The sequence below is a fragment of the Nocardioides euryhalodurans genome (genome assembly GCF_004564375.1).
GTDB lineage: Bacteria > Actinomycetota > Actinomycetes > Propionibacteriales > Nocardioidaceae > Nocardioides > Nocardioides euryhalodurans.
Genome location: NZ_CP038267.1, coordinates 1613310 through 1835265, shown reverse-complemented (window position 1 = coordinate 1835265; position 221956 = coordinate 1613310). Strand labels below are relative to the sequence as shown.

The 221956-nt window shown below is 72.5% G+C and carries 219 protein-coding genes, 3 tRNA genes and 1 pseudogene (2 of these 223 only partly in view); 134 read left to right on the top strand and 89 right to left on the bottom strand.

The window, feature by feature from the left end:
* A protein-coding gene (locus EXE57_RS08625; protein ID WP_135076423.1) for a penicillin acylase family protein crosses the window boundary here: on the top strand, nt 1–2644 show its 3' portion. The gene continues 2 nt to the left of window position 1, outside the view; the window shows 2644 of its 2646 coding nt (coding positions 3–2646); only part of the start codon is in view: it crosses the left edge, with 1 base visible at nt 1; its stop codon occupies nt 2642–2644.
* Between the two features lie 105 nt (nt 2645–2749).
* Here the strand turns inward: EXE57_RS08625 and EXE57_RS08620 are convergent, their stop codons facing one another.
* Nucleotides 2750–3352, bottom strand: a complete 603-nt coding sequence (locus EXE57_RS08620; RefSeq protein ID WP_135076420.1) for a 5-formyltetrahydrofolate cyclo-ligase — start codon at nt 3350–3352, stop codon at nt 2750–2752.
* 23 nt (nt 3353–3375) lie between these two features.
* Between EXE57_RS08620 and EXE57_RS08615 the strand changes: the two genes are divergently transcribed.
* The 16 genes from EXE57_RS08615 to EXE57_RS08540 all read left to right on the top strand — a co-directional run bounded on the left by EXE57_RS08615 (nt 3376) and on the right by EXE57_RS08540 (nt 19019).
* Nucleotides 3376–4755: a UTP--glucose-1-phosphate uridylyltransferase gene (locus tag EXE57_RS08615; protein WP_135076417.1), complete on the top strand. Its 1380-nt coding sequence runs from the start codon at nt 3376–3378 to the stop codon at nt 4753–4755.
* Nucleotides 4748–5980 carry a molybdotransferase-like divisome protein Glp gene (gene glp / locus EXE57_RS08610; protein WP_135076414.1) on the top strand — a complete coding sequence of 411 codons (1233 nt, stop codon included), beginning with the start codon at nt 4748–4750 and terminating at the stop codon, nt 5978–5980. Before EXE57_RS08615 ends, glp begins: the two co-directional genes overlap by 8 nt.
* Nucleotides 5980–6453 (top strand): cyclic pyranopterin monophosphate synthase MoaC, encoded by a 474-nt coding sequence (gene moaC / locus EXE57_RS08605; protein WP_135076411.1) that lies wholly within the window; start codon nt 5980–5982, stop codon nt 6451–6453. The genes glp and moaC overlap by 1 nt, the downstream gene beginning before the upstream one ends.
* A 2-nt stretch (nt 6454–6455) precedes the next feature.
* Nucleotides 6456–6926, top strand: coding sequence for a MogA/MoaB family molybdenum cofactor biosynthesis protein (locus tag EXE57_RS08600; protein WP_208543070.1), 471 nt, complete (start codon nt 6456–6458; stop codon nt 6924–6926).
* Nucleotides 6923–7510 carry a GNAT family N-acetyltransferase gene (locus tag EXE57_RS08595; protein ID WP_135076405.1) on the top strand — a complete coding sequence of 196 codons (588 nt, stop codon included), beginning with the start codon at nt 6923–6925 and terminating at the stop codon, nt 7508–7510. The genes EXE57_RS08600 and EXE57_RS08595 overlap by 4 nt, the downstream gene beginning before the upstream one ends.
* Before the next feature lie 120 nt (nt 7511–7630).
* Nucleotides 7631–8401 (top strand): divisome protein SepX/GlpR, encoded by a 771-nt coding sequence (gene sepX, locus EXE57_RS08590; protein ID WP_135076402.1) that lies wholly within the window; start codon nt 7631–7633, stop codon nt 8399–8401.
* Between the two features lie 37 nt (nt 8402–8438).
* The gene (locus tag EXE57_RS08585) at nt 8439–8909 is read left to right on the top strand and encodes an SRPBCC family protein (protein WP_135076399.1); all 471 of its coding nucleotides are present in this window, start codon (nt 8439–8441) and stop codon (nt 8907–8909) included.
* Between the two features lie 63 nt (nt 8910–8972).
* A tRNA-Ala gene (locus tag EXE57_RS08580) sits at nt 8973–9048 on the top strand.
* Nucleotides 9049–9568: 520 nt separating this feature from the next.
* The gene (locus tag EXE57_RS08575; RefSeq protein ID WP_135076396.1) at nt 9569–10090 is read left to right on the top strand and encodes a SigE family RNA polymerase sigma factor; all 522 of its coding nucleotides are present in this window, start codon (nt 9569–9571) and stop codon (nt 10088–10090) included.
* Nucleotides 10087–10947, top strand: a complete 861-nt coding sequence (locus EXE57_RS08570) for a hypothetical protein (protein ID WP_135076393.1) — start codon at nt 10087–10089, stop codon at nt 10945–10947. The genes EXE57_RS08575 and EXE57_RS08570 overlap by 4 nt, the downstream gene beginning before the upstream one ends.
* 26 nt (nt 10948–10973) lie before the next feature.
* On the top strand, nt 10974–12143 hold the full coding sequence (locus EXE57_RS08565; RefSeq protein ID WP_135076391.1) for a phosphatase PAP2 family protein: 1170 nt from the start codon (nt 10974–10976) through the stop codon (nt 12141–12143).
* 281 nt (nt 12144–12424) lie between these two features.
* Complete coding sequence (locus EXE57_RS08560) at nt 12425–13267, top strand: hypothetical protein (RefSeq protein WP_135076388.1); 843 nt, start codon at nt 12425–12427, stop codon at nt 13265–13267.
* A 74-nt stretch (nt 13268–13341) separates the two neighbouring features.
* Entirely contained in the window at nt 13342–14859 is a 1518-nt protein-coding gene (locus EXE57_RS08555; protein ID WP_167305860.1) for an amidase, read from the top strand.
* A 752-nt stretch (nt 14860–15611) separates the two neighbouring features.
* Complete coding sequence (locus tag EXE57_RS08550; RefSeq protein WP_135076382.1) at nt 15612–16391, top strand: SurA N-terminal domain-containing protein; 780 nt, start codon at nt 15612–15614, stop codon at nt 16389–16391.
* 164 nt (nt 16392–16555) lie between these two features.
* Nucleotides 16556–18481, top strand: a complete 1926-nt coding sequence (locus EXE57_RS08545) for a CocE/NonD family hydrolase (protein ID WP_167305859.1) — start codon at nt 16556–16558, stop codon at nt 18479–18481.
* A gap of 25 nt (nt 18482–18506) precedes the next feature.
* Complete coding sequence (locus EXE57_RS08540) at nt 18507–19019, top strand: hypothetical protein (protein WP_135076377.1); 513 nt, start codon at nt 18507–18509, stop codon at nt 19017–19019.
* A gap of 117 nt (nt 19020–19136) precedes the next feature.
* Here the strand turns inward: EXE57_RS08540 and EXE57_RS08535 are convergent, their stop codons facing one another.
* The gene (locus EXE57_RS08535; protein ID WP_135076374.1) at nt 19137–20387 is read right to left on the bottom strand and encodes a hypothetical protein; all 1251 of its coding nucleotides are present in this window, start codon (nt 20385–20387) and stop codon (nt 19137–19139) included.
* A 74-nt stretch (nt 20388–20461) separates the two neighbouring features.
* On the opposite strand from EXE57_RS08535, the gene EXE57_RS08530 reads away from it, so the two are divergent.
* Nucleotides 20462–20845, top strand: coding sequence for a hypothetical protein (locus EXE57_RS08530; RefSeq protein ID WP_135076371.1), 384 nt, complete (start codon nt 20462–20464; stop codon nt 20843–20845).
* Nucleotides 20846–20854: 9 nt separating this feature from the next.
* Here the strand turns inward: EXE57_RS08530 and EXE57_RS08525 are convergent, their stop codons facing one another.
* Entirely contained in the window at nt 20855–22519 is a 1665-nt protein-coding gene (locus tag EXE57_RS08525; RefSeq protein WP_167305858.1) for a dolichyl-phosphate-mannose--protein mannosyltransferase, read from the bottom strand.
* A gap of 26 nt (nt 22520–22545) precedes the next feature.
* Between EXE57_RS08525 and rsmI the strand changes: the two genes are divergently transcribed.
* From rsmI to EXE57_RS08495, 6 genes are all read left to right on the top strand, one after another.
* Nucleotides 22546–23403, top strand: a complete 858-nt coding sequence (rsmI, locus tag EXE57_RS08520; RefSeq protein ID WP_208543017.1) for a 16S rRNA (cytidine(1402)-2'-O)-methyltransferase — start codon at nt 22546–22548, stop codon at nt 23401–23403.
* Entirely contained in the window at nt 23400–24290 is an 891-nt protein-coding gene (locus EXE57_RS08515; protein WP_135076368.1) for a TatD family hydrolase, read from the top strand. The genes rsmI and EXE57_RS08515 overlap by 4 nt, the downstream gene beginning before the upstream one ends.
* Nucleotides 24291–24590: 300 nt before the next feature.
* Complete coding sequence (locus tag EXE57_RS20325) at nt 24591–25739, top strand: resuscitation-promoting factor (RefSeq protein ID WP_279633194.1); 1149 nt, start codon at nt 24591–24593, stop codon at nt 25737–25739.
* A gap of 30 nt (nt 25740–25769) precedes the next feature.
* Nucleotides 25770–26630, top strand: a complete 861-nt coding sequence (gene rsmA / locus EXE57_RS08505; RefSeq protein WP_135076365.1) for a 16S rRNA (adenine(1518)-N(6)/adenine(1519)-N(6))-dimethyltransferase RsmA — start codon at nt 25770–25772, stop codon at nt 26628–26630.
* Nucleotides 26627–27520, top strand: coding sequence for a 4-(cytidine 5'-diphospho)-2-C-methyl-D-erythritol kinase (locus tag EXE57_RS08500; RefSeq protein ID WP_208543016.1), 894 nt, complete (start codon nt 26627–26629; stop codon nt 27518–27520). The genes rsmA and EXE57_RS08500 overlap by 4 nt, the downstream gene beginning before the upstream one ends.
* Complete coding sequence (locus EXE57_RS08495) at nt 27520–29313, top strand: ABC-F family ATP-binding cassette domain-containing protein (RefSeq protein WP_135076362.1); 1794 nt, start codon at nt 27520–27522, stop codon at nt 29311–29313. The genes EXE57_RS08500 and EXE57_RS08495 overlap by 1 nt, the downstream gene beginning before the upstream one ends.
* Nucleotides 29314–29397: 84 nt before the next feature.
* Here EXE57_RS08495 and EXE57_RS08490 read toward each other — a convergent pair whose 3' ends face one another.
* Nucleotides 29398–29883 (bottom strand): MarR family winged helix-turn-helix transcriptional regulator, encoded by a 486-nt coding sequence (locus EXE57_RS08490; protein ID WP_135076359.1) that lies wholly within the window; start codon nt 29881–29883, stop codon nt 29398–29400.
* Nucleotides 29884–29936: 53 nt separating this feature from the next.
* On the opposite strand from EXE57_RS08490, the gene EXE57_RS08485 reads away from it, so the two are divergent.
* Nucleotides 29937–30701: a methyltransferase domain-containing protein gene (locus EXE57_RS08485; RefSeq protein ID WP_135076356.1), complete on the top strand. Its 765-nt coding sequence runs from the start codon at nt 29937–29939 to the stop codon at nt 30699–30701.
* The gene (locus tag EXE57_RS08480; protein WP_135076353.1) at nt 30698–31069 is read left to right on the top strand and encodes a VOC family protein; all 372 of its coding nucleotides are present in this window, start codon (nt 30698–30700) and stop codon (nt 31067–31069) included. The genes EXE57_RS08485 and EXE57_RS08480 overlap by 4 nt, the downstream gene beginning before the upstream one ends.
* Nucleotides 31070–31076: 7 nt before the next feature.
* Here the strand turns inward: EXE57_RS08480 and EXE57_RS19710 are convergent, their stop codons facing one another.
* A complete protein-coding gene (locus EXE57_RS19710; protein ID WP_167305857.1) occupies nt 31077–31238 on the bottom strand; it encodes a hypothetical protein in 162 nt (53 codons plus the stop codon).
* 93 nt (nt 31239–31331) lie between these two features.
* Here EXE57_RS19710 and EXE57_RS08475 point away from each other — a divergent pair, with 93 nt between their 5' ends.
* From EXE57_RS08475 to EXE57_RS08465, 3 genes are read left to right on the top strand one after another with little or no spacing between them, the layout of a single operon-like run.
* The gene (locus EXE57_RS08475) at nt 31332–31700 is read left to right on the top strand and encodes a thioredoxin family protein (RefSeq protein ID WP_135076350.1); all 369 of its coding nucleotides are present in this window, start codon (nt 31332–31334) and stop codon (nt 31698–31700) included.
* Between the two features lies 1 nt (nt 31701).
* A complete protein-coding gene (locus tag EXE57_RS08470) occupies nt 31702–31965 on the top strand; it encodes a metal-sensitive transcriptional regulator (protein WP_135080744.1) in 264 nt (87 codons plus the stop codon).
* A gap of 44 nt (nt 31966–32009) precedes the next feature.
* The gene (locus tag EXE57_RS08465) at nt 32010–32474 is read left to right on the top strand and encodes a hotdog fold domain-containing protein (protein ID WP_135076347.1); all 465 of its coding nucleotides are present in this window, start codon (nt 32010–32012) and stop codon (nt 32472–32474) included.
* Nucleotides 32475–32477: 3 nt separating this feature from the next.
* Here EXE57_RS08465 and EXE57_RS08460 read toward each other — a convergent pair whose 3' ends face one another.
* The 14 genes from EXE57_RS08460 to EXE57_RS08395 all read right to left on the bottom strand — a co-directional run bounded on the left by EXE57_RS08460 (nt 32478) and on the right by EXE57_RS08395 (nt 47176).
* On the bottom strand, nt 32478–33332 hold the full coding sequence (locus tag EXE57_RS08460; RefSeq protein WP_135076344.1) for an amino acid ABC transporter permease: 855 nt from the start codon (nt 33330–33332) through the stop codon (nt 32478–32480).
* Between the two features lies 1 nt (nt 33333).
* Nucleotides 33334–34020 carry an amino acid ABC transporter permease gene (locus EXE57_RS08455; RefSeq protein WP_135076341.1) on the bottom strand — a complete coding sequence of 229 codons (687 nt, stop codon included), beginning with the start codon at nt 34018–34020 and terminating at the stop codon, nt 33334–33336.
* 74 nt (nt 34021–34094) lie between these two features.
* Nucleotides 34095–34985, bottom strand: coding sequence for a glutamate ABC transporter substrate-binding protein (locus EXE57_RS08450; RefSeq protein ID WP_135076338.1), 891 nt, complete (start codon nt 34983–34985; stop codon nt 34095–34097).
* A 65-nt stretch (nt 34986–35050) separates the two neighbouring features.
* Nucleotides 35051–35827, bottom strand: coding sequence for an amino acid ABC transporter ATP-binding protein (locus tag EXE57_RS08445; RefSeq protein WP_135076336.1), 777 nt, complete (start codon nt 35825–35827; stop codon nt 35051–35053).
* Between the two features lie 129 nt (nt 35828–35956).
* The gene (locus EXE57_RS08440; protein WP_135076334.1) at nt 35957–38257 is read right to left on the bottom strand and encodes a PQQ-dependent sugar dehydrogenase; all 2301 of its coding nucleotides are present in this window, start codon (nt 38255–38257) and stop codon (nt 35957–35959) included.
* 119 nt (nt 38258–38376) lie between these two features.
* A complete protein-coding gene (locus tag EXE57_RS08435; protein WP_208543015.1) occupies nt 38377–39087 on the bottom strand; it encodes a hypothetical protein in 711 nt (236 codons plus the stop codon).
* A gap of 44 nt (nt 39088–39131) precedes the next feature.
* Nucleotides 39132–40034 (bottom strand): sugar phosphate isomerase/epimerase family protein, encoded by a 903-nt coding sequence (locus EXE57_RS08430; RefSeq protein ID WP_135076331.1) that lies wholly within the window; start codon nt 40032–40034, stop codon nt 39132–39134.
* Nucleotides 40031–41215, bottom strand: a complete 1185-nt coding sequence (locus EXE57_RS08425) for a dihydrodipicolinate synthase family protein (protein WP_135076328.1) — start codon at nt 41213–41215, stop codon at nt 40031–40033. The genes EXE57_RS08430 and EXE57_RS08425 overlap by 4 nt, the downstream gene beginning before the upstream one ends.
* Entirely contained in the window at nt 41212–42348 is a 1137-nt protein-coding gene (locus EXE57_RS08420) for a Gfo/Idh/MocA family protein (RefSeq protein WP_208543014.1), read from the bottom strand. Before EXE57_RS08420 ends, EXE57_RS08425 begins: the two co-directional genes overlap by 4 nt.
* Nucleotides 42349–42385: 37 nt before the next feature.
* On the bottom strand, nt 42386–43132 hold the full coding sequence (locus EXE57_RS08415) for an ABC transporter ATP-binding protein (protein WP_135076325.1): 747 nt from the start codon (nt 43130–43132) through the stop codon (nt 42386–42388).
* Nucleotides 43122–43898, bottom strand: a complete 777-nt coding sequence (locus EXE57_RS08410) for an ABC transporter ATP-binding protein (RefSeq protein WP_135076322.1) — start codon at nt 43896–43898, stop codon at nt 43122–43124. The genes EXE57_RS08415 and EXE57_RS08410 overlap by 11 nt, the downstream gene beginning before the upstream one ends.
* The gene (locus tag EXE57_RS08405; protein WP_244247046.1) at nt 43895–45013 is read right to left on the bottom strand and encodes a branched-chain amino acid ABC transporter permease; all 1119 of its coding nucleotides are present in this window, start codon (nt 45011–45013) and stop codon (nt 43895–43897) included. The genes EXE57_RS08410 and EXE57_RS08405 overlap by 4 nt, the downstream gene beginning before the upstream one ends.
* 4 nt (nt 45014–45017) lie before the next feature.
* Nucleotides 45018–45896, bottom strand: a complete 879-nt coding sequence (locus EXE57_RS08400) for a branched-chain amino acid ABC transporter permease (protein WP_135076319.1) — start codon at nt 45894–45896, stop codon at nt 45018–45020.
* A 47-nt stretch (nt 45897–45943) separates the two neighbouring features.
* Nucleotides 45944–47176, bottom strand: coding sequence for an amino acid ABC transporter substrate-binding protein (locus EXE57_RS08395; protein WP_135076316.1), 1233 nt, complete (start codon nt 47174–47176; stop codon nt 45944–45946).
* A gap of 125 nt (nt 47177–47301) precedes the next feature.
* Between EXE57_RS08395 and EXE57_RS08390 the strand changes: the two genes are divergently transcribed.
* From EXE57_RS08390 to miaB, 3 genes are read left to right on the top strand one after another with little or no spacing between them, the layout of a single operon-like run.
* The gene (locus tag EXE57_RS08390; protein WP_135076313.1) at nt 47302–48345 is read left to right on the top strand and encodes a LacI family DNA-binding transcriptional regulator; all 1044 of its coding nucleotides are present in this window, start codon (nt 47302–47304) and stop codon (nt 48343–48345) included.
* Nucleotides 48342–49472 (top strand): glycerate kinase, encoded by a 1131-nt coding sequence (locus tag EXE57_RS08385; RefSeq protein ID WP_135076310.1) that lies wholly within the window; start codon nt 48342–48344, stop codon nt 49470–49472. Before EXE57_RS08390 ends, EXE57_RS08385 begins: the two co-directional genes overlap by 4 nt.
* 50 nt (nt 49473–49522) lie before the next feature.
* A complete protein-coding gene (miaB, locus tag EXE57_RS08380; RefSeq protein WP_135076307.1) occupies nt 49523–51007 on the top strand; it encodes a tRNA (N6-isopentenyl adenosine(37)-C2)-methylthiotransferase MiaB in 1485 nt (494 codons plus the stop codon).
* A gap of 53 nt (nt 51008–51060) precedes the next feature.
* On the opposite strand, the gene EXE57_RS08375 is transcribed toward miaB, so the two are convergent.
* Genes EXE57_RS08375 through EXE57_RS08360 form a run of 5 tightly spaced genes read right to left on the bottom strand, consistent with a single transcriptional unit; the run spans nt 51061 to nt 52414 of the window.
* Nucleotides 51061–51309: a hypothetical protein gene (locus EXE57_RS08375; protein WP_135076304.1), complete on the bottom strand. Its 249-nt coding sequence runs from the start codon at nt 51307–51309 to the stop codon at nt 51061–51063.
* Nucleotides 51306–51563 carry a hypothetical protein gene (locus EXE57_RS08370; protein ID WP_135076301.1) on the bottom strand — a complete coding sequence of 86 codons (258 nt, stop codon included), beginning with the start codon at nt 51561–51563 and terminating at the stop codon, nt 51306–51308. The genes EXE57_RS08375 and EXE57_RS08370 overlap by 4 nt, the downstream gene beginning before the upstream one ends.
* The gene (locus EXE57_RS08365) at nt 51560–52042 is read right to left on the bottom strand and encodes an NUDIX hydrolase (RefSeq protein WP_135076298.1); all 483 of its coding nucleotides are present in this window, start codon (nt 52040–52042) and stop codon (nt 51560–51562) included. Before EXE57_RS08365 ends, EXE57_RS08370 begins: the two co-directional genes overlap by 4 nt.
* Complete coding sequence (locus tag EXE57_RS19705) at nt 52035–52211, bottom strand: hypothetical protein (protein WP_167305856.1); 177 nt, start codon at nt 52209–52211, stop codon at nt 52035–52037. The genes EXE57_RS08365 and EXE57_RS19705 overlap by 8 nt, the downstream gene beginning before the upstream one ends.
* The gene (locus tag EXE57_RS08360; RefSeq protein WP_135076295.1) at nt 52208–52414 is read right to left on the bottom strand and encodes an antitoxin; all 207 of its coding nucleotides are present in this window, start codon (nt 52412–52414) and stop codon (nt 52208–52210) included. The genes EXE57_RS19705 and EXE57_RS08360 overlap by 4 nt, the downstream gene beginning before the upstream one ends.
* Before the next feature lie 18 nt (nt 52415–52432).
* Between EXE57_RS08360 and miaA the strand changes: the two genes are divergently transcribed.
* The 6 genes from miaA (at nt 52433) to EXE57_RS08330 (ending at nt 57307) form a co-directional block, all read left to right on the top strand.
* Nucleotides 52433–53332, top strand: a complete 900-nt coding sequence (gene miaA, locus EXE57_RS08355) for a tRNA (adenosine(37)-N6)-dimethylallyltransferase MiaA (RefSeq protein ID WP_208543013.1) — start codon at nt 52433–52435, stop codon at nt 53330–53332.
* A 50-nt stretch (nt 53333–53382) separates the two neighbouring features.
* Entirely contained in the window at nt 53383–54297 is a 915-nt protein-coding gene (locus EXE57_RS08350) for a helix-turn-helix domain-containing protein (protein ID WP_135076292.1), read from the top strand.
* On the top strand, nt 54294–54857 hold the full coding sequence (locus EXE57_RS08345) for a dihydrofolate reductase family protein (RefSeq protein WP_135076289.1): 564 nt from the start codon (nt 54294–54296) through the stop codon (nt 54855–54857). Before EXE57_RS08350 ends, EXE57_RS08345 begins: the two co-directional genes overlap by 4 nt.
* Nucleotides 54858–54866: 9 nt before the next feature.
* A complete protein-coding gene (locus tag EXE57_RS08340) occupies nt 54867–55520 on the top strand; it encodes a pyridoxamine 5'-phosphate oxidase family protein (protein WP_135076286.1) in 654 nt (217 codons plus the stop codon).
* Nucleotides 55513–56289 carry a diaminopimelate epimerase gene (gene dapF / locus EXE57_RS08335; protein ID WP_135076281.1) on the top strand — a complete coding sequence of 259 codons (777 nt, stop codon included), beginning with the start codon at nt 55513–55515 and terminating at the stop codon, nt 56287–56289. Before EXE57_RS08340 ends, dapF begins: the two co-directional genes overlap by 8 nt.
* Before the next feature lie 241 nt (nt 56290–56530).
* Complete coding sequence (locus EXE57_RS08330; RefSeq protein WP_135076278.1) at nt 56531–57307, top strand: SDR family NAD(P)-dependent oxidoreductase; 777 nt, start codon at nt 56531–56533, stop codon at nt 57305–57307.
* A gap of 9 nt (nt 57308–57316) precedes the next feature.
* Here EXE57_RS08330 and EXE57_RS08325 read toward each other — a convergent pair whose 3' ends face one another.
* Complete coding sequence (locus tag EXE57_RS08325; RefSeq protein WP_208543012.1) at nt 57317–57721, bottom strand: pilus assembly protein CpaE; 405 nt, start codon at nt 57719–57721, stop codon at nt 57317–57319.
* Nucleotides 57722–57818: 97 nt separating this feature from the next.
* Between EXE57_RS08325 and hflX the strand changes: the two genes are divergently transcribed.
* On the top strand, nt 57819–59306 hold the full coding sequence (gene hflX, locus EXE57_RS08320; protein WP_135076274.1) for a GTPase HflX: 1488 nt from the start codon (nt 57819–57821) through the stop codon (nt 59304–59306).
* 69 nt (nt 59307–59375) lie between these two features.
* Here hflX and EXE57_RS08315 read toward each other — a convergent pair whose 3' ends face one another.
* Both EXE57_RS08315 and EXE57_RS08310 read right to left on the bottom strand, forming a co-directional pair.
* Nucleotides 59376–61496, bottom strand: coding sequence for a M14 family metallopeptidase (locus EXE57_RS08315; protein WP_135076271.1), 2121 nt, complete (start codon nt 61494–61496; stop codon nt 59376–59378).
* A gap of 112 nt (nt 61497–61608) precedes the next feature.
* Entirely contained in the window at nt 61609–63078 is a 1470-nt protein-coding gene (locus EXE57_RS08310; protein WP_135076268.1) for a PhoX family protein, read from the bottom strand.
* A 112-nt stretch (nt 63079–63190) separates the two neighbouring features.
* Between EXE57_RS08310 and secD the strand changes: the two genes are divergently transcribed.
* Entirely contained in the window at nt 63191–65461 is a 2271-nt protein-coding gene (secD, locus tag EXE57_RS08305) for a protein translocase subunit SecD (RefSeq protein ID WP_135076265.1), read from the top strand.
* 10 nt (nt 65462–65471) lie between these two features.
* Here secD and EXE57_RS08300 read toward each other — a convergent pair whose 3' ends face one another.
* Nucleotides 65472–66905 (bottom strand): glycoside hydrolase family 32 protein, encoded by a 1434-nt coding sequence (locus EXE57_RS08300; RefSeq protein ID WP_208543011.1) that lies wholly within the window; start codon nt 66903–66905, stop codon nt 65472–65474.
* 6 nt (nt 66906–66911) lie between these two features.
* Between EXE57_RS08300 and EXE57_RS08295 the strand changes: the two genes are divergently transcribed.
* The gene (locus EXE57_RS08295; RefSeq protein WP_135076262.1) at nt 66912–68924 is read left to right on the top strand and encodes an ATP-dependent DNA helicase; all 2013 of its coding nucleotides are present in this window, start codon (nt 66912–66914) and stop codon (nt 68922–68924) included.
* Nucleotides 68925–68943: 19 nt separating this feature from the next.
* On the opposite strand, the gene EXE57_RS08290 is transcribed toward EXE57_RS08295, so the two are convergent.
* The 5 genes and pseudogenes from EXE57_RS08290 to EXE57_RS08270 all read right to left on the bottom strand — a co-directional run bounded on the left by EXE57_RS08290 (nt 68944) and on the right by EXE57_RS08270 (nt 75018).
* Complete coding sequence (locus EXE57_RS08290; RefSeq protein ID WP_135076259.1) at nt 68944–70569, bottom strand: MXAN_6640 family putative metalloprotease; 1626 nt, start codon at nt 70567–70569, stop codon at nt 68944–68946.
* 89 nt (nt 70570–70658) lie between these two features.
* Complete coding sequence (locus EXE57_RS08285; protein WP_135076256.1) at nt 70659–71900, bottom strand: alkaline phosphatase family protein; 1242 nt, start codon at nt 71898–71900, stop codon at nt 70659–70661.
* On the bottom strand, nt 71897–73573 hold the full coding sequence (locus tag EXE57_RS08280) for an alkaline phosphatase D family protein (RefSeq protein ID WP_135076253.1): 1677 nt from the start codon (nt 73571–73573) through the stop codon (nt 71897–71899). Before EXE57_RS08280 ends, EXE57_RS08285 begins: the two co-directional genes overlap by 4 nt.
* On the bottom strand, nt 73570–74322 hold the full coding sequence (locus tag EXE57_RS08275; RefSeq protein WP_135076250.1) for a phosphatase PAP2 family protein: 753 nt from the start codon (nt 74320–74322) through the stop codon (nt 73570–73572). The genes EXE57_RS08280 and EXE57_RS08275 overlap by 4 nt, the downstream gene beginning before the upstream one ends.
* A 100-nt stretch (nt 74323–74422) precedes the next feature.
* Nucleotides 74423–75018 (bottom strand): annotated as a pseudogene (locus tag EXE57_RS08270) (LuxR C-terminal-related transcriptional regulator).
* Between EXE57_RS08270 and EXE57_RS20165 the strand changes: the two are divergent.
* A complete protein-coding gene (locus tag EXE57_RS20165) occupies nt 74932–75111 on the top strand; it encodes a hypothetical protein (protein WP_244247126.1) in 180 nt (59 codons plus the stop codon). The pseudogene EXE57_RS08270 and the gene EXE57_RS20165 overlap by 87 nt on opposite strands.
* Here EXE57_RS20165 and EXE57_RS08265 read toward each other — a convergent pair.
* Nucleotides 75090–76241 carry a sensor histidine kinase gene (locus EXE57_RS08265; protein ID WP_135076247.1) on the bottom strand — a complete coding sequence of 384 codons (1152 nt, stop codon included), beginning with the start codon at nt 76239–76241 and terminating at the stop codon, nt 75090–75092. The genes EXE57_RS20165 and EXE57_RS08265 overlap by 22 nt on opposite strands.
* A 163-nt stretch (nt 76242–76404) precedes the next feature.
* Here EXE57_RS08265 and EXE57_RS08260 point away from each other — a divergent pair, with 163 nt between their 5' ends.
* A complete protein-coding gene (locus tag EXE57_RS08260; RefSeq protein ID WP_135076244.1) occupies nt 76405–76881 on the top strand; it encodes a hypothetical protein in 477 nt (158 codons plus the stop codon).
* 21 nt (nt 76882–76902) lie between these two features.
* Here EXE57_RS08260 and lexA read toward each other — a convergent pair whose 3' ends face one another.
* The gene (gene lexA / locus EXE57_RS08255) at nt 76903–77616 is read right to left on the bottom strand and encodes a transcriptional repressor LexA (RefSeq protein ID WP_135076241.1); all 714 of its coding nucleotides are present in this window, start codon (nt 77614–77616) and stop codon (nt 76903–76905) included.
* Between the two features lie 75 nt (nt 77617–77691).
* Between lexA and EXE57_RS08250 the strand changes: the two genes are divergently transcribed.
* Both EXE57_RS08250 and EXE57_RS08245 read left to right on the top strand, forming a co-directional pair.
* Entirely contained in the window at nt 77692–78483 is a 792-nt protein-coding gene (locus tag EXE57_RS08250) for an SDR family oxidoreductase (RefSeq protein WP_135076238.1), read from the top strand.
* Nucleotides 78484–78678: 195 nt separating this feature from the next.
* On the top strand, nt 78679–79011 hold the full coding sequence (locus tag EXE57_RS08245; RefSeq protein WP_135076235.1) for a LysM peptidoglycan-binding domain-containing protein: 333 nt from the start codon (nt 78679–78681) through the stop codon (nt 79009–79011).
* Nucleotides 79012–79206: 195 nt separating this feature from the next.
* Here EXE57_RS08245 and EXE57_RS08240 read toward each other — a convergent pair whose 3' ends face one another.
* The 3 genes from EXE57_RS08240 to EXE57_RS08230 all read right to left on the bottom strand — a co-directional run bounded on the left by EXE57_RS08240 (nt 79207) and on the right by EXE57_RS08230 (nt 81885).
* Nucleotides 79207–79542, bottom strand: coding sequence for a hypothetical protein (locus EXE57_RS08240; protein ID WP_135076232.1), 336 nt, complete (start codon nt 79540–79542; stop codon nt 79207–79209).
* A gap of 61 nt (nt 79543–79603) precedes the next feature.
* On the bottom strand, nt 79604–80254 hold the full coding sequence (locus EXE57_RS08235) for a hypothetical protein (RefSeq protein ID WP_135076229.1): 651 nt from the start codon (nt 80252–80254) through the stop codon (nt 79604–79606).
* Nucleotides 80251–81885: a hypothetical protein gene (locus tag EXE57_RS08230; RefSeq protein ID WP_135076226.1), complete on the bottom strand. Its 1635-nt coding sequence runs from the start codon at nt 81883–81885 to the stop codon at nt 80251–80253. Before EXE57_RS08230 ends, EXE57_RS08235 begins: the two co-directional genes overlap by 4 nt.
* A gap of 415 nt (nt 81886–82300) precedes the next feature.
* Here EXE57_RS08230 and nrdR point away from each other — a divergent pair, with 415 nt between their 5' ends.
* From nrdR to EXE57_RS08215, 3 genes are all read left to right on the top strand, one after another.
* A complete protein-coding gene (nrdR, locus tag EXE57_RS08225) occupies nt 82301–82783 on the top strand; it encodes a transcriptional regulator NrdR (RefSeq protein WP_135076223.1) in 483 nt (160 codons plus the stop codon).
* 133 nt (nt 82784–82916) lie between these two features.
* Nucleotides 82917–85799 (top strand): vitamin B12-dependent ribonucleotide reductase, encoded by a 2883-nt coding sequence (locus EXE57_RS08220; protein ID WP_135076220.1) that lies wholly within the window; start codon nt 82917–82919, stop codon nt 85797–85799.
* Between the two features lie 219 nt (nt 85800–86018).
* Complete coding sequence (locus EXE57_RS08215; protein ID WP_135076217.1) at nt 86019–86453, top strand: ATP-binding domain-containing protein; 435 nt, start codon at nt 86019–86021, stop codon at nt 86451–86453.
* Nucleotides 86454–86645: 192 nt separating this feature from the next.
* Here EXE57_RS08215 and EXE57_RS08210 read toward each other — a convergent pair whose 3' ends face one another.
* From EXE57_RS08210 to EXE57_RS08195, 4 genes are all read right to left on the bottom strand, one after another.
* Nucleotides 86646–87065 (bottom strand): hypothetical protein, encoded by a 420-nt coding sequence (locus EXE57_RS08210; protein WP_135076214.1) that lies wholly within the window; start codon nt 87063–87065, stop codon nt 86646–86648.
* 59 nt (nt 87066–87124) lie between these two features.
* Entirely contained in the window at nt 87125–88747 is a 1623-nt protein-coding gene (locus EXE57_RS08205) for a helix-turn-helix transcriptional regulator (RefSeq protein ID WP_135076211.1), read from the bottom strand.
* A 33-nt stretch (nt 88748–88780) separates the two neighbouring features.
* The gene (locus tag EXE57_RS08200) at nt 88781–89881 is read right to left on the bottom strand and encodes a flavin-containing monooxygenase (RefSeq protein ID WP_135076208.1); all 1101 of its coding nucleotides are present in this window, start codon (nt 89879–89881) and stop codon (nt 88781–88783) included.
* A gap of 100 nt (nt 89882–89981) precedes the next feature.
* Nucleotides 89982–90533 (bottom strand): Uma2 family endonuclease, encoded by a 552-nt coding sequence (locus EXE57_RS08195; protein WP_135076205.1) that lies wholly within the window; start codon nt 90531–90533, stop codon nt 89982–89984.
* 101 nt (nt 90534–90634) lie between these two features.
* Here EXE57_RS08195 and EXE57_RS08190 point away from each other — a divergent pair, with 101 nt between their 5' ends.
* Nucleotides 90635–91498, top strand: a complete 864-nt coding sequence (locus EXE57_RS08190; RefSeq protein WP_135076202.1) for a hypothetical protein — start codon at nt 90635–90637, stop codon at nt 91496–91498.
* 80 nt (nt 91499–91578) lie between these two features.
* On the opposite strand, the gene EXE57_RS08185 is transcribed toward EXE57_RS08190, so the two are convergent.
* On the bottom strand, nt 91579–92301 hold the full coding sequence (locus EXE57_RS08185; RefSeq protein WP_135076199.1) for a hypothetical protein: 723 nt from the start codon (nt 92299–92301) through the stop codon (nt 91579–91581).
* Nucleotides 92302–92460: 159 nt separating this feature from the next.
* Between EXE57_RS08185 and EXE57_RS08180 the strand changes: the two genes are divergently transcribed.
* From EXE57_RS08180 to EXE57_RS08150, 7 genes are all read left to right on the top strand, one after another.
* Nucleotides 92461–93120 carry a response regulator transcription factor gene (locus EXE57_RS08180; RefSeq protein WP_135076196.1) on the top strand — a complete coding sequence of 220 codons (660 nt, stop codon included), beginning with the start codon at nt 92461–92463 and terminating at the stop codon, nt 93118–93120.
* Nucleotides 93113–95098, top strand: a complete 1986-nt coding sequence (locus EXE57_RS08175; protein ID WP_167305855.1) for a sensor histidine kinase — start codon at nt 93113–93115, stop codon at nt 95096–95098. The genes EXE57_RS08180 and EXE57_RS08175 overlap by 8 nt, the downstream gene beginning before the upstream one ends.
* A 65-nt stretch (nt 95099–95163) precedes the next feature.
* Nucleotides 95164–96285 carry a hypothetical protein gene (locus EXE57_RS19700; protein ID WP_167305854.1) on the top strand — a complete coding sequence of 374 codons (1122 nt, stop codon included), beginning with the start codon at nt 95164–95166 and terminating at the stop codon, nt 96283–96285.
* 38 nt (nt 96286–96323) lie between these two features.
* The gene (locus EXE57_RS08165) at nt 96324–96590 is read left to right on the top strand and encodes a type II toxin-antitoxin system VapB family antitoxin (RefSeq protein ID WP_135076190.1); all 267 of its coding nucleotides are present in this window, start codon (nt 96324–96326) and stop codon (nt 96588–96590) included.
* Nucleotides 96587–96982 (top strand): type II toxin-antitoxin system VapC family toxin, encoded by a 396-nt coding sequence (locus EXE57_RS08160; RefSeq protein WP_135076187.1) that lies wholly within the window; start codon nt 96587–96589, stop codon nt 96980–96982. Before EXE57_RS08165 ends, EXE57_RS08160 begins: the two co-directional genes overlap by 4 nt.
* A gap of 62 nt (nt 96983–97044) precedes the next feature.
* Complete coding sequence (locus EXE57_RS08155) at nt 97045–98397, top strand: TrkH family potassium uptake protein (RefSeq protein WP_244247045.1); 1353 nt, start codon at nt 97045–97047, stop codon at nt 98395–98397.
* Entirely contained in the window at nt 98390–99055 is a 666-nt protein-coding gene (locus EXE57_RS08150) for a potassium channel family protein (protein WP_208543010.1), read from the top strand. Before EXE57_RS08155 ends, EXE57_RS08150 begins: the two co-directional genes overlap by 8 nt.
* Before the next feature lie 36 nt (nt 99056–99091).
* Here the strand turns inward: EXE57_RS08150 and EXE57_RS08145 are convergent, their stop codons facing one another.
* Nucleotides 99092–99829 (bottom strand): glycerophosphodiester phosphodiesterase, encoded by a 738-nt coding sequence (locus EXE57_RS08145; RefSeq protein ID WP_167305853.1) that lies wholly within the window; start codon nt 99827–99829, stop codon nt 99092–99094.
* 98 nt (nt 99830–99927) lie between these two features.
* Complete coding sequence (locus EXE57_RS08140) at nt 99928–100458, bottom strand: GNAT family N-acetyltransferase (protein WP_244247078.1); 531 nt, start codon at nt 100456–100458, stop codon at nt 99928–99930.
* 141 nt (nt 100459–100599) lie between these two features.
* On the opposite strand from EXE57_RS08140, the gene EXE57_RS08135 reads away from it, so the two are divergent.
* The 3 genes from EXE57_RS08135 (at nt 100600) to EXE57_RS08125 (ending at nt 103129) form a co-directional block, all read left to right on the top strand.
* The gene (locus EXE57_RS08135; protein ID WP_135076179.1) at nt 100600–101874 is read left to right on the top strand and encodes an HNH endonuclease signature motif containing protein; all 1275 of its coding nucleotides are present in this window, start codon (nt 100600–100602) and stop codon (nt 101872–101874) included.
* A gap of 195 nt (nt 101875–102069) precedes the next feature.
* Nucleotides 102070–102861, top strand: coding sequence for a hypothetical protein (locus tag EXE57_RS08130; RefSeq protein ID WP_135076176.1), 792 nt, complete (start codon nt 102070–102072; stop codon nt 102859–102861).
* An 85-nt stretch (nt 102862–102946) separates the two neighbouring features.
* A complete protein-coding gene (locus EXE57_RS08125) occupies nt 102947–103129 on the top strand; it encodes a DUF1918 domain-containing protein (RefSeq protein WP_135076173.1) in 183 nt (60 codons plus the stop codon).
* A 9-nt stretch (nt 103130–103138) separates the two neighbouring features.
* Here EXE57_RS08125 and EXE57_RS08120 read toward each other — a convergent pair whose 3' ends face one another.
* From EXE57_RS08120 to EXE57_RS08110, 3 genes are all read right to left on the bottom strand, one after another.
* Entirely contained in the window at nt 103139–104128 is a 990-nt protein-coding gene (locus EXE57_RS08120) for a bile acid:sodium symporter family protein (RefSeq protein ID WP_135076170.1), read from the bottom strand.
* 81 nt (nt 104129–104209) lie between these two features.
* The gene (locus EXE57_RS08115) at nt 104210–104395 is read right to left on the bottom strand and encodes a hypothetical protein (RefSeq protein WP_208543009.1); all 186 of its coding nucleotides are present in this window, start codon (nt 104393–104395) and stop codon (nt 104210–104212) included.
* Nucleotides 104396–104462: 67 nt separating this feature from the next.
* Nucleotides 104463–105158, bottom strand: a complete 696-nt coding sequence (locus EXE57_RS08110) for a CPBP family intramembrane glutamic endopeptidase (protein ID WP_135076167.1) — start codon at nt 105156–105158, stop codon at nt 104463–104465.
* Nucleotides 105159–105280: 122 nt separating this feature from the next.
* On the opposite strand from EXE57_RS08110, the gene EXE57_RS08105 reads away from it, so the two are divergent.
* Nucleotides 105281–105850, top strand: coding sequence for a dihydrofolate reductase family protein (locus EXE57_RS08105; protein WP_135076164.1), 570 nt, complete (start codon nt 105281–105283; stop codon nt 105848–105850).
* Nucleotides 105851–105856: 6 nt separating this feature from the next.
* On the opposite strand, the gene EXE57_RS08100 is transcribed toward EXE57_RS08105, so the two are convergent.
* The 3 genes from EXE57_RS08100 to EXE57_RS08090 all read right to left on the bottom strand — a co-directional run bounded on the left by EXE57_RS08100 (nt 105857) and on the right by EXE57_RS08090 (nt 108568).
* Nucleotides 105857–106234 carry a DUF7144 family membrane protein gene (locus EXE57_RS08100; protein WP_244247044.1) on the bottom strand — a complete coding sequence of 126 codons (378 nt, stop codon included), beginning with the start codon at nt 106232–106234 and terminating at the stop codon, nt 105857–105859.
* 145 nt (nt 106235–106379) lie between these two features.
* A complete protein-coding gene (locus EXE57_RS08095; protein WP_279633193.1) occupies nt 106380–107381 on the bottom strand; it encodes a GTP pyrophosphokinase in 1002 nt (333 codons plus the stop codon).
* Nucleotides 107382–107455: 74 nt separating this feature from the next.
* Nucleotides 107456–108568: a glycoside hydrolase family 15 protein gene (locus tag EXE57_RS08090; RefSeq protein ID WP_135076158.1), complete on the bottom strand. Its 1113-nt coding sequence runs from the start codon at nt 108566–108568 to the stop codon at nt 107456–107458.
* Between the two features lie 59 nt (nt 108569–108627).
* Here EXE57_RS08090 and EXE57_RS08085 point away from each other — a divergent pair, with 59 nt between their 5' ends.
* The 6 genes from EXE57_RS08085 to EXE57_RS08060 are packed head-to-tail and all read left to right on the top strand — an operon-like array spanning nt 108628 to nt 116292.
* Nucleotides 108628–109620 carry a LacI family DNA-binding transcriptional regulator gene (locus tag EXE57_RS08085; protein WP_208543007.1) on the top strand — a complete coding sequence of 331 codons (993 nt, stop codon included), beginning with the start codon at nt 108628–108630 and terminating at the stop codon, nt 109618–109620.
* A gap of 3 nt (nt 109621–109623) precedes the next feature.
* The gene (locus EXE57_RS08080; protein WP_135076155.1) at nt 109624–110901 is read left to right on the top strand and encodes a sugar ABC transporter substrate-binding protein; all 1278 of its coding nucleotides are present in this window, start codon (nt 109624–109626) and stop codon (nt 110899–110901) included.
* A 1-nt stretch (nt 110902) separates the two neighbouring features.
* Nucleotides 110903–111865: a carbohydrate ABC transporter permease gene (locus tag EXE57_RS08075; protein ID WP_135076152.1), complete on the top strand. Its 963-nt coding sequence runs from the start codon at nt 110903–110905 to the stop codon at nt 111863–111865.
* A gap of 3 nt (nt 111866–111868) precedes the next feature.
* Nucleotides 111869–112774 (top strand): carbohydrate ABC transporter permease, encoded by a 906-nt coding sequence (locus EXE57_RS08070; RefSeq protein ID WP_135076149.1) that lies wholly within the window; start codon nt 111869–111871, stop codon nt 112772–112774.
* Between the two features lie 38 nt (nt 112775–112812).
* Nucleotides 112813–114402: a glucoamylase family protein gene (locus EXE57_RS08065; RefSeq protein ID WP_135076147.1), complete on the top strand. Its 1590-nt coding sequence runs from the start codon at nt 112813–112815 to the stop codon at nt 114400–114402.
* Between the two features lie 39 nt (nt 114403–114441).
* Complete coding sequence (locus EXE57_RS08060) at nt 114442–116292, top strand: GH39 family glycosyl hydrolase (RefSeq protein WP_135076144.1); 1851 nt, start codon at nt 114442–114444, stop codon at nt 116290–116292.
* A 53-nt stretch (nt 116293–116345) separates the two neighbouring features.
* Here the strand turns inward: EXE57_RS08060 and EXE57_RS08055 are convergent, their stop codons facing one another.
* Nucleotides 116346–117050, bottom strand: coding sequence for a YwaF family protein (locus tag EXE57_RS08055; RefSeq protein ID WP_135076141.1), 705 nt, complete (start codon nt 117048–117050; stop codon nt 116346–116348).
* 82 nt (nt 117051–117132) lie between these two features.
* Between EXE57_RS08055 and EXE57_RS08050 the strand changes: the two genes are divergently transcribed.
* Complete coding sequence (locus EXE57_RS08050) at nt 117133–118374, top strand: FAD-dependent oxidoreductase (protein WP_135076138.1); 1242 nt, start codon at nt 117133–117135, stop codon at nt 118372–118374.
* Here the strand turns inward: EXE57_RS08050 and EXE57_RS08045 are convergent.
* Nucleotides 118364–118744, bottom strand: a complete 381-nt coding sequence (locus tag EXE57_RS08045) for an SRPBCC family protein (RefSeq protein WP_135076135.1) — start codon at nt 118742–118744, stop codon at nt 118364–118366. The genes EXE57_RS08050 and EXE57_RS08045 overlap by 11 nt on opposite strands.
* Nucleotides 118745–118780: 36 nt before the next feature.
* Between EXE57_RS08045 and EXE57_RS08040 the strand changes: the two genes are divergently transcribed.
* A complete protein-coding gene (locus EXE57_RS08040) occupies nt 118781–119281 on the top strand; it encodes a mycothiol transferase (RefSeq protein WP_135076132.1) in 501 nt (166 codons plus the stop codon).
* A 9-nt stretch (nt 119282–119290) separates the two neighbouring features.
* Nucleotides 119291–121513 carry an alpha-glucosidase gene (locus EXE57_RS08035; protein WP_135076130.1) on the top strand — a complete coding sequence of 741 codons (2223 nt, stop codon included), beginning with the start codon at nt 119291–119293 and terminating at the stop codon, nt 121511–121513.
* On the opposite strand, the gene EXE57_RS08030 is transcribed toward EXE57_RS08035, so the two are convergent.
* Nucleotides 121514–122005 (bottom strand): TspO/MBR family protein, encoded by a 492-nt coding sequence (locus tag EXE57_RS08030; RefSeq protein WP_135076127.1) that lies wholly within the window; start codon nt 122003–122005, stop codon nt 121514–121516.
* Nucleotides 122006–122067: 62 nt separating this feature from the next.
* On the opposite strand from EXE57_RS08030, the gene EXE57_RS08025 reads away from it, so the two are divergent.
* The gene (locus EXE57_RS08025; RefSeq protein ID WP_135076124.1) at nt 122068–122496 is read left to right on the top strand and encodes an SRPBCC family protein; all 429 of its coding nucleotides are present in this window, start codon (nt 122068–122070) and stop codon (nt 122494–122496) included.
* Nucleotides 122497–122520: 24 nt separating this feature from the next.
* Entirely contained in the window at nt 122521–124017 is a 1497-nt protein-coding gene (locus EXE57_RS08020) for a cryptochrome/photolyase family protein (RefSeq protein ID WP_135076121.1), read from the top strand.
* A gap of 105 nt (nt 124018–124122) precedes the next feature.
* Here EXE57_RS08020 and EXE57_RS08015 read toward each other — a convergent pair whose 3' ends face one another.
* From EXE57_RS08015 to glgA, 4 genes are all read right to left on the bottom strand, one after another.
* Complete coding sequence (locus EXE57_RS08015; RefSeq protein ID WP_135076118.1) at nt 124123–125004, bottom strand: matrixin family metalloprotease; 882 nt, start codon at nt 125002–125004, stop codon at nt 124123–124125.
* A gap of 53 nt (nt 125005–125057) precedes the next feature.
* On the bottom strand, nt 125058–125408 hold the full coding sequence (locus tag EXE57_RS08010) for a hypothetical protein (RefSeq protein WP_135076115.1): 351 nt from the start codon (nt 125406–125408) through the stop codon (nt 125058–125060).
* A gap of 77 nt (nt 125409–125485) precedes the next feature.
* Nucleotides 125486–125899, bottom strand: coding sequence for a DUF2237 family protein (locus EXE57_RS08005; RefSeq protein WP_135076112.1), 414 nt, complete (start codon nt 125897–125899; stop codon nt 125486–125488).
* Nucleotides 125889–127088: a glycogen synthase gene (gene glgA, locus EXE57_RS08000; RefSeq protein WP_135076109.1), complete on the bottom strand. Its 1200-nt coding sequence runs from the start codon at nt 127086–127088 to the stop codon at nt 125889–125891. The genes EXE57_RS08005 and glgA overlap by 11 nt, the downstream gene beginning before the upstream one ends.
* A 39-nt stretch (nt 127089–127127) precedes the next feature.
* Between glgA and glgC the strand changes: the two genes are divergently transcribed.
* Complete coding sequence (gene glgC / locus EXE57_RS07995) at nt 127128–128378, top strand: glucose-1-phosphate adenylyltransferase (RefSeq protein WP_135076106.1); 1251 nt, start codon at nt 127128–127130, stop codon at nt 128376–128378.
* Nucleotides 128379–128386: 8 nt separating this feature from the next.
* Here glgC and EXE57_RS07990 read toward each other — a convergent pair whose 3' ends face one another.
* The 4 genes from EXE57_RS07990 to EXE57_RS07975 form a co-directional block, all read right to left on the bottom strand.
* Nucleotides 128387–129157: a helix-turn-helix domain-containing protein gene (locus EXE57_RS07990; RefSeq protein WP_135076103.1), complete on the bottom strand. Its 771-nt coding sequence runs from the start codon at nt 129155–129157 to the stop codon at nt 128387–128389.
* Between the two features lie 221 nt (nt 129158–129378).
* Complete coding sequence (locus tag EXE57_RS07985; RefSeq protein ID WP_135076100.1) at nt 129379–129969, bottom strand: mismatch-specific DNA-glycosylase; 591 nt, start codon at nt 129967–129969, stop codon at nt 129379–129381.
* A gap of 3 nt (nt 129970–129972) precedes the next feature.
* On the bottom strand, nt 129973–131205 hold the full coding sequence (locus tag EXE57_RS07980; RefSeq protein ID WP_135076097.1) for a phosphodiester glycosidase family protein: 1233 nt from the start codon (nt 131203–131205) through the stop codon (nt 129973–129975).
* A gap of 19 nt (nt 131206–131224) precedes the next feature.
* A complete protein-coding gene (locus tag EXE57_RS07975) occupies nt 131225–132787 on the bottom strand; it encodes an alpha/beta hydrolase family protein (protein ID WP_135076094.1) in 1563 nt (520 codons plus the stop codon).
* Between the two features lie 48 nt (nt 132788–132835).
* Here EXE57_RS07975 and EXE57_RS07970 point away from each other — a divergent pair, with 48 nt between their 5' ends.
* Nucleotides 132836–133993, top strand: coding sequence for a site-specific DNA-methyltransferase (locus EXE57_RS07970; RefSeq protein WP_135076091.1), 1158 nt, complete (start codon nt 132836–132838; stop codon nt 133991–133993).
* A gap of 4 nt (nt 133994–133997) precedes the next feature.
* Here EXE57_RS07970 and EXE57_RS07965 read toward each other — a convergent pair whose 3' ends face one another.
* Nucleotides 133998–135404: a WS/DGAT/MGAT family O-acyltransferase gene (locus EXE57_RS07965; protein WP_135076088.1), complete on the bottom strand. Its 1407-nt coding sequence runs from the start codon at nt 135402–135404 to the stop codon at nt 133998–134000.
* 146 nt (nt 135405–135550) lie between these two features.
* Between EXE57_RS07965 and EXE57_RS07960 the strand changes: the two genes are divergently transcribed.
* The 4 genes from EXE57_RS07960 to EXE57_RS07945 all read left to right on the top strand — a co-directional run bounded on the left by EXE57_RS07960 (nt 135551) and on the right by EXE57_RS07945 (nt 138889).
* Nucleotides 135551–136195 carry an HNH endonuclease family protein gene (locus EXE57_RS07960; protein WP_135076084.1) on the top strand — a complete coding sequence of 215 codons (645 nt, stop codon included), beginning with the start codon at nt 135551–135553 and terminating at the stop codon, nt 136193–136195.
* A 164-nt stretch (nt 136196–136359) separates the two neighbouring features.
* Nucleotides 136360–136668, top strand: a complete 309-nt coding sequence (locus EXE57_RS07955) for a hypothetical protein (RefSeq protein WP_135076081.1) — start codon at nt 136360–136362, stop codon at nt 136666–136668.
* A gap of 41 nt (nt 136669–136709) precedes the next feature.
* Nucleotides 136710–137822, top strand: a complete 1113-nt coding sequence (locus EXE57_RS07950; protein ID WP_135076078.1) for an FUSC family protein — start codon at nt 136710–136712, stop codon at nt 137820–137822.
* Entirely contained in the window at nt 137819–138889 is a 1071-nt protein-coding gene (locus EXE57_RS07945; protein WP_208543006.1) for a DNA polymerase IV, read from the top strand. The genes EXE57_RS07950 and EXE57_RS07945 overlap by 4 nt, the downstream gene beginning before the upstream one ends.
* Here EXE57_RS07945 and EXE57_RS07940 read toward each other — a convergent pair.
* Genes EXE57_RS07940 through EXE57_RS07930 form a run of 3 tightly spaced genes read right to left on the bottom strand, consistent with a single transcriptional unit; the run spans nt 138883 to nt 141776 of the window.
* A complete protein-coding gene (locus EXE57_RS07940) occupies nt 138883–139425 on the bottom strand; it encodes a ribonuclease FAU-1 family protein (protein ID WP_135076075.1) in 543 nt (180 codons plus the stop codon). The two genes, EXE57_RS07945 and EXE57_RS07940, sit on opposite strands and share 7 nt — an antisense overlap.
* A gap of 9 nt (nt 139426–139434) precedes the next feature.
* The gene (locus tag EXE57_RS07935; RefSeq protein WP_135076072.1) at nt 139435–140271 is read right to left on the bottom strand and encodes an SDR family NAD(P)-dependent oxidoreductase; all 837 of its coding nucleotides are present in this window, start codon (nt 140269–140271) and stop codon (nt 139435–139437) included.
* The gene (locus tag EXE57_RS07930) at nt 140268–141776 is read right to left on the bottom strand and encodes a flavin-containing monooxygenase (protein WP_135076069.1); all 1509 of its coding nucleotides are present in this window, start codon (nt 141774–141776) and stop codon (nt 140268–140270) included. Before EXE57_RS07930 ends, EXE57_RS07935 begins: the two co-directional genes overlap by 4 nt.
* 48 nt (nt 141777–141824) lie before the next feature.
* On the opposite strand from EXE57_RS07930, the gene EXE57_RS07925 reads away from it, so the two are divergent.
* Entirely contained in the window at nt 141825–142427 is a 603-nt protein-coding gene (locus EXE57_RS07925) for a TetR/AcrR family transcriptional regulator (RefSeq protein ID WP_135076066.1), read from the top strand.
* Nucleotides 142428–142451: 24 nt separating this feature from the next.
* On the opposite strand, the gene EXE57_RS07920 is transcribed toward EXE57_RS07925, so the two are convergent.
* The 3 genes from EXE57_RS07920 to EXE57_RS07910 are packed head-to-tail and all read right to left on the bottom strand — an operon-like array spanning nt 142452 to nt 145123.
* Entirely contained in the window at nt 142452–142982 is a 531-nt protein-coding gene (locus EXE57_RS07920) for a GNAT family N-acetyltransferase (protein WP_135076063.1), read from the bottom strand.
* A gap of 18 nt (nt 142983–143000) precedes the next feature.
* Nucleotides 143001–144413, bottom strand: coding sequence for a sensor histidine kinase (locus EXE57_RS07915; RefSeq protein ID WP_135076060.1), 1413 nt, complete (start codon nt 144411–144413; stop codon nt 143001–143003).
* Nucleotides 144413–145123 carry a response regulator transcription factor gene (locus EXE57_RS07910; protein ID WP_135076057.1) on the bottom strand — a complete coding sequence of 237 codons (711 nt, stop codon included), beginning with the start codon at nt 145121–145123 and terminating at the stop codon, nt 144413–144415. Before EXE57_RS07910 ends, EXE57_RS07915 begins: the two co-directional genes overlap by 1 nt.
* 128 nt (nt 145124–145251) lie before the next feature.
* Between EXE57_RS07910 and EXE57_RS07905 the strand changes: the two genes are divergently transcribed.
* The 5 genes from EXE57_RS07905 to EXE57_RS07885 all read left to right on the top strand — a co-directional run bounded on the left by EXE57_RS07905 (nt 145252) and on the right by EXE57_RS07885 (nt 151992).
* A complete protein-coding gene (locus tag EXE57_RS07905) occupies nt 145252–145632 on the top strand; it encodes a hypothetical protein (RefSeq protein WP_135076054.1) in 381 nt (126 codons plus the stop codon).
* Nucleotides 145633–145635: 3 nt separating this feature from the next.
* Nucleotides 145636–149451, top strand: a complete 3816-nt coding sequence (hrpA, locus tag EXE57_RS07900) for an ATP-dependent RNA helicase HrpA (RefSeq protein WP_425271712.1) — start codon at nt 145636–145638, stop codon at nt 149449–149451.
* A 9-nt stretch (nt 149452–149460) separates the two neighbouring features.
* Nucleotides 149461–150057, top strand: coding sequence for a hypothetical protein (locus tag EXE57_RS07895; RefSeq protein ID WP_135076051.1), 597 nt, complete (start codon nt 149461–149463; stop codon nt 150055–150057).
* Between the two features lie 138 nt (nt 150058–150195).
* Nucleotides 150196–150585 (top strand): type II toxin-antitoxin system PemK/MazF family toxin, encoded by a 390-nt coding sequence (locus EXE57_RS07890; RefSeq protein ID WP_135076048.1) that lies wholly within the window; start codon nt 150196–150198, stop codon nt 150583–150585.
* A 72-nt stretch (nt 150586–150657) separates the two neighbouring features.
* A complete protein-coding gene (locus EXE57_RS07885; RefSeq protein WP_135076045.1) occupies nt 150658–151992 on the top strand; it encodes an extracellular solute-binding protein in 1335 nt (444 codons plus the stop codon).
* Here the strand turns inward: EXE57_RS07885 and EXE57_RS07880 are convergent.
* Both EXE57_RS07880 and EXE57_RS07875 read right to left on the bottom strand, forming a co-directional pair.
* Nucleotides 151989–153248 carry an HRDC domain-containing protein gene (locus EXE57_RS07880; protein WP_135076042.1) on the bottom strand — a complete coding sequence of 420 codons (1260 nt, stop codon included), beginning with the start codon at nt 153246–153248 and terminating at the stop codon, nt 151989–151991. The genes EXE57_RS07885 and EXE57_RS07880 overlap by 4 nt on opposite strands.
* A 5-nt stretch (nt 153249–153253) precedes the next feature.
* Nucleotides 153254–153868 carry a DUF3000 domain-containing protein gene (locus EXE57_RS07875; protein WP_135076039.1) on the bottom strand — a complete coding sequence of 205 codons (615 nt, stop codon included), beginning with the start codon at nt 153866–153868 and terminating at the stop codon, nt 153254–153256.
* Between the two features lie 71 nt (nt 153869–153939).
* On the opposite strand from EXE57_RS07875, the gene hemE reads away from it, so the two are divergent.
* Nucleotides 153940–154974, top strand: coding sequence for a uroporphyrinogen decarboxylase (gene hemE, locus EXE57_RS07870; RefSeq protein ID WP_208543004.1), 1035 nt, complete (start codon nt 153940–153942; stop codon nt 154972–154974).
* Nucleotides 154975–154980: 6 nt separating this feature from the next.
* Here the strand turns inward: hemE and EXE57_RS07865 are convergent, their stop codons facing one another.
* Complete coding sequence (locus EXE57_RS07865) at nt 154981–155775, bottom strand: NYN domain-containing protein (RefSeq protein ID WP_135076033.1); 795 nt, start codon at nt 155773–155775, stop codon at nt 154981–154983.
* Nucleotides 155776–155804: 29 nt separating this feature from the next.
* Entirely contained in the window at nt 155805–156740 is a 936-nt protein-coding gene (locus EXE57_RS07860) for a DUF4349 domain-containing protein (RefSeq protein WP_135076030.1), read from the bottom strand.
* A 130-nt stretch (nt 156741–156870) separates the two neighbouring features.
* Between EXE57_RS07860 and EXE57_RS07855 the strand changes: the two genes are divergently transcribed.
* Genes EXE57_RS07855 through hemQ form a run of 4 tightly spaced genes read left to right on the top strand, consistent with a single transcriptional unit; the run spans nt 156871 to nt 160105 of the window.
* Nucleotides 156871–157410, top strand: a complete 540-nt coding sequence (locus EXE57_RS07855; protein ID WP_135076027.1) for an NADPH-dependent FMN reductase — start codon at nt 156871–156873, stop codon at nt 157408–157410.
* Nucleotides 157407–158015 (top strand): flavin reductase family protein, encoded by a 609-nt coding sequence (locus tag EXE57_RS07850; RefSeq protein ID WP_135076024.1) that lies wholly within the window; start codon nt 157407–157409, stop codon nt 158013–158015. The genes EXE57_RS07855 and EXE57_RS07850 overlap by 4 nt, the downstream gene beginning before the upstream one ends.
* 33 nt (nt 158016–158048) lie before the next feature.
* Nucleotides 158049–159401 carry a protoporphyrinogen oxidase gene (gene hemG / locus EXE57_RS07845; protein WP_135076021.1) on the top strand — a complete coding sequence of 451 codons (1353 nt, stop codon included), beginning with the start codon at nt 158049–158051 and terminating at the stop codon, nt 159399–159401.
* Entirely contained in the window at nt 159398–160105 is a 708-nt protein-coding gene (hemQ, locus tag EXE57_RS07840; protein ID WP_135076018.1) for a hydrogen peroxide-dependent heme synthase, read from the top strand. The genes hemG and hemQ overlap by 4 nt, the downstream gene beginning before the upstream one ends.
* A gap of 13 nt (nt 160106–160118) precedes the next feature.
* Here hemQ and EXE57_RS07835 read toward each other — a convergent pair whose 3' ends face one another.
* Nucleotides 160119–160619 (bottom strand): hypothetical protein, encoded by a 501-nt coding sequence (locus tag EXE57_RS07835; protein ID WP_135076015.1) that lies wholly within the window; start codon nt 160617–160619, stop codon nt 160119–160121.
* 105 nt (nt 160620–160724) lie between these two features.
* Here EXE57_RS07835 and EXE57_RS07830 point away from each other — a divergent pair, with 105 nt between their 5' ends.
* Nucleotides 160725–161405: a hypothetical protein gene (locus EXE57_RS07830; RefSeq protein ID WP_135076012.1), complete on the top strand. Its 681-nt coding sequence runs from the start codon at nt 160725–160727 to the stop codon at nt 161403–161405.
* Here EXE57_RS07830 and msrB read toward each other — a convergent pair whose 3' ends face one another.
* Entirely contained in the window at nt 161406–161807 is a 402-nt protein-coding gene (msrB, locus tag EXE57_RS07825; protein WP_135076009.1) for a peptide-methionine (R)-S-oxide reductase MsrB, read from the bottom strand.
* 61 nt (nt 161808–161868) lie between these two features.
* Here msrB and EXE57_RS07820 point away from each other — a divergent pair, with 61 nt between their 5' ends.
* From EXE57_RS07820 to EXE57_RS07805, 4 genes are read left to right on the top strand one after another with little or no spacing between them, the layout of a single operon-like run.
* Nucleotides 161869–162945, top strand: a complete 1077-nt coding sequence (locus tag EXE57_RS07820; protein ID WP_135076006.1) for a ferredoxin reductase — start codon at nt 161869–161871, stop codon at nt 162943–162945.
* 35 nt (nt 162946–162980) lie between these two features.
* Nucleotides 162981–164198, top strand: a complete 1218-nt coding sequence (locus EXE57_RS07815; protein WP_135076003.1) for a fatty acid desaturase family protein — start codon at nt 162981–162983, stop codon at nt 164196–164198.
* Nucleotides 164195–164512, top strand: a complete 318-nt coding sequence (locus tag EXE57_RS07810; RefSeq protein ID WP_135076000.1) for a hypothetical protein — start codon at nt 164195–164197, stop codon at nt 164510–164512. The genes EXE57_RS07815 and EXE57_RS07810 overlap by 4 nt, the downstream gene beginning before the upstream one ends.
* 43 nt (nt 164513–164555) lie before the next feature.
* Nucleotides 164556–165641 carry a DNA polymerase domain-containing protein gene (locus tag EXE57_RS07805; RefSeq protein WP_135075997.1) on the top strand — a complete coding sequence of 362 codons (1086 nt, stop codon included), beginning with the start codon at nt 164556–164558 and terminating at the stop codon, nt 165639–165641.
* Nucleotides 165642–166193: 552 nt separating this feature from the next.
* Here the strand turns inward: EXE57_RS07805 and EXE57_RS07800 are convergent.
* Together EXE57_RS07800 and EXE57_RS07795 are read right to left on the bottom strand one after the other, a co-directional pair.
* Complete coding sequence (locus tag EXE57_RS07800) at nt 166194–166730, bottom strand: hypothetical protein (protein ID WP_135075995.1); 537 nt, start codon at nt 166728–166730, stop codon at nt 166194–166196.
* On the bottom strand, nt 166727–167812 hold the full coding sequence (locus EXE57_RS07795; protein WP_135075992.1) for an ATP-dependent DNA ligase: 1086 nt from the start codon (nt 167810–167812) through the stop codon (nt 166727–166729). The genes EXE57_RS07800 and EXE57_RS07795 overlap by 4 nt, the downstream gene beginning before the upstream one ends.
* A gap of 241 nt (nt 167813–168053) precedes the next feature.
* On the opposite strand from EXE57_RS07795, the gene EXE57_RS07790 reads away from it, so the two are divergent.
* The 3 genes from EXE57_RS07790 to EXE57_RS07780 all read left to right on the top strand — a co-directional run bounded on the left by EXE57_RS07790 (nt 168054) and on the right by EXE57_RS07780 (nt 170671).
* Nucleotides 168054–168132, top strand: a tRNA-Gln gene (locus EXE57_RS07790).
* Nucleotides 168133–168192: 60 nt separating this feature from the next.
* Nucleotides 168193–169656, top strand: coding sequence for a bifunctional UDP-N-acetylglucosamine diphosphorylase/glucosamine-1-phosphate N-acetyltransferase GlmU (glmU, locus tag EXE57_RS07785; RefSeq protein ID WP_135075990.1), 1464 nt, complete (start codon nt 168193–168195; stop codon nt 169654–169656).
* A gap of 43 nt (nt 169657–169699) precedes the next feature.
* The gene (locus EXE57_RS07780; RefSeq protein WP_135075987.1) at nt 169700–170671 is read left to right on the top strand and encodes a ribose-phosphate diphosphokinase; all 972 of its coding nucleotides are present in this window, start codon (nt 169700–169702) and stop codon (nt 170669–170671) included.
* Between the two features lie 130 nt (nt 170672–170801).
* On the opposite strand, the gene pepN is transcribed toward EXE57_RS07780, so the two are convergent.
* A complete protein-coding gene (gene pepN / locus EXE57_RS07775) occupies nt 170802–173207 on the bottom strand; it encodes an aminopeptidase N (protein WP_135075984.1) in 2406 nt (801 codons plus the stop codon).
* Between the two features lie 235 nt (nt 173208–173442).
* Between pepN and EXE57_RS07770 the strand changes: the two genes are divergently transcribed.
* From EXE57_RS07770 to EXE57_RS07755, 4 genes are all read left to right on the top strand, one after another.
* Nucleotides 173443–174126 carry a 50S ribosomal protein L25/general stress protein Ctc gene (locus tag EXE57_RS07770; protein WP_135075981.1) on the top strand — a complete coding sequence of 228 codons (684 nt, stop codon included), beginning with the start codon at nt 173443–173445 and terminating at the stop codon, nt 174124–174126.
* Nucleotides 174123–174713: an aminoacyl-tRNA hydrolase gene (pth, locus tag EXE57_RS07765; protein WP_135075978.1), complete on the top strand. Its 591-nt coding sequence runs from the start codon at nt 174123–174125 to the stop codon at nt 174711–174713. Before EXE57_RS07770 ends, pth begins: the two co-directional genes overlap by 4 nt.
* Before the next feature lie 147 nt (nt 174714–174860).
* Nucleotides 174861–175634: a 3'(2'),5'-bisphosphate nucleotidase CysQ gene (locus EXE57_RS07760; protein ID WP_244247042.1), complete on the top strand. Its 774-nt coding sequence runs from the start codon at nt 174861–174863 to the stop codon at nt 175632–175634.
* Between the two features lie 6 nt (nt 175635–175640).
* Nucleotides 175641–176249, top strand: coding sequence for an HAD family hydrolase (locus EXE57_RS07755; RefSeq protein ID WP_135075975.1), 609 nt, complete (start codon nt 175641–175643; stop codon nt 176247–176249).
* A 4-nt stretch (nt 176250–176253) separates the two neighbouring features.
* Here the strand turns inward: EXE57_RS07755 and EXE57_RS07750 are convergent, their stop codons facing one another.
* Entirely contained in the window at nt 176254–177234 is a 981-nt protein-coding gene (locus EXE57_RS07750) for a lytic transglycosylase domain-containing protein (RefSeq protein ID WP_135075972.1), read from the bottom strand.
* 83 nt (nt 177235–177317) lie between these two features.
* On the opposite strand from EXE57_RS07750, the gene EXE57_RS07745 reads away from it, so the two are divergent.
* From EXE57_RS07745 to EXE57_RS07700, 10 genes are all read left to right on the top strand, one after another.
* Nucleotides 177318–178262 carry a calcium-binding protein gene (locus EXE57_RS07745; RefSeq protein ID WP_135075969.1) on the top strand — a complete coding sequence of 315 codons (945 nt, stop codon included), beginning with the start codon at nt 177318–177320 and terminating at the stop codon, nt 178260–178262.
* A gap of 103 nt (nt 178263–178365) precedes the next feature.
* The gene (gene mfd, locus EXE57_RS07740) at nt 178366–181944 is read left to right on the top strand and encodes a transcription-repair coupling factor (RefSeq protein WP_135075966.1); all 3579 of its coding nucleotides are present in this window, start codon (nt 178366–178368) and stop codon (nt 181942–181944) included.
* Complete coding sequence (locus EXE57_RS07735) at nt 181941–182618, top strand: hypothetical protein (RefSeq protein ID WP_135075964.1); 678 nt, start codon at nt 181941–181943, stop codon at nt 182616–182618. Before mfd ends, EXE57_RS07735 begins: the two co-directional genes overlap by 4 nt.
* A gap of 26 nt (nt 182619–182644) precedes the next feature.
* A complete protein-coding gene (locus tag EXE57_RS07730) occupies nt 182645–183241 on the top strand; it encodes a nucleoside triphosphate pyrophosphohydrolase (RefSeq protein ID WP_244247041.1) in 597 nt (198 codons plus the stop codon).
* Between the two features lie 164 nt (nt 183242–183405).
* Nucleotides 183406–184173, top strand: a complete 768-nt coding sequence (locus EXE57_RS07725; RefSeq protein ID WP_135075961.1) for a GntR family transcriptional regulator — start codon at nt 183406–183408, stop codon at nt 184171–184173.
* Between the two features lie 15 nt (nt 184174–184188).
* Nucleotides 184189–184497: a 4Fe-4S dicluster domain-containing protein gene (locus EXE57_RS07720; protein WP_135075958.1), complete on the top strand. Its 309-nt coding sequence runs from the start codon at nt 184189–184191 to the stop codon at nt 184495–184497.
* 10 nt (nt 184498–184507) lie between these two features.
* On the top strand, nt 184508–185941 hold the full coding sequence (locus tag EXE57_RS07715) for an ABC transporter substrate-binding protein (RefSeq protein ID WP_135075955.1): 1434 nt from the start codon (nt 184508–184510) through the stop codon (nt 185939–185941).
* The gene (locus tag EXE57_RS07710; protein WP_135075952.1) at nt 185938–186801 is read left to right on the top strand and encodes an ABC transporter permease; all 864 of its coding nucleotides are present in this window, start codon (nt 185938–185940) and stop codon (nt 186799–186801) included. Before EXE57_RS07715 ends, EXE57_RS07710 begins: the two co-directional genes overlap by 4 nt.
* Nucleotides 186801–187640, top strand: a complete 840-nt coding sequence (locus EXE57_RS07705; protein WP_135075949.1) for an ABC transporter ATP-binding protein — start codon at nt 186801–186803, stop codon at nt 187638–187640. Before EXE57_RS07710 ends, EXE57_RS07705 begins: the two co-directional genes overlap by 1 nt.
* Entirely contained in the window at nt 187637–190399 is a 2763-nt protein-coding gene (locus EXE57_RS07700) for a fumarate reductase/succinate dehydrogenase flavoprotein subunit (RefSeq protein ID WP_244247040.1), read from the top strand. Before EXE57_RS07705 ends, EXE57_RS07700 begins: the two co-directional genes overlap by 4 nt.
* A gap of 64 nt (nt 190400–190463) precedes the next feature.
* Here EXE57_RS07700 and EXE57_RS07695 read toward each other — a convergent pair whose 3' ends face one another.
* Together EXE57_RS07695 and EXE57_RS07690 are read right to left on the bottom strand one after the other, a co-directional pair.
* Nucleotides 190464–191921 (bottom strand): Nramp family divalent metal transporter, encoded by a 1458-nt coding sequence (locus tag EXE57_RS07695; RefSeq protein ID WP_135075946.1) that lies wholly within the window; start codon nt 191919–191921, stop codon nt 190464–190466.
* A gap of 155 nt (nt 191922–192076) precedes the next feature.
* Nucleotides 192077–193270, bottom strand: coding sequence for a hypothetical protein (locus tag EXE57_RS07690; RefSeq protein ID WP_135075943.1), 1194 nt, complete (start codon nt 193268–193270; stop codon nt 192077–192079).
* Nucleotides 193271–193522: 252 nt separating this feature from the next.
* Here EXE57_RS07690 and EXE57_RS07685 point away from each other — a divergent pair, with 252 nt between their 5' ends.
* On the top strand, nt 193523–194356 hold the full coding sequence (locus EXE57_RS07685; RefSeq protein WP_135075940.1) for a DUF4397 domain-containing protein: 834 nt from the start codon (nt 193523–193525) through the stop codon (nt 194354–194356).
* Nucleotides 194353–195069: a class F sortase gene (locus EXE57_RS07680; protein ID WP_135075937.1), complete on the top strand. Its 717-nt coding sequence runs from the start codon at nt 194353–194355 to the stop codon at nt 195067–195069. The genes EXE57_RS07685 and EXE57_RS07680 overlap by 4 nt, the downstream gene beginning before the upstream one ends.
* Here EXE57_RS07680 and EXE57_RS07675 read toward each other — a convergent pair.
* On the bottom strand, nt 195024–196163 hold the full coding sequence (locus EXE57_RS07675) for a sulfite oxidase (protein ID WP_135075934.1): 1140 nt from the start codon (nt 196161–196163) through the stop codon (nt 195024–195026). The two genes, EXE57_RS07680 and EXE57_RS07675, sit on opposite strands and share 46 nt — an antisense overlap.
* Before the next feature lie 147 nt (nt 196164–196310).
* On the opposite strand from EXE57_RS07675, the gene eno reads away from it, so the two are divergent.
* The 10 genes from eno (at nt 196311) to EXE57_RS07625 (ending at nt 203606) form a co-directional block, all read left to right on the top strand.
* Complete coding sequence (eno, locus tag EXE57_RS07670; protein WP_135075931.1) at nt 196311–197588, top strand: phosphopyruvate hydratase; 1278 nt, start codon at nt 196311–196313, stop codon at nt 197586–197588.
* A 19-nt stretch (nt 197589–197607) separates the two neighbouring features.
* On the top strand, nt 197608–198156 hold the full coding sequence (locus tag EXE57_RS07665) for an FtsB family cell division protein (RefSeq protein ID WP_135075928.1): 549 nt from the start codon (nt 197608–197610) through the stop codon (nt 198154–198156).
* A complete protein-coding gene (locus EXE57_RS07660) occupies nt 198153–198671 on the top strand; it encodes a DUF501 domain-containing protein (protein ID WP_135075925.1) in 519 nt (172 codons plus the stop codon). Before EXE57_RS07665 ends, EXE57_RS07660 begins: the two co-directional genes overlap by 4 nt.
* A gap of 3 nt (nt 198672–198674) precedes the next feature.
* On the top strand, nt 198675–199604 hold the full coding sequence (locus EXE57_RS07655) for a Ppx/GppA phosphatase family protein (RefSeq protein WP_135075922.1): 930 nt from the start codon (nt 198675–198677) through the stop codon (nt 199602–199604).
* Nucleotides 199601–200425, top strand: coding sequence for a uracil-DNA glycosylase (locus EXE57_RS07650; RefSeq protein ID WP_135075919.1), 825 nt, complete (start codon nt 199601–199603; stop codon nt 200423–200425). Before EXE57_RS07655 ends, EXE57_RS07650 begins: the two co-directional genes overlap by 4 nt.
* Before the next feature lie 4 nt (nt 200426–200429).
* Entirely contained in the window at nt 200430–200948 is a 519-nt protein-coding gene (locus tag EXE57_RS07645) for a glycine cleavage system transcriptional repressor (protein ID WP_135075917.1), read from the top strand.
* Nucleotides 200945–201502 carry a peptide deformylase gene (gene def / locus EXE57_RS07640; RefSeq protein WP_135075915.1) on the top strand — a complete coding sequence of 186 codons (558 nt, stop codon included), beginning with the start codon at nt 200945–200947 and terminating at the stop codon, nt 201500–201502. Before EXE57_RS07645 ends, def begins: the two co-directional genes overlap by 4 nt.
* A gap of 58 nt (nt 201503–201560) precedes the next feature.
* Nucleotides 201561–202460, top strand: a complete 900-nt coding sequence (locus EXE57_RS07635) for an alpha/beta hydrolase family protein (protein WP_135075913.1) — start codon at nt 201561–201563, stop codon at nt 202458–202460.
* A 50-nt stretch (nt 202461–202510) separates the two neighbouring features.
* Nucleotides 202511–202584: transfer RNA gene (locus EXE57_RS07630), tRNA-Leu, on the top strand.
* 143 nt (nt 202585–202727) lie between these two features.
* On the top strand, nt 202728–203606 hold the full coding sequence (locus tag EXE57_RS07625) for a Bax inhibitor-1/YccA family protein (protein WP_135075911.1): 879 nt from the start codon (nt 202728–202730) through the stop codon (nt 203604–203606).
* A gap of 54 nt (nt 203607–203660) precedes the next feature.
* Here the strand turns inward: EXE57_RS07625 and EXE57_RS07620 are convergent, their stop codons facing one another.
* On the bottom strand, nt 203661–204704 hold the full coding sequence (locus tag EXE57_RS07620) for an SGNH/GDSL hydrolase family protein (RefSeq protein ID WP_135075909.1): 1044 nt from the start codon (nt 204702–204704) through the stop codon (nt 203661–203663).
* Nucleotides 204705–204767: 63 nt separating this feature from the next.
* On the opposite strand from EXE57_RS07620, the gene EXE57_RS07615 reads away from it, so the two are divergent.
* The 7 genes from EXE57_RS07615 to EXE57_RS07590 all read left to right on the top strand — a co-directional run bounded on the left by EXE57_RS07615 (nt 204768) and on the right by EXE57_RS07590 (nt 212567).
* A complete protein-coding gene (locus tag EXE57_RS07615) occupies nt 204768–206153 on the top strand; it encodes a cystathionine beta-synthase (protein WP_167305852.1) in 1386 nt (461 codons plus the stop codon).
* A gap of 237 nt (nt 206154–206390) precedes the next feature.
* The gene (locus tag EXE57_RS07610; RefSeq protein WP_135075903.1) at nt 206391–206924 is read left to right on the top strand and encodes an alternate-type signal peptide domain-containing protein; all 534 of its coding nucleotides are present in this window, start codon (nt 206391–206393) and stop codon (nt 206922–206924) included.
* A gap of 16 nt (nt 206925–206940) precedes the next feature.
* On the top strand, nt 206941–207756 hold the full coding sequence (locus EXE57_RS19695; RefSeq protein WP_167305851.1) for a hypothetical protein: 816 nt from the start codon (nt 206941–206943) through the stop codon (nt 207754–207756).
* Nucleotides 207757–207761: 5 nt separating this feature from the next.
* A complete protein-coding gene (locus EXE57_RS19690; protein WP_167305850.1) occupies nt 207762–208286 on the top strand; it encodes a signal peptidase I in 525 nt (174 codons plus the stop codon).
* On the top strand, nt 208283–209059 hold the full coding sequence (locus tag EXE57_RS07600; RefSeq protein WP_135075897.1) for a hypothetical protein: 777 nt from the start codon (nt 208283–208285) through the stop codon (nt 209057–209059). The genes EXE57_RS19690 and EXE57_RS07600 overlap by 4 nt, the downstream gene beginning before the upstream one ends.
* A 22-nt stretch (nt 209060–209081) precedes the next feature.
* Complete coding sequence (locus tag EXE57_RS07595; RefSeq protein WP_135075894.1) at nt 209082–210470, top strand: sigma 54-interacting transcriptional regulator; 1389 nt, start codon at nt 209082–209084, stop codon at nt 210468–210470.
* 84 nt (nt 210471–210554) lie between these two features.
* Nucleotides 210555–212567 (top strand): vWA domain-containing protein, encoded by a 2013-nt coding sequence (locus EXE57_RS07590; RefSeq protein WP_135075891.1) that lies wholly within the window; start codon nt 210555–210557, stop codon nt 212565–212567.
* A gap of 4 nt (nt 212568–212571) precedes the next feature.
* Here the strand turns inward: EXE57_RS07590 and EXE57_RS07585 are convergent, their stop codons facing one another.
* Nucleotides 212572–213417 carry an ABC transporter substrate-binding protein gene (locus EXE57_RS07585; protein ID WP_135075888.1) on the bottom strand — a complete coding sequence of 282 codons (846 nt, stop codon included), beginning with the start codon at nt 213415–213417 and terminating at the stop codon, nt 212572–212574.
* Nucleotides 213418–213440: 23 nt separating this feature from the next.
* Between EXE57_RS07585 and EXE57_RS07580 the strand changes: the two genes are divergently transcribed.
* The 3 genes from EXE57_RS07580 (at nt 213441) to EXE57_RS07570 (ending at nt 216056) form a co-directional block, all read left to right on the top strand.
* Nucleotides 213441–214220, top strand: coding sequence for a TSUP family transporter (locus EXE57_RS07580; RefSeq protein ID WP_135075885.1), 780 nt, complete (start codon nt 213441–213443; stop codon nt 214218–214220).
* 130 nt (nt 214221–214350) lie between these two features.
* Nucleotides 214351–215445, top strand: coding sequence for an S-(hydroxymethyl)mycothiol dehydrogenase (locus EXE57_RS07575; RefSeq protein ID WP_135075882.1), 1095 nt, complete (start codon nt 214351–214353; stop codon nt 215443–215445).
* Nucleotides 215445–216056, top strand: coding sequence for an MBL fold metallo-hydrolase (locus EXE57_RS07570; RefSeq protein ID WP_135075879.1), 612 nt, complete (start codon nt 215445–215447; stop codon nt 216054–216056). Before EXE57_RS07575 ends, EXE57_RS07570 begins: the two co-directional genes overlap by 1 nt.
* Nucleotides 216057–216121: 65 nt before the next feature.
* Here the strand turns inward: EXE57_RS07570 and EXE57_RS07565 are convergent, their stop codons facing one another.
* The 3 genes from EXE57_RS07565 to EXE57_RS07555 form a co-directional block, all read right to left on the bottom strand.
* Nucleotides 216122–216445, bottom strand: coding sequence for a DUF202 domain-containing protein (locus EXE57_RS07565; protein ID WP_167305849.1), 324 nt, complete (start codon nt 216443–216445; stop codon nt 216122–216124).
* A complete protein-coding gene (locus tag EXE57_RS07560; protein WP_135075872.1) occupies nt 216442–216798 on the bottom strand; it encodes a YidH family protein in 357 nt (118 codons plus the stop codon). The genes EXE57_RS07565 and EXE57_RS07560 overlap by 4 nt, the downstream gene beginning before the upstream one ends.
* Nucleotides 216799–216925: 127 nt before the next feature.
* Nucleotides 216926–218083, bottom strand: a complete 1158-nt coding sequence (locus EXE57_RS07555; protein ID WP_135075869.1) for a class I SAM-dependent methyltransferase — start codon at nt 218081–218083, stop codon at nt 216926–216928.
* Between the two features lie 238 nt (nt 218084–218321).
* Here EXE57_RS07555 and groES point away from each other — a divergent pair, with 238 nt between their 5' ends.
* The gene (gene groES, locus EXE57_RS07550) at nt 218322–218615 is read left to right on the top strand and encodes a co-chaperone GroES (RefSeq protein ID WP_135075866.1); all 294 of its coding nucleotides are present in this window, start codon (nt 218322–218324) and stop codon (nt 218613–218615) included.
* A gap of 99 nt (nt 218616–218714) precedes the next feature.
* Nucleotides 218715–220337, top strand: coding sequence for a chaperonin GroEL (gene groL, locus EXE57_RS07545; RefSeq protein ID WP_135075863.1), 1623 nt, complete (start codon nt 218715–218717; stop codon nt 220335–220337).
* A gap of 59 nt (nt 220338–220396) precedes the next feature.
* Here groL and EXE57_RS07540 read toward each other — a convergent pair whose 3' ends face one another.
* On the bottom strand, nt 220397–221722 hold the full coding sequence (locus EXE57_RS07540; protein ID WP_135075860.1) for a hypothetical protein: 1326 nt from the start codon (nt 221720–221722) through the stop codon (nt 220397–220399).
* A protein-coding gene (locus EXE57_RS07535; RefSeq protein WP_135075857.1) for a SigE family RNA polymerase sigma factor crosses the window boundary here: on the bottom strand, nt 221716–221956 show its 3' portion. Its footprint extends 290 nt past the window's final position; 241 of the gene's 531 nt are visible here — the last part of the coding sequence; its start codon lies off the right edge, out of view; the stop codon is at nt 221716–221718. Before EXE57_RS07535 ends, EXE57_RS07540 begins: the two co-directional genes overlap by 7 nt.

The following is a 221956-nucleotide window of genomic DNA, read 5'->3' as shown; positions in this document are numbered from 1 at the left end:
GACCTCGACCGACCCCGCTGCCAGTCCAGGCCACCCCGCCACCCCGGTCGACCCCGGCTGGCCCGAGCGGTTCCGGTCCCTCCCTGCCGTGGTGAGGCTCTCCCTCTACGTATCGCTGTCGCTGGTCGCCGTCCTGGTGTTGGGCCTGGTGACCGCGACCGTCCTGGTGCGGCAGCCGTTCCCCGAGACCGGGGGCGAGCTCGAGCTCGTGGGGCTCGACGCGGACGTGACCGTGGTCCGCGACGACGCGGGCATCCCGCAGCTCTACGGCGACTCGGTCGACGACCTGATGCGGGCGCAGGGGTTCGTCCACGCCCAGGAGCGCTTCTTCGAGATGGACGTCCGGCGCCACACGACGTCCGGGCGGCTCTCGGAGCTGTTCGGCGAGACCACGGTCGAGGTCGACACGTTCGTGCGGACCCTCGGCTGGCGCGAGGTGGCCGAGCGCGAGATCGCGCTGCTGGAGCCCGAGACCCGGACCGCCTTCGAGGCGTACGCCGACGGCGTCAACGCCTACCTCGACCAGACGAGCACCGGGGAGCTCGCCCTGGAGTACTCCGTGCTCGGGCTCACCGGCCTCGACTACGAGCCCGAGCCGTGGACCACGGCCGACTCCCTGGCCTGGCTCAAGGCGATGGCGTGGGACCTGCGCGGCAACATGACCGACGAGATCGACCGGGTCCTCGCGCTGTCGGAGAACTCGCCCGAGCAGGTTGCCGACATCTTCCCCGAGTACGACGCCCGCCGGCACCGGCCGATCGTCACGCAGGGCGCGGTCGTCGACGGGGTCTTCGACCAGGCCGCGACCGGCGGCACCCGGCTGCCGACGCGGCCGGCTTACGTCGCCTCCGACCAGGCGCTGGACGTGCTGGCGGCCGTGAGGGACCGGGTCGACCGGCTCCCGGCCTTCCTCGGCAAGGGCGACGGGATCGGCTCCAACAGCTGGGTGGTGTCCGGGGACCACTCCTCGACCGGCCAGCCGCTGCTCGCCAACGACCCCCACCTCGGCGTCACCATGCCGGGCATCTGGATGCAGATGGGCCTCCACTGCCGCACCGTCTCGGCCGACTGCCCGCTCGACGTCTCCGGCTTCACCTTCTCCGGGATGCCGGGGGTGGTGATCGGCCACAACGCCGACATCGCCTGGGGCATGACCAACCTCGGTCCCGACGTGACCGACCTCTACCTCGAGAAGGTCGAGGGTGACCGGTGGCGCCACGACGGGCGGCTCCGTCGGCTCGAGACCCGCGAGGAGGTGATCGAGGTCCGGGGCGGCGACGACGTCGAGGTGACCGTCCGGTCCACCGCCCACGGCCCGCTGGTCTCCGACGTGTCCACGCCCCCGTACGCCGAGGTCGGTGCACTGGCCGACCCCGACCACGGCGACCCACGCCCGACCGACGGCTACGGCGTCTCGCTCGCCTGGACGGCCCTGCAGCCCGCGCCGACCGCGGACGCGATCATGGCGCTCAACACCGCCGGCGACTGGGACGAGTTCCGGGAGGCGGCCTCGTCGTTCGCCGTCCCGAGCCAGAACCTCGTCTACGCCGACCGCGACGGCCACATCGGCTACCAGGCGCCCGGCCGGATCCCGATCCGCAAGTCGGGCAACGACGGCCGGGTGCCCGCCGAGGGCTGGCGTGCCGACGACGACTGGACCGGCGACTTCGTCCCCTTCCAGGGCCTGCCCAACGTGCTCGACCCCGAGGAGGGCTTCGTCGTCACCGCCAACCAGCAGGTGATCGGCGGCGACTACCCCTACTTCCTCACCGACGACTGGGACCGGGGCTACCGCGCGCAGCGGATCCGCGACCTGATCGAGGCCGAGCAGGACCTCTCGATCTCGGAGATGTCCGAGCTGCAGCTCGACGACCGCAACCCGATGGCGGCCACGCTGGTGCCGTACCTCCTCGACGTCGAGCTGCCCGACGGCTACCTCTCCGACGGGCAGGAGCTGCTGGCCGACTGGGACTTCGGCCAGCCTGCCGACAGCGCTGCGGCCGCCTACTACAACGTGGTGTGGCGCAACCTGCTGGAGCTGACCTTCCACGACGACCTGCCCGAGGAGGCGTGGCCCGACGGCGGGCAGCGCTGGATGGCGGCGGTGGAGGGCCTGCTGCGTGAGCCCGACGACGCCTGGTGGGACGACCGGACCACCGAGGACGACGTGGAGACCCGCGACGAGATCCTCGCCGAGGCCCAGGAGCTGGCCCGCGAGGAGCTCACCCGGCTCCACGCCCGCAACCCCGAGAGCTGGCGCTGGGGCCACCTGCACCGGCTGGACCTGGAGCACCAGACCCTCGGCCAGTCCGACAACCCGGTCGTGGCATCGCTGTTCAACCGGGGCGGCTGGGAGGTCGGCGGTGGCGGCGCCATCGTCGACGCCACCTCCTGGGACGCCCGCGAGGGGTACGGCGTGACCGCCGCGCCCTCGATGCGGATGGTGGTCAGCCTCGGCGACCTCGACGACTCCCGGTGGGTCAACCTCACCGGCGTCTCGGGACACCCCTTCCACGAGCACTACACCGACCAGACCGACCTCTTCGTCGACGGCGAGACGCTGCCGTGGCCGTCCTCGCGGGAGGCCGTCGAGGCCGCTGCCGACGACACGCTCACGCTGGTGCCGGCGGAGGAGGAGGGCTAGGCGGGAAGGCATTTCCCATGAGATGTGGTCGCGTGCTCACCTGCCACGGTCGACCGACCATGGGAAGCGAGCAGATCCCTCCTTCTCATGGGAAATGCGCCGGCCCTACCCCAGCCGGACGACCCCCGCGGCCGACACGGCCGCGGTGACCCGCCGGTCGTGCGGCTCGACCGGCACGTCGACGCCGAGCTCGCCGTCGTGGAGCAGCACGCAGGTGAAGGTGCCGACGGGCACCCGGCCGAGCGCCCGGTCGTAGCAGCCGCCGCCCTGCCCGAGCCGGTCACCGGCCGAGGAGACCGCCAGTCCGGGAAGCAGCACGGCGTCGGCGGTCGCGACCGCCTCCGGGCCGAGCCGCGGGGTCAGCGGCTCGAGCAGCCCGCGGCGAGCCGGGGCCAGCGAGGCGGGCCCCTCGTAGGTCGCCCAGTCGAGGTCGAGGTCGGGCAGCACCAACGGGACCAGCACCCGCTTGCCGGCCTCGCGCAGCAGCTCGAGCAGCTCCGAGGTGCCGGGCTCGCGCCCGACGGAGACGTACGCCGCCACGGTGGCGGCCCGGCGTACCTCCTCGGTCGCGAGCAGGTGGCGGGCGGTCGCGCGGGCGTCGTCGCCGAGCTGGGGGAGCGGGATCCGGCGCCGGGCGGCGAGCAGCTGGTCACGCAGCGCCAGCTTCGCGGCGGCGGCGGCACCGCGGGGCGCTTGCGGTGGGGGCACAGGACCAGCCTACGATCGATGGCATGGGTAGTGCTGGGCTGAACAGGGCGCGCGCGAAGATGGCGGATGCCGGCGTGGACGAGGTCGCGATCGAGACCTTCGCCCACTACTACCGGCTGCTCGAGCACGGCGAGACCGGGATGGTGCCCGAGTCGACGATCGAGCCGCTCGACATGGAGTCCCTCGACGACGTCGAGGTGGCCGACGACGACGCCGCGGAGGCGATCCGCGCGACCGCGGTGATCAAGCTGAACGGCGGGCTCGGCACGTCCATGGGCATGGACCGCGCCAAGTCGCTGCTCTGCGTGCGCAAGGGGCTCTCGTTCCTCGACATCATCGCCCGGCAGGTGCTCCACCTCCGCAAGGCCTACGACGCGCCGCTGCCGCTGATCATGATGGACAGCTTCCGGACCAGCGACGACACGATGGCCGCGCTCGCGCGGTACGAGGACCTCCCCGTCGAGGGTCTGCCGCTGGAGTTCCTGCAGAACAAGGAGCCCAAGCTGCTCGTCGACGACCTGCAGCCGGTCTCGTGGCCGAAGAACCCCGACCTCGAGTGGTGCCCGCCCGGCCACGGCGACCTCTACACCGCGCTGCGCGGCACCGGGCTGCTCGACCGGCTCATCGGTGCCGGCTACCGCTACGTCTTCGTCTCCAACTCCGACAACCTCGGTGCGGTGCCCGACGCGCGGGTCGCCGGCTGGTTCGCGACCTCGGGGGCGCCCTTCGCGATCGAGGCGGTCCGGCGTACGGCCTCGGACCGCAAGGGCGGCCACTTCGCGCGGCGCAAGCTCGACGGCCGGATCGTGCTGCGCGAGACCGCGCAGACGCTGCCGGAGGACCAGGAGGCGCTCGCCGACCTCGACCGGCACCGCTACTGCTCCACCAACAACCTGTGGTTCGACCTGGCTGCCATGAAGCAGGCCCTCGACGTGCGCGGGGGGATCCTCGGGCTGCCGCTCATCCGCAACGTCAAGAACGTCGACCCGGGTGACAAGAAGAGCCCGGAGGTGGTCCAGGTCGAGACCGCCATGGGGGCCGCGATCGAGGTGTTCGACGGCGCCCGGACCATCTGCGTCGGCCGCGACCGCTTCGTCCCCGTCAAGACGACCAACGACCTGCTGGTGCTGCGCTCCGACGTCTACGACCTCGGCGGCGACTACGTCCTCGACCAGACCGCGCCCAACGTCCCCTTCGTCGACCTCGACGGCAGCCACTACAAGCTGGTCGGCGAGTTCGACAAGCGCTTCCCCGAGGGTGCGCCCTCGCTGCGCGAGGCGACCCGGCTCACCGTCGACGGCGACTGGACCTTCGGCCGGGGTGTCCGGGTGGTCGGCGAGGTCGACCTCGAGGCCACGGCTGCCCAGCGCGTCGAGGCCGGGACGGTGCTCTCGGATGGCTGACCGCGTCAGCACCGTCGAGGAGCACCTCGACCGGATCCTGGCGGCCATCGAGCCGTTGCCCGACTTCCCGCAGCCACTGATGGAGACCCTCGGGCTCGCCGCCGCCGAGGACGTCGTCTCGACGATCGCGCTGCCGTCCTTCGACAACTCCGCGATGGACGGCTACGCCGTGCGCCGCGAGGACGTGCTCACCGCGACGCCGGACAGCCCGGTCCACCTGCCGGTGGTCGGCGAGATCGGCGCCGGCCAGGCCCGGCTGCTCGCCCTCTCGCCCGGCACAGCCGCCAAGATCATGACCGGCGCCCCGATGCCGACCGGCGCCGACGCGGTGGTCCCGTACGAGTGGACCGACCGCGGCGTCGCGCAGGTCCGCATCGCCTACCCGCCGGAGCCCGGCCAGCACGTCCGGCGGGCCGGCGAGGACGTCAGCGAGGGCGACCTGCTGATCGAGCAGGGCACCGTCCTCGGGCCGCGTCACCTCGGGCTGCTGGCCAGCATCGGCCGCGCCACGGTCCGGTCCCGGCCGCGCCCGCGGGTGGTGATCCTGTCGACCGGCTCGGAGCTGCGCGAGCCCGGTACGTCGCTGGGCCCCGACTCGATCTACGACGGCAACTCCTGGCTGCTCGCCGCCTCGGCCCGTCGGGCCGGGGCGATCGCCTACCGCGTGGGGATCGTCCCCGACGAGCCACGCGCCTTCATGGACGCGCTGAGCGACCAGCTCGTGCGGGCCGACCTGGTCGTGACCAGCGGCGGCGTCTCGATGGGTGACTTCGACGTCGTCAAGGAGGCGCTCGCACCGCTGCGGACCGTCTGGTTCGGGCCGGTCGCGATGCAGCCCGGCAAGCCCCAGGGCTTCGGCGTCGTCGGCGAGGACGAGACCCCGATCTTCACGCTGCCGGGCAACCCGGTGTCGGCCTACATCTCCTTCGAGATGTTCGTGCTGCCGGCCCTGCGCCGGCTGATGGGCAAGGCGCCGTACTCCCGCCCGACCACGCGGGCCCGGCTCACCCACCCGGTCTCCTCGCCGGAGGGGCGGCGCCAGTTCCTGCGCGGCCAGTACGACCTCGGCCGGGGTGGTCCGACGGTCTCGCCGGTGGGTGGCCCCGGGTCGCACCTCGTCGGCGAGCTGGCCAGTGCCAATGCCCTGATCGTCGTGCCCGAGGACACGACCGGCCTGCCGGCCGGCGAGATGGTCCAGGTGCTCGTCCTCGACGAGGAGTTCTGATGGGGGACCGGCTGACCCACGTCGACGAGTCCGGTGCCGCCCGGATGGTCGACGTGTCGGGCAAGGCGGTCACCGACCGGCAGGCGGTCGCAACCGGGCGGGTGCTGGTCTCGCCCCGGGTGGTCGAGCTGCTGCGGGGCGAGGGTGTCCCGAAGGGCGACGCGCTCGCCGTCGCCCGGCTCGCGGGGATCATGGGCGCGAAGCAGACGCCCTCGTTGATCCCGCTGTGCCACCCGTTGGCGATCTCCGGCGTGACCGTCGAGCTCGCCGTCGACGACGACGCGGTGGGCATCACCGCCACCGTCCGCACCACCGACCGGACCGGCGTCGAGATGGAGGCGCTGACCGCGGTCTCGGTGGCGGCACTGACCGTGGTCGACATGGTCAAGGCGGTCGACAAGGGCGCGGTGATCACCGACGTCCGCATTGAGTCCAAGTCCGGCGGGAAGTCCGGCGACTGGGAGAGGTCGTGACGATGCGGGCCGAGGTCGTGGTCGCCTCCAACCGTGCGGCGGCCGGCGTGTACGCCGACGAGACCGGCCCACTCATCGTCGAGTTCCTGCACGGTCTCGGCTTCACGGTCGACGACCCGGTCGTCGTCCCCGACGGCGACCCCGTCGGCGCCGCGATCCGTGCCGCGGCCGACGACGGCGCCCGCCTCGTGCTCACCACCGGCGGTACCGGCCTCACGCCGACCGACCGCACCCCCGAGCAGACCCGGGCCGTGCTCGACCTCGAGGTGCCCGGGATCGCCGAGTCGATCCGGGCCGCCGGGGTCGCCAAGGGCATCCCCACCGCGGCGCTCTCCCGCGGGCTCGCAGGGGTGGTCGGCAGCTGCCTCGTCGTCAACCTGCCCGGCTCGCGCGGTGGCGTGAAGGACGGCCTGGCCGTGCTCGAGCCGATCCTGGTCCACGCCGTGGAGCAGGTCGTCGGGAGCGACCATTGACGGCGTGGCCGGCGCGGCTCACCTCGGGCGAGGTGACGCTGCGGCCGCTCGCGCGGTCCGACAAGGCCGCCTGGCGTGAGGTGCGCCGCCGCAACGCCGACTGGCTGCGCCCGTGGGACGCGACCGTCCCGCCCGGCACGGCGGCCCGCCCGGCGTCGTTCGGCTCGCTGGTGCGCCGGCTCGGCCGGATGGCGCGGCAGGGCACGACGTACCCCTTCGCGATCGAGGTGGACGGCCGCTTCGCCGGACAGCTGACGGTCAACAACATCGTCCGCGGCTCGGCGCAGTTCGCCTCGATGGGCTACTGGATCGACCAGCGGTACGCCGGCCGCGGGATCGTGCCGCGTGCCGTGGCGATGGCGATCGACCACTGCTTCACGCGCGGTGGGCTGCACCGCGTCGAGATCTGCATCCGGCCGGAGAACACCAACTCGCTCCGCGTCGTCGAGAAGCTCGGCCTGCACGAGGTCGGGCTCGCCCCCCGCTTCCTCCACATCGACGGCGCCTGGCGGGACCACCGGATCTACGCCGTCACCGTCGAGGAGTGCCCCGAGGGGATGCTGGCGCGGCTCGACGGCCGCTGAGCGCCGCGACCGGGGAACGCCCCTCACCCACCGCCGAACCACACCAGTCACAGAAGTGATTTTGCGACACACCCACGTCGGTGCGGTCCCCGCCTCGGTCGCGCTCCTACGCTCGGCTCCGTGGACCTCTCTGCGCTGATCTTCGTGGCCCTTGCCGTGGCGTGGGCCGTCTACCTGATCCCCAAGGCGCTCAAGCACCACGACGACGTGGTCCGCAGCCGCTCGGTCGACCGGTTCTCCCACACGATGCGGGTGCTCGCGCGCCGCGAGCCGGTCAACCGTCGCAACACCCGCCTCGTGGTCAGCCCGGGCCGGCCAGCCTCGACGCCGATCGTCACCACCAAGGCGTCCCTCTCCGCCGCGCCGGCCTCGACCCGCGAGTCCACCCGGCGCGCGACGCGTCGCCGGCGCCGGGTCCTGGGCCTGCTGACCTTCTCGCTGCTCGCGACGGTCGGGGTGGCCGCCTTCGGCCTGATCAGCTGGTTCTACGTCGCGATCCCCGGCGGCCTGATCGTCGCCTGGCTGGTCGCCTGCCGGGTGATGGTGCGCCGGGAGCGCAACGTCCGCTTCGACCGCTCGCTCTCCGAGCCGGACGTGCCGGCCGAGGAGCCGGCCGTCGACGAGGCGGCCGTCGACGCGCTCGAGGACACCTCGCAGACGCCGGCGATCACGGACCCGAGTCTCTGGGACCCGATGCCGGTGACGCTGCCGACGTACGTCTCCAAGCCGCCGGCCGCGCGGCGTACGGTGCGCACCATCGACCTGGACTCCACCGGCGTGTGGACCTCGGGCCGTACCGAGGCCGACTCGGCGCTCGCGCGTGAGGCCGACGAGGCCGCCCGCGCCGCCAAGACCGCTGCCGAGCAGCAGCACCGCGCCACCGGCTCCTGAGCCGCGACGGCTGCGGGGACGGGTCTACGCTGCCGGCATGTCGGCCACCCACCTGACCGAGTCCCGGGCGGTCCCGGTCGCGCGCGACGAGGCGTACGACCGGGTGCTGTCCACCCCGCTCCCGGAGATCTTCCACCGCCGCTACGTCCTCATGCCACCGATCCGCGAGGTCCGCGAGGCCCCGGACTCCTGGGACTCCGTCGGCCAGAGCCGCCGCATCGTCACGACCGACGGTGGCACGATGCTCGAGGAGCTGAGCTCGGTGGAGCGGCCCCTGTCCTGGGGCTACACCCTCTCCGAGGTCACCGGTCCGCTGAAGCCCCTGGTCGCCACCGTCGACGGGCTCTGGGCGGTCGAGGCCGCCGGCACGGGATGCCGGATCACGTGGACCTGGACGGTCCACCCCCGCGGCCGTGCCGGCGCGCTCGCGATGCCGCTCCTGGGCCGTCTCTGGCACGGCTACGCGCGCCAGGCGCTGGAGGAGATCGAGCGGCTGCTGCTGCGCTGATCCCGCTTTGGAGACCGGCTGTCGCCGGTGCTAACGTCTGCCATCGCGTCCCGTGGACGCACTGGGGCTGTGGCGCAGTTGGTAGCGCGTCTCGTTCGCAATGAGAAGGTCAGGGGTTCGAATCCCCTCAGCTCCACCAAAGGAGTGCCCCGGGTGACCTGCGGAAACGCACGGATCACTCGGGGGATTCGTCGTTGTTATTCGCCCGCGCGTCGGGCGGATGGCCCCCCGGTGGCCCCCGGCGCCTGTTGAGGCGCTCCAGGTCGGCCAGATAGACGCGCATGGCGACGGCCCCGGCAGCTGTCCGGATGAACGGCGTGCCGAATGAGGTACGGGTCCCGGAAAGCCCTTCGGACGGGTGGCGGCGTGGGGGTGGTCCTCGACGTCGGCGGCCGGCGGTCGAGCGCGGTCGCGTCGTCAATAGTCGTCGACCGGCAGCGCGAAGGGTTCTTGGTCCTGACGGGGATCGCATCCAGAGGCGAGAAGTTCGTGTCCAGAGGATCGGAGCTGGCGGGCCGTTTCGCCGTCGAGGAAGCTCGTGGCTCCGGTGATGGCCGGACGGATGGGCACAGCGTGGCAACAACGAATCTCCATTTGGGGACGAACCGGATCGACGACCATTCGCGTTATAGGAGCGTGACCACGAAGTGGGGTGAGCGATGACCACGGCGGCGCAGGACCTCGTCGACTTCGTCGACTTCGTCGCCGCGCGCTGGCAGTCGCTCTACCGCCTGGCCTACCTGCTGACGGCGTCGCCCACAGTGGCCGAGGACGTGCTCCAGACCACGCTCGAGAAGGCGTACGTCGGGTGGGCACGGATCGGCCGCATGGAGTATCCGGAGGCGTACGTGCGCCGGATGCTGGCCAACGCGGTGGTGTCGAGCAGCCGTAGGGCCTGGCTGCGCGAGGTGCTGTCGGAGCGGCCGCTGGAGGCCGCGGCCGAGCCGGTGGAGGTCGGCGTACTCGACCGGTCGTTGCTCTGGCCGTTGGTGTGTGCGCTGCCTGCGCGGCAGCGCGCAGTGATCGTCCTGCGCTACTACGAGGACCTGACGGAGGCGCAGATCTCGGAAGTTCTCGGATGTGCCCCCGGCACTGTGAAGTCACAGGCGTCGGCGGCAATGAAGGCTCTCCGGCGCGCTTTGGCCGCGTCGGGTGTCGGAGAGGTGTTGGGCGAGTCATGAATCTCGAAGAGGAACTTTGTGCGGTGCTGCGCCAGGAGGCGGAGGTGCGCACGACGCCGACCCCGGACATCGAAGCCATGGTCGAGGGCGGGGAGACCCGCCTGCGCCGGCGCAACACGATGCGCATGGGCCTCGCGGCCGCAGCGGTGCTGCTCGTCGGCGGCGGCACCTACGGCGCCACGCAGCTCGACAACGCCCTCCCTGACACCGGCGTGGTGAACCAGCCCAGCGAGACGCCCGAGGCCGCGCCCCCTCAGCCCTGGGCGGACAACGACCAGGCACCGGCCGAGGCGGGCACATACCGGACCGACGTGGGCAACACCGAGGCCGGCGTCGCAATCGAGGCCGACTTCACCATCGACGGTGAAGGCTGGCGCGCCTCGAACTACCCGGTGGCGAACACCGGCCAGCCCTTCGCCGGCCTCGGCGTCTACCAGCCAGAGTCGGTGGGCGGCGGCTGCCGAATGGCCGCGGGCTACAAGGACGCAGCCACCGCACCCCAGCAGCTGGTCCAGCAGCTGATCCACCTGCCGCGCAGTCAGGTCGTCCAACAGCCCGCACCCACCGAGGCCTTCGGACGCAGCGCCGTCCACCTCCAGCTGCGGATCGACGCCGGGTGCGCGGCCGATGACCCCGCCTACCTGGTGGCCGACGGTCCGGCCGGGGACCGTGGCATCAGCTACTTCGACGAGAGCCCCCAGGGGGACGAGGGCATGGTCATCATCGACTTCTGGGTGGTGGACGTTGACGGCACGTCCGTGGTGGTCGACAGGTTCCACCTCGAGGACGCCCCGGACGACCTGGTCGCCCAGTCCACCCGGGCTGTCGAGTCGATCACGTTCCGCATCGAGGAATAGATGATCAATCAGAGAATGGGAAGCACATGAACCTCAAGCATCGCTTCTTGGCGGGCCTCAGCGCCATCGCCGCCGCCGGGCTCACCGTCGCCGCACCCGGCGGCCCGCATGTCGCAGCCGCCGAGCCCGAGTCCGCCGAGATCGCGCTCGCATGGCAGAGCACCGCCCTGGCCACGGTGCCGTTCACCCCCGCCCAGGCGTTGTACCTGTCGTTCACCAGCACGGCCGCAGACCGGGCGGTCCGCAAGTCGCTCAAGACCGAGGACTCCTCCGAGGCAGCTGCCCTGGCTCAAGCCGCACACGACGTCCTCGTGCACTACTTCCCCCCGTCGGCCACCACCCTCGACACCAAGCTGGCCGAGACCCTGGCCACTGTCCCCGACGGTCCCCCGGAGGACACCGGAGTCACCATCGGTGCGAGTGCGGCAGACGCGGTCATCGCCTCCCGCGTCGACGACAGCCGTGGGGACCCCCTCATCGTCTACAGCGCACAGCCGGGCATCGGCGTATGGGTGCACACCGGCCCGATGGTGACCGCTTGGTACGGCTTCGTCGACCGGGTCGCCGGAGGCCGCCCCGTGGCCGTCGACGGACCGGACCCGGTGGGCAGCGCGGCCTACCGGACCGACCTGGCCGAGGTCCAAGCCGACGGCCGCACCGGGGCGGACCCCACCAACGCGGCGACCGCGACGTTCTTCAACGTCCCGGGCTTCGCGCTCTACCGCAACGCGCTGATCGCCCATCTGCGCACACGCCAGGTGCCCCTGAGCCTGTCCGAGACCACGGACCTGTTCGCGGACCTCGACCGCTCGACGGCTGAGGCCATGCGGCAGACCTGGCGACTGAAGTTCACCGAGGGTTTCTGGCGGCCGACGGCGGCGATCACCTCCGACGACGGCGACCCGCTCACCTCCTCGGTGGCCGGCTGGACCTCCGTGCTCCCGGTGCCGGCGTACCCGGAGTATCCGAGCGGCCACGGGACACTGACCGCCGCGTTCGCCGAGACCGTGCGCTGTCACCTCGGTGACATCCCGCTCACGCTCAACGGCAACGGCGCCCCCCGCAGCTATCCCAGCCTGGCAACGCTGGAGGACGACGCGTTCATGTCCCGCATCTGGGGCGGCATCCACTTCCGGGACGCCATGGACGACGCCTACCTGATCGGCCACACCGTCGCTCGGCAGGTCTGCAGCTGAGACCGGGCCCTCCAGGGACCCAGGCTAAGTGCCAACCACGACAAGGATCGTGACCACATGAAGGCGAAGTGTGCGCCCGCCGCACTGCTGCTGGCCTCGGCCGGCTGCGCTGACTCGGACGAGACATCCGAGCCGGCCGGCACAGCCGCCCTCACCGTCGCTGCCGGGTTCGAGGCGCACGGTCAACAACGTCGTCGGGGAGGTGGAGCGCTGCTCCACCCGCCGTTGCCACTTCCTGCTTTCTAGGAGTCGACATGTTCCCTTCGAAGGAGAGCCGATCCATGGAGCAGGAAGCCGAGCCTGTGGGCTTCGTCGCGGCACGCGCTGCCGCGCTCTCGCGCGCGCCGTACGTGCTGGCCGTATTGGCGTCGCTGCTGCTGGGCGGATGTGGAGGCGGCTCCACCCCTACAGCGCCACGGGAGCCCACGTCCCCGGCGGCCGGTGCATCGACCAGCCCTCCGACGAGCGCGGCCCCGACCGGCGTGCCCGAGCTCCAGGACGGTGCAGTGACCCCCGGGCGCTACCGATTCGCGGTATTGAACACCTGCGACGTGGACTGCCCGGCGGACAAGAGGCCGGCGCTACCGACCCTCGAGGTCACCGTTCCCGCGGGCTGGACCGCCGCAACGGAGGTCGTCTCCCTCTTCCCGGTCCAGGGCAGGGACACGGCGAGTCCCAACGACCCGGCCCTCGCGCTGGGGTGGACCAACTGGTGGGTGCGCCTGAACTCCCAGCCCTGCTCACAGGTCTCGCACCAGGAGACCGACAGCCCGGTCGGCCCGACCGTTGACGACTTCGTCGACGCCGTGGCCGCACATCCGCTCATCGACACCACCGAGCCCCGGCCCGTCAAGCTGGGGAAGTACGGCGGCACGTTCTTCTCGCTGCTCGGACCGAAGGACCTGAGCGACTGCTATGAGTGGCGTCCCTGGGAGCCCGCGCCCTACGTCCAGGGGCCGGCGAACCGGTGGGACCTCTGGGTCATGGACGTCGATGGGGTTCGCGTGGTCATCATGACCCAGTACTTCCCGGAGACACCGGCGGCCATCAAGGCCGAGTTGCGCGCCATGGCGGAATCCGTCCGTTTCGCACCTGGGCGGAGCCAGGCGGAGGCCACGTCATGATCCCCCGACGGCCGAAACTGCCCGGCTCCCGTCCTCGCCGAGCCGTCGTCGCCGGCACGTTGGTGCTTGCTCTGGTGGGGTGCACCGACTCGACCCCCGGAACCGCGCCCGCCGACACGTCGGAGACGAGTCGGTCGACCACCACGGCGGCGACCGAACCGCCGCCGGACACGCTGATCACCGGAGAGGTCCGGTTCCCGACGGACGCCACCATCGCGGAGCTGCAACGCGCCCTGCGAAACGGACGGATCACCTCGGTCGAGCTTGTCGACTACTTCCTCGCGCGGATCGAGGCGTACGACGACGCCGGACCCGAGCTGAACGCGCTGATCACGATCAACCCTCGGGCGCGCGCCGAGGCCGCGGCCCTCGATTCCGAGCGCGCAGCGTCCGGGCCACGCGGGCCGCTGCACGGGATCCCGCTGGTGGTGAAGGACAACATCAACACGGCCGAGATGCGGACGACGTCCGGCAGCCGCGTCCTCGAGCACTTCCAGACGGCCCGGGACGCCTTCCAGGTCCGCAAGCTGCGCGAGGCGGGGGCGATCATCCTCGGCAAAGCGAACCTCGCCGAACTGGCCCAGAGCTCCAACTCCTACTCGACCGTCGGAGGCCAGACGCTGAGCCCGTACGACACCAGCCGGGAGCCCGGCGGGTCGAGTGGCGGCACCGCCGTCGCCGTCGCGGCGAACTTCGCCGTCGCGGGACTCGGACAGGACACCTGCGGATCCATCCGCCACCCTGCGGGACTGAACAACGTCTACGGTCTGCGCCCGACCTACGGCCTGTCGTCGCGCGCAGGGTCCCTTCGCTTCTCCTCCTCCCTCGACGAGCTGGGTCCGATGACGCGCACCGTGGCAGATCTGGCGATCATCGTGGACATCACCTCCGGCGAGGACCCTGAGGACCCGGCCACGGTGCCGACGCAGACATCCCTCGTCGATGCGCTCGACCCTGGCGGACTCGAGGGGCGGCGCATCGGCGTCCTGGAGTTCGACTACCGAAACGAGCTGGACGGCGTCCTCCAGGACGCGCTCGACGTGATGGTCGCGAACGGGGCGGAGCTGGTCCCGATCAGCCTGCCCGAGCCACGGCAGAACATGGATCCGATCCTGGGCGAGTTCCCGTCGAGCCTCGCCGCGTACCTCGCGGAGGAACCCACCGCGCCGAGGCGGGCGTGGGCCCGGATCGTGAACGACCCGGGAGCCAGTCGCAGGAAACCCACCACCCGGGCGTACCGCGAGGCGGTCGCCGGCCGGATGGCGTACCGGCGGGATCTCGAGGCGGTCCTGGATCGGCTCGACGTCGACGCGGTCGCCTACCCCGTCAGCTCGACGACGGCGAGCGTCATCGTGCGTCCCGACCAGGACGACGACTCCGGCCACTTCAACTGCGGCCCAGCGAGTATCGCGGGCCTGCCGGCGCTGGCGATGCCGGCCGGCTTCGCGTCCGACGGCCTGCCGGTCGGCCTGGAGCTGCTCGGTCGCGCGTTCGACGAGGCGACGCTGATCTCGATCGCGTCCGGCTTCGAGGCGCACACCGACCACCGCGGGCTGCCGGCCTCGACGCCGCCGCTGCCTACCGAAGGTTAGTCGGCCGGGACCGGAGCGTCTCAGAATCCAACCCGAACGGCTCAGGTGCGCGAGGGGGGGAGTCAAACCGGAGAACCACCCCGCTGACAAGCGAGCCCCCGGCTCTTCAGCGTGAAACAGCGTCCCGTTGCTTCGGGCTGCCTCTCGTTACCCCGATCCGTGCACCTCAGAGGTGCACCAGCCAGTACTCAGTTGTTCGAGCCTTTCGACGCGGGAGCCCGCTAGCCGAACGTGAGCCCGTACTTGTCCACCAGCTCCATGGTGGCCGCGGGATCCGCCTCGCATCCGAATCTGGCGACGAGCGGGCCGAGGTCGAGGTCCCCCGGTCGCGGTTTCGATGATCTTGAATGCCGCTTCGGGACGCTCTGCCGCGGTGTAGAAGCACACCCTCAAGCCGGAATTCGCGTGCGGACGCGTCGGCCCGGCGGCCGTGAACAGAGCCAGTGGATCCGTCGTCCGGCTGTGGCCCCCCGGTGGCGCCGAGTCGGAAATTCGGGCTTGTCGGGGCAAGCAGTGCAACGCACGGAAACGGTCGCACATGTGGCAGGTGGAGCAAGGCGCACCTTCGCAATGAGAAGGTCAGGGGTTCGAATCCCCTCAGCTCCACCGACGCACGACCCGCTGTCCAGCGGCAGCAGGTGCAGCTTCTCCCAGTCCCCGCTCGCGGCTTCCGGCGACCAGGAGCTTGCCGGGCCAGGCAGGCCCCCGCCCGATCAGGCTCCGCTCAGGGTCGACACGTACGGTCGTGGGCGATGACTGACACGAAGCGACCCACGACTGTCCTCGGCCTGGGCCTGGCTGCCGCCCTGCTCGCGCTCACCGCCTGCGGTGGGGGCGACTCCGAGAGCGCCGGCGGCGGCTCCTCCGAGGAGACCTCCGAGTCACCCGCCGCGCAGGGCCAGCTGCCCGAGCCCGACCTCGAGGGCATCCCCGACGTGGTGGCCGAGGTGAACGGCGAGGAGGTGACCCGCGACGAGTTCGTCACGAGCTACACGGCGCAGTTCCAGCAGGCCGCCCTGCAGGCCCAGATGGGCGGCGGCGAGGAGCCCGACGAGGAGGCGCTCAAGGAGCAGACGGCCAACACGCTCGTCGACACCGAGCTGCTGATGCAGGAGGCCGAGGAGCGGGGGATCGACGCCTCCGAGCAGGACGTCGAGGACAAGCTCGCCGAGCTGGCCGAGCAGAACCAGCTCGGGTCCTCCGAGGAGTTCCTCGCCGCCCTCGAGGAGCAGGGCACCTCCGCCGACCAGGTCCGCACCCAGGTGGAGACCCAGGTCGTCGTCGAGCGGCTCGTCGCCGACGAGTCAGGCTCGGTCGAGCCGACCGAGAAGGAGCTCCGCACGCTCTACGACCAGGCCAAGCAGCAGCAGGAGCAGATGGCCCAGCAGGGCGGGCAGCAGCAGAAGATCCCGCCGTTCGAGAAGGTGCGCGCACAGCTCGAGGAGCAGGCCGTCGCCCAGGAGCAGGGCCAGGCCGCGCAGGCGCTGGTCGACGAGCTCCGCGACGGCGCGGACATCACGATCAACCTCTGAGGCGTGCCGTGGGCGGACGCCGTCGGGCTCGACGCTTGACGCGCGTCCACCCGTGACGTTGGCTTGAGCCCCATCCAGGTGGACTCGGCCACCTGTCGGCCCGACCGGCGACGCCGGACGCGGGCGCGGCGCGCGGCCCTGCCACCCTTCTCGGGAGGAACGCCGTGAGCACATCTCGCACCGCCCTGACCGGTCTCGCCGTCGGAGGGCTGGTGCTGGCCGGCCTCTCCGTCGCGAGCCTCACCGGACCCGCCGCCGGAGCCCCGCCGGGGGCTGCACCCGGCACGCCCTACGAGCTGCGCAACGGGCGTACGGCACCGATCCACGACTATGCCGGCGCGATCCGGGAGACCGTCTGGGTCACGGCTCCGGACTTCGACGACGACGGCGAGCCCGACCGGGTCGCAGCCGACATCATCCGGCCCCGCGAGACGGCTGCCGCCGGGGTCGACGTCCCCGTCGTGATGGACGCCAGCCCCTACCACCTCAGCGTCGGCCGGGGCAACGAGGGCGAGTTCAAGACGTACGCCGAGGACGGCTCGCCCGAGCAGTTCCCGCTGTTCTACGACAACTACTTCGTCCCCCGCGGCTACGCCTTCGTCGCCGTCGACGTCGCGGGCACCGCCCGGTCGACCGGCTGCGTCGACCAGGGCGGCGTCTCCGACGTCGGCTCGGTGGAGGCGGTCGTGAAGTGGCTCAACGGCAACGCCGAGGCGGTGGACGCCGAGGGTGAGCCGGTCACCGCCGACTGGACCAACGGTCGTACCGGCATGATCGGCAAGAGCTACGACGGCACCATCGCCAACGGCGTCGCCGCCACCGGTGTCGAGGGCCTCGAGACGATCGTGCCGATCTCGGCGATCAGCTCGTGGTACGACTACGACCGTTCCCAGGGGCTGCCCTTCAGCTGGGACTACCCGTCCTGGCTGTCCGGCTACGTCGCGCGCAACCGCACCGAGCCGGTCGACTGCAGCGCCACTCTGCAGCGCATGGCGGCGGAGGACGGCGACGAGACCGGGGCGTACGACGCCTTCTGGGCCGAGCGCGACCATCGTCAGGGCCCGGTCACCAACGTCGGCAACGTCGAGGCCAGCGTGTTCGTCTACCACGGGCTGCAGGACACCAACGTCAAGACGCGGAACTTCTCCCAGTGGTGGACCCAGCTGGGTCGCGAGGGCGTGACCCGCAAGATGTGGCTGACCCGCGTGGGACACGTCGACCCCTTCGACACCGACCGCTCGCGCTGGGTGAGGACCCTGCACCGCTGGTTCGACAGCGAGCTCATGGGCATCGACAACGGCATCCTGGACGAGCGCGAGGTCGACGTGGAGGTCCGCCCCGACGAGTGGGTCACCCAGACCCGCTGGCCGGCCCGCGGGCAGACCACCTTCACGCCACGCGCCGACGGACGGATGCTCGCCAAGCGGGCGACGGCCGGGACGGCCTCCTGGGTCAACGACCCGCAGCAGAGCGAGACCGCGGCGCTGACCTCCGGCAACGGTTCCCGTCGGCTGCTGTTCGCCAGTGGTCCGCTCCGGAAGGACACCCGGATGAGCGGGACCGCCACCGCCACGCTGGGCGTGACGACCGAGGTCCCGGTCGGGCAGGTCGGCGTGATGCTCGTCGACTACGGCCTGGGGGAGCGGGTGCTCGCCAGCGGCGATGGTGCGGTCACGACGCAGCAGGAGTCCTGCCACGGGTCGTCGACGTCGTACGACGACGCGTGCTACTTCACGATGCGCCGCAACGTCGGCACCACCCCGCTGCAGGTCCTCGGTCGCGGCTGGGCCCGGCTCGACGGGGCGGGTCGCCACGACGTCACGGTCCGGATGGATCCCGACGACACCGTCGTGTCGAAGGGGCACCGGCTCGGGCTGGTGGTCGTCGCTGCGGCACCGAGCCGGCTCCGCAACGTCGACACCAGTCCCACGTCTCGCTACACCCTGGACCTCGCGGCGACCTCGTTCTCCGTGCCGGGCAAGGTCAGCACGGCGGCCGGTCGCAGCGCGCGCCGGCTCGCGTGGCTGCCCGACGAGCTCGTGCGCGGCACGGTGGCGCCTCCGGCGAAGAAGTTCGTGCTGCCGCGCTGAGGCGTGACCCGCCTACGCTGTGGCGATGGCGGACCACGGGACGACGGCCGGCGACCCGGAGCTGGTCGAGCGTGCGGCGCGGCTGAAGGAGCGCGTCTACATCACGTTCACGGCGCTGGCCGTCGTCCTCGCCCTCGGCTCCCACGCGGAGTCGGCGGGACGGGCAGCGTTGACCCTGCTGATCGCCGTGACGGGCACCGCGCTGGCGGTGCTCGTGGCCGACGTCGTGGCCCACGTGGTCGTGCACGCCCGGCTGCCGACCGGGCGGGAGCTGGGGTCGATGGTCCGGGTCAGCTCCAGCGCGCTGGCGTCCCTGCTCCTGCCGTTCGTGTTCCTCGGCCTGGGAGTCGCGGGGATCTGGGAGAGCGACACCGCGCTCCGGGCCGCGACCATCGCGCTGGTGGTAGCCCTCGTCGCGATCGGCTACCTCGCCGTACGCCGGCTGCAGCTGCCCCTGCTCCAGCGGCTGGTCGTGCTGCTCGCCGAGGTGGTGCTCGGCCTGGCGGTCATCGCCCTGGAGCTGCTCGCCCACGGGTGAGTGGGTCGTCGTGATGGTCCTCCCGGGCCGGATAGTCCCCGAATCTTTGGTCGCAGAGCTCCCCGGTCGGCGACCGGAGGTTCGGGGACTACCCAGGTGCGGCCGCTGCCGGCGCCCTCAGGTGCGCGCGAAGCGGACCGCGCCGTGGCTGCCGTACGGCACCAGCCGGCCCCCGGCCGGCTCGCCGTCGAAGCCGACCATCAGCAGTCCGCCGTCGTGCTCGACGAGGGTGGGCCAGGGGATGTTGCTGGTGTACGGCGCGTCGATCTCGCCCACCTCGGTCAGGTCGAGGTCCATGACCGGGTAGCGCCTGCGGTGGCCGTCGCTGACGAGCACCCGCCAGTCGTCGCCGAACCGGTGGAGGGTCGAGCCCTCGGTCTCGCGGTGTCCCCTCACCGCTGCCGAGCGCAGCTCCAGCGTCTCGAGCGAGGGCCCCGCCGCGAGCACGGGGTGGAAGCGGAAGAAGCGGGTGGCGCTGACGTACGCCACCAGCCACTCGTCGTCGCTCCGGACCAGGTGGGGGTCCCAGACACCCACCGAGCGCAGCCCGGTCGTCGGCAGGTCCAGGGCGCGGGTGTCGAGCACGTGTCGACCCGTGAGCAGGTCGGCGTCGGTCTCGGCGAGGGTCACCGCGACGGTCGCCCCCGGGCGCTGCGGGTCGAAGTCGCCCCAGGTGCTGGTCGCGAGCAGCCAGCGGCCACCGTCCCGGACCAGGTGCGAGGCGTGGTCGCCGTAGACCCCGCCGTCGCCCGGTCGGCGGAAGAACAGGTCGCTGCGGTGGACCAGCGACAGCTTCGCCGGGTCGAGCGTCCACACGGAGGTGTGGGCGGTGTCGAAGAAGCCCGGCCCGGCGCTCGTGGCCGTGACGAGGACCCGGTCGCTCTCGCGCACGGGCGACCCGTCGGCGTACGTGACGAGCCGGAGGTCACGCAGGCCGACCTGGCCGTATCCGCGCAGCTGCCCGCCCTCGGCCCGCAGTGCTGCCAGCCACTCCTCGTCGTGGGTGTCGATGCGGCCGCGCAGCTCGACCCGACCGCGCACGAGCCACTCGCCCCCCTCGCGCGACCAGACCGTCAGGTGGGTACCGGTCAGCGTCAGCGCCACCCGCTCCACCGTGGCGTCGGGGCGACCCGCGCGCCGGCTGCGGTGGTCGGTGGTCAGGCCGCCGTTGGTCACTGCGAGGGAGAAGCCGTCGTCGTCGTAGGCCACGGCCAGCCGGTCCTCGCCGCTGACCAGGGCCAGCGTGACGTGACGGTGGCCCACGGCGTCGACCGCGACGTACGGCGCCAGCGCGTGCTCGAGCCGCCCGGGCCGGGCGATCTGGACCGGCCGGGTGCTGCCGGCGTCCTCGAAGCGGGGGAGTTCCACGAGGAGAAGCATGCCTCGGCCTCCGAGAGACGAGTGCTTGACCTCACCCGGGTCCTCGGGTGACCGTGTCGCCCATGCTGCGCGAACCGCACGAGAACGTGGCGACGGTGCTGGTGGACCCCTGCGTGCTCGTCGAGCTCGAGGTCCGCCTGATGGCGCTCGACCTGCGGCTCTGGCCGGTCGCCACCGCGCCGATCTGCGCCGACGGTCCCCGGCAGGCCTTCCAGATCAGGCACCGGATGCTCGAGGCCAGGCGGGGTGCGTGGGACGACGCCGCCGACTGGGTTCCGGCCTGGGTGTCCTTCGGCGAGAGCTGGCGCGAGGGGGTCGAGCCGTTGCCGTGGGTGGCGCGGTCGACGCTCTACCGCACGCTCGACGAGTACGCCGGCCACGTGCGCTACCGCCGGGGGCTCGGCGGTGTGCCGCTGCTCAACGTGCCGCGCGAGCGGACTGCGTGAGTCCGCAGCTCAGATCCAGCGCTCGAACCAGATCCGGTCCACCCACTCCGAGTGGGTCAGCAGCTGGTTGGCGTACACCGGGTAGAACCACGCGAAGTTGAGCAGCACCAGCACGAAGAACGAGCCCGCGACGACCACGCCCGCAGTCCGCCGCGGCGTCGGCGCACGGGAGCTGCCGACCAGCTTGCCGAGGCAGAGCGCGACGGCGATCACCATGAACGGCAGCATCATCGAGGCGTAGAACAGGAAGATCGGCCGGTCGTCGTAGGCCAGCCAGGGCAGCCACGTCGAGAGCGTGCCGACCACGGGCACCCCGAAGCGCCAGTCCCGCTGCCCCACCCACAGCACCGCTGAGGCGAGCAGCCCGAGGATCGAGCCCCACCAGAGCGCAGGCGTCCCGATCATCAGCGTCTGCCGGAGGCAGTCGGAGTCGGCCGGGGCGTCGCAGCCCTGGCTGCCCGGCGCGATGTCGGTGTCGGCGCTGACGTTGACCGGCTTCGCGAGCAGCAGCCACCCCGACGGCAGCGACTGGTAGGCGTGGTCGGAGTCGTCGAGGAAGTGGGCGTGGAAGGTGTAGACGTCGTCGTGGTAGTACGCCAGGGACCGCAGCGACTGCACCACCTCCCCGAGGCCGGAGGCGTCGGGCTCGTCCCGCGTCGGCCACGGCGAGCCCCCGTCGTACGTCGTGTACTGGCTGTTGGAGAGTGACTGCTCGTACTCCTCGGCGTGGACCAGCCAGCCGGTCCAGGTCGCGACGTACACCACGAAGGCGACCAGCACGAGGTGGACGAAGGCAGGCACGCCGTCGACCACCGCGGAGCGGAGCACCGGCCGGCGCACCCCGAAGGAGCGACGCGCGCCGGCGCTCCACGCCCAGACGAGCAGGCCGAAGGCCGCGAGGGGGTAGAGGGCCGTCCACTTGGTGCCGACGGCCAGGCCGAAGCAGACCCCCGCCGCGAGCAGCCACGGCCGCCACAGCAGCCCGCGCACCGGACCCCAGCCGCCCGTGACCGGCTCCGGGGCCAGCCGCGCCAGCCGGGCGCGCCAGTGGTCGCGGTCGATCACCACGCAGCTGACCGCGCAGAGGGTGAGGAGCGCCACGAAGATGTCGAGCAGCGCCAGCCGCGACAGCACGAAGTGGAGCCCGTCGAAGGCGAGCAACAGGCCGGCGACGCAGCCGAGCAGGGTGGATCCGGTGAGGCGGCGCACGAGTCGGACGAGCACCAGCACCATCAGCGAGCCCGCGATGAGCGACGGCACCCGCCAGCCGACCGGGTCGAGCCCGAAGGCCAGCTCGCCCAGGCCGATCAGCCACTTGCCCAGCTCGGGGTGCACGACCATCGTCGGGTCCTGCTGCCAGAGGCCGGACGACTCGCCCCGCATGATCTGCCGGTCCGCGTTCGCGACGTAGTCGCGGACGTAGCCGTGGTGGACCAGCGACCAGGCGTGCTTGGCGTAGTAGGTCTCGTCGAAGGCCAGCTCGCGCGGCTCGCCCAGCCCGACCAGTCGCATGCCGAAGGCCAGCACCATCACGCCGAGGGAGGCCAGCCAGCTGGTGACCGGGTGCTCCAGGCGGCCACGACCGCGCGCCCGCTCGGCCGCGAGGGGCACCGCACGCCCGTCCGCGGTCCGCGAGAGGCCGGTGCGCGGCGTCTCGGTGGCGGGGGCGGTCACGTGGGCAGCCTAGATCGGCGGCTGACATGATCGGTGGCGTGACCGGTCTCCTCGTCCTCGCGGCGACCCCCATCGGCCAGGTGGGCGACGCCCCGCCGCGGCTGGCGACCGAGCTCGCCACCGCCGACGTCGTGGCCGCCGAGGACACCCGGCGCCTCCGGCGGCTCTGCCGCGACCTCGGCGTCGAGATCAGCGGCCGGGTCGTGTCCTACTTCGAGGGGAACGAGCAGGCCCGCACCCCGCTGCTGCTCGAGGCGCTCGAGGCGGGGGAGCGGGTGCTGCTCGTGACCGACGCGGGGATGCCGAGCGTGTCCGACCCCGGCTACCGCCTCGTCGTCGCGGCTGTCGAGGCCGACGTGCGAGTCACGTCTGTGCCGGGCCCCTCCGCGGTGCTCACCGCGCTGGCCGTGTCGGGACTGCCGGTGGACCGCTTCTGCTTCGAGGGGTTCCTGCCCCGCAAGGCGGGGGAGCGCGGGCGCCGGCTGGCCGGCCTGGCGTCGGAGGAGCGGACGATGGTGTTCTTCGAGGCGCCCCACCGGACCGAGGCTGCGCTCGGCGCGATGGCCGAGGCGTTCGGGGGCGACCGGCCCGCCGCCGTGTGTCGCGAGCTCACCAAGACCCACGAGGAGGTACGCCGGGGGTCGCTCGCCGACCTGCTCGCCTGGTCGGCCGACGGCATCCGGGGTGAGGTCACCCTCGTGGTCGCCGGGGCCGTGCCGACCGCCGCCGTCGCCGCCGACCCCGCCGCCTGGCGCGACGCGGTCGCGGACCTCGAGGGCTCCGGTGCGACCCGCAAGGAGGCGATCGTGCAGGTCGCCCGGCTCGCCGGCGTCCCGAAGCGGGAGGTCTACGACGCCGTCCACCGCGACCAGGAGGAGTCGTGACCGAGGAGCCCACCCGCCGTCGCGCGGCGACGGAGGAGAAGTCCGGTGCCCGGCGCGACCGTGAGCGGCCGCCGGCCCCCGAGCCGCTGCCCCACCCGGTGGTGGACAACCACTGCCACCTCGACATCGCGGACGGCGACTGGCTGCGTACCGAGGAGGCGCTGGCCGCCGCGAAGGCCGTCAACGTCCCGCGGATCGTGCAGATCGGCTGCGACCTGCCGGGCGCGCGCTGGGCGGTCGAGGCCGCGGCGTCGTACGACGCGCTGGTGGCGGGGGTCGCGCTGCATCCCAACGAGGCGCCGCGGCTGGCCGAGGCCGGCACGCTCGACGACGCGCTCGCCGAGATCGAGCAGCTCGCCCTCGCCCACGACAAGGTCCGGGCGGTGGGGGAGACGGGCCTCGACCGGTTCCGCACCGGCGAGGAGGGCCGGGCCGCCCAGGTCGAGAGCTTCCGCCGCCACGTCGACCTGGCGAAGCGGCTCGACAAGACGCTGGTGATCCACGACCGCGACGCCCACGAGGGCGTGCTCGAGGTGATCGACGGCGAGGGTGCGCCCGAGCGGTGGGTGATGCACTGCTTCTCCGGCGACGCGGACTTCGCGCGGGCCTGCCTCGACCGGGGCGCCTACCTCAGCTTCGCGGGGACCGTGACGTTCAAGAACGCGGCACCGCTGCGCAACGCCCTGGTCGTCGCGCCCCGCGACCGGATCCTCGTGGAGACCGACGCGCCGTACCTCACCCCCACCCCGTGGCGCGGCCGGCCGAACGCCTCCTACCTCGTCCCGCACACCGTCCGGGCGATGGCGGAGGTGCGCGGGGAGGACCTCGAGGAGCTGTGCCGGGCCATCGACAGCAACACCGAGAGTGCCTTCGGCGGCGCCTGGTAGGGGTGTTCCTGCTCACGGCACCCCGCTGTCCGCAGGCGTGGCGGGGCGTGTTATCGGCACGACCGTCCGATAACCGGACGATTTCGTGGACGGGGACTTGGCGAGACCCGAGGTCCTCGTTATCGTTTCGTGATTGTTGGCCGGGATCGGGAACGACATCCGTCCAGCGCCGGGGGTGCCAGGCCCACACGCCGCACCCCGCGAGAACCCCCGCTCGCAAGACCCTCACCCACCCGTGAGACGTCGCGCGTCCGGGCGCGCTGGCACCCGAGGCCCGGGGAGTACGACGTTCGGAGAATCGTGCAGACGCGCAGCTTCATCGCACGGCTGGTCCACAGCAAGGCTGTCCTCGTCGGCCTGGTGGCCGCCGTCGTCCTGGCCCTCGCCGGGACCACCTACGGCTACAACGCCCTCAACACCAGCGTGACCCTCTCCCTCGACGGGCAGGAGCGCGAGGTGACCGCCATGGGCGACACCGTCGGCGCCGTCCTCGAGTCCGAGGGCATCGAGGTGGGCGAGCACGACCTCGTCGCCCCCGGCCTCGACGAGGAGGTCAGCGACGGCAGCGCCATCAGCATCCGCTTCGGCCGCCCGCTCGAGCTCACCGTCGACGGCGACACCGAGACCCACTGGGTGACCGCGACCGACGTCGCCTCCGCCCTCGGCGAGATCGGTAGCCGCTACGCCGGCGCCGAGCTCTCCGTCAGCCGTGGTGGCTCCATCGACCGCGAGGGCATGGCCCTCGAGATCGTCACCGAGAAGAAGATCGAGGTCGCCCTCGCCGGCAAGAAGCCCGTGACCCGCAAGGTCACCGCGCTCACGCCGCGCGACGCCCTCGAGGAGCTCGGCGTCAAGGTCGACAAGGACGACAAGGTGACCCCCGGGCCGAAGGCCGAGCTGGAGGACGGCGACCGCATCGTCTTCACCGACCTCCGCGTGGTCACCAAGCGCGTGAAGAGCGAGGCCATCGACTTCTCCACCGTCGAGCGCGCCGACGGCTCCATGCTCGAGGGCGAGACCGAGACCGTCCGCTCCGGCGAGTCCGGCGCCCGCGACGTGACCTACGAGATCACCTTCCGCAATGGCGAGCTCGTCGCCCGCAAGGTGCTCCGCCAGGAGGTGCTGCGCGAGCCGGTCGACGCGATCGTCAAGTACGGCACCAAGGAGGAGCCCGAGCCGGTCGCCACGACCAACTACGCCTCCGGCAGCACCGTCTGGGACCAGCTCGCGCAGTGCGAGTCCGGCGGCAACTGGGCCATCAACACCGGCAACGGCTACTACGGCGGGCTGCAGTTCAGCCTCGGCACGTGGCAGGCGTACGGCGGCCCCGGCATGCCGCACCAGCAGAGCCGCGAGACCCAGATCGCGATCGCCGAGAAGGTCCGTGCCGCCACCGGCGGCTACGGCTCCTGGCCGCACTGCTCGCAGTCGCTGGGCCTGCCCCAGTGACCCACGCCGTGCGTGGCTAGCCTTGCGCACATGACGTCGTCCGCCGGTCCGAGACTCCTCGGGCCGGCGGACGTGCGTTCGCTGGCGGCCGCCCTCGACCTGCGGCCGACCAAGCAGCGGGGCCAGAACTTCGTCATCGACGCCAACACCGTCCGGCGCATCGTCCGTGAGTCCGGGGTCGGGCCCGACGACGTGGTCGTCGAGGTCGGCCCCGGTCTCGGATCGCTGACCCTGGCGCTGCTCGACGTGGCCCGCCGCGTGGTCGCGATCGAGGTCGACCCCCTGCTCGCGGAGCGGCTGCCGGCGACGATCGCCGAGTACGCCCCGGACCACGTCGACCGGGTCGAGGTGGTGCTCGCCGACGCGATGCGCATCGACCAGGTCCCCGGACCGCCGCCGACCGCGCTGGTCGCCAACCTCCCGTACAACGTCTCGGTCCCGGTGCTGCTCCACCTGCTGCAGCTGCTGCCCGGCCTCGAGCGCGGCCTGGTGATGGTGCAGTCCGAGGTCGCCGACCGGCTGGCCGCCGGCCCCGGCTCCAAGGTCTACGGCGTCCCGTCGGTCAAGGCCGCCTGGTACGCCGACGTCCGTCGGGCCGGCGCCATCGGGCGCAACGTCTTCTGGCCCGCTCCCAACGTCGACTCCGGGCTGGTCGCGTGGACCCGGCGCGAGCCGCCCACCACCGAGGTGACCCGGGAGCAGGTCTTCACCGTCGTCGACGCGGCCTTCGCCCACCGCCGCAAGGGGCTGCGGGGAGCGCTCCGCGGGCTCGCCGGGTCCTCGGAGGCGGCCGAGGCCGCGCTGGCGGCTGCCGGGATCGACCCGCTGACCCGCGGGGAGTCCCTCGCCCTCGCCGACTTCGTCCGCATCACCGAGGAGCTGCACCGGTGACCACGACGATCACGGTCCGGGCCGCTGCGAAGGTCAACCTCCACCTCGGGGTCGGCGCGCCCCGCCCGGACGGGTTCCACCCGCTCGACACCGTCTACCAGGCCGTGAGCCTGTACGACGACGTGCGTGTGCGGCCGGCCGGGTCGTGGTCGCTCGACCTCACCGCCGCGGCCCACGTCGCCGCGACCGACGTACCCCTCGACGGGCGGAACATCGTCACCCGTGCGGCCGACCTGCTCGGCGTCGAGGCCGAGGTCTCGATCCACAAGGAGATCCCGGCCGCCGGTGGCATGGCCGGCGGCAGCGCCGACGCCGCGGCGGCCCTGGTGGCGCTGGACCGGCTGCACGACCTGCAGACCTCCGACGCCCGGCTGCTCGAGCTCGCGGCCGAGCTCGGGAGCGACGTCCCGTTCGCGCTGGTGGGCGGGACCGCCCGCGGCACCGGCCGGGGCGAGCAGGTGGCGCCGGTCGACGACGCGGGCTCGTGGTGGTGGGTCGTCGTCCCGTCCGGGACCGGCCTGTCGACGCCCGAGGTCTATGCCCGCTTCGACGCGCTGCGTCCCGACGCTGCTGCCGAGCCCGCCTCGCCCGACCGGCTGCTCGCCGCGCTGGCCTCGGGCGAGCCGGCCGCCCTGGCCGCCGCCCTGCGCAACGACCTCGAGCCGGCCGCACTCGACCTCCGGCCCGAGCTGCGCGACGTGCTCGAGGCCGGCGAGGCCGCCGGGGCGCTGCGCGGACTGGTGAGCGGCTCGGGACCGACCTGCGTGTTCCTGTGCAGCGACGGTCCGGGCGCCCGGGAGGTCGCGGTCGCGCTCCGGTCGGCGTACGACGTCGTGCTGACCGCCCACGGCCCCGTCGCCGGCGCCCACGTGATGACGGAGGCCGGCTGATGGCGAACCTGCTCAACCTCGAGCGCGTGTCCAAGGCGCACGGCGTGCGACCGCTCCTGACCGACGTCTCGCTGGGCGTCTCGGCCGGCGACCGGATCGGCATCGTCGGCCGCAACGGCGACGGCAAGACCACCCTGCTGGAGGTGATGACCGGCCTCGAGCCGGTCGACTCCGGGCGGGTGTCGCGGTCGCGGGGGCTGCTCGTCGGCTACCTGCGGCAGGGCGACGACCTCGTCGACACCCACACCGTCCGCGAGGCGGTCCTCGGCGGCCGGTCCGACCACGAGTGGGCGGCCGACCCGAGCACCCGCGAGGTGGTCGAGGTGCTGCTGGCCGGCGTCTCGCTCGACCGCGCGGTCGCCGGCCTCTCCGGTGGCGAGCGGCGACGGTGCTCGCTGGCCGAGCTGCTCCTGGGCCACCACGACCTGGTCGTGCTCGACGAGCCGACCAACCACCTCGACGTCGAGGCCGTGGCCTGGCTGGCCGAGCACCTCGCCAAGCGCCCGTCCGCGCTGGTCGTCGTGACCCACGACCGGTGGTTCCTCGATGCCGTCTGCCAGTGGACCTGGGAGGTCCACGACGGGGTGGTCGACGCCTACGAGGGCGGCTACGCCGCGTTCGTGCTCTCCAAGGCAGAGCGGCAGCGGCAGGCGGCCGCCTCGGAGGCGCGGCGCCAGAACCTCGTCCGCAAGGAGCTGGCCTGGCTCCGCCGCGGTGCGCCGGCACGGACCTCCAAGCCCAAGTTCCGCATCGACGCCGCCACCACCCTGATCGAGGACGAGCCGCCGCCGCGCGATCGCCTCGAGCTGCAGAAGTTCGCCACCCAACGGCTGGGCAAGGACGTCGTCGACGTCGAGGACGTCGACCTGTCGCGGGGCGACCGGCAGCTGCTGAAGCACGCGACCTGGCGGCTCGGGCCGGGCGACCGCGTCGGGATCGTCGGCGTCAACGGGGCCGGCAAGACCTCGGTGCTGTCGCTGCTCTCCGGGGCGCTCCCGCCCTCGGCGGGGCGGGTCCGCCACGGCCGGACGATCGCGCTCCAGCACCTCACCCAGCACATCGACGACCTCGACCCCGAGTCGCGCGTGCTCGAGACCGTCGAGTCGATCAAGCGGGTGACCCGGATGGCCGACGGGACCGACGTGACGGCGAGCGGCATGCTGGAGCGGTTCGGCTTCACCGGTGACAAGCTGACCGCCCGGACCGGCGACCTGTCCGGTGGCGAGCGTCGGCGCTTCCAGCTGCTGCGGCTGCTGCTCACCGAGCCCAACGTGCTGCTGCTCGACGAGCCCACCAACGACCTCGACATCGAGACCCTCAACGTCCTCGAGGACTTCCTCGACCGCTGGCCCGGAACCCTCGTCGTGGTCTCCCACGACCGCTACTTCCTCGAGCGGGTCACCGACTCTATCTGGGCACTGATGGGGGACGGCCAGATCGCGATGCTGCCCCGAGGCGTCGACGAGTACCTCGAACGCCGAGCCGGCGCTTCCTCTCAGCCCCAGCCCGCCGAGACGGCGCTGGCTCCCACCCCTGCAGCTGCCGAGTCGGCGCTTCCTGACAGGCCGCGCGCCGGCAGCGCGGAGGAGCGGGCGGCCCGCAAGACGATGGCGCGGATCGACAAGCAGCTCGAGCGGATCGCCGTACGCGAGGCGGAGCTCAACGCCGCGCTCGAGGCACACGCCCAGGACTACGAGAAGCTCGCGGATCTCGGCGCTTCGGTGCAGCAGCTGGTCGACGAGCGGGAGGCGCTGGAGCTGGAGTGGCTGGAGGCCGCCGAGCACGTGGAGTGACGGCGTGCGCAAGCGCCGACTCGCGGCTGGTACACCGTCACCTAGCGCCGACTCGCGGCTCGGACACCGTCAGTAGGCGCCGACTCAGCGGTAGGGGACGAGCAGGGTGCGGAGCAGGCCGGCGAGCTCGGCACGGTCGCGGTCGGACAGGTCGGCCAGCAGGTCCGCCTCGGCGGCGAGCAGCTCTTCGAAGGCGGCGTCGACCGCGGCCTTGCCCTCGGCGGTCAGCCGGACGATGACGCCGCGCCGGTCGGCCGGGTCGGGGTAGCGCTCGACGTAGCCGCGCGCGGCCAGCCGGTCGACCCGGTTGGTCATGGTGCCGCTGGTCACCAGCGTCTCGCGGATCAGCCGCCCCGGCGAGAGCTCGTACGGGGCGCCCGCGCGGCGCAGAGCGGCGAGCACGTCGAACTCCCACGACTCGATGCGGTGCCGGGTGAACGCCTTGCGGCGGGCCAGGTCGAGGTGGCGCGCGAGCCGCGTGATCCGGCTGAAGACCGCCACCGGCGCGAGGTCGAGGTCGGGGCGCACGCGCGCCCACGCCTCGGTCAGCTCGTCGACCTCGTCCCTCATGGCGCCCAGCATAGGGCTTGTCGAGAATCTTGATGTCAAGATAAAGTGGAAGCATGACCTGGGACCCCGAGCACTACCTGACCTACGCCGACGAGCGCGGCCGACCGTTCGTCGAGCTCGTGCGCCGCGTCGCTGCCGAACGCCCGGCCGACGTCGTCGACCTCGGCTGCGGACCCGGCAACCTGACCCGGCTGCTCGCGCAGCGCTGGCCCGGGGCGCGTGTGTGCGGGCTCGACGCCAGTCCGGAGATGGTCGACACGGCGCAGCGGGACGTGCCGGACCTCGCCTTCGAGGTCGCCGACCTGCGTGACTGGGCGGCCTCGGGTGACGAGGTCGACGTGCTGGTGTCGAACGCGACGCTGCAGTGGCTCCCCGAGCACCTCGACCTGCTTCCGGGCCTGGTCGAGCGGGTCCGTCCGGGCGGCTGGATCGCCTTCCAGGTCCCCGGCAACTTCGGGGAGCCGAGCCACACCCTCCGTGACGAGCTCGCCGCGCAGGAGCCGTACGCCGACCACGTCCGTGACGTGGCGGTGCCCTCCAGCCACGACCCGGAGGTGTACCTGGCGGCGCTGGCCGGCCTCGGGTGCCAGGTGGACGTGTGGGAGACGACGTACCTCCACGTGCTCACCGGCGAGGACCCTGTCTTCGCCTGGGTGTCGGCGACGGGTGCCCGCCCGACCCTCGAGGCGTTGCCGGAAGGGCTCCGGGCCGACTTCGAGGCCGAGTACCGCAAGCGACTGCGGGAGGCCTACCCCGATCGCGGCCACGGCGTCGTGATGCCCTTCCGCCGGATCTTCGCGGTCGGGAGGAAGGCATGAGGCTCCACCATGTGCAGGTGGCCATCCCCGCGGGAGGGGAGCCGGTGGCGCGCCGGTTCTGGGTCGAGGGCGTCGGCATGGCCGAGGTGCAGAAGCCGGAGCCGTTGCGTGGCCGCGGCGGACTGTGGGTGCGCCACCCGGGCGGGGCCGAGGTGCACGTGGGGGTGGAGGACCCCTTCGTGCCGGCCCGCAAGGCGCACCCCGCGCTGCTCCTCGACACGGTCGGGACGCTCGACGAGGTGGCCGAGAGGCTGGCCGCCCTCGGCTTCGAGGTCGACCACCGTGAGCGCGAGACCTTCCCGGGGCACCTCCGCTGCCACGTCCGAGACGGTCACGGCAACCGGGTGGAGCTGCTCGCCCCGGCGTAGGCTGGCCTCAGCGTCCGAGGATGCGGGAGAGGATCCCCGGCTTCTGCTCCTCGGTGTGGCCGGTGCAGCGCTGGTCGCGCGGGACGCCGGCCAGAACCTGGTCGACGTGCATGCCGCAGCCCTTCCAGGTGGTCTTGCCGCAGGTGCGGCAGGCAGCGGGACGGCACATGGTGGAGCTCCTCGGGAATACGGGGGCGGGTATGTCGGTTGTGACCGTAACACCCCCAGGGGTATCCTTCAACACCGAGAGAGAGGGGCCACGATGGCCACGATCGACCTGGTTGCCGACACCTTCGAGACGTCCGTCCAGGAGCACGACATCCTGCTCGTCGACTGGTGGGCCAGCTGGTGCGGCCCGTGCCGCCAGTTCGCGCCCGTCTACGAGGCCGCCTCCGAGCAGCACGACGACGTCGTCTTCGCCTCGGTCAACACCGAGACCGAGCAGGCCCTCGCCTCGGCGGCGCGGATCACCTCCATCCCCACGCTGATGGCCTTCCGCGAGGGTGTCCTCGTCTACTCCCAGCCGGGCGCGATGCCGGCGCCGGCGCTCGAGGAGCTGATCACGGCCGTCAAGGGCCTCGACATGGAGGAGGTCCACCGCCAGGTGGCCGCCCAGAAGGGACGTGACTGACGTGGAGCTGCCTGCCGACGAGATGGTGCCGGTGATCAACCGGATCAAGCGCGCCCAGGGCCAGCTCGGGGGAGTGCTCCGCATGCTCGAGGAGGGGCGCGAGTGCGAGGACGTGGTCACCCAGCTCGCGGCGGTGTCGCGGGCCCTCGACCGGGCCGGCTTCGCGATCGTGGCCTCGGGGCTGCGCCAGTGCATGGTCGACGGCGACGGTGCCGACGACCTCGACGTGAAGAAGATGGAGAAGCTCTTCCTGTCGCTGGCGTGACCGGCGACACGGCGGCTCGGGTTACCCACGGGTAATGTCGCTGCATGCCCTCCGTCCTGCAGCTCTGGACCACGCTCTCCCGACTGCCGCGGGGAGAGCGCGTCTTCTCGTACGCGTTCGCGCGCAAGGCGCCCTACTTCGCGACCGTGCGCCCGCGCTTCACCGTGGTCGAGCCGAACCGTGCCGAGCTGGTCGTCCCGAAGCGACGCCGGGTCCACAACCACCTCGGGACCGTGCACGCCATCGCGCTGTGCAACGGGCTGGAGGCGGCGATGGGTGCCCTGGCCGAGGCCTCGATCCCGGCCGACAAGCGGTGGATCCCGAAGGGGATGACGGTGGCCTACACCGCCAAGGCCACCTCCGACATCACCTGCGTCGCCGAGACCGACGCCGCGCAGTGGACCGGGGACGACCCCGACGTCCCCGTCCGGGTGCGCGGCGTGCGCGAGGACGGGGAGGTCGTCGTCGAGGGCGAGATCCGGCTGTGGGTGACGCCCCGGAAGCGGTGACGATCAGGCGTTGCGACCGCCGTCGAGGTTGCCGACGCCCGTGATCTCGAGCGGTGACTTCTCGCCGACCAGCCTGTGCTGCACCTTGGTGGCGATGACGGTGAGGATGATGTTGACGACGATGTAGATGCTGGCGATCACGATCGCGGTCGGCACCTGGTTCTTGAACTCGCCGTAGATCTGCTCGCCGACGTAGGTCAGTCCGGGAGCGGTGATGACGTAGCCGAGGCTGGTGTCCTTGAGCGCCACCACCATCTGGCTGATGATCGCCGGCAGCATGATCTTGACCGCCTGTGGCAGCTGCACGTTGACCATCACCTGCGTCTTGCGCATGCCGAGGGCGTACGCCGCCTCGACCTGGCCGGCCGGGACCGCGTGGATGCCGGCCCGGAAGACCTCGGCGAGGACCGACCCGTTGTAGAGGGTCAGCGCGATCACGACGCACCAGAACGGGGACAGCGGCCCGTCGCCCAGCGAGAGCAGCACCCAGACGAAGATCATCAGCAGCAGCACGGGCACGGCCCGGAAGAACTCCACGACCAGCCAGCACGGCCACCGCACCCAGCCGTGCTCCGAGATCTTGCCGATCCCGAAGACCAGCCCGAAGACGATCGCGAAGATGATCGCGAAGAACGCCATCTGCAGGGTCTTGAGCAGCCCGTCGACGAGGATGACCTCGATGTAGGCGGGGGTCAGGAAGACCTCCCACTTCTCGTAGGTCAGCTGGCCGGTGTCGTAGAGCCTCCAGAGGGCGAAGGCGAGGATCGCGACCGCGCCGGCGATGGTGAGGACGGTGTAGACGCGGTGGCGCGCCACGGTCCGGGGTCCGGGGGCGTCGAAGAGGACGGAGCCGCTCATCTCAGGCCACCTTCCAGCGTCGCTCGAGGACGTAGGACGAGAGGGTCACGACCTCGACCAGCACGATGTACCCGATCGCGAAGGCGAGGAAGATCCCGGTCCGCTGGTCGGTGTCGTTGTTGGTGAAGGCGCGCATCGTGGCGGTCGCCTCGGCCATGCCGAAGGCCGCGGCGACCGAGGTGTTCTTGAGCAGCGCCACCTGCACGCTGGTCAGCGGCGGCACCACGGCCCGCAGCGCCTGGGGCAGGACCACCTCCCGCATGCTCTGCATGAACGTGAGACCGACGGAGCGCGCGGCCTCGGCCTGGCCGAGGGGGACGGCGTTGACGCCGGAGCGGAACGCCTCGCAGACGAAGGCGGAGGTGTACAGGGTCAGCGCGATGCAGGAGCGCACGAAGAAGGCCGAGAGGTTGTAACCGGCGACCTCGAGGTCCTCGACCCACAGGAAGTTGTAGCCCAGCTTGGGCATCGCCACGGCCATGAAGATGAAGATCATCAGCAGGGGCGTGTTGCGGAAGATCGTGACGTAGACGGCCGCGACCTTCTGCATGACCGCGACCGGGCCGACCCGGAAGACCGCCAGGATCGTGCCGAGGACCAGCGAGGCCAGGCCGGAGACGACGAAGAGCCCCAGGGTGACCCCGAAGGCCTTGAGGTACTCGTCGAAGTTCGAGAACACCGCTTCCATGACGGCTGGTCCTCCTCTCGTCAGGAGCGCCGGGCGGGAGGCTGGCTCCCGCCCGGCGCGCTGTCAGTGCTGCGTCAGGCCGACGGGCAGGGGTCGAGCTCGGGCTGCTCGGGCGCCTCGACGCCGGCCTCGCCGAGCGTCACCGCGAAGGCCTCCTCCCAGCTGCCGTCCTCGAAGGACGCCGTCACGGTCTCGTTGATCCACTCGCACATCTCGGGGTAGTCGAGGCTGTAGCCGATGCCGTAGCGCTCCTCGGAGAAGGGCTCGACGACGACCTTGAGGTCGTCGGGCTGCTCCGCGGCGTAGCCGAGCAGGATCGCGCCGTCGGTCGTCATCGCGTCGACGGTGCCGTCGAGGACCTGGTCCACGCACTCGGAGTAGGTGTCGAAGCCGCGCGGCTGGGCGCCCTCGGCCTTGATGTTCTCCAGCGAGGTGGAGCCGGTGACCGAGCAGACCTCGGTGCCCTCGACGTCCGCGAGGCTCTCGATGTCGCTGTCGGAGCGGACCAGCAGCTGCTGACCCGTGACGTAGTAGGGACCGGCCTGGCCCACGATCGCCCGGCGCTCGTCGGTGATGGAGTACGACGCGATGACCAGGTCGACCTCGCCCTCCTGGAGGAAGGGCTCCCGGTTGTCGGAGATGGTCTCGACCCACTCGATGTCCTCGGCGGCGATGCCGAGGTTGGCGGCGAGGATCTTGCCCATCTCGGGGTCGAAGCCGACCGGCATGTCGTCGGCAGCGCCCTTGAAGCCGATGCCGGGCTGGTCGTACTTGACGCCGATCTTGATGGTGCCCGCCTCGGCGAGCTCCTTCATGCGGGTGCCGTCCTCGAACTCGGCGGCGGCGTCCTCCGCGACGTCGACGTCGACGGTCTCACCGCCGTCGCTGCCCGCGTCGCCGCAGGCGGCCAGGCTGAGCGCGAGGCCCAGGCCGGCCACGACGGCCTTGGTCCGGATGAATCGCATGTCTCTCTCCTTTGTCCCGAGCCGAGTGCTCCCGGCCCCCGATGGTTGGGTCCTGCTGGATCGAATCAGTGCTTGAGGATCTTGCCGAGGAAGTCCTTGGCGCGGTCGGACTGCGGGTTGGTGAAGAACTCCTCGGGGGTGTTCTCCTCGACGACGGCCCCGTCGGCCATGAAGAGCACGCGGTCGGCGGCCGTCCGGGCGAAGCCCATCTCGTGGGTGACGACGACCATGGTCATGCCCTGCTTGGCCAGGTCGACCATGACGTCGAGGACCTCCTTGATCATCTCGGGGTCCAGCGCGGAGGTGGGCTCGTCGAAGAGCATCACCTTGGGGTTCATCGCGAGCGCCCGGGCGATCGCGACGCGCTGCTGCTGGCCGCCCGAGAGCTGGGCGGGGTACTTCGCCGCCTGGTGGCCGACACCGACCCGGTCGAGCAGCTCCTTGGCCCGCTTGTCGGCCTCGTCCTTCTTCTGGCCCCGGACCTTGATCGGCCCCAGCGTGACGTTCTCGAGGATCGTCTTGTGGGCGAAGAGGTTGAAGCTCTGGAAGACCATGCCGACCTCGGCCCGGAGCGCGGCGAGCTCCTTGCCCTCCTGGGGGAGCGGCTTGCCGTCCAGGGTGATCGTGCCCTCCTGGATCGTCTCCAGGCGGTTGATCGCCCGGCACAGCGTCGACTTGCCGGACCCCGACGGGCCGATCACCACGACGACCTCGCCGCGGTGGATGGTCTGGTTGATGTCCTGCAGGACGTGGAGGTCGCCGAACCACTTGTTGACGCCGTCGAGGACGACGAGGGGCTCTCCCTGCCGGGCGGCGAGGGTCTCCTGCTGCTGCACCGTCATGCCCCGGAACCTAGCGGCACCTCACCCGTTCGGGCCACGTGTGGGGCCGTCATCGGCAAATGGTGACGTCTTTGTGACGTACGGCGGCCCCCACCCGGACCGGGTGGGGGCCGCCTGGTCGGGGGCTGGTCAGCCGGCCTGACGCAGGAAGCGGGCGTACTGCCGCCTCACCTCGTTCGCCTTCAGCGAGTCGTCGAGGAACATCAGGGTGTCCATCCGGCAGTTGCACGGGTTGCGCTCGGAGCCGTCCTGGGGGAACGAGCCGCCGATCTTGATCCCGCGCGGGTTGGTCGGCGAGGTGCCGGTGCCGTCGACCTGCCACGGGTCGCCTGCGTTGGTGTAGAAGCCGTCGACCGGCTCACCGTTGCGATAGAGCGCCATCGTTCCCGACGTGTAGTCGAAGGTCGCCGCGAGGTGGACCCACTCACCGTTCGGAAGCAGGTCCTGCCAGTCCTCGGACGCGGCGAACGTCTGCGACGCCTCCGTGTCGAGCCGGCGACCGAGCGCCACGAGGCGCAGCTCACCGTTGACCTGGATCAGCTCCAGCAGCGCGCGTACGCCGTGGCCGTCGGAGTTGCCGCTGAGCACGCCGGCCAGGCCGATCGCGTTGTAGCCCGGCGTCGGGTTCTGGCCGGTCATCTTGAACCAGCCCATCACCGTGATGCCCTCCGCACCGTTGAAGTCGTCCAGCGACGCGACACCGTCGGCGTCGGACTCGTAGACCCCGGCCTTCCAGGGCTGGCCCGTGGGCGACTCCGCGGCACTGTGGAGCTGGAGCGCGTTGTTGGACCCCGGGTAGGCGCCGTCGTCGACGCGCAGGTCCTCACCGCCGTTGACCAGGCGGATCAGCGTGCGCGAGAGGCCCTGGTCCTCCTCGTAGGCGTCGTTGGCAGCGAACGGGTGCTCGAAGTCGTACGAGGCCACCAGGTCCCTCGCCAGCCGCGGGTCGATCTCCTGCGGCACCGGGGCTCGCTCGGTGTCGACGACCTTCCAGATCATCCCGTTGGCCTTGGCCAGCAGGTAGAGGTTGTCCTCCGAGTCGGTCCCGAACCGCAGGTCCACCCGGCCGTCGTCGACGAAGTCGGTCATCCGCATCCGGGTGCCCCCGGTGTCGTAGAGCGCGAGCTCGCGGATCCGGGCCTCGGTGTCGGAGTCGTCCTTCAGCGCCCGCTCTCCGCTCATGAACACCCGGCCCTCGACCAGGTCCGCGAAGACGTACTGGCCCTGGAGGCCGCGCAGGTCGCCCCGGTGCACCAGGCCACCGGAGATGGCGTGGCCGGAGTCGCTGTTGCACGACCAGTTGGCCGGCGGGTCGTGGTCGTAGGAGGTGACCGGGTAGTCGTAGCCGGCCTGCTCCATCTCCTCGGTCGGCGGGTAGAGGTAGCACTGGTTCTCGTTGCGGTAGGCCAGCCGGCCCTCGATGACCGGCCAGCCGAAGTTGTCACCGGCGTCGACGTCGTAGACAGCCTCGATGGCGTGCTGCCCGATGTGGCCGAGGAACATCCGGTGCTTGCCTCCGGCGTCCCAGCTGAAGCGGTGCGGGTCACGCATGCCGAGGGCGTAGATCTCACCGAGGGCGCCCTCCTGGCCGACGAACGGGTTGGAGTCGGGGATGCCGTACTCGCCGTTGGGGGCGTCGTCGCCGAGCGGGTCGATCCGCAGGATCTTGCCCGAGGGCGTCGCCAGGTCCTGCGGGACGTCGGTGTTGACGCCGATCCCGCCGTCTCCAACCGCGAGGTAGAGCAGTCCGTAGTCCTCGTCGCCGGGCTCGGCGGTGGGGTTGAAGTCGATCTGCTGGATCGCGTGGATCTGGCCGCCGAAGCGGTAGCGGAACAGCTCCCGGCTGGTGCCGCTGAAGGTGTCGGCAGACGGGTCGTCGGCGGTCCACTCGGTGACCACGCTGGTGACCGAGCTCGAGGTCAGCGGCTGAGGGGCGTACGTCGACTCGCCCGGTGAGGTCGGCGTCTCGGTGTGGACGGTGTAGAGCTTGCCGTTCTCCTCGAACTCCGGGTGGAAGGTGGCGAAACCGAAGCCGGAGCCCAGGCCGCGCCACGAGAGGAAGTCCGGCGCCTGCTCGGTCATGTCGAGGTAGACGTGCTGCTGGCCGTCCTCGAGGAGGTAGAGCGAGCCGTTGAGGTCGGGGACGTACATCCGGCCCGACCCGTCCGGCATCTCACCGATGTAGTTGATGCGGTTGAAGCGGCTCCCGATCCGGGCGTCGGTGACCGGACCGTTGGGCGTGGACGCCGGCAGCTGGGCGTACTCCTCGAGCACCAGGCCGAGGGTCGAGGGGTCGGGGGAGGTGGGGATCGGATCGGTGATGGGGGCGTCGGGGTCGTCGTCGGCCGTGGCCGAGGGCGCCACCGGGGTGAAGGTCGCCGTGATCACGAGGCCCGTGACCGCCGGGACCCACCAGCGTGTCTTCCGCATGGGGATTCCCTACTGTTGAGGTGGTTGGAGACAACTGCTGCCGTCGGTCCTGCCCGACCTCCGGCAGCCCCTCGTCGGTGCCCGCTGCGTGCGGGCGCCGGCGGGGGATCAGGGGACCGTCAGCCGGTCTGGTCGCCGGCCCGCAGGCCGACGGCGCGGACGTGCCGCGCACGTCCGAAGTTGTCGAAGGAGCCGAAGCCGACCCGGCCGCCCGCGAAGGTCGTGTCGGTCGCGGTCATCAGCGGCTCGTCCGCGCCGTCGACCCGGACGGCGATCTCGCCGGTCGCGGCGTCGTAGTCGACCTCGACGTCGTGCCAGTCGGCATCCGTGATCGCAGGCGGGGCGCCGACCGAGGCCGCCTCGTCCCACTGGTCGTCGATCCGGCGCCGGTCGGCGTCGTCGACCACGAAGATCCCGTTGTGGGGATAGATCGTGTTGTCGGTCGAGAGGTGGGCGTAGTAGAAGCGCGTCGGCGACTGGTAGTTCCAGATCAGGATCACGTCGCGGTTGCTCACCTCGACCGCCTCGTCGATCCGGACCTCCGCCGTGAGCCGGACGGTGGAGAGCTCGGGACCCTTGGTGACGACGGCGTACTCGAAGGGGCGCCGGGGCCCGCCGGGGTTGACGCCCGGCTCGGTCAGGACGACCTGGCCCCTCTCGAAGGACCACAGCTCGTCGGTGAGCGGGTCCCAGTGGCGGGGCGAGGGGGCGGCGACGACGCGGACCGAGCAGTCGCGGGCGTCGGCAGCGGTGGCGGGGACCGGGGCGGTGAGCCCGGCCGTGAGGGCGAGACCGAGCGCGAGGCCGGCCTTCCGGGTCGTACGAGGCATCTGTCCACGAACCTTTCCGAGTTGGGAGTGGAAGAGCAGAGCCGCTACAGGTGCGGCTCCACGAGCTCGACGTAGCGACGGGCGAGCGTGTCGACGACGGCGTCGCCGTCGGCCGCCCACACGTCGGCGTTGAAGATCTCCACCTCGACGTCGCCGCGGTAGCCGGCGGCGGCCACGCAGGCGGTGAGGTGGGCGAAGTCGATGTGGCCGTCGCCCATCATCCCGCGGGAGAGCAGGGCGTCCGGGGGGAGCGGGGTGATCCACTCGCACACCTGGTAGCTGGCGATCCGGCCGGCGGCGCGGGCGATCTGCTCCTCGACCCCGGGCTCCCACCAGACGTGGAAGGTGTCGACGACGACCCCGACCGCCTCGGCGGGGAGCGGCTCGGCGACGTCGAGCGCCTGGCCGAGGGTGGAGACCACGCCCCGGTCGGCGGCGAAGATCGGGTGCATCGGCTCGATGGCCAGCTGCACCCCCACCTCGATCGCGTGGGGGACCAGCGCCTCGATCGCCTCGGCCGCACGGGCGCGGGCGCCGGGCAGGTCACGGTCGCCGTCGGGCAGTCCGCCGGGCACGAGGACCAGGCAGGGGGCGCCGAGCTCCGCCGCCTCGTCGAGGGCGCGTCGGTTGTCGTCGTGGCGCTCCCGCCGGCGGGACGGGTCGGCGGTCGTGAAGAACCCACCTCGGCAGACCGAGGAGACCCGCAGCCCGGCGTCGCGGACCATCCGTACGGCGGCCGCGAGCCCCACCTCGGCGACGGGCTCGCGCCACACGCCGATCGACGGCAGCCCGTGGGCCACGCACCCCGCGACCGCGTGGGCGAGCGACCACCCGTCGACGGTCTTCTGGTTGAGCGAGAGTCGGGCCAGCCGCGGGTCGCCCGGTGCTGGCGTCTCGACCCTCGCCGGCGAGCCGGAGGGCAGGTCCACAGCGGCGGTGACGGTCATGACGCCACCCCTGCCCCGGCGAGCCACAGCTCCAGGCGCCGCGCCGCGAGCTGCGGGTCGGGCAGCAGCCGTGCCTCGTTGGCCAGCGCGAACAGCCGGCCGAGGTGGACGACGCTGCGCGAGGACTGCATCCCGCCCACCATCGTGAACCCGGGCTGGTGGCCCGAGAGCCAGGAGAGGAAGGCGATGCCGGTCTTGTAGTGCCAGGTGGGTGCCTCGAAGACGTGACGGGAGAGCGGCAGCGTCGGCGCCATCTCCGCGTCGTACGTCGCCAGGTCGCCCTCGTCGAGCGCGGCCAGCGCGGCCGAGGCGGCCGGCGTCACCGCCGCGAAGGCGCCGAGCAGGGCGTCGGAGTGGTGCTCGCCGTCGCCCCGGATCAGCTCCGGGTAGTGGAAGTCGTCGCCGGTGTAGAGCCGGACGCCCTCGGGCAGCGCGGCACGGAGGCCGACCTCGTGCTCGGCCGAGAGCAGCGAGACCTTCACCCCGTCGACCTTGTCGGCGTGGGCGCGGACCAGGTCGAGGAAGGTCGCGGTGGCGGCTGCCGTGTCGGTGGAGCCCCAGTAGCCCCGCAGCTGCGGGTCGAACGCCTCGCCGAGCCAGTGGAGGACCACCGGCTCGCGGACCTGGCGCAGCAGGTCGGCGTAGACGCCGAGGTAGTCGTCGGGGGAGACGGCGACGGCGGCGAGCTGGCGGGAGGCCATCAGGATCACCTGGGCTCCGGTGTCCTCGACGAACGCCACCTGCTCGGCGTAGGCGCCGCGGACCTCGGCCACGGTGGCGAGCGGCCCGACGTGGTCGGTGCCCGCCCCGGCGGCGATCCGGGCGCCGTGGTCGCGGGCCTGCACGGCGCTGCGGCTGACCAGCTCCTGCACGGCCGGCCAGTCCAGGCCCATGTTGCGCTGGGCGGTGTCCATCGCCTCCGCCACGCCGAAGCCGTGACGGAACAGGTGGCGCCGGAACCCGAGCGTCGACTCCCAGTCGACGACGGCCGGGGCACCCGGGACGTTCTCGCCACGGGGGTCGGCGACGACGTGGGCGGCCGCGAAGGCGACCCGGGTCCGGAACGGCCGGGGGTGCTCGGCCCACGCCCGCGGCTCGCGCAGGGCGACCTCCTCGGTGCCGCCGTCCGCGAGCGGGATGCGGACGGTGCCGAGGCTGGTGGCCGTGTCGAGCGAGGTCACAGCGCGACCCGCCGCCCCTCGGCCGAGGACTGCAGCCCGGCGTCGACGAGCCGCAGCCCGCGGACGCCGGCCGCGAAGTCGTAGGGGTGGGGCCGGCCGGCGTGCACGTCGAGCAGGAAGCTCTCCCACTGGGCGCGGAAGCCGTTGCCGAACTCCTGGTTGTCGGGGACCTCCTGCCACTGCCCGCGGAAGTCCTCGGTGGTCGGCAGGTCCGGGTTCCAGACCGGCTTGGGAGTGACCTCGCGCGGCTGGATCCGGCAGCCGAAGAGCCCGGCCACGGCCGAGCCGTGGGTGCCGTCGACCTGGAACTCCACGAGCTCCTTGCGCTCGACGCGCACCGCCCACGAGGAGTTGACCTGCGCGATCACGTCGCCGGCCAGCTCGAAGATGGCGTAGGCGGCGTCGTCGGCCGTGGCGGCGTACGGGTCGCCCTGCTCGTCCCACCTCTCCGGGATGTGGGTGACCGCCTTCGCGGTGACCGCCTCGACCCGACCGAAGAGGTTCTCCAGGACGTAGTTCCAGTGGCAGAACATGTCGAGGACCATCCCGCCGCCGTCCTGGGCGCGGTAGTTCCAGCTGGGCCGCTGGGCCGGGAGGTAGTCGCCCTCGAAGACCCAGTAGCCGAACTCGCCGCGCACCGAGAGGATCCGGCCGAAGAAGCCGCCGTCGATGAGCCGCTTCAGCTTCACCAGGCCGGGCAGGTAGAGCTTGTCGTGGACGACGCCGTTGAGGATGCCGTGCTTCTCCGCCGCGTCGACGAGCTCCTGCCCCTCGGCGACCGACTCCGCGATCGGCTTCTCGGTGTAGACGTGCTTGCCGGCGGCGGCCGCCTTGAGGATCGCCTTCTTGCGCTCGCTGGTGACCTGGGCGTCGAAGTAGATCGGGGCCGGGTCCTCGGCGAGGGCGGTGTCGAGATCGGTCGTCCAGTCGGCGATGCCGTGCTGGGCGGCGAGCCGGCCGAGCTTGTCGGCGTTGCGGCCGACGAGCACCGGCTCGACCTGCAGGCGAGTGCCGTCGGGCAGCGGGACGCCGCCGTCGTCGCGGATCGCCAGGATCGACCGCAGCAGGTGCTGGCGGTAGCCCATGCGCCCGGTGACGCCGTTCATCAGGATCCGGTACGTGGTGTCAGGCATGGTGTCGTGTCCTCACTGGGCCGTCGGGGCCGGGTGGTCAGGTCGCAGGGGTGGTCTGGGGGCGGCCGCCGAGGTAGAGCTCGGCGAGCTGCGGGTCCTCGAGCAGCTGGTCGGCTGGTCCGGAGATGTGGACCCGGCCGAGGTCGAGCACGCAGCCGAGGTCGGCGGTCTCCAGCGCGCGGCGGGCGTTCTGCTCGACGAGCAGCACCGCAGTGCCGGCGTCGCGCATCCGGACGACCTGCTCGAAGACCGTGCCGGTGGCCTTGGGGTCCAGCCCCATCGAGGGCTCGTCGAGCAGCACGACCTGCGGGCTCACCATGAGCGAGCGCGCGAACTCGACCTGCTTCTGCTGCCCGCCGGACAGGGCGCCGGCGAGTGCGCTCCAGCGGTCGGCCACGACCGGGAAGAGGGACTTGACGAAGTCGATCCGGTCGTTGACCTCGGAGCGGTCCTTGAGGGAGAAGGCGCCGAGGCGGACGTTCTCCTCGACCGTCATCTCCTTGAAGACGCTGTGGCCCTGGAGCACGTGGGAGAGCCCGGCCGCCAGCATCTGCTGGGGGTTGTTGCGCGTGACGTCCTGGCCGGCGACGCGGATGGTGCCGGCGCGAGGCGTGAGCATGCCGCTGGCGACCTTGAGGACGGTGGACTTGCCGGCCCCGTTCGGGCCGACGAGGCACACGACGGTGGCGGGCGGCACCTTGACGGTGAGGCCGCGCAGGACCAGGGCCGCGCGGCCGTAGCCGGCCTCGATCCCGTCCAGCTCGAGGAGGAATTCAGACGCCAAGGTAGGCCTCCAGGACTCGGGGGTCGTTCTGCACGACCGACGGCGGTCCCTCGCAGATCTGCCGGCCGCGGTCGAAGACGACCACGTGGTCGGACAGGCTCATGACGAGGTCCATGTTGTGCTCGACGACGATGAAGGTCTTGCCCTCGGCGTTGAGCGAGCGGACGAGGGAGGCGATCCGGTCGATGAGGGCGGGGTTCACGCCGCCCGCCGGCTCGTCGAGCATGATCGTCTCGGGGTCGGCCATCAGCACGCCGGCCAGCTCGAGCAGCTTCTGCTGGCCGTAGGACAGGTCCCGGGCCTCGGCGCGCTCGAGGTGGTCGATGCCGACCCGGGAGAGCAGCGATCGGGCGCGCTCGATGTCGTCGCGGTCGCGCGAGGAGCGGAGCTGGCGCCCCAGGCTTCCCGGGCGTACGGCGACCAGCATGTTCTCCAGCACCGTCATCCGCGGGAAGATCCGGCACAGCTGGAAGCTGCGGCCGATCCCGGTCCGTGCGATCCGGTGGGGTGCCTTGCGGGTGATGTCGGTGCCGCGGTAGCTCACCGACCCGGCGTCCGGCTGGATCATCCCGGTGACGCAGTTGAAGAAGGTCGTCTTGCCCGACCCGTTGGGGCCGATCAGGGCGTTGACCTTGCCGTGGTGGAACCGGACCGTGGCGCCGTCGACGGCCCGCACGCCGCCGAAGGCCTTGGAGAGGCCCTCGGTGGCGAGGTTGACCTCGGTCGGTGCGCCGGTGGTCTCGGGGAGGGCACTGGTGGTCGTCACGGCCGGACTCCTTCGGTCTCGCGGTCGGTCCGCTCGGAGGTCGTGGTCGGGGCCCCGGCCTCGTCGGCGGCGTCCTGCGTACGTCGCTGCTCGGCCAGGTCCTCGGCCGTCATCTCCCGGATGGAGGCGGCCTGCGGACGGAAGCGCTGCACCAGCTGCCCGAGCGCGGGGATGATGCCGTCGGGCATGAACAGGACGACCAGCGCGAGCAGCAGTCCCATGGCGACGAGGTGGAACTGGGTGTCGCCGTACTGGTTCTTGAAGTACTCGACGGCGTAGCCCACGATCACCGCACCCAGCAGCGGGCCGAAGAGGCTCCGGATCCCGCCGAGCAGGCTCATCAGGACCATGTAGGAGCCGACCAGGATGGAGAACTGGAAGATCGGGTCGAGGTAGCCGAACCACAGGGCGTAGAGCCCGCCGGCCAGCGCGGTGAAGAACGCCGACACCACGAAGGCGACCAGCTTGTAGGTGAAGGTCGGGACGCCCAGGGCCTGGGCCTTGTCCTCGTCCTCGCGGACGGCCTTGAGGCCCATGCCGAAGCGGGAACGGTCGATCGCCCACCAGGCCAGCAGCAGCACCGCGAGCAGCGCCGCGTGGAGGTAGAAGAACCGTTCGTGCTGCTCGGGCCGGAGCACCGAGGTGTCGAAGGGGCGCGGCACCCGCAGCCCGTTGGAGCCGCCGGTGAAGGAGCCCCACGACTGGAAGACCAGCAGCAGGATCAGCACGAGGGCGATCGAGACGATCACGAACGAGGCGCCCCGCACCCGGAGGCTGGCGATGCCGATCGGGACCGCCAGCAGGGCCACGACCGCGCCACCGGCCAGCAGCGCCAGCCACGGGTTGATGCCCGTGTGGATGATCAGCAGGCCGGTGGCGTAGCCCCCGAGTCCGGAGTAGGCGGCGTGGCCCAGGGAGATGTAGCCGGTGAAGCCGCCCACGAAGTTCCAGGACGTGGCGAGCACGGCGTAGCTCATGATCACGACGCCGACCGAGAGGATGAACGGGTCGGGCGCCATCGACGGGAAGGCCAGCACCACGGCGACCAGGGCCAGCAGGCCGAGTGCCTTGAGGGCCGTCGGCAGGCCGCCGCCGCGGGTCGTCGCGCGGGTCACGGTGTCAGAAGCGTTGCGCAAGACGACCTCCGAAGAATCCCTGCGGCCGCACCATCAGCGTGGCGAACAGCGCGAGGTAGAAGAACGTCTGGGCCCAGGTGGTGCCCAGCGGGATCTGCAGCAGGCTCTGCCCCAGGCCGAGCACCAGCGCCGCGATCGCCGCGCCCGGGATGCTGCCCAGGCCGCCGACCACGATGATCGCCATCAGCGGGCCGATCCAGTGCCAGTGCAGCGAGGGGTAGATCGTGGAGTCGAGCGACAGCGCGGTGCCGCCGATCGCCGCCGTGGCCAGCCCGAGGCCGAAGCCGTAGCCGGCGACCCGCTCGGTGTTGATGCCGACCAGCCGGGCGGCCTCCGGGTGCTGGATGGTGGCCCGGAGGGCCTGCCCGAACTGGGTCTTCTTGAGCAGCAGGTAGAGCGCGAGCAGCGACGTGGCGGCCAGCCCGAAGGCGATCAGCTTCACCACGGCGACGTTGGCACCGAAGAACTCCAGGCTCTGACCGCCGTACGGGAGCCGGATCCGCCGCTGGGTGCCCGAGAAGACGAACCCGAGCATCCCCTCGATCACCAGGGCGATCGAGAACGTCAGCAGCACCGACATCATCGTCAGCGTCGCCGGCCGCAGCCGCGAGATCAGCAGCCTCTGCATCGCCACGCCCAGCACGAAGAACAACGGGACGGTGACCAGCAGCGAGAGCAGCGGGTCGAGGCCGGTGCTGGAGGTGAAGAACCACGCGAGGTACGCGGCGAGGATGAGGAACGCCGAGTGGGCGATCATCACCACCCGCATCACGCCGAAGTAGAGCGTCAGGCCGGCGGCCAGCAGGGCGTAGAGCCCTCCCAGCAGGACGCCGAGCACCAGGCTCTGGAGCAGCAGGGACATGTCGCGCCTTCCGTGTTCGTGGGTGCAGCCTCGTCAGCGGAGCCGGGTCACCAGGCAGGCTTGTCGGCGATGAAGTCGGCCTCGGCGCTCTCCTCGGGGAGCACGATCCTGATCTCGCCGTCGACGTACTGCTGGATGAGGTGGGCACCCTGCGGGCGGCCCTCGGCGTCCCAGGTGAGCGGACCCACGACGGTGTCGACCTCGTTGTCGCGCAGCCAGTCGACGAGCTGCTGCTGGCACTCGGGGTCGGGGTCGGCGCAGCCGACGGCCTCGACCGCGGCGGCCACGACCTGGCCGGTCGTCCACGCGTTGGCCTCGTCCTCGGCCGGCGGGGTGCCGTTCTTCTCGGTGTAGAAGTCGACGAACTCCTTGTTCGACTCGTACGGCGCCGCCGGCGTGTAGCCGGTGGGGGAGAGGATCCCCTCGGTCTTGTCGCCGATCGCCTCGGGGAACTCCGGGTTGGTCGGCGCGGTCGAGAAGGCCGCCATCTTCGGCTGGTAGTCGAGCTGCTGGAGCGCGACGATCAGGTTGACGGCGTCCTGGTACTGGGTGCCGCCGACCACCATGTCGGCGTTGCTGTCGGCGACCTTGGCCGCGATCGAGCCGAAGTCGGTGGTGTTCGGCGGGTAGACCTCGTCGACGACGACCTCGACACCCATCTCCTCGAGCCGGGTCTTCAGGCCGTAGGCGGTGCCCATGGCGAACGGGTCGTCCATCGCGGCGAAGGCTGCGGTCTTGGGACGCTCGGCCTCGGGCATCGCCTCGATGTGGTCGGCGAGGTAGTCGTAGTGGTCGTCGGCGACGGCGGGCGCTGCGTAGAAGAGGTTGTCGAAGCCCTGCGTGAAGACCTCCTCGGCGGCGCCGGCCGGCTCCACGAAGAGGAAGCCGTAGTCCTGGGCCACCTGGGCGGCGGGCACCACGAGGCGGGTCGAGAAGGGACCGAAGACGAGGTCGACGCCGTCCTGGTTGATGAGCTTCTCGTAGTCGGCGGCGACGCGGTCGGCGCTGGACTGGTCGTCGAGGATCTCGAGCTCGACCTGCTTGCCGAGGAGGCCGCCGTTCTCGTTGACGTGGTCGGCCCAGGCCTCGTAGCCGCGCTGCACGCCCTTGCCGGGCTCGGAGAAGTCACCCGTGAGCGGGAGCGAGATGCCGATCGTGATCGTGTCGTCGTCACTGCCCTCGGTCCCGTCGGCTCCCGAGCTCATGCAGCCGGTCAGCGTGAGGATGGCCGCGCTGGCGAGCGCGGTGAGGCGGACGGGGGTCGTGCTGCGTAGCTTCATGTCGCTCCCTCGGTCTGATGCGAAAGCGCTTACGTAAGCGCTTTCGGGTACTGTAGGCACGACGGACCGCCTGTGGCAAGGGTCACACTGGAACCAGTCCGACCGGGGACCCTCGAGGAGGTGCGATGACGGGACTGCGCGAAGAGCGTCGGGGCTCGCTACGGCTGCAGGACGTGGCCGAGGCCGCCGGGGTGTCGATCGCGACCGCCTCCCGCAGCCTCTCGGGTGCCAGCGGCGTCAGCGAGTCGGTGGCCGAGCGCGTGCGTGACGTCGCCCGTTCGCTGGGCTACGTCGCCAACGTCCACGCCCGCAGCCTCGCCGCCGGCACGTCACGGTCGGTCGGGCTGGTGGTCCACGAGATCGGTGACCCGTACTTCTCCGAGATCGCCAGCGGCGTGCTCCATGTCGCGGCGCCGGCCGGGCTGACGGTGCAGATCTGCCACTCCGGCCGGGACCCGGAGCGTGAGCTCGAGCAGATCCGCACCCTGGTCGCGAGCCGGGTCGGCGCCATCATCGTGGCGGGGTCCGGGTTCGTGGACCCGGCCGTGCAGGCCGGCGCCAAGGCCGACCTCCAGGCCTTCCGGGCCCACGGCGGCCGGGTCGCGGTGATCGGTCGCCACCACCTCGGCGTCGACGCGGTGCTGCCCGACAACCGCGCCGGTGGCCGGGCGGTGGCCGAGCACCTGCTCGGTCTGGGCCACCGCCGGATCGCGGTCGTGACCGGCTCCCGCATGCTGACGACGGTCGCCGACCGGCTGGCCGGGGTCGAGGAGGCCGTGACCGCGGCGGGGCTGCGCTTCGCCGACGTGCCGGTCGTCGAGGCCGAGTTCACCCGCCAGGGGGGCAAGCAGGCCGCTGAGCAGATCATCGCCGAGCACCCCGACGTGACGGCCGTGCTGGCGCTCAACGACGACATGGCGATCGGCGTGCTCTCCGTGCTGCGGTCGCGCGGGGTCCCGGTCCCGGAGAGCGTCTCGGTGGTCGGCTTCGACGATGTCGCCGTGGCGCAGGATCTGGCACCCTCACTGACCACCGTCCGCCTGCCCATGGTGGAGATGGGAGAGAAGGCCTTGCAGCTGGCACTCGCCGACCCGTCGGCCCGCCCCCGACGCCGCCGCGTCGGCCACGAGCTCGTGGTCCGCGACTCGACCGCGCCCCCGCCCGCGTGAGCGGCGCGCCGCGGGTGCTCCTGGCACCCGACAAGTTCAAGGGATCGCTCGCTGCCTCGGGGGTCGCCGACGCGGTCGGCCGGGGCATCCGGTCCGTCCTGCCGGGGGTCGAGGTCGTGGCGCTGCCGGTGGCCGACGGGGGCGACGGCACCCTCGACGCGGCGCTGGCGGCCGGCTTCGACCGGGTGCCCGTGACGGTCGCGGGGCCGACCGGTGAGCCGGTGGCGACGGCGTACGCCCGGCGCGGGAGCGTTGCGGTCGTCGAGATGGCCGATGCCTGCGGCCTGGTCCGGCTGCCCGGCGACATCCCCGCGCCCCTGACCGCGTCGTCGGCCGGTCTCGGCGAGGTGGTGCGCGCTGCCCTGGATGCCGGGTGCGACGAGCTGGTCCTGGGGATCGGTGGCAGTGCCAGCACCGACGGCGGGGCCGGGATGCTGGCCGCCCTCGGCGTACGGCTGCTCGACGACGAGGGCAACGCGCTCCCGGCGGGCGGGGGCGCGCTCGCCGACCTCGCTTCCGTCGACCTGTCCGGGCTGCACCCGGCGGCCGAGAAGGCGCGCTTCGTGGTGGCCTGCGACGTCGACAACCCGCTGCTCGGGCCGAAGGGCGCGGCCGCCGTCTACGGCCCGCAGAAGGGCGCCTCTCCCGACGAGGTCGCCTCCCTCGACGACGCCCTCGAGCGGCTGGCCGACGTGGTCGCCTCCGCCCTGGGCGCCGACCACCGGGCCGAGGCCGGCGCGGGCGCCGCCGGTGGGGTCGGCTTCGCGGCGCTGGCGCTGCTCGACGCGACCCTCCGACCGGGCATCGACCTGATGCTCGACCTGGTCGGCTTCGATGCCCACGTGCCCGGCAGCACCCTGGTGGTCACCGGGGAGGGCGCGCTCGACGCCCAGAGCCTGCACGGCAAGGCCCCCGTCGGGGTCGCGCGCCGGGCGGTCGCCGCCGGTGTGCCCGTCGTCGCGGTCTGCGGCCACCGGGCGCTCGGGGCCGAGGAGCTGCGCGCTGCCGGGATCGGGGCGGCGTACGCCCTGCTCGACCTCGAGCCGGACGTCGAGACCTGCATCCGCGAGCCGGCCCCGCTGCTGGCGCGTCTCGGCGAGCAGATCGCCCACGAGCACCTGTCCTGACACCGACGGATTCCGGGCCGGGACCCCACGCGCCGTACCCTTGACCGGTCATGGTCGAACAGCGCACGTACGAGGTCCGCACCTACGGGTGCCAGATGAACGTCCACGACTCCGAGCGGCTCACCGGGCTGCTGGAGGACGCCGGCTACGCCCCGTTCAGGCCTGCCCCCGACGGCGAGCCGGCTGAGCATCCTGACGTGGTCGTCTTCAACACCTGTGCCGTGCGCGAGAACGCCGACAACCGGCTCTACGGCAACCTCGGCCACCTCGCCCCCGTGAAGGCGAAGAAGCCGGGCATGCAGATCGCCGTCGGCGGCTGCCTGGCCCAGAAGGACCGCTCGACCATCGTGGAGAAGGCGCCCTGGGTCGACGTGGTCTTCGGCACCCACAACATCGGCTCGCTGCCCGCCCTGCTCGACCGCGCCCGCGCGCAGGAGGAGGCGCAGGTCGAGATCCTCGAGTCGCTCGAGGTCTTCCCGTCGACGCTGCCGACCAAGCGGGAGTCGGCGTACGCCGCCTGGGTCTCGATCTCCGTCGGGTGCAACAACACCTGCACGTTCTGCATCGTCCCGTCGCTGCGCGGCAAGGAGAAGGACCGCCGGCCCGGCGACGTGCTCGCCGAGATCCGCGCGCTGGTGGCCGAGGGCGTCAGCGAGGTCACCCTGCTGGGACAGAACGTCAACAGCTACGGCGTGGAGTTCGGCGACCGGCAGGCCTTCTCCAAGCTGCTGCGCGCCTGCGGGGAGGTCGACGGCCTCGAGCGGGTGCGCTTCACCTCGCCCCACCCGGCCGAGTTCACCGACGACGTGATCGAGGCGATGGCCGAGACGCCCACGGTGATGCCGCAGCTGCACATGCCGCTGCAGTCCGGCTCCGACCGGATGCTGAAGGCGATGCGACGGTCCTACCGCCAGTCGAAGTTCCTCGGCATCATCGAGCGGGTCCGCGCGGCGATGCCCGAGGCGGCGATCACGACCGACATCATCGTCGGCTTCCCCGGCGAGACCGAGGAGGACTTCGAGCAGACGCTGGAGGTCGTCCGGCAGGCCCGCTTCTCGGGCGCCTTCACCTTCATCTACTCCCCGCGCCCCGGCACGCCAGCGGCCACCATGGAGGAGCAGGTGCCACGCGACGTCGTCCAGGCCCGCTACGACCGGCTCACCGGGCTGGTCAACGAGATCGCCTGGGAGGAGAACCAGCGGCTCGTCGGTCGGACCGTCGACCTCCTGGTCGCCGAGGGGGAGGGGCGCAAGGACGCTGCCACCCACCGGCTGTCCGGCCGCGGGCCCGACAACCGCCTGGTCCACTTCACGCCGCCGGCGGACACCCCGCGGCCCGGTGACGTGGTCACGGTCGAGATCTCGTACGCCGCCCCGCACCACCTGGTCGCCGACACCGTCCTCGGCGTGCGGCGTACCCGCTCGGGCGATGCCTGGGAGGCCCGGACAGCGGACCCCGCCCCGGCCTCGGTCGGCCTCGGCATGCCGGCCGTCGGCGTGCCGGCCCCGCTGCCGGACGCTCCGGCCTGTCGATAGCTGACCGCGAAGATCACCGTTTCAGCGCCCAGCTCGATGATTTCCGCGGTCAGCTATCCGTCCGAGCGCGGGTCCTTCGAGGAGTAGCCCGCCTTCGGGTCGAGGCCCTCGGGGTTCTCCTCCTCGGCACCGGGCCGCTGCTCGGGCGGGGCGTCCTCGGTGTCGGGGCGGTCGGGGGTGACGTCGCGGACGCCGTCGGTCCCGGTCTGGCCGGGGCCGGTGGGTCCTTCGCGCTCGCTGCTCACGCCCATGTCGCCCGAGGCGTCGTGGTGGGAGTCGCGGATGTCTCGGGGGTCGCTCACACCGGGTCCTCGTGCTTCGGGTCCTCGCCCTCGTCGTCCTCGGGCTCCTGGGGCTTGTCGTCGAGCTCCCCGATCTCCTCGGGGACGTTGTCCTCGACCCCCGGGTTGTCGTCGGGGTGGAGGTCCCGCGCCAGGTTGTCGTCACCCGCGAACGGGGTGTCCTCGTTGACGGCGTCGGCGCCGCCGGGGTTCTCGATGGGCCGTTCGACCATCGGGTCGGGCATCGGGCCCAGGTTGTTGTCGTCCTCGCTCATGGTGCTCCCTCCACGCTGTCGTGCTTGTCGAAACCGTAGGACACGTACGCTGTCCCTTGCCCGAGCGACGCGATCGCAAACGCCTCGTGCGGCACCATCGGCGACGGCAGTACGTCGACCGGGCACCAGCGCAGCTCCGCACACTTCTCCGGCTCGACGATCCGCGGCTCACCGGTCCAGGCCCGGGCGGTGAAGAAGAAGTCGACCCGCTCGTCGATGGGCTGGTCGTGGGCGGTGCGGTGCATCGTCAGCTCGAACGCGAGGTCGAGGCCCGCGATGCCGAGCTCCTCGGCGGCCTCGCGCCGCGCGGCGTCGTACGCCGTCTCGCCACGCTCCACGTGGCCGGCTGCGGCCGCGGCCCAGTGGTCGTCCATGTAGCCGGTGTTCCGGCGAAGCTGCAGCAGCACCTCGGGCCCGGCCGCTCCCTCGCGCACGAGGTAGACGTAGGACGCCGGGACGACCGTGAAGCGGTCAGTCACTGCCGGCGCCGTCGGAGGGCTGGTCGACCGCTGCCTCGGCGTTCTCCTCCTGCGTCGCGGAGGTGTGCGGGTCGTCCTCCTCGTCGGGGAGGGCGCTGTCGTGCTCGTCCTCCGGGGGCTCGGTCAGGTGGAGCGCCTCGTTGCTCTCCTCGGGGACCGGCTGGGTCACCTGACGTCGCCGTCCTTCTTCCCGTCCAGCTTGTCGAGCGCCTCCTTGGCCTTGGCCTGGCCGGTCCCGATGTGCTGGGAGTACTTGCCCTTGGTCCTCTGGTCGGCCGTGGTGGCCGCCTTGTCGATGCCCTGGGCGATCTTGTCTCCGTGGTCGTCGACGGCCTTCTTCGCCTGCGCCTTGAACTTGTCGAGGAAACTCATGTCTCCGAGACTAGCCCCGTGCCGCAGCCCCTCCCGATCGTCGCCGTCGTCGGTGCGACCGCTGCCGGCAAGACCGGTCTCTCCCTCGACCTCGCCGAACGGCTCGGTGGCGAGGTGGTCAACACCGACGCGATGCAGGTCTACCGCGGCATGGACGTGGGCACCGCCAAGCTGCCGGTCGGCGAGCGCCGTGGCATCGTCCACCACCTGCTCGACACCCACGACGTCTCCGAGCCCGTGAGCGTGGCGGACTTCCAGGCGGAGGCCCGCGCCGTCATCGAGCAGCTGCGCGGGCGCGGGGTGGTCCCGGTGCTGGTCGGCGGCTCCGCGCTCTACACGCGCGCGGTCCTCGACCGTTTCGAGTTCCCGGGCACGGACCCGGCGCTGCGGAGGCGGCTGGAGGAGGACCTCGACGCCGTCGGCGTCGCGGCGATGCACGTGCGGTTGACCGAGGTCGACCCCGACGCCGCCGCGCGGATCCTGCCCGACAACGCCCGCCGGATCGTCCGCGCGCTGGAGGTCGTGGAGCTGACCGGGCGCTCGTTCACCGCGAGCCTGCCTCGGCTGGAGTACCTCGACCCGATGACCGTCCAGATCGGCGTGACCATCGACCGGCCGACGCTCGACGACCGGATCGCCGCCCGCGTCCGCCGGATGTACGGCGACGGGCTGGTCGAGGAGGTCGCCCGGCTCGGACCGCTCGGACCGACCGCCGCGACGGCGATCGGCTACCGGCAGGCGACGGCCCACCTCGCGGGGGAGCTGACGCTGGAGGAGGCGATCGAGCAGACGACGACCGCCACCCGCCGGTTCGCCCGGCGCCAGGAGTCGTGGTGGCGCAAGGACCCCCGGATCACCTGGGTCGACCACGACGACCCGGACCGGGTCGAGCGAGCGGTCGCCGCCGTCCGGGGCTGAGCGCAAGATCGGTCGGGCGCGGCCAGCCGCCCGGGAGCAGGATGGGTCCCATGACCGACACCGGCCGGGACCGACTCCGGGAGCTGCTCGACGCCGTCCTCGACGACGAGCACCACTCGCTCGGGGAGATGGCGGGCGGGGCGTACGCGTCGCCGTACCACTTCAGCCGGCTGCTCTCGCGCGACGCCGGCGAGCCGCCTGTGGCGATGCGGCGGCGCGTGATGCTCGAACGGGCGGCGTGGCAGCTGGGCCACGGCTCGTCGGTCACCGACGCCGCGTTCGAGGCCGGCTACGAGTCGGTCGAGGGGTTCAGCCGCGCGTTCGCCAGGGCGTACGGACACCTGCCGAGCGACGTGACACCCGGTGGCAGCTGGCTGCCGGCGCCCAACGGCATCCACTTCCACCCGCCCACCTCGCTGTGGGTCCACTCCGGGGAGCGCACCATGACCGGTCCACTCGACCACCTCGTCCACCACGACCTCGACGACACCCGTGACCTCCTCGAGGCCGCCAAGCAGCTGCCGGACGCCGACTACCGGGAGGTGGTCCGGCCGGGACAGGTGGTGCTGTCCTTCGACGGAGCCGACGAGTCGCTCGCGCAGCTGCTGCAGCACCAGGTGTTCACGAAGGAGGTCTGGCTGGCCGCGATCCTCGGGGAGGACTTCCCGCCGGCGGGCGCGGACGACCCGGGTGGACTGATCGAGCGGCAGGAGGCCGTCGCCGGCCGGTGGCTGGCGATGCTGCGCGACATGGAGCGGCGCGACGCCTGGGACGACCGGATCGTCGACGCTCTCTGCGACCCGCCGGAGAGCTTCGTGCTCGGCTCGATCGTGGCCCACGTCCTCACCTTCGGCGCCCACCGGCGCCAGCTCGCGCGGGCGATGCTGCGCGAGCGTGGCCTCGACGTCGGGGGCGGCGACCCGATCGACTGGCTGGCCCGTCGTCACCAGGAGCAGGAGGCATGAGCACGATCTACTACACCGCGACCACGCTCGACGGCTACCTCGCCGACGAGGAGGACTCGCTCCACTGGCTCTTCAAGCAGGACCAGGACAAGGACGGCGCGTTCTCCTACGAGGAGTTCATCGCCGGGGTCGGCGCGGTCTGCATGGGGTCCACGACGTACGAGTGGGTGCTCCCTCACCTCACCGACGGCTGGGTCTACGAGCAGCCCTCCTGGGTGTTCACCACCCGCGACCTGCCCCGGGTCGAGGGTGACGTCCGGTTCGTGCAGGGCGACGTCCGGCCGGTGCACGAGCAGATGGTGGCGGCGGCGGACGGCAAGGACGTCTGGGTGGTCGGCGGGGGAGACCTGGCGGCGCAGTTCGCCGAGGCGGGGTTGCTCGACCGGCTGCTGCTCAGCGTCGCGCCGGTGACGCTCGGAGCGGGCCGTCCCCTGTTCCCGCGCCCCTTCGACCTGCGGCTGGTCGAGATGGCGCGCAACGGCGCCTTCGCCTGCCTGACCTACGACGTGGTCGGCCCGCTCGAACGCGGACCGGACGACCCCGGATCGCTCACGCCCTAAACTGCGGTCGTGACCACCGCGCCCGACCACGTCGACACCTGGACCGAGATCGGCTCCGTCGACGAGCTCGTCGGCCTCCTCGGCGAGCCGGGGGAGCGGGCAGCGACCAAGGCCCGCCCGGCGCTGCTCGACGTCGACCGCGCCTGGCTGGCGGCCTCGCCGTTCTGCGTGATGGCGACCGCCGACGCCGACGGCCGCTGCGACGCCTCGCCCAAGGGCGACCCGGCGGGACAGCTGGTGCACGTGATCGACGACCGCACCATCGCGCTGGCCGAGCGGCCCGGCAACCGCCGCGCCGACGGCTACCGCAACATCCTCGCCAACCCGTACGTCGGCCTGAACTTCCTCATCCCCGGTCGCGGGGACACCCTCCGCGTCAACGGCCGGGCCCGGCTGGTCAGCGACGCACCCTTCTTCGACGAGATGGTGGTGAAGGGGCACCGGCCGCTGCTGGCCGTGGTCGTCGAGATCGAGGAGCTGTTCTTCCACTGCGCCAAGGCGTTCCTCCGGTCGGGGCTGTGGAAGCCGGAGACCTGGGACCCCGAGGCAGCGGTGCCCCGTCGTGCGGTGATCGCCGCCGAGGTCGAGCCGGCCGGGATGACCGTCGAGCAGCTCGACGACTACTACCGGCCCGAGAACTACGCGCGCGGTCTCTATGGCTGAGTACTCCTTCCACAAGGGGCACGGCACCGAGAACGACTTCGTGATCGTGCCCGCCGAGGTCGAGCTGTCGCCGGAGCGGGTGCGCGCGCTCTGCGACCGTCGCGCCGGCATCGGCGGCGACGGCGTGATCCGGGCGGTGCGCGAGGACGGCCGGTGGTTCATGGACTACCGCAACTCCGACGGCTCGACCAGCGAGATGTGCGGCAACGGCATCCGGCTCTTCGCCCGCTACCTCCACGAGGTCGAGGGGGAGCCGTTCCCCATGGACGTCGGCAGCCGCGACGGGGTCAAGACGCTGACCTGTGACGACGAGGGGCTGGTGACCGTCGACATGGGGGTGCCCCGCGTCCTCGACCAGACGGTGGTCGGCGTCGACGGCCGCTCGTGGCCGGCGACCCACGTCGACATGGGCAACCCGCACGCGGTCGCCTTCGTCGACGACCTCGCCGACGCGGGCACGCTGCTCGACCCTCCCGACCACGACGCGGGCACCTATCCCGAGGGCGTCAACGTCGAGTTCGTCGTACGCCGGGGCGAGCGCCACGTCGCGATGCGGGTGCACGAGCGCGGCTCCGGGGAGACCCGGTCGTGCGGCACCGGCGCCTGTGCGGTGATGGTGGCGGCAGCGGTGGCCGACGGGCTCGGCCCGGGCACGGCCTACCGGGTCGACGTCCCGGGCGGCACCCTGACCGTGACCTGGACCACGGACGAGCGGGTGCTGCTCACCGGCCCCGCGGTGATCGTGGCCCGGGGCACCACCTCGCTCTGAGGGGTCTCGAGGCTCGTCGCTGGCGCTCCTCGCACCTCGACCTCCGGTACCGGCGCGGCGCCTGGCCCGCCGAGGTGCGAAGGCCGTGGTGTCTCGGAGGTCGAGGTGCGAAGGCCGTGACGTCGGAGGTCGAGGTGCGAAGGCCGGCAGGGCCTGAGCCTCGAGACCCCCGCACCCGGACGCGGCGGCGACCCCCGCACCGATGCGCGGTCCCGCCGGGCCCCTCGATAACGTCTGCCGCATGGACATCAACGGAGCAGCAGCGATCGTCACCGGCGGCGCCTCGGGCATCGGCGCGGCCGTGGCCCGCCGCCTCGCCGACCGGGGTGCGCGGGTCCTCGTGGCGGACCTGCAGGCCGACAAGGGCGAGGAGCTCGCGGCCGAGATCGGCGGCATGTTCGTCTCCGTCGACGTCACCGACACGGAGCAGGTCCGGACCGCGGTCGACCAGGCCGTCGAGCTGGGCCCGCTGCGGGTGCTGGTCAACTCCGCCGGCATCGGCTGGGCGCAGCGCACCATCGGCCGCGACGGCGAGTACGACTCCGCCCACGACCTCGACGCCTTCCGCAAGGTCGTGGCCATCAACCTGATCGGGTCCTTCGACGCGATCCGGCAGGCCGCGACGCAGATGGCGCGGCTCGACCCCACCGCCTCGGGCGACCGCGGCGCGATCGTCAACATCGCCTCAGTCGCGGCGTTCGACGGCCAGATCGGCCAGGCGGCGTACGCAGCGTCCAAGGGCGGCCTGGTCGGCCTCACCCTGCCGGTCGCGCGCGACCTCTCCGCCGCCGCGATCCGCCTCAACACGGTCGCCCCCGGCCTGATCGAGACCCCGATCTACGACTTCGCGCCCGACCCGGAGGCGTTCAAGGAGCAGCTCGGCCAGAGCGTGCTGCACCCCAAGCGGCTCGGCACCCCCGAGGAGCTCGCCTCGATGGTGCTCGAGTGCCTCACGAACTCCTACATGAACGCCGAGACGATCCGCGTCGACGGCGGGATCCGGATGCCTCCGAAGTAGCCCGGCCCGTCAGCCGAGGAGCGGGTCACCCGCGAGCAGTGCCGCGGCGTAGGCCGACTCGACGTCCTCGTCCGCGAAGGACGTCCCGTCGGCGAGGGTGACGACGAACCGGTCGCCGTCACGGGTGAGGGACGCGAAGGCCGGTCCCAGCAGGGTGCGGAGCTGGTGCTCCCAGGGGAGCCACAGCACCTCCTCCGCGGGAATGCTGTCGAGGGCCCACTCGGTCGTGCCGTTGAAGTGCACCAGCCGGCCGGTGGGGAGGTGCTCGACCTCGATCGTCATGTCGGCGACCACGAAGACGTCGTCGATGTCGCGGCCGGGGATCACGAACCGGTCGCCGGCGGTCGGCTCCCAGTGGCGGCCCTGCGACCGCAGCAGGTGGTCGAGCCGTTCGGCGACGTGGGCGGTGATCACGTCACCATCATGCCCGCGCGGAATCCTGCGCCCCGCCGGGGCGTTGTGCTGATAACGAGTCGCGCCGGGCGGCTCTGCTGCTTACGCTGAGAGGCACATGACGAACGCACCTGACTTCAGTCTCGACGCCGAGCTCGAGGAGACCGCCGACTGGGAGGACGACTCCCCGTTCGAGAGCGGGTACGCCGACGAGCCCGACCCCGAGGAGACCGCGACCCTCACGACCGGCGCCCAGGACCTGGCCGAGCGGCACGCCCTGCGCCGCGTCGCCGGCCTGTCCACTGAGCTCGAGGACATCACCGAGGTCGAGTACCGCCAGCTCCGCCTGGAGCGCGTGGTGCTCGTCGGCGTGTGGACCGAGGGCACCGTCGAGGACGCCGACAACTCCCTCGCCGAGCTGGCGCTGCTGGCCGAGACCGCCGGCTCCCAGGTCCTCGAGGCCCTCTACCAGCGCCGCTCCAAGCCCGACCCCGCGACCTACATCGGCCGCGGCAAGGTCGACGCGATGCGGGAGATCGTGCAGGCCACCGGCGCCGACACTGTCATCTGCGACGGTGAGCTCGCGCCCAGCCAGCTGCGCAACCTCGAGGACCGGCTCAAGGTCAAGGTCGTGGACCGGACCGCGCTGATCCTCGACATCTTCGCCCAGCACGCGAAGTCGCGGGAGGGCCAGGCCCAGGTCGAGCTCGCCCAGCTGAGCTACATGAAGCAGCGGCTCCGCGGCTGGGGTGGCAACCTCTCCCGCCAGGCCGGTGGCCGGGTCGGGGCCGACGGTGGCGGCATCGGTGGCCGTGGTCCCGGTGAGACGAAGATCGAGACCGACCGGCGCCGGATCAACACCAAGATCGCCAAGCTGCGCCGCGAGCTCAAGGAGATGAAGGGCACCCGCGACACCAAGCGGGCCGAGCGGCGCCGCCACCAGATCCCCAGCGTCTCGATCGCCGGCTACACCAACGCGGGCAAGTCCAGCCTGCTCAACCGGCTGACCGACGCGGGTGTGCTCGTCGAGGACTCGCTGTTCGCGACGCTCGACCCGACGACCCGGCGTACGACCACCGCCGACGGCCGGGTCTACACGATGAGCGACACGGTCGGCTTCGTCCGGCACCTGCCCCACCAGCTCGTGGAGGCGTTCCGCTCGACGCTGGAGGAGGTGGCCGACTCCGACCTCGTCCTCCACGTCGTCGACGGCTCCCACCCCGACCCCGAGGGCCAGCTGGCCGCGGTCCGGGAGGTCTTCGCCGAGATCGGCGCCACGGGCGTGCCCGAGCTGGTCGTCATCAACAAGGCCGACCTCGCCGACCCGATGGTGCTGGCGCGGCTGCAGGCGCGCGAGCCCCACAGCGTGGTGGTCAGCGCGAAGACCGGTGAGGGCGTCGCGCAGGCGCTCGCCGCGGTCGAGGCCGAGCTGCCGCGTCCCGACGTCGAGTTCGAGGCGCTGCTGCCGTACGCGCGGGGCGACCTCATCGACCGGCTGCACCGCCACGGCGAGATCGACGCGCTCGAGCACACCGCCGACGGCACCCGGGTGTCCGGCCGGGCGAACGCCGACCTGGCCGGTGAGCTGTCGGCGTACGCGCTCTGACCGACTGAGATGCCCACGGGGGCGGTGCCGGACGGCACCGCCCCCGTGGGGTCCTTCAGCGAGCCTTGTTCAGCGACGACGCTTGCGCGTCACGCAGGCGTTGCCCACGTTGACCGTCTCGCCGCGGTCGACGATGACCTCACGGCTGCTGACGATCTTGTTGCGCCGGGTGCAGGTCAGCTGCCAGGCCTCCTTGATCCCGCTGTACTGCGGGGGCTCGGGGCTCTGGAAGGTGACCTCGCCGGTCCAGTCGTGCTCGGCGTCGCCGCCCGCGTAGTTGTTCGCCACGACGGTGTACGTGCCCGGCACCGGGTCAGGGATCGTGACGACCTCCGGGTTGGCCAGCGTCGCGCCCGAGCCCACGGTCTCACCGTCGGGACCCTCGATGAAGAAGTCCCAGTCGTACGCCTCGGCGTCGTCGCTGGGCCACTCGAAGGAGACCGTCGCGAAGCCGTTGTCGGCCTCGGGCAGCCCCGTCACCTCGAAGGTCGTCTCCTCCACGCCGCCGACGGCAGGCACGCCGTCGGGGTTGGTGAGGGCGATGTCGCCCTGCGGGGGAGCCTCGGGGTCACGGCCGTAGCGACCCACGACCAGCGGGCGCGTGGACGGGTTGACGTCCATGGTGAAGCGACCGCCGTCGGAGGCGTAGCGGTTGGTGAGGGTGTCCTCGTAGTAGATCTGCGCACCCGTGGAGCCGTCGGGCTGGATCACCGGTGAGGTCGGCGAGATGTGGGTCTTGCTGACCGTGATCTCGTGGCCCTTGGGTGCCTTGCCCTTGATCACCGAGTGGTGCTCGGGGTTCATCGCCGTCTGTGCCGCGCGGTAGTAGGCGACCCGGTTGCCGCCGGCACCGCCCGCAGCCTCGGTCTGGCCGATGTACTCGTTGACGACCGCGTCCTCGTAGGCCGGGTGGAACCCGTCGGGCCCGATCTCGAAGGTGTAGCCGTAGCCGCCGGTGATCCAGTAGCTCCAGTCCTCGGTCGAGCCCGAGGTGTCGTAGAGCTGGTAGGACGCCTGGCTGGTGTAGCCGTTGGCGGCGGCCATCGAGTCGCCGAGCTCCTTGAGGGCCGGCTCGTCGGGGGCCTTGCCGGTCGACGCGATGGCCGGCGGGCGGAGCACCAGGTTGGAGTAGGTGTGGTTGCTGATCATCATCGTCACGGCCCGGTCGGAGATGAGCTTCCGGATCGCGTCGCTCTCGGGCTCGCTGCCCGGACCGTCGCCGCGGTAGGTGTCGTTGGACCAGTTGGTGCTGGCGCCGCCGCCGCCCCAGAAGCCGGGGTAGTTGCGGTTGAGGTCGGTGCCGCGCAGCCGGCCAGCCGGGTTGTCGTCGCAGGTGCCGCCCCGGTACTGCTCCGGGGTGTTCTCGGAGATCGAGCAGTTCTTGCGCTTCATCTCGTAGTCGAACTGCGAGAAGTCGCCCATCGGGTCGGCGTTGCGCGAGACCTGGAAGCCGTCGACGTTGACGATCGGGACGATGATCAGCCGCAGGCCCTCCATCAGCCGGATCGCGCGCTGGTCCTTGGCGGCGTAGGACTCCAGCATCTCGAAGCCGAACTCGAGGGTGTGCTCGGAGCTGGGCCACTCCCGCGCGTGGTGGGCGCCGAGCAGCAGGAAGACCGGCTTGCCGTCCTTGACGTCGTCGGCGTTCTTGGTGATCTCGAGGCCGTGGATCTCCTCGCCGAGGACGGTCTCGTTCTCGAGCGTGATCGGCTTGGTCAGCCTCGGGTAGCGGTCGGCGAGCATCTCCATGTCGGCGAGGTACTCGTCGTAGGTGCGGTACGACGTCCGGCCGCTGGGCAGCGGGGACTCGTCGACCGAGGCGGCGTACGCCTCGTCCGCCTCGCGCTGGGCCTGCATCTGGGCGCGGAGGTCACGGACCTCGACGTCCCAGCTGAAGCCGGCCTCGCGCAGCGTCTCGGCGTCCTTGTCGCCGTAGAGGACGACCTCGATGCCCTTGCGGTTGGCGTGCTCGGTGGGGTCCAGCCCGAGGGCGAGGACCTGGTTGCGCTTGGCGACGGTGGGTGCGTCGACCATGACGACCTGGACGCGGTCGTCCGGGGCGGCCTGGGACCGGCCGGTCGCCGTGGTGGAGAGGGCGGGTGCCACGAGGGTGGCGGCCAGGGTGGTGGCCAGTGCTCCGCCGAGGACGATCCGTCCGGATCGGCGCGAGCGTGGGCGCGGTAGGTGCATGGTTCCTCCCGGGAAAGCGGCTCCGAACGGCCGCAGGTGTGACTCACACAACAACAACGCCGGGCTGTTGTCGAGAGTGCGGAGCCACGAAATTTCCCGGGAGGACGCCTCCTCAGACGCCGATCGAGCGCCAGGGGCCCCAGATCGCGAACGACATCCCGCGCGAGGCCTGGATGTTCACGAACAGGGTGTGCCCGTCCGGGCTGAACGTCGACCCGGCGAACTCGTCCCCGAAACGTGGCAGGCCGGTCAGGCTGCTGACGAGCCGGTTGAGGGCGATGTCCCACAGCTGGCCGCCCCGCGACAGACCGCGGATGTAGTTGTCGACCGAGCTGTCCTCGCAGACCACCAGGGTGCCGCGCTTGCTGGTGGTGATGTTGTCGGGGGAGTCGAAGGTCTCGTTGGCCTCCGCGTCGTCGACCGGGGCCTGGTAGATCAGCTGCAGCCGCTTCGAGCGGCAGTGGTAGGCCCACACCTGCCCGTTGCCGTTGCCGTAGCCGGCCACGGTGTCGGAGTCGCCCTCGGCGGCTCCGCCGCCCTGGGTGGAGGTGAAGTAGACGACGTTGTCGTCGTAGACCTGGCCCTCGAGCCGCGAGAAGCCGGCCGCACCGAGGGCGCGGCCCTGGTTGGCGACGTAGTTGATCGCCTGGTCGTTGGTCGTCGGGGCGGTCTGGCCGGGCGTGTAGGGGAAGTCGGGGTCGGGGTCCTCGATGTCGACCCAGGTGACCTTGTAGGTCGCCCGCTTGCGCTGGCTCGCCTCGAGGTGCGCGTTGGGCTCGCCCTTCACGGCCAGCATCTGCAGCCGGCCGCCGTCCTCGAGCCGTCCGGTCTTCATCGGGTTGCTCGGCGGGATGTAGCGGTAGAAGCCCGACGGGAAGCCGAAGTTGTCCTCGGTGAGGTAGAGGATGCCGTCGACCGGGTCGAACGACACTGCCTCGTGGGCGAACCTCCCCGCCTTGCGGATCGGCTGCCGGTTGCTCTGGCCGTCGACCGGGACCTCGAAGACGAACCCGTGCGGCTTGGTGAGGGACGTGTTCGGGGAGCCGGTGAAGTCGGGGCCGACGTCGGGGCCGTTGACCGTCTCCTCGCAGGTGATCCACGAGCCCCACGGCATCTCGCCACCGCTGCAGTTGAACATCGTGCCGTTGAGGCTGGTGTAGGCGCTGACCACCTCGCCGAAGGGGGTCACCTCGACCGTGGTGGTGCCGGCGCCGGCCATCGCGTCGTACGGCGTGCCAGGACCGAACGCCGGGGTGACGGGGCTGTTGGTGATCTCGTGGTTGCGGACGAGGATCACGTTGCCGTTGCGGCCCTTGAAGGCGCCCATGCCGTCGTGGCGACCGGGAAGCGCCGTGCCGTCGTCGAGCGTCACCGGCATCTCGGTGTCGTGGAAGGACCGGTAGTGGAAACGCTTCGGCAGGTGCAGCCGGACGGCACCGTCACGTTCGTCCGCCACCGGGAAGAGCCCGACGGCGCTGGCTGGCTTGCGTGCCGAGGCCGGAGCGGCCACGAGGCCGGCGAACGGCCCCCCGACGGCGACGGCAGCGGTGGATCGCAGGACGGTACGACGGTCGACGGACATGGGATTCCCCTCCTGGGCGACTGTGGGCCTTCTCGCCAACCTAGACCCGTGGGAGACGTGCGTCACCACCCCGATTCGGGTGAACCGAGGTCGTCGGGGGATGATGCGCCTCATGTCCCGAGGTGTCCTGCTCCGACTCCTGCTCGTCATCGGCATCCTGGCCGGTGCCGGCGCCATCGCCGTCAACAAGGAGCCCGAGCTGGGGCTGGACCTGCGCGGAGGCGCGCAGTTCATCTTCGAGGTGCAGAGCACCGAGGACACCGAGGCGACCCCGGAGAACGTCGACCGGACCCTCGAGGTGCTGCGCGGACGCGTCGACGCCCTCGGCGTGGCCGAGTCGACGCTCGCCCGCCAGGGTGACAACCGGATCCTGGTCGAGCTCCCCGGCATCACCGACGAGGATGAGGCGGCCGCGGCCGAGGAGCGGATCGGCCAGACCGCCCAGCTCGAGATCCGGCCGGTCGTCGGCACCGTGGCCGACGCGGAGGCCGAGCCCTCCGCCGAGGGCAACCTGGTCCTGCCGACCGACCAGGGCGACGTCATCGAGATGGGTCCGGTGGCCCTGCAGGGCGACCAGATCTCCGGCGCCGAGGCCGCCCAGCCGCAGGACTCCGTCCGCTGGGTCGTCAACGTCGACTTCAACGGCGAGGGCTCCGACGCGTTCGGCGAGCTGTCCGCGGAGGCCGCCTGCGCCCAGGGCGCCCAGAACCGGATCGCGATCGTCCTCGACGACCGGGTGATCTCCAGCCCGGGCGTGCAGGTGCCCTGCGGCTCCCGGATCACCGGCTCGACCGAGATCTCCGGAGACTTCACCCTCGCCGAGGCCCAGGAGCTCTCGGCGCTGATCGAGGGCGGCGCGCTGCCGCTCCCGCTGGAGCTCATCTCCGACCGCCTGGTCGGCCCCACGCTGGGCGAGGACGCCATCGACGCCTCCTTCGAGGCCGGCCTGATCGGCATCATCCTGACCGGCCTGTTCATCACCCTCGTCTACCGGTTCGTCGGGTTCCTCGCGACCGTCGCGCTGGCGTCGTACGCCCTCATCGCCTACGCCATGCTGCTCGCGCTCGGCGCGACCCTCACGCTGCCCGGCCTGGCCGGGTTCGTCCTGGCCATCGGCCTGGCGATCGACGCCAACGTGCTCGTCTTCGAACGGGCCCGCGAGGAGTACGACGACGCCCCCAAGGCCGGCGTCCGCCGCGCGCTCGGGATCGGCTTCAACAAGGCCTGGTCGGCCATCATCGACTCCAACGTCACGACCTTGCTCGCGGCCGGGCTGCTCTTCGTGCTCGCCACCGGCCCGGTCCAGGGCTTCGGTGTGACGCTGTCGATCGGTGTCGTCGCGTCGATGATCTCGGCGCTGGTGATCGCCCGGATGCTCACCGAGGTGGGTGTGTCGATCCCGTGGGTCGCGCGGCGCCCGAGGTTCACCGGCCTCGGCTACGTCAGCAAGGTCCGCGCCTGGCTCGACCGCACCAACCCCGACCTGATGGCGCGCCGCCGTACCTGGCTGGCCGCGTCGCTGGCCGCGATGGCGATCGCGGTGGCCGGTATCGTGACCCAGGGCCTCAACCTCGGCATCGAGTTCACCGGTGGCCGCACCCTCGACTACTCCCTGTCGGAGGAGGTCACCGTCGACGAGGCGCGCGACGCGATCGCGGCGGCCGGCTTCCCCGAGGCCGTGGTGCAGGGTGCCGACACCGCGGACGTCACCGTCCGCACCGGCGTCCTCTCCGACGAGGACGAGGACCGGATCGAGGCGGCCCTCGCAGAGATCGGTGGCGACGTCACCAAGGAGGACGACCAGCAGATCGGCCCGTCCCTCGGTGACGAGCTGCGCGACAAGGCGCTCCTCGCGTTCGGCATCGCGCTGCTGGCCCAGATGCTCTACCTCGCGATCCGCTTCAAGTGGACCTTCGGCGTGGCTGCGGTGGTCGCGATGTTCCACGACGTGCTGCTGGTGGTGGGTCTGTTCGCCTGGCTCGGCAAGCCGATCGACGCGGTCTTCCTGGCCGCGGCGCTCACCATCGTCGGTCTCTCGGTCAACGACACCGTGGTGGTCTTCGACCGGATCCGCGAGCGCTGGCGCGCCTCCCGCGACAAGGGCTTCAACGAGGTCGCCAACCGCGCCTGCATCGAGACGGTGCCGCGCACGGTCAACACCGGCCTGGGGGCGATGTTCATCCTCGCGACGCTCGCGCTCCTCGGCGGCGACTCGCTCCAGGACTTCGCCATCGCGCTGCTCGTCGGCCTGGTGGTCGGCACCTACTCGTCGGTGTTCATGGCGACCCCGCTGCTGACGTACCTCCAGGAGAAGGCGCCGATGTCGCGGGAGCAGAAGGTCAGGCAGGAGCGCAGCCCGGACGACTCCGGCGCGGTGGTCTGAACCCGGCTGCTCACGGGCGGCGCGAGCGAGGTCGCTCCCAGACCCCGTCGAGCCGCCACGCGCGGAGGGTGGCCCCGGCGCCGGCGGTGGTGACGGCGACCCCGAGCGCGTCGGCTCGTGTCGGATAGGTGCGGGCCGTGAGCGGGACCCCACCGGCGAAAACCTCGACGACGGAGTGGTCGACCAAGACCCGCAGCGGCACCCGGTCGTCGCCCGCAGGCACCTCGCCCGAGTGTGCGGTCCCCACGAGGGAGAGGGTCGCCGTGCCGTCCTCCCCGCGGGTCAGGCGGTACGCCGTCTGCTCCTCGCCGTCCGGTGACCGCCGGACGGCGACCTCGACGGCACTGCCGGGTGGGAGGAGCACGTCGAGCTCGAGGTCGAGCTGGTCGCCGGCAACGGTGTCGAGGACGCCGTCGCCCGCCGGCCCGTCGTGGAGGAGGTCGGTCCGCAGCCGGGCCACCTCCTCGACCGGCTCCTGGTGGACGCCGCCGTCCGCGCCGACGGTCAGCAACCGGGGGAGCGACATCGCGCCCGCCCAGCCCGCCTCGACGTACGCCGGCTCGGGCCGCCCCTCCTGGAGCCAGCCGATCACCACCCGACGACCCCGGTCGTCGCGGAACGACTGCGGCGCGTAGAAGGTCGGCCCGCCGAGGTCGAGCCGGTGCAGGGCGGCCGGCTCGAAGCGGTCGCCGGCGTAGGTGCCGGTCCAGCAGAGCGCGTGGTGGAGGACGTCGTCGTCCCAGACCGAGAACATCAGCACGTCCGGCCCGTCGTCGAGCCGGAGCAGGTCGACGCACTCCCAGAGCGAGCCGGTCCAGGCCGGGTCCCCCGGGGCCGGGTCGCCGGCGTCGCCGACCAGCAACGGACCGACGTACTGCCAGGAGCGGAGGTCGGGCGAGCGGTGGAGCAGGGCCGCCCCGCCGCGGCCGCCGACGCCGGAGCCGACGAGCATCCGCCAGCCGTCGTCCTCGCGCCAGACGCAGTGGTCGCGGAAGCCGGGGGCGTCCAGCTCGGGTGGCGGCCCGGTGAGGACCGGGTTGGCGGGGTCCTTGGTCCAGTGGCGCAGGTCGGGGGTGCCGACCGCGAGGCACGCCTGCTGGCGGCCGTCCACGTGCCCGGAGTAGACGAGCGTCGGCACGCCGCCGTCGTCGACCAGCACCCCCGACCAGCAGCCGTCCGCGTCGGCCGCGGTGTCGGGGGCGAGGGCCACCGGCTCGTCGGTCCAGTGCAGCAGGTCGGGGCTCGTGGCGTGGCCCCAGTGGATCGCGCCGTGGACAGGAGCGTCCGGGTTGTACTGGTAGAAGAGGTGGTAGGTCCCGCCGCGCCGGCCCAGGCCGTTGGGGTCGTTGAGCCACCCCGCCGGGGCGACGAAGTGGTACGCCGGGCGGTGCGGGTCGGCCTCCGCCCGCGCCACCATCGGGTCCGGCTGCTCGCGCTCCTCCACAGGTCGATGCTCCCACCGGGACGTGGTCGCCGCACCGTGGGTGGGGACGCCTACTCTTCTCGGGTGCCCGACCCCCAGCCGTCCGTCCCCGAGGTGCTGGCGCGCGCGGTCGGCGCCCTCGGCGGGCAGCAGCGCGACGGGCAGGTGGCGATGGCGGAGGCGGTCGCCGGGGCGATGGGCAACGGCGAGCACCTGCTCGTCCAGGCCGGCACCGGCACCGGCAAGTCGCTCGCCTACCTCGTCCCGAGCCTGCTCCACGGCGACCGGGTGGTCGTCGCCACGGCGACGCTCGCGCTCCAGCACCAGCTGGTCGAGCGCGACATCCCGCGGTTGATGGAGGCGGTGGGGGAGGAGCCCGGGGTCGACACCTCCTTCGCCGTGCTCAAGGGCCGCTCCAACTACGCCTGCCTCCACCGCATCCGCGAGGGCGTCCCCGACGACCAGGGCACCCTCGTCGACGTGCCCCAGGGGTCGATGGCGAGCAAGGTGCTCGAGCTGCGGTCATGGGCCGAGCAGGAGGCCGAGTCGGGCGGCAGCGGCGAGCGCGACGGCGCGCCCCGCCACACCGACCGGGAGTGGCGGCAGGTCAGCGTCGGCCACCGCGACTGCCTCGGCGCCAGCAAGTGCCCCTTCGGGCAGGAGTGCTTCGTCGAGGTGGCACGCGAGCAGGCCCACCGCAGCCACCTCGTCGTCACCAACCACTCGCTGCTGGCGATCGACGCCATCGAGGGGGTGCCGATGATCCCCGACTACGACGTGGTGGTGATCGACGAGGCCCACGAGCTGACGTCCCGGGTGACCCAGGCCGCCACCGACGAGCTGGCCGCCTCCGACGTCGACCGGGCGGCCCGCCGGTCGCAACGACACGTCGACTCCGAGGCCGACGACCTCGCCGACGCGGGAGACGCGCTGGCGGCCGCGATCGCCGAGGCCACCCCCGGTCGCTTCGACTCGGTCCCCGACCAGCTCTCCGATGCGCTGGTGCTGGTCCGCGACGCGGCACGGGCGTGCCTGTCGGCGTACCCCCGTGAGAGCGAGGCGGGCGAGGGAGACGCGGGTCGGCAGCAGGCGCGCGGCACCGTCCAGGAGATCTTCACGACCGCCGAGCGGATGGCGGCGCGCAACGCCGCCGACGTGCTCTGGCTCTCCGAGGGCGGCGACCGGATGCCGCCGCGGCTCCACGTCGCACCACTCCAGGTGTGGGGGCAGATGCGCGACAAGCTGCTCGCCGACAAGACCGTGGTCTTCACGAGCGCGACGCTCCGGCTCGGCGGCGACTTCGGGGCGGTGGCCACCTCGCTGGGGCTCAAGCCCTCGGAGGAGTCGGCCGAGGAGTCCGACGGCGTGGTGCCGTGGCGCGGGCTCGACGTGGGCTCGCCGTTCGACTACGGCACGCAGTCGATCCTCTACCTCGCCCGCCACCTGCCCCCGCCCGGCCGCGACGGTCTCGGCCCGGCCCAGCTCGACGAGATCGCCGAGCTGGTCGACGCGGCCGACGGGCGGACGCTGGGGCTCTTCTCCAGCCGGCGGGCCGCCGAGACGGCTGCCGAGGCCGTACGCCAGCGGCTGCCCCACCTCACGACGCTGGCCCAGGGCGACGCGCAGCTGCCCGAGCTGGCCAAGCAGTTCGTGGGCGACCCCCACACCTGCCTGTTCGGAACGCTCAGCCTCTGGCAGGGCCTCGACGTGCCCGGCGACACCTGCCAGCTGGTGCTGATCGACCGGATCCCCTTCCCACGCCCCGACGACCCGCTGATGTCGGCGCGGGCCAAGGCGGCCGACCGCGAGGGTCGCAACGGCTTCATGGAGGTCTCGGCCACCCACGCCGCGCTGCTGCTCGCGCAGGGTGCGGGCCGGCTGATCCGGACCACCACCGACCGCGGCGTCGTCGCCGTCCTCGACCCGCGGCTCGCGACCGCCCGCTACGCCGGCTTCCTGCGGGCGAGCCTGCCGCCGATGTGGACGACGAGCGACCCCGCCGTCGTCCGGCAGGCGCTGAAGCGGCTCGCTGCGGGCTGACCGGGTCGGGCGGCGGGCCTCAGCGCGAGATGCTGGCGCTGAAGAGCGTGCGGACGTTGTCGTCGCGCGGGGTGCCGTTGCACGCGACCGACGCGCTGTCGCCGTACGGGTACGTCCAGCAGCTCGTCCGCCGGCTGGCGTTGATCAGCACCAGCTCGACGTACCGGACCCGGCGCGAGCTGAAGGGGACCGTCCGGGCGCCCTTGCCGGTGCTCGACAGCCGGATCGTCTCCGTCGAGACACCGCCGCCCTTCAGGAAGCTCACCACCCGGGCCGCCGGCGCGGTGGCACCGGCCGGCATGTCGACCTGGAGCCGCAGCTTCCAGCCACGCCTGCTGGTCCCGGAGCCGGGACGGTAGCGCAGCGGGATGTTGCTGAGGTGGTCGATCCGGATCTCGTACAGGCCGGTGCGACGCCGGTCCGCGCGGAGCCGCCACGTCCGCAGCGGCGCGGCCGGGCGATAGCGGGCCCCCTCGGAGTAGGCCCGGGCGGGGGCCCGGTTGTCCGTGACGAACCGGGCGTAGACGGCGCCGAAGGAGGTCCCGCGCTCGGCCAGCTCGGCGGCGATCGCCTGCGTGGAGTACTGGTCCGGGTCACCGGTCCGGCCGCTGAGGCGCTCCATCAGCTCCACCATGATCGTCGGCAGCCCGCCGGTCTCGGCGGTCCAGCGCTCGGTGAGGTGGCGGAAGAAGAGCCAGTTCCCGTAGTGCATCGAATCCCCGGCAACCCACAGGTCCAGCGGCAGGTACGGCCGGCCCAGCTGCCCGGACGGCAGGTACTGCCGGTTGTCGTCGACGGCGTCGAACAGCTCGTCCTCGGCCCACGCGGCAGTCGCCTCGAGGAACCACGGGTCCTCGTACGCGTCGTAGGCGTACTGGACGGCGTGGAAGTACTCGTGGGCGAGCGTGACCTGCTGGTTCTCCAGTGGCGTGTTCTCCGGGAAGTCGTCGGTCGAGAAGTCCTCGTCGATGGCGCAGTAGGCCCAGCGGTTCCACGGGCCGGTGTCGCCGGGCTGGTCGGTCGTGCAGTAGCCGTAGTAGCCGGCGTTGCCGAGGTCGCCGAGGTAGACGTCGACCTGGTCGGACCCGCCGCCCAGGGTGCCGTCGGAGTCGGGGCGCAGGTAGCCGGCGCCGGTGTAGGTCCCGTGGACCGACTCGGCCGTGGCGAGGGCCTGCTGGACCGCGTCGGGGATCGCGTCTCCGTCGTTGCTGTCCTGCGGCGGCGCGTCGGCGGTCGTGGTGACGTAGTGGATGCAGATGACCGGGCCGCAGACCGGCGTCGCCTCGGGGACGGAGTAGTCGAGGAAGCCGTCACCGCCGTCGGCGGTCGGGCGTGCCAGCAGGGCGTCGGCCCGCCGCTTCTCGGCGGGCGTGAGGTCTGCCCTCACCCGTAGGAGCTGGTTGAGCGCCATCGTGACGTCCGGACGACCCGTCACCTGGCGGCGCGAAGCCCGGGATGGGTCGTTCGCGGCCAGGGCCTCGACGGCCGCGAGCGCGTCGACCGCCGCCTGGCGGTCCGACTGTGGAGCCGTGGCCGGGGCGTCCGGGACGGGCACCGCGGGTGGGGAGGCCGACGCGGGGGCCAGGCCGAGGAGCGAGACGGCGAGCAGGCCGGCGACGGCAGCCGGGAGGAGGCGAGTACTCATGGGGGTTGTCCTAGCCGGGCGGGGGGTGAGGTGCCGAGAATATCCCCGACGGGCCGCCCGGGTCCGGCGCCTCACGCACGAGGACAGCCTCAGGGCAGTCGGTTCCGCCCGTCGTACCCACCCGGCGGCCCGCCGACGCCGAAGAACCGCGACAGCGTCGGCGCCACGTCCATCGTGGTCGCCGCGCGCGAGGACGTCCGGCCCCGCGGCACGAGCGGGTGGCCGCCGGCGATGAAGAACGGGATCGGTCTGGTCGCCGGGTGGCCGTGGTTGCCGGGGATCGGGTTGGAGGTGGGGTCCTCGCTGAAGCGGCGGCCGGCAGCGCAGTAGAGCACCACGTCGCCGGCCTCCGGGCCCAGCCCGAGGAAGGGTTCGTCGCGCCGGTGGGCGCGGATCACGCCGTCGACCGAGCGTGCCGCCAGCTGCATCCGCCCGATCGCCTCGTCCCGGAGCCGTGGTCGGCCGAGCCAGTAGAGCAGCTCCGCGCCGCCGTTCTCGGCGATCGCGACCTTGCCGGCCAGCAGCGGGTCCGCCCCGAGGGCCGGACCGACGCTGATGCGGCCGCCGGGCAGCGACCAGTCCATCGAGTGGTCGGCCAGCACGATCACCACCGAGTCGCGCCACGCGCCCGTGTCCTGCAGGTGGTCGACGAGCCGCTGCACCTGCCGGTCGGTGTCGACGAGGGCGGCCTGTCGCAGCAGGCGCACGTCGCCGCCGGTCACGTCGGAGTGGCCGAAGCGGTCGATGTCGCCGAGGTTGACGAACACCAGGTTGGGGTCGTGCTCCTCGATGATCGAGAGCGTCTCGTCCATCGTGAAGACGTCGGGAACGTGGCCGGAGACCGGGACGTAGGCGTCGGGGACCCAGCGGTAGGTCGCGCGCCGCCCGAAGATCCCGACGAGGTACTCCTTGCTGAGCACGGTCGCGGTCGTGAAGCCGGCCCGACCCAGCCGCTCGAGCACCGTCGGCACCTTGAGGTCGCGCGGGCGGTCCAGGGTGCGGGTCTCGCCGAGCTCGCGGTCGAAGACGCTGTTGGCGGGCACGCCGCTGCGCGCGGGGCGTACGCCACTCATCATCATCACGTGGTTGGGGATGGTCTCCATGATCGGCAGCGACGTGGCCGCCGGGTGGTGGAGGCCGCCATCGCGCAGCCCGGCGAGCGTCGGGGTCAGCGTCGGCGAGACCTCCTCGGGCCGGCAGCCGTCGACGACGAGGACGTACGCCCGCTTGCGGCCGCGTGCGGCCGCGGCCCGGCCGCCGGGCAGCAGGGTGGTGGCGACGACCGTCCCGGCGCTGGTCGTGAGGAGCGTACGTCGGCTCAGGTCGGTCATGCCGGGCCCCCCACGGGGGTGTCGACCTGCTCGATCCGGCCGGTCCCGGAGCGGGTCCGCCACGACGTCTCGTGCCGGATCCCGGCCGAGCGGTCGTCGCGTGGCCCGGTCAGGACGTACCAGTCCATCTGCGCCCGCTCGGGCGTCAGGTCGAGGACCGAGAAGCCGTGGTCGTCGAAGTTGAGGTAGCGGACGTGCCGGTTGTTCGCCCGGATCCCCTCCTCGACCGCGGTGCTCGTCGCACCGGTCGGGTCGCCGGTGATGTCCTTGAGGTTGTTGGAGGTCACCGAGCTGCACACGAACTCGACGCCGGCGGTGCGGCGGGCGGGGTTCTCGTAGGCGTACGTCGCCGCGTCGTAGGGCAGCTCGCACGCCCAGCCGGAGTGGATGTCGCCGGTGACGAAGACGACGTCGCGCAGGCCGCGGTCGGCGATGTGCGCGAAGACCCGGTTGCGGTCGGCGGTGTAGCCGTCCCACTGGTCGGTGTTGTAGGGCACGCCGTCCTCCGGCAGCAGCCCGGTCACGTCGCGGACGGCGCCGGTGAGGGCGTCGGGCAGCGTGCCGAAGTCGACCGGCGCGATCATCACGGGGTTGCCGACCAGCTTCCACTGCGGCCGCCGGTCGAGCGCGCCGCGCAGCCAGGCCATCTGTCGGCGCCCGGTAATGGTGCGCTTGGGGTCGGAGACGGTCGTCGGGTCGGCGGCCTGCTGGCTTCGGTGGGTGCGCAGGTCGAGCATCGAGAGCTGGGCCAGCCGGCCGAAGCGCAGGCTGCGGAAGAGCCGCGTGCCGTCGCGCAGGTCGGCCGTCCCGGAGAGCCGGACCGGCATCCACTCGTCGTAGGCCCGGTGGGCGCGGGCGCGGCGGCGGAGGTAGTCGCCCTCGCCGGGCTGGTGGTTCTCCGCGCCGCGGCGCCACTGGTCGTTGGTGACCTCGTGGTCGTCCCAGGTGACGATCCACGGGGCGACGGCGTGGAGCTCCTGCAGGTCCGGGTCGGTCTTGTACTGCGCGTGCCGCCGCCGGTAGTGGCCGAGGTCGACCATCTCGCGGGGCGGGTCGTGGCGGCGTACGTCGACGTTGCCCTGTCCCATCCCGTACTCGCCGGGGGCGTACTCGTAGAGGTAGTCGCCCAGGCAGACAACGGCGTGCAGGTCGTCCCGCTTCGCGAGGTGCCGGTAGGCCGAGAACCAGCCGGCCTGCCAGTTGGCGCAGGAGACGACCCCGAGGCGCAGGTTGCGCGGGGTGGCGCGGGTCGCCGGGGCGGTCCGGGTGCGGCCGGTGCGGCTGCGGACACCGTCCCAGGTGAACCGGTAGTGGTACCAGGTGGCCGGCCGGAGCCCGGTCACGTCGACCTTGACGGTGTGGTCTCGGCTGGGACCGGTGGCGAAGGTGCCGCGGCGGACGACGTCGCGGAAGCCGGCGTCGCGGGCGACCTCCCACCGGACCGTGACGCGCGGTCCGCGGCCCGAGCCGGGGCTGGCGGCGCTGGTGGGCGTCACCCGGGTCCAGATCACGACCCCGCCGGGGAGCGGGTCGCCGGAGGCGACGCCGTGGGCGAAGACCCGGCGCCGGCGGCCGCCCGCGGCTGCGGTCGGGAGGGCCGGGGCCAGGGTGACGGCGCCGGCTGCGGTGGCGCCCGAGGCCAGGACGGTACGGCGGGGGAGTGCGGTGGTCACGCCCCCTCAACGAGCGGGGTGGCGCCGCGTGACGCCCCGGCCGTGGATGTCACGGCCTGTTCACCTGCCGGCTGCCCGGCGATCTCCCAGGCCGCGAGCACCACGATCCAGCCGACGACCGCGTCGAGGACCCAGTGGTTGCCGGTGCCGACGATGACCACGGCCGTCCCCGCGGCGTAGAACCACCCGAGCGCCCGGAGGCCGGGCCGCCGGACGTGCCGCTGCACGACCAGCGCCACCCACAGCGCCCAGCCGGCGTGGAGCGAGGGGAAGGCGGCCAGCTGGTTGGTCAGCCCGCCGAGCCCCTTCGGGGCCGAGGCCTCCGCACCCCACCAGCCCACGTCCGCATGCAGGGCGAGGACGTCGACGTACCCGTCGAGGAGCCGGGGCGGCGCCATCGGCACCAGCAGGTAGAGGACCAGCCCCAGGATGGTCGCGACCGCGAGCGCCTGCCGGGCGGGCACGTAGCTCGCGGCCCCCCGGCGGTAGAGCCAGACCAGCACCGCGGCCGTCACGACGTAGTGGAGGGTGGCGTACCAGAAGCTCGCCGCCAGCCCGACCAGCGGCACGGCCACGAACCAGCCGGTCAGGGCGTGCTCGAGGTCGAGGCCCACCACCCGCTCGAGGCCGAGCAGCGAGCGGGCGCGGTCAGCCGCCGGCGCGAAGGCGTCGTCGGCGAACAGCCGTGAGGCGGAGTAGCCGACGTAGAGCGCCGCCAGCAGGACGAGTTCGCGAATCCCCCGATTCATGAAGGGAATATATACCGGGTATACCCCTGATCCGCGTCGGGAAACACCCCGAGGCAGCGCCCGATTTCTCGTGGGCCCGCGGGCGGTGAGCCGCGACCGTTCACCGGGTCGGTTCGACCAGTCCCGCCTCGTAGGCGAGCACCACGGCCTGGACCCGGTCGCGCACCCCCAGCTTCATCAGCACCCGGGCGACGTGGGTCTTGACGGTGTGCTCGCTGACGACCAGTCCCGCGGCGATCTCGCCGTTGGACATGCCGCGTGCCATCAGCCGGAGCACCTCGAGCTCGCGGGCGGTCAGGGCGTCGAGGACGTCGTGGGTCACGGAGGTCCGCGGCGCCCGGCGCGAGAACTCCTCGATGAGTCGCCGGGTCACCGAGGGGGCGAACAGGGAGCCGCCTTCCGCCACCACGCGGATGGCGGTGGTCAGCCGCTCCTCGGGTGCGTCCTTGAGCAGGAACCCGCTCGCCCCGGCTCGCAGGGCGTCGTAGACGACCTCGTCGAGGTCGAAGGTGGTGAGCACCAGGACCCGCGGCGGTCGGGGCAGGGCGGTGACGGCCGGGTGGCCTCGATCCCGTCGAGCAGCGGCATCCGGACGTCCATCAGGACGACGTGTGGCTCGAGCGACCGGCACTGCTCGACGGCGGCCCGGCCGTCACCGGCCTCGCCGACGACCTCGAGGTCGGGCTCGGTGGACAGGATCATCCGCAGCCCTGCGCGGACGAGCGGCTGGTCGTCGGCCAGGACCACCCGGATCGTCGTCGCCTCGCTCACGAGTCCTCCAGCGAGTAGGGGAGCCGGGCCCGGACCCGGAAGCCGCCGCTCCCGTTCGGGCCGGCCTCGACGTCGCCACCCACGACGGCAACGCGCTCCCGGATCCCGATCAGGCCGTGCCCGGGGGGTTCGCCCGAGGCCATCGCCCTCGGGCTGCCCTCGTCGACCACCAGCACGGTGAGGGCGTCCTCGGCGTACTCGAGGCGGATCCGGGTCGGCGAGGCCTCGGCGTGCTTGAGCACGTTGGTGAGGGCCTCCTGGACGATGCGGTAGGCCGAGAGGTCGACGCCCGGCGGAACGTCGCGGTCGACACCGGACACCTCCAGCGCGACCGGGACCCCCGCGGCGCGCACGTGGTCGACGAGGTCGTCCAGGTGGGCCAGCGAGGGCTGAGGGGCGTGGGGGTCGACCCGCCCGTCGGGCTCGGTGTCACGCAGCACCGCCAGCAACCGTCGCATGTCGCCCAGCGCCGCGGTGTTGGTCTGCTCGATGGCGTCGAGCGCATGCCGGGCTGCCTCGGGGTCGCTGTCGAGGGTCCGTCGGGCGCCGCGGGCCTGCAGCACGGTCACCGAGATCGCGTGGGACACCACGTCGTGCAGCTCCCGCGCGATCCGGGACCGTTCCTCGGCCACGGCCCTGGCAGCCCGCTCCTCCTGCTGGACGACGAGCTCCCGGTTGGCGCGCGCGAGGTCCCCGCGCAGCCGGAGCGCCAGCCCGGTCGCCCACGGCCCACCCACGAAGAGGGTGCCGAAGACGATGTCGCCGGCGGCGAGGGGGTCGCCGTCGTTCAGGACGAACCACGCGGTCATCAGGCAGACCAGGGGCACGGCGACGACCACCTCGAGCCCGCGCGTGTGCGCCCCCAGGGAGAACAGGGTGATGAAGAAGATGAGCACGAACGTCGTCGAGCTGTTGTCGATCCCGGGGGCGTACCGCGTCAGGGCCACGAGAGCGAGCCAGGTCGCGAGGAACGCGGGAACGGGCTGTGTACGACGCCACATCAGGGCCCCCGCCGCGACGGCGGCCAGCGGCGCCGCGCGGGACAGGTCCGCGGCGTCGTACACCGCCAGCTCGCCGAGGAGGCCGACCGCAGCCAGCGCGGCGATCACGGGATCCCGGTGCCGAGACAGCCATGCGCGTCCCCTCATGACGACACGGTAGGCCCGCCCGGTCGCCCGTGACGTCACTCCCGGGAATGACTCCCGCGTGGTCCGGGAGAGCGATCCGGGTTCGCTGTCAGGGGTGACGACCCCGGTGCCCCGGACGGCAGAGACTCCGGGACATCAGCAGTCCCTACCTCGAGGAGTCGTCATGACCACCACCACCGCACCATCTCGCTCCGCCACCCCGACCTCGCGACTCGTGGCTCCGGCCGCCGCCGTCGCACTGGTCACCTCTGCGGCGTTCACCGCCCTCGGCGTCTTCGCCGACGGGACCGACGGGGCCGACCACAGCGCCGGCGGGTTCCTCGTGGTCCTCGCCGTTGCGGCGGTCGCCGTGGGGATCGTCTTCGGCCTGGTCGTCCCCCGCACGCTGGCGGGGACCCGGTCTGCTGCCGTCGGCCTCGGGCTGTCGATCACCGGGCTGCTGCTGGTGCTGGTGTTCTGGTCCGGGCTGACCCCGCCGCTGGCCATCGCCGGGATGCTGCTTGGCACCCACGCCCGGCGTACCGGGCAGCGTGCGGGTGCCGGTGGCACGGCGGTCGCGATCGGAGCGCTGGCGCTGCTCGGGTACGTCGCGGTCTACGTCAGCGACTGGATGGCGACCAACAACCTCGCCGGCATGTGAGGTCGGTGGCGGGGGTCCTGCTCAGAGGCTGCGCAGGACCGCCGTCACCTTGCCGAGGATCGTGGCGTGAGTGCCGTCGATCGGCTCGTAGGCGTCGTTGTGGGGGAGCAGCCAGACCTGGCCGGCCTTCCTCTGGAAGGTCTTGACCGTCGCCTCGCCGTCGATCATGGCGGCGACGATCTCGCCGTTCTCGGCGGTCGCCTGCTGGCGGATCACGACGTAGTCGCCGTTGCAGATCGCCGCGTCGACCATCGAGTCGCCGGAGACCTCGAGCAGGAACAGCTGGCCGTCGCCGACGAGCTGCTTGGGCAGCGGGAAGACGTCCTCGATCCGCTCCTCGGCCAGGATCGGACCGCCGGCCGCGATCCGACCGACCACCGGGACGTAGGAGGCTGCGGGCGTCGCGTCGCCGACGCCGGTCTCGTCGTAGGAGGTCTCCTCCGCGGAACCGAGGCTGCGGCGCGCAGCCATCACCTCGGGGAGGAACACCTCGAGCGCCCGGGGCCGCTTCGGGTCGCGCTTGAGGAAGCCCTTCTCCTCGAGCGTCTTGAGCTGGTGGGCGACGCTGCTGGAGCTGGTGAGACCGACGGCCTCACCGATCTCGCGCATGCTGGGCGGATAGCCCCGCTTCTCGATCGCGTCCTTGATGGTGGCGAGCACCTTCTGCTGCCGGGCGGTCAGCCCGGTGGCGTCGGGGGGACCGTCGGGCAGCTCTGCGACCTTCTTCTTCGCCATGGCAGGAGGGTCCCACTCCGCGCCGGGGATTTCAAACACCTGTTCGAAAGGCGTGTCGTGGCAGACTCCGCGGCCATGCAGCAGACGAGTGTCGTCGTGACCGGTGCCGCTCGGGGGATCGGGCGCGCGATCGGCGAGCTGATGGTGAGGCAGGGTCACGGGGTGGTGCTCACCGATCTCGACGGCGCGGGCGCGGCCGACACCGCGGCCGAGCTCGGTGCCGAGGAGGGGCTGACCCACGACGTACGGAACCCGGCCGAGCACGCGGCCGTCGCGGAGGCGGCGCTCGACCACGGTCCCCTGGTCGCGTGGTTCAACAACGCCGGCGTCGGCGACGACGGCCGGCTCGCGGAGCAGTCCGAGGAGCAGGTACGGCGGCTGGTCGAGGTCAACCTGCTCGGCACCCTGTGGGGGATGCGGGCGGCGCTGTCGGCCTTCGGTTCGCGCGGCGGTGACATCGTCAACACCGCCTCGCTCGCCGGACTCGGCCCGGTCCCCGGCTACGGCGTCTACGCCGCCACCAAGGCCGGCGTCGTCTCGATCACGGCCTCGGTCGACGCCGAGACCCCGCGACGGGTGCGCTGCCACGCGGTCTGCCCCGACGTGGTGCAGACCGCGATGCTGACCGAGGGTCACACCCACGACTCGCTCGGCTCGCGGCTGGCCCACTCCGGCGGCCGGATCCTCACCGTCGAGGAGGTGGCCCGCGAGGCGGTCTCGCTCGTCGGCTCGCGACGGGTGCTGCTCAGCGTCCCGCGCTGGCGCGGCGGCCTGGTCCGCGCCTCTGCCGTCGCACCGTCGGTGTCCAAGCAGGCGATGCGGGTCGTCGAGGCGCAGGGTCGGAAGGCGATCGCCCGCCAGGGCTGAGCCTCCGACGGGTCGGTCGAACATTTGTTCGGCCAGGTCCTTGATCTGTTCGAACACGTGCTCTACCGTCGTACACGTGTTCGATCGAACGTCTGGTCGATCCACCGGCTCCGGAGACGTTGTCAGTGGTCACCTCCAGACTCTCGATCGACACCACGACCGACAGGCTGACCGCCACTTCCCCAGGAGGTCCCGATGAGCACGATGACCCTGAGCCCCACCCCGACGATCACGTCCGCGGTGCGCCTGACGCGCCGCGGCCGGCTGGTGGTCTTCGCCGCCGGACTGCTGGTGGTGCTGGCCCTCGGCGTGCTCTGGGGCAGCGGCTCCGTCGCCACCGAGCGACCCGGCACCCCCGAGTCGACGCTGGTCGTCCAGGTCGAGCCCGGTGACACTCTCTACGACCTCGCGGCGAGCATCACCACCGAGGGCGACGTCAACGCGATGGTCGAGCGGATCGAGGACCTCAACCGCCTCGACTCGGCGGTCCTCTACGCCGGCCAGAAGCTGCGGGTGCCGACCAGCTAGACCGGCCCCCAGACCCACAACTGAATATCTTCCACCGGCAGCTGCTGACTCGACCCCAGCAGCCGCCGGTGGGCCGGGGAAGACGAGGGGTGGGCCACACGCTGGCCCGCCCCTCGCGGCGTCTGCCCCGGTGTTTCGCCGCGTGTGCCTGAGACCGGCGCATGCACCGTTCTCAGGCACACGCCGCGAGGTGTCTCAGCGCGAGGCCCGCCGCCCGCCGACCGGACGCGGCGGCTCGGCCGGGGTCGTGGGGGCAGCAGGACGCTCGGAGGTGATGCCGAGCATGCGCAGCAGCCGCGCCACCAGCATCAGGCCGATGAAGAGACAGGCGACCGCACCGAGCGAGGCGGCTCCGAGGTAGATCCACGCGTCCTGGTCGCCGTTGCGGGCCTGGACGCCGAAGTCGATCGCGGCCTTGACCAGGTAGCCCCACGCGATCACGCCGACCGTGATGCCGAGGGAGAGGAGCAGGGTCGCCGGGCGGAGGTTCGACCGCTTCTTCTTCGGTCCGACCCGCTTCCCCTGTGCCACGGGCACATTGTGTCCGATGCCGCCACGTCGTGCAGGGGGAGTCCCGAAGACGTGGCGGGAGTCACCGGTAGAGGTCGCCGATCAGCTTGTGCGGCGGAAGCAGCTTGTCCTTGCCGAGCATGAAGGTGCGGTACGCCGCGTTGCGCTCGTTCGGGTCCTTGGTCGCCGCCTCGACGGCCGTGATCTTCTGGCAGAACAAGTCGCGGAGCCGCTTCATCTGCGGCTCGTACTGCTTGACGTCCGGGTTGGCGTGCCCGGCGCACATGGTGGTCGAGGCGCCGTAGGCGGTGCACTCGAACCTCATCATCGCGGCGTAGTCCACCGGCGGCCTGTTGCCGTTCTTGCGGAAGTCCACGATGTGCTCGGCTTCGTGGTGCAGCACCACGAAGAGGGCGTTGGCGTCGGTCGAGGCGGACTTGCTGACGTAGATCTCGGTCCCCGAGTTGGTCCAGGCCGCGAAGCTGCTCCGCTGGATGGCCGCGGACGGCGCCTTGGACAGGTCCTCGATCGTGACGGCCGCCCCGCCCACCACCCCGGCGAGCTGGTTCTGCCACACGCTGCGCGCAGCCGTCACGTGCGCGGGCGGTGCCTTCGGCGGCGCGGGCGCCTTGGGCGCTCCCTTCTTCTGCGGCGCGTCCGCGACCCGCTTGCCCTGCGCGACGGCGCGGTCGCCGTAGGAGAGGACCTTCTCGGCCGTCGTGACGTCGTTCATGGCTGGGGGGCAGGAACGGCGGGCCCGGGGGAGACACCGCCGCTCCCACCCGCGGGCGCACTGTCGTCCGCACAGCAGCAGCAGTGACACCCGAAGGTGCACCCCAGCAGCTGCGCAGCGATGGCGCCCTTGGTCTCGTCCCCCGCATCGATCACCTGGTTGACGAGAGCCACCTGTGCGGCCTGCGCCTGCTCCTTGGCGACCTCGGCCTCCCGGCGCTCGACCTCGAGCTGCTGGAGCTGCTCGGCGTAACCGTCGAGGGCCGGACCGTTGCCGAGCAGCGCCTCGACGATGACGCCCTCGGTGCGCATCACCCGCCGGTCGACCTTCAGCAGCACGCCGGGGACCTCGTACGACCTGCCGCGCTCGTCGGTGAAGCCGGCCGTCAGCTCGGTGTCGAACCGGCGATAGACGTCGCCGGGGGTGACCTCGACCTCGTCGACGACGTCGATCGGCACGCCGTCACGGTTCCGTACGGCGGAGAGCTGCTCGAGGATCACGTCGCGGACCGGTCCGCGGTGGGCCGGGTCGACGACCTCGGCCAGCAGCTGCTCGAGCCCGGACAACGGGTACTCGCGACGCGAGGACCCGTGGCCGTCGAAGTAGCCGATCCGGACGTCGGTCAGGTGGAGGAACGTCACGAACTCCTGGTTCATCTGCCGGAAGACGAAGTTGAGCGTGCGGGAGAGGTTGATGTTCTCGACCTGCCGCTCGGTGGCCAGCTCCTCGCCCTCCTTGTCGGTGACCTCGTAGCTGGTGTTGATCTCGACCTCGCGCTTCGCCGAGGCGCGGGCGGAGTGTTTCTCGGTCGCGTTGGAGACGTTCTTGACCGACTCCTCGCGGGCGGCGTTGGTCGAGCCCTTGACGCCCGCCTTCACGCTCGCGCTGCCCCAGCCCCACCCGGCGCTGGCCTCGGCGTCGGCGTAGTACTCCTTGGTCTGCTGGAAGGAGCGCTGGTCCGACTGCTCGGTCGTCAGCGACTTCTCGAGGTCGGTCGCGCTCTCCTGGGTGAGCGAGTCGAGCACGCTCGAGGCGTCCTTGCGGGTGCTCTCGCGCTGGCGGTAGGTCTTCACGCTGATCTTGGTGACCTCGCCCGGGAGCAGGGTGAACGTCTTCACGATCCGCCCCGCCCCGTAGTCGCCGAGGAACGAGGTCATGCGCAGCGTCTCGACGAGGTAGAGGTGGGGGTCGGGCTGCGGCGGCACCGGGACGGTGGTGATGAGCGGGCTGCCGAAGAGGTCGACGCCCTTGACGACGTGGAAGCCCTGCGCGACCTGGTCGGCGATGCCGTCGAGGACGTCGTCGTCGATGTCGGGTGGGGGAGGGAGCGGGGTGTCGCCGGCCGGCCGCATCGCGACGGTCACCGGCAGCGACGGCAGCTCGGAGCGACGCGAGCTCCCCGTCCGGAGGTACGCCGCCACCTCGGTGCGGACCTGGTCGGTCGACTGGTTCTCCAGCGGGGTGGCACGCGAGACCGGCTGGGCCGCGCGGGCGGCCTGGGTGAAGACGTCGTCCTCGAAGTCGAGCCGGATGAAGTTCTTGCCCTCGTAGCCCGTCGGCTCGGGGATGTCGTAACGGACGACGGGTGCGGTGCCACCAGGTTCGAGCTGGATGAGTGGTGGGTCGGCCATGGTGTCCCCCCGGGGTGGCTCGATCTCCCGAACTCGTCCACGCTACGCCCGCGTGCTAGGCCCGGCAATGGTCCGGAACGGGTGGTCTGAACAGGCCACCGGGTGGTTTCCGCAGGCTCCGACACGCCGGTCGCGGAGGCCTCGCAGGGGCCCTGACCTGCGCGGATGGATCCCACCCCGAAAAGCGTTGGAATCATTGTCGGGTTCGCTTGCGCGGCCGTAGGACCGGGGCGTACGGTTACCACAACATCTAGTAGTTACACCGGTGTGGTTCTCCACATCTAGTCCACAGGGGCCAGGTGTGTGGTGCACAGCACGTGACAACTAGTCCACAGGAAACAACCCCGGATCCACAGGCCGACACCCCGCCAGAGGGTGTCCTTGTCGACCCGCCAGACGCCGAGAGGAGGCCGCGATGCACTGCCCCTACTGCCGCAGCACCGACACCCGGGTCGTCGACTCGCGCGTCTCCGAGGACGGCAGCGCGATCCGCCGCCGGCGTACGTGTGCGGCGGAGAGCTGCGGCAAGCGGTTCACCACCGTGGAGCTGATGCAGCTCACCGTGATGAAGCGGTCCGGGGCCACCGAGCCGTTCAACCGCGAGAAGGCCGTCGCCGGCGTCCGCAAGGCCTGCAAGGGCCGCCCGGTCTCCGAGGACGACCTGGCGTGCCTGGGCCAGCAGGTCGAGGACGCGCTGCGGCTCAGCGGGTCCGCCGAGTTCCCGGCCCACGAGGTCGGGCTGGCCATCCTCGGCCCGCTGCGCGAGCTCGACGAGGTCGCCTACCTCCGCTTCGCGAGCGTCTACCGCGCCTTCGAGTCGGCTGCCGACTTCGAGGCCGAGATCACGATGCTCCGCGCCGAGCGAGCGTCCGCGCCACAACCTCAGCCCACGGGCTGACCCCAGACGGGCCCGGCGTGCGTAGTGGGGAAGCTGCGTGCGCCGGGCCCCACCAAGCAACAGCAGAAGTGTCGGTGGCGAGAGCCATCATCGGAGAAGAACACCACCACCAGGGAACAGGGGAGCACCCAACATGACGGAGACTGTCAGCGGCGCACGGACCGGAGTGAAGATCGAGCGGGTCTTCAGCACCGAGGGTGTGCACCCCTACGACGAGATCACCTGGGAGCGTCGCGACGTCGTCCAGACCAACTGGAAGACCGGCGAGACCGTCTTCGAGCAGCGCGGTGTCGAGTACCCCGACTTCTGGAGCGTCAACGCCTCCACGATCGTCACCACCAAGTACTTCCGCGGCGCCGTCGGCACCGAGGCCCGCGAGCAGAGCCTCAAGGAGCTCATCGACCGGGTCGTGACGACGTACCGCAAGGGCGGCGAGGACCACGGCTACTTCGCGACCGAGGCCGACGCCGAGCTCTTCGAGCACGAGCTCACCTGGCTGCTGGTCCACCAGTACTTCTCGTTCAACTCGCCCGTCTGGTTCAACGTCGGTACGCAGTCGCCGCAGCAGGTCTCCGCCTGCTTCATCCTCTCGGTCGACGACTCCATGGACTCGATCCTCAACTGGTACAAGGAGGAGGGCTTCATCTTCAAGGGCGGCTCCGGTGCCGGCCTGAACCTCTCCCGCATCCGCTCCTCCAAGGAGCTGCTCTCCTCCGGCGGCACCGCCTCCGGCCCGGTCTCCTTCATGCGCGGTGCCGACGCCTCCGCGGGCACCATCAAGTCCGGTGGCGCGACCCGTCGTGCGGCCAAGATGGTCGTCCTCGACGTCGACCACCCCGACATCGTGGAGTTCGTCGAGACCAAGGCGCGCGAGGAGGACAAGATCCGCGCGCTGCGCGACGCCGGCTTCGACATGGACCTCGGCGGCGCCGACATCACCTCGGTGCAGTACCAGAACGCCAACAACTCGGTCCGTGTCAGCGACGAGTTCATGCGGGCGGTCGAGGAAGGCACCGACTTCGCGCTGCGCGGTCGCAAGCACGGCGAGGAGATCGAGCGCGTCGACGCCCGCGAGCTCTTCACCAAGATCAGCAAGGCCGCGTGGGAGTGTGCCGACCCGGGGTTGCAGTACGACGACACCATCAACGACTGGCACACCAACCCGGAGACGGGCCGGATCACTGCGTCCAACCCGTGCTCGGAATACATGTCGCTCGACAACTCCTCGTGCAACCTGGCGTCGCTGAACCTGCTGAAGTTCCTCAAGGACGACGACACCTTCGACGCCGAGCTGTTCGCGAAGGCCGTCACGGTGATCATCACCGCGATGGACATCTCGATCTGCTTCGCCGACTTCCCGACCGAGGCGATCGGCGACACCACGCGTGACTACCGCCAGCTCGGCATCGGCTACGCCAACCTCGGCGCGCTGCTGATGGCGATGGGCCTCGGCTACGACTCCGACGGCGGCCGCTCGATGGCTGCGACCATCACCTCGCTGATGACCGGTGTCTCCTACGCCCGCTCGGCCGAGATCGCCGGCGTCGTCGGCCCGTACGCCGGCTACGCCCGCAACGCCGAGGCCCACAAGCGCGTGATGCGCAAGCACCAGGCGGCCAACGACACGATCCGGACGATGCACGTCGCCGACGCACAGGTCCACAAGCTCGCGACCAAGGCGTGGGCCGACGTGATCAAGGGCGGCGAGAAGCACGGCTTCCGCAACGCCCAGGCCTCGGTGCTCGCGCCGACCGGGACCATCGGCTTCATGATGGACTGCGACACCACCGGCATCGAGCCCGACTTCAGCCTCGTGAAGTTCAAGAAGCTGGTCGGCGGCGGCTCGATGCAGATCGTCAACCAGACCATCCCGCGGGCGCTGACCAAGCTCGGCTACCAGCCCGAGCAGGTCGAGGCGATCGTCGCCTACATCGCCGAGAACGGCCACGTCATCGACGCGCCGGGCCTCAAGACCGAGCACTACGAGGTCTTCGACACCGCGATGGGCGCCCGCTCGCTCAAGCCGATGGGCCACGTGCGGATGATGGCGGCCTGCCAGCCGTTCCTGTCCGGCGCGATCTCCAAGACGGTGAACCTGCCGGAGTCGGCCACGATCGAGGAGATCGAGGACATCTACCTGCAGTCATGGAAGCTCGGCCTCAAGGCGACGGCCGTCTACCGCGACAACTGCAAGGTCGGCCAGCCGATGTCGAGCGGCAAGGGCGAGAACAAGGGCACCGACTCCAACGTCTCGAAGCAGGACGCCGAGGCTGTCGAGACCAAGGTGGTCGAGAAGATCGTCTACGCCCCCACCCGCAAGCGGCTCCCGAAGTCGCGGGTCTCGCGGACCACGAGCTTCACGGTCGGCGGTGCCGAGGGCTACATGACCTCCGGCGCCCACGACGACGGCGAGCTGGGCGAGGTGTTCCTCAAGCTGGGCAAGCAGGGCTCGACCCTGGCCGGCGTGATGGACGCCTTCTCGATCGCGGTCTCGATCGGGCTCCAGTACGGCGTGCCCCTGGAGACGTACGTCTCGAAGTTCTCCAACCTGCGCTTCGAGCCCGCCGGCCTGACCGACGACCCCGACGTGCGGATGAGCCAGTCGATCATGGACTACATCTTCCGCCGCCTGGCCCTGGACTACCTGCCCTTCGACAAGCGCGCGGCCCTGGGCATCTACTCCGCCGAGGAGCGCCAGCGCTACCTCGAGACCGGCTCCTACGACCCGGTCGAGGAGACCGGCTCCGCCGCCGAGCTCCTGGAGGCCCCGTCCTCGGAGGTCGAGGTGTCCCCGGTGGTCGAGGTGCGAGGCGCCCCGGCGCCGAGCCTCGAGACCCCCGCAGCGGAGGCAGGACAGGAGCCCAAGAAGCAGGCCCACACGAGCGCCGAGCTCCTCGAGCAGATCACCGGCCACGCCGTCGACTCCCCGCTCTGCATGACCTGCGGGACCAAGATGCGGCCGGCTGGCTCGTGCTACGTGTGTGAAGGCTGCGGCAGCACCTCCGGCTGCAGCTGATGTGAACGGCCACGCAATGTCCCGGGTGGCCTAGCCACGAATGTCCCAGTCTCGGACAGGAATGTCCCAGATGCGGCCACTTCGGACATTGCAAGTTCGGTGTTGACCATCTAGTCCGTAGAGCTTCTGGTCGGCCGATGGACGTGTAGCGACTGGTCCGGTTCCCTCCGGAACACACGGCAGATCCATCAGGCGTTCGGCCCGCTCGCGCCCACCCGGATGACGTCACGCGGTGGGGAGGGCGTCGACGTCCACTTCATCCCCGCCGGGGAGGATCCGGTAGACGTCGCCGACGACGCGATCGAGATCCTGCTCGACGCCGGCTGGTCGCCCGGCAACATCGCGCTGCTCACGACCGGCAAGCGGCACAACGTCCAGGTCGAGCTCGCCGATTCACGGGGCCAGGTCGGCTACTGGCGGACGTACTGGGACGACGACGTCTTCTACGGGCACGTCCTCGGCTGCAAGGGGCTCGAGCGGCCTGCCGTCGTCCTCTGCGTCAACGAGCAAGGGGCCGTCGACCGCTCGCGCGAGAAGCTCTACGTCGGCATGTCCCGCGCGACCGACCAGCTCATCGTCGTGGGTGATCCCGACGTGGTGCGGGAGATCGGCGGGCCGGCGGTGGCCGAACGACTCGGGCTCGGAGGTCGGTGACCGTGGCGAGGCCGACGATCTGCCCGGAGGGCGGCGAGCGGGCAGCGGTTCCGATCGAGTGGGGATGCCGCTGCCCGACGAGATGGAACGGCAGGACGTCGTCCTCGGTGGGTGCGTCCTCCCGGCTGACCCGCCCGAACACGCGTGCCGAGCATGCGGTCACGCGTTCAGGCTCTGAGGTGAGCCGACCGGTCAGGCGCCCTTCGCCAGCCCCTCGTCCATCGGGACCGGCACAAGGTCGACGTCGCACGCCCGGTGGACCACGGCGACGGGGATACCTGTGAGCCGACCGACCTCGTAGAGCGCCGAGGCCCAGGCGCGGTCCACGGCGGTGAGTCCGCCGCTGCCCGGCCGGCTGCGGAGGAACGCCACCTGGCCGCCGGGAGCGAACTCGGCCTGCACGGTCGTGAGCACGTCGGCCAGCCCGGCGAGCTCGGCATCGGTGGGCGCGTCCTCGGCCTCGTCGATCTTCGTCAGCTGCGGGATCGGTCGGTCGCCGGCGTCGATCAGCATCATCCAGACGCTGTGCGAGGCGAAGCCGAGAGGTTCCATCAACGTGCGCCAGGCGGCCTCGAGGTCGGCTTGGGATCGGATCGTCGGTTGGAAGGTCATGCGGCCACCCTGCTCCCGATCGCCGAGTAGCGCGAAAGGTCGTCCACAGGCAGCAGGGCTCAGACCAGCCCGTGCGCGAACGCGTACGCCGTGGCGGCGGTGCGCGAGCCGACGTCGAGCTTGCCGAAGATGTTGGAGAGATGGCGGGCGACAGTCTTCTCGCTGAGCACCAGCTCGGCGGCGATCTGGGCGTTGCTCCGACCAGACGCGACCAGGCGCAGCACCTCCACCTCGCGCGCGGTGAGACCGGCAGGCAGGGCAACCGGCGCCAGCAGCAACGACGCCTCCTCCGCAGCCGGCGCCGCTCCCAGTCGGCGGAAGGTCGACCGCGCTGCTTCGAGCTCACGCCTCGACGACTCGTCGTCCCCGACCGCACGAAGCGCGCGGCCCATCAGCACCTGAGCGCGAGCACGTTCGAAGGGTGACTCGGCCCGCGACCAGAGCTGGTGTGCCTTGCGCAGGTAGGGCAGCGCGCCGGAGGCGTCGCCGGCTGCCAGCTCGACTGCGCCTGACGCCTGGGCGGCCATCGCCTCCAGGGACACGCAGCCGAATGCCGAGGCCAGGGCGGTGAGCTCGACGGCGGCCTCCCGGGCACGTTCGAGGTCACCGGACGCGACCAGGACTTCCACCGCGGCGGGCAGCACCCGGCACCGCTGCACCGGACCGCCCTCGGCCAGCAGCCGGTCGATCGCGCCACGAGCCGCCTCCGTCCGGCCGCGCGAGAGCCACAGCAGCGCCAGGCCGGGCTGCGGGTCGAAGCCGTGGTCGGCGGCGCGCTGATAGGCAGCGTCGGCCTCGTCCGTGTCACCCCGCAGCCGGTGCACGTCGCCCGCCTCGTACGCCGCCAGCCCGGCGGCGTCCGGGGAGCCGACCTCCCGGTAGCGACGGGAGGCCAGCTCCAGCTCGTCGAGGGCGGCGGACCACTCGCCGCGCTGCCGCAGCAGCTGCCCCCGGTGGACCGCGCACTGGCCGGTGAAGGCGAGCAGCCCGGGCTGCGCCGCGCACCAGCGCTCGAGTGCGGAGGTCCACTCCGCCATCCGCGCGAAGTCGCTGATCTCCTGGCAGCCCTCGATCGCCGTGCAGTAGACGTGGCCGGCGATGATCGGCGACGTCTCGCCGGCGACGACGCGGACCATGGACTCGTCGAGCAGCGCGAGGCCGTCCGCGACCCGACCGGCGTAGAGCGCGAGCCGGCCCTGCGAGCACAGGCCCAGCGCGATCAGGTCCGCGTCCCGGTGGCGGCGCCCCACCTCGGTGGCCTCGTCGGCGGCAGCGGCGGCCTCGGCGTACGCGCCGGTCCCGAGGGCGCGGAACATCCGCAGGAACGCGACCCAGCCGCGCTCGGGCACGTCGCCGTCGACCTCCTCGAGGAGGCCCTCGGCACGCGAGGTCCAGCCGGCGGCCAGGGCGGGTTCGCCGTGGGTGGCGGTGGTCATCGACAGTCGGAACGTGCACCGGACCGCGCGGGCGAGGTCGCCGGCCTGCTGCCAGCGGACGAAGGCCTGCTGCAGGGCGCCGACCGCGTCGTCGTGGCGTCCGAGCAGCTCGGCGGCGGTGGCCAGGTCCTCGAGGTCGGCGCTCGTGAGCGCGTCGGCGCCGGCTGCGGACCAGCCCGCGAACGCGGCTTCCCAGTCACCACGGTCGAAGGCGGCGCGTGTCTGCTCGAGCTCGACGACGCCCATCACCGGAACCTCCAGCTGTGAGCGTACGGCGGATCAGGCGGCCGCGGTGACCCCGGCGGACGACCTACGCCGAGCCACGAGCCGGTCGACGACGTAGGCCGCGTCGCGGCCGGCGCCGTTGAGCAGCATCGAGCTGAAGGAGTACTGGAAGCTGAGGCCGCAGAAGAACAGCCCGGGCGCGTCCGCGACCACGCCGCGGGTCTCGCGCGGATAGCCGTCCTCTCCGACGATCGGCAGGTCGATCCAGTCGAAGACCTGCCGGAAGCCGGTCGCCCAGACGACGTTGGCGACCTCGCGGGGCGTCCCGTCCACGACGGGCAGGCCGTCCCGGACCTCCTCGACCCGCGAGGTGACGCGTTCGACGCCGCGGGCGGCGAGGTCCGCACGCTTGACCCGCAGCATCGGGCCGCCGTGGAAGCGGATCTCCGCCATCTCCTTGCGGCCGATCGGCGTCCGCCGGGTGACGACGTGCCGCCACGCGAAGAGCAGCACCGGGAAGATCAGGCGCATCCGCCGTGACTCCAGCGGTGGCGGGATCTGACCGCAGTCGCGGCCGGCCAGGATCGTCGGATGGGTCTCGGCGACCTCGTAGGCGATGTCGGTCCCGGAGTGGCTCGCGCCGACGACCAGCACGGGGCCGTCGTGCAGCTGGCCGGGGCGGCGGTACTCGCTGGAGTGCAGCTGCAGGATCGACGGGTCCAGCCGGCCGGCGACCTCGGGGACGTGGGGCGTGCGGCCGAACGTGCCGGTGGCGACCACGACGTTGTCGCAGCGGTAGCAGCCGCGGTCGGTCGTGACGACGTACTGCTGGCCGTCCCGCTCGAGGCGCCGCACCCGGGTCTCCGGCTGCACCGGCAGGTCGAAGTGACGGGCGTACTCCTCGAGGTAGTCGGCGACCTGGTCCTTGCCGGGGTAGGTCCATTTCTTCGCGGGGAACGGAAGCCCGGGCAGGCTGTCGTACTGGGCGGGAGAGTAGAGCCTGAGCGTGTCCCACTGCCGCCGCCAGGTGTCGCCGACGCGGGAGCTGGCGTCGAGGATCACGAACGGGCGGCCGCGACGCTGCAGGTGCTGACCGGTCGCCAGGCCCGCCTGGCCGGCGCCGATGATGACGGTCTCGATCTCGGTGGTGTCCATGTCCGGGACGCTAGGACCGGTCCGCGGGCCGCCGCGTCGACCGTACGACGCATCTCGTCGCGGCCGTGCGTGGGTGGAAATGCCCACGTCGGGATGCTGGTCAGCGCACGAGCTCGGTCGGCACGACCTCGACGGGGAACGGCTGGGTGGCAGCGAACGCGGCATCGCCCGACACGTGACCCACCTCCCGGTACGCATCCCCGCTCAGTTCCCACGCGGTGAGCTCGAGGGCGTCGGGGTCGACGACCCAGTACGCCGGGCAGCCGGCCACCTCGTAGCGGGCTCGCTTGAGCGACAGGTCGACGTGACGCGTGCTCGGGGAGAGGATCTCGACGGCGAGCAGCACGGCGGGCAGGGACTGCTTCTCGCGGTCGAAGGTCTCTCGGGCGACGACGAGGATGTCGGGCTGGAGGAGGGTGTCGTCGGCGAGGCGTACGTCGGTCGGCGCCGTGAGCACCAGCAGGCCGGTAGGGCAGTGACGATCCAGCAGGTTCGCCAGCCGGGATGACACCAGCTGATGGCGCAGCGAGGGCGCAGGCGTCACGACCAGCGTCCCGTCGATGAGCTCGTAGCGGTGTCCGTCATCGGGCATCGCGGCGAGGTCGGCGGCCGTCAGTGGCCGGCCGCGGGGCAGCGTCGTCACGGTTCCCATGGTGCCTCCCGGAGTTCACGGCGTCCACGGAAGCGCCACCGGCCTTCGGCAGCAAGCGGTTCTCCACAGGTGGAGTAGGCACCCGGTGCGAGGATGGGCGGGTGGAGGAGCCACACAAGCTGCTGCGGCGGCTCAAGCTCGGGCGCGAGGAGTACTGCCAGCGCCTGCTGACCATGCTCGTCCTCGACGCGGACTACCCGCGGTGGAACACGCGCAGCACGCCGTCGCCGGCGGGGCTGAGGTTCCTGCGGGCGCTGGACGCGCTGTCCTTCGGAACCGCCGACCTCCCGGACGACGCGGTCTTCGTCGACGAGCTGGACCTGCCACGGCGGGACGAGGACGAGCCGGGGTGCGCGCCCGACTACGGCGTCCTGACGGCCGGCCGGCTGTGGATCATCGAGCTGAAGACCGAGCGGGGGAGCGACCGGCACGGGCAGGTGGAGAGCTACTTCGAGCTCGGCCGCCACCACCACCCCGAGCGCCGGATCGACCTGACCTACCTGACGCCCGGGATGTCCGCGGTGTCCGCCGGGGCACCGGCGGGCAGTCGCCTCGCCCAGGTCACCTGGGAGCAGGTGATGCCGCTGGTCGACGACGTGTGGGCGGGAGTCACCGGTTCGATCGGCGAGCTGCACGACGCGCTCGCCGAGGCGGTCGCCAGCATCGGGACCTCGTGGACGATGTGGCGCGAGAAGTCCCTCAACGACCTCACCACCAACGCGGCCCGGCTGGCGCGGCTCACGGCCCGCGACGGGCAGCAGCGGGCGCTGGACCACATGGCGGGCTCGCTGGGGGAGCTGCAGCGGCTGCGGCTCGCGGTGAGGGACGAGTTCCGGCGTCCGGGCAGCCCGCTCGGGTCGGTGGAGCCGTGGCTGTGGGACGCGTCGACCTCCGGCGGGACGGCGCTGACGCAGGCGGGCCGGGTGCACGGGTACGAGCTGAGGTTCTCCCGGGTGGAGCGTTGAGCCCGTGTGGGACCGACCGGGTCCGAGCCTGGTGGCCCGGCCGGGTCGGCCCTCCCTCGCGTCGACGCGGCCGTCGCTCGTCACCGAGACCCGGCCGGAAGCGGCGGCAGGTCCCACTCGTCGTCGGGGGTGCGGAGCACGGCGACGGAGCAACACGCGAAGCCGATGCTCATCAGGCCCCAGGCCAGCGCGTCGGCCACGGGTGCGCCGATCACGAAGGCGATGACGTGACCGGGCTGGGAGAGCACGAGCGCGAGCCAGCCGAAGGTCGGGATGCTGCCACGCAGCGCCAAGCCGATGAGGATCGCCCCCACGACGTGCCCGACAACCATCAACAGGGCACTGACCCCGGCCAGCCCTTGGGACCACATGGCGTCGATGAGGGTGGCGGCACCCTCGCGCTGGTCAGCAGGCAGGCCGGCAGCTGCGACGTACATCGTGTCGAGGGCGGGCAGCGCCCAGCCGCCGGTGAACGCCAACACGTTCACGGCCAGCGCGACCGAGGTCAACACCGGGCGTCGACGCCTGGCCAGGCGTGCGGCCGCGAGGAACGCTGGGACGGCCGTGAGCACTCCGATGAAGCCCAGCAGCGCGAAGGTCCGCGCGTCGCCGGGGTCCGCGGCGATCGTGGCGAGTGCGGCCATCGTGTCGCTGTCGTCGGGCATCTGGAAGAGCCGTCCGAGTGCCACAGCGGTGGTCGGGACCACCAGCAGGACGGCGGCGGCAACGCGGTGGAAGGTCCGCAGGTCACGCCGGCGGTGAATCCGCACCGCTGCTGTCGAGGGGTCGAGCTGGGCAGTCATGGGTACCTCCGTTGGGTCGTGGGGCTGGCTGTTCCGCGATCGTGTCGACCCGCAGGCAGGAACGCCTGAGGTACGCGTCCCGAGGGCAGCGGGAGGATTCCCGATCCGTCTGGGTGCTGGCCCCCAGGTCGCAGGGCGGGAAAGACGGATAATCGGTGCATGGCGCCTCAGGAGCGGGCGCGACCGGACATCCGGGTGATCCTGGTCGACGACCACCCCGTCGTACGCCGCGGGCTCGCGGCGCTGCTCGACACGCTCGCCGGCATGGAGGTCGTGGCCGAGGCGGGCGACGGGGACGGAGCGCTGCGGGAGGTGGCTCTGAACCGTCCCGACGTCGTGGTGATGGACCTGAGGATGCCGGGGACCGACGGCGTCGAGGCGACTCGGCGGATCGCGCGCGAGCACCCGTCCGCGGCGGTGCTGGTGCTCACGATGTTCGACGACGACTCTTTGATCGGGGAGGCACTTCGGGCGGGGGCGCGGGGCTACCTGCTCAAGCGGGCCGACCAGGACGAGATCGAGCGGGCCATCCGTGCCGTTGCCGCCGGCCAGGCCATCTTCAGCCGCGAGGTGGCGGGCCGGCTGGTCGGCGCGGTGACCGCGGACCCCGACCCGTTCCCGGGGCTCACGCCCCGGGAGCGTGAGGTCCTCGACCTGATGGCGGGTGGTGCGTCCAACGCGGCGGTCGCCGAACGGCTCGGCGTCGTCGGCAAGACCGTCGGCAACCACGTCTCGTCGATCTTCCTCAAGCTGGGAGTCGCGACCCGGGTGGAGGCGGTCGTGATGGCGCGCGATGCGGGGCTGGGACGCCATGGTTGAGGACCGGGGTCGCCGGCGCACGGCGATCGTCCTGGCGACGCTCGGCGGGATCCTGGTGCTGGTGGTGGTGGCTGCAGTCCTGGCAAGCGGCGCGTCGTGGGGCGCTGTGGTCGACAGCTACACGGTGACGAACTGCGTCCTCGGTGTGGCGTTCCTCGCGTCGGGGGTCCCGCCGACGTGGGCCACCAGGAACCCGGTCGGACCGCTGCTCCTGTGCGCCGGGCTGGCGCACCTGCTCTCCGCAGCTGCCACGGCGATGGCCCTGCTCGGGCTCGCTGCCGACTGGCCGGACACCTGGCTGCAGGTGCTGTCCACCGTCGTGATCGGACCGTGGCAGCTCGGCGTCGGTCTGCTGTTCCCGCTGGCCCTGCTGCTCTTCCCCGACGGGGCCCTTCCCGGTCCCCGCTGGCGCTGGTTGGCGGTGGTGGTGATCGGATGCGGTCTCGCCCAGGCGGTAACCGGGGTGCTCTCGCAGGGGACGCCGTACAGCGTGGACGCCACCCACGACTCTGCCCTCTCGGTGGGCCTCGAGCTGCCCGGGTACGTCGTCACCGCGCTGGGGATCATGACCACGGGGTCCTTCATCGCCGTGGTCGGCAGCCTCGTCCTTCGTTATCGCCGCGGAGACGCCCGCACGCGGCGACAGCTGCTGTGGCCGGTGGCGGCGCTGTTGCTGATCCTGGCGCTCAACGTCCAGCGAGTCGTCACCGGCGACGGACCGGTGCTGTTGCTCCTGGCCGGGGCCCTGGTCCCGGTGGCGATCGCCGTGGCGATCGTGCGTGACGAGCTCTTCGACATAGAGCTGGTGATCTCTCGCGCGCTGCTCTGGGGTCTCAGTGTCGCTGGGGTGGTCGCGGCCTACGTCGTCCTGGTGAGCCTGTTGGCCCGGCTCTTCCCGACAGCGGAGAGCCGCTGGGGACCCGTGGTGGCCGCCCTGGCGGTTGCACTGCTCTTCGCGCCGCTGCACAGGCTCGTGCGGCGTGCGGTCGACCGGGCGTTCTACGGGATGCGGGCCGACCCGGCTGCGGCTGCATGGACCGTGGGCCGCGGGTTCGGCCGTGACCACGGCGTGCCGGTGGTGCTCGAACAGGCCTGCTCCACCCTGCGGCTGCCCGGACTGCTGCTGCTGGACCCGGCCGGTCGGACGCTGGCAGCCGCCGGAGCGGTGGGGGGCGGGCCGACTGCGGAGATCGTCCTGGACCACCGGGAGGGCGCCCTCGGGCGTCTCGTCGTCGCGCTGCGGCCGGGGGAGCGTCGGCTCCATGAAGCCGACCGACGGACCTTGGAGCTGATCGCGATGCCCCTCGCCGTCGCGCTCGTGGCGCTGGCGCTGGAGGAGCAGGTACGACAGGCCCGCGCCGCGACCGTCGAGGCTGCCGAGGCCGAGCGACGGCACCTGAGCCGGGAGCTCCACGACGGGGTCGGCCCCGTGCTGACCAGCGTGGCCTTCCGTGCGGACGCGGCCGCCAACGTCATGCGCACCGAGCCCGAGAGGGCTGCCGAGCTGCTGGCGGAGATCGGGGCCGAGGTGCGGGGCGCCCTCGACGACGTCCGCCGGATCGTCCACGACCTGACCCCGGTGGAGCTCGGGCAGGGCGGTCTGTCCGAGGCGTTGCGTCAGCGGGTCGCCGGCTGGCCACCCGGTGCCGGGACGACGGTGGAGCTGGAGCTCCCCGAGCAGCTCCCCGTGCTCACCCCTGCTGTCGAGCGGGCGGCGTACCGGATCCTCACCGAGGCCCTCACCAACGTCCTGCGCCACTCGGACGGGCGTCGTTGCCGGGTCGCCGTGACCGCGAACGGAGTCCTCGGTCTGAGCGTGGACGACGACGGCCGGCCGCCGTCCTCGTGGACTCCCGGCGTCGGCCTGCGCTCGCTCCGCGACCGTGCCGAGGAGCTGGGCGGCGGCGCCTCCGCGGGACCCTTCGAAGGAGGATGGCTGGTGTCGGCGTGGCTGCCCCTCGACCCCGGTCCGTCCTGAGGCGCCTTCCACAGGTCGACGACACCCTCTGGTGAACCGGGCCCGGCAGGCGTTGGGTGGTCGCCATGCCGAAGTCACGCAACCGCCGCACGGGGCGCTCGCGGAAGCAGTCGTCGCGCTGGAGCGACCCGGACCTCGCGCCGCACCTGACGTACGTCCGTCGCCAGCTGGCGGTGAACGCTCGGGAGCAGGCGGGCGACGCGGCCGGTGCGCTCGCGCTGATGGAGCAGCAGCCGTACGACCTCGACGGCGGCCCCTACTGGGCATGGTGGCGGGTGGAACGGTTGCTCCAGATCGCGTCGCTTCCCGACGTGCTTCCCGGCTGGGCGATGTCGCGCTGGATCCTCGCGCAGGCGTTGGCCCACCTCGACGAGCCGGGGCGCCGCATCACCACCAGGGCGATGCGGCTCGCCTGCCAGGTGAGCGGACAGCCTGATGTCACCGGGGGGCGCGGTCGGGAGGACCGAGAGGCCTTCTGTCGGATCCTGGACCACGACTGGGCCTACCGGCAGGCGTTCCTCTACGAGTACGGCGGCCTGCGGCACTTCCTGGCGGGCGGGTTCGCCCCGGTGCTGGCCCGCCATGCCGACTCGATCGAGGAGTGGGTGGGGACGCCGATGGGGGCGTACCGGCTGGTCGATGTCGAGCCACGAGCGATCACGTGGCGCGATCTGGGGGCCGATCGTGAGGTCGCGACCCTCAACCTGGGTGCCGCCGCGGAGCTCTCGCCGGGCGACTGCGTTCTCGGACGGCTGGTGCCGGTCGAGCAGGGACGGATGTTCGAGTGCGCGCCGCTCGCGGTGGACGAGCCCGTGGCCCTCGCGGTCGCGGACCAACCTGCGGCGTGGGCGACGGCGCTGCAGTGGGCGAGTGCGCCGACGATCCGCGACGGCTTCGCCCTGCTCACCGACGTACCGGATCCCCTGTGGCGGGAGCTGGCTCGGCAGCACGACGGCCCCGCCGGGTTGGTGCTCGCTGCCATGGCGGGCCGGGTCGACGACGCGACCGTGCGCGACCTGTGGCCGTGCGTCGCGGCCGCGGCAGTCGCGCCGGGCGCGTGGCCGCTGGTCGCGGGCTGCCTCGATCCCCGGCATGCCGCGGCGCTCGCCTCGCTCGGCCAGAAGCTGGCCGGGCCCGCGGGGGAGCTGTGCTGGCGCACGGCGCGGGTGCTGCGCGAGTCGGCGTGAGGAACCATGACACCAGTAGCCGTGGGTACCATGGTTCCATGGCGTTCACCGTGAAGAGCGAACGGGTGCAGCAGCTCGCCCGGGAGGCAGCCAGGGTGACGGGGAAGTCCCAGGTGGGAGCGATCGAGGAGGCGCTGGAGCGGCTGCTCCGCGAGTACGGAGCAGACCCCCAGGCGGCCCGGACGGCGAGCACGATCGCCGCGGTGCGCCGGCTCGTCGAGGCGTACGGCGCAGACGCGGGCGACCCTGACAGGGAGATCAGGGCCGTGGACGACCTCTACGACGAGCAGGGCCTGCCGCGGTGATCATCGACTCCTCGGCGCTGATGGCGATCGTCGACGACGAGCCGGACGGGGCCCGGCTGCTGGCCATGGCCGCGGGTGCTGACTGCAAGATGTCGGTGGCGACCAAGCTCGAGGTCTCCATCGTCGCGGACGCCCGATCTCGCGCCCACGGGGTGCGTCTCGACCAGGTCGTCGAGGCGCTCGCCATCGAGCTCGTTCCGGTCTCGGTTCGCCAGGGCGAGGTCGCCCGTGGCGCCTACCGCCGTTACGGGCGGGGGTCGGGCTCGGCAGCGCGGCTGAACTTCGGCGACTGCTTCGCCTACGCACTCTCGGTGACCAGCGGCGAGCCGCTGCTGTTCACGGGCGAGGACTTCACGCACACCGACGTCACGGTGGCAGTCCCGCCGGGGTGAGGGTGACTCGCGGGCGGGCGTAGCGTTGCCCCGCTCGGTGGCGTCGAGGACGAGGAGTGCGCGTGGCGAGTCGGGTCGGCGGTCGGCAGCGCCTCTTCAGGCACCCCGCCCAGACCATCGTGGCCGGCTTCGCGGGCGCGATCCTGCTCGGGACCGCCCTGCTGATGCTGCCCTTCGCCAGCGAGGGTCCGGGCAGCACCGACGTCGTCACGGCGTTGTTCACCTCGACCAGCGCGGTCTGCGTGACCGGGCTCGTGGTGGTCGACACGGCCAGCCACTGGACGACGTTCGGCGAGGTGGTCATCCTCGGCCTGATCCAGCTGGGCGGCATCGGGATCATGACGTTCGCCTCGGTGGTCGGGCTGCTGATCAGCCGACGGATGGGGTTGCGTACCCGGCTCAGCGCCGCCGCCGAGACCAAGGCCGTGGGGCTGGCGGACCTTCGCCGCGTCGTCACCGGGGTCGTCACGGTCAGCCTGCTCGTGGAGGCACTCGTCGCCGTGGTGCTGTTCCTGCGCTTCTGGCTCGGCTACGACGAGCCGGTGGGGCGGGCGGCGTACCTCGGGGTCTTCCACTCGGTCTCGGCGTTCAACAACGCCGGCTTCGCGCTGTACGCCGACAGCCTGGTCCGGTTCGTCACCGACCCCTGGGTCTGCGTGCCGATCGCGCTCGCGGTGATCTTCGGTGGTCTGGGCTTCCCCGTCTGGTTCGAGCTGCGGCGCGAGATCGGCCGACCCCGCGCGTGGAGCATGCACACCAAGATGACCGTCAGCGTCACGGCCGTGCTGCTGGTGGCCGGCACGGTCTTCGTGACCGCGAGCGAGTGGTCCAACCCCGACACCCTCGGGGCGATGTCGGCCCCGGGTCGGATCTTCGCCGGCTTCTTCCACGCCGTGATGCCGCGCACGGCCGGCTTCAACAGCCTCGACGTCGGCGCGATGAACGACTCGACCCTCCTCGGCACGATCGTGCTGATGTTCATCGGCGGCGGCTCGGCCGGCACCGCCGGTGGCATCAAGGTGACGACGTTCATCCTGCTCTTCTTCGTCATCTACGCCGAGGTGCGCGGCGAGGAGCGCGTCAACGCCTTCGACCGACAGGTCGACGACCGGGTGATCCGGCAGGCGCTGACCGTGGCACTGCTGTCCGTGGGCGCGGTCGTCGGGGCGACCCTGCTGCTGATGTCCCTCACCGGGCTGCCGATGGGACCGGTGCTGTTCGAGGCGACCTCCGCGTTCGCCACGGTGGGTCTCTCGACGGGCATCACCTTCGACCTGCCGACCTCGGCCGAGCTGGTGCTGGTCGGACTGATGTTCCTGGGACGCCTCGGTCCCATCACACTGGTGTCGGCGCTCGCGCTGCGCGAGCGCCACCGGCACTACGAGCTACCGGAAGGACGGCCGATCATTGGCTAGGTCACGCAGGGAGAGCGGTGTCGCCGTCATCGGGCTCGGGCGCTTCGGCAAGTCGCTCGCCCTCGAGCTCGAGGCCACCGGCACCGAGGTCCTCGGCATCGACGCGGACCGCCGCGTCGTGGAGTCGCTGTCGGGGCGGCTCACGCACGTCGTCGTCGCGGACTCCACCGACGAGGAGGCGATGCGGCAGCTGGCCGTCGGTGAGATCGACCGCGTCGTGATCGGCGTCGGCACCGACCTCGAGGCGAGCATCCTCAGTGCCTCGGTGGCGCTGGGCCTGGGCGTCCGGGACGTGTGGGCCAAGGCCATCAGCAAGGCCCATGCCCGGATCCTGACCCAGATCGGCGTCCACCACGTCGTCCGTCCCGAGCACGACATGGGCAAGCGGGTGGCCCACCTCGTACGAGGACGGATGCTCGACTACATCGAGATCGACGAGGACTACGCCTTCGTCAAGACCAGCCCGCCGTCCAGCCTCTGGGGGAAGCCGCTGGGCGACACCGGCATCCGCACCCAGCTCGGTGTCACCGTCGTCGGCGTCAAGCGCGCCGGCGCGGAGTTCACCTACGCCACGGCTGACACGGTGCTCGAGCAGGGCGACCTCGTCGTGGTCTCGGGCACCGCCCAGGCCGTGGAGCGGTTCAGCGAGCTGTCCTGAGCAGTGCTGAGTCACCGCGACTCAGCGGCGGCTCGGTCAGAGCGCCGGCACCAGCCGGTCGGCGAGCGCGCGGGTCACGGCGTCGGGTCGGTTGGAGATGACACCGTCGACGCGTAGGTCGAGGGCGCGACGGATGTCGGGGTCGCGGTCGACCGTCCAGACGAAGGACGACATCCCGGCGTCGTGGACCGCGTCGACGTACTCCGCCGTGGCGCGGCGGTGGCGGGGGTTGACGTACGCCGCCCACCTCGACAGCGCCCGCAGCCGGCGGACCGGCGGGTGGCCGAGCAGGCCGACCCGTCGGCCGGTGCCGAGCCGGGCGAAGTCGCGCATCACGTCGTGGTCGAACGACTGCACGACGACCCGGCCCTCGTGGTCGTGGAGGGCGCGGGCGACGTCGGCAGTGATGCCGGGGTAGCGGGCCGGGTGCTTCACCTCGAGCAGCAGGCCGGTGCCGGTGCCGCCGAGCACGTCGAGGGCCTGCTCGAGCGTGGGGATCCGCTCGCCGGCGTACACCGGGGAGAACCAGGAGCCGGCGTCGAGCCGCTGCAGGTCGCGGTAGGTGACGTCGGAGATCCTGCGGTTGCGACCGGTGGTGCGGCCGAGCTCGGCGTCGTGGGCGAGCACGAGGACCCCGTCCCGGGTGCGCTGGACGTCGACCTCGGCGAGGTCGCAGCCCAGCTCGACGGCGGTGCGGAGCGAGGAGAGGGTGTTCTCGGGAGCGTAGGCGCTGGCGCCACGGTGGGCGATGGTGAGGACCTGGGAGGTGGTCACGACCACGAGGCTGCGGGAGCCTCGTGGCCGTGACGTGACGGGCGGGTGGACGGCTCAGGAACGCTGGCGGAGGAACTGCTCCCACCCGGCCAGGTCGCTCAGAGCCTGTCGAACGGCGCTGCGTAGTGGAACCTGCCGGCCTCGCCGTCGTAGCTGGTCAGGGTCCGGACCTGGAAGTAGTCGCCCCAGGACGCGTCCGGCGCGACCACCCCGGCCGACTGTGCGGGCACGAAGCCGAACCGGCGGTAGTAGGCGGGGTCGCCGAGCAGCGCCACGAGCGGCTCGCCGAGCGCGTCCGCGGCGCCGAGGACGGCGTGCATCAGCGCCGTGCCGACGCCGGCTCCTTGTCGGCGTGGGTGGACGCTCAGCGGCCCGAGACCCAGGGCCGGACGGTCATCGACGCGAGCCCGGGTGGCGACGACGTGACCGACCACGCTGCCGTCCTCGACCGCGACCAGCGACAGCTCGGGGACCCAGCCTGGGTCCTCCCGCAGCCACGACACCAGCGTCGCCTCGCCGGGGTCGCCACCGGGTTCCACCGGCGGCGCGCTGTGCTCGGCGCCGCGGAACGCGGCGGCCGTGACGGCGCGGATCGGCTCGAGGTCATCGGGGAGCTCGCGTCGGATCATCACCCGGGAACCGTCGTGCGCCGGGCTGCGCGCGGTCAACGTCTTTCGCCACTTTCCGTCGACAGGAGGACTCCGGGCAGCGTTCTCCACAGGTTCGAACGCGTGCTCGAAACTGCGTCGCGATCGGCCTAGCGTGAGGGCATGAGTCAGGCAGCCGTTCCGCTCCCGCACCCGCTCCAGCGGTGTGCCTCGCGCATCACGGCTGCCATCGACGAGATCGGCGGGAGCTCGCCACTCCTCCTCACCACCGAGGCCAAGCAGGAGGTGCTCGTCGACCTGTCCCGCAGCATCGCCCGCCTCGAGGCGGTCCGGCTGTCGGTGCTGGCAGCGGCGGGCGACGTCGCCGACGAAGCGGCGGCCCGGTCGGCCGGGGCGTGGCTGGGAGTACGAGCCCGCCTCCACGGTCTGGAGGGCCGCCGGCTGCAGCAGCTGGCCGAGGCGCTCGCCGAGCGGTACGCCGTGGTCGGCTCGGCGTTGCTGGCCGGCGACGTGTCACGGCCGCAGGCGGAGGTGATCGTGGCCGCTCTCGACGACCTGCCCGGCGAGGTGGACCGGTCAGTGCGTACGGAGGCGGAGCGCCACCTGGCCGCGAGCGCCGCCGATTTCGGTCCGCGGGACCTCCGTGTGCTCGGGCGGCGGGTCCTCGACGTGGTGGCGCCCGAGGTGGCCGAGGAGCACGAGCGTCGCGCTCTCGGCCGTGAGGAGCAGCGAGCCCAGCGCCGGATGCGGCTGACCACCCGGCTGCTGGGCGGAGGCCTGACCCGGGTGGTCGCCGACCTGCCCACCCTCCACGCCGACCTGCTGCTCACGCAGCTCCATGCTTTCGCGTCGCCGCGCCGCGACCACCTCGACGGAGCGGGTTCCGGGGGAGCCCGCCGTGACCCCGACACCGGCGAGCGGATCCCTGCGAGTCAGCTGCTGGCACAAGCGTTCTGCAGCCTGCTGGAACGACTCCCGACCGGGGTCGTACCGGACCACGGTGGTGGCGCCGCGACCCTGGTGGTCACCATCGACCATGACAAGCTGGCCGAGGACCTCGGCGTTGCCCGGCTCTCCACCGGACACGCGATCAGCGTTGGCGAGGCGCGTCGTCTGGCCTGCACCGCGGGGATCCTGCCGATGGTGCTGGGTGGCGCGTCGCATCCGCTCGACGTGTGCCGCAAGCGACGCTTCCACACCCCGGCGATGCGCCGGGCCCTTGCCGTCCGCGACCGCGAGTGCCGGGCGCTCGGCTGCGACATCCCTGCAGCCTGGTGCGAGGCGCACCACGCGATCCCGTGGGCCGAGGCGCGGGGGCCGACCAGCGTCGAGGACGGGCTGTTGCTGTGCTCGTTCCACCACCACCGAGCCCACGACAAGCGGTACGACCTGAGGCGAATGACGAACGGGGACGTGCGGTTCGCCCGGCGACGGTAGGCCGCCCCGCAGGGGCGCGCCACTGCCAGGACCGTCGAACGCCAGCTTCGACTCCCGGGTCGCCGGTCGCGACACCAACGCATGGGGAGAAGTCAGTGACGGCGGGCAGCACGAACGTCCTCGCCCACAGGCGCTCGGGCAAGCGTCACCAGCCAATGGCGACACCATTGACCGGCCAAGGCATCCTTGGAGTCGATGACCGACGACACCGACAGCCGCCAGCCCAGGCTCGACATCGACTGGGTCCGCACGGTCGCGGCCGCGCTGGCGGCCGTCTCGTCCGCGGTCCTGCTCTCGACGCTCGGCGCCGTCGGCACGATCATCGGCGCGGCGGTCGGGAGCATCGTCGCCAGCGTGGGGACCGCCCTCTACGCCCAGGGGCTGGACCGGAGTCGGCGTACGGTCGCGAAGGCCCAGGAGTCGGCGGCAGGGCGGATCGGCGCCGCGCAGAGCGAGGTGCGTCGGGCGCAGCGTCGCGGCACGAACAGCCCGACCGCGAAGGCCGACCTGCTGCACGCCCAGCAGGAGCTGGACGCCGCCCGCGAGGAGCTGGCCGAGGCGGCCGATCCCGACAGCGAGCCGCCGAAGCCCGGGTGGAGGGAGCGGCTCGCCGGCCTGCCGTGGAAGCGGATCGCGGTGTTCGCCGCGGGCGTCTTCCTGATCGTGATCGCGACGCTCACCGTCTTCGAGCTCCTCAGCGGCCGCAGCGTCTCCTCCTTCACCGGCGACGACGACCGACGCACGACCATCATCGGCGGGCGCGACGACAGCGGACAGCGCGACGACCAGCAGCCGCAGGACCCCGACCAGCAGCAGCCGACCGACGGCTCGACGCCGGCCGACGAGCCGTCCCAGGAGCCGACCAGCGATCCTTCGGAGTCCACGACCCCCTTCGACGGGTCGAGCGAGACGCCGACGCCCACTCCCACCGAGACCGCGGTGCCGACGGAGTCGCCCGCGCCGGCCTCGCCCGCGCCGACGGAGTAGGCCACACCCAGGACCGGATCAGTCGGCGCCAGACATTGCCCGGCCACCTCCACAGGAGCATCGTGGTCAGGAGGAGGTGGGGGACATGCATGCAGCAGCAGGCGACCACCTGGTCGTCGAGAGCAACAAGGTGGACGCGCCGCGTCGGGAGGGCGAGATCCTGGAGGTGAAGGGGGCCGACGGCGCCCCGCCGTACGTCGTGCGGTGGAGCGACGGCCACGAGGGGCTGACCTTCCCCGGGGCCGACGCGCACGTCGTCAGCGGCTGATCGCCGGCTTCACCGGTCCGCCGGCACCGGCGCCCGGACGACGTCGTCCTCGACCGGCCGACGACGGAGGTAGGCGGCGAGCAGGGCGCCGGACACGTTGTGCCAGACCGAGAACACGGCGCCGGGGAGGGCAGCGAGCGGGCTGAAGTACTGCGCGGCCAGCCCGGCGGCGAGGCCGGAGTTCTGCATGCCGACCTCGACCGCCATCGTGCGGCGGACGCGTTCGGGCTGGCCGGTGACGCGGCCGAAGCCGAAGCCGAGGGCGTAGCCCAGCGTGTTGTGCAGGACGACGGCAGCGAGGACGAGCAGGCCGGCGTCGCCGATCGCGTCCGCGCTGCCGGCGACGACCGCGACCACGACCAGCGTGATCGCCACGACCGAGACCCACGGCAGCACGGGCAGGGCGCGCGTGACGAGCGAGGGGGCCAGCGTCCGGACGAGCAGGCCGAGCGCCACCGGGACCAGCACGACCTGCAGGATCGAGACCGCCATGCCGAGACCGTCGACGGGGAGGTACTGGCCGGCGAGCCACAGCGTCAGCAGCGGCGTCAGGACCGGGGCGAGCAGCGTCGACACCGACGTCATGGTCACCGACAGGGCGGTGTCGCCCTTGGCGAGGTAGGTGACGACGTTGGAGGCGGTGCCACCGGGGGCGCAGCCGACCAGGATCACGCCGGCGGCGAGGTCGGGCGGCAGCTGCAGCGCGACCGAGACCCCCAGCCCGAGCAGCGGCATGACGGCGTACTGCGCGACGACCCCGAGCACGACCGGGACCGGGCGGGTCACCACGAGCTTGAAGTCGGGCACCGTCAGCGTGAGCCCCATCCCGAACATGATGACGCCGAGCAGCGGCGTGACGACCTCGCCCAGGGGAGCGAAGGTGTCGGGGGCGGCGAAGCCGATCGCCGCGCCGGCGAGGATCAGGAGGGGGAAGAGGGTCACCGCGACGCGGGCGCTGCGGTCCTCGGCGGTCTGGCTGGTGTCGTCCCGAGTGGTCACCGGGTCATGCTGCCCACGGAGGGCCACGGCAGGGCGCAGACGTCCGGCACCCGAGATCGCCCAGGGCGTCGACCCGGCGGGTCAGCTCAGGGCCGCGAAGGCCTCGTACACCATGTAGGCCGGCCAGAAGAAGCCCTGGAAGATCGCGTAGAGGTACTCCCAGAACGCGTCGGCCTGCTGCCAGAAGAAGACCCAGGCGCCGAACATCCCGAGCCCGTAGATGGCGCCGCCACCAGCGGCCCCGGCGTTGCTGTTGGCCATCGTCATCACCCCCTTCCCTCCCACGACGGTCCCAGCGCGGCGCCGTCCCGGACAGGGCACTTGGTCCCGAGGGTCACCAGAGCGCGTGGACCGGACCGACCAGGAAGAACGTCACGAAGCCCAGCGTGTTGTTGAAGCCGTGGGCGAGCACCGGCGCCCAGAGGGTGCCGTGGTGGAGCCGCAGCCAGGCGAAGGCCAGCCCGTCCAGGCTCACGACCAGCACGCCGATCGCGCCCTGCTCGCTGTGGGCGACACCGAACAGCACCGACGTGGCGACCACGGCGACGGCCACGGCGAGACGGCCCGAGCCGAGGACCTGGCTCATCCGGGTCAACAGGAAGCCGCGGTACGCCAGCTCCTCGCCGAGGGCGGCCAGCGTCCAGCTCAGCACGAGCAGCGTGACCAGCATGCCGAGGTCACCCTCCAGGCCCGCAAAGGCGCTGAGGTCCTGCCGGGTCCCCGACACGTGGTTGGCGACCGGCATCGTCACGCCGAGCTGGAAGAGGGACCACGCGGCCGCGAAGGCCAGCATCTTCGGGACCAGCGAGAGCGGGGCGCGTCGCAGCCCAAGACTGGCCGGCCCCTCCCGACGCAGGGCCAGTGACAAGCCGGCCAGGAGCAGCAGCACCAGCGTCGGGAGGGCGAGGTCGGCGATGACGGCGGCCGTGCCGAGGGCGACCTCGACCCCCGCGACGACGAGCCAGGCGCGCGGCGTACGGCGCCCGTCGTGCTCGACCCGCGTGTCGGGTGCCGACGTGTCCATCGTCATCACCACCTGCTGCCAGCCCATCAGCACGAGCAACCGGGCGGCAGGGGCGTTGGTCCCCGCCGGGGTGGGTCGGGCGACCCGCTACGGTGTCCGTCCCCTCGGAGACGGACGGAGAGCAGGACGTGCGGGACCTGACCTACTTCATCGGCACCAGCATCGACGGCTTCATCGCCGACGACGACGGCCGCTTCGACTTCTTCCCCTTCGAGGAGGACGTCGCCGCCGCCATCGTGGCCGACCACCCCGAGACGCTGCCCGTGCACGCGCGGCGCGCCCTGGGGATCGAGGACGTCCCCAACGAGGTCTTCGACGCGGTCGTCATGGGCCGGGCGACCTACGAGCCGGCCCTGCAGGCGGGCCTGACCAGCCCGTACCCCCACCTGCGCCAGGTCGTCTTCTCCCGGACGCTCGAGCAGGGCGACCCGGAGGTGGAGATCGTCTCGGGGGACCCGGTCGCTCACGTGCGGGCGCTCAAGCGCGAGGACGGGCTCGGGGTCTGGCTCTGCGGCGGTGCCGAGCTCGCCGGCCAGCTCGTCGACGAGATCGACCGGCTGGTGGTGAAGCGGTACCCGATCATCCTGGGCGCGGGGATCCCGATGTTCCGTGGGCCGTTCGCGCTGCGCGAGCTCGCGCTGAACGGGACCCGGACCTTCGAGTCCGGCGCGACGTTCTCGACGTACGCGCGGCGCTGAGGCCGCTCAGACCGCCTCGTCCTCGGAGATCTGGGAGAACAACGCCCAGATCACGAGCGCGTTGAAGCCGATGATGACCAGCGACCAGGTCGGCGACTGCGGCAGGAACGCGAAGTTGGTGAGGATGCCGAGCACGGCCAGGAAGATGCCGAGCAGCCGCCCGATCGTGGAGCCGGCGACGATCGCGAAGCCGATCGCCCCGGCGAGCACGCCGATCACCATGTGGGTCCAGCCCCAGGTGGTGAGGTCGAGCTCGTAGGCGTAGGCACGCCCGCTCACGTAGAGCTCGTCGCCGAGCACGGCGGTTAGTCCCGCGAGGATCTGCATCAGCCCCACCGTGATGAGCATGACGCCGGCGAACCCGGCGACGCCCGTGGAGACCATGGACCTGGTGGACTGTCTGCCAGTCCCGCTCCCCGGCATGCTGGACATCGCGCCTCCCTCGAGGTCGGACGAGGGCGCGGTGCCCTCGCTCCGACGCTAGGCCGCGCACACGTCCCGCGACCTCACCCGGAACGGACGACCCGGCTCAGGCCTCGGCCTCGAGCTTCTCCAGGCGTGCGGTGAGCTGGGGGACCCGGTGGGAGTTGCCGGTGAGGTCGACGTACTGGCGGCCGAAGATGGCCAGCAGCGCGTCGTCGAGCCGGCGTACGGCGCCCGCGGGGTAGCGGTAGCCCATCCGCCGGATGATCGCGTCGGGGTCGACGGAGGTGAGCAGGCCCTCGAGCTCGTCGAGCGAGGTGATGCCGAGCTCGAGCAGCAGCCCGGAGATCCAGCCGTAGTGGTCGGTGTGCGACCAGCCCGCGTCGGAGTACTGGCCGGCGAGGAAGGCGGCCAGCTCCTGGCCGCTGATGCGCGGGTCGGCGGGGTCGGCGTCGGGGGAGGCCGGGGGAGCGCTGCCCTGGAGCACCGAGCGGATCGCCGAGAACTCCTGGTCGGCGAGCTCGAGCAGGCCGGCGGCGAGGGTGAAGCGGCGGTCGAGGTCGGAGGCGTGCTCGGCGGGCACCGTCCCTTTGTAGCGGATGTCGTGCTCGAACTCCGCCCACGCGTGCTGCAGCACGGTCCGCACCTGGATGCTCGCGCGGTGGTCGACGAGGTCGTCGTAGGACTCCGGGGCAGGGTCGCCGACCGCGACCAGCAGGTGGCGGCTGGAGTAGCCGAACCTGCCCTGGCTGGCCGTCTCCTCGCCCATGTCGCGGTCGTCGAGCAGCCGCAGCTGGTCGTCGAAGACGTCGACGACCGCGTCGACGTCGCTGTGGACGTAGGTGATGACGCGGACGCCGATCTGGTCGGTGATCTCGGTCGAGGGGTCGGTGTAGAGGGGGCGTCCCTCCACCGAGCGTGCGGCCTTCGCCGCGAAGGACGCCACGCTCTTGGTCCGTCCCTCGACGGTCAGGTAGTTGATCCCGGCCTCGTCGAGCAGCGCGGTCACGAGCGCGACGAACCGCCGGGTGGGCTCGCGCAGGCTCGGCTGCACCGCGGCGTACGCCCGCACGGCCTCGCGGACGGGGGCGTCACGGGTCTCGGTCACGGGTCCACCCTGCCCCATCGTGCCCACACGTGCCGCCCGGTCCCCCCCGTTGTGATCCGGTCGCGAGCCGCCGGTCAGCCCGTCAGGGTCGCGGCAGCGAGGAACATCCCGTGCGACCACAGCAGCGGGTGGGCGGGCGGTCCCCAGCGCTCGAGCCACTCGTCGAGCACCTCGGGTGCGAGGAGCGGGGCGACCTGCTCGGGCAGCAGCCGGTCGTCGTCGGCGGTCGTGGTGACCCAGTCGAGGAGCTCGGCGGCGCGGTCCGGTGAGCCGGTGCGTGCGTGGTGCACGGCGAGCAACGAGGCGAGCACCGGCCACTGGCCGCCGCCGTAGAACGTGTCCGCCTCGTAGCGGTGGACCCCGCCGTCGACGAGGCGCGCCTCGACCTCCGCGACGGTGGCGGTGACGAGCGGGTCGTCGAGCGGGAGCGCGTCGTAGAGCGCGGCGACCGAGAGCAGCGAGGCGTCGACGTCCTCGCCGTCGAGCCACTTCACGAGGTGGCCGTCGCGGGTGCCGCGGGTCCGGACCAGGTCGACGCAGGCGTCGGCGACCTCGACCGCACGCAGCACCAGCTCGCGGGGGAGCGGTGCGATCCGGACGGCGGCGAGCAGCCCGGCCGAGACCCCGGCGAGGGTGGCGACGTGGGTGCGGTCGCGGTTCTCCTCCCACCAGTCGCGGCAGGTGTCGGTCCCGGTCGCGACCAGATAGCGGACGGCTGTCTCGATCGCGTCGACGTACGGCGCCACGTCGCCGCCGGCGATCCGGCCGAGGTGCCGCTCGAGCGCCCACAGCCAGGTGCCGTAGCCGTCGACCTGGAAGTTCCACCAGTCGTCGAGCTGGCGGGTTCCGTCGAGGTTGTAACGGGCCGGGAGGTAGTCCGCGTCCGCGGGCTGCTCGCCGGCTTCCAGCATCGTCAGGACCTTTGCCACGGCTGGCTTCTCGCGATCGAGGACACCCGCGCACCACGCGTGGAAGCGGTCCGCCTCGGCGTGCAGCCCGGCCGCGGAGGCACCGTCGGCGATGAAGGAGCCGTCGCGGAACCAGGAGAACTGGTAGGGCGCGAAGTGCGGCGAGGCGGGCCAGCCGCCGCCGGCGTCCTGGTGCTCACGGAGCAGGTCGGCGGAGCGCCGCGCCAGGGGCTGCCAGCGCTCGGGAAGGAGGGTGAGGGGGTTGACACCAGTTGTCATGTCCGGCAGGTTAACGCGATGTAACCGGTTACAGAAACCGGTTACAGAGAGGAGACCAGGTGCCGGCCACGATCCGCGACGTCGCCCGCCACGCGGGCGTCTCGATCGCCACGGTGTCCCGCGTCATGCGGCACTCCGGCGACGTGCGGGCCGACACCCGGGACAAGGTGATGGCCGCGGCCACCGAGCTCCGCTACACGCCGAGCCAGCTGGGACGGCAGCTCGCGGAGCGGCGCCACGCCGCCAACGGCATCGTCTTCCCCGACCTCTCCGGCCCCTACTACGCCGAGGTGGTGCTGGGCTACGAGGCCGTCGCCGCCGAGCTCGGCCGCTCCGTGCTGATCCTCTCCACCCACGGCCGCGCCGACGCCGACGGGGCGGTCCGCGAGACCGCCGGGCGCTGTGACGGGCTCGTCGTCCTCGGGCGGACGGTCAGCGACGCGGTCGTCGAGGACCTCGCCGAGGCCGGCGCCCGGGTCGTGCTCGTCGCCCGGCCCCCGATCGGCCAGGTCGACTCCGTCAACGCCGAGAACCGTGACGCCGCCGAAACCCTCGCCCGCCACCTGCTGGAGCAGGGCTGCCGCCGGATCGCCTTCGTCGGGGACCCCGACGTCTCGCCCGACGTCAACGAGCGGTGGCGCGGCGTCCGCGACGTGGTGTGGGACAGCGACACCAACGCCTTCGTCCAGCTGATCGCCGTGGAGAGCCTGCACGAGGCGGTCGGCGCCAGCGTCGCTCACGAGGCGGTGCGCAGCCACGAGCTCCCCGACGCCTTCGTCTGCGCCAACGACGAGCTCGCGCTCGGCCTGATGGGCGAGCTGGCCCGCTCCGGCATCGACGTCCCCGGCCAGGTCAAGGTCACCGGCTGGGACGACGTGATGGCCGCTCGCTACGCCGGCCTCACGACCGTGCGCCAGCCGATGCGCCAGCTCGGCGGCACCGCCGCCCGCCTGCTCGACGAGCAGATCTCGGGCTCCCGAACCGAACCCCGACACGAGCTCCTCCCCACGGAGCTCGTCATCCGCACCAGCACCACCCCCCGGAAAGGTTGAGAAATGAGACGGACCAGGACTTCGATCGCGGTGCTCGCCGCCGCCAGCCTCGCCCTCACGGCCTGCGGCCGCGAGGACAGCGCGGCCGGTGGCGAGGCCCAGAGCGAGGAGATCGCGAGCGGCGAGGCCACCGGCACCATCGACGTGTGGGCGATGGGCACCGAGGGGGAGGTGCTCGAGGACTTCTCGGCCGCCTTCGAGGAGGCCAACCCCGAGGCCGACGTCAAGGTGACCGCAGTGCCGTGGGAGTCGGCGTACGACAAGCTCTCCGGCGCGATCGCCAGCGGCGAGACCCCCGACGTCAGCCTGGTCGGCACCACGTGGATGGGTGAGTTCGCGCAGGCGGGCGGCCTGATGCCGACGCCGGAGAACCTCGTCGACGAGTCCGCCTTCTTCCCCGGCGCCTGGGAGTCCACCGAGGTGGGCGGCACGTCCTACGGCGTCCCGTGGTACGTCGAGACCCGCGTGCTCTACTACCGCACCGACCTGGCCGAGCAGGCCGGCTGGGACGAGGCGCCGCAGACCTGGGACGAGCTCAAGACGTTCGCCCAGGACCTGGAGAGCAAGGCGGGGGTCGAGTACGGCCTCAACCTGCAGCCCGGCCAGACCGGATCGTGGCAGACCGTGATGCCGTTCGCGTGGTCCAACGGCGCGACGCTGACCAACGAGGACGCCACCGAGTACACGATCGACAGCCCGGAGATGGCCGAGGCGCTCGACTACTACACCTCCTACTTCGACGAGGAGCTGAGCCCGACCCGGCTGCTCGACCCGGGCGAGCTCGAGACCGGCTTCGCCAAGGGCACCTACGGCGCCTTCATCTCCGGCCCCTGGCACACCGGCCTGGTCGAGGACGCCGGCGTCACCCAGGAGCAGTACACCGTGGCCCCGATGCCCGGCCCCGACGGCGCCCCCGGCAGCTCCTTCGTCGGTGGTGGCGACCTGGTCGTCTTCAACGACTCCGACAACGCCGACAACGCCTGGAAGTACGTGCAGTGGCTGAGCGAGGCCGAGACGCAGCAGGCCTTCTACGACGAGGTCGGCGACCTGCCGGCCGTGCAGGAGGCGTGGGAGACCGGCGAGCTCGCCGAGGACCCGCAGCTGCAGGTCTTCGGCCAGCAGCTCGAGAACGCCGAGTCCCCGCCGGCCGTCCCGACGTGGGAGCAGGTCGCGGGCTCGATCGACAGCATCGTCGAGCAGGCCTCGAAGGGCGACCTGCCCGGCGACGAGGCGGCCAGCCAGATGCAGTCCGAGGCGTCGTCGATCGGCACCGGACTCTGAGATGAGCACCACCCGTACCTCCCCTGCTCCGGCGACGACGTCCCCCGTGTCGTCGCCGGAGCGGGGGACCCCCACCCGGCACGTCGACCCGACGCGTCGCCAGCAGGCGATCGCTGCCTGGATCCTGGCGCTGCCGTTCATGGCGCTGTTCCTGGTCTTCACGGCCGGTCCGGTGCTCGCCAGCCTCGGCATGAGCTTCACCGACATGCGCAGCACCGACATGCGCAACCCGTTCGCCGTGGAGTTCGTCGGGCTGCAGAACTACCTCGACCTGCTGGCCGACCCGCTCTTCCGCAAGGTCACGGTCAACACCGCGCTCTACCTGGTGCTCGGCGTGCCGCTCACGATGGCCGTCGCGCTGGCGACCGCGGTCGGGCTCAACCGGATCACCCGGCTCAAGGGCTTCTTCCGGGTGAGCTTCTACCTCCCGGTCGTGACCAGCATCGTGGCCGTCTCGGTGGTCTGGAAGTTCCTGCTGCGTGACGAGGGCGGGCTGGTCAACACCGTGATCGGCTGGTTCGGCGTCGACGGCCCCGGCTGGCTCGACTCGACCACCACCGCCCTGCCGACGCTGGTCGTGATGGCCGTGTGGCGCAACTTCGGCACCCTGATGGTGATCTTCCTGGCCGCGCTCCAGACGGTCCCGCGCGAGCTGCTCGAGGCCGCGGAGACCGACGGCGCGTCCGGCTGGTCGCGGTTCCGCTACATCACCGTGCCCATGCTGCGGCCGGTGCTCCTCTTCGGCGCCGTGATCACCAGCATCGGCTACCTCCAGTTCTTCGAGGAGGCCTTCGTGATGACCAAGGGCGGTCCGCTGGACGCCACGAAGTCGATCACGTTCTTCACCTACGACCAGTGGGGTTACGGCAACTACGCGGTCGGCTCGGCCGCTGCCTACCTGCTGTTCGTCGCGATCATGCTCCTGACCTGGCTGCAGTTCCGGCTGCTCCGCGAGAAGGACTGACCCATGAGCCAGACACTCGACCCCGCCACCCCCACCGCCGCAGCCGCCGCGACCGACGTACCGAAGCAGAAGCGGCCGAAGTCCCGCGAGGGCAACATCCGCACCCCGGCCTGGCTCTACGGCGTGATGGCCGCCGGCCTGGTGCTCGTCGTGCTGCCCTTCGTGTGGATGGTGGTCTCGTCGTTCAAGCCCGAGTCGGAGGTCATGAGCGTGCCGCCGACCTGGTGGCCCGAGTCGGTGACCACGGAGAACTACAGCCAGCTGTTCAGCCGGATGGACTTCCCGACGTACTTCACCAACTCCGCGATCATCGCGGTCACCGTCGCCGCCGGGAACATGGTCTTCTGCTCGATGCTGGGCTACGCCCTGGCCAAGCTGGAGTTCCCGGGCAAGAAGATCGTCTTCGGCCTGGTGCTCGGCACGCTGATGGTGCCCGGCGTGGTCACCTTCATCCCGCTGTTCGTGCTCACCACCAACATCGGGCTGGCCAACTCGCTGCCAGGCATGATCCTGCCCTTCATCGCCGGGCCGTTCGGCGTCTTCCTGATGCGGCAGTACATCCTCAGCCTGCCCGACGAGCTGATCCAGGCCGCGCGCGTGGACGGCGCCGGCGAGCTGCGGATCTTCTTCTCGATCATCCTGCCGCTGTGCTGGCCGGCGCTCGCCACCCTCGGCGTGCTGACCTTCCTCACGTCCTGGAACAACTTCCTCTGGCCGCTGGTCATCGCCACGTCGGAGGAGAAGTACACCCTGCCGGTCGCCCTCGCGCTCTACGCCGTCGGCCAGAACGCCACGAAGTACGGCCTGCTGCTCGCCGGCTCGGTCGTGGTCGTGGTGCCGGTGCTCGTCGTGTTCCTCGTGCTGCAGCGACGGATCATGCAGGGCGTCGCCATGACCGGCATCAAGTAACCCCCCACCCCCAACCCCTCTCGGGAGAGGACACCACCATGCGCACTCGACGCACCCTGCTGGCCGCCCTGTCGGCCGGCGCACTCACCCTGTCGGCGGTCGCCGTCGCCGGGACCGCCCCGACCGCCGGAGCCGAGGGCCCTGCGGACACGCGGCCGGGGTCCCACCCGGCGAAGCCGAAGGGCGAGCTCGCGACGTACGCCCGCGACACCTGGCGCTCCTTCGACGCGATGACCGTGCCCCGCACCGGCCTGCCGGCCGACAACATCGCCGGCAACCTGCGCGCCGGGACGCGGAGCACGTTCACGTCGCCGACCAACATCGGCGCGTACCTCTGGAGCACCGTCGCCGCCCGCGACATCGGCCTGATCGGCAAGCGCGAGGCCCGCAAGCGGATGGCGCTCACGATCGAGACCGTCGGCAGGCTCGAGAAGCACGAGCCGAGCGGCCAGTTCTACAACTGGTACGACCCGAGGTCGCTGGAGAAGCTCACCGTCTGGCCCGAGAGCGGCGACGAGGTGCAGCCCTTCATGTCCAGCGTCGACAACGGGTGGCTCGCGACCGGGCTGCTGCTCGCCGCGCGCGCCGAGCCCGCGCTGGCCGACGAGGCCGACGCGATCCGCGAGGACATGGACTTCGGCTGCTACTACAACGAGGCCGAGGGCCAGGGCGGCCAGATCCGTGGCGGCTTCTGGGACGAGGACTTCGGCGACCCGGTTCGTGTCAAGGGCGACTACTGCGGCATGGGCGAGGACGTCTGGTACACCGGCCACCACTACGGCGCCTTCAACACCGAGCCGCGGATGGCCTCCTACCTCGGCATCGCCGAGGGCCAGATCCCCGCGAAGCACTACTTCGGCACCTTCCGCACCTTCCCCGGCGACACCTGCGACTGGTCCTGGACCGAGGCGCAGCCGACCGGCGAGTGGGCGACGTACGAGGGCGTCGAGGTGTACGAGGGTGCGCTCGACTACCGCGGCATGAAGATCGTCCCGACCTGGGGCGGCAGCATGTTCGAGGCGCTCATGGTGCCGCTGTTCGTGCCCGAGGAGACCTGGGGCGCGCGGTCGTGGGGCGTCAACCACCCCCTCTACGTGCAGGGCCAGATCGAGCACGGCCTGCAGGAGACCGACTACGGCTACTGGGGCTTCTCGCCCTCCAACAACCCCGCCGGCGGCTACCGCGAGTACGGCGTGGACGCGCTCGGCCTCGACGGCGCCGGCTACACCTCCGACCAGGAGCGGACCGACTGGGACCAGCCGTGGGAGGAGTGCGGCCGCGAGGGCGAGCCGGCCCCGACCGCTGCTGAGTACGGCGACGGCGTCGTCACCCCGCACGCCTCGTTCCTCGCCTACCGCTACGCGCCCGACGCGGCCCTGGAGAACCTGCGCAACCTGCGCCGGGACTTCGACGCCTACGGCAAGGGCGGCTTCTACGACGCGGTCGCCGTGGAGAGCGGCCAGGTCTCGCAGCGCTATCTGTCCCTCGACCAGGGCATGGTGATGGCCGCCCTCGGCAACGCGCTGGCCGGCGACGACATGCGCGACTACGTCGTTCCGGGCGGGCTGACCGAGCAGGTCAAGCCGCTGATGGAGCAAGAGGTCTTCTCGGCCGCTCCGCGCGGCTGACCGGCCTCCACCCCCCACCCCCACGACACGAGGAGAACCGTGACCACCGACGCACGCACCGACTGGGAGAACCGGATCGGCCTCCGCAGCGGCTCCACCGACGACCCGGCCTTCGGCGGCTCAGCGCCGCGGCTCGACCCGCCCGAGGGACTGGTCGCCGAGGCCGGCGGCTCGCAGGTGACGCTGCACTGGTCGCCGGTCGACGGCGCCATCGGCTACCAGGTCCACGTGGCCACCTCCGCGGACGGCCCGTTCGAGCCGCTCGACCACGCGGGCCGCGACGTGCTCGCGGTGCCGCACCCGCCGTACGTCGACACCACCTGCGCGCCGGGGGAGGAGCGGTTCTACGCCGTCTCCTCGCTCTCCGACGTGCACGTCGAGGGCCCGCTCTCGGCGCCGGTGTCGTGCGCGGCCGTGGCCGAGGCCGGGGCGGTCTCGGTCACCGTCGCCGCCGGGCAGGAGCTCGGCGAGCTCGCCCGCCCGTGGCGGCCGATGATCGGCAGCGAGCACCTCTCGCACGCCGTCTCGCCCGACACGACCGGGGGTCGGGTGATCGGCGAGGAGCTGTCGGCGGCGCTGCGGGCCGCCCACGTCGAGCTCGGCGTCAGCCACGTCCGCGCCCACGGGATCCTGTGCGACGACCTCGCCGTCTACCGCGAGGTCGACGGGGAACCGGTCCACGACTTCACCGGCGTCGACCGGGTCTACGACCACATCCGGTCGCTGGGGCTGTTCCCGGTCGTCGAGCTGTCGTTCATGCCACACGACCTGGCGGCCGACCCGACCGTGACGGTCTTCGACTACGACGCGATCGTGTCGCCGCCGAAGGACTGGGAGCGCTGGTACGAGCTGATCCGCGACCTGACCCAGCACCTCGTGGACCGCTACGGCGACGAGGTCGTCGAGCAGTGGTCGTTCGAGGTGTGGAACGAGGCCAACCTCGAGGTCTTCTGGTCCGGCACGCCCTCGGACTACCTCAAGCTCTACGACGTCACCGCAGCGGCCGTGCGCGCGGTCGACGAGCGGCTCGTGGTCGGCGGCCCGTCCTCGGCCGCGGCCGGCTGGGTCGAGGAGCTGCTCGCCCACGCCGAGGAGTCCGGGGCGCCGGTCGACTTCGTCTCGACCCACACCTACGGCTCGCCGCCGCTGGACTTCCGGCCGATGCTCGAGCGCCACGGCCGCGCCGGGACGCCGATCTGGTGGACCGAGTGGGGGGTGACGCCGACCCACTTCAACGAGGTCAGCGACGCCGTCTTCTCCGGCGTGTTCCTGGCCCGCGGCATGCTCTCCGCGATGGACCGGATCGAGTCCCTGTCCTACTGGGTGGTCTCCGACCACTTCGAGGAGCTCGGGCGGCCCCCGGCGCTGCTCCACGGCGGCTTCGGGCTGCGGACCGTCGGTGAGCTGCGCAAGCCCCGCTGGTGGGCGCTGGCCCTGCTCGAGCGGCTCGGCTCCACCCGGCTCGCCGTCTCCTACGACGGTGACGGCGCGGGCTCGCTGGTCGAGGCCGTCGCCGCGCGGGGTGCCGCCGACGAGGTGTCGGTCATGCTCTGGAACCTCACGCTCGACCAGACCAAGGCCGCCGGGTCCGACGCGCTCGCCCGCGAGGTGAGCGTCGAGGTGACCGGCCTCGCGCCGGGTGCGTCGTACGACCTGACGCACGTCCGCGTCGACGAGAACCACTCCAACGTGGCGTCGGTGTGGGGCGGCCTGCGCGAGGACGGCCAGGACTGGCCGACCGAGGAGCAGTGGCAGGTGCTGCGCGACGCCGACCGGCTCGAGGAGCTCGAGCCGGCGCGGACGGTGACTGCCTCGGACGAGGGTGTCGTGGTCGTGGAGACGGTGCTGCCCATGCCGTCGATGTCGCAGGTGGTGCTGACGCCGCGGTGATCGTGGGGGTGTCGGCTGGCGTCGGTCTCCCCGCCTGAGCGGGGAAGCCGACATCACCCCGCGCCCCCCCCGCCCCGCACCCACGGCCAGGTCGCGAGCGCCCAGGCCGCGACGATGATCGCGATCTCGAGCAGCACGTACCAAGGCCAGGGGCCGAGCAGGTCCAGGGCGGAGGCGGCGGACGGCTTGCGGTTGAGGAAGCCGTAGTTGGTCCCGGCCAGCACGTTGAGGGTGAAGACCGCGGCCGCCCACCCGGCGGTCGCGAGCACGGCGACCCGGAACGTGCGCCAGTCGGGCGTCACGCCGCGGCCCCAGACGAGGTAGATCGCCGCCCACACCGTCCCGACGTGCATCCCCCAGAACAGCAGGAAGATGGGGTCGGGGAAGGCCGAGTCGAGGTCGGGCGTGAGGATCGCCTGCGTGGTCAGCGTCAGCCCCCAGTAGTAGGTGAGGCCGACCGCCCAGCGCCGGTGCGTCCACAGCGCGTACGCCGACACGAACGACGCCAGGTCGCAGAGCTGGATCGGCAGCGTCTTCTGGACGTTCCAGTAGTCGGGCGTGAAGTAGAGGACCTGCAGCGGCAGGGTCGTCGCCAGCATCGCGACCGCCATCGCCCTGCCGAGCCGGTCGGCCGGGTCGCGCCCGCGGAGCCGACGACCCACCACGACCAGGACGACCGCGCCGACGACGAGCACCACCAGCGCGCCCACGTGGGAGGCGTCGTACGGCGTGAACGCGGCGGCGAGCGGGAGGACCACGCCACCATCATGCGGCTGCGGCACCGGCGGCGGCTGAGTACGCGCACCCGGTCGTGTCGGGAGGGTCGGCTAGGTTGGCGGCATGCCGCTGCCCACCCGCGCCGACGTGGTCGTCGTCGGTGCCGGGCTCGCCGGCCTGGCGGCCGCCGTACGTCTCCAGGAGCGCGGCGTCGACGCGATCCTCGTCGAGGCGGCCGACGCGGTGGGCGGCCGGGTGCGCACCGACGTCGTCGACGACTTCCGGCTCGACCGGGGGTTCCAGCTCCTCAACCCGGCCTACCCCGAGGCACAGCGTGTCCTCGACCTCGACGCGCTCGACCTGCGCGCCTTCGACCCCGGGCTCGCGGTCGCCTACGACGGCCGCCGCTACGTCCTCGGCGACCCGCGCCGGATGCCCGCCACGCTCCCGGTCGACCTGACGGCGCCGGTCGGCTCGGTGCGCGAGAAGGTCTCCTTCGGCGCCTGGGCCGCCCAGCTCGGCATCGGGTCCGCCGACTCGATCCGCGCCTCGGCCGACCGCCCGCTGCTCGAGGAGCTCCGGGCCCGCGGCCTCGACGGGGCGCTCACCGAGCGGGTGCTGCGACCCTTCCTCTCCGGGGTGCTCGGCGAGACCGAGCTCGCCTCGTCGCAACGGATGGCGTCCTTCCTGCTGCGCTCCTTCGCCCGCGGCAACCCCTCCGTCCCGGCCGCCGGGATGCAGGCCATGCCCGACCAGCTCGCTGCCCGGCTGGTCGCGGGCACGCTCCACCTCGGCGTCCGTGCGGGCCCGGTGACCAGCGGGGGCGTCGACACCGATGCCGGCCGGGTCGCGGCCCGCGCGGTGGTCGTCGCGACGGACCCGGTGATGGCCTTCGAGCTGGGGGCCGTGCCGGCGACGCCGATGCGGTCGCTGACGACGTGGTGGTTCGCCACCGACGTCCCGCCGACGGAGCGGCCGCTGCTCCACGTCGACGGCGAGCAGCGTGGTCCGCTCGCCAACGCCGTGGTCATGACCAACGCCGCGCCCTCCTACGCCCCGGCCGGCGGGGTGCTGGTCGGCGCGACGGCGGTGGGGGTGCACCGTGACGCCGCGGAGGCGGCCCGCCGCCATGCCGGCCATCTGTTCGGTGCCGACAGCACCCGCTGGTCGCTGCTGCGCACCGACGTCATCGAGGGGGCGCTGCCCGCCCACCCGGCCGGTCAGCCGCTGGCCCGCCGGGTCGACCTCGGCGACGGGCTCTTCGTCGCCGGTGACCACCGTGCCACCCCGTCGATCCAGGGTGCGCTCGTCTCGGGGCGCCGGGTCGCCGACGCGGTGGGCGCCGACCTGGGCGTCAGGGTCTGACGAGGCGCCGCAGCGCCATCCGCGCGATCGGGGCGTACGGCGCGGCCAGCGGGCCGGGCACCTCGATCCGCAGCCAGGCCCTGCTGCCCGCGGGCGCCGGGTCGACACCGTGCTCCATCACGACCGAGACCACGCCGATGCCGACCTGCCAGCTCCAGCGCCGCGCACCCTCGTCGACGGCGAGCACCGTGTAGGGGAGACGCAGCGGGAACGGGCCCCGCACCCAGCCGCGGTCGCCGGCCCGGACCGGGTCGTGCGCGCCGGAGACGCCGCGGACCTGCGGGGCCCACGACGACCAGAGCGAGGCGTGCGTGTAGCGCTCCCACACCTCCGCCGGGGACAGCGGGCCCTCGGCGTCGACCTTCTGCACGCTGCCAGCCTGCCACGACCGACGTACGGTCGTCCCATGGACGCCCAGGACCTGCTCGAGGACTCCTTCACCCGGATCCGTGATCTCTACGCCGCCCACGCCGAGGGACTCGACGACCGCACGTTGCACCACCGACCCGACGGGGCCGGCAACTCCGTCGGCTGGCTGCTGTGGCACCTCGCGCGGGTCCAGGACGACCACGTCGCCCACCTCGCGGGCAGCCCGCAGCGGTGGGAGCAGTGGCAGGAGCGGTTCGGGCTGCCCAACGGGCCGGAGGACATCGGCTTCGGCCACACCAGCGAGCAGGTCGACGCCGTACGGATCACCGACCCGGCGCTGCTCGTGGGCTACCACGCCGACGTCGACGCCCTCACGCGCGACTACCTCGCCCGCGTCGACGCGGCCGAGCTCGACCGGGTGGTCGACCGGCGGTGGGACCCGCCGGTGACCGCGGGGGCGCGGCTGGTGAGCATCCAGGGCGACTGCCTGCAGCACCTCGGGCAGGTCGGCTACGTGTTGGGGCTGCTCACCACCTAGCCTGCCGCCGTGACCCGCTGGCTGCGCCGTATCGCGCTGGGTGCCCTCGCCCTCCTGCTGATCGCTGCGGCGGCCGTCGTCGGCTACTCCTTCACCCTCCCTGAGGACGAGCTCGAGGTCGTCGAGCCGGCAGCTCTGGTGGTCGAGCAGGGCGTCGAGGGGACCCTGGCGACGGGCGGTGTCGAGGTCACCCTCGGTCCCTCCGGGCTGACGCTGGTCGAGGACGGCCGGATCGTCTGGGAGAGCCCCGATGGTGAGGCGTTCCTCGCGGCGGCCCGCGGCGAGGTGGCCGTCGAGGAGCACCGCGGCTACTTCTTCACCGAGGTGCGCCACGATGCCGAGTGGACCGAGCAACGGATCACCGGGATGCGGGCGGTCGTCGACGGCGTGCTCCTGGAGGGCACGCTCCACGGGGAGGCCGACCAGGTCCGGTGGAGCGCCCGCATCCGGGAGCGGCCCGACGGCGGCGCGCTGCTGCAGGTCGAGGTGCCCGACGCCGACGCGGTCGTGCTCAGCTCCGGGCGTTCCGAGGGTGCCGGCGTCCACGGCTTCGGCGAGCAGTTCAGCGACTTCGACCTCGACGACCGGCTGCTGCCGATCATCGTCCGCGAGCAGGGCGTGGGCCGGGGCGAGCAGCCGCTCAGCGTCCTGGCCGACCTCACCAACCGCTCCGCCGCCGGCGACGCGACCACGACGTACGCCGCCTGGGCCTCGTGGGTGACCGAGGACCTGCGCGGCGTCGCCCTCGTCGCGGACCGGCCTGCCTCCCACGCCGTCGCGGTCGCGGACACCCGCGACGACGAGCGGGTCGCGCTCGAGGTGTGGGCGCCCACCCTGGACGCGGAGCTGACGGCGGGGGACAGCCCGGCCGACCTGGTCGCGGAGCGCCAGGTCGGAGCGCCGACGCTGCCGGGCTGGACCCAGGAGGGCGCGATCGTGGGCATGCAGGGAGGCACCGAGGAGGTACGGCGTCGCGTCGCCGACCTGCGCGCCTCCGGCGCGGAGGTCTCCGGCGTGTGGCTCCAGGACTGGACCGGGCAGCGGACGACGTCGTTCGGCGAGCGGCTGTGGTGGACCTGGCAGCTGGACCGCGAGCGCTACCCGGCCTGGGAGCGGCTGGTCGCCGACCTGGCCGACGAGGGCATCACCGTCACGACGTACGTCAACCCGTTCCTCGTCGACGCCGGACCGAAGCACGACCCCGGCATCCGCAACCTCTTCGCCGAGGCGCGCGACGCCGGCCACCTGGTCGAGCGGCCTGACGGGTCGCCGTACCTCCTGGACCAGGGCGGCTTCGACGCGGCGCTCGTCGACCTGACCGACCCGGCGGCGCGGGACTGGTTCGTCGAGGTCATCGCCGAGGAGGTGCTGGGCGCGGGAGTGGGCGGGTTCATGGCCGACTTCGGGGAGGGGCTGCCCTTCGATGCGCGGCTCCACGCCGGTGACGCACGGCTGGCGCACAACGCGTGGCCGGGGCTGTGGGCGGAGACCGTCCGCGAGGCGTGCGAGCGGGCAGCGCGGCCCGACTGCGTGACCTGGTTCCGGAGCGGGTCGCTCGGGATGGGCGAGGACGCGTCGCTGTTCTGGAACGGCGACCAGCTGGTCGACTTCGGCGCGGAGGACGGGCTGCGTTCCGCGCTGCTGGGCACCTTCTCCGCCGGCGTCTCGGGCTGGCCGCTGGTCCACTCCGACATCGGCGGCTACACCTCGGTCGACGCGGTCGTGACCGACTACGTCCGCACCGACGAGCTGCTGAAGCGGTGGACCGAGCTGGCGGCGTTCGGCGTCGTGATGCGCACCCACGAGGGCAACCGTCCCGACGACAACGTCCAGGTCCACGACGACGAGCAGCGGGCGCACTTCGGCCGGATGACGCGGGTCTTCGCGGCGCTGGCGCCCTACCGGCGCGCGGTGCTCACGCAGGCGACCGAGGAGGGCCTCCCGGCAATCCGCCACGGGTGGCTGGTGGCCCCGGGCAGCGACGCTGCCGAGGTGGACACCCAGTTCTTCCTCGGCGACGCGTTGCTGGTCGCGCCCGTCCTCGACGCGACGACGGGGCGGGTGGAGGTCACCTTCCCACCCGGCGAGTGGCGCCACCTGATCACGGGGAAGGCCTACGAGGAGGGGACGACCGAGGTCGAGGCCCTCGTGGGCCGGCCGGCGGCCTTCGTGCGGACCGACCACCCGCTGGCCGACGCGCTCACGCGCGACGTCGGCGCCCTCTTCGACTGATCAGTTGAGCCACCAGATCGCCGCGTTGAGGGCCGTCGCGAAGCACACCCACGCGAGGTAGGGGACCAGCAGCCACGCGGCGAGCCGTGAGACTCGGGCACTGAGCACGATCGTCGCCCCGACGGCGCCGACGAGCGCCACGATGTCGACCAGCGCCCACCCGTACTGCCCAGCGCCGAAGAACAGCGGTGTCCACGCGAGGTTGAGCGCGAGCTGGACGACCCACAGCGTCGAGGCGGGGCCCCACCCTGCCGCTCTCCAGACCAGCCACCCCGACACCGCGATCATCACGTAGAGCACCGTCCACACCGGCCCGAACAGCCACGAGGGCGGGGCGAAGGGAGGGAGCTCCAGGGCCCGGTACGTCGACCCGGCCGACCCGGCGGCCAGGCCGCCGACGACGGCGACGACGGCCACGGCCACGAGGAACCCCACGAGCCCGAGGAGCGCCGGCGTACGTCGGTCGGGACGGGTCGACACGGATGCGGTCATGTCGGCCAGTCTGCCTCGCCACGTCAGGCGGTCCGTCAGGGGCGGCTGGCTAGGGTCGAGCCATGATGATCCAGCGCACGGTCGAGACCCAGGCCGCCCCCGCCGCGGTGTTCGACTACCTGAGCGACTTCACCCGGACCACCGAGTGGGACCCGGGGACCGTCTCGACGGTCCGCGTGGAGGGCGACGGTGGCGTCGGGACCGTCTACGACAACGTCTCGGAGTTCAACGGCCGCAAGACCGAGCTGCGCTACACGGTGGTCGACCACGTGCCCCATGCCCTGGTCCGGCTGCGGGGCGAGAACAAGACGGTCACCGCGATCGACACCATGGAGATCGCCGCCGTCGGCGACGGCAGCAGCGTCACCTACACGGCCGACTTCACGTTCAAGGGCGTCGCCAAACTCGTCACGCCCTTCCTCGGCGGCGCCTTCAAGAAGCTGGGCGACGAGGCCGAGCAGGGGCTGCGCGAGGCGCTCGCGAAGCTCTGACGCCGGCTTCGACATGACGTTGACATGACCAGGCTGCGGTGGCTCCTCGGGGACCAGCTCGGGCCGCACTTCGTCCACGACCACCGCGGCCCGGTGCTGCTGGTGGAGTCCCGGGCGGTCTTCGTGCGGCGACGCTTCCACCGTGCGAAGGCGCACCTCGTCCTTTCCGCGATGCGCCATCGGGCCGCCGAGCTGGGCGACAGGACGACGTACGTCAACAGCGAGACGTACGCGCCGGCCGTGCGGGAGCACGCCGGGTCCGGGCCGGTGCAGGTGGTGCACCCGACGTCGTACGCGGCGCTCGGGCTGGTCCGTCGGCTCGCCGAGGAGCTCGACCTCACCGTGCTCGACGCCCGTGGGTTCGCCACGAGCCGCGACGACTTCACCGCCTGGGCCGACGGGCGGGGCGGACGCCGGCTGCTGATGGAGGACTTCTACCGTGACGCGCGCCGCCGCCACGGGGTGCTGCTCGACGGCGGCGGCCCGGCCGGGGGTCGCTGGAACTTCGACGAGGACAACCGCGAGCCGCCCCCGCGCGGTGCGGACACCCTCGGCGTCCCCGAGCCCTGGTGGCCGGAGGAGGACGACATCGACGCCGAGGTCCGCGAGGACCTCGACCGGTGGGAGCGTAACGGGGACGTCACCTTCCTCGGGCGCGACGGGCCGCGGCGCTTCCCGGCGACGCGACGCGAGGCGCTGGCCGCGCTGGACCGCTTCGTCGAGCACCGGCTGCCCCACTTCGGCGCCCACGAGGACGCCGTGCTGGAGGGCGACCCCTGGATGGCGCACTCGTTGGTCTCCGCACCGCTCAACCTCGGGCTGCTCGAACCGCTCGAGGTGGTCCGCCGCGCCGAGGAGGCGTACCTGTCCGGCGACGCGCCGATCGCGGCGGTCGAGGGGTTCGTGCGGCAGGTGCTCGGCTGGCGCGACTACGTCTGGCACCTCTACTGGCACCTCGGGCCGTCCTACCGCCGGCGCAACGAGCTGTCCGCGACCGAGCGGGTGCCGCAGTGGTTCCGCGAGCTCGACGCGGCCGCGACCGACGCGCGCTGCCTCTCCCACACGCTGGACCAGGTGGCGACCCACGGCTGGGTGCACCACATCCCGCGGCTGATGGTCCTGGGGTCGTACGCGATGCAGCGAGGCTGGTCGCCCTCCCAGGTGACCGACTGGTTCCACCGGGCCTTCGTCGACGGCTACGACTGGGTGATGGTTCCCAACGTGGTCGGGATGTCGCAGCACGCGGACGGCGGTGTGATGGCCACCAAGCCCTACACGTCCGGCGGTGCCTACCTGAACCGGATGACCGACCACTGCGGGTCGTGCCGGTTCGACCCCACGGTGCGGGTGGGCGAGGACGCCTGCCCCTTCACGGCGGGCTACTGGTGGTTCCTCGACCGCCACCGGGAGCGCTTCGCCGGCAACCAGCGGATGGCCCAGGCCGTGCGGGGCCTCGACCGGCTGTCCGACCTCGACGGGCTCGTCGCCCAGGAGGAGTCCCGCGGCAACCGCCCGCCGTGACGGATGACGTCGAGATGGGCCCCCGCAACGCATGAGGTGGGCCCGCGTACCACCGGCAGTGGTGCGGAGGCCCAGGTCGACGGTTGCGGAGGCCCATCTCGACGATCAGCGGCAGGGGATCGAGCCCAGCCGGGCCAGGCCCTCGAGGTCGCCGGGACCGTACGTCGTCCGCCCGACGTTCTCGGCGTACATCAGCTCGTCGGGGTCGTCGACGTGGTCCAGCCCCACGACGTGGCCGAGCTCGTGGTCGACGATCGCCTGCAGCGAGGCGCGTTCCTCGCCGCTGCTGGTGCCGTCGAAGACCTCGGTGTCGAGGGCGATCGAGCCGGTGACGAAGTAGTCGCGACCCAGGCTGTCGCGGACCGCCAGGCTGCCGCCCAGGCCGGCGACGTCGCCGGCGAGACCGTCGAGCTCGTCCTCGTCGGCGAACCCGATCACCACCGGTCTCGGCGTCCCGGAGAACGCTCCGCGCTGCACCGGGTCGAAGGGGCGGTCGTCGGTGGTGCCGCGGTCGACGAGCTCGAGGCCGGTGGCCCACTCGGTGTGCGCGACGCCGTCGGCGACCAGCTCCTCCCAGTCCGGGGGAGCGTCCGCGGTGTTGACGACGTACTCGACGGGGCTGCACGGGTCGTAGCCGACCGGCTCGTCCGACCCCCGCTGCGTGGTGAGGAAGGCGAACGAGCCCTCGCCGGGGGTGTAGGCGGGCGGGCTGCCGTAGCGGTCCGGACCGAGTCCGAAGAGGCGGCGTACGGTCGCGAGCTCGTCGCCCGGCCCGACCAGGACCACCCCGACCATCAGCAGGGCGGTCACCACCAGCCCGGCCAGCACCGGTGAGCCGCGTCGCCGCCGGACGTGGCGGGCCGGTGCACTGTCCGGCAGGGTGCCGAGGCCGTGCTCCCGGTCCAGCCGGTCGAGCTCCCGCATCGCAGCCTCGAGCTCGCGCCGTCGACGTCGCTGCTCGCGGCTGCTGGGTGGTCGGTCCGGCACGGGCTCGATTATGGGGCAGGCCCGGTGAGCCCGCAGCGGATCCCCGGGTGGAGCTACGACGTCAGGATCCCGAGCCCCTCGGCCACCTGCTGCAGCATCAGGGCGGTCATGAGGGCGCCGACCACCGTGGCGGTCACGACCGGCCACGAACGGTCGTGCCGACGCAGCAGCGCGAGGCCGCCGGCGACGACCGACCCTCCTGCGCAGGCGAGGACGGCCGCGCCCCAGCCGGTGAGCAGCCAGTTGTCGGCGAAGCCGTCGGCCGACTCCACCCCGAGGGCGAACGCCACGACCGACGCCGCCATCCCCGCGAGGGAGGCGCCCGCCAGCGCCACGGCCCACCTGCCGGCCCGGGAACCGGGTGACGACCGGCGGTGGTGGGCGCTCGGGGCGGTGGTGCTCATGTCGCCAGCGTGCGCGTCCCCGAGCCCTCCGGACAGGGGCGAAGGTCCTCGACCGGGTGGGCCGGGGCGAGCAGGGCTCAGACGAGGCCGGAGAGGTCGGGCGGGACGTCGACGGACTGCTCGGTCAGGATCTCGAGGGGGATCAGCTCGAGGGCGCGGTAGTTGGTCGCGGCCAGCACGACCGGCGCCGGGACGCCCGCCTGGTAGGACTGCCACCACCGGCCGGCGACCACGCACCAGCGGTCACCCGGGTGCAGGCCGGGGAACTGCCACTCCGGCCGCGGCGTCGAGAGGTCGTTGCCGACCGAGGACTGGTGGGCGAGGAACTCCTCGGTCATCACCGCGCAGACGGCGTGCAGCCCCGGGTCGATCGGTCCACAGGTGCAGCTCCCGTCGCGGTAGAAGCCCGTCAGCGGGTCGGTGCCGCAGGGCTCCAGCGGACCGCCGAGGACGTTGTGCTGCGTCGACGGCTCGGGCTCCTCAGGCTCCACCGGCGACCACCCCGTCGTAGACACCGACGGTGCGTTCCGCGATCGCCCCCCAGCTGAAGGAGTCGCGGGCACGCTGGCGACCGGCTCGGCCCATCGCCGCGGCCCGGCCGGGGTCGGTCACCAGCGACGTCAGCGCCTCGGCGAACGCCGCCACGTACGCCTCGGGGTCCAGCGGCGTGCCCGTGCCGTCGTCGGCCTGGTCGATGGGCACGAGCAGCCCGGTGTCGTCGTGGACGACCACCTCGGGGATCCCGCCCGTCGCGGTCGCGACGACCGCGGTCTCGCACGCCATCGCCTCGAGGTTGACGATCCCGAGAGGCTCGTAGATCGACGGGCAGGCGAAGACCGTCGCCGCGGTGAGCAGTGTCACGACGTCTTGCCGCGGCAGCATCTCGCGGATCCAGACCACCCCGGAGCGACCGTCGGCGAGCGAGGCCGCCAGGCCCTCGACCTCGGCCTCGATCTCGGGTGTGTCCGGCGCACCGGCGCACAGCACGATCTGCACCTCGGGCGGCAGCGCCGCACAGGCCCGCAGGAAGAGCGGCAGCCCCTTCTGGCGGGTGATCCGCCCGACGAAGACGACGCTCGGTCGGTCGGGGTCCACGCCCAGCGCGCGCACCCGGTCGGGGTCGTGGACAGGTGCCCAGTCGTCGGTGTCGATGCCGTTGTGGACCACGTGGACCCGCTCGGGGTCGAGCGCGGGGTAGCAGCGCAGCACGTCCTCACGCATCGCCGCGGACACCGCGATCACGGCCGCGGCTCCCTCGTAGGCCGTCCGCTCGGCCCACGACGAGACGGCGTAGCCGCCGCCGAGCTGCTCGGCCTTCCACGGGCGGAGCGGCTCCAGCGAGTGGGCGCTCACCACGTGGGGCACGTCGTGCAGCAGCCCGGCGAGGTGACCGGCCATGTTGGCGTACCAGGTGTGGGAGTGGACCAGGTCGGCTCCCGCGCAGGCGTCCGCGATCGCGAGGTCGACGCCCAGCGTGCGCAACGCGGCGTTGGCGCCGGCCAGCTCCGCGGGCTCGGCGTACGACGACGTCAACGGCTCGTCCCGCGGGGCCCCGAAGGCGTGCACCCGGGTCTCCAGCCCGGGCCGCGCCCGGAGCGCCCGGACCAGCTCGGCCACGTGGACACCGGCCCCTCCGTAGACCTCCGGGGGGTACTCCTTGCTGAGCACGTCGACACGCATGGATCGACGCTACCGCCGAACGTGGCTAGTTTGGACGGCATGAGGCGCGAACCGAGACTGAACGTGCTCGCGATCGTGCTGGCAGGCGGGGAGGGCAAGCGGCTGATGCCGCTCACTGCCGACCGCGCCAAGCCGGCCGTTCCCTTCGCCGGCATCTACCGCTTGATCGACTTCGCGCTGTCGAACGTCGTCAACTCCGGCTACCTCCAGGTCGTGGTGCTGACGCAGTACAAGTCGCACAGCCTGGACCGGCACGTCACCCAGACCTGGCGGATGTCGACGATGCTCGGCAACTACGTCACGCCGGTGCCGGCGCAGCAACGGGTCGGCAAGCGGTGGTACCTCGGCAGCGCCGACGCGATCTTCCAGAGCCTCAACCTGATCCACGACGAGAAGCCCGACATCATCGTCGTGGTGGGCGCCGACCACGTCTACCGGATGGACTTCAGCCAGATGGTCGAGCAGCACGTCGAGACCGGGGCCGCCTGCACGGTCGCTGCGATCCGGCAGCCGATCGGGCTGGCGGACCAGTTCGGCGTCATCGACGTCCTGCCCGAGGACCCCACCCGGATCCGCGAGTTCCTCGAGAAGCCCACCGACCCGATCGGCCTCCCCGACAGCCCGCAGGAGGTGCTGGCGTCGATGGGCAACTACGTCTTCGACGCCGACGCCCTGGTGGAGGCCGTCACCCGCGACGCCGACCTCGACGACAGCGCCCACGACATGGGCGGCGACATCGTGCCCGCGTTCGTACGTCGGGAGCAGGCGTCGGTCTACGACTTCAAGAACAACGAGGTGCCCGGCGCGACCGACCGCGACCGCGGCTACTGGCGTGACGTCGGGACGCTGGGCTCCTACTACGCCGCCCACATGGACGTGGTCAGCCCGCTGCCGATCTTCAACCTCTACAACCGCGACTGGCCGATGTACACCTCCTACGGCCCGCAGCCGCCGGTCAAGATCGTCCAGGGCGCGGGCCAGCGGGCCGCGGAGATCGGGGACGCGGTGCTCTCGCCGGGCGCGGTCGTCACCGGAGGTGCCGTCGACCGGTCCGTGCTTTCGCCGGACGTGCGCGTCGAGAGCGGCGCCGAGGTGACCGACAGCGTGCTCCTCAACGGGGTCCGGGTCGGGGCCGGCGCGGTCGTCCGCAACGCGATCCTCGACAAGAACGTGGTCGTCCCGCCGGGCGCGCAGATCGGGGTCGACCCCGAGGTCGACCTGGCGCGCGGCTTCGTCGTCGAGGACGGGTTGACGGTGCTCGGCAAGGGGCAGAAGTTCCCCGACGCCTGAGGGCGGACCTAGCGCCCGGCGTCCACCTGGGAGGACGCCCACACCGAGTACCTCGCGCCGGCGGCGAACCGGGTCTCGCAACCGAGCTCGTCGAGGATCCGGGCCACCTCCGTCCGGAAGGTCCGCAGCGAGACGCCGAGCCGCTCCGCCGCGTCGGTGTCACGCAGGCCGGACGTCAGCAGTCGTGCGACGGCGTGCTGGCGCGGCGTGAGGCTGACCCCCTCGGGCGCGACGAGGGCCGAGGCGGCGACCGACGTACGTCGGACCGCGTCGAGGTAGCCCGTGGCGGCCCGGATCGCAGGCGCTCCCCGCAGCCAGAGCAGCCCGACCTGCGCGCAGTTGTCAGGCCCCGCGACGAGCACCTCGTCGAGGTCGTAGAGCTTCATCTGCATCGGCCCGTAGCCGACGTGGTAGGGCATCCCCTCGGAGCTGCCGAGCACGCGGATCATCTCGGGGGTGACGGCGCCGGCGTCGAAGTAGCTGGTCATCGGCAGCGACCGCTGGTGGACCAGGGTCCGGTTGTGCCGGTCGGAGGCGATGAGCGCCTCCAGTGACTCCACCCACCGGGTGACAGTGGTGAGCTGACGCGCGCGGTAGCAGCGGTCGAGGACGAGCTGCGGTGCCTGGGCCCGTGGGGTCACGACCATCCGGAAGGAGTCGGTCTCGGCCTGCCCGGTGCGCTGCCAGCGGTCGCACGCCTGCTGCCGGAGCATCATGAGCGGCAACGCGGCGTCGGACACCTCGAGCTGGCTGCGCGGACTGACCAGTCCTGCCACCACGGCGGTCTCCTTCCGAGTCGTTCGCGACCACGTTGCACCAACCTGCAGGACACGTTGCCCGCCCGGCCGGGCGGGGGCAACCTGTGACACGCACGCGCCGGACGAGCCGGTAGGTGGTGACGCGGGGGTCTCCACCTCCCGACGCGGTCATGGGGTCGCGCCGCGTCGTGCCGGGGCCCAGTCTGCCCTGAATCCTGCGGTCGGGTGACCGGTCCGACCGGTCACCCGCTCCGCGGGGCTGCGTCGTCGATCACACCCGCCGCACGGGCTGGAGCGGCGTACGCCGTGGCGAGCGAGGCGACGGTCTCGTGGGCGTTGAGCCCGCTCGGGTTGGGCACCACCCACAGCTCGCTCCCGGCCAGCGGCTCCGGCTGCCGCCCGGGCACTGCCTGCCGCACGCCGAAGGCCGAGCGGTACGCGGTGATGCCGGCGACCGCCACCACCCGCGGCCGTACCCGCGCCACCAGCGCGGCCAGCGCCTCCCCGCCGGCCCGGAGCTCGGCGGCGTCGAGCTCGGACGCCTTGGCCGTCGCCCGGCGGACCAGGTTGGTGATGCCGATGCCTCGGGAGACCAGGTGCGCCCGGTCGTCCTCGGTCATGCCCGCGGCGGGGTCGATCCGCCGCTCCACGATGCCGGCCAGCGCCAGGGCGGGGTAGAAGCGGTTGACCGGGTGCGCGAAGTGGGTGCGGGTGGCGGCGGTCCACAGCCCGGGGTTGATGCCGACGAAGAGCAGCCGGCAGTCGGGACCCAGCAGGTCCGGGACCTCGGCGTCGCGGAAGGCCTCCAGCTCGGCGCGCGTGAAGCGGGGCACCGGCTAGCCGACCAGGACAGCCAGGCCGTCGGGGATCGGCCGCTGCGCGCCATCGGAGGGGGAGCTGAGCACCCGCAGCCTTCCCGCCCCGGTCAGGCCGGCGAGGGTGCTCGAGCCACCGCCGTCGAGGTTGAGGGCGGTCTCGGCCCCGAGGCGACGCATCAGCCGGGCGAGCTCCACCATCGTCAGGCCGCGGCTGTGGTCCTGCCGGCCGTCGACGACGAGCAGCAGGATCCGGCCGGTGTCGCGGTCGATGCCGATCGCGGTGCGGGGGTGGAGGTAGACGTCGTCGGACACCCGGACCCGGCCCTGGCGCAGCAGCACGGACTCCCCACCGAGGGCCACGTCGTAGGACTCCGGGATCCCCCACGCGACGGTCGCCGGCGCGCCCACCCGCAACCGCGCGAGCTGCTCGGCGCCGGGCCCGCGTCCGATCAGGACCGTGCCGCGGATCCGGCGGTCACGGGGGAGTCGGGTGGAGCGCGAGACCACGACCCCGTCGCGGACCACGACCATCCGGACGTTGCGGCGCTGGCCGTCGGTGACGGAGTAGCCGGACGTCCTGCCCCAGGCCCTGGTGTAGATGCCGACCCGGCCCTCGCGGACGCGCGGGGAGTTCACGTTGGTGATCTCGAGCATCGGGCGCTCGGCGATGCTCGCCTGCATCGTGACCGGCCCGATCCGGGTGGTCCCGTCGCGGGCGATCGTGAAGGTGTTCTTCCACGTGTACTTCGCGGCGTGCAGGAAGCCGCGCTCGCGGTCCCGGCCGACGCCCAGCGGGGCGCCGGTGTCGTCGATGTCGAAGAAGCCGCCGTTGATGCCGGCGACGACGCCCTCGTCGCGACGCAGCAGCGCGGTGAGGGCACCGCGGCTCGCGACGGTGGACCCGGTCGCGTAGTCCAGCCGGACGCCCTTCTTCGCCAGGTCGACCGTGACCAGGTAGCTCCGGAAACGCCCGCGACGGTCGGTCCGGTCCCACCGCCGGTAGGAGACCCCGGGGGCGAGCGTGCGCTCCCGGACACCGGAGACGCGGGGACGGGTGCTGACCCCGGGACGCAGGTCGCGAGCGATCTCGCCGGGCAGTCCGTCCGAGGTCTGGCGGGGCTGGTCGCCGCTGCGGCCGCTGAGCGAGCCGCGGTCGCCGGACGGGTCCGGGCCCGGGTCGTCGGGGAGGATCGCCAGGCTCACCGCGGTGAGTCCGAGGGCGACGCAGGCGAGACCGATCCGGGAGAGCACGCGCTTCAGGATAGGTCGGTCAACGCCCCACGACCGGGAGATGGACGACCGTGTTGTCGAACACCACCGCACCCGGCGTACGGCTGCCCATGCCGACGAACGTGTCGCTCACCGGGGACGCCAGCAGGTAGAGCGTCTGGCCCGCCGGGACGTCGACGGCGACGGCCGGGAGCGGGACCCTGCGGCGCTCGCCGGTGACCGGTGTCGGCTCGCGCAGCGGCTCCACGTTGTTCTGGACCAGCGTCGCGTCGAGCGGGCTGCGGCCGACCGCGAGGCCGTAGAAGGCGCGGTTCTCGACCCCGAGGGCCGTCAGCCGGCCGGTGAAGTACGCCGACCCGGCGATCCGGATCGGTCCCTCGGCGACGGGGTGCGCGACCGGAGCCCCGGCCGCCTCGGTGATGGCGACGGTGCCGACCTCACGGGTGGCGTCCGGTCGGACGGATCGGACGGTCGTGCAGCGGCTGTCGCGGGTGGCGAGGTGGAGCCGCCCGTAGCCGCGCAGGTCGCGGTCGCGCCCCCGGAGCTGCTCGTCCATGAAGCGGCGGGCGAGGGCGTCGAAGTCGCCTCCGGCCAGCCGCTCGCTGCACGGGTCCGAGCTCACCTCCACACCCCGGGGCAGGAGGGCGGGGAGCACGTGGCCGCCGTTGTAGCCGACGAAGATGCTCTCCCGACGGGCCGCCGGGGTGAGGGCCCGGCGCCAGGTGTCGAGCCCCTGCTGGAGGCTGAAGAGGGTGTCGGTGTGGCCCTGGCCCATCAGGACCGGGATGTCGAGGCGGCGGCCCTGGTCGACGTGCCACCGCGGGCCGTTGCGGTCGAAGAAGCGCTGGATGTCGACGCTGCCGGGCGTGGACCCGTCGGGCCAGCGGCCGGTCGCCGAACCCTCGACCAGCGCCCGGTAGACCTTCGGCGGCAGCGCGTCGGTCGGCGCCGCGGCGGCGGAGAGGGCGTACGCCCACTCGGAGCGCACCACGTCGTCGGGGGCGAGGCTGTCGTTGAGGTCGTGCCACGTGATCTCCGGTGCGAGGGCGTCGTAGACCGGGATCCCGCGGCGCTGGATCGACATCAGGGCGCCGAGGTACTGGTAGCCACCGCCGTAGCTGCCGCCGATCGCCCCCAGCCGTGGGTCGCCGGGCCCGTCCTGCTGCACCCAGGGCAGCCGGGAGACGGCCCTGATCAGGCGGAGGTTGTCACGGCCCTCGAAGCGGGGGTTCTCGACGTGGGCGTAGCCACCGGACTCCCCGAAGCCGCGCTGGTCGAAGGAGAGCACGCCGTAGCCCGCCCGCAGCCACTGGTCGAAGGCTGCCGGGTCGGTCGTACGGGAGCCGCCCCAGCCGTGGCTGTGCATGACCAGCGGGACCGGGTCGCGGCGGGACGCCTCGGCCGGCCGGAAGAGCGTGTAGCAGATCTCGACCGGCTCGTCCGTGCCCGGCTCGGGGCGGCTCTCCAGGCAGTGGTCGGTGGCGGTCGGTCCGCTGGTGCGTGGTGCCTGGGCGATCGGGGCAGCCTGGGTGGCGACCGGGACGGCGCCGAGGAGGGTGGCCGCCAGGCCGAGCGCGAGCGTGGACACCAGGGAGGGGCGCATGCCTGCTCAACTCCGGCGCGCCGGATTGGTCACGGATACCCTGCCCGCGTGGGGCAGCCGAGCAACGTCTTCGTCGAGGGCGACAACCTGGAGGTGCTGGCGCGGCTCGAGCCCGGCTCCGTGGACCTCGTCTACATCGACCCGCCCTACAACACGGGCAACGAGTTCGCCTACCACGACCGCTTCGGCCGCCACGAGGCCTGGCTGGCGATGATGCGGCCCCGGCTCGGGCGTGCCCGTGAGGTGCTGGCCCCCGGCGGCGCGATCTTCGTCAGCATCGACGACAACGAGGCAGCCCACCTGCGGCTGCTCCTCGACGAGGTGTTCGGCGAGGACAACTTCCTGGCCCAGGTGGTGGTCAACCTCAACGCCAAGGGCCGTCAGCTCGGCGGTGGCTTCGCGACCAGCCACGAGTACCTCCTCGTGTACGCCCGGGACGCCTCGACCTGCGTCCTCGACGCCTCCACCACCGACACCGTCGACCCTGCCGACTTCCCGCTCACCGCCGCGGACGGGCGCCGCTACCGGCACCTGCCGTTGCGCAACACCAACAAGAAGTTCAACCCCGTCACCTCGCGGACCCTGCACTTCCCGGTGTGGGGCGACCCGGTCAGCGGGCGGGTCGCGACCGCTCCCTTCGCCGGGGCGGTCGAGGTGACCCCCGTCTTCGGCGACGGCACCCCAGCCGTGTGGCGGTGGTCGCGCCCCCGGATCGACGAGCGGCCCGACGACCTGGTCTGCCGCACCGTCACGGGGCGGCTGGGGGAGCGGGTCGACGTCTTCCAGCGGGACTGGCTCGCCCCCGACCGGCGCAAGAAGCTGCGCACGATCTGGCTCGCGGCCGAGGTGGGCTCCACCGACACGGCCGTGGCGGAGCTCAAGGACCTGGTGGGCCACGTCTTCGAGTCGCCCAAGCCGACGGGGTTGCTCAGGCGGATCCTGCACACCATGCCGGACGATGCGGCGGTGCTCGACTTCTTCGCCGGCAGCGGCACCACCGGCCACGCCGTGGCGCTCGCCAACGCCGAGGACGGCGGCACCCGGCGGTGCCTCTCGGTCAACTCCGCCGAGCCCACCCGCCCCGGCTCCAACGCGCATCGCGCCGGCCTGCTCACGGTCGCCGACATCACCAGGGCGCGGCTGCGGGCCGTCGCCGACACCGTCGGCGGCGGCTACGAGGAGCGCGCCCTGGCCGACCTGCGCTGACCGGTCAGACCCCGGCGGCCTTCTCCAGCGCCGAGAGCTCGTCGTCGAGGTGACCGAGCATGCGCTGCAGGTGGGGAACGGTCCGCCGGCAGCCGGTGAGCCCGAAGCACATCAGGCCGTCGTACGACGTGCAGGTGATGTTGAGGGCCATCCCGTTGATCGGGATCGACAACGGGTAGGTGCCGAGCAGCTGGGCACCGTTCCAGTAGTGCGTGGTCCGCGGGCCGGGGACGTTGCTGATGATCACGTTGTACGGCGGCCGCACCAGGCCCTGCATGCGCAGCAGCGGCGTCAGGATGGCCGGTGCCTGTCCCAGGGCGCTCATCGCCAGGATCTGTACCGGGGTCATCGACGACAGCGCCCGCTTGCCGTCCACCATCGACCGGTGCACCGCGTCCAGCCGGTCGGCCGGGTCGGCCCGCTCGGTGCCCATCTGCACCATGATCGAGCCGACCGCGTTGCCGCCCTCGGTGGAGGCGACGTGGGACTGCTGGGCCTTGAGCCCCACCGGGACCATCGCGACCAGGCTCTGCTCCGGCAGCGCGTCGTGCTCCAGCAGGTAGGTCCGCAGCGCTCCCGAGCACATCGCGATGACCACGTCGTTGATGGTCGTGCCGGTCGCCTTGCCGATCGTGCGGAGCCGCTCGACGGGCCAGTCCTGCGCGGCGAAGCGCCGCGAGCCGGTGATCGACTGGTTGAACATGGTCCGGGGCGCGTGGAGCGAGACCGCCGACGTCTCACCGCGCACCGACTTGTTGAGGGTGCGGACCAGCGCGCCGGGGAGCCCGGCGGCCTCGGCGGTGATCCCGAGCGCACTGCGGAGCGCCTGGACGGGGACCTCCTCGAGCCGGCGCTCGGCCCGCTCGCGCTCCTTGGCGACCTTCGACCGGTCCGGGACGGTGCCCCACGGGGCCGGCATGCCCCGCTTGTCCGGGTCGGTCGAGAGGACGCTCGCGAGCAGCCGCATCGCGCTGACGCCGTCGACCAGCGCGTGGTGGGTCTTGGTGTACATCGCCACGCGGCCGTCGGCGAGGCCCTCGATCACGCTGGCCTCCCACAGCGGTCGCTCCCAGGCGAGCCGGGTGCTGTGGAGCCTCGAGCACAGCTCGAGCAGCTCGCGCACGCGCCCCGGTCCGGGCAGGGCGCTGTGGCGGACGTGGTGCTCGATGTCGAACTGCTCGTCGGGCTTCCAGACCAGCTGGCCCGCGGTCCTCGCCGAGCGGTGGGGGTGCTTGAGGAACAGCGGCGCCACCTCGTCGACGTCACGCATCGCCTCGAACATCTCGCGGACGTAGTCGTCCCCGGCACCCTCGGGCTTGCGGAAGAGCTGCAGCCCACCGACGTGCATCGGCATGCTGCGGTTCTCGGCGAGCAGGAACGCCGTCGAGGTCGGGTCGATGGGTGTGACCATGCAGATCCTCCTGGGTGACGGCGGTCCTGCGATCCTCGCCGTTCACCGAGCCGTCGACAAGGGGACGCGGCGTTGCCCTTGCGGCGAGAGGTCCGCTGCGGCGAGGCTGCCACCCGGACCATCGACCAGTCATCTCGGGAGTGCTCATGTTCCGCCGGACCCTCACCCTGCTCGCGCTCGTGCTCGGCGTCGTCGTCGGCCTGCCCGCCACGGCGTACGCCGAGACCTACTCCGCGCCGCTGACCACGGCCATCGGCGACCTCACCGTCGCCAGCGAGGTCCGGACCGGCTACTCGCGCGACCTCTTCCCGCACTGGGTGGACGCCGACGGCGACGGCTGCCACGCCCGCAACGAGGTGCTGATCGAGGAGGCCGACGACCCGGTGACCGTCGGCTCGGGCTGCTCGCTGTCGGGAGGCCGCTGGTTCTCCTACTACGACCGCGTGTCGTGGACCAGCACCTCCGACGTCGACATCGACCACATGGTCCCGCTGGCCGAGGCCTGGGACTCGGGCGCACGGACGTGGAGCACGGCCACCCGCCAGTCCTACGCCAACGACCTCGGCGACCACCGCACCCTGGTCGGCGTCACCGACGACGTCAACCAGGCCAAGAGCGACCAGGACGTCGCCGAGTGGCTGCCGCAGTACGACCGGTGCCGCTACCTCCGTGAGTTCGTCGCGGTGAAGCTGCGCTGGCGGCTCAGCGTCGACTCGGCCGAGAAGTCCGCGATGACCTCGCTCGCCTCCTCGTGCACCAACGCCACGATCACGGTGACCCGCGCCCGCTGACGCCCGGCGCAACGGCAGGGCCCCTGCCACGAACCGTCCACAGCCGGGCGGCCCGGGCGTCCCTCCACAGGCCGCGGCCCGGGCGGCGGTTGCCGTCGTGCGCCGTCCCTAGCGTCCTCGTCAGGCGCCGGACCGACCGGCGCCACGACGAGGGGAGACGGTCGATGAGGAAGGTGTGGGTGGTCCTGGTGGCCACGCTGACGGGGTTGCTGCTGGGGGTCGCCGGGGCGGTCGGGGCGAGCGTGACCGACCCCGACACGATCGTGCGCGTGGAGGGCGACGCGGCCAACGGGTTCGGGATCCACCGTCACGACGGGTCGGCCCTGTTCCCGCCGACCGGCTCCGAGGCACGGGCCGAGTGCAGCGAGTACGACCGGCTCGGCCAGCGGGTGCGCTGCCGTACGGCGACCCGGGTCTGGTACCGCGAGCTGGCCGAGATCCAGCGGTCCCTGGAGTGGGCGCTGGCACAGTAGTCAGCCCTGGCCGGGGGGCGGCCTCTGGCAGGATCGTGGCCATGGAGGTCGCGCCGCTGGACCGGATCTGGGGCAGGGGGCGGAGCTCCCTGTCCGCCCGGCTCACGCGGACCCGCTCCAAGTCGTGGCAGATCGCGCAGTGCGCGATCGCCGCGGGGGTCGCCTGGTTCGTCGCGGCCGACCTGCTGGGCCACGAGACGCCCTTCTTCGCGCCGATCGCGGCAGTGGTCAGCCTCGGCACCTCCTACGGCCAGCGGCTGCGCCGGGTCGCGGAGGTGACGCTGGGTGTGGCGATCGGCGTCGCGGTCGCGGACCTGCTCGTCATCGGCATCGGAACCGGCGCCTGGCAGCTGACGCTGATCGTCGCGCTGGCGATGACCTCGGCGTTCCTGCTCGACGGCGGGCAGCTGTTCGTCACCCAGGCAGCGGTGCAGTCGATCGTGGTGGCCACGCTGCTGCCCCAGCCGGACGCCGCGTTCACGCGGTGGACCGACGCGCTGGTGGGCGGTGCGGTGGCGCTGGTCGCCGCGACCGTGGTGCCGGCAGCGCCGCTGCGCCGGCCCCGCGAGCAGGCCGCGGTCGTGCTGCGCAAGGTCGCTGCCCTGCTGCGGGCGGCCGGCGACGTGATGGACGACGGCGAGGTCGATCCCGCCCTGGAGCTGCTCGCCGACGCCCGCTCCACCGACTACCTCATCCGGGAGCTGCAGCTGGCGGCCGACGAGGGGCTGGCCGTGGTGGCGTCCTCGCCCTTCCGGGTGCGCCACCGGCCCGGCGTACGCCGGATGGCCGAGCTGGTCGACCCGCTGGACCGGGCGCTCCGGTCCACGCGCGTGCTGGTCCGCCACACGGCCGTGGCGGCCTACCACCGGCGGCCGGTCCCGCACGCCTACGCCGTCCTGGCGCGCGAGCTCGCCGACGCGGTCGACGAGGCGGCCGAGGAGCTGCACGCCAACCGGATGGCCGTCGGGGCGCGGCCGGCGCTGCTCGCGGTCGGTTTCGCGACCGGCCAGGTCGAGCGCTCCGCGGTGCTGTCGGCCGAGGTGGTGCTGGCCCAGCTGCGGGGGATCGTCGCCGACATGCTGCTGCTCACCGGCCTCGACCCGCTGGAGGCGACCGACGCGTTGCCACCCCCGCCGGGGTACCTCGAGCCGTGAGCGGTCCCCGGTGGGTGCTCCACGTCGACCTCGACCAGTTCCTGGCGGCGGTGGAGGTGCTGCGCCGGCCCGAGCTCGCCGGGCTCCCCGTCGTGGTCGGTGGCCGGGGCGTCGTCACGGAGCGCGCGGTCGTGTCGACGGCGTCCTACGAGGCGCGCGAGCACGGCATCCGGTCCGGCATGCCGCTGCGGACGGCCCACAAGAAGTGTCCCGACGCGGTCTTCCTGCCCGTCGACTTCCCCGTCTACGAGGACGCCTCGGCCCGGGTGATGGCGACCCTGCGCTCGCTGGAGTGGGGCGGCGTGCCGGTGGTGCTGGAGGTCCTCGGCTGGGACGAGGCCTTCCTGGGCGCCGGCGACGGGCACGGCGAGCTCGGCGACCCGGTGGCGTACGCGGCCGCGATCCGCCGGGCGGTGCTCGACGCGACCAGCCTGCACTGCTCGGTCGGCGTCGGCAACAACAAGCTGCAGGCCAAGATCGCCACCGACTTCGGCAAGCCGCGCGGGGTGTTCGTGCTGACCGACGAGACGTGGTTCCCCCACATGGGGGAGCGGCCGACCCGGGCACTGTGGGGCGTCGGCGCGAAGATCGCAGGACGGCTGTCCTCGCTCGGGATCGAGACCGTGCGCGACCTCGCGTCCTCCGACACCGAGACGCTGGCGGGGGAGTTCGGCCCGACGATGGGGCCGTGGTTCCACCGGCTCGGGCGGGGCGTCGACACCAGCCCGGTCGACGCGACCCCCTGGGTGCCACGCGCCCACGGTCACGAGGAGACCTTCCAGACCGACCTCGAGTGGCACGAGGTGCCCGACGCGGTGCGCGCGCTCACCGCTCGCGCGCTGGCCTCGATCGACGCGGAGGGGCGGCCGGCGATGCGGGTCCACCTCAAGGTCCGCTACCGCTCGTTCTTCACCCTGACGCGGTCGCGCAAGTTGCCCGAGCCCTCCCGCGACCTGGCCGTGCTGGGCGACGCGGCCGTGGCGCTGCTCGACCGCGTCGAGCAGGACAAGCAGGTGCGGCTGCTCGGCGTACGGCTGGAGATGGTGCCGCCCGAGGGCGGCTACTGAGGGGTCCGGTCGGCCGCGAGGACGGCCAGCCACGCCCGGCTGCTGCTCCCGTCGAACGGCGGCTCCCCGCGGCGGACGACGTCCTCGACCGACCGACAGGACGCGAGGGCCCCGGCCACGAGCTGCTCCGGGTACGCCCACCGCTCACGGTGGTCCGCGAACTCGTCCTCGTCGTCGACCCACACCCGCCCGGTCAGCCCCTGCACCACGTCGAGGTCGAGGTCGACCGAGCGGACGGTGGCGCCGTCCCAGGCCGGGGGCGTGGCGATGTCGACGTAGACCCGCACGCTGCCGCGCGGGTCGTGGAAGGCCGCGATCCAGCCCCGCTCGGGCAACCCGTCGTGGGGCACCAGCCCGACCTGGTCGTACGGCGCGACGTAGTCGGCCCCGGGGCGGGTGAAGCGCGACCCCGCCGGGAAGCCGATCCAGTCGCCGTGCTCGTCGGCCCCGAGGTAGCGGCCGGCGAAGACCCAGTGCGGCCGGTCCGGCCACTTGGTCATCTCGCAGCGGACCGGTGTCCCGGGCTCGAACCTCACGGGTCGTGTCTACACGATCGTCGGTGGCTTCAGCCTTGCGCTCGCCCGGGCGACGACGTCCTGGTAGCGCGAGCCGGTGAGCCGCGCGAAGTGGTGCATGGCGTGCGCGTCGAGCCCGACCAGGCAGCGGGCGCGTCCCTTGAGAACGGCGCCGAGGATGATCGAGGCCGCCTTCTCCGGGGTCATCCTCGCCAGCTTCTCGTCGAAGAACGCGGCGGAGGCCTCCTTGTCCTCCTCCGGGGCCATCCGGGCGTTGCGGGCGATCGCGGTCTTGATCCCGCCGGGATGGACGACGGTGACGCCGACGGGGTGGCCGGCGACGAGCATCTCCTCGCGCACCGCCTCGGACAGGCCGCGCACGGCGTACTTGGTGGCGTTGTACATCGACTGGCCCGGCATCGAGACCAGCCCGAAGAGGGAGGAGATGTTGACCAGGTGGCCCTCACCCGAGGCGATCAGGTGGGGGAGGAACTCCTTGGTGCCGTGGACGACGCCCCAGAAGTTGATGCCGACGATCCACTCCATGTCGTCGTAGTCGAGGGACCCCAGGTCGCCGGCCAGGGCGACCCCGGCGTTGTTGACCACGACGTTGACCCGACCGAAGTGCGCCGCGACCCCGGCGGCGTACGTCGCGAAGGCGGCCCGGTCGGACACGTCGAGCCGCTCGGAGCGGACCTCTCGCACGCCCGCCTGCTCGACCAGGGTCACGGTCTCGGCGAGGCCGGTCTCGTCGACGTCGGACAGGGCGAGGAGCGATCCGCGCCGCGCGCAGTCGAGGGCGAGGACGCGGCCGATGCCGGACCCCGCCCCGGTGATGACGACGACCTTGTCGGACAGGGACTTCATGCGGTGCTCCCGGTGGTCGAGGGACGGGCGGTGGTCGGACGAGGCGCCCCCAGCTCGTACGCCGTGGCGTCGAACCGGCTGAGCAGGCGGCGGAACGTGAAGGTCGCCCGCGGCCAGAGGGTGGTGTTGCGGCCGTGCTCGTCGAGGTACCAGGACGAGCAGCCGCCGGTGCTCCACACCGTACGGCGCATCCGCCGGTGCAGGTCGTCGTTCCACGCCTGCTGTGCGTCGAGGCGGGGCTCGACGGTGGCGTAGTCGTGGCGGCGCATGGTGCGGACGGCGTCGACCACGTAGGCGACCTGCGACTCGATCACGAACACCATGCTGGAGTGGCCGAGCCCGGTGTTGGGCCCGACGATCGAGAAGTAGTTGGGGAAGCCGTGGACGGTCGTGCCCTTGTAGGCCGCCTGCCCGCCGGCGGCCCAGGTCTCGGCGAGCGTGCGGCCCTCGCGCCCCGTCACGTGGTGGGCGAACGGCTGGTCGGTCGTGTGGAAGCCGGTCGCCACGACCAGCACGTCCACCGGGTGCTCGACGCCGTCGGCGGTGACGACCGCGTCGGCCGTGACCTTGGTGATCGGCTCGGTGACGAGGTCGACGTGGTCGCGGGCCAGGGTGGGGTAGTAGGTGTTGGAGATCAGGATCCGCTTGCAGCCGATCTCGAAGTCGGGGGTGAGGCGCTCGCGCAGCTCCGGGTCGGAGACGCCCCGGCGGAGGTTGGCCTGCGCGAGGAGCCGGGCCGGCCGGGCGAGCCGCGGCTCGACGGTGAAGCCCGGGACGTAGGACTCGCGGCCCCAGTAGATCGCGGTCCGGTAGAGCCGCTGCAGCAGCGGGATCCGCTGGAACAGCCGCTTCTCCAGACCGGTGTAGGGGCGGTCGTTGCGGGGGATCACCCAGGCGGGGGTGCGCTGGAAGACGTCGAGGTGGGAGGCCACCTGGGCCACCTCGGGGACGATCTGGACCGCCGAGGCGCCGGTGCCGACCACGGCCACGCGCTTGCCGGCCAGGTCGACGTCGTGGTCCCAGCGGGCCGAGTGGAAGAGCTCGCCGGCGAAGGAGTCGATGCCGTCGATGTCGGGCAGCCGCGGCTCGGACAGCCCGCCGGAGCCGCTGATCAGCGTGCGCGAGCGGATCGTCCCGGCCGACGTACGGACCACCCAGCGCTGGGTCTCGTCGTCCCACCGTGCGTCCTCGACGGCGGTGTCGAACACGAACCGGTCGAGCACGCCCGACTCGCGGGCGACCCGCTGGAGGTAGGCCTGGATCTCCGGCTGCGGCGAGAACGACATCGACCAGTCGGGGTTGGGGGCGAAGGAGAACGAGTAGAGCTGCGACGGCACGTCGCAGGCGGCGCCGGGGTAGGTGTTGTCACGCCAGGTGCCACCGACGTCGGGACCTCTCTCGACCACGAGGACGTCGTCCTCGCCGGCCTCGGCCAGCTTGATCGCCGCGCACAGTCCCGCGAAGCCGGCGCCGACGACGAGGTGGTCGACCGCTCTCTCAGTCATCCCCCGACCGTATTGGCGCTATTGAACAGACGTCAATAAGATGGCCCCGTGACGACCGGCACAGCGAGCGCGAGGACCAGGCTGGACCCCGCGCGGCGTCGCACCCAGCTGCTCGACCTCGGCGTGGGCCTGCTGGCGACCCGGACCCTCGACGAGCTGACGATCGACCTGCTGGCCGAGCGGGCCGGGATCTCGCGAGGGCTGCTCTACCACTACTTCGGCGGCAAGCACGCCTTCCACGAGGCGGTCGTCCGCCGGGCGGTGGAGGACCTGGTCGCCCAGACCGCGCCGCCGGCCGGCGGCGAGCCGCTCGAGCGGCTGCTGGCGTCGATGACCTCGTACGTCGACTACGTGACGGCCAACTACGAGGGGTACGCCTCGATCGTCCGCGCCGCGCAGGGCGGCCACGAGGCGCTGCGCCGGCTCCACGAGCAGGCACGCAACGTGCTGACCGACCGGATCTTCACCGAGGACGCGCAGGGCGCGGTCATCCCCGACACGCCGGCCACCCGGCTGGCCGTCCGCGGTTGGTCGGCCATGACCGAGGAGCTGGTCCTGACCTGGGCCGCCGACCCCGGCCCGGTCACTCGCGACCAGCTGCTCGCCGCCGTCACCGGCTCCCTCCCGGCCCTGGTCGACCTGCTCCGCTGATCCACCGAGGGATCCCGGGCAGGGTCACAGCTCCCGGACGGTGAGCAGGTTGTCGCCGTGGACGGGGTCGCGCTCCACCTCGCCGGTCTCGCGGAACCCCAGCTTCGCCAGCACCCGTCGCGACGCCTGGTTCCAGTCGCGAACCCCCGCCCACACCCTCGGGTGCCCGGCCTCGCCGGCCCAGGCGACCACGGCTCGCCCCGCTTCGGTCGCGTAGCCGCGACCGTGCGTCGCGCGCAGCAGCTCGAAGGCCAGCTCCGGCTCCCCGGGCGGGCCGTTCCCGTGGTGGACCAGCCCGCAGCAGCCGATGACGTCGCCCGTGCCCTTCCGCTCCACGGCCAGGATCCCCGGCGACGACTCCGTGGCCTCCGCGCGGATCTGCGCGGCGATGTCGGCCACGCTCGGTCGACCCTCGAGGTCGATCCGCCGGTGCGGTGGCACCCGCGGGTCCCGCTCGGTCCACAGCCGCCGGAAGAACCCGGCCTCCTCGACCCTGCGACGCCGCAGGACGAGGCGGTCGGTCTCCAGGGCGTCCGGGACGGGCACTCGCGTCATGCCGGCATTGTGCCGACGTCAGCGCGGCAGCAGCACCCGCAGCGTGGTGTCGCCGGGTCGCGACTCCAGGCTGACCGCGCCGCCGTGGGCCGTGACGATGGCCTGCACCAGCGCCAGCCCCAGGCCGGCGCTGCTGCCCACCTCGCGGGTCCGTGCGGCGTCACCGCGCGTGAAGCGCTCGAAGGCGCGGTCGGCGAGGCCGGGCTCGAACCCGGGACCGTCGTCGTGGACGGTGAAGCCGTCGTCGTCGGCCCTCACGGTCACGGTCGTCCCGGCGGGGGTGTACTTGCGAGCGTTGGTCAGCAGGTTGGTGACGACCTGGTGGAGCCGGTGCTCGTCGCCGATCACCTCGACCGGCTCCTCGGGCACCTCGATGCGCCACACGTGGTCGGGCGCCAGCACCCGGGCGTCGGTGACGGCCTCGAGCAGGACGCGGGTCAGGTCGACCCGGTCCCGGGCGAGCGGGCGACCGGAGTCCAGCCGAGCCAGCAGCAGCAGGTCCTCGACGAGGGCGGTCATCCGCGTCGCCTCGACCGACACCTTCGCCAGCGCCTCCTCGACGACCTCCTCGTCGGGTCGCCGGGCGGCGAGCTCGGCGTACCCCTGGATGGTCGCGAGCGGGGTGCGCAGCTCGTGGGAGGCGTCGGCCACGAACTGCCGCACCTGCTGCTCCGAGCGGTGCCGGGCGGCGAGCGAGGCCTCGACGTGGTTCAGCAGGGTGTTGAGGGCGCTGCCGACCTGGCCGACCTCGGTGCGGTCGTCGGTGAGCTCGTCGGGGACGCGGTCGGTGAAGGCGACCTCGCCGGTCGACAGGGGGAGCGTCGCCACCCTGTGGGCGGTGGCGGCCACCTGGCGCAGCGGTCGCAGCTGACGTCGTACGACGACGAGGCCTGCCAGGGTCGCCACCAGCACTGCGGCGGCGACGAGCGCCGCCTCGGTCAGGACCAGGTCCTCGAGGGCGCGGTCGATGTCGTCGGTGGGCAGCCCGGCGGCGACCGTGCCCGCCTGGTCGAGGGCGACGCGGTAGTGGCCCAGCCCGTCGAGGTCCACCGGATGGGGCTGACCGTCGGCGGGGAGGAGCGCGACGGCCTCGAAGGTCTCGCGGTCGATGGCGACCCGGGTGGCGACCCCGTCGTCCCCGGCCACGATCACGTCGCCGAAGCCCTGGTCGAGGAAGACGGTGAGCGTCCCGACGCCCTGCCCGCGGATCTCCGGGCCCCGGCCGTCGTCCGGGTCGGCCGGCGGGGGCAGGTCGTCCACGGGTGCGCGCTCGGTCCGCCCGAGCGCCTCGAGCACCTGGTCGTCGAGCTGCCCGGTCAGCGAGGCCCGGACGGCGAACCACGTCGCGGTGGCGGCCAGGACGGTGACGACGGCGACCAGGGCCACGCAGGTGACGACGAGCCGCGAGGCGAGGGTGGCGGGCCGGCGCATCAGGACCCCGGCTTCAGGACGTAGCCGGCGCCGCGCATGGTGTGGATCATCGGCTCCCGTCCGACGTCGATCTTCTTGCGGAGGTAGGAGATGTAGAGCTCGACGACGTTGGCCTGGCCACCGAAGTCGTAGTTCCACACGCGGTCGAGGATCTGGGCCTTGCTGAGCACCCGACGAGGATTGCGCATCAGGTAGCGCAACAGCTCGAACTCCGTCGCGGTGAGCGTGATCTCCGTGGCGCCTCGGAAGACCTCGCGGCTGTCCTCGTCCAGCGTGAGGTCGCCGACGCTGAGCACGTGGCGCTCCTCCACCCGGGCCGCCCCGGCCCGCCTCATCAGGGCGCGCAGCCGGGCGACCACCTCCTCGAGGGAGAACGGCTTGGTGACGTAGTCGTCGCCGCCCGCGGTGAGCCCGGCCACCCGGTCCTCGACCGCGTCGCGGGCGGTGAGGAAGAGCACGGGCACCAGCGGGTCGGTCGCGCGCACCCGTCGCAGCACCTCCATGCCGTCGATGTCGGGGAGCATCATGTCGAGCACGATCGCGTCGGGGCGGAAGTCCCGTGCGGCCGCGACGGCCCTCGAGCCCGTGTGGGCCGACCGGGTCTCCCAGCCCTCGTAGCGCACCGCCATCGACACCAGCTCGGCGAGGTTGACCTCGTCGTCGACGACGAGCACGCGCAGCGGTGCGCCGTCGGGGCGGGTGAGCTCCATGCGCACACTCTGCCCTCATCCGCTGTGTGATTGCTGTGAGCGCGCCACGCGCGTCGTGTGCCGGACTTCGCGGCGGGCTCTGGGCCCGCACACAGCCGCAGCACAGGTACGCCGCCGACGCTCCTCCCATGAGCGACCAGCAGACCCCGGACCCGCAGCCCACCACCGACCCCACCCCGGAGGGAGCCGCCGACCCCACGGAGCCGGCCGGGTCCCGCCGCGACCGCTTCCGGGCGCGGTCGGCCCGCTTCCGTGAGGGCCCGCACCGGATCAGCCGGAGCATCGCCGTCGCCCTCGCCTCGGGCCTGATCATCGGCGGTGCCGGCGGCTTCGCGGTCGCCGCGGTGACGACCGACGGCCCCGACCACGGCGGCCCCCACGGCGGCCCCCACGGCCGGCCTTTCGACGCGCCGCACGAGGACGAGCAGCGCCGCGACGTACCGCCGGGGACGCCCGGGGAGCTGCCGCCGTCCACCCCGCCCGAGGACTCCGGCGACCTCGCCGGCTGAGCGCTGCCCGACGCCCGCGTCAAACCCGTTGCGCCGTACGGGAGAATCGACGGCGTTGTGGACATCACCATCAGCTATCCGCCCGAGCTCCCGGTCACGCAGCGGCGCGAGGACATCGCGGCGGCCATCCGGGACCACCAGGTCGTCATCGTCGCGGGCGAGACCGGGTCGGGGAAGACCACCCAGCTTCCGAAGATCTGCCTCGAGCTGGGGCGCGGCGGCGACGGTCGGTTGATCGGTCACACGCAGCCGCGGCGGATCGCGGCGCGCTCGGTGGCCGAACGGATCGCCGAGGAGCTCGGGACCGGGCTGGGGGAGCTGGTCGGCTACCAGGTGCGGTTCACCGACCGGACCTCGAAGGCCGGGCGGGTCAAGGTGATGACCGACGGCATCCTGCTGGCGGAGCTGCAGCGTGACCGCCAGCTCCGGAAGTACGACACGATCATCATCGACGAGGCCCACGAGCGCAGCCTCAACATCGACTTCCTGCTCGGCTACCTCAAGCGGCTGCTCCCGCGGCGGCCCGACCTCAAGCTGGTCATCACCTCGGCGACCATCGACGTCGACCGGTTCGCGCAGCACTTCGACGCGCCCGTCGTCGAGGTCTCGGGCAGGACCTATCCCGTCGAGGTCCGCTACCGGCCGCTCATGGAGCTCCCCGAGGACGACGACGAGGGTGAGGTCGTCCAGCGCGACCAGACCGAGGCGATCCGGGACGCCGTCCGGGAGCTGTCCGGGGAGGGACCGGGCGACATCCTGGTGTTCCTGCCGGGGGAGCGGGAGATCCGCGACACCGCCGACGAGCTCGCCGGTCTCGACCGGACCCACCACCGGGCGACGGCGCTGGAGGTCGTGCCCCTCTACTCCCGGCTCTCGGCCGCCGAGCAGCACCGGGTGTTCTCGTCCCACCCGTCGTCCGTACGCCGGGTCGTGCTCGCCACCAACGTCGCCGAGACCTCCTTGACCGTCCCCGGCATCCGCTACGTCATCGACACCGGTGTCGCGCGGATCAGTCGCTACTCCTCGCGCACCAAGGTGCAGCGGCTCCCGGTCGAACCGATCAGCCAGGCCTCGGCCAACCAGCGCTCCGGCCGCTGCGGCCGCGTGGAGGCCGGCATCGCGATCCGGCTCTACGCCGAGGAGGACTTCGAGGCGCGCCCGGAGTTCACGGACCCCGAGATCCTGCGCACCAACCTCGCCAGCGTCATCCTGCAGATGGCCTCCTTGGGGCTCGGTGACGTCGCGCGGTTCCCCTTCGTGGAGCCGCCGGACAGGCGCAACGTCACCGCGGGCGTCCAGCTGCTCGAGGAGCTGGGGGCCCTGTCGTCGGGTGGGGGCGCGGATCCCCGGCTGACCCGGCTCGGCAAGCGGCTGGCGCGGCTCCCGATCGACCCGCGCCTCGGCCGGATGATCCTCGAGGCCGAACGGCTCGGCTGCCTGCGCGAGGTGATCGTGATCGCTGCGGCCCTCAGCCTGCAGGACCCGCGGGAGCGGCCGGCCGAGCAGCGGCCGCAGGCCGACCAGCAGCACGCGCGCTTCACGGCCGAGGCCAGCGACTTCCTGACCTGGCTCAACCTGTGGCGCTACGTCAAGGAGCAGCAGCGCGAGCTCTCCTCGAGCGCGTTCCGCCGGATGTGCAAGCGGGAGTTCCTCAACTACCTGCGGGTGCGCGAGTGGCAGGACTTCGAGTCGCAGCTGCGTCAGGTCTGCCGTGAGATGCGGCTCGACATCGGGCAGCCGGCCGACGTGCCCGACGCCGACGGCATCCACCAGGCGCTGCTGTCGGGGGTGCTCAGCCACATCGGGGCGCTCGAGGAGCGCGCCCAGGGCCGGCCCGGCGAGCGGCGGCCGATGCGGGAGTACCTCGGCGCGCGCGGCGCGCGTTTCGCAATCTTCCCCGGCTCCGGCCTCAAGGGGAAGAACCCGCAGTTCCTCATGGCCGGCGAGCTCGTCGAGACCGGTCGCCTCTGGGCCCGCCAGAACGCCGCGATCAAGCCGGAGTGGGCCGAACGGCTCGGCGGACACCTCGTCAAGCGGTCCTACTCCGAGCCGCACTGGTCGAAGAAGCGCGGATCGGCGATGGCCCACGAGAAGGTCACGCTGTACGGCGTCCCGCTGGTCGCCGACCGGCTCGTCGCCCTCGGCCGGCTCGATCCCGCGCTCGCCCGCGAGCTCTTCGTCCGGCACGCCCTCGTCTATGCCGAGTGGCCGACCCGGCACCGGTTCCTCGCCGAGAACCGCCGGCTGCTGGAGGAGGCCGAGGAGCTCGAGCACCGTGCGCGTCGGCGCGACCTCGTGGTCGACGAGCACACCCTCTTCGACTTCTACGACGCCCGGATCCCTGCGCACGTCGTGAGCGGTGCCCACTTCGACCAGTGGTGGAAGGGCGAGCGGCGCGAACGCCCCGACCTGCTGACCTTCGACCCGGCGATGCTCACCCACGACACCGCCGAGGAGGTGAGCGAGGCCGACTACCCCGAGCAGTGGGTGAGCGAGGGGCTGACCTTTCCGATCAGCTACCACTTCGAGCCGGGTGCGGCGGAGGACGGCCTCACGATCGACGTCCCCGTCGCCACCCTCAACCGGGTGACCGCCGAGGACTTCTCCTGGAACGTGCCCGGGCTCCGGCACGAGCTGGTCACCAGCCTCCTGCGCAGCCTGCCGAAGCAGCTGCGGGTCAGCTTCGTCCCGGCCCCCAACACCGCGCGAGAGTTCCTCGCCACCGTGCCGCCGGGGGAGGAGCCGCTGCTCGACGCCCTCGAGCGGCACCTGCGCGGGACGACCGGGGTCGCGGTCCCGCGCGAGGCGTGGGACTGGGCCAAGGTGCCCGAGCACCTCCGACCGACGTACCGGGTGCTGGACGAGGGCGGCCGCGAGCAGGCCCGGGGCAAGGACCTCGAGGTGCTCAAGGAGCCGCTGCGGGGGGAGTTCGACACCGCCATGGCCGAGGTCGCCGCCGACACCACGACCACCGGCCAGACCCGCTGGACCTTCAACAGCTTGCCGGCCGAGCAGACCTGGAAGCGCGCCGGCCACGAGGTGCGCGGCTTCCCCGCGCTCGACGACGAGGGCGGCTCGGTCGGCCTCCGCGTCTGCGGTTCGCCGGCCGAGGCGGCCGCGCGGCACCGGCTGGGCGTGGGCCGGCTGCTGCTGCTCGCCCTGCCGCAGCCGGACCTGCTCACGGGGCTGTCCAACGCCGACAAGCTGGGCCTCGCCGGGTCTCCGTACCCCTCGGTCGCCGAGCTCGTCGAGGACTGCCGGCGGGCCGTGGTGCTGGCGTCGGTGGACGCGCAGCCGCCCGCCCGCGACCAGCAGGCCTACGACGCCCTCCTCGCGACCACGCGAGAGGGGCTCGAGCCGCGGATGCGCGAGCTGCTGGCCCTCGTCGTCGGCGTGCTCGGCCGGTGGCGCACGACCGACAAGTCGCTCGCAGGTCGCGCCGACCTCGCCGTCCTGGCCAGCCTCACCGACATGCGCGACCAGCTCGCTCGGCTGGTCCACCGCGGTTTCGTCTCCGAGGCGGGCCCGGAGCGGCTGCGTCGCTACCCGACCTACCTGGCCGCGCTCGACCACCGGCGCGCGCGACTCGACGAGCAGCCGGCGCGCGACCAGCAGCTGCTCGCGCAGGTGGCGGACCTGCAGGCGGCGTACCTCCACCAGGTCGACGCGCTCCCCGAGGGCCGCCCACCGTCGGCGGGGCTGCGCGAGGTCCGGTGGCTGCTCGAGGAGTACCGCGTCTCGCTCTTCGCCCAGCAGCTCGGCACGACGCAGAAGGTCAGTGACCAGCGGATCCGCAAGGCGCTCGCCGCGGCGACGTAGCCTGTGGCGGTGACGGAGCGACCGCACCACCGGCCGACCACCCCCGGGAGCCACTACTTCGAGGCGATCTCGTCGGGAGTCGACCCCGCCGAGCTGCGCGAGGCCGCCGATCGGGCGGCCACGCTGCTGGTCCGCGGCGCCCACGGCCGCGCCGACGGCGAGGTCGCCGACCGGCTGCTGCACCTCGCCGACACCGAGGGCATCGAGACCATCGCCGAGGTCTGGGCAGGCTCCCCGGGTGACTCGCTCGCCGGGTGCCTGTGGCGGCTGTTCCTGCTCCGCTCCTGGGTGTACGCCGACCCCGTCGGCGTCGCCCGGCAGTTCGAGGCGGGCCGGACCTCGGCGCCGGTGGCGCGCGTCGTGGCCGGCGTCGCCGACCCGCCCGGTCCCGACGAGCTCAAGGCGATGGTCGACGAGGTGCTCCGCGGGATCGCCGACGCCGACTTCGCCGACGTCCTCTTCCGCGCCGCCGCCTTCGCCCGGGTCGTCGCGACCGGCCGGGCGGGCCTGGCCAGCGCCTCGGGCGAGGAGGTCGTCCGGATGCTGTCGCTCGCCGAGCAGCTCGAGGCGGCAGGACACGTCGAGCTGACCCACGGACTTGCCTGACGGGATTGGCCCCGGGGCCTAGACTGGCGGTCGTGTGCCGGGCCGCGGCAGCCCCGGGTCCCAACTGAAGCCGCTACGAGCGGCCACGCGCCGTGAGGCGCTCCCGGTCCGGCACACGACACCCCATAGCCTCCCCCCATGAGCGACGACATCAGCTACCGCCCCGAGCTCGACGGTGAGCCCGACCCCGGCGAGGTCGTCTGGGCGTGGGTCCCCTACGAGGACGACCCCACCCAGGGCAAGGACCGTCCGGTGCTCCTGCTCGCCGAGCGGGACGGCCGCTGGGCCGGCCTGATGCTCACCAGCCAGGACCACGACCGCGACGCCGAGGACGAGGCCCGCCACGGCCGACACTGGATGGACGTCGGCAGTGGCGACTGGGACGCCGAGGGCCGCGCGAGCGAGGTCCGGCTGGACCGGCTGCTGATGCTCGAGCGGTCCGCGATCCGTCGCGAGGGAGCAGCACTGGACCGGACCGTCTTCGACGCCGTCGTGGCCGCCGCGCGGGAGCACCACGGCGACGACTGAGCGGGGTTCGTACGCATCGGTAGGCTGGCCCCTCGTTGTCGATCGGGGAGGTCCCACAAGTTGTTCCGGCGCGTGTCCTTGGGACTCCTGCTCGCTGCGCTCGCGCTGTCCGCGTGCGAAGCCGACCCCGGTCCCACGCCGGAGTCCGACGGCGAGACCACGACCGTCCCGACCGGCGACCGCTCCCTGACCTTCGGCGTCTACGGCACCGACGAGGAGCTGGCGGCCTACGAGTCGCTCGTCGACGTCTACAACTCCCTCTACGAGGGGGCCGAGATGACGATGGAGGGCTACGGCAGCCGCGAGGAGCTCATGGGCGAGATGCGCGAGTCCGGGGACGTGCCCGACGTCTTCCTCACCGCGCACCGCGACCTGGCGTGGCTGGAGGAGCAGCAGAAGCTGCAGCCGGTCGACCAGCTCCTCATCGAGCGAGGCCTGGACTTCGGTGACCTCTACTCCCGCGACGCGCTGCTCGCCTTCAGCGCCGAGTCCCGGCTGCAGTGCATGCCCGTCGGCGTCTCGCCGCAGGTGATCCTCTACAACACCGAGCTGCTCGACTTCGAGGCCATGGAGGCCCGCGGCATCTCGGCCCCGGTCGAGGGCCTGGGCTGGAACTTCGAGCAGTTCGTGGCCGCCGCCGAGTTCGCCAGCCGGCCCCGGCGCCACACCCGCGGGATCTACGTCGAGCCGTCCCTGCGTGGTCTCGCTCCGTGGATCTACTCGGCAGGCGGTGAGGTCTTCGACGACGCCGAGGAGCCGACCTCGCTGGCGTTCTCCGACGACGGCACGCAGGCCGCACTCGAGACGGTGCTCGAGGTGCTGCGCGACCCGCGGCTGACGCTGAGCGACCGGCAGCTGCGCAAGCAGTCGGCGCTGGAGTGGTTCAAGCAGGGCAAGCTCGCGATGCTCCCCGGCTACCGCGAGCAGGTGCCACAGCTGCGGCAGGTCGCCGACCTGGACTTCGACGTGATCCCGATCCCCAGCATCGAGCGCAGCGCGACCGTGGCGAACCTGACCGGGATGTGCATGTCCGCCGACGTCCGCAACGTCCCGGCGGCGGCTGACTTCCTGGTCCACATGACCTCGCCGGTGTCCGTGCGCCGGCTGGTCTCGACCGGTCACCTGGTGCCGGCGAACCTCGAGGTGGCGCTGTCCGACGACTTCCTGCAGCCGGGCCGGGAGCCGGTCCACAGCCAGGTGTTCACCAACCAGGTCCGGACCATCGTGCTGCCGCCGCTGATCGACAACTGGTCCTCGCTCGAGGACGCGGTCTCCGGCAGCCTCGAGACGCTGCTCACCGCGCCGCTGCTGGCCGACCTCGAGGCGCTCACGACGCAGATCGACGAGGAGTCGCGGACCGTGCTGGCTCCCGAGGAGGAGCCGAGCGAGGAGACCGAGTCTCCCTAGGGGGTTCCCTCGGGCTCGACGTCCCCGGCGAGGACGGCGTCGACGAGCAGCGGCACCATCAGCTCGCGCTGCCACGGTCGCGCCGCGAAGCCCTGCAGCAGCCCGTCGACGGCCACGGCGAGCTCCTCCGGCACGCGGGTCGCGGGCGGCGCCCACAGCACGCGGCGCAGGTGGTCGGGGGTCAGCAGGTTCTCGGCGGGGATGCCGTGCTCCTCCGAGAGCGCGGCGACGGCCTCCTTGGCGGCGGCGAGCCTGCGGGCGGCGACGGGGTCCTTCTCCGGCCAGGTCCGGGGCAGCGGCGGACCGTCGCCACGGGGCGCGCGGGTCGGCAGCTGCTCCTCGGGGAGCTCGCCCACCGCGAGCAGCGCCTCGACCCACTGGGTCGCGTAGCGGGAGGCGCCCCGGCCGTGGAAGCCCTGGGTGCGCAGCAGGGTGCGGCGGTCGGTGGGCATGGCGGAGGCTGCGGCGACGATGGCGGAGTCGGGGAGGATCCGGCCGGGGGTGACGTCCCGCTCGCGGGCGATCTCGTCACGCAGCTCCCACAGCGCCCTGACCGCCCCGAGGCTGCGTCGGCCGCGGACCCGGTGGACGCCCGACGTACGCCGCCAGGCATCGACGCGCACGGCGGGCCGGAAGCCGCGCAGCGCGTCGAACTCCTGGCGCGCCCACTCGTCCTTGCCGGTCTCGACCAGCTCCTCGGCGAGCACGTCGCGCAGCTCGACCAGCACCTCCACGTCGAGCGCGGCGTACTCGAGCCACGGCTCGGGGAGCGGTCGCGTGGACCAGTCCACGGCCGAGTGCTCCTTGGCGAGCCGTTGGCCCAGCAGCGTCTCGACCAGGGTGGCGAGCCCGACGCGCGGATAGCCGAGCAGCCGCCCGGCGAGCTCGGTGTCGAAGAGGGCGCTGGGGGTCAGCCCGACGTCGGCCAGGCACGGCAGGTCCTGGGTGGCGGCGTGGAGGATCCACTCGGTGCCGTCGAGCACCTCCTGGAGCGGGGCCATCGAGGCGAAGGGGATCGGGTCGACCAGGTGGGTGCCGGAGCCCTCGCGACGCAGCTGGATGAGATAGGCCCGCTGGGAGTAGCGGTAGCCGGAGGCGCGCTCGGCGTCGATGGCCACCGGCCCGGACCCGGCCGCCACCGCCGCGCACGTCGCGGCCAGCGCGGCCTCGGTCTCGACGACCGGGGGGAGGGGGTCACGCAGCCGCAGCAGCGGTCGCTGCGGCGGTGCCTCCTCGGGGGCGTCCGGCTCGCTCATCTCCCTCAGTGTCCCGGCCCACGCTGCCCGCGTCGGCTCGGCATCGCGGTCACGCCGTCAGGCACCGGGGGCAGCCCGGCGGCCGTGCAGAGCAGCTCGCCCCAGGCCTCGACGTGGTCGCCGAGGGCGGCCGGGTCGAGCGGGGTCCACGAGGCGCGGATCTCGATCTGGGCGGTGCCGCCCTCGTCCGCCATGCCGCCGAAGCTGTCGGTCGCCACCCGCGTGACGGTGCCCGAGGGAGCCGTGTGGGAGGCGCCGTGGGCCTCCAGCGCCTCGACCAGCCAGGTCCACCCGACGCTGGGCAGCATCGGGTCGGTGATCATGTCGTTCTCGATCTCGGCCCGGGCGTAGGCCACGCACCGGAAGGTGCCGTCCCAGGCGTCGTTGCCGTCGGGGTCGTGGAGCAGGATGATCCGCCCGGTGCCGACGTCGGTGTCGTCCACGGTCACGTCGGCACTCAGCGCGAAGGAGTGGGGGGCGATGCGTTGCGGGGCGGGCATCTCCTCGCAGAAGACCTCCGGGCGCAGTCGTGCCGCCTGCATGCTCTCGACGGCGGCCCGGAACTCGGGCGGCGTCGCGGCCGCACCCGCACCCGGGTGCGTCTCCTGACGGACGACCATGTGCTCACAGTAGGTCGCCGGACTCGGCCCCGATGTGGGAACACGCCGGGCGACCTGCGAGGCTTCGCCCCATGGAGGCGGTATCGGACAGCCCGCTGCTGCGCGCGGCGCGGGGCGAGTCGGTGTCGCGGACACCGGTGTGGTTCATGAGGCAGGCCGGGCGTTCCCTGCCCGAGTACCTCGCGCTGCGGGAGGGCGTCGCCATGCTCGACGCCTGCATGGACCCGGCGCTGGTCACCGAGATCACGCTCCAGCCCGTCCGCCGGTACGGCGTCGACGCGGCCATCTTCTTCTCCGACATCGTGCTGCCGCTCAAGGCGGTCGGGGTCGACCTGGACATCAAGCCTGGCGTGGGCCCGGTCGTCGCCTCCCCGGTGCGGACCCTGGCCGACGTCGCGGCGATCCCGGACCTCGACCCCTCCCACGTCCCCTTCATCACCGAGGCGGTCCGGACGCTCGTCGGCGAGCTCGGGTCGACGCCGCTGATCGGCTTCGCGGGCGCACCCTTCACCGTGGCGTCGTACCTCGTCGAGGGCGGGCCCTCCAAGGACCAGGCCCGGACCAAGGCGATGATGTTCGGCGCCCCCGAGGTGTGGGACGCGCTGATGCGCAAGATCGCCGGCATCTCGGCGGCCTACCTCGAGGTGCAGGTGGCCGCGGGCGCCTCGGCGGTGCAGCTCTTCGACTCCTGGGCCGGGGCGTTGACCCCGACCGACTACGCCACCCACGTCATGCCCCACTCCGCAGCCGTGCTCGAGCGGGCCGGACGCCTCGGCGTGCCCCGCATCCACTTCGGTGTCGGCACCTCCAACCTGCTGACCCTGATGGGCGAGGCGGGCGCCGACGTCGTCGGGGTCGACTGGCGTACGCCGCTCGCCGACGCGATCGAGCGGGTCGGCGACCGGGCCGTGCAGGGCAACCTCGACCCCGCGCTGGTGTTCGCCCCGACCGAGGTGATGCTGCAGCGCGCCGCCGAGGTGATCGAGGCCGGGCGCTACGCCCGCGGCCACATCTTCAACCTCGGCCACGGCGTCATCCCGTCGACCGACCCCGACCAGCTCGCTCGGCTGACCGACTTCGTGCACACCTACGAGCCGCGCGGCTGACCCGGCTCAGGCCTTCTTGGCCGCCGCCTTCTTCGTCGCCTTCCGGGGCGCGGACTTCTTCGCCGGGGCCGCCTTGCGCTTGAGCGACACCTCTACGTGGGTGCCCGACTTGCGGGTCTCGAGGTACGCCTGGTCGGCGACCAGGCTGCTCAGCTTGCTGTGGCCGAAGCTGCGCGGGTCCCAGGACGGGTGGCTGCGGGCGAGGTGGTTGCCGATGGCGCCCAGCGTGGTCCAGCCGTCGTCGTCGGCGGTGGCGTTGACCGCCTTGGTCAGCGCACTCTGCAGGTTGAGCTGCGGCGAGGCCTCCTCCGTCCCGTCGTCGCCGGACTCGTCGGGGTCGTCGTCCTCCGCGTGGTCGCTGCCGAGCACCTCGAGCATGATGAAGCGGTCGCAGGCGTTCTGGAGCGAGATGGCCGTGCGCTTGCGCCCGAGGCCGTAGACGAGCTTCCCCGACTCGCGCAGCCGCAGCGCCAGGCTGGTGAAGTCGCTGTCGCTGCTGACGATCGCGAACGCCTCGACGTTGCCGGCGTAGAGCAGGTCCATCGCGTCGATGATCAGCGCGGAGTCGGTGGAGTTCTTGCCGGTGGTGAAGGCGTTCTGGTGCATCGCCCGGATCGCGCGGGCGTTGAGCTCGCGGGTCCAGCCGCCGAGCCGTGGCGAGGAGAAGTCGCCGTACGCGCGCTTGATCGTGGGGGTGCCGTACTTCGCGAGCTCGTCGAGGATCGCCTCGGCGTACTTGGGGGAGGTGTTGTCGGCGTCGATGAGGACGGCGATGCGTACGGCGCTGGAGTCGGTGTCCACGCGCCGACCCTAGGGCACGTCAGGTCGCCTCAGGCCTCGGCCGTGGGGCGTCGGACGGGATGCCGGGCCAGGAAGCGCCGCAGCACCAGCCAGGCGGGGAGGCCGAGCAGCAGCGCGACCGCGGCGAACGGCAGCAGTGCGCCCGCCACCCTGGCGAGACCGCCCGCGACCGCCGTCAGCGCGTCCCAGCCGGCGTCGAGGCCGGCGAGGAAGGCGGCGGTGTCCTGCTCCTGCTCCGCCGGCGCCGGCTCGTCCTCGGCCTCGAGGTAGACCGTGATCGTCGACAGCGAGGTCTGGTCCTCGAGCCAGGCGAGCTGCGACTTCAGCGAGTCCAGCTCGGCCTGGCGCTGGGTGAGCTGGGCCTCGATGGCGACGACGTCCTGGATGCTCTGGGCCCGTGCCAGCAGCACCTCGACCCGGCGCAGGCTCTGCTCCTGGGCGCGGATGCGGACCTCGGTGTCGATCACCTGCGTCGTCACGTCCTCGGCCTTGCGGGTGGAGGCCGTGACGTCGCCCAGTGCCGCCAGGTCGGTCATCGCACGGTCGAACTCCTCGCTCGGGATCCGCAGCACGAGCCGGGAGAGCCGGGCCTCGCCGTCCTCGCCCGCCGTGGTCTTCTCGTCGGCGATCGAGCCGCCGAGCGCGTCGACGACCTTGCCGAGGTCGAACCTCGCCCCGGCGACGTCGTCGCTCTCGACGGTGAGGCTCCCGGTCGAGATCACCGCAGGTGCGCGGGTGTCCGGCGCGGCCCGGTCGGCGACCTCCCCGACGGAGGAGCGGGTCGACCCGGTGTCGAGCGCGGTGCCCCCGGCGGCCAGCGACCGGTCGCCGGCAGGCGCCTCCTGCTCCGTGCTGGCCGGTTCGGCGCCGGAGTCACCGGCCTCGTCCCCGCCGCCGGCGCACCCGACGAGGCCCAACGTCATCACCAACAGGCCGCTGCCGGCCAGCGTGCGGAGTCCGTTCATGGGGCTACGACGGCGCCGCGGCCCGGATGGTTCCCGGGCGGCGAGCGACCCGGGGTCGGCGGGGCGGCGTCCGGTCCGGATCAAAGCCTAGTAAGTTAGTAGAGAAAAGTCACCGACGAAGGAGGACGCCATGTCCCTGCCCCCCGGCACCGTGCCCCGGACCGCTGTCGTGGTCGGCAACCCCAAGCCGGCCAGCAGGACGCTCACCGCCGCCCGACGCGTCGCCCACGGGCTCACGGGCTCGGAGCAGCACCTCGAGGTCGACCTGGCGACGTGGGGCACCTCGCTGCTGGACCCGGAGGACGCCGCCGTCGACGACCTCGTCAGGCGCGTCGGCGAGGCGGAGCTGGTGGTCGTGGCGAGCCCGACGTACAAGGCGACCTACACCGGGCTGCTCAAGGTCTTCCTCGACCGCTTCCCGGCCGGTGGGCTCCGCGGCGTCGCGGTTCCCGTGATGCTCGGCGCGGGACCGGCCCACGCGCTGGCCCCCGACACCACGCTGCGGCCGCTGCTGGCCGAGCTCGGCGCCGTGACCCCGGTGCGGGGCCTCTACGTGCTCGACCGGGACCACGACGATCCGGCGGCGTACGACGGCTGGCTGGCCTCGGCCCGTCCGGTCGTCGCGTCGCTGCTCGACCACCGCCCCCACCTGACAGGAGTCCCCGCATGACCTCGACCGACCTCCCCGACGACCGCGCCCTCCGTGACGCCTTCGGCACCTTCCCCAGCGGGGTGGTCGCCGTCGCCGGCCGAGTGGGTGGCCGGCTGGTGGGCATCGCCGCGAGCTCGTTCACCTCGGTGAGCATCGAGCCCGCCCTGGTGTCGTTCTCGATCGCCCGGTCGAGCAGCACCTGGCCGATGCTGCGCGACGCACGGCAGATCGGCATCAGCGTGCTCGCCGACCACCACGACGCGCTGTGCCGCCAGCTCGCGGGTCCGGCCGAGGCGCGCTTCGACGACCTCGCCCTCCACACCACCGCCGACGGGGCGGTGCTCCTGGACGAGGCGGTCGCGACCTTCACGTGCACGGTCCACGAGGAGATCGAGGCAGGGGACCACGTGATCGTGCTGCTCGAGGTCGCCGACCTGTCGATGGAGCAGGAGCGGCCCCCGCTCGTCTTCCACCGCAGCGGGTTCCAGCGGCTCCACCGCGACGACCTCGACCCCGCCCGGCTCGACGGGAGGATCAACGGCCAGCCGGTCGAGGGCGGGACCGGACCCGCGGCGGACACCGGGGGCGAGGGGTCGGGGGACGAGGGCGCGGACGCTGCCTGAGCGGGCACCGACGGGGTCTGAGAGATTGGACCCATGCCGGGCGTGGTGGTCGTGGGGGGCGGGATCGCGGGACTGACCGCGGCCCACCTCCTCGCCGACGAGCACGACGTCCTCGTGCTCGAGGCGTCGCCCGCCGTCGGCGGCAAGCTGCGGCTGGCCGAGGTCGGGGGAGTGGCGGTCGACGTCGGCGCCGAGTCGGTGCTGGCCCGGCGTCCCGAGGCCGTCGACCTGGTGAGCTCGCTGGGGCTGCCCGTGGTGCACCCCTCGTCCACGTCGTCCTCGCTCTGGACCCGGGGCGAGCTGCGACCGCTGCCGCGCTCCCTGATGGGGCTGCCCCTGGACCTCGACGGCCTCGCGCGGTCCGGGGTGCTCAGTGACGCGGCCCTCGACGTCGTACGCCGGGAGCCGGACCTGCCGCCCCTGGACCTCTCCCGGGACCGCAGCGTGGCCGACGTGGTCGCCGAGCGCTTCGGGCAGGAGGTCGTCGACCGGCTCGTGGAGCCGCTGCTCGGGGGCGTCTACGCCGGTCACGCGGGCAACCTGTCGGCCCACGCCACCACCCCGCAGCTCCTCGCCCTCGCCCGCGAGGGCTCCCTGCTCGAGGCGGCAGCGCGGCTGCCCGTCAGCGACGCCCCGGTGTTCGGCGGCGTCCCCGGCGGCCTCGGGAGACTCCCCGTCGCGCTGGCCGGGAGCGGCCGCTTCGAGGTGCGCACCGGTGCGACCGTCCGCGGGCTCGCGCGGACCGAGACCGGCTTCGCCCTCACGGTCGGGTCGACCCGCGACGCCGAGGTCGTGACGGCCGACCGCGTCGTCCTCGCCTGCCCGGCGACGCCGGCTGCCCGGCTGCTCGCCGAGGTCGCCCCCGCGGCCGCGATCGAGCTCGCCGAGGTCGAGTCGGCGTCGATGGCGATCGTCACCCACGCCTTCCGCGCCGAGGACCTCGGCGACCTCGCGACGACCGCCTCGTCCGGCTTCCTGGTCCCCCCGGTCGACGGCCGGGCGATCAAGGCGGCCACCTACTCCTTCGCCAAGTGGGCCTGGGTCCGCGAGGCCGGCGCTGCCGCCGGGGGCGTGCTGCTGCTCCGCACCTCGGTCGGTCGGCACCGCGAGGAGTCCGCGCTCCAGCACCCGGACGAGGTGCTCGTCGCGAGCTCCCTGGCCGAGCTCGCGGCCGCCACCGGGGTGGCGGCCCGGCCGGTCGACAGCCACGTCCAGCGGTGGGGCGGGGCGCTGCCGCAGTACGCCCTCGGGCACGTCGACCGGGTGGCACGGATCCGGTCCGCGGTGGCGCGGGTCCCGGGGCTGTCGGTCTGCGGGGCTGCGTACGACGGCGTGGGGATCCCGGCCGTCGTGGCCTCGGCCCGCCGCGCGACAATGGAGCCATGAGCACGCCCACCACCAACGCCGCCCGCCTCAAGGAGCTCAACGACTCCATCCGCTACACCATGTGGTCGGTGTTCCGGCTCGAGACGCCGCTCGGCGACGCCGACCGCGTGGCCGAGGCGGCCGACGTCGAGGCGCTCCTCGAGGTGCTCGCGGAGCGCGACGTCGTGGTGCGCGGCGTCTACGACGTCTCCGGGCTGCGGGCCGACGCCGACGTGATGGTCTGGTGGCACGCCACGACGAGCGAGGAGCTCCAGGACGCCTACAACGCGTTCCGGCGGACGTCGTTCGGGCGGCGGCTGGCGCCGGTGTGGTCGCAGATGGCGCTGCACCGGCCCGCGGAGTTCAACAAGAGCCACGTCCCGGCGTTCCTCGACGGCGAGGAGCCGCGCAAGCACGTGTGCGTCTACCCCTTCGTGCGCTCCTACGACTGGTACCTCCTCGACGACGCCGAGCGTCGCCGGATGCTCGCCGAGCACGGCCAGATGGCCCGCGGGTTCGCCGACGTGCGCGCCAACACCGTGGCGAGCTTCGCGCTCGGCGACTACGAGTGGCTGCTCGCCTTCGAGGCCGACGAGCTGCACCGGATCGTCGACCTGATGCGCCACCTCCGCGCCTCCGAGGCGCGTCGCCACGTCCGCGAGGAGGTGCCGTTCTACACCGGCGCCCGGACCGGGGTCGCCGAGCTGCTCCAGCGGCTTCCGTGAGCGGTGGAGCAGCTCAACCCCGCCGGACCCAGTCGCTCCAGCGGAAGCGTCGCACCAGGTCGATGTCACCGGCGCTGAGCTCCTCGGTGATGGCGCGCATCCGCAGGGCGCGGTAGGCGCCGCCACGGAAGCAGCGAGAGGGCATCCGGAGCCGCAGCGTCTCCGCCTCGGTGTCCCAGGTGGCCAGGAGGCCGGCGCACCGGCGGCGTCCGTCCTCGGTGACGAGGAAGGCCCGGTCGGGTCCGGGGCGCCGACGAGCGACCAGGACGACCTGGCCCGGGGGCCGACGTGCGTCGAGGCCGACCGCCACCGAGCCCTTCCCGACCGCGACGAAGGTCGTCGTGACGACCACCGCCCGGTCGCGGTTGCGGAGCGTGACGTCGAGGACGTCGAGGCGCTCGCCCGCACTGCCGTCGCCTGCGGGGTCGGTGACCGAGACCGTGGCGCCGTGGGCGGCGCCGAGCGGGAGCGAGAGGGCGGCGACGAGGAGGGCCGAGACGAGACGAGTGCGCATGCGCGCACCCTAGGGTCGGCCGGAGCGTCGCGCGGTGGTTTCGATGCCGGCGGGTCGCGGAGGTCGTGTCCGGAACCCGGGCCACGCCTCGCCCGTCCCATCCCCATGAGAACGATCGCCCTGCTCGTCGCCGCCGCGGCCCTGCTGCTCGCAGGGTGCGGCACCGACCCCGGGACCACGGCCGCCGACCCCGTGGGGCGCGACCGCCCCGCACCGCCTTCGCAGGTACCGGAGGCTCCGGGGGAGGTGGCCACCCGTGGGGTGGTCACGGTGCTCCAGGAGGCCCGCCCCGAGGTGTGCCTCGGAGCGGTGGCGGAGTCGTGGCCGCCGCAGTGCAGCGGGCCGCCGCTGCTGGACTGGCACTGGGACCAGCGCCAGGCGGGCCTCGACCGGCCGGGAGGCACGGTGTCCCCCGGCGGTGCCGACGCCTACGAGCAGGCCGGGCCGGTGCGCTGGGGGCAGTACGTGCTCACGGGCACGTGGGACGGGACCGCCCTCACGGTCCTCACCGCGATCCCGGCAGCCCTCTACGACGCACCGTCGGCCGAGCCCGTCGACCCGCCGGCGACGTCGGGGACCGACAGCGACGGCTCGCCGCGCCTGGCCCGCATCGCCCGCGAGGCGGGGGAGGAGCTGCCGGGGGTGCTGGCGTCCTACGTCGCCGGGGACCACGTGGCCGTGGACGTCGTCTACGACGACGGGTCGCTGCAGGACTGGGCCGACACGGCGTACGGCGAGGGCGTCGTGGTGGTCACCCCGGCGCTGGTGGACGTCGCGGCGGACTGACTACTTCTCGGCGGGCTCGAGCGTCAGGCTGATCGAGTTGATGCAGAAGCGGTCGCCGGTGGGGGTGCCGTAGCCGTCGGGGAAGACGTGCCCGAGGTGCGACCCGCAGCTGGCGCACCGGACCTCGACCCGCTTCATGCCGTGGGAGGTGTCCTCGAGGTACTCGACCGTGTCGGTGATCGGCTGGTAGAAGCTCGGCCAGCCGCACCCGGAGTGGAACTTGGTGCCGGACTCGAAGAGCTTGGCCTGGCAGGCCTTGCATCGGTAGACGCCGGTGGTCTCGGTGTCGGTGTACTCGCCGGTGAACGCGCGCTCGGTGCCGGCCTTGCGGAGCACGGCGTACTCCTCGGGCGAGAGCTCCTCGCGCCACTGCTCGTCGGTCTTCTCCACGTCGTAGGCCATGGCCCAAATCTACCGTCCCGCCGGTTGACACTTTGAGTGGACACGTGTTCACTCAAGACCCATGGCCAGCCCCACCGTCCCCTGGTCCCGCGTCCGTCGCGCGGGATGGACACTCACCACGCCGCTGGACCCCGACGACTACCTCCGGCTGCTCAACCCGCTGTGGACCTCGCGGGAGCTGCGGGGCCGCGTCGAGAAGGTGGTGCCGGAGACCGACGACGCCGCCACGCTCGTGCTGCGGCCCGGCTGGGGGTGGCGCTACGACCACCGCCCCGGGCAGTACGTCGGCATCGGGATCCAGGTCGACGGCAGGTTCCAGTGGCGCTCCTACTCGGTCAGCTCGCCCCCGAAGCGCTCGGGCCGCACCATCGCGATCACCGTCCGGGCGATGCCCGAGGGACTGCTCTCGGCCCACCTGGTCAACGGCCTGGAACCCGGCACGGTCGTGCGGCTGGCGCTGCCGGAGGGCGACTTCGTGCTGCCGGACCCGCCCCCGCGGAAGATGTTGTTCCTGGTCGGCGGCAGCGGGATCACCCCGGTGATGGCGATGCTGCGCACCCTCGACCGGCGCCGGACGATGCCCGACGTCGTCCTCCACTACTCCTCGCCGACCCCCGACCGGATGATCTTCCGCGAGGAGCTGGCGACGCTCGAGGAGCGCCACGAGGGGCTCACGATCCACCGGCTCCACACCGACACCGACGGCATGCTCGACCTGGCCGACCTCGACACCATCTGCCCCGACTGGCGCGACCGTGACACCTGGGCGTGCGGGCCCGGACCGATGCTCGACGCGATCACCGGCCACTACGAGGAGGCGGGGCTGGCCGAGCAGCTGCACCTCGAGCGGTTCTCCCTCGAGCTCGGCGGCGAGGGCGGGGAGGGCGGCACCATCACCTTCCGCACCTCCGGGAAGTCCGTCGAGGTCGACGGCGCCACCACGGTGCTCGAGGCCGGGGAGCAGGCCGGGGTCGGCATGCCGTACGGCTGCCGGATGGGGATCTGCCACACCTGCACGCTCACGCTCGTCGAGGGGCGGGTCCGCGACCTGCGCAGCGGCGACGAGTACGCCCAGCCCAACGAGCAGGTGCAGACCTGCATCACCGCCGCCGTCGGCGACTGCACGCTCGACATCTGACCGCCACGACCACCTGATCGACCACGAGGAGAGACATGGCCATCGCCGACGTCAAGGAGTACGCCCACCTCACGACCGAGGAGGTGGATCAGCTCGGCCGCGAGCTCGACGCGATCCGGGCCGAGGTCGAGGACTCTCGCTGCGCCGCCGACGCGGCGTACATCAACCGGCTGATCAAGGTCCAGCGCGGCCTCGCGACCGCGGGCCGGGTGGTGCTGGCCGCGACGCCCCACTCGAGGCGGACCCGGATCCCCGGTGCGATCGCCGGCGGCGCCCTGCTCGGGGCGGCCAAGATCCTCGAGAACATGGAGATCGGCCACAACGTCATGCACGGCCAGTGGGACTGGATGAACGACCCCGAGATCCACTCCTCCACCTGGGAGTGGGACACCGCGCAGCCGGCCGAGCAGTGGAAGCACAGCCACAACTACGTGCACCACCAGTTCACCAACGTGCTCGGCCACGACAACGACATCGGTTACGGCATCCTCCGGATGGCGCGCGAGCAGAAGTGGCACCCCGCCAACCTCGGGCAGCCGGTCTACAACGCGTTGCTCGCCGGGCTGTTCCAGTGGGGCGTGGCGCTGCACGACCTCGACATCGAGGCGATCCGGAAGGGCAGGAAGGACCCGAAGGAGATGAAGCGCCAGCTCAAGCAGATCTGGCGCAAGGGTCGCAACCAGGTGCTCAAGGACTACGTCGTCTACCCCGCGCTGAGCGGTCCCCGGTGGCGTACGACGCTGGCCGCCAACGCGGCCGCGAACCTCACCCGCAACGTCTGGTCCTACGTGATCATCTTCTGCGGCCACTTCCCGGACGGTGCGCTGCACTTCACCGAGGAGGAGCTCGAGGACGAGACCCGCGCCGAGTGGTACCTCCGGCAGATGCTCGGCTCGGCCAACTTCGAGGGCGGCCCGGCGCTCCACATCGCCTCGGGCAGCCTCGGCTTCCAGATCGAGCACCACCTCTTCCCCGACCTCCCGAGCAACCGCTACCCGGAGATCGCGGTCAAGGTGCGGGCCCTGTGCGAGAAGTACGACCTCCCCTACACGACCGGGCCACTGCACCGGCAGTACGGCCAGGCGCTGCGCACGATCATGAAGCTGTCGGTCCCCAACGGTTGGACCAGCAGCGACCAGCCCGGGCCGCCGACACCCGCGGTCGACCGGGGCCGCAGGACCGACGACGAGCGACCCACCCGGCGTACCGAGCTCGGCTCGTGGTCGCGAGGGCACTCGGAGGCCCGGGCATGATCGCCACCCGGCCCTTCGCCTGGGGCGCCTCGCTCGACGACCTGGTCGGCGCCCGGGTCACCCAGTGCGCGCTCTCGCGGGTCTGCGGCAGCTGCGGCCGCCCGCTGGGCCGCCCGATCGCGTTCGTCGGCACGGCACGGGAGGCCGGGCGCAACGCCTTCCACGCGCCGCCGCTGCACCTCGAGTGCGCCCTCGACCTGCAGGCGGCCCGGGAGGACTGGCAGCTGGTGACCACCGCCGGCTTCGAGTTCGTCCGCCCCGGTCGCGAGGACGAGGACCGGCGGCCGACGTTCCAGCCCAACTCGCTGCTCTAGCGGAGCGCCGCACTCCTGCGTCGTGCGCCGCTAGGGTCGACGCATGGCGAAGACTGCGGCCGCGACCGTCGTCGCGGGGGAGCGCGAGGTCAGGGTCTCCTCACCCGATCGCGTGATCTACGAGGCGACCGAGCGGACGCCCGCGGTCACCAAGCTGATGGTGGCCGAGTACTTCGCCTCCGTCGACGACGGGTTGATGCGGGCGCTGCGCGACCGGCCGACCGCGCTGGAGCGCTGGACCTCGGGGGTCCGGCCCGGCATGAAGCTGGCCACCGGGCCGCAGGACCGCGACGCCGACGCGTTCTACCAGAAGCGGGTGCCGAAGGGCGCTCCCGACTACCTCGAGTCGGTCGGGATCACCTTCCCCTCCGGCCGGACGGCGGAGGAGATCTGCCCGACCGAGATCGCGGTCCCGGTCTGGTGCGCCCACATGGGGACGCTGACCTTCCACCCCTGGCCCGTACGCCGCGCCGACGTCGACCGTCCCGACGAGCTGCGCATCGACCTCGACCCGCAGCCGGGCACGACCTTCGGCGACGCTGCCCGGGTCGCGGGCGTGGCCCGTGAGCTGCTCGAGGAGCTCGGCATCACCGGCTTCGCCAAGACCAGCGGCAACCGGGGCGTCCACGTCTTCGTCCGGATCCGGCCGGACTGGGAGTTCACCGACGTCCGGCACGCCGCGATCGGCTTCGGCCGCGAGCTGGAGCGCCGCGACGGACAGGTGACGACCGCCTGGTGGAAGGAGGAGCGGGGGGAGCGGATCTTCGTCGACTTCAACCAGAACTGCCGCGACCGCACGATCGCGTCGGCGTACTCCCTGCGACCCATCCCGGGGGCACCCGTGTCGACGCCGGTGACGTGGTCGGAGCTGGCCGAGCTCTCCGACCCGGCCGGCTTCACGCTCTTCTCGGTCCCCGACCGGGTCGCCGACGGCGACCCCTGGGGCGGCATCGACGACGTGGCGCACGACCTCGAGCCACTGCTGGACCTGTGGCGCGACCAGGGCGAGGTGGAGCTGAACTTCCCGCCGGACTACCCGAAGATGCCGGGTGAGCCGCCGCGGGTGCAGCCGTCTAAGAAGGTCGCCGCCCACTGGGACGAGCAGGGCAACCGCGTCGAGGGCACCTGAGCGGAACGGCCCCGGAACGAGGAAGGCCCGCCTGGCGAACCAGGCGGGCACCCTCCCGAGGGACGGCATCCGTGGGCCGGTGCCGTCGGAATCGGCTTCTCGCAACCCCCCGTTGCAAGACTCCGGTCGGTGAGTCCGGAACCCCCCGGATCCTGACCCACCAGGTCTCGTGGCGTCTGCCCCCCAGCTTGGCCACGAAGGTTGTCAGCGACGGAAGTACTGACAGGGACAACGCTACGCACCGACCGTCCAAGCGACACCCAACGGTGACCCACAACTCGGTAACAGGATCACGAGGACGCGGCCGGTGGAGTATGGTCCGCCGCCGGCCGGCGGGCCGGACGTGGAGAGGGTCCGCCCGGGCGGTGCCGGACGGACCCTCGAACCCTTGGTCGGAGACCCGCACCCCCCAGCGCGAACCTCCGGGCTCCGTGACCCTCACCCCCCGGATCGGGCCACCACGTCAGCGACGGAGAGCTGACAGGGACAACGCTAGGTGGTCGCGGTCCCCCGGACACCCACGCCGGGTCACCGGGTCGGTAACAAGGTGGCTCAGAACCCGCTGACGCCCTCGCCGCCACCGGCCTGCTCGTCGAAGTTCTCGTGCTCGAGCAGGTGGAGGACCGGGACCCCGATCCGGCGCCGGGCACGGGAGGTCCAGTCGACGTGGAAGAACTCCGCCACCACGTGGGGACGGGTCAGGATGATCGCCTCGCGACCGTCGACCTCGGTCACGCTGCGCGCCAGTGCGTCGATCGGCGGCTCGCTCACGACCTTGCCGCGGACGGTGGCGCCGGCCTTCTCGAGGGCGTGGACGGTCTCGGCCAGGTCGCGGTCGGAGCGCTCCTGGCAGTCGCGGCGCACGGCTTCGATGTCGACGTCGCTCATCACCATCGCCGGGGAGGAGATGACCTCGCCGGCCGCGAGCGACCCCATCGCCGACTCGATCCGCGCCGCGGCGTCCTCGAGGGGCAGCAGGACGTGGTAGACGACCTTCTCCTCGTCGATGCCCTCGTGCAGCGACAGCACCTGCAGGGCATCCGCCTCGGTCAGCGCCTGCTCGACGAGCAGCACCACGTCGTAGGTCATGACGCACCTCCCGAGAAAATTCTACTCAGGTCGTAGCCCACCGGCTCCTCCAGCTGTGAGTATCCGCAGGACGCGGGGTCGCGGTCGGTCCGCCACCGTTTGAAGTGGGCCGTGTGACGGAACCGGCGCCCCTCCATGTGGTCGTACTTCACCTCGAGCACCCGCTCCGGACGCAGCGGGGTGAACGAGAGGTCCTTGCCCTGGCTCCAGCGGCTCTGGGTGCCGGGGACGCGGTCCGGGTTGGCGGTCAGGAACTCGTTCCACCGACCCCACGGGTGGTCGGCGATGTCGCAGGCCAGCGGCAGCAGCTCCTGCCACAGCTCCGCGCGGCGGGCGGCGGTGAAGCTGGCCGAGACGCCGATGTGCTGCAGCTCGCCGGAGTCGTCGTACAGCCCGAGCAGGAGGCTGCCGAGCAGGGGCGCCTCCGGGGTGGACGTCTTGTGCTCGCGCATCCCGGCGAGCACCACGTCGGCGGTGCGCTCGTGCTTGATCTTGAGCATGGTGCGGGCATTGGGCTGGTACGCCGCGTCGAGCGGCTTGGCGACCACGCCGTCGAGCCCGGCCCCCTCGAACTGCTCGAACCACTGCTCGGCCTCGTCGGGGTCGGTGGTGGTGCGGGTCAGGTGGAGCGGGCCGGTGAGGCCGGAGAGCGCCTGCTCGAGCGCCGACCGACGTTCGGAGAACGGGTGGTCGAGGAAGGACTCGTCGCCGAGGGCGAGCAGGTCGAAGGCGACGTACCCGGCCGGCGTCTCCTCGGCGAGCCTGCGCACGCGCGAGTCGGCCGGGTGGATCCGCTCCTGCAGCACCTCGAACTCCAGCCGGCTGCCGACGGAGACGAAGAGCTCCCCGTCGAGCACGCACCGCTCGGGCAGCTGCTCGCGGACCGCGTCGACGACCTCGGGGAAGTAGCGGGTGAGCGGCTTGGTGTTGCGGCTGGTCAGCTCGACCTCGTCGCCGTCCCGGAAGACCAGGCACCGGAAGCCGTCCCACTTCGGCTCGAAGCTGTGCCCCGCACCTCTCGGCACGCCCTTGACCGACTTGGCCAGCATCGGCTGCACGGGCGGCATCACGGGCAGGTCCACGCCCCGAGGCTAGTCGAGGTCGTCGCGCGGGCGTCGGAGGTCGGACCCCGCCACGAGGGGCTGCGCATTTCCCATGTTCTGTTGCGGTGTGCTCACTGCTCACGGCAGCCCGAGCATGAGAAGTGAACGCCGCCCCACATCTCATGGGAAATGCCCGGCGAGCCGAACGCCATCGTCGGGGCAGGACGGCGACCACCGTGGTGCCGCGCCGGACCGTGCGGGCCCTAGGCTGGGGCACCTGTCCCCGGTTGGTCTGTCGGTAGGGCCCGCCTGACTTTGAATCAGGACCAGCGACGTAGGTTCGACTCCTACCCGGGGAGCGGAACGAGCCCACGGGAAGCGCCCACGAGCGACCCGGACCCACCCGAGGCAGGGGGAGCATGGACGACCTGACCGTGATCGTGCTGGCCGCAGGCGGCGGCACGCGCATGAAGTCCAAGACCATGAAGGTGCTGCACGAGGTCGGCGGCCGGAGCATGATCGGCCACGTCCTCGTCGCGGTGAAGGCGATGGAGCCGCGACGGGTCGTCGCGGTGGTGGGCCACCAGCGCGAGCAGGTCGGCCCCCACATCCAGGCCCTGCTGCCCGAGGTCGTGCTGGCGGTCCAGGAAACCCAGGACGGCACCGGCCACGCGGTGCGCGTCGCCATGGATGCCCTGCAGGAGCAGGTAGGCGAGGTCACCGGAACGGTGGTCGTCGCGGCCGGGGACACCCCGCTGCTGACGGGCGAGAGCCTGCGAGCCTTCGTGGCCGAGCACGAGGCGGCCCAGCGCGCGGTGAGCATCCTGAGCGGCGTGGTGCCCGACCCGTTCGGCTACGGGCGGATCGTCCGCAACGCCGAGGGTGACGTGGAGGCGATCGTCGAGGAGAAGGACGCCTCGCCCGAGCAGCGGGAGATCAGCGAGATCAACAGCGGCATCCTCGCCTTCGACACCCACTTCCTCGTCTCGGCGCTGCCGCGGATCGGCAACGACAACGCCAAGGGTGAGTACTACCTGACCGACGCCGTCCAGCTGGCGCAGGACGACGGCCTCACCGTCGGCGCCTACCCCATCGACGACGTCGCCCAGACCGAGGGCGCCAACGACCGGGCGCAGCTCGCCGAGCTCGGGCGCGAGCTCAACCGGCGCGTGGTCACCCGCTGGATGAGGGACGGTGTCACCGTCATGGACCCCGCCACGACCTGGATCGACGCCGACGTGGTGCTCGCCCCCGACGTGACGATCCTCCCGGGCACCCAGCTGCTGGGCGCCACGATGGTGGCCGAGGACGCGGTGATCGGGCCGGACACCACGCTCAAGGACTGCGAGGTCGGCGTCGGCGCCCGCGTCGTACGGACCCACGGCGAGCTCGCGGTGCTCGGCGAGCGGGCGACGGTCGGCCCCTTCTCCTACCTGCGGCCGGGCACCCGGCTCGGAGCCGGGGGAAAGATCGGTGCCTTCGTGGAGACCAAGAACGCCGAGATCGGCGAGGGCTCCAAGGTGCCCCACCTGTCCTACGTCGGCGACGCCGAGATCGGACGCGGCAGCAACATCGGTGCGGGGACGATCTTCGCCAACTACGACGGCACGACCAAGCACCGCACGACCGTCGGCGACGGCGCCAAGACCGGGTCCAACAACACCTTCGTCGCGCCGGTCTCGATCGGTGACGGTGCGATGACCGGTGGCGGGACCGTGGTCCGCCAGGACGTCCCGCCCGGCGCGCTGGCGGTGTCGGCCGGGCCGCAGCGCAACCTCGAGGGCCACGTCGCCCGCAGGTCGGCGACCGCCCGGCCAACGGACGGTGAACCGCAGACGGACCCCGGGGTTGGGCAGCCACCCCCCGGTGGTCCACAATCCTGACTGCACCTGTCTGGCGATCCAGGAGCTACCTGACGTGACCGGAATGAAGCGCACCACCGAGAAGAACCTGATGGTCTTCAGCGGTCGGGCTCACCCCGAGCTGGCCGAGGAGGTGGCGACGCTCCTCGGGAGCGGGCTGGTCCCGACCCAGGCGTACGAGTTCGCCAACTCCGAGATCTACGTGCGCTACGAGGAGTCGGTGCGCGGGTGCGACGCGTTCGTCATCCAGAGCCACACCACTCCGATCAACGAGTGGATCATGGAGCACCTGATCATGGTCGACGCCCTCAAGCGGGCCTCGGCCAAGCGGATCACCGTGGTGCTGCCGTTCTACGGCTACGCCCGGCAGGACAAGAAGCACCGCGGCCGCGAGCCGATCTCGGCCCGCCTGGTCGCCGACCTCTTCAAGACCGCCGGCGCCGACCGGTTGATCACGGTCGACCTCCACGCCGACCAGATCCAGGGCTTCTTCGACGGTCCCGTCGACCACCTGATGGCGCTGCCGATCCTGGCCGACTACGTCAACGAGAAGTACGGCGACCAGCCGCTCGCGGTGGTCTCGCCCGACGCCGGCCGGATCAAGGTCGCCGAGCGCTGGTCGGCCCGCCTCGGCGGCGCCCCGCTGGCCTTCATCCACAAGACCCGCCGCACCGACCGCCCCAACGAGACGGTGGCCAACCGGGTGGTCGGCCAGGTCGAGGGCCGGATGTGCGTCCTGGTCGACGACATGATCGACACCGGCGGCACCATCGTGAAGGCCGCCGAGGCCCTGATGGACGACGGCGCTGCCGGCGTCATCATCGCCGCCACCCACGCGCTGCTCTCGGGCCCCGCGGTCGACCGCCTCAAGAACTGCTCCGCGACCGAGATCATCGTCACCAACACCCTGCCGCTGCCCGACGACCGGCACTTCGACAAGCTCACCTGCCTGTCGATCGCCCCGCTCGTCTCGCGCGCCATCCGCGAGGTCTTCGAGGACGGCTCGGTCACCTCCATGTTCGACGGCCACGCCTGACCGGGCTCATCAGGCGGCAGCTCGCGGCGTTGCATCTCCCATGAGACGTGGGTGTGTGTCCACATGCCACGGCCGCTCGCCCATGAGAAGCGAGCAGATGACCACATCTCATGGGAAATGCAGGGATCGCTCAGCGACGCGCGCGGTGCAGGTCGTCGAGCGTGTCCTCCCACCCCCGACGGAGCACGGTCGGGAGGTCGCCCTCGAGCGCCCGCTCGAGCGCGGCGACGTGATCCTCGGTGAGTGGTACGGCGGGGAAGGCCCGTGACACCAGGGACGAGAAGGCCTGGCCGCGGGTCTGCGCCAGCCCGGCGAGCTCGGTGAGGTAGCGCTCGACGTACGGGTGGAGCAGGGCCGTCTGCTCGGCGTCCCAGAAGCCGGCGGCCGTCGCCTCGAACTCGCGGTTGGACAGCACCGGCTCGGCGGTGAGCCGCTCCCAGGTCACGGCCTTGGCCTCCGCGGTCGGCAGCGCCGCGAGGGCGCGGGCGGCCTCCAGGACACCGACGATCGTGCCGTCGCCGAGCCGCTCGTCGGTGATCTCCGTGGCCGAGAGCTCGCCGAGGGCGGCCAGCCGGTGGATCGTGTCCCAGCGCAGCCTCGCGTCGACGTCGATCCCGGTGTGGGTGCGCCGGTCGAGCAGCCAGCGCTGCAGCAGCACCGCGTCGGGGGAGGTGCGGGCCAGGCCGCGGGTGAGGGCGACCGCCACCTGGTGCTCCGGCTCGGAGGCCAGGCCGGTCTCGCAGGCCGCCGCGATCCGGGCCGTGGCGTCGACGACGTCCTCCGGTCCGAGGTGGCGCACCACGAGGACGCGCAGCGTCCAGTCGAGCACCGACTCGACGATCCCGACCCGGCGCTCGCGGGGCAGGTGCCGGGTCACCAGCCCGAGGAACTCCTCGGCCGGGAGCTCGCCGCAGCGCACCAGGTCGATGGCCGTGCCCCAGACGACGGCGCGCGTGCCGTCGTCTGGGACCGAGGCGAGGTCGGCGGCCAGCGCGTCCCACGACTGCTGGTCCAGCCGCAGCCGGGCGAAGGTCTCGCCCCCGGTGTTGGGCACCAGGACGGGGACGTCCGGGAGCCGCACCGGCTGGTCGCCCAGGTCCACGAGTGCCGTCCCGGTGGCGGCCAGCGTGTCGTCGTACGACGTCACGGCGAGCCGGTGGGGCCGCTCGCCCTCGCGGGTCAGCGTGAGGCCCTCGCTGTCGCGCGTGACCCGGACCGTGTCGAAGCCGGTCGTCCGCAGCCAGGCCTCGACCCAGCCCCGGACGTCGCGGTCGCTCGCCCCGTCGAGGGCTGCGACGAAGTCGGCCAGTGTGGCGTTGCCGAAGCGGTGCCGGGTGAAGTAGGCGTTGACGCCGGCCAGGAAGTCCTCGTCGCCCAGCCAGGTCACGAGCTGCTGCAGCGCCGAGTTCCCCTTGGCGTAGGAGATCGAGTCGAAGTTGGTGGCGGCCGCGTCCACGTCCGGCACCTCCTCGGCGAGGGGCGCGATCGGGTGCGTGGAGCGGCGCTCGTCGGCGACGTAGGCGTTGATCTTGCGGCCGGCGGCGAAGTCGACGAAGTTGCCGCTGAAGCCGGCGGCCTCGTCGGCCACCCGGAAGCCCATGTAGTCGGCGAAGGACTCCTGCAGCCAGGTGTCCTCCCACCACGTCATGGTCACCAGGTCGCCGAACCACATGTGGGCCATCTCGTGGGCGATCACCGTCGCCCGGCGCCGACGCTCCCCGGCGGTCGGCTCGTCCACCGGGAGGATCTCGTCGCGGTAGGTGACGCAGCCGGGGGTCTCGAGCGCACCCCAGTTCTGACCCGGCACGAAGGCCTGGTCGTAGGAGTCGAAGGCGTACGGCTCGGTGAAGATCGAGCCGTAGTGGTCGAAGCACTGCTCGGTCACCCGGCGCAGCTCGTCGAAGTCGCGGTCGAGCTGGGCGGCGAGCGAGGCACGCGCGTGCCAGCCGAAGGGCAGCCCGGCGTGCTCCCACGTGCGGGAGTGCCACGGGCCGGCGCAGACGACGAACATCGGCAGCGGGATCGGCGGCGTCGCGGCGAACTCCCAGTCGCGGCCGTCCTGCCGGACCGTCCGCCCGTTGGCCAGCACCGACCAGCCCTCGGGCGCGGTGACCGTCAGGGAGACGGGCGCCTTCAGGTCGTTCTGGTCGAAGCAGGGGAAGACCTTCTGGCAGATGTCCATGCCGACGTACGCCGACACGTAGGTCTCCCCGTCGGCCGGGTCGGTGAAGGTGTGCATGCCGTCGCCATCGGTGACGTAGGGGACGCGGGCCTCCACCGTCACCTCGTTGGTCGCGCCGAGGTCCTCCAGCACCAGCCGCCGCCCGTCGTACGTCGTCGCGGGGAGCCCGTCGAGCAGCACCTGGGTCGCGTCGGAGATCTCGAGGAAGGTGGTCGCTCCCGGCTGTGCGCAGGCGAACCGGACCGTCACCCGGCAGCCGAAGGTCTCCCGGTCGGTGAGGTCGAGGTGCAGCTCGTAGGACACGTCCGAGAGCAGGTCGGCCCGGGTCCGGGCCTCGGCGAGGGTGAGCGACATGCACGTGACCCTAGACACGGCACGCGCGTGCGCGCGAGGTGGGTGCAGGGCGGTCCCGGGGGCAGCACGCACCGATTGGCGGCCACGCCGCCCTCTCGCCTAGGATCGGACGGTTGCCTCGGCGAGGGACCCCGCTCCGCGGGTCCGTGATCGACAGGGCCGGCCTCCGAGCCGCGCTGTCGCGCGGCGTCCTCGCCGGGCCCAGGACCACACGAGGACGAGGAGCAGGACCGACATGGCCGCCGAGAAGATCACCGCCCAGCAGCGCACCGAGTTCGGCAAGGGTGCCGCCCGCCGCATCCGCCGCGACGACAAGATCCCCGCCGTGCTCTACACCCACGGCGACCAGCCGGTGCACCTGACGCTGCCCGGCCACGACACGATGCTGGCGCTCAAGCACGGCGGCGCCAACGCGCTGCTCGAGCTCGACATCGACGGCAAGACCCAGCTCGGCCTGACCAAGCAGATCCAGATCGACCCGATCACCCGCCACATCGAGCACGTCGACTTCGTGCTCGTGAAGAAGGGCGAGAAGGTCACCGTCGACGTCCCGATCCACGTGGTCGGCGACGCCGCCCCGGAGACCCTGGTCGTCACCGAGAACTCGGTCGTCTCGGTCGAGGCCGAGGCCACCCACATCCCCGAGTACTTCGAGATCTCGGTCGAGGGCGCCGCGATCGGCACCATGCTGCACGCCTCGGACCTCGCGCTGCCCTCCGGCACGACGCTGCTCTCCGACGCCGAGCTGCTGATCGTCAACGTCACCCAGCAGATCTCCGAGGAGGCCCTCGAGGCCGAGCTGGAGGAGGCCGAGGCCGACGCCGGCATCGAGCGCGAGGAGTCCGACGAGGACGCCGAGGCCGAGGCTGCTGCCGAGGGCGAGGCCGACGGCGACGCCGAGGGTTCCTCGGAGGAGTGACCACTCCCGTGTGGCTGGTCGCCGGGCTGGGCAACCCCGGCCCGGCGTACGCCGGCCACCGGCACAACGTCGGCTACCTCGTCACCACCGAGCTCGCCTCCCGCATGGGGGAGGGCTTCCGGTCGCACAAGTCGGGGCGGGCCGACGTGGTCGAGGGACGGCTGGGGTCGCCCGGCCTCCCCGGCCCGCGGGTCGTGCTGGCGCGTCCGCGCTGCTACATGAACGAGTCGGGCGGACCGGTCAAGGCGCTCGCCACCTTCTACAAGGTCGAGCCCGCCCACGTCGTGGCGATCCACGACGAGCTCGACATCCCGTTCGGGACGCTCCGGGTCAAGCTCGGCGGCGGCGACAACGGGCACAACGGGCTGCGCTCGCTGCGCTCCTCGTTCGGCACCGGTGACTTCCACCGGGTCCGGGTCGGCATCGGCCGCCCCACCGGCCGCCAGGACGTCTCCGACTTCGTGCTCTCCGACTTCTCGGCGACCGAGCGCAAGGACCTCGCCTTCGAGGTCGCCCGCGCGGCCGACGCCGTCGAGTCGCTCGTGCTCGAGGGACTCGAGAAGACGCAGCAGACCTTCAACTCCTGAGCCGTCGAGATGGGCCCCAGCAACCGTCGAGATGGGCATGCGTGCCGTTCCAGATGGGCGTGCGCCACCCTGCGGGGGTGCGGACGCCCATCTCGAGCGTTGCGGAGGCCCATCTCGACGGGGGCGGGGGCTGGCTAGGGTGGGGCCGTGACTGACGCGACCCCGCCCCAGGCCATCGCCAACGACGACCACGCCTTCGCGGCCTGGGCTGCCGAGCAGGCGGGGACGCGCCTGCTCGAGGTCCGGACCCAGGGCCTGGAGGGTCGTGAGCTCAAGGACGCCGGCGACGCCGCGGCCCAGGCCGTGCTGGCCCAGCTGCTGGCCGAGCACCGGCCCGACGACAGCGTGCTGAGCGAGGAGGCCAGCGACGACAAGTCGCGGCTGCAGGCCGACCGGGTGTGGATCATCGACCCGCTCGACGGCACCCGCGAGTTCTCCGAGCCGCCGCGCGACGACTGGGCCGTGCACGTCGCGCTCTGGGAGCGGGGGGAGCTGACCGCGGGCGCGGTCGCGCAGCCCGCGCTCGGCGAGACCTTCCACACCGGCGCCCCGCCGGTGGTCGCCCCTCGCGGCGACGGTGCCCCGCGGATCGCGGTGTCGCGGACCCGCCCGCCGGCGTTCGTCCAGGCCCTCGCTGAGGAGATCGGGGCCGAGCTGGTGCCGATGGGCTCCGCCGGCGTCAAGGTGATGAGCGTGGTGCGCGACGTGGCCGACGCCTACGTCCACGCCGGGGGCCAGTACCAGTGGGACAACGCGGCGCCCGTCGCCGTCGCCCGCGCCGCAGGGCTCCACTGCTCGCGGGTCGACGGCTCGACCATCGTCTACAACGAGGACGACACCTCGCTGCCCGACCTCATCGTCTGCCGGCCCGAGCTGGCCGACCAGATCGTCGCGTTCGTACGCCGCCACGGCACCGACTGAGCGCCCGTGGTGCGTCACCTGCTGCTCGACGCCGACGGCGTGCTGCAGCGGGTCGGTGGGAACGGCTGGCGGGCCAAGGTCGACGCCGCCCTCGGTGAGCACGCCGACGCCTTCGTCGCCGACCTGCGCGACCTGGAGGGGCCGGCCCTCGTGGGCTCGGGCGACTTCCCGGCGGCGCTCGGCCGGGCGCTCGCGGAGTACGCCCCCGACGTCGACCCCGAGAGGTTCTACGCCGGCACCTGGCTCGACCTCGAGACCGTCGAGGAGACCGTGGCCGTGGTCGAGGACGTCCGCCGGGCCGGGGCCGGGGTGCACCTCGTCAGCAACCAGCACCCGCGTCGCGCCGACCACATGAGGGACGTCCTTGGCTACGACCGGCTCCTCGACCGGTCCTTCTACTCCTGCGACCTGGGCGTGGCCAAGCCCGACCCTGCGTTCTTCGCCCGGGTGGTCTCGGAGCTCGGGTCCGATGCCGGCGAGCTGCTCGTGGTGGACGACAGCGCGGCCAACGTGGCCGGCGCCCGCCACGCGGGGCTGCCGGCCGAGCAGTGGCACCACGACGAGGGGGTCGACGTGCTGCGGGCGCGCCTGACCGGGCACGGTCTGCTCGGGTAGCGGCTCAGCGGCCTCGCGCCAGCCACTCCCGCACGGGGACCGGGCGACGCTCGGCGTACCCCTCGGGCAGCCAGATGCCGCCCTGCCGGGTCAGGTAGTAGATCGGCCACTGGTGGTAGCCGAGGTAGGTGCGCGGTCGCCGCTGCATGACCTCCGCGTACAACCGCACACCCCGGACGTACGCCGTGGAGTTGTTGTAGCGGTAGAGGGCCGCGGCCGGGTCCCGGTCGAAGCCGTTGGCGCGCAGTAGTCGCCCGGCGGCCAGGATCGCGTCGCGCGGGTCGCGGACGTCACCTCCCTCGCCGTAGATGTCCCACGTCGTCGGGATGAACTGCATCGGCCCCTGTGCGCCCGCCACCGAGGTCCCCTCGATCCGGCCGAAGCCGGTCTCGACGAGGTTGATCGCCGCCAGGTACTCCCAGTCGACGCCGTAGCGCCGCTCGGCCTCGCGGTAGTGGCGGCGGAGCTCGGCGGCCGGCCGGGGCCGCACGATCCGCCACGCGGGCAGCTCGGTCGCGAGGTCGGCGTCCGAGGTGGGGTGCATCGACCGGAAGGCCCGGCGGGCCGCGACGTTGGCGGCGGTGTCGCGGCGCAGCCGCGGGGGCAGCATCCGACCCACGCGCTCGTCCCAGCCGGGCCGGCTCGCCAGCTCACGTGCGGCGAGCTGCTGCGTGTGCCCGGCCGCGGCCAGCAGCGACGGCGGCGTCCCGGGGTCCTGGATCGCCCGGTCGGCCGCGAGCAGCTGGGCGGCGGCCTGGCGTGGGGATGCCGGGCGGACCGGCTGCCCCTCGAGGGCAGGGGAGAGTGCGGCAGGCGGCCGCCCGGCGTCGCGCGGCTGCCGCTGCGGGGCGTCCCGGGTCGCGGCCTCCTCGCTCGGTGAGGTCTCCGCCGCCGGCTCCGGCCGTACGTCGGTCGCGGAGCAGGCGGTCAGCGGCAGTGCGCAGGCAAGGGCCAGCCACGCGACCCCACGACGACGATCTCCCACCCGGTCGACGGTAGCCGCGGCGTGGTCGCGTGGGCATACTGCGCCGGAGGCGTGCCATGGGGGCCGCCGGGACGGGGGTTCCGATGACAGGCAGCCTGCTGCGCCGTACGACGATCCTGGCGGGTCTCGTCGCCGGGCTGGTCCTGGTGCCGGCCGCGACCTCGCCGGCCACCGCCACGTCGTGCCGCTTCGCCGACGGTGTCGCGACGGTGCGTGTCGATGCCGGGACGGCCGTGCGCATGTTCGTGTGGCCGGGGACCCGGCGGCTGTGGTGGGGCAACCAGTCCGACAGCTCGCAGGACGGCTACTGCGGGAGGGCCCGGACCGGCAACACCGACCGGGTGGTGGTGATCGGGCGGGGGCGGACCTCGCGGCTGGACTACCAGCTCCCGCACCATGCCTTCGGACCCGGCCGGGTCGCGGAGGCGAGGGGCGAGAGCGAGATCGAGTTCGTGCTGCGCGACGTGACGGCGTTCTGGATGACGGGGCTGGGCGGGCTCGACGGCGTGGCGGACCGCGTGTGGCTCGGCGAGCGTGGGGTCGACGTCAACGGCGACGGTGACCGCGACGTCACCTTCCGCGGTGGACCGATGACCAACGTCGCGCTCTTCCTGCTCGGGGGCCCGGACAGTGCCGACGCCGGGGGCGGTCACGGCACCGGCGACGCCTGGCCGCGGCGCCGGTCGCTCACCGTCACCGGCGGCGACGGCGACGACGTGCTCCGCGGGCACGCCGGCCCTGACTCGCTGCGCGGCGACCCCGGGACCGACCGGCTCTACGGTCTCGGCGGCCGCGACGACCTCTCCGACAGCGGCATCGACGACGAGCTGTGGGGCGGGGGAGGGGCGGACGTGCTGACCAGCCTGAGCGGCGACCCGACGTGGTTCCACGGCGGTGCCGGCGACGACGTGATCGACGCCCTCGACACCTTCGTCGACCACCTCGTCGACGGCGGACCGGGCCACGACCGGGCCTGGTACGACGACGAGGACCCGACCTCCTCGATCGAGGAGCGGCTGGTCCGCTGACCCACGGCGGCTGGCCCCGCGGGGCGCCGTACGATGGCGGAAGACCCCCGACCGGACCCCGGCTGGGGGCGCTCTGCGTGCCCCGTCGCCCCGAAGGGACCCCGTGACCACCACCGGCACCCTCACCGGCCTCACCGAGGCCGTGCTCGCCGAGCCCGTCCTCGCCGGAACGCTCGCCGACGCCCGCGGCGGCGCACTGCCCACGCTGGACCTGACCGGACCTGCGGCACTGCGGCCCTTCGTGGTCGCCGGGCTGCTGGAGCAGGACCGCACGGTGCTGGCCGTGACGCCGACCGCGCGGGACGCGGAGGACCTCGTGGCCGCGCTCGGCGACCTCGTGTACCCCGAGCTGGTGGCCTACTACCCGAGCTGGGAGACGCTTCCCCACGAGCGCCTCAGTCCGCGCAGCGACACGGTCGGCCGTCGGCTCGCCGTGCTGCGCCGGCTGCGTCACCCGGGCACCGATCCGGGCACCGGCCCGCTGCGCGTGGTCGTCGCGCCCGTCCGGTCCGTGCTGCAGCCGCAGGTGCCGGGGCTGGGCGACCTGACCCCCGTCGAGCTGCACCCCGGTGACACCGCCGACCTCGAGGACGTGGTGCAGGCGCTCGCCGACGCGGCCTACTCCCGTGTCGACCTGGTCGAGAGGCGGGGCGAGTTCGCGGTCCGCGGCGGCATCGTCGACGTCTTCCCGCCCACCGAGGAGCACCCGCTGCGGGTGGAGTTCTGGGGCGACGAGGTCGAGGAGATCCGCAGCTTCGCGGTCGCCGACCAGCGCACCCTGGAGGCCGAGCCCCGGCTGTGGGCGCCGCCGTGCCGCGAGTTCCTGCTCACCGAGGAGGTCCGCAGGCGGGCGGCCGAGCTGGGCCGGCAGCACCCGCAGCTGGTGGAGCTGACCGACAAGATCGCCTCCGGGATCGCGGTCGAGGGCATGGAGTCCCTGGCCCCGGTGCTCGTCGACGGCATGGAGCTCCTCGTCGACCTGATGCCGGACGGCACCCACGTCCTCGTCACCGACCCCGAGCGGGTCCGCTCGCGCGCCCACGACCTGGTGGCCACCAGCGAGGAGTTCCTCGGGGCGAGCTGGGCCGCGGCCGCCGGCGGCGGGCAGGCGCCGATCGACCTCGGCGCCGCCTCCTACCGCGAGCTGGGCGACGTCCGCGCCCACGCCCTCGGCCGGGGGCAGGCGTGGTGGAGCGTCAGCCCCTTCGGGCTCGACCTGCCCGACGACCTGCTGCCCGCCGACGACCACGCGGTGCAGTCACGGACCTCCCCGGCGCGGGTCGCCGAGGCCTACCGCGGCGACCTCGAACGGGCCGTCGCCGACGTACGAGGGTGGCTCGACGAGGACTACCGGGTCGTCGTCGTCCACCCCGGGCACGGTCCCGCGCAACGCATGGTCGAGCTGCTCGGGGAGCACGACGTCCCGGCCCGGCTCGTCGAGGGGCGCCTCGGCACCGTGGACGGCACGGCCGGTGTGGTCACCGTCGCCTGCGGGGCGCTCGACCACGGCTTCGTCGACCCCGCCACCCGGATCGCGGTGCTCACCGGCGACGACCTCTCGGGCCAGAAGACCTCCACCCGCGACATGCGCCGGATGCCGGCACGCCGCAAGAAGCAGATCGACCCGCTCGAGCTCAAGGCCGGCGACCACGTCGTCCACGAGCAGCACGGCGTGGGCCGCTTCGTGGAGATGAAGCAGCGCGAGGTCGGGGGAGCGGTGCGCGAGTACCTCGTCCTCGAGTACGGCGCCTCCAAGCGCGGCGGCCCGCCCGACCGGCTCTACGTCCCGGCCGACGCGCTCGACCAGGTGACGCGCTACGTCGGCGGCGATCAGCCGAGCCTCGACCGGCTCGGCGGCGCCGACTGGACCAAGCGCAAGAACCGCGCCCGCAAGGCGGTCCGCGAGATCGCGGCCGAGCTGATCAAGCTCTACGCGGCCCGGCAGGCCACGCAGGGCCACGCGTACGGCCCCGACAGCCCGTGGCAGCGCGAGCTCGAGGACGCCTTCCCCTTCCAGGAGACCCCCGACCAGCTCAGCACGGTCGACGAGGTCAAGGGCGACATGCGGCGCAGCGTCCCGATGGACCGGCTGGTGTGCGGTGACGTGGGATACGGCAAGACCGAGATCGCGGTCCGGGCGGCGTTCAAGGCGGTCCAGGAGGGCAAGCAGGTCGCCGTCCTGGTGCCGACGACGCTGCTGGTCACCCAGCACCTCTCGACGTTCGCCGAGCGGATGAGCGGGTTCCCGGTCACGGTGAAGCCGCTGTCGCGCTTCCAGACCGACACCGAGGCCCGCGAGGTGATGGAGGGGCTGCGGGAGGGCACCGTCGACATCGTCGTGGGCACCCACCGGCTGCTCAACCCCGACATCCGCATGAAGGACCTCGGGCTGATCATCGTGGACGAGGAGCAGCGCTTCGGCGTCGAGCACAAGGAGCAGATGAAGCGGCTCCGCACCTCGGTCGACGTGCTGTCGATGAGTGCGACCCCGATCCCGCGGACCCTCGAGATGGCGGTCACCGGCATCCGCGAGATGTCCACGATCACCACGCCGCCCGAGGAGCGCCACCCGGTGCTGACCTACGTCGGCGCGTACGAGGACCGGCAGGTCTCGGCGGCGATCCGGCGCGAGCTGCTGCGCGAGGGCCAGGTCTTCTTCATCCACAACCGCGTCAGCTCGATCGAGAAGGCCGCGGCCCGGCTCCGGGAGCTGGTGCCGGAGGCGCGGGTCGCGACGGCCCACGGCCAGATGGGCGAGCACCAGCTCGAGCAGGTGATGCTGGACTTCTGGGAGAAACGCTTCGACGTGCTGGTCTGCACGACGATCGTCGAGTCGGGCCTCGACGTCTCCAACGCCAACACCATGATCATCGAGCGTGCCGACACCCTCGGCCTCTCCCAGCTCCACCAGCTCCGGGGCAGGGTCGGGCGGAGCCGCGAGCGGGCGTACGCCTACTTCCTCTACCCGGCCGAGAAGCCGCTCACCGAGACCGCCCACGAGCGGCTCGCGACCCTGGCCCAGCACTCCGACCTCGGCGGCGGCATGGCGATCGCGATGAAGGACCTCGAGATCCGCGGCGCGGGCAACCTGCTGGGTGGCGAGCAGTCCGGCCACATCGCCGACGTCGGCTTCGACCTCTACGTCCGGCTCGTCGGCGAGGCGGTCAACGAGTTCAAGGGCGAGAGCGAGCCCGAGCTCCGGGAGGTGCGGATCGAGCTGCCGGTCGACGCCCACCTGCCCCACGACTACATCCCCAGCGAGCGGTTGCGGCTGGAGATGTACAAGCGGCTGGCCGAGGTCCGCGAGGACGCCGACGTCGACCAGATCCTCGAGGAGATGGAGGACCGCTACGGCGAGCCGCCCGAGGCGGTCGCCGCGCTGCTGCTCGTGGCGCGCTTCCGGGCCCGCGCCCGCCAGGGCGCCATCGGCGAGGTGACGATCGCGGGCCGCAACGTCCGGTTCGCGCCGGTGAGCCTCCCCGAGTCCCGCGTCGTACGCCTGCAGCGGCTCTATCCCAAGAGCATCGTCAAGGCGCAGCTCGACACCGTGCTGGTGCCGCGGCCGGGCACGCCGGGGGCGACGGGCCGTCCGCTCGAGGGGGTGGCCCTGCTTGAATGGGCCCGCAACGTGATCGACTCCGTGCTCGACCCGCCGGAGCAGAAGAAGGAGCAGTCGTCGTGAGGAAGTCTCGTGGACCCGTCCGCGTCCTGGGGGTGGCGGTCGCCGCGACCGTCCTCCTGAGCGGGTGTGCCGGCCTGCGACCCGGCACCGCGGTGCAGGTGGGGGAGGAGCGGATCCCGACCAGCGAGGTCGACGACGTCGCCGGACAGTTCTGCGAGGCCCTCGAGCCGCAGCTCGCGCAGCAGGCCGAGACGATCCCCCACAGCTACCTCCGCGGCGGCATCGCCGGCACCCTGGCGCTCCGCTCCGTCGCCGAGCAGGTCGCAGGCGAGTTCGGCGTCGAGGCCGACTCCGAGCAGTACCTCCAGCAGATGCAGGACCTGCGTCGCAACGTCGCCGCGCTCTCGCCGGAGCAGCAGGAGGCCGTGATCGCGATCGAGTCGGCACCGTTCTACGTCCAGGCGATCCAGACCGCCGTCGGCGAGGAGATCCTCGAGGGTGACGGCGAGGAGTCCGACTTCGTCGCCGCGGGCGACGAGGAGTTCCAGGCCTGGATCGAGGAGAACGGCGTGGAGTTCGACCCCTCGCTCAACACCACGATCAGCGACGGCCAGATCGCGACCGAGGACGGCTCGCTCGCCTTCCCCGTCAGCGAGGCGGCCAAGGCCGGCCAGGAGGAGCAGCCCAACGCGGTGCTCGCCCGCCAGCTCCCCGCCTCCCACCGCTGCGGCTGACCCACGCGGTCCCCGAGGTGGCAGCCGTGGCGGACGACGAGGCGGTGCTGGAGTTCCTCGCGGTGATGCGCCGGCTGCGGGCCGAGTGCCCGTGGAAGGCGGCGCAGACCCACCGCTCGCTCGCGCGCTACCTGCTCGAGGAGGCGTACGAGACCGTCGAGGCGCTCGACACCGGGGACGCCACCCACCTCCGCGAGGAGCTGGGCGACCTGCTGCTCCAGGTGTTCCTGCACGCCGCGATCGCGGAGCAGGCGGGGGACTTCACGATGGCCGACGTGGCCCGTGACATCACCGAGAAGATGTACCGCCGCAACCCGCACGTCTTCGGCGACGTCGACGCCACCGGCCTCGACCCCGCGGCCGTCAACGAGGTGTGGGAGTCACGCAAGGCCGAGGAGAAGCAGCGCACCTCGGTGACCGAGGGGTTGCCGCCCGCGCTCCCCGCCCTGCTCCACGCCGACAAGGTGCTCGACCGGCTCGAGCGCTCCGGCCGCCCCGCGGTGACCGACGCCGACGACCCCGACCTGGGGGACCGCCTGCTGTCCCTGGTGGCAGAGGCGCGCGCGTCCGGCACCGACCCCGAGCAGGCGCTCCGGGACGCGGTCCGCCGCCGGCTGCCCTGACGGGCACCGGAGGTCGTACTTCCGCTTCTCGACACGCCCGGGACAGGTGGCGGAACGCCGTGGGGCGACCTGTTCATGCAGGTCAGAGGGGCCGATCCAACTTTCTTGGTGGCGTTGTCAGGCGACTTGACTCATAAGTCAAGTGATTAACTACAGTTAGGGTCATGACGAATGCCCCCGCCCTCGAGGACGCGCCGTCGGTGCCCCGCGGGCGACGCACCGACGACGCCCGCCGCGTTGCCGACGTGCTGCGCCGGGTCGTCACCGACGGCGCGCCGGGCGGGCTGCTGCCCCCGGAGGGACAGCTGGCCGCGGAGTACGGCGTCTCGCGCAACGCGGTGCGTGCCGCGCTCGACCTGCTCCGGGCCGAGGGCCTGGTCGAGCGGATCCAGGGCACCGGCACCCGGGTCACCCGGGCCGCCCTGCCCCACGGAATCGACGCGCTGCGAGGGCTCGCCGAGACCTTCGTCGGTCACGGTGAGGTGCGCAACGAGGTACGCCTGGCCAGAATGGTCGCCGCGTCGGCGCCCGTCGCGGCGCGGCTCGAGGTCGCCCTCGGGAGCGAGGTCCTCTGCCTCGAGCGCCGCCGGCTCGTCGACGGCGAGCCGGTCTCCCTCGACCTGACCTTCGTGGTCCCGGACCTTGGCGAGCAGCTGCTCGGGTGCGACCTCGCCGGGAGCGACGTCTTCGTCCTGCTCGAGCAGCTCGCCGGGCAGCGGCTCGGTGGGGCCGAGCTGACGATCGACGCCTCTACCGCCGACCACTCGGCCGCCGAGCAGCTCGGGGTGGCGCCCGGGTCGCCGCTGCTGCTGCTCGAGCGCCTCACTCGGCTCGAGGACGGTCGTCCCGTCGACCTCGAGTACCTCCGGTTGCGGGGCGACCGGATCACCCTCCGCGGCACCGCACGCCGGTTGCCGCCAAACCTTCCCTGAACCGAGGAGACCTCCATGACCGACGCAGAAGTCGAGACCGGCCCGAGGGGCCGGGCGTCCCGCAAGGCCGGCTGCAGCGACGGGTCGGCCACCCCGCCCCCGTTGGTCGACATCCGGGTCGACGTCCCGGTCAGCGTCGACCAGTCGCTGTGCATCGAGGGCTGCAACCTGTGCATCGAGGTGTGCCCGCTCGACGCGCTGGCCATCGACCCCGACACGGGCAAGGCCTACATGCACGTGGACGAGTGCTGGTACTGCGGCCCGTGCGCCGACCGCTGCCCCACGGGCGCGGTGACCGTCAACATCCCCTACCTGCTCCGCTGAGAGGAACACCATGACCCGCACCCGTCCCGTCCTGCGCCGGACCGCCGCTGCGATGGGGGTCGGCGGCCTGGCCCTCGGCCTGGCCGGCTGCCAGCTGGCCGGCGCGGAGGGCGGTGGTGGCGACCCCGAGAAGGTCGTCACCATCGGCTACCAGTCCAAGACCATCAACACGGTCACCGCGGGGACGCTGCTCCGCGAGCGCGGCTTCCTCGAGGAGGAGCTGGCCGAGGTCGATCCCGACCTCGAGGTCGACTGGCAGGACTACGACACCGGCGCACCGATCACCGCCCAGATGCTGGCGGGCAAGATCGACATCGGCTCGATGGGGGACTACCCGCTCCTGATCAACGGCTCCACTGCGGGGACCGGCGACGGCGGCGACTCGATGGTCGCGGTCACCGGCTACAACCTGCAGGGCGCACTGAACGGAGTCGTGGCCTCGGCCGACTCCGACGTCGAGACCCTCGAGGACCTCGAGGGCGGCACGATCTCGGCCAGCGTCGGCTCGGCCGGACACGGCACCCTCGTCCAGGCCCTGGAGGAGGCCGCCCTCGATCCCGAGCGCGACGTCTCGGTGGAGAACCAGGACCCGCCGGTCGGCGCCTCCTCCCTCCAGGGCGGCTCGGTCGACGCGGTCGCCCAGTTCGTCGCGTGGCCGGCGCTGCTCGCCTTCCGTGACGACGCGCGGCTGGTCTACGACGGCGGCCGGCTGGAGGTCCCGACGCTGCACGGGACGGTCGTCCGCAACGACTACGTCGCCGAGCACGAGGAGGTCGTCACGGCCTTCCTCGCCGCCCAGCAGCGTGCGACCGAGTGGCTCCACGACAACCCCGTCGAGGCCGCGGAGATCGTCGCCGAGGAGACCGGGCTCCCGGTCGAGGTCGTCTACCTCTACAACGGCCGCGGTGGGGTCTCCACCTTCGACACCTCGCTCAAGGAGGAGCAGGTGGCCGCCCTGGAGCAGGACGTTCCGTTCCTGGAGAGCATCGGTGTCCTCGAGGACCCGGTCGACGTCGGCGAGTTCGTCGACGACAGCCTGCTGCGCGAGGTCCTGGGCGACGACTACGACCAGTCCGCCGGCCAGACCGAGAACCCCTCGGCGATCACGGGCCGCGACGAGGTCTGCGGAACCCGGGTCAGCGACCCGGCGACTGCCGGGGAGGTCTGGGTCCAGGGCGAGGACGAACCGCGACCGGTTGCAGACCCGGCCTGCCTGCTGCGCAACGTGGCGGCCGCAGAGGAGGACGGCGACACGGTCCGGGCGTCGTACATCCAGGATGCCACGACGGGCACCCGCTGGTTCGCGGACCGGATGATCTGGGTGCAGGACGGCGAGCAGCTGTTGCCGTTCGCCACCCGGGAGTCCGCCGACGAGCACCTCGACGAGCACGGCTCGGCCGAGGAGCTGACCTGGGAGCAGGCGCTGGAGGCGGCAGCGCGATGACGGCCCTGCAGGAACGGGCGGACGCACCGGCCGCACCGGTCCCCCCGGTCGAGGAACCGCCCCGGCCCCGGGTGCGACGGCGGGTGACGCCGGTGCGCTGGCTGGTCCGGCTCGCGGCGCTCGCCGGGGCGGTGCTGCTCTGGCACCTGCTGACCGAGAACGACGTGGTGATGTGGCTGCGCTTCAACCGGCTCCCGGGTCCGGTCGAGGTCGCCGACGCGTTCGCCGCCCAGCTCACGACCTCGCGCTACTACCTCGACCTGGCGCAGAGCCTGGTCCGCATCATCAGTGGTTTCGCGATCGCCTCGGTGCTGGGGATCGGGCTCGGCATCCTGCTGGCCCGCTCCCGCTGGCTGTCCGACGTGCTGCAGCCGCTGCTCGAGGTGGCGCGGCCGATCCCAGCCATCGCGCTGGTGCCGGTCGCGATCCTGTTGTTCCCGACCAACGAGCAGGGGATCGTGTTCATCACGGCCACCGCGGCGTTCTTCCCGATCCTGGTCAGCACCCGCCATGCCGTACGCGCGCTGCCGACCGTGTGGGAGGACGCCCTGCTCACGATGGGCGCGTCCCGCCGACAGGTGCTCTCGACCGTGGTGCTGCCGGGGATCGTGCCCGGCATCTTCGGCGGCCTCTCGGTGGGCATGGGGGTGGCGTGGATCTGCGTGATCTCCGCGGAGATGATCTCCGGCGACCTCGGCCTCGGCTACCGCACCTGGCAGGCCTACACGATCGTCGACTACCCGGGCGTGATCGTCGGGATGCTCTCGATCGGCGTTGTCGGCCAGCTGACCTCCAGCTGCATCGAGCTGCTCGGCCGCCGGCTCACCCGGTGGCTCGCCTCCGAACAGAGGAACCAGTGATGACCGCGACCACGACCACCGAGACCGACACCGCCGCCCACCCGGCTCCGGCACCCGACGTGCGCCCAGCCGCGATCCGAGCCGAGGGGGTCTCGCTCGGGTACGCCGGCGAGCCGGTCGTCGAGGGTGTCGACATCGACGTCTCTCCGGGCGAGATCCTGGTCGTGCTCGGCCACTCGGGCTGCGGCAAGTCCACGCTGCTGCGGGCCTTCGCCGGCCTGCTGCGGCCGCTCGCCGGCCGGATCGTCGCCGACGGTGCCGACGTGACGGGCCCGGCGGCCGAGCGCGCCCTGGTCTTCCAGGACGACGCGCTGCTGCCGTGGCGCACCGCGCGCCGCAACGTCGAGCTGCCGCTGCAGCTGCACGGGGTCGCACGCCGGGAGCGGCGCCGGGTCGCCGACGAGTGGCTCGAGCGGGTGGGCCTGTCCCGCTATGCCGAGCGGCTCCCCGGGCAGCTCTCGGGCGGTATGCGGCAGCGGGTCCAGCTCGCCCGCGCGCTCGCCGGGTCGCCCGGCCTGATCTGCATGGACGAGCCGTTCGGTGCGCTCGATGCCCAGACCCGGGGCTCGATGCAGCAGCTGCTGGTCGAGACGTGGGCGGCGTCCGGTTGCACGGTCGTCTTCGTGACCCACGACGTCGACGAGGCCCTCGTGCTCGCCGACCGGGTCGTGGTGCTGGGCCGCCACGGCGTCGTGGCCGAGCACCGGATCGACCACCCGCGCGACTCCGCCCGGCCGCCGGCCGCGGAGCAGCGCGCCGAGATCCTCGCCGCCCTGAGCCGGACCCAGTCGCTCGCACCGATCAGCCCCCGTACCGACCCCAGGAAGGACGTGGCATGACCCCGCGCCCCAGCCAGATCGTCGACCGGCCCACCCCCGTCGGCCGGACCACCACCCGCTCGGCGCACGTCGCCATGGAGGTGCCGCCGGTCACCCCGGCCCGGGAGCTCACCTGTGACGTGCTGGTCGTGGGTGGCGGGACCGCCGGCACGATGGCGGCGATCACGGCGGCCGAGGCGGGTTCCGACGTGCTGCTGCTGGAGAAGGCGCACGTCCGCCACTCCGGCGCGCTCGCGATGGGCATGGACGGCGTCAACAACGCCGTCATCCCGGGAAAGGCCGACCCTGACGACTACGTCGCCGAGATCACCCGCGCCAACGACGGCATCGTCAACCAGGCCACCGTGCGCCAGACCGCGACCCGCGGCTTCGACATGGTGCAGCGCCTCGAGAAGTACGGCGTGAAGTTCGAGAAGGACGAGTACGGCGAGTACCACGTGCGCCGGGTGCACCGGTCCGGCTCGTACGTCCTCCCCATGCCCGAGGGCAAGGACGTCAAGAAGGTCCTCTACCGCGTGATGCGGCGCCGCGAGATCCGCGAGCGGCTGGCCATCGAGAACCGGCTGATGCCGGTCCGGGTGCTCACCTCCGGCGGCCGGGCGGTCGGCGTTGCGGCCTTCGACACCCGCAGCGGCGAGTTCGTGACGGTCAGCGCGAAGGCGGTCATCCTCGCCACCGGGGCGGCGGGCCGACTGGGGCTGCCGGCGAGCGGCTACCTCTACGGCACCTACGAGAACCCCACCAACGCCGGCGACGGCCACTCGATGGCATTCCACGCGGGAGCAGAGCTGAGCGGGATCGAGTGCTTCCAGGTCAACCCGCTGATCAAGGACTACAACGGCCCCGCGTGCGCCTACGTCGCCAACCCGTTCGGCGGCTACCAGGTCAACTCCGAGGGAGACCGGTTCGTCGACTGCGACTACTGGTCGGGCCAGATGATGGCCGAGGTCAAGGAGGAGATCGACTCCGCCCGCGGCCCGATCTACCTCAAGCTGAGCCACCTGCCCGACGAGACCATCACCCAGCTCGAGGGCATCCTCCACCACACCGAGCGGCCGACCCGCGGGACCTTCCACTCCGGTCGGGGCCACGACTACCGCACCCATGACGTCGAGATGCACATCTCCGAGATCGGTCTGTGCGGCGGCCACTCGTCCTCGGGCGTCTGGGTCGACGAGCACGCACAGACCACGGTGCCGGGGCTGTACGCCGCCGGCGACCTGGCGTGCGTCCCGCACAACTACATGATCGGTGCGTTCGTCTTCGGCGACCTGGCCGGAGCCCACGCCAGCGGGCACCTGCCCGAGGAGCGACTGCCGCTGCCCGAGGACCAGCTGGCCGCCGCGCACGAGCTGATCTACCGTCCGCTGCGGCACCCGGACGGGCCACCCCAGCAGCAGGTCGAGTACAAGCTGCGGCGCTTCGTCAACGACTACGTCGCCCCGCCGAAGACGGCCCGCAAGCTGGAGATCGCGGTCGAGACCTTCGACCGGATGACGGGCGAGATCGAGCTGATGGGGGCCCGGACCCCGCACGAGCTGATGCGCTGCGTCGAGGTGAGCTTCATCCGCGACTGCGCCGAGCTCGCCGCCCGCGCCTCGATGGTGCGCGAGGAGAGCAGGTGGGGGCTCTACCACGCCCGGGCAGACCTGCCGCTGCGCGACGACGACGCCTGGTTCTTCCACCTCAACGTCCGGCGCCGCGGCGACGGCGCGACCGAGTTCGTACGACGGCCGGTCAACGGCTACCTCGTCCCGCTGGAGGACCTGCAGATCCCCGAGGGCGCCCCGCAGGACGTCGCCGTGATCGCCGTGAGCGAGCCGCGCCACCAGTCCAGCGGGCGCCCGGTCGAGGAGGGCAGGGTCGCGGAGGCGGACGAGAGCCGCTCGCCGCGGATCCTCGAGCTGCTCGAGCTGACCGAGGCCGGCGCTGACCTCGGCGCGCTGGCCGGCTTCCTCGCCGACGAGGACGCCCGGGTCCGCCGGGCCGCGGTCGCGTCGGTCACCGAGCTGGTTCCCGACGGCACCGGCCCGGCGCTGGCCGCTGCCCTGTCCGACGACGACGCCGACGTACGGCGGGCGGCGGGGGATGCGCTGCGCGAGCTGGTGGAGGTGTTGCCACCCTCTCCGGAGCTGCAGACGGCGCTGGTCGCGTCGCTCGACACAGGTGACCCGCTCGCCAGGGCCGCGGTGGTCGACGTGCTCCGGGCGCTGAGGCTCGGCGACGCGGAGCGGTTCCGGCGCGCGGTGGCGGACGCGGACGCCCGGGTCCGGATCCAGGGCGTCCGGGGGCTGGTGTCTCTCGATGACTCCCCGGGGGTCGCCGCCGCGGCCGCCGACGAGGTGCGCGAGGTACGCGTCGTCGTCGCGCACGGACTCGGCACGATCGGTGACCAGGACTCGGCGACCACCCTGGAGCGGCTGGCCCACGACGCCGACCTGCTGGTGCGCGCCGCCGCCCTCGAGGCGGCAGCCGGGTTGGAGGAGGCGCCTCGGCTGTGGGCGCTCGCAGGGGCCTCGGTCGAGGACGCTGCCTGGCAGGTCCGGGTGGGCGCCGCGCGCGGCTTGGCGGTGGCGCCCGACGCAGTGGCGGTCGCGCCGTTGCTGACGGCGCTGGGGGACACCCATCCCGACGTCCGCAAGGCCGCCGTGCTCGCCCTGTCGGCCCGCACCACGGACCCCGAGGTGCGCGACGCCGTGGAGCGGGCGACCAAGGACGCCGACGCCGACGTGCGCGGTTACGCCCGCCGCCTGCTCTGACCGCCTCGTGTGCCTGAGACCGGCGCATGGACCGGTCTCAGGCACACGCCGCGAGAGGGGGAGGTCAGAAGCCGAACAGCTGCCTGGCCTGGTCCCAGAGCAGGATCACCGAGAAGAACCCGTAGAACAGGCACGCCCAGATCACGGCGCCGAACCGGAACCCGGTGACGCCGATCTCGCGGGGGAGGACGCCCCGGTTCAGCTTGAGCAGCAGCATCGAGTAGATGAACATGACGACGCCGTTCATCGCCGAGGCGATCACGAGCAGCACCAGCGGCTGGTCGACGCCGGAGAGCAGGATCAGCGAGCCGAAGACGATCATCGTCCAGACGGTGGCGAAGTAGAGCTTGCTCTCGCTCCAGCGCTGGGAGTCGCGCAGCGCGCCGGTCTTGAGGACGTCGGCCGTCAGCCGCGCCACCATGTCGAGGACGGTCAGGTTGGTGGAGAAGAGCACCACGCTGCCGACCAGCCAGAACGAGGTGGACAGCCAGCTGCCGGTGGTCGCGGTGAGCGCGTCGCCCTGGATCTTGATGAAGTCGAAGCTCTCCGCCTCGCCACCGGTGCCGACGGTGACGAAGGTCAGCGCCATGAAGACCAGCAGGCAGATGCCGCCGATCAGCAGGAAGGTCAGCTGCTGCTCGCGGTCGGCGACCCGCCACCAGCCGCGCCAGCGCCGCATGTTCTCGTCGGTACGCCGGAAGAAGTACCCGGTCGTCGGGGCGGCGACCTCCTCGCCGGTGAACGGCGAGACGACCTTGGGCAGCCGGGCGCCCATGCCGAGCCCCTTGTCGCGGACCCAGTTGGACTGCACGAGGTTCATGACGCCACCCGCGCCGGCGAAGGCGATCGCGCCCATCAGCACCGCGATCGGGATCGAGGAGATCGCGTCGGGGATCTTGTGCACCTCGACGAACCCGCGACCCAGCGCGGCGTAGCCCTCGCCGCCGATGAGCGCCACGGCGGCGTACACGACGAAGATCACGATCAGCGCGACCATGAAGAACTGGATCTTCTCGACCGTGCGGTAGACGACCGGTGACAGCGTCAGGACCGCGCCGATCAGCACGAGCACCCCGATCGTGATGTAGGGGATCAGGTCGGCGGAGAAGCCGAGGGCGAAGGACAGGGTCGTCGTGCCGCCGCTGGCCCAGCCGGGCCACATCCATGCGGCGACGGCCATGAAGATGAACAGCACCCCCCACGGCTTCCACAGCCGCGTGAAGCCGGTGACCGCGGTCTCGCCCGTGGCGAGGGTGTAGCGCTCGATCTCCATGTTGAGGAAGTACTGGGTCGTCACGCCGATCACGACCAGCCAGACGAGCGTCAGCCCGACCTGGGTGGTGATGTAGGGCCAGAGCACGAACTCGCCGGACCCGATGGCGCCGGCGAGGAGCAGGACGCTCGGTCCGACCACCTTGCCGAGCGGCGCCGGCTCGGGGAGGTCGGCGTACGCCACCGGTGGCAGGTGGCGGTGGGGGATCTCCTCCGCGGTCTCGCCGCGGGCACCCTGGGTGTCGGTCATCGCAGGACTCCTCATCCGTGACACGGCTCGGGTGAGGATCCCCGCGGTCGGAGGCCACCCGAGCTGGCCAGAGGTCCCGGGACGGGACCACCTCCGACGTCCGGCAGTGAACCTAGTGGTCTAGATCACCCGGGTCAACGGTCGCGGACCCGGGGTCAGCGGGTCGGGGTCGGCAGGTCCACCAGGGCGAGCACGTTCGACGTCGCCGCGGTGACCGGCTCGGTGTGCCAGCCCTCGGGGTCGTCCACGCCGCACAGCCGCCGGTCCTTCGGGGCCTCGACGCACACCAGGGTGTGGACCACCGCTCCGTGCACCTCGACCACGGTCGGGGCGGACGTGAGCGCGCGCGAGCCGGCCGGCCGCAGCGACAGCGTGGCGCGGCCGGGTGGGGCGGAGGTGCTTCGCTCGTCCGCGTCGACGACGCGGTAGCGGAGCTCGAGGTGGGTCGCGGCCTGGGGCAGGGTGAGCACGCGGTCCTGGTCGACCACGCCGGACCAGGCCACCGGCACCGGTGAGTCGTCGGCCGCGACCTGCAGCCCGACCAGCCGGGCGGTCGGGCCCTCGGAGTCCGGGACGGGTGGCGGCGCCGCGAGCGGGAGGCTCGTGATCGGCTCCGGCGTGATGATCCGTTCGACGACCTCGAGGTCACCGAACTCGTCCGGGGCCACGCTGAGGTGGATGCCGGCGGTGGTGAGGCCGGGGCCGGTGAGCCGCTGCGCGCGGTCGTTCCTGACGGGCCGGCCCTCCCTGTCGGGACCGGCTGCCACCTGCTCCGCCCCGGGATCGGCCCGTTCGCTGGTGTCCGGCAGGTGGGTGGCGAGCGTGACGAGCCCGGCGACCACGACCAGCGACGCGGCTGCGATGCCGAGCCGCTTGACGGGGAGGTCGGAGACCCAGCCGGCTGCCGTCGTACGCCGGGCCGCGACCCAGCCGGTGGTGCCGTGGCCGACCCGGGCGAACCAGCCGGTGGTGCCGTGGCCGAGCCGCGAGAACCAGCGACCGACCCCGGCGAGCGCCGACCCGAACCCGGCCAGCCACCCGGTGGTGCCGTGGCCGACCCGGGAGAACCAGGCGGTGGTGCCGTGGCCGAACCGGGAGAACCAGCCTGCGACCGTGCTGCCGAGCCCGGCGAACCAGGTCCCGAGCGCGGTGACGGGCCCCGTGAGCCTGCCCGGACGTCGACCCCGGCGCCACCGCGGGTGGCGCAGCCGGCGCAGCCGTTCGGCCCAGACGTAGCGCACGGACGCGCGGCCCTCGCCGACGCGGCCCACGAGGTGTCGCCACTGTCGTCGGCGGTGGTGCAGGCCGTCGACGCGATCGGCCCACCAGTAGCCGAACGTGTCGACCACCCTGGACGCGCTCCTGGTGATCCTCCGACGCACCCGATCCAGCATCGTTGTGCCACCCCCCCGGTGGAGTCGGACCACGCACCCCCCGCGCGCCGGCCGACCTTCCGGACAGTACCTCTCGCCGTGCCCGCATGGCTCCCCCCGAACGGGTCCAGTTTGCGGGGGGTCCCGCTTTCGGTGGGACCGGTGCATACTGCACGGGAAGGCGGCCACGGGGGTTGCTGCCATCGGGTGAAATCGGGGGGTTTCGTCATGGGGATTCGGATTCATCGCGCCGTGGTCGTTGCGTGCGGGGCGCTGGTCGCGGCCGCGCTGCCCGCAGCGGCCGCTCCAGCAGGCTCGGGCGAGGTCTACCTCGTCCAGGGCATCGTCGGGTCGACCTGGGACTTCAGCGTCGACGGCGACGTCGTCGAGGAGGGCGTGGCGGCCAAGGAGGTGCTGGGCGCCCTGGACCTCGACGCCGGCAGCCACCGGGTGGAGGCCACGTCCGAGGACGGTACGTCGGTCGAGGCGATGGTCGACGTGAAGGCCGGCGAGAGCCTCGACGTGGTGCTGCACCTGCCGGTCGACGCACGCAAGCGGGCCGTCCTGACCAGCTTCGTCAACGACGTCGCGCCCGTCGCGGACGGGCAGACCCGGCTCTCGATCGCGCACACCGCCGCGGTCGGACCGGCCGACATCAAGGTCGACGGCGAGGTGCTCTTCTCCGACGTCGCCAGCGGCGAGGAGCTGACCGTGGTCGTGCCCGCCGGCACCTACCGCGTCGCGGTCGTCCCGGCGGCGACCGACGACCCGCCCGTGCTGGGGCCGGTGGACCTGCCGGTGACGGCCGGCCAGCTGATGCGCGTCTTCGCGATCGGCGTGGCCGAGCGCGGCACGATGGACGCCGTCGTCCACACCCTGCCCGTTCCTGTCACCGGCTCGGACCGGGCGCCCGGCGACGTGCCGGGTGGCACCGGCGGCCAGCACGACGTGACCCCCGGCGGGCCGACCGCGCTGGCGTGGGGTGGCGCGGCCGCGATCCTGGGGGCCGTGCTGCTCGGGTGCGCTGGAGGCCGGCGGAGGGCTGCCGCGTCCGACGGGTGAGCGACCGCCGGATCTGGTGGGCGGCGGCCGCGGTCCTGGCCGTCGTCGGGGTGGGCCTGCTCGCGGCCGCGTACGCCGGCACCGACCCGGCGCAGGCGCCGCCGGACCCGTCGACCGTCGGCAGCGCTGGTTCCGCACCGACCCTCGCGCCCGCGGACCCACGACCCCCCGGCGACGCGCCGGAGGGTGACGCCTCGTCCGAGGGGGGCACGCCCGCGCCGGCGGCTGTCGGACGCGCCCTCCCGCCGCAGTGGCCCGAGCTGGTGCCCACCCGGCTGACGCTGCGACCGGACGCGGGCGGGGCGTCCGCGCCGGTGGTCCCGGTGGCGGTCGTGGGCCGCACGCTCACGCTGCCGGACGACGCCGACACGGTGGGCTGGTGGCGGGGCGGGTCGCGGGTCGGGTCACCGTTCGGGACAGCCGTGGTGGCCGGCCACCTGGACTCCGTGACGGACCCGGCCGGCTACCTCGCCGGGCTCGCGGTGCTGGTGCCCGGCGACCTCGTCGAGCTGGGTTCGGAGCAGGAGCAGGTGCGCTACCGGGTCGTGCGCAACGACCTGCTCCCGAGCGCCGACCTGTCCTCGCGCTCCGACCTCTTCGAGCAGCGCCGGCACCACCGGCTGCTGCTGATCACCTGCGGCGGTCCCTACGACGAGGAGGCCGGCCGCTACCGCGACAACCGCGTGGTGGAGGCGGTCCCGGTCCCTGGCTGAGTGGCGGGCACCGGGGACGGCGTCACCTCGAGCGCATGTCGCAGCACCGCGTCGAAGAGGTATCCGTCCTCGTTGTCGGCCGCGTCCGCGGGCTGGACGCGCCCGGTCGTGTCGGTCGCGCGCACGTGCACGTCGTGGCGGCCCGGCCGGTCCGGCGTCCAGGCCAGCTCCCAGCGGGTCCAGGCGGAGGGCAGGTTGTCGCCGTGGAGCTCGGCGTCCTGCCAGGTCGCCCCGCCGTCCGTGCTGACCTCGACCCGGGCGATCGCGGCCTCGCCGGACCACGCCCGCCCGGCCAGCAGGCTGGTCCGTCCCGCCACGGGGCTTCCGTGCTCGTCCAGCACGCTCTTGACCGGCATCCGCCCGAGCTCGGCCTCGGCCCCGTCCCACCCGTCGCCGTGCATGCGGTACCAGCGGGTGTTCCACGGTGAGCTCACGAAGCTGCGCGTCACCCGCAGCTCGCCGAGCCACTTGATGCTCGCGATGCCGACCCAACCCGGCACCACCAGGCGGGCAGGGAAGCCGTGGTCGAGAGGGAGCGGCGCCCCGTTCATCTCGAAGGCGACGAGGACGTCGTCGAGGGCCTTGCCGATCGGGATCGGCCGACGGACGCGCCCGTGGTCGACCCCGTCGACGACGTACGGGTCGTCCAGCCCCACGGGCATCACCTGGACCGCGTCGTCGCGCAGCCCGGCGTGGTGCAGCAACCGGGAGAGGTGCACGCCGCGCCACCGGGCCACGCCGATCGCACCCAGCCGCCAGGGGGTGCCGGGGCGCGGGGTGCCCTGCTGGTCGCCGAAGAGGCGCCGGCCGTTGCCGGTGCACTCGAGGGCGGTCTCGACGGTCACGGTGGTGAGCCGGCGCAGGTCCGCGAGCGAGAAGACCGTCTCGTGGTGGACGCCGTCGCCGGTCACCAGCAGCCGCCACGTCCCCGGCTCGATCCGGGGAGCGGTGGTGTGGCTGCGGACGAAGAAGCGGTCCGCGGGAGTGATGCGGGGGACGCGACCCTCCCAGCGGGTCTCGACATCGGCGCCGGTGGCATGGGGATGGAGGTCGAACCAGTCCCCGACGGGACGGTCACGCCGGTCACGAAGCATGCACTATGTGTATCAAACAAGTGCAATTAGCGGCACGTCGACCCGCCCGGCCCGGCCGAGTGCCCTCCGCGGACGGCCCGATGACCTGACGACCGGTGCGCACTAGGCTGCAGAGCGGCTCGTACCCGAACCGTCAGGAGCACACCAGTGGCTGTCATCCAGGCCGTCTCCGCCCGCGAGATCCTCGACTCCCGCGGCAACCCCACCGTCGAGGTCGAGGTGCTGCTCGACGACGGCACGTACGCCCGCGCGGCCGTGCCGAGCGGTGCGTCCACCGGCGCCTTCGAGGCGGTGGAGCTGCGCGACGGCGGCAAGCGCTACGGCGGCAAGGGCGTCGGCAAGGCCGTGGACGCGGTCATCCAGAAGATCGGTCCCGCCATCGAGGGGCTGGCCGCCGACGACCAGCGCCTGGTCGACCAGGCGATGCTCGACGTCGACGGCACGCCCAACAAGGCCTCCCTCGGCGCCAACGCGATCCTCGGCGCCTCGCTCGCGGTCGCCAAGGCCTCGGCCGACTCGGCCGGGCTCGAGCTCTGGCGCTACGTGGGCGGGCCCAACGCCCACCTGCTGCCGGTGCCGATGATGAACATCCTCAACGGCGGGTCCCACGCCGACTCCAACGTCGACATCCAGGAGTTCATGATCGCGCCGATCGGCGCGGCCACCTTCCGCGAGGCGCTCCAGCAGGGCACGGAGGTCTACCACGCGCTCAAGGCGGTGCTGAAGAAGAAGGGGCTCGCGACCGGGCTCGGCGACGAGGGCGGCTTCGCGCCCGACCTCTCGTCCAACCGTGCGGCGCTCGACCTGATCGCGGAGGCAGTGAAGTCCGCCGGTCTCAAGCTCGGCAAGGACATCGCGCTGGCGCTCGACGTCGCGGCGAGCGAGTTCCACGACAGGAAGAAGTACGCCTTCGAGGGCAAGAAGAAGTCCGCGGACGAGATGACCGCCTACTACGCCGACCTGGTCTCGGCGTACCCGATCGTCTCGATCGAGGACCCCCTCGACGAGGACGACTGGGCGGGCTGGAAGGCCCTCACCGACCAGCTCGGCGACCAGACCCAGATCGTCGGCGACGACCTCTTCGTCACCAACTCCGAGCGGCTGCAGCGCGGCATCGACGGCGGCCAGGCCAATGCGCTGCTCGTGAAGGTCAACCAGATCGGCTCCCTGAGCGAGACCCTCGACGCCGTCGACCTCGCCCACCGCAGCGGCTACCGCTGCATGATGAGCCACCGCTCCGGCGAGACCGAGGACGTCACGATCGCCGACCTCGCGGTCGCGACCAACTGCGGCCAGATCAAGACCGGCGCGCCGGCGCGGTCCGAGCGGGTGGCGAAGTACAACCAGCTGCTGCGGATCGAGGAGCAGCTGGGTGACGCGGCTCGCTACGCCGGTGCGGGCGCGTTCCCGCGCTTCGGCGGCTGAGCCGACTACCGTTGGGGAAGTGAGCGATCGACGTACCGGACGCGGGCCCGGGGGACCACGCCGTCCGGCACGGTCCTCCGCCGCTGCCCGCTCCGCGCGTCCTGCCCCGGTGGCCGGGGCCACCGAGGAGGCTCGGCCTCGCCCCACCGGGCGGGCCCTGATCCTGGTGCTGCTCCTGGCGGTGCTGGCCGTCTCCTACGCGTCCTCGATGAAGGCCTACCTCCAGCAGCGCGCCCACATCGCCGAGCTCAAGCAGCAGATCGACGAGCGCTCCGAGAGCATCGACGACCTCGAGCGCGAGAAGCGCCGGTGGAACGACGACGCCTACGTCCGCGCCCAGGCCCGGGCACGGTTCGGCTACCTGATGCCCGGCGAGACGGCGTACGTCGTCCTCGACGAGAAGGGCAAGCCGCTCGAGACCCGCTCGCAGCTCCACGACCCGCGGCAGGTGCTGCGCGAGCCGCCGGAGCCCTGGTGGGACGACGCCTGGTCCTCGGTGGAGCTGGCCGGCAACCCGCCGCGCGACCCGGGCACGCCTGCCGCCGAGCTGGGGGCTCCGGCCGAGTGAGCCCAGCGCCTGTCGACCCCGCCGACGAGACCGCGATCGAGCAGCAGCTCGGACGTGCCCCGCGCGGCATCGCGGCCGTCGGCCACCGCTGCGGCTGCGGACTGCCCGACGTGGTGAAGACCGAGCCGCGACTGCCCAACGGGACGCCGTTCCCGACGACGTACTACCTCACCTGCCCGCGGGCCGCGTCCCGGATCGGGACGCTCGAGGGTTCGGGGCTGATGAAGGAGATGGAGGCGCGGCTCGGCACCGACGAGGAGCTCGCCGCCTCCTACCGGGCCGCCCACGAGGCCTACCTCGCAGACCGTGCCGAGCTCGCCCGCTCGGTGGGGCAGAGCGTCCCGGAGATCGACGGCATCTCGGCCGGCGGCATGCCCGACCGCGTCAAGTGCCTCCACGTGCTCGCGGGCCACGCGCTGGCCGCCGGGCCGGGGGTCAACCCGCTCGGCGACGAGGTGCTCGCGCTGCTGGGCGAGTGGTGGGCCCCGGGTCCGTGCGTCGACGTCGATGGCTGAGTCGTGAGCAGCGCCGTCGCCGCGATCGACTGCGGCACCAACACCGTCAAGCTCCTGATCGGCACCCACGCACCCGGCAGCTTCGAGGTGGCGGTCCGCGAGACCCGGATGGTGCGGCTCGGGCAGGGGGTCGACGCGTCCGGCCGGCTCGCCGAGGAGGCCCTGGGCCGCGCCTTCGCCGCCCTCGACGAGTACGCCGCGCTGGTCCGCGAGCACGACGTCGTCCCGGAGCGGATCCGCTTCTGCGCGACGTCCGCGACGCGCGACGCCGAGAACGCCGCCGACTTCCGGGCCGGGGTGCGGGCGCGGCTCGGCGTCGACCCGGAGGTCCTGAGCGGTGACGAGGAGGCCGCGCTGGCGTACGCCGGGGCCATGCGCGGGCTGCCCGAGGACCTCCCCGGACCGGTGCTCGTCATCGACGTCGGGGGTGGGTCGACCGAGGTGATCCTCGGTGAGGGCGGCAGCGTCCGCGCGGCCCGGTCGATGGACGTCGGGTCCGTCCGGCTGCACGAGCGGCACGTACGCCACGACCCGCCGCTGGCCGACGAGGTCGCCGCCGTGGCCCGTGACGTCGACGAGCACCTCGACGACTGCGGCGTCGCGCTCGCCGACGCCGCGACCGTGGTCGGCATCGCCGGCACCTGCACCACGCTGGGTGCCGCCCTGCTCGACCTGCCCGCCTACGACCGCGACGCCGTCGACGGCTCGGTCCACGACCTGGCCGCCGTCCGGGCGACGGTCGCCCGGATCGTGGCCATGACCGTCGCCGAGCGCCGAGCGCTGCCCTACCTGCACCCGGGCCGTGCCGACGTCATCGACGCCGGCCTCGTGATCGTCGAACGGGTCCTGGCCCGGACCGCCGTCGACAGGTTCGTGGTCTCCGCGTCGGACATCCTCGAGGGGATCGCGTGGTCGTTGGCGGACAGCGCGTGACGGAACGACCCCTCCTGCCCCATCCCGTCACCGGCGAGCCGTTCCCCTCACCGGTCCCGCCGGGGACCGGGTGGCCCGACGACCCGGCAGTCGCCGACACGCCCGTCGCCCGCTCCGCGGCGGGCGTACGCCGGCTCGCCGCCACCGACGACCTGGCCGAGCTCGACGCCCGCGTGTCGGTGTGCGCGGCCTGTCCGCGGCTGGTCCGCTGGCGCGAGGACGTCGCCCACGAGAAGCGGGCGTCGTTCGCCGACCAGCCCTACTGGGGCCGCCCGATCGCGGGCTGGGGGTCGAGCGACCCGCGGGTGCTCGTGGTGGGCCTCGCTCCCGCCGCCCAGGGTGGCAACCGGACCGGCCGGGTCTTCACGGGCGACTCCAGCGGCGACTGGCTCTTCGCGAGCCTGCACCGGGTCGGGCTCGCGACGCAGGGAACGTCGGTCCACGCCGGCGACGGCCAGCGCCTGGTCGACACCCGGATGGTCGCGACCGTGCGGTGCGCACCGCCGCAGAACAAACCGACCGTCGCCGAGCGCGACACCTGCGCTCCCTGGCTCACGCGGGAGATCTCGCTGCTTCCCTCGCTCCGCGTGGTGGTCGCGCTCGGGGCGTACGGCTGGGCCGGCGCGCTCCGCGGCCTGGCGGCTGCCGGTGCCGAGGTACCTGCGCCGCGACCGCGGTTCGGGCACGGCGCGGAGGTCGGGCTCGGTGACCTCACGCTGCTCGGCTGCTACCACCCCAGCCAGCACAACACCTTCACCGGCCGGCTCACCCCGGCCATGCTGGACGAGGTGCTCGGGCGGGCCCGCGCGCTGTCACAATGACCGCGTGACCCGCCACGCCATCACCGTCCTCGGCCACGACCGCCCCGGGATCATCGCCGACACCACCGGCCGCCTCGCCGGCCTGGGCCTCAACCTCGAGGACTCCACGATGACGCTGCTGCGCGGTCACTTCGCGATGACCCTGGTCTGCCAGGGTGACGCGCCCGAGGCAGAGATCGCGACGGCGCTCGCACCGCTGACCGACGACGGCACGCTGACCGTCACCGTGCGTGAGGTGCCCGCGGAGCCGTCGTACGAGCCGGCGGGCTCGCCGTGGGTGCTGACGGTGCACGGGGGCGACCGGCCCGGGATCGTGTCCTCGGTCGTCGGCGAGGTGGCGCAGGTCGGCGGCAACATCACCGACCTCACCACCCGGCTCGCGGGGGACCTCTACCTGCTCGTGGCCGAGATCGACCTGCCCGCGGCCACCGACGTCGACGCGCTCCGGGTGTCGGTCGACGCAGCGGCGGCGGCCCTCGGCGTCGGGGCCACCCTCCGCCCTGCCGAGGCCGACGAGCTGTGACCCCCGAACCCACCGTGCTCGCCTGGACCGAGGCCGAGCTCGGCGTCGAGGGCGGGGTGCTCGAGGTGGTGCGGGCGCCCCGGCCCGTGCTGGCGACGCCGGGTGAGCGGGTCGACCCGACCGCCCCCGACGTGGTGCAGCTCGCGGCCGACCTCGTCGCCACGATGCGGGTCTCGCCGGGCTGTGTGGGCCTGGCCGCCCCGCAGGTCGGGATCGGCGCTCAGGTCTTCTGCGTCGACGTGTCGGCCCACCCCAAGACGCGCGGGCACCACGGGACGTTCGTGCTCTGCAACGCCGAGGTGCTCGAGGCCAGTCGCAACGAGCGGGCCCGCGAGGGCTGCATGAGCGTCCCCGACCTCACCGGCGACGTGAAGCGGGCCAGTCGTGTCGTCGTACGCGGGGAGCTGCCGGGGAGCGGCACCGAGGTCACGCTCGCAGCCGAGGCGTTCGAGGCGCGCGCCCTCCAGCACGAGATCGACCACTGCGCCGGGCTGCTCTTCCTCGACCGGGTCGCCGGCGCGCACGCCGTCCACCACCGCAAGACGTACCTCTAGGGGCACCGCGGCGGACCGCGGCATTGCAATCGTTTGTGACGCCCACTACGTTCGCGCCATGCACGAGCCCCTGGCCACCGACCTGCTCCCCGGCTCCGACCGTCGCGTCGACTACCACCTCGCCGAGACCCTGGACGGTCTCTACGTGCCGTACGCCCTGCGCACCCCGGCAGGGGAGGGGCCGCACCCGTTCGTGCTGGTCGCCTACGGCAACGGTGGTGGCGGCCTGGCCTGGCTGCGCGAGCGGGCCCACCGGTTCCGCCACGTCACCGACCGGCTGCTCGAGGCCGGCTACGCCTGCGCCTGGGTGCGCTACCGCACCGAGGTGGAGCTCGGCTACCAGCGTGGGGGGCGGCTGCAGGTCCACGGGCGTCAGGGCATGGAGCTGATGAACCGCGCGCCCCTCGAGTACGAGGACGAGGTCGCCGTTCTCCGCGACGTCGCCGAGCGGCCGGAGATCGACGCCGACCGGCTCTTCCACCTCGGCGTCAGCCATGCGGGCGAGATGCTCTTCAAGCTCCTCTCGCAGTACGACGGGCTCCTCCGTGCCGGCGTGGCCGCCGAGCCGGCCAGCCACGAGCTGCTCACCCTCGACCTCGACGGCGAGCCCACGGTCGAGTCCGAGGACGGGCTCCGCGACATCGAGAGCCTCCAGATGCGCACGGTGGAGCACGCGCGGTCGCGGATCACCGAGCCCGAGACGGTCTCGGAGCGCCTCGACGGCGTCGACATCCCGGTGCTGGTGCTCGGCCGCGAGCAGGACGAGCTGCAGGGCATCTTCCGGCTCACCTACGAGCTGCTCGCCGAGAAGCGCAGCGACGCCGAGTGGCGGTCGTGGAGCCACGACGTGCACGGCTACATCTACCCCGAGGTCGGCGACGACGGGGTGGCGCAGGTCGACGAGGTCCAGCGGGAGGCGCTCGACGTGATCGTCGACTTCTTCGACCGGTACCGCTGAACGGGGCGCGGGCTGCCACAATGCGTGGCGCTGGCGAGGTGCTGCGCTGCGCCCCCGTATCCCAACCGGCAGAGGAAGTCGCCTTAAAAGCGACTCAGTGTGGGTTCGACCCCCACCGGGGGCACCGGATGAGAAGTTTCTTAGAGACCGCCGCGCGGAGGAACAGGGCACCGGCCACGCTCGTTCTCCCTGCACGAGCCAACTAGACTGGCCAGAAGTTGGGCGAGCCATCAGATCGATGGCTGCCAGGCCTCCAAGGAGGAGACCATGCAGAGCAACAACCCCGTGTTCCGCCGATCCGACGCGTTCAACGGGACCGCAGCGCAGGGGACCAACGCCTACGGCAACCAGACCTACCCCGGCAACGGCGCGGCCTTCGACGGCTACGGCCAGACCCCGACCGGCTACGCCGACACCCAGGCGCCGGTCCACTCCGGCGAGCGGATGACCATCGACTCGGTCGTCCAGAAGACCGGCATCTCGCTGGCCGTCGTCATCGTGACCGCCGCGCTCACCTGGTGGTGGACCGGTGACGTCCGGGGCAGCGACGCGCAGATGGGCAACCTCTACCTCGCGCTGATGGTCGGCTCCTTCGGTGCCTTCGGCCTCTCAATGGTCAACTCCTTCAAGCGGGTCGTCAGCCCCGGGCTGGTGCTCGCCTTCTGTGCCCTCGAGGGCGTGGCGCTCGGTGCGTTCAGCAAGTTCATCGACGCCGCCTTCGTGCCCGAGAACAGCAGTCTCGGCGACAACATCGTCATGCAGGCCGTCCTCGGCACCTTCGCGGCCTTCGCCGGCACCCTCGCCGCCTACAAGTTCTTCGACATCAAGGTCGGCCAGCGGTTCCGTACGTTCGTGATCGCCGCGATGTTCGGCATGGTCGCCCTCGGCCTGCTCGAGGTCGTGCTCGGCATGTTCGGCAACGCGGTGGGCTTCCTCGGCTTCGGCGGTGCCGGCCTGCTCTTCTCGTTCGCCGGCCTCGTGCTCGGTGTCTTCATGCTGATCCTCGACTTCGACTTCGTCGAGCAGGGGATCGCGGCGGGCATCGAGGAGCGCGAGTCGTGGCGGGCGGCGTTCGCGCTGACCGTCAGCCTGGTGTGGATCTACACCAACCTGCTCCGGATCCTGGCGATCTTCAGCCAGGACTGACCCGCGGCGACAGCTTCGGGCGAACGGCCCGCCGGTGGCCCGGCGGGCCGTTCGTCACGTCCGGGCGGTGTCCGCGGTGTCGTCGGCGTGGCTGGGCTCGGTCGGCTCCGGTGCCTCGCTGTCGGTGCCCGGGTGGCGTCGGCGGTGCCGCAGCTCCACCCACAGCCCGCGGACGCCGCGGCGCGAGCCGGCGACCTCGACCCCGTCGAGCTCGGTGCCGGGAACCCGGACCGCCTCGACCGCTGCGCTCGCCACCGGACGCAGCCCCTCGCCGCGGACCGCCTCGGGCGCCTCGGCGGCGTCCGGGCCGAGCCCGAGGGCGGCGAGCGCGGAGGGGAGGAGCACCTCGGCCAGCGCGCGGTAGCCGTCGGCGGAGGGGTGGAAGCGGTCCGGGCCGAAGAGCAGCGCCGGCGCGGCGTCGAACTCGGGCCCCAGGATCGAACTCAGCGAGACCGTACGTCCTCCCTCCTCGACGACCGCGATCGTCTGGGCGGCGGCCAGCCGGCGCGACCAGACCCGGGCCACCTGCTTGAGCGGCGGCGGGATCGGCCGGATGGTGCCGAGGTCGGGACAGGTGCCGACCACGACCTCGGCTCCGGCCTCGCGGAGCCGGCGTACGGCCTCGGAGAGGTTGCGGACCGACGTGGCGGGGCGGACCTGGTGGGTGATGTCGTTGACACCGATCAGGATCACGGCGAGGTCCGGGCCGGTCGGCAGCGCGGCGTCGACCTGCCGGACGAGGTGGCTCGACTCCGCCCCGACGACCGCGAACTCCCGCAGGTGGACGCGTCGGTCCGCGCGCACCGCGAGCCCGCTCGCGAGGTGGGCGCCCGGGGTTTCCTCGACCCGGTCGACGCCGTAGCCGGCGGCGCTGGAGTCGCCGAGCAGCGCCACCTTGACCGCCGGACCGGGACGGCCGCGGCCGTACCACCCGGTGGCGTCGGGCGGCGGCGTCTCCCGCGTCTGCCCGATCGCGCGGCGGGCGAGCTTGGCCTCCGTCCGGAGCAGGCCGTAGAGGCCGAGTCCGAGCGCGGAGAGGCCGCCACCGCCGAACGCAGCGGCGGAGGCCAGCTTGCGAGCGGCTGCAGCGTTCCCCACACGACAACTCTACGGAGCCCGGGAATGCGCCGTGGCGGGTTCCCCCGCTCTATCGTTGGCCGGGTGCAGTACGTGAACTCGCTCCTGGACCTGATCGGCAACACCCCGCTCGTGCGCCTGCGGCGCTCGATGGACGGGCTGGAGGCGCCGCTGGTGCTCGGCAAGGTCGAGTACCTCAACCCCGGCGGCTCCGTGAAGGACCGGATCGCGACCCGGATGATCGAGGCGGCCGAGGCCTCGGGCGCGCTGCAGCCCGGCGGCACCATCGTCGAGCCGACGTCGGGCAACACCGGTGTCGGGCTGGCCATGGTGGCCCAGGAGAAGGGCTACAAGTGCGTCTTCGTGTGTCCGGACAAGGTCAGCGAGGACAAGCGCAACGTGCTCAAGGCGTACGGCGCCGAGGTGGTCGTCTGCCCCACCGCGGTCGCCCCCGAGCACCCCGACTCCTACTACAACGTCAGCGACCGGCTCGCCTCGCAGCCGGGTGCCTGGAAGCCCGACCAGTACTCCAACCCGCACAACCCGCGTTCCCACTACGAGACCACCGGTCCGGAGATCTGGGAGCAGACGGACGGGAAGATCACCCACTTCGTGTGCGGCGTCGGCACCGGCGGCACCATCAGCGGCACCGGCCGCTACCTCAAGGAGCAGAACCCCGACGTCCAGGTGATCGGCGCCGACCCCGCCGGCTCGGTCTACTCCGGCGGCACCGGCCGCCCCTACCTCGTCGAGGGCGTCGGCGAGGACTTCTGGCCCGAGACCTACGACCGCGGCATCGCAGACCGGATCATCGAGGTCTCCGACGCCGACTCCTTCGCCTTCACCCGCCGGCTCGCCCGCGAGGAGGCGCTGCTCGTCGGCGGCTCCTGCGGCATGGCCGCGTACGCCGCCCGGCAGCTGGCCCACGAGCTGGCTGCCGAGGGACGTACCGACGCGGTGATCGTGGTCCTGCTGCCCGACTCCGGTCGCGGCTACCTCACCAAGGTCTTCAACGACGAGTGGCTCGCCCAGTACGGCTTCGCGACCGGCTCGGAGGAGGCCGACCACAAGACGGTCGGCGAGGTGCTCCGCGGCAAGACCGGGCGGCTGCCCGACCTGGTCCACACCCACCCGAGCGAGACCATCGCCGAGGCGGTCGCGATCCTGCAGGAGTACGGCGTCTCGCAGATGCCGGTCGTCCGCGCGGAGCCCCCGATCGTCGCCGCCGAGGTGGCCGGCTCGGTCTCCGAGCGCACCCTGCTCGACGCACTCTTCGCCGGTCACGCCAAGCTGACCGACGCCGTCGAGGAGCACATGTCCGCGGCCCTGCCCACCATCGGCTCCACCGAGCCCGCGCAGGCCGCCGTGGGGATGCTCGAGGACGCCGACGCTGTGCTCGTGCACGAGGACGGCAAGCCCGTCGGGGTGCTCACGAGACAGGATCTGCTCGCGTTCCTGGCCAGCAGCTGACCGATCGTCCGTGACGGACTAGTCCGGACGGACTACGTCCGGGACCACCGTCCCGGAGCGCCGGCGCACCGAGATGGGGACGATCGCTGTGGGCCTCGGTCCGCAAGTGTTCCTGTCGGTAACGAGATCCCCACGAGCGTGGAACGGTCGTTGAATCCGCGCCTAGTTCACCTGTTCGCGCCACAAGACTCCTCGTGACGGTTCCGGCGTGGAGCCGCACACGAGTGGGGACACGACATGAACAAGATGATCAAGGGATCGGTCGCCGGGGCCACCGGCATCGCACTGCTGATGGGCGGCTTCGGCACCTACGCCCTCTGGAGCGACAGCGAGAACCTGGCCGAGAACGGTGTGCAGTCCGGCGAGCTCGACATCGCCACCAGCGCCGGCACCTACGACGACGCCAACACCGGCGCGGCCAACGACTGGACCGCCGCCGACAAGATGGTCCCCGGTGACAAGGTCACCTACACCCAGACCTTCACGGTCAAGGCGAGCGGCAAGAAGCTCGCGGGCACCATCGCCTACGTCAAGCCCTCGCTGACGAGCACCTTCGCCGGCCTGACCCACAGCGTCGCGGTCACCTCCAGCAGCAGCTCGGTCACCGAGACCGCGCCGGGCTCCAACCAGTTCGCGTTCAACGCGCCGTTCGGCACCGCGACGCTCACCGCCGTGGTGACCTACACCCTCCCGTCCGGCACCTCCGGGCAGACCGACCAGAACAAGGCCGCCACGCTGCCCGCGGCTGCCTTCACGATCAGCCAGAGCTGATCCGCGCCGGACCGTCATGTCGCCCAGGATCCCGCTCCTCGTCGCCGTGGTCGGCGCCCTCCTCGTCGGGGGCGCCACCACGGGGTCGACGCGCGCGTCCTGGCAGGACCAGGAGCCACTCGCCGCGAGCTCGGTGAGCTCCGGGCGCCTGACCTTCACCGCGACCTCCCCGGCCGGCGTCAGCCTGACCCGGACCGCCGGGTCCGCAGCCACGACCACCTTCGTCGTGGACGACACCTCCCTGGGCAAGACGCTGCAGCAGCGGATCACCGCGACCGTCGTGAGCACCCCGTCCGGGGTGACCGCCACCGTCGGCACGTCCTGCCCCGGAGCCGCGTCGGTGCAGATCGACACGACCCCCACCGCCGCCAACGTGACGCTGTGCGTGCGCGTGGTGTCCTCGGCCACCGCCACACCGGGCAACGTGACGCTCGCCCTCGGCGGCGTCCAGCGGCCGTCGGCCGGGTGGACCACCCCGAGCGCCCAGGTGACCGTGCCGGTGACGGTGACGCTCCCGCCCAGCCCGCCGGACCTGAGCTGCGGGGACTTCGTGAGCAACGGGAACCGAGCCTTCACCTGGACGGCCGTCAGCGGGGAGACCTACACGGTCTACCGCTCCACGACCACGAACGCGGACCCCAGCTTCTCGGCCGTCCCGGCGCCCCCTGCCCACACCTCGCCCTACACGGCAGCCATGCCGTCCGGCTCCACGCGCTACTGGCGGGTCAGGGCCACCAACGCCGGCGGGACCTCATCCTGGAGCAACACGCTCCGGCTGGTCCGGACCGGGAACGGCGCAGGCAACCACGCCTGCTCCGAGGTGACACCGTGACGACCGTGAGGGCCAGGGTGGCCAAGGCGCTGAGCTGGGCGCTGCTGATCGGCGTCGTCACTGCCGGAGCAGCCCTGATCCTGGTGCCGAAGGCGACCGGCGCGCGTCCCCTCACCGTGCTGAGCGGCTCGATGGAGCCGACGTACGACATCGGCTCGGTCGTCGTCGTGCGTCCGGTCGACACCGACGAGCTCGCGATCGGTGACGTCATCACCTTCCAGCCCGTCTCCGACGACCCGCGGCTGACCACCCACCGGATCGACGGGTTCGCCTTCGGCGCGGAGGGCAAGCAGTTCGTCACGAAGGGCGACAACAACGACACCGTCGACCTCGAACCGGTCTCGGCCGACCAGGTGCGGGGCGAGGTCTGGTACTCGGTGCCCCTGGTCGGCTACGTCTCCGTGTGGCTGGCCGGCGGCTGGGTGAGGACCGCGATCAACCTCTTCGCGGTCGCCCTCCTGCTCTACGGCGGGGTGCTGCTCGCCGGTGGTCTGGTCGAGCGTCGCCGCCGCGAGAAGGTGCCGGCATGAGCCGGGGCCGCGCCCGGTCGCTGCTGGCGATCCCGGCACTGCTCGCGCCGCTGCTGCTCACCGCCCCGCCGGCGTACGCCGAGCACGCCGAGCTGCTCGTCAGCACCAGCCCGGACGGCCCGTTCCGCACCCAGCTGTCGCAGGCCCTGTTCCACGACGCCGGCCCGTTCGTGCCGCGGACCGGCGCGACCCGCACGTACTACGTGAAGAACACCTCGCCCCACGTCGCGCGGACCACGGTCTCGCTGGTGGACACCGCCGGCAGCAACGCCTTCGAGCAGGCCCTGACCTTCGAGCTCGCCGTCGGCGACACCGTGTCGACGGGCGCCCTCGGCGGCGCGGTCTGCCACCTCCTGGCCACCGGCCCGGACCTGGCCCCCGGAGAGGTGCAGGCCGTCCAGGTCGGCGTCTCCGTCGCGGACCTGGCCGGGCAGCAGGGCATGCGCGCGCAGGCCACCCTGGACCTGGTGACCACGCTCTCGCAGGTCGGCCCCTCCGGTGAGGTCGACGTCTGCGGGGTGCAGGCCACGACCACCGAGGACGCGACGACCACCCAGGACGCCCCGGACGACGAGGACTGCGAGCGCGCGGCCGTGGTCACCGTCAGCGGATCCGCGAGCTGCGTCCCCGTGGCGGTCGACGGGGGCGTGCCCGAGCCGGCCACCCCTGCGGCCGGGGCCCGTACGGTCGCGGGTGCGGCCACCGTGCTCGTGGCCCTCGGGGCGCTGCTGCTGATCTGGGGCGGGCGCCGCCGTACCGACCCGGAGGCTTGACCTGCGGGGCTAGCGTGAACGGGTGACTCACGCACCCGAGAACACGACCCTCGGCGGCCTCCGCGCGACCGGGCACCAGCTCAAGCCCCTCCGCCAGGAGATCCGCGACAACCTGCTGGCGAAGCTCGCCGCCGGCGAGGACCCGTGGCCCGGGCTCCACGGCTTCGACGACACGGTCGTCCCCCAGCTCGAGCGTGCCCTGATCGCCGGGCACGACGTGGTGCTCCTCGGTGAGCGCGGCCAGGGCAAGACCCGGCTGCTGCGCTCGCTGGCCGGGCTGCTCGACGAGTGGAGCCCGGTCATCGCCGGCTCCGAGCTCGGCGAGCACCCGTACGAGCCCGTCGGTCCTGCCTCCCGCCGCCGGGCCGAGGAGCTCGGCGACGACCTGCCTGTCACCTGGCGCCACCGCGACGAGCGGTACGCCGAGAAGCTCGCGACTCCCGACACGTCCGTCGCCGACCTGATCGGCGACGTCGACCCGATGAAGGTGGCCGAGGGTCGGCACCTCGGTGACCCGGAGACCATCCACTTCGGGCTGATCCCGCGCTCCCACCGCGGCATCGTCGCCATCAACGAGCTGCCCGACCTCGCCGAGCGGATCCAGGTGGCGATGCTCAACGTGATGGAGGAGCGCGACATCCAGATCCGCGGCTACGTGCTGCGGCTGCCGCTCGACGTGCTGGTGGTGGCGAGCGCCAACCCGGAGGACTACACCAACCGCGGGCGGATCATCACCCCGCTCAAGGACCGCTTCGGCGCGGAGATCCGTACCCACTACCCGACCGAGCTCGACGACGAGCTCGCCGTGATCCGACAGGAGGCGCACCTCGTCGCCGAGGTTCCCGACCACCTGCTGGAGACGCTGGCGCGGTTCACCCGCAACCTGCGGCGGTCGGGCAGCGTCGACCAGCGGTCCGGGGTCTCGGCCCGGTTCGCGATCGCCGGAGCGGAGACCATCGCCGCGGCCGCGCTCCACCGCGCCACCCGGCAGGGCGAGGAACGACCGGTCGCGAGGGTGGTCGACCTCGAGACCGCCGTCGACGTGCTCGGCGGCAAGATCGAGTTCGAGAGCGGCGAGGAGGGCCGCGAGCACGAGGTCCTCACCCACCTGCTGCGGACCGCGACCGCCGAGACCGTACGCCACCACCTGCGAGGGATCGACCTGGCGCTGCTCGTCGAGGCGATCGAGGAGGGCCGGATGGTCACGACCGGGGCCCAGGTCTCGGCCCGCGACTTCCTCGCCGGGCTCCCCGTGCTGGGGGAGTCGGAGCTCTACGACGAGGTCTGCGACCGGCTCGGCGCGACCGACGACGGCACCCGGGCCGCGGCGATCGAGCTCGCCCTCGAGGGGCTCTACCTCGCGCGCCGGATCGGCAAGGAGTCCGACGGGGCGGAGACGGTCTATGGCTGAGTCTCGGATGGTCCGCCGCCCGGTGCGTCACCTCGGGCCGCGAGATGATGCTTCCGGCGGCGGACCATCCACCCGGGGGCGGGCATGAGCCGTTATCGCAGGTACGACGGCGGCGACCCGCTCGCCCCGCCGGTCGACCTCGGGGAGGCGCTCGACGAGATCGGCCAGGACGTCATGGCCGGCTACAGCCCCGAGCGCGCGATGCGGGAGTTCCTGCGCCGCGGTGGTCGTGACCAGGCAGGCCTGGACGACCTGGCCCGCCGGGTGGCCGAGCGTCGCCGCCAGCTGCTGCGTCAGCACGACCTCGACGGGACCCTCCAGGAGGTCCGCGAGCTGCTGGACCGGGCGGTGCTGGAGGAGCGCAAGCAGCTGGCCCGCGACGTGGAGATGGACGACGGCGACCGGGCGCTGCGTGAGATGCAGCTCGACAACCTCTCAGCCAACACGGCCGCGGCCGTGACCGAGCTGGCGTCGTACGACTGGCAGAGCCGGGAGGCCCGCGAGGCCTACGAGCAGATCAAGGACCTGCTCGGCCGCGAGCTGCTCGACCAGCGCTTCGCCGGCATGAAGGACGCCCTCGAGAACGCCACCGACGAGGACCGGGCGGCGGTCAGCGAGATGCTCTCGGACCTCAACGACCTGCTCGAGAAGCACCAGCAGGGGGAGGACTCCCAGCAGGACTTCGACGACTTCATGGCGAAGCACGGCCAGTTCTTCCCCGAGAACCCCGAGAACATCGACGAGCTGCTCGACGCCCTCGCCCAGCGGTCCGCGGCCGCGCAGCGGATGCTGAACTCGATGTCGCCCGAGCAGCGGCAGCAGCTGATGGAGCTGTCCCAGCAGGCCTTCGGGTCGCCCGCCCTGATGGAGCAGCTGGCGCGGATGGACGCCAACCTGCAGTCACTGCGCCCGGGGGAGGACTGGAGCGGGTCGGAGGGCTTCGAGGGCAGCGAGGGCCTCGGCCTCGGCGACGGGACCGGTGTCCTGCAGGACCTCGCGGAGCTCGACGACCTCGCCGACCAGCTGTCGCAGTCCTACAGCGGCGCCCGGCTCGACGACGTCGACCTCGACGCGCTCGCGCGGCAGGTCGGCGACCAGGCGGCGGTCGACGCGCGGACCCTGCAGCAGCTCGAGCAGGCGCTGCGCGACAGCGGCTACCTCCACCGCGGCTCCGACGGGCAGTACCGCCTGAGCCCGCAGGCGATGCGGCTGCTGGGCAAGGCGCTGCTGCGCGACGTGGCGCAGCGGATGTCGGGTCGGCAGGGCCAGCGCGACCTGCGCAGCGCCGGCGCGGCCGGCGAGCTGTCCGGGGCGACCCGCGAGTGGGCGTACGGCGACACCGAGCCCTGGGACGTCACCGGCAGCATCGGCAACGCCGTACGCCGGACCGCGGCGGAGGGCGGTGACCCCCGCCGCGGCGTCCGGCTCGAGATCGGTGACGTCGAGGTGCAGGAGACCGAGGCGCGGACGCAGGCGGCGGTCGCGCTGCTCGTCGACACCTCGTTCTCGATGGCGATGGACGGCCGGTGGGTGCCGATGAAGCGCACCGCGCTGGCGCTGCACACGCTGATCCGCAGCCGGTTCCGCGGCGACGCGCTGCAGCTGATCGCCTTCTCCCGGCACGCCCAGGTCATGGAGATCGAGGAGCTGACCGGGCTGGACGCCCGGTGGGACAAGGGGACCAACCTCCACCACGGGCTGCTGCTGGCCAACCGGCACTTCCGCAAGCACCCGCAGGCGCAGCCGGTGCTGCTGGTCGTGACCGACGGGGAGCCGACCTCCCACCTCGAGCCGGACGGCGAGGTGCACTTCTCCTACCCGCCGCACCCGCTCACGATCTCGTACGCCGTGCGCGAGCTCGACAACGCGATGCGGCTCGGCGCGCAGACGACGTTCTTCCGGTTGGGCGAGGACCCCGGCCTGGCGCGGTTCATCGAGTCGATGGCCCGCCGGGTCGACGGCCGGGTCGTCGCGCCCGAGCTCGACGACCTCGGCGCCGCCGTCGTGGGGTCCTACCTCGGGGACCGGTCACCGGCGTCGTCCTACCGCGACCACTTCGGCGACTGGGCCGGCGGCCGGGGGTTCTGGGTCGGCTGACGGCTCAGGGGTGGAGCAGCGCCGCGAGCTCCTCGACCCCGTCGACGAGCCGGGTGCCCGGACGCGCCCAGGACGCGTTGGCGTCCACCGCGTGGACGGCGACGCCGTCGGGGAGCGCCCCGGAGGCGAGCAGCTCCTCGGCGAGGGCCCGGCAGCCGTCGCGGTCGAAGCCGCACGGGGCGACCACGACGACCTCGGGGCGTGCTCCGTCGACGTCCTCCCAGGTGACCCGGCGCGACTTCTCGCCGGGCGTCCCGAGCAGCGGCTCGCCGCCGGCCGCCTCGACCATCTCGGGGATCCAGTGCCCGGGCGCGAAGGGCGGGTCGGTCCACTCCAGGAACATCACCCGCGGCCGCGGCCGCCCTGCGACCCGCTCCCGCACCACGGCCAGCCGCTGCCGCTGCTCGGCGACCAGCGCAGCCGCCTCGGCCTCGTGGCCGGTGGCCGCGCCGAGGGTGCCGATGGACGCCAGCACCTCCTCGACGGTGTGCGGGTCGATCGTGAGCACCTCGGCGGTGCAGCCGAGGTGGGCGAGAGCGTCGTCGACCACGGACACGTCCACCGCGCAGACCGCGCAGAGGTCCTGGGTCACGACCAGGTCGGCGTCGAGGCCGGAGAGGGCGCCCGCGTCGAGGTGGTAGAGGTCCTCCCCGCGGGACATCGCCCCCACGACGTACGCGTCGATCTCCGCGGGAGCGAGTCCCTCGGGCATCGCCGAGGTGGACACGATCGTGCGCGTTCGGGCCGCTGCCGGGAAGTCGCACTCGAACGTCACGCCGACCACGTCCTCGCCGGCGCCGATCGCGAAGAGGATCTCGGTGGTCGAGGGGAGCAGGGAGACGATGCGCACGACCCGAACCCTACGATCGCGTGGTGTCCGACCCCGACCTGACCGTGCTGCTGCTCCTGGCGCTCGCCGCGCTGGCAGCCGGCTTCGTCGACGCCGTGGTCGGCGGGGGCGGGCTGATCCAGCTCCCCGCGCTGCTGCTGGGGCTGCCCGGGGCCAGCCCGGTGCAGGTGCTGGCCACCAACAAGCTGGCGTCGATCTGCGGAACGACGGTGAGCAGCGTGACCTACTACCGCCGTGTCCGCCCGGACCCGCGCACCTTCCTCCCGCTGATGGCCCTGGCGTTCGTGGGTTCCTTCCTCGGCGCCCTGGTCGCGACCCAGATCCCGAAGGAGGCGTTCGACCCGATCGTGCTCGTCGCCCTGGTGGTCGTGGGGGCGTACGTCCTGTTCAAGCCCGACCTCGGCGGCGAGACGGCGCTGCGGTTCGCCGGCCACCAGCACACGCTGGCCGCGATGCTCACCGGTCTCGCGATCGGCTTCTACGACGGGGCGCTCGGCCCGGGCACCGGCTCGTTCTTCGTCTTCACCCTCGTCGGGCTGCTCGGCTACTCCTTCCTCGAGGCCAGTGCCAAGGCCCGGCTGGCGAACTGGACGACCAACCTCGCCTCGCTCGTCGTCTTCGTGCCCGCGGGAGCCGTGCTGTGGAAGGTCGGCCTGGTGATGGGGGCCTGCAACCTGCTCGGCGGCTACCTCGGGGCCCGGACCGCGATCGCGCAGGGCAGCCGTTTCGTCCGGATCTTCTTCGTCGTGGTCGTGTCGGCGTTCATCGTCCGGATCGGCGGGCAGGTGCTGGGCGTGTGGTGAGCGCCCCCGCGTGGGGTAGTCCCCGCAACTCCTGTCGCCGTGACGCCCGCCACGCGACCGAAGGTTCGGGGACTACCTCCGCGGTGGGCGTGCTCCCGCCCGTGACCACGGATGTGGTTGAGTCGCCGCCATGCACCAGGTGAGAGCAGTCGTCGCCCGCTCGAAGGGCGCTCCGGTCAGCATCGAGACGATCAACGTGCCCGACCCCGGCCCGGGGGAGGCGCTGGTGGCGGTCCAGGCGTGCGGGGTCTGCCACACCGACCTCCACTACCGGGAGGGCGGCATCAACGACGAGTTCCCCTTCCTGCTCGGCCACGAGGCGGCCGGGGTCGTGGAGTCGGTCGGCGAGGGAGTCACCGAGGTGGCGCCGGGGGACTTCGTCGTCCTCAACTGGCGGGCCGTGTGCGGCGACTGCCGCGCCTGCGACCGCGGTGAGCCGTGGTACTGCTTCGCCACCCACAACGCCACCCAGAAGATGACGCTCGAGGACGGCACCGAGCTGTCCCCGGCGCTCGGCATCGGGGCGTTCGCCGAGAAGACCCTCGTGGCGGCCGGCCAGTGCACCAAGGTCGACCCGGAGGCACGCGCGGCTGCCGTCGGCCTGCTCGGCTGCGGCGTGATGGCCGGCATCGGAGCCGCCCTCAACACCGGGGCCGTCGGCCGGGGCTCCACCGTGGCCGTGATCGGGTGCGGCGGCGTGGGAGCGGCCGCCGTCGCCGGCTCCGCGCTCGCGGGAGCGTCGAAGGTCATCGCAGTCGACCTCGACGACCGCAAGCTCGAGGGCGCGAAGGCGCTCGGCGCCACCCACACCGTCAACAGCACCGACCGTGACCCGGTCGCGGCGATCAAGGAGATCTGCGGCGACAACGGCGCCGACGGCGCCGACGTGGTCATCGACGCGGTCGGCCGGCCCGAGACGTGGAAGCAGGCGTTCTACGCCCGGGACCTGGCCGGCACGGTCGTGCTGGTCGGCGTACCGACCCCGGACATGACGGTGCCCGAGATCCCGCTGATCGACGTCTTCGGCCGCGGCGGCGCACTGAAGTCGAGCTGGTACGGCGACTGCCTGCCGAGCCGTGACTTCCCGATGCTGGTCGACCTCTACCGGCAGGGCCGACTCGACCTCGACGCCTTCGTCAGCGAGGAGATCGGGCTCGGCGACGTCGAGACCGCCTTCGAGAAGATGCACCACGGCGACGTGCTCCGCTCGGTGGTGATCATCTGATGGCCGCGCGCGTGGACCACACCGTGGTCAGTGGCACCTTCTCCCTCGACGGCGAGACCCACGACGTCGACAACAACGTCTGGGTCGTCGGCGACGACGAGGAGTGCGTCGTCATCGACGCCCCCCACGACGTCGACGCCATCGTGGACCTCGTGGCGGGGAGGACGGTGAAGGCCATCATCTGCACCCACGCCCACGACGACCACGTCCGCGTCGCACCGGAGCTGCGGGAGCGGGTGACGGCCCCGATCCTGCTGCACCCCGACGACCGACCGGTGTGGGAGCTGACCCACCGGGACCACCTCTGGGACGTCGACCTCGAGGACGGCCAGACCGTCAAGGTCGCCGGGGCGGCGCTCAAGGTGCTGCACACGCCCGGCCACGCGCCCGGCGCCATCTGCCTCTACGTCCACGACCTCGGCTGCGTCTTCACCGGGGACACCCTGTTCCAGGGCGGACCGGGCGCGACGGGTCGCTCCTTCAGCGACGCCGACGTGATCGTGGCGTCGATCCGCCGCCAGCTGTTCGCGCTGCCGGACGAGACGGTTGTCCACACCGGCCACGGTGACGACACGACGATCGGGGCGGAGCGGGAGGCGCTGGGCGGCTGACCATCGTCGCGTGTGCCCCAGACCGGTCCATGCGCCGGTCCGGGGCACACGCCGCGGGGTCCCGGTCAGCGCGCCAGTGCGGCGAGCTCGGTGACCGACATCAGCACGACCGTGCCGCACAGCGCCGCGGCCCAGCCGCCGACGTCCCGGGCGGACGGCGTGGCCGCGACCCGGCCGCGGTAGCGCAGCCGGCTCTCGACCAGCACCCATCCGCACAGCGCGAGGGAGGCGAGCAGGCTGACGAGCGCCCACACGCCGAGGTGCGCCCAGGTCAGCCGCGCCAGCACGGCCGCGGCCAGGGCCAGCGAGAGGCCCGTGCGCTGCCACGCGAGCGCCGTACGCTCCGGCTGGGTCCCGCGCTCGGGACCGGGGTCGGCGGCGGCGCTCACAGCCCGGCCAGCACGACCAGGCCGATGGCGACCGCTCCGACGGCGAGCAGCAGGCCGAGCGTCGAGGCGGGCAGCGGCTCCTGCTGCCGGATCGCACGCTCGGCGCGGGCCCACCGCCACCACGACGCGGCCGAGCAGACGATGCCGAGCACCACCAGCGCGGCCGCGAGGGCGGTCTCGAGACGGTCGTCGAACGCCAGGTCGATCTGGTCCAGGGCCACCCCCGCCGCGAGGAGCGCCAGCGCCGTACGCAGCCAGGCGAGCAGCGTGCGCTCGTTGGCCAGGCTGAACCGGTAGTCAGGCTCGGCCCCGGTCCCGTAGACCCAGCGTGGCCGTCGGCCGTCCTCGCTCATGGGCTGAGCCAACCACACGGCGACGATGCAACGCCGGGTTACCTGCTGTCCGCACGGTGCCGCAGCAGGGTGGGAACAGCCGGTAACCCGGCGTTGCGAGGTCTGGTGAGGCCAGCCCACCGGCCGCTCAGAACGGCTCGACCAGCAGCGCCGTGCCGTGGCCGGCGACCCGGGTGAGCACCAGCGTGGCGGTCCGGTCACCCCGCAGGGAGAGCCGGGCCCGGAGCTCGTCGGGGACGACCGAGACCCCGCGCTTCTTGATGGTGAGCACCCCGATCCGCCGTTCGCGCAGGGCGGCCTTGAGCTGCTTCTCGCGGTAGGGGAGCTCCTCGAGGACGCGGTAGCCCCGCGCGAAGGGGGTGCGGTACGCCGCGTCGCCGGTCACGTAGGCGATGTGCTCGTCGACGAGCCCACCCTCGACGCCCGCGGCGACCGCGGTGACCAGGCCGGCCCGGACCACCGCCCCGTCGGGCTCGTAGAGGAACGGGCCCACGGGCCGGACGTCCGCCCCCGGGTCGTCCTCGTCGGTGAGCGTGGCCAGGCCGCTCTCGCGGATCACCGTGGCGCGCCGGGCGGTGGTCGCGAGCCGGCCCGACCAGAGGGCCGCCTCCTTGACCTCGCCGTGGTCGCTGACCCACTCCGCCTCCACCCCCGCCGGGACCAGGTCGCGGGGGATCCCCGGCGCGACCTTGACGCAGGCGTCGTGGCGCAGCAGCCGCTCGACGTAGGACCACGGCGGCGTCCAGTCCTCCACCGACCAGGTGCGGCCGCGGGCCGAGCGCCGCGCAGGGTCGGCGAAGGCGACGTCGAAGGGCGTCGGGTCGACCAGCGTCGCGTCCGCGACCGTGACCGCCCCGGGCAGGCCGAGGGCGGCGAGGTTGGCCTCGGCCACGGCGACCCGCAACGGGTCGAGGTCGACGCCGGCCGCGGTCAGGCCGGCCGACGCAGCGGCCACGAGGTCCCCCCCGATGCCGCAGCCGAGGTCGATCATCGTGCGGGCGGAGGCGGCGACCAGCCGGGCGGCGCGGTGGTCGGCGACCGAGGCGCGGGTGGCCTGCTCGAGGCCGTCCGGGGTGAAGTACATCCGCTCGGCGCGCTCGTCGAACTTCGCGACAGCCCGACGCCGGAGCCCCACCTGGGTCAGGGCGGCCGCGACGTGCTCGGGGGAGGCGTCCCGGCGCAGCCGGGCCTGGACGGAGAGCTCGTCGCCGGAGGCGTCCGAGGCGGCCGCGAGCAGCGCCTGCCCGTCGTCGGTGAGCAGCCACCGGAAGGCGTCGAGGTCCATCCGGCGATCCTGTCAGAGCGGCTCTCCGGCCCGGTGGGGTCCCGCGACCGGGACCCTGCTCTGGCACTCCCACGGGGTGAGTGCTAGCGTCGGATCTGGCACTCTCGCCCTGAGGGTGCCAGCGCTTGCGACGACGTACGGCTCCCGCGACGGCGTACCGACACCGCAGGCTCACACGTCCCGGAGCCCGCAGGGCTCCTGCCAGAGGTCGAACACAGAAAGTGGAGGTTGATCTGAAGTGTCGGTCAACATCAAGCCCCTCGAGGACCGGATCGTCGTGAAGCCGCTCGACGCCGAGCAGACCACCGCCTCCGGCCTGGTCATCCCCGACACCGCCAAGGAGAAGCCCCAGGAGGGCGAGGTCCTGGCGATCGGTCCGGGTCGCATCGACGACAACGGCAACCGCGTCCCGGTCGACGTCGCCGTCGGCGACAAGGTCATCTACAGCAAGTACGGCGGCACCGAGGTCAAGTACGCCGGCGACGAGTACCTCATCCTCAGCGCCCGCGACGTCCTCGCCGTGGTCGGCTGATCACCGCAACTTCTCGATAGTCCGTCACGGGATGGTCGTGGTTCCTCGGAGTCCGCAGCCGTCCCGTGACGGGCTATCTCCCTTTCACAAGGAGTAGGTATGCCCAAGATCCTGGAGTTCGACGACTCCGCCCGCCGCTCGCTGGAGCGGGGCGTCGACGCCCTCGCCAACACCGTCAAGGTGACGCTCGGCCCCAAGGGCCGTTACGTCGTCCTCGACAAGAAGTGGGGCGCGCCGACCATCACCAACGACGGCGTGACCGTCGCGCGTGAGGTCGAGCTCGACGACCCCTTCGAGAACCTCGGCGCCCAGCTGACCAAGGAAGTCGCCACCAAGACCAACGACGTCGCCGGCGACGGTACGACGACCGCCACCGTGCTCGCCCAGGCGATGGTCCACCAGGGGCTCCGTGCGGTCGCCGCCGGCGTCAACCCGATGGGCCTCAAGCGCGGCATGGACGCCGCTGCCGAGGCGGTCGGCGACGCCCTCCTCGAGGCCGCCCGCGAGGTCGACTCCAAGGAGGACATGGCCTCGGTCGCCACGATCTCCAGCCGGGACGCCGTCATCGGCACCCTGCTCGCCGAGTCCTTCGACAAGGTCGGCAAGGACGGCGTGATCACGGTCGAGGAGTCCAACACCATGGGCACCGAGCTCGAGTTCACCGAGGGCATGCAGTTCGACAAGGGCTACATCTCGGCCTACTTCGTCTCCGACCCGGAGCGGATGGAGGCCGTCCTCGACGACCCGTACATCCTCCTGGTCCAGGGCAAGATCTCCTCGGTGCAGGAGCTGCTGCCCCTGCTCGAGAAGGTCATGCAGTCCGGCAAGCCGCTCTTCATCCTCGCCGAGGACGTCGAGGGCGAGGCGCTCTCGACGCTGGTCGTCAACAAGATCCGCGGCACCTTCAACGCCGTCGCGGTGAAGAGCCCGGCCTTCGGTGACCGCCGCAAGGCGATGATGCAGGACATCGCGACCCTGACCGGTGGTCAGGTCGTCGCCCCCGAGGTCGGCCTCAAGCTCGACCAGGTCGGTCTCGAGGTGCTCGGCCAGGCGCGTCGCGTCGTCGTCACCAAGGACAACACCACGATCGTCGACGGCGCGGGCGACCACGCCGCCGTCGAGGGCCGCGTCAACCAGATCAAGGCCGAGATCGAGGGCACCGACTCCGACTGGGACCGCGAGAAGCTCCAGGAGCGCCTCGCCAAGCTGGCCGGCGGCGTGTGCGTGATCAAGGTCGGCGCCGCCACCGAGGTGGAGCTGAAGGAGAAGAAGCACCGCATCGAGGACGCCGTCTCGGCGACCCGTGCGGCCATCGAGGAGGGCATCGTCCCCGGTGGTGGCTCCGCGCTGGTCCACGCCGTCTCCGTGCTCGACGGTGACCTCGGCCTGACCGGCGACGAGGCCGCCGGCGTCCGGATCGTCCGCAAGGCCGCCGACGAGCCGCTGCGCTGGATCGCCGAGAACGGCGGCGTCAACGGCTACGTCGTGGTCGCCAAGGTCCGTGAGAACGGCGTCGGCACCGGCTACAACGCCGCGACCGAGGAGTACGGCGACCTGGTCGGCCAGGGCGTCCTCGACCCGGTCAAGGTGACCCGCTCCGCGCTGGTCAACGCGACCTCCATCGCGGGCATGCTGCTGACGACCGAGACCCTGATCGTCGACAAGCCCGAGGACGAGGACGAGGCCGCCGCCGGCGGTCACGGCCACGGTCACGGCCACTGACGCACCGAGTCACCCAGCACGAGGCCCGTCCCGGAACATCCGGGACGGGCCTCGTCGCGTCACGGGCGGACCAGCTCGCCCAGCCACTGCGTCGCGCCGTGGCCTCGGTTGACCGGCGTGCCCCAGAGGACCTGGTCCGGCTGGGTCGGCCCGCCCGTCGCCCAGCTGGAGACGTCGTCGCTGACCCGCAGGAACCGGTCGTTCGCGAGGTCGTAGATGTAGGTCCCGGCACCTCCGCGCTGGTAGGACGTCACGGTCACGACGTCGCTCCCGACGCCCAGGCCGCCGTCGATGTCGCTGTCCTGGACGGTGACGACCTGGTCGCCTTCGGTGGAGAGCACCTGCACCCGGTCGTCGCGGACGCCGTCGTAGGTGCCGCAGTACTGCCCGAGCACGACCCGGTCGGCCGTGGCGCCGAAGGACAGCAGGTTGCAGCGCGCCCCCGACCGCGGGTCGAAGGCCTCCTCCTCGCCGGTCGCGAGGTCACGCACGTGCACCCGTCCGCTGTCGCCGTTGGTCCGGTCGGTCCACACCATCGACGTGTCGGTGAACGCCACGTCACCCACGGTGAGGCCCTCGTCGCGCACGTCGTCGGGGTCGGTCAGCGAGGCCGACCAGAGGCGGTAGGTGTCGCCCTCGGCGTCGGCGTCGTCGGCCTCCCCACCGGGGCTGGTCGGCCAGCCTCCCTCGGGTGGCTGCCCCTGCGTGTTCGGGACGGAGACGTAGAGCCGGTCGTCGGGGCCCAGCACCGCCGACCCCGGCTGCTCGACGCGGGGCAGGTCGGCCCAGCGGGTCGTGGTCCACGCGCCGAGCCCGCGGTCGAAGACGTGGGCGACGACGTCGGCTCGCATGCCACCGCCCGCCATGCCTGCCAGGACCAGCCGGTCCTCGCCGAGGTCCACCGGCTCGAGGGTGGCCTGGCCGACGTCAGGTGCAGGCAGCCAGTCCTTCCCGCCAGTGGCCGGGTCGAGGAGGGCGTAGCGCGGCCACGGCTGCTCGCTGCGGGGCCCGTCGCGGAAGAGCACCAGCCCGTCGTCGGTCACCCCGTCGAGGTACTGCCCGTTGTCGGCGTCCAGGTCCTCGTTGGTGTACGACGTCAGCACGGTGTAGTCGCGGCCCTCGACGGCCTCGCGCGCGTCGGCCAGCCGCAGCGTCGGCGCGTCCGGCGCCGGGACACCGGCCGCGGTGAGGTCCGGCGGCGAGGGCCAGACGACGGAGGCGAGCCCGATGACCGACACGGCGGCGACGGCCGTCCCTCCGGCGATCCCCAGCCGCCGCCGGTGTACGCGACGACGTCCCCCGCGCAGCACGGCGCCGAGGTCGCGGTCCTCGTGAGGGGGGTGGGCCGCGTTGTCGTGCAGCAGCTCGCGCAGCTCGTTCACCATGGCGTTGCTCCTTCCGTGACCAGCTCGCCGACCGACGAGCCGTCGAACATGGACCTCAGCGACGCGAGCGCCTTCGACGTCTGGCTCTTCACCGTGCCCTGCGAGCAGCCGAGCGCCGCCGCGGTGGCAGCGACGTCGAGGTCCTCGAAGTAGCGCAGCACCACGCACGCACGCTGCCGCGGGGGCAGGTCGCGCAGGGCGGCCATCAGGGCCGCTCGGGCCGTCACGCTCGCC

Excerpts from the sequence above, each read along its gene's own strand:
- EXE57_RS08040 (WP_135076132.1), top strand. The coding sequence starts at position 118,781 with ATGGACGCCCAGGACCTGCTCGAGGACTCCTTCACCCGGATCCGTGAT.
- EXE57_RS08245 (WP_135076235.1), top strand. The coding sequence starts at position 78,679 with ATGAGCACGATGACCCTGAGCCCCACCCCGACGATCACGTCCGCGGTG.
- EXE57_RS08100 (WP_244247044.1), bottom strand. The coding sequence starts at position 106,234 with ATGGTCTCCACGGGCGTCGCCGGGTTCGCCGGCGTCATGCTCATCACG.
- EXE57_RS07890 (WP_135076048.1), top strand. The coding sequence starts at position 150,196 with ATGAGCGACGACATCAGCTACCGCCCCGAGCTCGACGGTGAGCCCGAC.
- EXE57_RS08435 (WP_208543015.1), bottom strand. The coding sequence starts at position 39,087 with ATGCCTCGTACGACCCGGAAGGCCGGCCTCGCGCTCGGTCTCGCCCTC.
- EXE57_RS08285 (WP_135076256.1), bottom strand. The coding sequence starts at position 71,900 with ATGACCGACCTGAGCCGACGTACGCTCCTCACGACCAGCGCCGGGACG.
- glgA (WP_135076109.1), bottom strand. The coding sequence starts at position 127,088 with ATGCGTGTCGACGTGCTCAGCAAGGAGTACCCCCCGGAGGTCTACGGA.
- EXE57_RS08490 (WP_135076359.1), bottom strand. The coding sequence starts at position 29,883 with ATGAGGGACGAGGTCGACGAGCTGACCGAGGCGTGGGCGCGCGTGCGC.
- EXE57_RS07540 (WP_135075860.1), bottom strand. The coding sequence starts at position 221,722 with ATGGTGAACGAGCTGCGCGAGCTGCTGCACGACAACGCGGCCCACCCC.
- pepN (WP_135075984.1), bottom strand. The coding sequence starts at position 173,207 with ATGTCGCTCACCCTCGCCGAGGCCCGGACCCGGGCCGACCTGCTCTCG.
- EXE57_RS08110 (WP_135076167.1), bottom strand. The coding sequence starts at position 105,158 with ATGACGATGGACACGTCGGCACCCGACACGCGGGTCGAGCACGACGGG.
- EXE57_RS08345 (WP_135076289.1), top strand. The coding sequence starts at position 54,294 with ATGAGCACGATCTACTACACCGCGACCACGCTCGACGGCTACCTCGCC.
- EXE57_RS08080 (WP_135076155.1), top strand. The coding sequence starts at position 109,624 with ATGAGACGGACCAGGACTTCGATCGCGGTGCTCGCCGCCGCCAGCCTC.
- EXE57_RS07850 (WP_135076024.1), top strand. The coding sequence starts at position 157,407 with ATGACCTCGACCGACCTCCCCGACGACCGCGCCCTCCGTGACGCCTTC.
- EXE57_RS08495 (WP_135076362.1), top strand. The coding sequence starts at position 27,520 with ATGGCGAACCTGCTCAACCTCGAGCGCGTGTCCAAGGCGCACGGCGTG.
- EXE57_RS07575 (WP_135075882.1), top strand. The coding sequence starts at position 214,351 with ATGCACCAGGTGAGAGCAGTCGTCGCCCGCTCGAAGGGCGCTCCGGTC.
- EXE57_RS08115 (WP_208543009.1), bottom strand. The coding sequence starts at position 104,395 with ATGACGATGGCCAACAGCAACGCCGGGGCCGCTGGTGGCGGCGCCATC.
- EXE57_RS08360 (WP_135076295.1), bottom strand. The coding sequence starts at position 52,414 with ATGAGTTTCCTCGACAAGTTCAAGGCGCAGGCGAAGAAGGCCGTCGAC.
- EXE57_RS07860 (WP_135076030.1), bottom strand. The coding sequence starts at position 156,740 with ATGAACGGACTCCGCACGCTGGCCGGCAGCGGCCTGTTGGTGATGACG.
- EXE57_RS07590 (WP_135075891.1), top strand. The coding sequence starts at position 210,555 with ATGAGCCGTTATCGCAGGTACGACGGCGGCGACCCGCTCGCCCCGCCG.
- EXE57_RS08235 (WP_135076229.1), bottom strand. The coding sequence starts at position 80,254 with ATGAACGACGTCACGACGGCCGAGAAGGTCCTCTCCTACGGCGACCGC.
- EXE57_RS08460 (WP_135076344.1), bottom strand. The coding sequence starts at position 33,332 with ATGAGCGGCTCCGTCCTCTTCGACGCCCCCGGACCCCGGACCGTGGCG.
- EXE57_RS08140 (WP_244247078.1), bottom strand. The coding sequence starts at position 100,458 with ATGATCCGACGCGAGCTCCCCGATGACCTCGAGCCGATCCGCGCCGTC.
- EXE57_RS08295 (WP_135076262.1), top strand. The coding sequence starts at position 66,912 with ATGCTCCCACCGGGACGTGGTCGCCGCACCGTGGGTGGGGACGCCTAC.
- EXE57_RS08125 (WP_135076173.1), top strand. The coding sequence starts at position 102,947 with ATGCATGCAGCAGCAGGCGACCACCTGGTCGTCGAGAGCAACAAGGTG.
- EXE57_RS08600 (WP_208543070.1), top strand. The coding sequence starts at position 6,456 with ATGCGGGCCGAGGTCGTGGTCGCCTCCAACCGTGCGGCGGCCGGCGTG.
- EXE57_RS08215 (WP_135076217.1), top strand. The coding sequence starts at position 86,019 with ATGACGTCACGCGGTGGGGAGGGCGTCGACGTCCACTTCATCCCCGCC.
- EXE57_RS07805 (WP_135075997.1), top strand. The coding sequence starts at position 164,556 with ATGGCGAAGACTGCGGCCGCGACCGTCGTCGCGGGGGAGCGCGAGGTC.
- EXE57_RS08130 (WP_135076176.1), top strand. The coding sequence starts at position 102,070 with ATGACCGACGACACCGACAGCCGCCAGCCCAGGCTCGACATCGACTGG.
- EXE57_RS08220 (WP_135076220.1), top strand. The coding sequence starts at position 82,917 with ATGACGGAGACTGTCAGCGGCGCACGGACCGGAGTGAAGATCGAGCGG.
- EXE57_RS07685 (WP_135075940.1), top strand. The coding sequence starts at position 193,523 with ATGGGGATTCGGATTCATCGCGCCGTGGTCGTTGCGTGCGGGGCGCTG.
- EXE57_RS08450 (WP_135076338.1), bottom strand. The coding sequence starts at position 34,985 with ATGCGATTCATCCGGACCAAGGCCGTCGTGGCCGGCCTGGGCCTCGCG.
- EXE57_RS07695 (WP_135075946.1), bottom strand. The coding sequence starts at position 191,921 with ATGACCGACACCCAGGGTGCCCGCGGCGAGACCGCGGAGGAGATCCCC.
- miaB (WP_135076307.1), top strand. The coding sequence starts at position 49,523 with ATGGTCGAACAGCGCACGTACGAGGTCCGCACCTACGGGTGCCAGATG.
- EXE57_RS07975 (WP_135076094.1), bottom strand. The coding sequence starts at position 132,787 with ATGCGCCCCTCCCTGGTGTCCACGCTCGCGCTCGGCCTGGCGGCCACC.
- lexA (WP_135076241.1), bottom strand. The coding sequence starts at position 77,616 with ATGGCGAAGAAGAAGGTCGCAGAGCTGCCCGACGGTCCCCCCGACGCC.
- EXE57_RS08480 (WP_135076353.1), top strand. The coding sequence starts at position 30,698 with ATGAGGCTCCACCATGTGCAGGTGGCCATCCCCGCGGGAGGGGAGCCG.
- EXE57_RS08440 (WP_135076334.1), bottom strand. The coding sequence starts at position 38,257 with ATGCGGAAGACACGCTGGTGGGTCCCGGCGGTCACGGGCCTCGTGATC.
- EXE57_RS08430 (WP_135076331.1), bottom strand. The coding sequence starts at position 40,034 with ATGACCGTCACCGCCGCTGTGGACCTGCCCTCCGGCTCGCCGGCGAGG.
- hemE (WP_208543004.1), top strand. The coding sequence starts at position 153,940 with ATGGAGGCGGTATCGGACAGCCCGCTGCTGCGCGCGGCGCGGGGCGAG.
- EXE57_RS08065 (WP_135076147.1), top strand. The coding sequence starts at position 112,813 with ATGCGCACTCGACGCACCCTGCTGGCCGCCCTGTCGGCCGGCGCACTC.
- EXE57_RS07880 (WP_135076042.1), bottom strand. The coding sequence starts at position 153,248 with ATGAGCGAGCCGGACGCCCCCGAGGAGGCACCGCCGCAGCGACCGCTG.
- EXE57_RS07675 (WP_135075934.1), bottom strand. The coding sequence starts at position 196,163 with ATGCTTCGTGACCGGCGTGACCGTCCCGTCGGGGACTGGTTCGACCTC.
- EXE57_RS07815 (WP_135076003.1), top strand. The coding sequence starts at position 162,981 with ATGGCCATCGCCGACGTCAAGGAGTACGCCCACCTCACGACCGAGGAG.
- EXE57_RS08330 (WP_135076278.1), top strand. The coding sequence starts at position 56,531 with ATGGACATCAACGGAGCAGCAGCGATCGTCACCGGCGGCGCCTCGGGC.
- EXE57_RS08010 (WP_135076115.1), bottom strand. The coding sequence starts at position 125,408 with ATGAGCACCACCGCCCCGAGCGCCCACCACCGCCGGTCGTCACCCGGT.
- EXE57_RS08550 (WP_135076382.1), top strand. The coding sequence starts at position 15,612 with ATGACTGACACGAAGCGACCCACGACTGTCCTCGGCCTGGGCCTGGCT.
- rsmI (WP_208543017.1), top strand. The coding sequence starts at position 22,546 with ATGATCGGTGGCGTGACCGGTCTCCTCGTCCTCGCGGCGACCCCCATC.
- EXE57_RS08445 (WP_135076336.1), bottom strand. The coding sequence starts at position 35,827 with ATGACGGTGCAGCAGCAGGAGACCCTCGCCGCCCGGCAGGGAGAGCCC.
- EXE57_RS08370 (WP_135076301.1), bottom strand. The coding sequence starts at position 51,563 with ATGAGCGAGGACGACAACAACCTGGGCCCGATGCCCGACCCGATGGTC.
- EXE57_RS08175 (WP_167305855.1), top strand. The coding sequence starts at position 93,113 with ATGGTTGAGGACCGGGGTCGCCGGCGCACGGCGATCGTCCTGGCGACG.
- EXE57_RS08465 (WP_135076347.1), top strand. The coding sequence starts at position 32,010 with ATGCCCTCCGTCCTGCAGCTCTGGACCACGCTCTCCCGACTGCCGCGG.
- EXE57_RS08200 (WP_135076208.1), bottom strand. The coding sequence starts at position 89,881 with ATGGACACCACCGAGATCGAGACCGTCATCATCGGCGCCGGCCAGGCG.
- EXE57_RS08185 (WP_135076199.1), bottom strand. The coding sequence starts at position 92,301 with ATGACTGCCCAGCTCGACCCCTCGACAGCAGCGGTGCGGATTCACCGC.
- EXE57_RS08030 (WP_135076127.1), bottom strand. The coding sequence starts at position 122,005 with ATGACCGCATCCGTGTCGACCCGTCCCGACCGACGTACGCCGGCGCTC.
- EXE57_RS08475 (WP_135076350.1), top strand. The coding sequence starts at position 31,332 with ATGGCCACGATCGACCTGGTTGCCGACACCTTCGAGACGTCCGTCCAG.
- EXE57_RS08400 (WP_135076319.1), bottom strand. The coding sequence starts at position 45,896 with ATGTCCCTGCTGCTCCAGAGCCTGGTGCTCGGCGTCCTGCTGGGAGGG.
- EXE57_RS08265 (WP_135076247.1), bottom strand. The coding sequence starts at position 76,241 with ATGAGGGGACGCGCATGGCTGTCTCGGCACCGGGATCCCGTGATCGCC.
- EXE57_RS07855 (WP_135076027.1), top strand. The coding sequence starts at position 156,871 with ATGTCCCTGCCCCCCGGCACCGTGCCCCGGACCGCTGTCGTGGTCGGC.
- EXE57_RS08455 (WP_135076341.1), bottom strand. The coding sequence starts at position 34,020 with ATGGAAGCGGTGTTCTCGAACTTCGACGAGTACCTCAAGGCCTTCGGG.
- EXE57_RS07965 (WP_135076088.1), bottom strand. The coding sequence starts at position 135,404 with ATGGTCACACCCATCGACCCGACCTCGACGGCGTTCCTGCTCGCCGAG.
- EXE57_RS07780 (WP_135075987.1), top strand. The coding sequence starts at position 169,700 with ATGAAGCGCACCACCGAGAAGAACCTGATGGTCTTCAGCGGTCGGGCT.
- EXE57_RS07555 (WP_135075869.1), bottom strand. The coding sequence starts at position 218,083 with ATGGACCTCGACGCCTTCCGGTGGCTGCTCACCGACGACGGGCAGGCG.
- hemQ (WP_135076018.1), top strand. The coding sequence starts at position 159,398 with ATGAGCACGCCCACCACCAACGCCGCCCGCCTCAAGGAGCTCAACGAC.
- EXE57_RS07960 (WP_135076084.1), top strand. The coding sequence starts at position 135,551 with ATGTTCCGCCGGACCCTCACCCTGCTCGCGCTCGTGCTCGGCGTCGTC.
- EXE57_RS07720 (WP_135075958.1), top strand. The coding sequence starts at position 184,189 with ATGACCGACGCAGAAGTCGAGACCGGCCCGAGGGGCCGGGCGTCCCGC.
- EXE57_RS08530 (WP_135076371.1), top strand. The coding sequence starts at position 20,462 with ATGCTGCGCGAACCGCACGAGAACGTGGCGACGGTGCTGGTGGACCCC.
- EXE57_RS08390 (WP_135076313.1), top strand. The coding sequence starts at position 47,302 with ATGACGGGACTGCGCGAAGAGCGTCGGGGCTCGCTACGGCTGCAGGAC.
- EXE57_RS08315 (WP_135076271.1), bottom strand. The coding sequence starts at position 61,496 with ATGCACCTACCGCGCCCACGCTCGCGCCGATCCGGACGGATCGTCCTC.
- EXE57_RS07705 (WP_135075949.1), top strand. The coding sequence starts at position 186,801 with ATGACCGCGACCACGACCACCGAGACCGACACCGCCGCCCACCCGGCT.
- EXE57_RS07920 (WP_135076063.1), bottom strand. The coding sequence starts at position 142,982 with ATGACGCGAGTGCCCGTCCCGGACGCCCTGGAGACCGACCGCCTCGTC.
- EXE57_RS08025 (WP_135076124.1), top strand. The coding sequence starts at position 122,068 with ATGATGATCCAGCGCACGGTCGAGACCCAGGCCGCCCCCGCCGCGGTG.
- EXE57_RS08165 (WP_135076190.1), top strand. The coding sequence starts at position 96,324 with ATGGCGTTCACCGTGAAGAGCGAACGGGTGCAGCAGCTCGCCCGGGAG.
- EXE57_RS07635 (WP_135075913.1), top strand. The coding sequence starts at position 201,561 with ATGCACGAGCCCCTGGCCACCGACCTGCTCCCCGGCTCCGACCGTCGC.
- EXE57_RS08090 (WP_135076158.1), bottom strand. The coding sequence starts at position 108,568 with ATGACAACTGGTGTCAACCCCCTCACCCTCCTTCCCGAGCGCTGGCAG.
- EXE57_RS08565 (WP_135076391.1), top strand. The coding sequence starts at position 10,974 with ATGAACCTCAAGCATCGCTTCTTGGCGGGCCTCAGCGCCATCGCCGCC.
- EXE57_RS07770 (WP_135075981.1), top strand. The coding sequence starts at position 173,443 with ATGGCCGCCGAGAAGATCACCGCCCAGCAGCGCACCGAGTTCGGCAAG.
- EXE57_RS07930 (WP_135076069.1), bottom strand. The coding sequence starts at position 141,776 with ATGACTGAGAGAGCGGTCGACCACCTCGTCGTCGGCGCCGGCTTCGCG.
- EXE57_RS08250 (WP_135076238.1), top strand. The coding sequence starts at position 77,692 with ATGCAGCAGACGAGTGTCGTCGTGACCGGTGCCGCTCGGGGGATCGGG.
- nrdR (WP_135076223.1), top strand. The coding sequence starts at position 82,301 with ATGCACTGCCCCTACTGCCGCAGCACCGACACCCGGGTCGTCGACTCG.
- EXE57_RS08540 (WP_135076377.1), top strand. The coding sequence starts at position 18,507 with ATGGCGGACCACGGGACGACGGCCGGCGACCCGGAGCTGGTCGAGCGT.
- EXE57_RS08290 (WP_135076259.1), bottom strand. The coding sequence starts at position 70,569 with ATGAGTACTCGCCTCCTCCCGGCTGCCGTCGCCGGCCTGCTCGCCGTC.
- EXE57_RS07915 (WP_135076060.1), bottom strand. The coding sequence starts at position 144,413 with ATGCGCCGGCCCGCCACCCTCGCCTCGCGGCTCGTCGTCACCTGCGTG.
- glmU (WP_135075990.1), top strand. The coding sequence starts at position 168,193 with ATGGACGACCTGACCGTGATCGTGCTGGCCGCAGGCGGCGGCACGCGC.
- EXE57_RS08050 (WP_135076138.1), top strand. The coding sequence starts at position 117,133 with ATGCCGCTGCCCACCCGCGCCGACGTGGTCGTCGTCGGTGCCGGGCTC.
- groL (WP_135075863.1), top strand. The coding sequence starts at position 218,715 with ATGCCCAAGATCCTGGAGTTCGACGACTCCGCCCGCCGCTCGCTGGAG.
- EXE57_RS07700 (WP_244247040.1), top strand. The coding sequence starts at position 187,637 with ATGACCCCGCGCCCCAGCCAGATCGTCGACCGGCCCACCCCCGTCGGC.
- EXE57_RS08020 (WP_135076121.1), top strand. The coding sequence starts at position 122,521 with ATGACCAGGCTGCGGTGGCTCCTCGGGGACCAGCTCGGGCCGCACTTC.
- EXE57_RS07560 (WP_135075872.1), bottom strand. The coding sequence starts at position 216,798 with ATGAGCGAGGACGGCCGACGGCCACGCTGGGTCTACGGGACCGGGGCC.
- EXE57_RS07955 (WP_135076081.1), top strand. The coding sequence starts at position 136,360 with ATGAGGAAGGTGTGGGTGGTCCTGGTGGCCACGCTGACGGGGTTGCTG.
- EXE57_RS07935 (WP_135076072.1), bottom strand. The coding sequence starts at position 140,271 with ATGAAGTCCCTGTCCGACAAGGTCGTCGTCATCACCGGGGCGGGGTCC.
- EXE57_RS08205 (WP_135076211.1), bottom strand. The coding sequence starts at position 88,747 with ATGGGCGTCGTCGAGCTCGAGCAGACACGCGCCGCCTTCGACCGTGGT.
- EXE57_RS08260 (WP_135076244.1), top strand. The coding sequence starts at position 76,405 with ATGACCACCACCACCGCACCATCTCGCTCCGCCACCCCGACCTCGCGA.
- EXE57_RS08180 (WP_135076196.1), top strand. The coding sequence starts at position 92,461 with ATGGCGCCTCAGGAGCGGGCGCGACCGGACATCCGGGTGATCCTGGTC.
- EXE57_RS07745 (WP_135075969.1), top strand. The coding sequence starts at position 177,318 with ATGACAGGCAGCCTGCTGCGCCGTACGACGATCCTGGCGGGTCTCGTC.
- EXE57_RS08310 (WP_135076268.1), bottom strand. The coding sequence starts at position 63,078 with ATGTCCGTCGACCGTCGTACCGTCCTGCGATCCACCGCTGCCGTCGCC.
- EXE57_RS08275 (WP_135076250.1), bottom strand. The coding sequence starts at position 74,322 with ATGAATCGGGGGATTCGCGAACTCGTCCTGCTGGCGGCGCTCTACGTC.
- EXE57_RS08195 (WP_135076205.1), bottom strand. The coding sequence starts at position 90,533 with ATGGGAACCGTGACGACGCTGCCCCGCGGCCGGCCACTGACGGCCGCC.
- EXE57_RS07725 (WP_135075961.1), top strand. The coding sequence starts at position 183,406 with ATGACGAATGCCCCCGCCCTCGAGGACGCGCCGTCGGTGCCCCGCGGG.
- EXE57_RS19695 (WP_167305851.1), top strand. The coding sequence starts at position 206,941 with ATGTCGCCCAGGATCCCGCTCCTCGTCGCCGTGGTCGGCGCCCTCCTC.
- EXE57_RS07910 (WP_135076057.1), bottom strand. The coding sequence starts at position 145,123 with ATGGAGCTCACCCGCCCCGACGGCGCACCGCTGCGCGTGCTCGTCGTC.
- EXE57_RS08210 (WP_135076214.1), bottom strand. The coding sequence starts at position 87,065 with ATGACCTTCCAACCGACGATCCGATCCCAAGCCGACCTCGAGGCCGCC.
- EXE57_RS19700 (WP_167305854.1), top strand. The coding sequence starts at position 95,164 with ATGCCGAAGTCACGCAACCGCCGCACGGGGCGCTCGCGGAAGCAGTCG.
- moaC (WP_135076411.1), top strand. The coding sequence starts at position 5,980 with ATGGGGGACCGGCTGACCCACGTCGACGAGTCCGGTGCCGCCCGGATG.
- EXE57_RS07830 (WP_135076012.1), top strand. The coding sequence starts at position 160,725 with ATGAGAACGATCGCCCTGCTCGTCGCCGCCGCGGCCCTGCTGCTCGCA.
- EXE57_RS07820 (WP_135076006.1), top strand. The coding sequence starts at position 161,869 with ATGGCCAGCCCCACCGTCCCCTGGTCCCGCGTCCGTCGCGCGGGATGG.
- EXE57_RS08350 (WP_135076292.1), top strand. The coding sequence starts at position 53,383 with ATGACCGACACCGGCCGGGACCGACTCCGGGAGCTGCTCGACGCCGTC.
- dapF (WP_135076281.1), top strand. The coding sequence starts at position 55,513 with ATGGCTGAGTACTCCTTCCACAAGGGGCACGGCACCGAGAACGACTTC.
- EXE57_RS08420 (WP_208543014.1), bottom strand. The coding sequence starts at position 42,348 with ATGCCTGACACCACGTACCGGATCCTGATGAACGGCGTCACCGGGCGC.
- EXE57_RS07800 (WP_135075995.1), bottom strand. The coding sequence starts at position 166,730 with ATGACCTACGACGTGGTGCTGCTCGTCGAGCAGGCGCTGACCGAGGCG.
- secD (WP_135076265.1), top strand. The coding sequence starts at position 63,191 with ATGTCCCGAGGTGTCCTGCTCCGACTCCTGCTCGTCATCGGCATCCTG.
- hemG (WP_135076021.1), top strand. The coding sequence starts at position 158,049 with ATGCCGGGCGTGGTGGTCGTGGGGGGCGGGATCGCGGGACTGACCGCG.
- EXE57_RS07625 (WP_135075911.1), top strand. The coding sequence starts at position 202,728 with ATGCAGAGCAACAACCCCGTGTTCCGCCGATCCGACGCGTTCAACGGG.
- EXE57_RS07950 (WP_135076078.1), top strand. The coding sequence starts at position 136,710 with ATGGAGGTCGCGCCGCTGGACCGGATCTGGGGCAGGGGGCGGAGCTCC.
- EXE57_RS08560 (WP_135076388.1), top strand. The coding sequence starts at position 12,425 with ATGGAGCAGGAAGCCGAGCCTGTGGGCTTCGTCGCGGCACGCGCTGCC.
- EXE57_RS08485 (WP_135076356.1), top strand. The coding sequence starts at position 29,937 with ATGACCTGGGACCCCGAGCACTACCTGACCTACGCCGACGAGCGCGGC.
- hflX (WP_135076274.1), top strand. The coding sequence starts at position 57,819 with ATGACGAACGCACCTGACTTCAGTCTCGACGCCGAGCTCGAGGAGACC.
- EXE57_RS07810 (WP_135076000.1), top strand. The coding sequence starts at position 164,195 with ATGATCGCCACCCGGCCCTTCGCCTGGGGCGCCTCGCTCGACGACCTG.
- glp (WP_135076414.1), top strand. The coding sequence starts at position 4,748 with ATGGCTGACCGCGTCAGCACCGTCGAGGAGCACCTCGACCGGATCCTG.
- glgC (WP_135076106.1), top strand. The coding sequence starts at position 127,128 with ATGAGGCGCGAACCGAGACTGAACGTGCTCGCGATCGTGCTGGCAGGC.
- msrB (WP_135076009.1), bottom strand. The coding sequence starts at position 161,807 with ATGGCCTACGACGTGGAGAAGACCGACGAGCAGTGGCGCGAGGAGCTC.
- EXE57_RS07905 (WP_135076054.1), top strand. The coding sequence starts at position 145,252 with ATGAGCGACCAGCAGACCCCGGACCCGCAGCCCACCACCGACCCCACC.
- EXE57_RS08395 (WP_135076316.1), bottom strand. The coding sequence starts at position 47,176 with ATGAAGCTACGCAGCACGACCCCCGTCCGCCTCACCGCGCTCGCCAGC.
- EXE57_RS08070 (WP_135076149.1), top strand. The coding sequence starts at position 111,869 with ATGAGCCAGACACTCGACCCCGCCACCCCCACCGCCGCAGCCGCCGCG.
- EXE57_RS07610 (WP_135075903.1), top strand. The coding sequence starts at position 206,391 with ATGAACAAGATGATCAAGGGATCGGTCGCCGGGGCCACCGGCATCGCA.
- EXE57_RS08135 (WP_135076179.1), top strand. The coding sequence starts at position 100,600 with ATGAGTCAGGCAGCCGTTCCGCTCCCGCACCCGCTCCAGCGGTGTGCC.
- EXE57_RS08570 (WP_135076393.1), top strand. The coding sequence starts at position 10,087 with ATGAATCTCGAAGAGGAACTTTGTGCGGTGCTGCGCCAGGAGGCGGAG.
- EXE57_RS07835 (WP_135076015.1), bottom strand. The coding sequence starts at position 160,619 with ATGCGCACTCGTCTCGTCTCGGCCCTCCTCGTCGCCGCCCTCTCGCTC.
- EXE57_RS08585 (WP_135076399.1), top strand. The coding sequence starts at position 8,439 with ATGTCGGCCACCCACCTGACCGAGTCCCGGGCGGTCCCGGTCGCGCGC.
- EXE57_RS08575 (WP_135076396.1), top strand. The coding sequence starts at position 9,569 with ATGACCACGGCGGCGCAGGACCTCGTCGACTTCGTCGACTTCGTCGCC.
- EXE57_RS08230 (WP_135076226.1), bottom strand. The coding sequence starts at position 81,885 with ATGGCCGACCCACCACTCATCCAGCTCGAACCTGGTGGCACCGCACCC.
- EXE57_RS07570 (WP_135075879.1), top strand. The coding sequence starts at position 215,445 with ATGGCCGCGCGCGTGGACCACACCGTGGTCAGTGGCACCTTCTCCCTC.
- EXE57_RS07715 (WP_135075955.1), top strand. The coding sequence starts at position 184,508 with ATGACCCGCACCCGTCCCGTCCTGCGCCGGACCGCCGCTGCGATGGGG.
- EXE57_RS07600 (WP_135075897.1), top strand. The coding sequence starts at position 208,283 with ATGAGCCGGGGCCGCGCCCGGTCGCTGCTGGCGATCCCGGCACTGCTC.
- EXE57_RS19710 (WP_167305857.1), bottom strand. The coding sequence starts at position 31,238 with ATGTGCCGTCCCGCTGCCTGCCGCACCTGCGGCAAGACCACCTGGAAG.
- EXE57_RS07875 (WP_135076039.1), bottom strand. The coding sequence starts at position 153,868 with ATGGTCGTCCGTCAGGAGACGCACCCGGGTGCGGGTGCGGCCGCGACG.
- EXE57_RS08075 (WP_135076152.1), top strand. The coding sequence starts at position 110,903 with ATGAGCACCACCCGTACCTCCCCTGCTCCGGCGACGACGTCCCCCGTG.
- EXE57_RS07710 (WP_135075952.1), top strand. The coding sequence starts at position 185,938 with ATGACGGCCCTGCAGGAACGGGCGGACGCACCGGCCGCACCGGTCCCC.
- EXE57_RS08615 (WP_135076417.1), top strand. The coding sequence starts at position 3,376 with ATGGGTAGTGCTGGGCTGAACAGGGCGCGCGCGAAGATGGCGGATGCC.
- rsmA (WP_135076365.1), top strand. The coding sequence starts at position 25,770 with ATGACGTCGTCCGCCGGTCCGAGACTCCTCGGGCCGGCGGACGTGCGT.